The organism is Pseudomonas paraversuta, assembly GCF_904067025.1.
Taxonomy (GTDB): domain Bacteria; phylum Pseudomonadota; class Gammaproteobacteria; order Pseudomonadales; family Pseudomonadaceae; genus Aquipseudomonas; species Aquipseudomonas paraversuta.
Window position 1 is genome coordinate 395,517 of sequence record NZ_CAJFDA010000001.1, and the last position, 225,381, is coordinate 620,897.

219 protein-coding genes, 7 tRNA genes and 3 rRNA genes (1 of these 229 cut by a window edge) are annotated in these 225,381 nt (G+C 58.1%); 148 read left to right on the top strand and 81 right to left on the bottom strand.

Annotation, left to right across the window (positions count from 1 at the left end; translation table 11 throughout):
* Positions 1-440 precede the first annotated feature (440 nt).
* Positions 441-1,733, bottom strand: a complete 1,293-nt coding sequence (gbcA, locus tag JQ848_RS01865) for a glycine-betaine demethylase subunit GbcA (protein WP_004419538.1) — start codon at positions 1,731-1,733, stop codon at positions 441-443.
* A gap of 281 nt (positions 1,734-2,014) precedes the next feature.
* Between gbcA and gbcB the strand changes: the two genes are divergently transcribed.
* The 3 genes from gbcB to JQ848_RS01880 all read left to right on the top strand — a co-directional run bounded on the left by gbcB (position 2,015) and on the right by JQ848_RS01880 (position 3,820).
* Positions 2,015-3,115, top strand: a complete 1,101-nt coding sequence (gbcB, locus tag JQ848_RS01870) for a glycine-betaine demethylase subunit GbcB (RefSeq protein ID WP_004419536.1) — start codon at positions 2,015-2,017, stop codon at positions 3,113-3,115.
* Positions 3,116-3,296: 181 nt separating this feature from the next.
* Complete coding sequence (locus JQ848_RS01875; protein ID WP_004419533.1) at positions 3,297-3,521, top strand: hypothetical protein; 225 nt, start codon at positions 3,297-3,299, stop codon at positions 3,519-3,521.
* The gene (locus tag JQ848_RS01880; protein ID WP_004419530.1) at positions 3,518-3,820 is read left to right on the top strand and encodes a cell division protein ZapA; all 303 of its coding nucleotides are present in this window, start codon (positions 3,518-3,520) and stop codon (positions 3,818-3,820) included. The genes JQ848_RS01875 and JQ848_RS01880 overlap by 4 nt, the downstream gene beginning before the upstream one ends.
* Before the next feature lie 82 nt (positions 3,821-3,902).
* Here JQ848_RS01880 and JQ848_RS01885 read toward each other — a convergent pair whose 3' ends face one another.
* Entirely contained in the window at positions 3,903-4,946 is a 1,044-nt protein-coding gene (locus tag JQ848_RS01885) for a threonine aldolase family protein (protein WP_161719918.1), read from the bottom strand.
* 291 nt (positions 4,947-5,237) lie between these two features.
* Here JQ848_RS01885 and glyA point away from each other — a divergent pair, with 291 nt between their 5' ends.
* From glyA to fdhA, 7 genes are all read left to right on the top strand, one after another.
* Complete coding sequence (gene glyA, locus JQ848_RS01890) at positions 5,238-6,491, top strand: serine hydroxymethyltransferase (protein ID WP_127196515.1); 1,254 nt, start codon at positions 5,238-5,240, stop codon at positions 6,489-6,491.
* 22 nt (positions 6,492-6,513) lie between these two features.
* Positions 6,514-7,764 carry a sarcosine oxidase subunit beta gene (locus JQ848_RS01895; protein WP_202210218.1) on the top strand — a complete coding sequence of 417 codons (1,251 nt, stop codon included), beginning with the start codon at positions 6,514-6,516 and terminating at the stop codon, positions 7,762-7,764.
* 14 nt (positions 7,765-7,778) lie between these two features.
* Positions 7,779-8,111, top strand: a complete 333-nt coding sequence (locus tag JQ848_RS01900; protein WP_004419517.1) for a sarcosine oxidase subunit delta — start codon at positions 7,779-7,781, stop codon at positions 8,109-8,111.
* Positions 8,108-11,125 (top strand): sarcosine oxidase subunit alpha, encoded by a 3,018-nt coding sequence (locus JQ848_RS01905; protein WP_004419514.1) that lies wholly within the window; start codon positions 8,108-8,110, stop codon positions 11,123-11,125. Before JQ848_RS01900 ends, JQ848_RS01905 begins: the two co-directional genes overlap by 4 nt.
* A 110-nt stretch (positions 11,126-11,235) precedes the next feature.
* Positions 11,236-11,868: a sarcosine oxidase subunit gamma gene (locus JQ848_RS01910; RefSeq protein ID WP_004419513.1), complete on the top strand. Its 633-nt coding sequence runs from the start codon at positions 11,236-11,238 to the stop codon at positions 11,866-11,868.
* A gap of 91 nt (positions 11,869-11,959) precedes the next feature.
* Positions 11,960-12,817, top strand: coding sequence for a formyltetrahydrofolate deformylase (gene purU, locus JQ848_RS01915; protein ID WP_004419510.1), 858 nt, complete (start codon positions 11,960-11,962; stop codon positions 12,815-12,817).
* A gap of 106 nt (positions 12,818-12,923) precedes the next feature.
* Positions 12,924-14,123 carry a formaldehyde dehydrogenase, glutathione-independent gene (gene fdhA / locus JQ848_RS01920; RefSeq protein ID WP_160626618.1) on the top strand — a complete coding sequence of 400 codons (1,200 nt, stop codon included), beginning with the start codon at positions 12,924-12,926 and terminating at the stop codon, positions 14,121-14,123.
* Between the two features lie 43 nt (positions 14,124-14,166).
* On the opposite strand, the gene JQ848_RS01925 is transcribed toward fdhA, so the two are convergent.
* Positions 14,167-14,841 carry an anti-sigma factor gene (locus tag JQ848_RS01925; RefSeq protein ID WP_202210219.1) on the bottom strand — a complete coding sequence of 225 codons (675 nt, stop codon included), beginning with the start codon at positions 14,839-14,841 and terminating at the stop codon, positions 14,167-14,169.
* On the bottom strand, positions 14,838-15,470 hold the full coding sequence (locus JQ848_RS01930) for an RNA polymerase sigma factor (RefSeq protein WP_202210220.1): 633 nt from the start codon (positions 15,468-15,470) through the stop codon (positions 14,838-14,840). Before JQ848_RS01930 ends, JQ848_RS01925 begins: the two co-directional genes overlap by 4 nt.
* Positions 15,471-15,857: 387 nt before the next feature.
* Here JQ848_RS01930 and JQ848_RS01935 point away from each other — a divergent pair, with 387 nt between their 5' ends.
* Complete coding sequence (locus tag JQ848_RS01935; RefSeq protein WP_004419500.1) at positions 15,858-16,415, top strand: DUF2780 domain-containing protein; 558 nt, start codon at positions 15,858-15,860, stop codon at positions 16,413-16,415.
* A 2-nt stretch (positions 16,416-16,417) separates the two neighbouring features.
* Here the strand turns inward: JQ848_RS01935 and JQ848_RS01940 are convergent, their stop codons facing one another.
* Positions 16,418-17,305, bottom strand: a complete 888-nt coding sequence (locus JQ848_RS01940) for an acyltransferase (RefSeq protein ID WP_161719912.1) — start codon at positions 17,303-17,305, stop codon at positions 16,418-16,420.
* A gap of 229 nt (positions 17,306-17,534) precedes the next feature.
* Between JQ848_RS01940 and rloA2 the strand changes: the two genes are divergently transcribed.
* Positions 17,535-18,035: a retropepsin-like aspartic peptidase RloA2 gene (gene rloA2 / locus JQ848_RS01945; protein ID WP_004419495.1), complete on the top strand. Its 501-nt coding sequence runs from the start codon at positions 17,535-17,537 to the stop codon at positions 18,033-18,035.
* Between the two features lie 30 nt (positions 18,036-18,065).
* Here the strand turns inward: rloA2 and JQ848_RS01950 are convergent, their stop codons facing one another.
* From JQ848_RS01950 to JQ848_RS01980, 7 genes are all read right to left on the bottom strand, one after another.
* Positions 18,066-18,242 (bottom strand): hypothetical protein, encoded by a 177-nt coding sequence (locus JQ848_RS01950; protein ID WP_004419493.1) that lies wholly within the window; start codon positions 18,240-18,242, stop codon positions 18,066-18,068.
* Positions 18,239-19,351, bottom strand: coding sequence for a PepSY-associated TM helix domain-containing protein (locus JQ848_RS01955; protein WP_004419491.1), 1,113 nt, complete (start codon positions 19,349-19,351; stop codon positions 18,239-18,241). Before JQ848_RS01955 ends, JQ848_RS01950 begins: the two co-directional genes overlap by 4 nt.
* Positions 19,352-19,483: 132 nt before the next feature.
* Positions 19,484-21,919: a TonB-dependent siderophore receptor gene (locus JQ848_RS01960; protein WP_202210221.1), complete on the bottom strand. Its 2,436-nt coding sequence runs from the start codon at positions 21,917-21,919 to the stop codon at positions 19,484-19,486.
* A gap of 90 nt (positions 21,920-22,009) precedes the next feature.
* On the bottom strand, positions 22,010-22,987 hold the full coding sequence (locus JQ848_RS01965; protein WP_004419488.1) for a FecR domain-containing protein: 978 nt from the start codon (positions 22,985-22,987) through the stop codon (positions 22,010-22,012).
* Positions 22,984-23,508, bottom strand: a complete 525-nt coding sequence (locus JQ848_RS01970; protein WP_165439574.1) for an RNA polymerase sigma factor — start codon at positions 23,506-23,508, stop codon at positions 22,984-22,986. The genes JQ848_RS01965 and JQ848_RS01970 overlap by 4 nt, the downstream gene beginning before the upstream one ends.
* 198 nt (positions 23,509-23,706) lie before the next feature.
* Entirely contained in the window at positions 23,707-24,417 is a 711-nt protein-coding gene (locus JQ848_RS01975; protein ID WP_004419485.1) for a 3'-5' exonuclease, read from the bottom strand.
* Entirely contained in the window at positions 24,414-26,348 is a 1,935-nt protein-coding gene (locus tag JQ848_RS01980) for a putative nucleotidyltransferase substrate binding domain-containing protein (RefSeq protein WP_202210222.1), read from the bottom strand. The genes JQ848_RS01975 and JQ848_RS01980 overlap by 4 nt, the downstream gene beginning before the upstream one ends.
* A gap of 273 nt (positions 26,349-26,621) precedes the next feature.
* Here JQ848_RS01980 and JQ848_RS01985 point away from each other — a divergent pair, with 273 nt between their 5' ends.
* Positions 26,622-27,062 (top strand): response regulator, encoded by a 441-nt coding sequence (locus JQ848_RS01985; protein ID WP_004419482.1) that lies wholly within the window; start codon positions 26,622-26,624, stop codon positions 27,060-27,062.
* A 191-nt stretch (positions 27,063-27,253) separates the two neighbouring features.
* Here the strand turns inward: JQ848_RS01985 and JQ848_RS01990 are convergent, their stop codons facing one another.
* Entirely contained in the window at positions 27,254-29,431 is a 2,178-nt protein-coding gene (locus tag JQ848_RS01990) for a malate synthase G (RefSeq protein ID WP_004419480.1), read from the bottom strand.
* Positions 29,432-29,802: 371 nt separating this feature from the next.
* Between JQ848_RS01990 and JQ848_RS01995 the strand changes: the two genes are divergently transcribed.
* Entirely contained in the window at positions 29,803-30,321 is a 519-nt protein-coding gene (locus JQ848_RS01995; protein WP_004419479.1) for a glycine cleavage system transcriptional repressor, read from the top strand.
* 123 nt (positions 30,322-30,444) lie between these two features.
* Here JQ848_RS01995 and rarD read toward each other — a convergent pair whose 3' ends face one another.
* From rarD to JQ848_RS02020, 5 genes are all read right to left on the bottom strand, one after another.
* On the bottom strand, positions 30,445-31,329 hold the full coding sequence (gene rarD / locus JQ848_RS02000; RefSeq protein WP_160626630.1) for an EamA family transporter RarD: 885 nt from the start codon (positions 31,327-31,329) through the stop codon (positions 30,445-30,447).
* A 158-nt stretch (positions 31,330-31,487) separates the two neighbouring features.
* Complete coding sequence (locus JQ848_RS02005) at positions 31,488-32,462, bottom strand: serine/threonine protein kinase (protein ID WP_004419476.1); 975 nt, start codon at positions 32,460-32,462, stop codon at positions 31,488-31,490.
* Positions 32,463-32,596: 134 nt separating this feature from the next.
* Positions 32,597-34,498: a PhoX family protein gene (locus JQ848_RS02010; RefSeq protein WP_202210223.1), complete on the bottom strand. Its 1,902-nt coding sequence runs from the start codon at positions 34,496-34,498 to the stop codon at positions 32,597-32,599.
* 83 nt (positions 34,499-34,581) lie between these two features.
* Positions 34,582-35,346, bottom strand: a complete 765-nt coding sequence (locus JQ848_RS02015) for a TOBE domain-containing protein (RefSeq protein ID WP_010656675.1) — start codon at positions 35,344-35,346, stop codon at positions 34,582-34,584.
* Between the two features lie 58 nt (positions 35,347-35,404).
* Complete coding sequence (locus JQ848_RS02020; protein WP_202210224.1) at positions 35,405-36,145, bottom strand: ComF family protein; 741 nt, start codon at positions 36,143-36,145, stop codon at positions 35,405-35,407.
* Positions 36,146-36,234: 89 nt separating this feature from the next.
* Between JQ848_RS02020 and bioB the strand changes: the two genes are divergently transcribed.
* The 7 genes from bioB (at position 36,235) to JQ848_RS02055 (ending at position 44,931) form a co-directional block, all read left to right on the top strand.
* Entirely contained in the window at positions 36,235-37,290 is a 1,056-nt protein-coding gene (gene bioB / locus JQ848_RS02025) for a biotin synthase BioB (RefSeq protein WP_004419470.1), read from the top strand.
* Between the two features lie 124 nt (positions 37,291-37,414).
* A complete protein-coding gene (bioF, locus tag JQ848_RS02030; RefSeq protein WP_160626636.1) occupies positions 37,415-38,587 on the top strand; it encodes an 8-amino-7-oxononanoate synthase in 1,173 nt (390 codons plus the stop codon).
* Positions 38,580-39,311 (top strand): alpha/beta fold hydrolase, encoded by a 732-nt coding sequence (locus JQ848_RS02035; protein WP_004419465.1) that lies wholly within the window; start codon positions 38,580-38,582, stop codon positions 39,309-39,311. Before bioF ends, JQ848_RS02035 begins: the two co-directional genes overlap by 8 nt.
* The gene (gene bioC / locus JQ848_RS02040) at positions 39,304-40,116 is read left to right on the top strand and encodes a malonyl-ACP O-methyltransferase BioC (RefSeq protein ID WP_004419463.1); all 813 of its coding nucleotides are present in this window, start codon (positions 39,304-39,306) and stop codon (positions 40,114-40,116) included. The genes JQ848_RS02035 and bioC overlap by 8 nt, the downstream gene beginning before the upstream one ends.
* Complete coding sequence (gene bioD / locus JQ848_RS02045) at positions 40,113-40,793, top strand: dethiobiotin synthase (RefSeq protein ID WP_127196508.1); 681 nt, start codon at positions 40,113-40,115, stop codon at positions 40,791-40,793. Before bioC ends, bioD begins: the two co-directional genes overlap by 4 nt.
* A 284-nt stretch (positions 40,794-41,077) precedes the next feature.
* The gene (locus tag JQ848_RS02050; protein ID WP_004419459.1) at positions 41,078-42,883 is read left to right on the top strand and encodes a phenylacyl-CoA dehydrogenase; all 1,806 of its coding nucleotides are present in this window, start codon (positions 41,078-41,080) and stop codon (positions 42,881-42,883) included.
* 269 nt (positions 42,884-43,152) lie between these two features.
* A complete protein-coding gene (locus tag JQ848_RS02055) occupies positions 43,153-44,931 on the top strand; it encodes an acyl-CoA dehydrogenase C-terminal domain-containing protein (protein WP_010656670.1) in 1,779 nt (592 codons plus the stop codon).
* Between the two features lie 342 nt (positions 44,932-45,273).
* On the opposite strand, the gene JQ848_RS02060 is transcribed toward JQ848_RS02055, so the two are convergent.
* Positions 45,274-46,176 carry a LysR family transcriptional regulator gene (locus tag JQ848_RS02060; RefSeq protein WP_004419455.1) on the bottom strand — a complete coding sequence of 301 codons (903 nt, stop codon included), beginning with the start codon at positions 46,174-46,176 and terminating at the stop codon, positions 45,274-45,276.
* A gap of 228 nt (positions 46,177-46,404) precedes the next feature.
* On the opposite strand from JQ848_RS02060, the gene JQ848_RS02065 reads away from it, so the two are divergent.
* Together JQ848_RS02065 and JQ848_RS02070 are read left to right on the top strand one after the other, a co-directional pair.
* Positions 46,405-47,679, top strand: coding sequence for an aspartate aminotransferase family protein (locus JQ848_RS02065; RefSeq protein ID WP_010656669.1), 1,275 nt, complete (start codon positions 46,405-46,407; stop codon positions 47,677-47,679).
* A 173-nt stretch (positions 47,680-47,852) separates the two neighbouring features.
* Positions 47,853-48,011, top strand: a complete 159-nt coding sequence (locus JQ848_RS02070; protein WP_004419451.1) for a YqaE/Pmp3 family membrane protein — start codon at positions 47,853-47,855, stop codon at positions 48,009-48,011.
* Between the two features lie 83 nt (positions 48,012-48,094).
* Here the strand turns inward: JQ848_RS02070 and JQ848_RS02075 are convergent, their stop codons facing one another.
* From JQ848_RS02075 to JQ848_RS02120, 10 genes are all read right to left on the bottom strand, one after another.
* Entirely contained in the window at positions 48,095-49,921 is a 1,827-nt protein-coding gene (locus JQ848_RS02075) for a S9 family peptidase (protein WP_202210225.1), read from the bottom strand.
* Entirely contained in the window at positions 49,887-51,032 is a 1,146-nt protein-coding gene (gene pqqE, locus JQ848_RS02080) for a pyrroloquinoline quinone biosynthesis protein PqqE (protein WP_004419448.1), read from the bottom strand. The genes JQ848_RS02075 and pqqE overlap by 35 nt, the downstream gene beginning before the upstream one ends.
* Entirely contained in the window at positions 51,025-51,300 is a 276-nt protein-coding gene (pqqD, locus tag JQ848_RS02085) for a pyrroloquinoline quinone biosynthesis peptide chaperone PqqD (protein WP_004419445.1), read from the bottom strand. Before pqqD ends, pqqE begins: the two co-directional genes overlap by 8 nt.
* Positions 51,297-52,049, bottom strand: coding sequence for a pyrroloquinoline-quinone synthase PqqC (gene pqqC / locus JQ848_RS02090; protein WP_004419443.1), 753 nt, complete (start codon positions 52,047-52,049; stop codon positions 51,297-51,299). The genes pqqD and pqqC overlap by 4 nt, the downstream gene beginning before the upstream one ends.
* Before the next feature lie 64 nt (positions 52,050-52,113).
* Positions 52,114-53,025 (bottom strand): pyrroloquinoline quinone biosynthesis protein PqqB, encoded by a 912-nt coding sequence (gene pqqB, locus JQ848_RS02095; protein WP_004419441.1) that lies wholly within the window; start codon positions 53,023-53,025, stop codon positions 52,114-52,116.
* Positions 53,026-53,122: 97 nt separating this feature from the next.
* Positions 53,123-53,197 carry a pyrroloquinoline quinone precursor peptide PqqA gene (pqqA, locus tag JQ848_RS02100; protein WP_003444522.1) on the bottom strand — a complete coding sequence of 25 codons (75 nt, stop codon included), beginning with the start codon at positions 53,195-53,197 and terminating at the stop codon, positions 53,123-53,125.
* A 151-nt stretch (positions 53,198-53,348) separates the two neighbouring features.
* Complete coding sequence (gene pqqF / locus JQ848_RS02105; protein ID WP_202210226.1) at positions 53,349-55,796, bottom strand: pyrroloquinoline quinone biosynthesis protein PqqF; 2,448 nt, start codon at positions 55,794-55,796, stop codon at positions 53,349-53,351.
* A gap of 48 nt (positions 55,797-55,844) precedes the next feature.
* On the bottom strand, positions 55,845-56,639 hold the full coding sequence (locus JQ848_RS02110; protein ID WP_003444520.1) for a carbon-nitrogen hydrolase family protein: 795 nt from the start codon (positions 56,637-56,639) through the stop codon (positions 55,845-55,847).
* Between the two features lie 97 nt (positions 56,640-56,736).
* Positions 56,737-58,419: a flavin monoamine oxidase family protein gene (locus tag JQ848_RS02115; RefSeq protein WP_010656666.1), complete on the bottom strand. Its 1,683-nt coding sequence runs from the start codon at positions 58,417-58,419 to the stop codon at positions 56,737-56,739.
* 168 nt (positions 58,420-58,587) lie between these two features.
* Positions 58,588-59,040: an Lrp/AsnC family transcriptional regulator gene (locus JQ848_RS02120; RefSeq protein WP_010656665.1), complete on the bottom strand. Its 453-nt coding sequence runs from the start codon at positions 59,038-59,040 to the stop codon at positions 58,588-58,590.
* Positions 59,041-59,441: 401 nt separating this feature from the next.
* On the opposite strand from JQ848_RS02120, the gene JQ848_RS02125 reads away from it, so the two are divergent.
* The 9 genes from JQ848_RS02125 (at position 59,442) to JQ848_RS02165 (ending at position 67,588) form a co-directional block, all read left to right on the top strand.
* Positions 59,442-60,830: a tyrosine-type recombinase/integrase gene (locus JQ848_RS02125; protein ID WP_094992816.1), complete on the top strand. Its 1,389-nt coding sequence runs from the start codon at positions 59,442-59,444 to the stop codon at positions 60,828-60,830.
* The gene (locus tag JQ848_RS02130; RefSeq protein WP_141232169.1) at positions 60,827-61,444 is read left to right on the top strand and encodes a hypothetical protein; all 618 of its coding nucleotides are present in this window, start codon (positions 60,827-60,829) and stop codon (positions 61,442-61,444) included. Before JQ848_RS02125 ends, JQ848_RS02130 begins: the two co-directional genes overlap by 4 nt.
* Positions 61,445-62,004: 560 nt before the next feature.
* Entirely contained in the window at positions 62,005-62,211 is a 207-nt protein-coding gene (locus tag JQ848_RS22925; RefSeq protein WP_094992818.1) for a helix-turn-helix transcriptional regulator, read from the top strand.
* A gap of 111 nt (positions 62,212-62,322) precedes the next feature.
* Complete coding sequence (locus tag JQ848_RS02140; RefSeq protein ID WP_094992819.1) at positions 62,323-62,586, top strand: helix-turn-helix domain-containing protein; 264 nt, start codon at positions 62,323-62,325, stop codon at positions 62,584-62,586.
* Positions 62,583-65,288 carry a hypothetical protein gene (locus JQ848_RS02145; protein WP_138738902.1) on the top strand — a complete coding sequence of 902 codons (2,706 nt, stop codon included), beginning with the start codon at positions 62,583-62,585 and terminating at the stop codon, positions 65,286-65,288. Before JQ848_RS02140 ends, JQ848_RS02145 begins: the two co-directional genes overlap by 4 nt.
* Positions 65,289-65,576: 288 nt before the next feature.
* Entirely contained in the window at positions 65,577-65,870 is a 294-nt protein-coding gene (locus JQ848_RS02150) for a hypothetical protein (protein WP_094992821.1), read from the top strand.
* Between the two features lie 133 nt (positions 65,871-66,003).
* Positions 66,004-66,528, top strand: coding sequence for a hypothetical protein (locus tag JQ848_RS02155; RefSeq protein ID WP_094992822.1), 525 nt, complete (start codon positions 66,004-66,006; stop codon positions 66,526-66,528).
* Between the two features lie 49 nt (positions 66,529-66,577).
* Positions 66,578-66,838, top strand: a complete 261-nt coding sequence (locus JQ848_RS02160; RefSeq protein WP_094992823.1) for a hypothetical protein — start codon at positions 66,578-66,580, stop codon at positions 66,836-66,838.
* 195 nt (positions 66,839-67,033) lie between these two features.
* A complete protein-coding gene (locus JQ848_RS02165; RefSeq protein ID WP_141232170.1) occupies positions 67,034-67,588 on the top strand; it encodes a hypothetical protein in 555 nt (184 codons plus the stop codon).
* A 145-nt stretch (positions 67,589-67,733) separates the two neighbouring features.
* Here JQ848_RS02165 and JQ848_RS02170 read toward each other — a convergent pair whose 3' ends face one another.
* From JQ848_RS02170 to rpsU, 5 genes are all read right to left on the bottom strand, one after another.
* Complete coding sequence (locus tag JQ848_RS02170) at positions 67,734-68,099, bottom strand: hypothetical protein (protein ID WP_094992826.1); 366 nt, start codon at positions 68,097-68,099, stop codon at positions 67,734-67,736.
* 182 nt (positions 68,100-68,281) lie between these two features.
* Positions 68,282-68,358: transfer RNA gene (locus tag JQ848_RS02175), tRNA-Ile, on the bottom strand.
* Positions 68,359-68,701: 343 nt separating this feature from the next.
* Positions 68,702-70,549, bottom strand: coding sequence for an RNA polymerase sigma factor RpoD (gene rpoD, locus JQ848_RS02180; RefSeq protein WP_003444517.1), 1,848 nt, complete (start codon positions 70,547-70,549; stop codon positions 68,702-68,704).
* Positions 70,550-70,616: 67 nt separating this feature from the next.
* Positions 70,617-72,581: a DNA primase gene (dnaG, locus tag JQ848_RS02185; RefSeq protein WP_003444516.1), complete on the bottom strand. Its 1,965-nt coding sequence runs from the start codon at positions 72,579-72,581 to the stop codon at positions 70,617-70,619.
* A 473-nt stretch (positions 72,582-73,054) separates the two neighbouring features.
* Positions 73,055-73,270, bottom strand: coding sequence for a 30S ribosomal protein S21 (gene rpsU, locus JQ848_RS02190; RefSeq protein ID WP_002551877.1), 216 nt, complete (start codon positions 73,268-73,270; stop codon positions 73,055-73,057).
* A gap of 198 nt (positions 73,271-73,468) precedes the next feature.
* Here rpsU and tsaD point away from each other — a divergent pair, with 198 nt between their 5' ends.
* Positions 73,469-74,494 (top strand): tRNA (adenosine(37)-N6)-threonylcarbamoyltransferase complex transferase subunit TsaD, encoded by a 1,026-nt coding sequence (gene tsaD, locus JQ848_RS02195; RefSeq protein WP_161719884.1) that lies wholly within the window; start codon positions 73,469-73,471, stop codon positions 74,492-74,494.
* Between the two features lie 55 nt (positions 74,495-74,549).
* On the opposite strand, the gene plsY is transcribed toward tsaD, so the two are convergent.
* Positions 74,550-75,119, bottom strand: a complete 570-nt coding sequence (plsY, locus tag JQ848_RS02200; protein ID WP_003444514.1) for a glycerol-3-phosphate 1-O-acyltransferase PlsY — start codon at positions 75,117-75,119, stop codon at positions 74,550-74,552.
* A gap of 74 nt (positions 75,120-75,193) precedes the next feature.
* Here plsY and folB point away from each other — a divergent pair, with 74 nt between their 5' ends.
* On the top strand, positions 75,194-75,547 hold the full coding sequence (gene folB / locus JQ848_RS02205) for a dihydroneopterin aldolase (RefSeq protein WP_003444513.1): 354 nt from the start codon (positions 75,194-75,196) through the stop codon (positions 75,545-75,547).
* Entirely contained in the window at positions 75,538-76,062 is a 525-nt protein-coding gene (gene folK / locus JQ848_RS02210) for a 2-amino-4-hydroxy-6-hydroxymethyldihydropteridine diphosphokinase (protein ID WP_003444512.1), read from the top strand. The genes folB and folK overlap by 10 nt, the downstream gene beginning before the upstream one ends.
* Positions 76,063-76,162: 100 nt before the next feature.
* On the opposite strand, the gene JQ848_RS02215 is transcribed toward folK, so the two are convergent.
* The 11 genes from JQ848_RS02215 to JQ848_RS02265 form a co-directional block, all read right to left on the bottom strand.
* Positions 76,163-77,392: a multifunctional CCA addition/repair protein gene (locus JQ848_RS02215; protein WP_003444511.1), complete on the bottom strand. Its 1,230-nt coding sequence runs from the start codon at positions 77,390-77,392 to the stop codon at positions 76,163-76,165.
* A 60-nt stretch (positions 77,393-77,452) separates the two neighbouring features.
* Entirely contained in the window at positions 77,453-79,015 is a 1,563-nt protein-coding gene (locus tag JQ848_RS02220) for a SpoVR family protein (RefSeq protein WP_003444510.1), read from the bottom strand.
* Positions 79,012-80,286, bottom strand: coding sequence for a YeaH/YhbH family protein (locus JQ848_RS02225; protein WP_010656647.1), 1,275 nt, complete (start codon positions 80,284-80,286; stop codon positions 79,012-79,014). The genes JQ848_RS02220 and JQ848_RS02225 overlap by 4 nt, the downstream gene beginning before the upstream one ends.
* Before the next feature lie 101 nt (positions 80,287-80,387).
* The gene (locus tag JQ848_RS02230; RefSeq protein ID WP_003444505.1) at positions 80,388-82,310 is read right to left on the bottom strand and encodes a PrkA family serine protein kinase; all 1,923 of its coding nucleotides are present in this window, start codon (positions 82,308-82,310) and stop codon (positions 80,388-80,390) included.
* Positions 82,311-82,608: 298 nt separating this feature from the next.
* Positions 82,609-82,938 (bottom strand): thiosulfate sulfurtransferase GlpE, encoded by a 330-nt coding sequence (gene glpE, locus JQ848_RS02235; RefSeq protein ID WP_003444504.1) that lies wholly within the window; start codon positions 82,936-82,938, stop codon positions 82,609-82,611.
* A gap of 32 nt (positions 82,939-82,970) precedes the next feature.
* Complete coding sequence (locus JQ848_RS02240) at positions 82,971-83,852, bottom strand: symmetrical bis(5'-nucleosyl)-tetraphosphatase (RefSeq protein WP_003444503.1); 882 nt, start codon at positions 83,850-83,852, stop codon at positions 82,971-82,973.
* The gene (apaG, locus tag JQ848_RS02245; RefSeq protein ID WP_003444502.1) at positions 83,852-84,232 is read right to left on the bottom strand and encodes a Co2+/Mg2+ efflux protein ApaG; all 381 of its coding nucleotides are present in this window, start codon (positions 84,230-84,232) and stop codon (positions 83,852-83,854) included. Before apaG ends, JQ848_RS02240 begins: the two co-directional genes overlap by 1 nt.
* 160 nt (positions 84,233-84,392) lie before the next feature.
* Positions 84,393-85,211, bottom strand: a complete 819-nt coding sequence (gene rsmA, locus JQ848_RS02250) for a 16S rRNA (adenine(1518)-N(6)/adenine(1519)-N(6))-dimethyltransferase RsmA (RefSeq protein WP_003444501.1) — start codon at positions 85,209-85,211, stop codon at positions 84,393-84,395.
* Entirely contained in the window at positions 85,208-86,197 is a 990-nt protein-coding gene (gene pdxA / locus JQ848_RS02255) for a 4-hydroxythreonine-4-phosphate dehydrogenase PdxA (protein ID WP_202210227.1), read from the bottom strand. The genes rsmA and pdxA overlap by 4 nt, the downstream gene beginning before the upstream one ends.
* Positions 86,194-87,534 carry a peptidylprolyl isomerase SurA gene (surA, locus tag JQ848_RS02260; RefSeq protein ID WP_177412985.1) on the bottom strand — a complete coding sequence of 447 codons (1,341 nt, stop codon included), beginning with the start codon at positions 87,532-87,534 and terminating at the stop codon, positions 86,194-86,196. The genes pdxA and surA overlap by 4 nt, the downstream gene beginning before the upstream one ends.
* Positions 87,509-90,256: an LPS-assembly protein LptD gene (locus JQ848_RS02265; protein ID WP_003444498.1), complete on the bottom strand. Its 2,748-nt coding sequence runs from the start codon at positions 90,254-90,256 to the stop codon at positions 87,509-87,511. Before JQ848_RS02265 ends, surA begins: the two co-directional genes overlap by 26 nt.
* A 132-nt stretch (positions 90,257-90,388) precedes the next feature.
* On the opposite strand from JQ848_RS02265, the gene JQ848_RS02270 reads away from it, so the two are divergent.
* The 3 genes from JQ848_RS02270 to JQ848_RS02280 are packed head-to-tail and all read left to right on the top strand — an operon-like array spanning position 90,389 to position 92,851.
* A complete protein-coding gene (locus tag JQ848_RS02270) occupies positions 90,389-91,414 on the top strand; it encodes an aminoglycoside phosphotransferase family protein (protein WP_202210228.1) in 1,026 nt (341 codons plus the stop codon).
* Positions 91,411-92,082: an N-acetylmuramate alpha-1-phosphate uridylyltransferase MurU gene (murU, locus tag JQ848_RS02275; RefSeq protein ID WP_160626654.1), complete on the top strand. Its 672-nt coding sequence runs from the start codon at positions 91,411-91,413 to the stop codon at positions 92,080-92,082. The genes JQ848_RS02270 and murU overlap by 4 nt, the downstream gene beginning before the upstream one ends.
* Position 92,083: 1 nt before the next feature.
* Positions 92,084-92,851: a TerB family tellurite resistance protein gene (locus JQ848_RS02280; RefSeq protein ID WP_202210229.1), complete on the top strand. Its 768-nt coding sequence runs from the start codon at positions 92,084-92,086 to the stop codon at positions 92,849-92,851.
* An 11-nt stretch (positions 92,852-92,862) separates the two neighbouring features.
* On the opposite strand, the gene JQ848_RS02285 is transcribed toward JQ848_RS02280, so the two are convergent.
* On the bottom strand, positions 92,863-93,858 hold the full coding sequence (locus JQ848_RS02285) for an alpha/beta hydrolase family protein (RefSeq protein WP_202210230.1): 996 nt from the start codon (positions 93,856-93,858) through the stop codon (positions 92,863-92,865).
* A 74-nt stretch (positions 93,859-93,932) separates the two neighbouring features.
* Between JQ848_RS02285 and JQ848_RS02290 the strand changes: the two genes are divergently transcribed.
* The 6 genes from JQ848_RS02290 (at position 93,933) to JQ848_RS02315 (ending at position 101,608) form a co-directional block, all read left to right on the top strand.
* Positions 93,933-96,323 carry a PAS domain-containing sensor histidine kinase gene (locus tag JQ848_RS02290; protein ID WP_202210231.1) on the top strand — a complete coding sequence of 797 codons (2,391 nt, stop codon included), beginning with the start codon at positions 93,933-93,935 and terminating at the stop codon, positions 96,321-96,323.
* A 25-nt stretch (positions 96,324-96,348) separates the two neighbouring features.
* A complete protein-coding gene (locus JQ848_RS02295) occupies positions 96,349-96,978 on the top strand; it encodes a response regulator (RefSeq protein WP_003444492.1) in 630 nt (209 codons plus the stop codon).
* Between the two features lie 272 nt (positions 96,979-97,250).
* The gene (locus tag JQ848_RS02300) at positions 97,251-98,375 is read left to right on the top strand and encodes an ABC transporter ATP-binding protein (protein WP_160626656.1); all 1,125 of its coding nucleotides are present in this window, start codon (positions 97,251-97,253) and stop codon (positions 98,373-98,375) included.
* Between the two features lie 41 nt (positions 98,376-98,416).
* Positions 98,417-99,457 carry an ABC transporter substrate-binding protein gene (locus tag JQ848_RS02305; protein ID WP_003444490.1) on the top strand — a complete coding sequence of 347 codons (1,041 nt, stop codon included), beginning with the start codon at positions 98,417-98,419 and terminating at the stop codon, positions 99,455-99,457.
* 68 nt (positions 99,458-99,525) lie between these two features.
* On the top strand, positions 99,526-100,773 hold the full coding sequence (locus tag JQ848_RS02310) for an ABC transporter permease (protein ID WP_003444488.1): 1,248 nt from the start codon (positions 99,526-99,528) through the stop codon (positions 100,771-100,773).
* A 10-nt stretch (positions 100,774-100,783) separates the two neighbouring features.
* The gene (locus JQ848_RS02315; RefSeq protein WP_003444486.1) at positions 100,784-101,608 is read left to right on the top strand and encodes an ABC transporter permease; all 825 of its coding nucleotides are present in this window, start codon (positions 100,784-100,786) and stop codon (positions 101,606-101,608) included.
* A gap of 3 nt (positions 101,609-101,611) precedes the next feature.
* Here the strand turns inward: JQ848_RS02315 and JQ848_RS02320 are convergent, their stop codons facing one another.
* On the bottom strand, positions 101,612-102,070 hold the full coding sequence (locus tag JQ848_RS02320; RefSeq protein ID WP_003444484.1) for an REP-associated tyrosine transposase: 459 nt from the start codon (positions 102,068-102,070) through the stop codon (positions 101,612-101,614).
* Between the two features lie 282 nt (positions 102,071-102,352).
* Here JQ848_RS02320 and rpe point away from each other — a divergent pair, with 282 nt between their 5' ends.
* The 7 genes from rpe (at position 102,353) to JQ848_RS02355 (ending at position 108,667) form a co-directional block, all read left to right on the top strand.
* Positions 102,353-103,027, top strand: a complete 675-nt coding sequence (gene rpe, locus JQ848_RS02325; RefSeq protein WP_003444482.1) for a ribulose-phosphate 3-epimerase — start codon at positions 102,353-102,355, stop codon at positions 103,025-103,027.
* Positions 103,024-103,842, top strand: a complete 819-nt coding sequence (locus JQ848_RS02330; RefSeq protein WP_003444480.1) for a phosphoglycolate phosphatase — start codon at positions 103,024-103,026, stop codon at positions 103,840-103,842. The genes rpe and JQ848_RS02330 overlap by 4 nt, the downstream gene beginning before the upstream one ends.
* A gap of 70 nt (positions 103,843-103,912) precedes the next feature.
* Complete coding sequence (gene trpE / locus JQ848_RS02335) at positions 103,913-105,400, top strand: anthranilate synthase component I (protein ID WP_003444478.1); 1,488 nt, start codon at positions 103,913-103,915, stop codon at positions 105,398-105,400.
* Between the two features lie 11 nt (positions 105,401-105,411).
* A complete protein-coding gene (locus JQ848_RS02340) occupies positions 105,412-106,005 on the top strand; it encodes an aminodeoxychorismate/anthranilate synthase component II (RefSeq protein ID WP_010656639.1) in 594 nt (197 codons plus the stop codon).
* Between the two features lie 9 nt (positions 106,006-106,014).
* Entirely contained in the window at positions 106,015-107,064 is a 1,050-nt protein-coding gene (gene trpD / locus JQ848_RS02345; protein ID WP_003444474.1) for an anthranilate phosphoribosyltransferase, read from the top strand.
* Positions 107,061-107,897 (top strand): indole-3-glycerol phosphate synthase TrpC, encoded by an 837-nt coding sequence (trpC, locus tag JQ848_RS02350; protein ID WP_202210232.1) that lies wholly within the window; start codon positions 107,061-107,063, stop codon positions 107,895-107,897. Before trpD ends, trpC begins: the two co-directional genes overlap by 4 nt.
* Before the next feature lie 68 nt (positions 107,898-107,965).
* Entirely contained in the window at positions 107,966-108,667 is a 702-nt protein-coding gene (locus tag JQ848_RS02355; protein ID WP_010656638.1) for a lipoate--protein ligase family protein, read from the top strand.
* Here JQ848_RS02355 and crp read toward each other — a convergent pair.
* Positions 108,664-109,308, bottom strand: coding sequence for a cAMP-activated global transcriptional regulator CRP (gene crp, locus JQ848_RS02360; protein WP_202210233.1), 645 nt, complete (start codon positions 109,306-109,308; stop codon positions 108,664-108,666). The two genes, JQ848_RS02355 and crp, sit on opposite strands and share 4 nt — an antisense overlap.
* 226 nt (positions 109,309-109,534) lie before the next feature.
* On the opposite strand from crp, the gene JQ848_RS02365 reads away from it, so the two are divergent.
* Complete coding sequence (locus tag JQ848_RS02365; RefSeq protein WP_003444470.1) at positions 109,535-109,957, top strand: OsmC family protein; 423 nt, start codon at positions 109,535-109,537, stop codon at positions 109,955-109,957.
* Between the two features lie 129 nt (positions 109,958-110,086).
* Here the strand turns inward: JQ848_RS02365 and coq7 are convergent, their stop codons facing one another.
* From coq7 to hemJ, 6 genes are all read right to left on the bottom strand, one after another.
* Positions 110,087-110,734, bottom strand: coding sequence for a 2-polyprenyl-3-methyl-6-methoxy-1,4-benzoquinone monooxygenase (gene coq7 / locus JQ848_RS02370; protein ID WP_003444469.1), 648 nt, complete (start codon positions 110,732-110,734; stop codon positions 110,087-110,089).
* A gap of 120 nt (positions 110,735-110,854) precedes the next feature.
* Complete coding sequence (locus JQ848_RS02375; RefSeq protein WP_003444467.1) at positions 110,855-111,193, bottom strand: histidine triad nucleotide-binding protein; 339 nt, start codon at positions 111,191-111,193, stop codon at positions 110,855-110,857.
* 66 nt (positions 111,194-111,259) lie between these two features.
* Entirely contained in the window at positions 111,260-112,048 is a 789-nt protein-coding gene (locus tag JQ848_RS02380; RefSeq protein WP_010656637.1) for an SDR family NAD(P)-dependent oxidoreductase, read from the bottom strand.
* Between the two features lie 76 nt (positions 112,049-112,124).
* Positions 112,125-112,640 carry a DUF805 domain-containing protein gene (locus tag JQ848_RS02385; RefSeq protein WP_127197090.1) on the bottom strand — a complete coding sequence of 172 codons (516 nt, stop codon included), beginning with the start codon at positions 112,638-112,640 and terminating at the stop codon, positions 112,125-112,127.
* A gap of 64 nt (positions 112,641-112,704) precedes the next feature.
* Positions 112,705-113,664 (bottom strand): NAD(P)H-dependent flavin oxidoreductase, encoded by a 960-nt coding sequence (locus JQ848_RS02390; RefSeq protein ID WP_003444464.1) that lies wholly within the window; start codon positions 113,662-113,664, stop codon positions 112,705-112,707.
* Between the two features lie 30 nt (positions 113,665-113,694).
* Positions 113,695-114,123, bottom strand: a complete 429-nt coding sequence (gene hemJ, locus JQ848_RS02395) for a protoporphyrinogen oxidase HemJ (RefSeq protein WP_003444463.1) — start codon at positions 114,121-114,123, stop codon at positions 113,695-113,697.
* A gap of 134 nt (positions 114,124-114,257) precedes the next feature.
* Here hemJ and argC point away from each other — a divergent pair, with 134 nt between their 5' ends.
* Together argC and erpA are read left to right on the top strand one after the other, a co-directional pair.
* Complete coding sequence (gene argC, locus JQ848_RS02400) at positions 114,258-115,292, top strand: N-acetyl-gamma-glutamyl-phosphate reductase (RefSeq protein WP_003444462.1); 1,035 nt, start codon at positions 114,258-114,260, stop codon at positions 115,290-115,292.
* 168 nt (positions 115,293-115,460) lie between these two features.
* Complete coding sequence (gene erpA / locus JQ848_RS02405; RefSeq protein WP_003444456.1) at positions 115,461-115,811, top strand: iron-sulfur cluster insertion protein ErpA; 351 nt, start codon at positions 115,461-115,463, stop codon at positions 115,809-115,811.
* A 75-nt stretch (positions 115,812-115,886) separates the two neighbouring features.
* On the opposite strand, the gene JQ848_RS02410 is transcribed toward erpA, so the two are convergent.
* Together JQ848_RS02410 and JQ848_RS02415 are read right to left on the bottom strand one after the other, a co-directional pair.
* The gene (locus JQ848_RS02410; RefSeq protein WP_060781716.1) at positions 115,887-116,978 is read right to left on the bottom strand and encodes an anhydro-N-acetylmuramic acid kinase; all 1,092 of its coding nucleotides are present in this window, start codon (positions 116,976-116,978) and stop codon (positions 115,887-115,889) included.
* Between the two features lie 3 nt (positions 116,979-116,981).
* A complete protein-coding gene (locus JQ848_RS02415; protein ID WP_127197092.1) occupies positions 116,982-118,373 on the bottom strand; it encodes a peptidoglycan DD-metalloendopeptidase family protein in 1,392 nt (463 codons plus the stop codon).
* Positions 118,374-118,584: 211 nt separating this feature from the next.
* Between JQ848_RS02415 and tyrS the strand changes: the two genes are divergently transcribed.
* From tyrS to bfr, 55 genes are all read left to right on the top strand, one after another.
* On the top strand, positions 118,585-119,790 hold the full coding sequence (gene tyrS / locus JQ848_RS02420; RefSeq protein ID WP_202210234.1) for a tyrosine--tRNA ligase: 1,206 nt from the start codon (positions 118,585-118,587) through the stop codon (positions 119,788-119,790).
* A 474-nt stretch (positions 119,791-120,264) separates the two neighbouring features.
* Positions 120,265-121,799, top strand: a 16S ribosomal RNA gene (locus JQ848_RS02425).
* A 122-nt stretch (positions 121,800-121,921) separates the two neighbouring features.
* Positions 121,922-121,998: transfer RNA gene (locus JQ848_RS02430), tRNA-Ile, on the top strand.
* A 30-nt stretch (positions 121,999-122,028) separates the two neighbouring features.
* Positions 122,029-122,104: transfer RNA gene (locus JQ848_RS02435), tRNA-Ala, on the top strand.
* Between the two features lie 246 nt (positions 122,105-122,350).
* Positions 122,351-125,244 (top strand): 23S ribosomal RNA (locus tag JQ848_RS02440).
* Between the two features lie 156 nt (positions 125,245-125,400).
* Positions 125,401-125,516: ribosomal RNA gene (gene rrf, locus JQ848_RS02445) — 5S ribosomal RNA — on the top strand.
* Together the 16S, 23S and 5S rRNA genes with 2 tRNA genes alongside form the textbook arrangement of a ribosomal RNA operon.
* 188 nt (positions 125,517-125,704) lie before the next feature.
* A complete protein-coding gene (gene birA / locus JQ848_RS02450; RefSeq protein ID WP_202210235.1) occupies positions 125,705-126,652 on the top strand; it encodes a bifunctional biotin--[acetyl-CoA-carboxylase] ligase/biotin operon repressor BirA in 948 nt (315 codons plus the stop codon).
* Positions 126,642-127,385: a pantothenate kinase gene (locus tag JQ848_RS02455; RefSeq protein WP_202210236.1), complete on the top strand. Its 744-nt coding sequence runs from the start codon at positions 126,642-126,644 to the stop codon at positions 127,383-127,385. The genes birA and JQ848_RS02455 overlap by 11 nt, the downstream gene beginning before the upstream one ends.
* A gap of 7 nt (positions 127,386-127,392) precedes the next feature.
* Positions 127,393-127,836, top strand: a complete 444-nt coding sequence (locus JQ848_RS02460) for a hypothetical protein (protein WP_202210237.1) — start codon at positions 127,393-127,395, stop codon at positions 127,834-127,836.
* Positions 127,837-127,979: 143 nt separating this feature from the next.
* Positions 127,980-128,064 (top strand) — tRNA-Tyr (locus tag JQ848_RS02465).
* A gap of 25 nt (positions 128,065-128,089) precedes the next feature.
* A tRNA-Gly gene (locus JQ848_RS02470) sits at positions 128,090-128,163 on the top strand.
* Positions 128,164-128,189: 26 nt separating this feature from the next.
* Positions 128,190-128,265, top strand: a tRNA-Thr gene (locus JQ848_RS02475).
* Between the two features lie 249 nt (positions 128,266-128,514).
* Positions 128,515-128,590: transfer RNA gene (locus JQ848_RS02480), tRNA-Trp, on the top strand.
* Positions 128,591-128,635: 45 nt separating this feature from the next.
* The gene (gene secE, locus JQ848_RS02485) at positions 128,636-129,004 is read left to right on the top strand and encodes a preprotein translocase subunit SecE (RefSeq protein ID WP_003444399.1); all 369 of its coding nucleotides are present in this window, start codon (positions 128,636-128,638) and stop codon (positions 129,002-129,004) included.
* A 9-nt stretch (positions 129,005-129,013) separates the two neighbouring features.
* A complete protein-coding gene (gene nusG, locus JQ848_RS02490; RefSeq protein ID WP_003444397.1) occupies positions 129,014-129,547 on the top strand; it encodes a transcription termination/antitermination protein NusG in 534 nt (177 codons plus the stop codon).
* A gap of 116 nt (positions 129,548-129,663) precedes the next feature.
* Positions 129,664-130,095, top strand: coding sequence for a 50S ribosomal protein L11 (rplK, locus tag JQ848_RS02495; protein ID WP_003444395.1), 432 nt, complete (start codon positions 129,664-129,666; stop codon positions 130,093-130,095).
* Complete coding sequence (gene rplA / locus JQ848_RS02500) at positions 130,095-130,790, top strand: 50S ribosomal protein L1 (protein ID WP_003444394.1); 696 nt, start codon at positions 130,095-130,097, stop codon at positions 130,788-130,790. Before rplK ends, rplA begins: the two co-directional genes overlap by 1 nt.
* Positions 130,791-130,985: 195 nt before the next feature.
* The gene (gene rplJ, locus JQ848_RS02505) at positions 130,986-131,486 is read left to right on the top strand and encodes a 50S ribosomal protein L10 (RefSeq protein WP_003444392.1); all 501 of its coding nucleotides are present in this window, start codon (positions 130,986-130,988) and stop codon (positions 131,484-131,486) included.
* A gap of 80 nt (positions 131,487-131,566) precedes the next feature.
* Complete coding sequence (rplL, locus tag JQ848_RS02510; protein ID WP_003444390.1) at positions 131,567-131,932, top strand: 50S ribosomal protein L7/L12; 366 nt, start codon at positions 131,567-131,569, stop codon at positions 131,930-131,932.
* Positions 131,933-132,152: 220 nt separating this feature from the next.
* Positions 132,153-136,226, top strand: coding sequence for a DNA-directed RNA polymerase subunit beta (rpoB, locus tag JQ848_RS02515; protein ID WP_003444388.1), 4,074 nt, complete (start codon positions 132,153-132,155; stop codon positions 136,224-136,226).
* A gap of 64 nt (positions 136,227-136,290) precedes the next feature.
* A complete protein-coding gene (gene rpoC, locus JQ848_RS02520; protein WP_127196857.1) occupies positions 136,291-140,490 on the top strand; it encodes a DNA-directed RNA polymerase subunit beta' in 4,200 nt (1,399 codons plus the stop codon).
* Between the two features lie 216 nt (positions 140,491-140,706).
* Positions 140,707-141,078 carry a 30S ribosomal protein S12 gene (rpsL, locus tag JQ848_RS02525; RefSeq protein WP_002555494.1) on the top strand — a complete coding sequence of 124 codons (372 nt, stop codon included), beginning with the start codon at positions 140,707-140,709 and terminating at the stop codon, positions 141,076-141,078.
* Positions 141,079-141,201: 123 nt separating this feature from the next.
* Positions 141,202-141,672 carry a 30S ribosomal protein S7 gene (gene rpsG / locus JQ848_RS02530; protein WP_003444383.1) on the top strand — a complete coding sequence of 157 codons (471 nt, stop codon included), beginning with the start codon at positions 141,202-141,204 and terminating at the stop codon, positions 141,670-141,672.
* 30 nt (positions 141,673-141,702) lie between these two features.
* The gene (fusA, locus tag JQ848_RS02535) at positions 141,703-143,808 is read left to right on the top strand and encodes an elongation factor G (protein ID WP_003444381.1); all 2,106 of its coding nucleotides are present in this window, start codon (positions 141,703-141,705) and stop codon (positions 143,806-143,808) included.
* A gap of 35 nt (positions 143,809-143,843) precedes the next feature.
* Positions 143,844-145,037 (top strand): elongation factor Tu, encoded by a 1,194-nt coding sequence (gene tuf / locus JQ848_RS02540; RefSeq protein ID WP_003444379.1) that lies wholly within the window; start codon positions 143,844-143,846, stop codon positions 145,035-145,037.
* 143 nt (positions 145,038-145,180) lie between these two features.
* Entirely contained in the window at positions 145,181-145,492 is a 312-nt protein-coding gene (gene rpsJ, locus JQ848_RS02545) for a 30S ribosomal protein S10 (protein ID WP_003186070.1), read from the top strand.
* An 81-nt stretch (positions 145,493-145,573) separates the two neighbouring features.
* On the top strand, positions 145,574-146,209 hold the full coding sequence (gene rplC / locus JQ848_RS02550; RefSeq protein WP_003444377.1) for a 50S ribosomal protein L3: 636 nt from the start codon (positions 145,574-145,576) through the stop codon (positions 146,207-146,209).
* A 12-nt stretch (positions 146,210-146,221) separates the two neighbouring features.
* Positions 146,222-146,824, top strand: a complete 603-nt coding sequence (rplD, locus tag JQ848_RS02555; protein ID WP_003444376.1) for a 50S ribosomal protein L4 — start codon at positions 146,222-146,224, stop codon at positions 146,822-146,824.
* Positions 146,821-147,120 (top strand): 50S ribosomal protein L23, encoded by a 300-nt coding sequence (rplW, locus tag JQ848_RS02560; protein ID WP_003444375.1) that lies wholly within the window; start codon positions 146,821-146,823, stop codon positions 147,118-147,120. The genes rplD and rplW overlap by 4 nt, the downstream gene beginning before the upstream one ends.
* Before the next feature lie 14 nt (positions 147,121-147,134).
* Positions 147,135-147,959: a 50S ribosomal protein L2 gene (gene rplB, locus JQ848_RS02565; RefSeq protein WP_003444374.1), complete on the top strand. Its 825-nt coding sequence runs from the start codon at positions 147,135-147,137 to the stop codon at positions 147,957-147,959.
* A 16-nt stretch (positions 147,960-147,975) separates the two neighbouring features.
* Positions 147,976-148,251 carry a 30S ribosomal protein S19 gene (gene rpsS, locus JQ848_RS02570; protein WP_003232420.1) on the top strand — a complete coding sequence of 92 codons (276 nt, stop codon included), beginning with the start codon at positions 147,976-147,978 and terminating at the stop codon, positions 148,249-148,251.
* Positions 148,252-148,264: 13 nt separating this feature from the next.
* Complete coding sequence (gene rplV, locus JQ848_RS02575) at positions 148,265-148,597, top strand: 50S ribosomal protein L22 (RefSeq protein ID WP_003444373.1); 333 nt, start codon at positions 148,265-148,267, stop codon at positions 148,595-148,597.
* A 13-nt stretch (positions 148,598-148,610) separates the two neighbouring features.
* Positions 148,611-149,297, top strand: coding sequence for a 30S ribosomal protein S3 (gene rpsC / locus JQ848_RS02580; RefSeq protein ID WP_003176422.1), 687 nt, complete (start codon positions 148,611-148,613; stop codon positions 149,295-149,297).
* Between the two features lie 12 nt (positions 149,298-149,309).
* A complete protein-coding gene (gene rplP, locus JQ848_RS02585) occupies positions 149,310-149,723 on the top strand; it encodes a 50S ribosomal protein L16 (protein WP_003444372.1) in 414 nt (137 codons plus the stop codon).
* On the top strand, positions 149,723-149,914 hold the full coding sequence (gene rpmC / locus JQ848_RS02590; protein WP_003444371.1) for a 50S ribosomal protein L29: 192 nt from the start codon (positions 149,723-149,725) through the stop codon (positions 149,912-149,914). The genes rplP and rpmC overlap by 1 nt, the downstream gene beginning before the upstream one ends.
* A gap of 2 nt (positions 149,915-149,916) precedes the next feature.
* Positions 149,917-150,183: a 30S ribosomal protein S17 gene (rpsQ, locus tag JQ848_RS02595; protein WP_003444370.1), complete on the top strand. Its 267-nt coding sequence runs from the start codon at positions 149,917-149,919 to the stop codon at positions 150,181-150,183.
* A gap of 23 nt (positions 150,184-150,206) precedes the next feature.
* Positions 150,207-150,575, top strand: coding sequence for a 50S ribosomal protein L14 (gene rplN / locus JQ848_RS02600; RefSeq protein ID WP_002555479.1), 369 nt, complete (start codon positions 150,207-150,209; stop codon positions 150,573-150,575).
* An 11-nt stretch (positions 150,576-150,586) separates the two neighbouring features.
* Positions 150,587-150,901 carry a 50S ribosomal protein L24 gene (gene rplX / locus JQ848_RS02605; RefSeq protein ID WP_003444369.1) on the top strand — a complete coding sequence of 105 codons (315 nt, stop codon included), beginning with the start codon at positions 150,587-150,589 and terminating at the stop codon, positions 150,899-150,901.
* A gap of 22 nt (positions 150,902-150,923) precedes the next feature.
* Positions 150,924-151,463, top strand: a complete 540-nt coding sequence (rplE, locus tag JQ848_RS02610; protein WP_003444368.1) for a 50S ribosomal protein L5 — start codon at positions 150,924-150,926, stop codon at positions 151,461-151,463.
* Between the two features lie 13 nt (positions 151,464-151,476).
* Entirely contained in the window at positions 151,477-151,782 is a 306-nt protein-coding gene (gene rpsN / locus JQ848_RS02615) for a 30S ribosomal protein S14 (protein WP_003444367.1), read from the top strand.
* A gap of 212 nt (positions 151,783-151,994) precedes the next feature.
* Entirely contained in the window at positions 151,995-152,387 is a 393-nt protein-coding gene (gene rpsH, locus JQ848_RS02620) for a 30S ribosomal protein S8 (RefSeq protein WP_003444366.1), read from the top strand.
* Positions 152,388-152,399: 12 nt separating this feature from the next.
* Positions 152,400-152,933 carry a 50S ribosomal protein L6 gene (gene rplF / locus JQ848_RS02625; protein ID WP_003444365.1) on the top strand — a complete coding sequence of 178 codons (534 nt, stop codon included), beginning with the start codon at positions 152,400-152,402 and terminating at the stop codon, positions 152,931-152,933.
* 10 nt (positions 152,934-152,943) lie between these two features.
* Complete coding sequence (gene rplR, locus JQ848_RS02630) at positions 152,944-153,294, top strand: 50S ribosomal protein L18 (protein WP_003444364.1); 351 nt, start codon at positions 152,944-152,946, stop codon at positions 153,292-153,294.
* Between the two features lie 3 nt (positions 153,295-153,297).
* Entirely contained in the window at positions 153,298-153,798 is a 501-nt protein-coding gene (rpsE, locus tag JQ848_RS02635) for a 30S ribosomal protein S5 (protein WP_003186035.1), read from the top strand.
* Positions 153,799-153,800: 2 nt separating this feature from the next.
* Positions 153,801-153,977: a 50S ribosomal protein L30 gene (gene rpmD, locus JQ848_RS02640; protein WP_003444363.1), complete on the top strand. Its 177-nt coding sequence runs from the start codon at positions 153,801-153,803 to the stop codon at positions 153,975-153,977.
* A 3-nt stretch (positions 153,978-153,980) separates the two neighbouring features.
* Entirely contained in the window at positions 153,981-154,418 is a 438-nt protein-coding gene (gene rplO, locus JQ848_RS02645) for a 50S ribosomal protein L15 (protein ID WP_003444362.1), read from the top strand.
* Entirely contained in the window at positions 154,419-155,747 is a 1,329-nt protein-coding gene (secY, locus tag JQ848_RS02650) for a preprotein translocase subunit SecY (protein ID WP_003444361.1), read from the top strand.
* 28 nt (positions 155,748-155,775) lie between these two features.
* A complete protein-coding gene (gene rpmJ, locus JQ848_RS02655; RefSeq protein ID WP_002555468.1) occupies positions 155,776-155,892 on the top strand; it encodes a 50S ribosomal protein L36 in 117 nt (38 codons plus the stop codon).
* Positions 155,893-156,021: 129 nt separating this feature from the next.
* Positions 156,022-156,378 (top strand): 30S ribosomal protein S13, encoded by a 357-nt coding sequence (rpsM, locus tag JQ848_RS02660; RefSeq protein WP_003444360.1) that lies wholly within the window; start codon positions 156,022-156,024, stop codon positions 156,376-156,378.
* Between the two features lie 30 nt (positions 156,379-156,408).
* On the top strand, positions 156,409-156,798 hold the full coding sequence (gene rpsK / locus JQ848_RS02665) for a 30S ribosomal protein S11 (protein ID WP_002555466.1): 390 nt from the start codon (positions 156,409-156,411) through the stop codon (positions 156,796-156,798).
* Positions 156,799-156,816: 18 nt separating this feature from the next.
* A complete protein-coding gene (gene rpsD, locus JQ848_RS02670) occupies positions 156,817-157,437 on the top strand; it encodes a 30S ribosomal protein S4 (protein WP_003444359.1) in 621 nt (206 codons plus the stop codon).
* Positions 157,438-157,459: 22 nt separating this feature from the next.
* On the top strand, positions 157,460-158,461 hold the full coding sequence (locus JQ848_RS02675) for a DNA-directed RNA polymerase subunit alpha (protein ID WP_003176403.1): 1,002 nt from the start codon (positions 157,460-157,462) through the stop codon (positions 158,459-158,461).
* 42 nt (positions 158,462-158,503) lie between these two features.
* Positions 158,504-158,890: a 50S ribosomal protein L17 gene (rplQ, locus tag JQ848_RS02680; RefSeq protein ID WP_003444357.1), complete on the top strand. Its 387-nt coding sequence runs from the start codon at positions 158,504-158,506 to the stop codon at positions 158,888-158,890.
* A 173-nt stretch (positions 158,891-159,063) separates the two neighbouring features.
* Positions 159,064-160,512, top strand: a complete 1,449-nt coding sequence (locus JQ848_RS02685; protein ID WP_202210238.1) for a catalase — start codon at positions 159,064-159,066, stop codon at positions 160,510-160,512.
* A 155-nt stretch (positions 160,513-160,667) separates the two neighbouring features.
* Positions 160,668-161,132: a bacterioferritin gene (gene bfr, locus JQ848_RS02690; protein WP_003444336.1), complete on the top strand. Its 465-nt coding sequence runs from the start codon at positions 160,668-160,670 to the stop codon at positions 161,130-161,132.
* Positions 161,133-161,254: 122 nt separating this feature from the next.
* Here the strand turns inward: bfr and uvrA are convergent, their stop codons facing one another.
* The gene (gene uvrA, locus JQ848_RS02695; RefSeq protein WP_003444334.1) at positions 161,255-164,089 is read right to left on the bottom strand and encodes an excinuclease ABC subunit UvrA; all 2,835 of its coding nucleotides are present in this window, start codon (positions 164,087-164,089) and stop codon (positions 161,255-161,257) included.
* A 197-nt stretch (positions 164,090-164,286) separates the two neighbouring features.
* On the opposite strand from uvrA, the gene JQ848_RS02700 reads away from it, so the two are divergent.
* From JQ848_RS02700 to JQ848_RS02720, 5 genes are all read left to right on the top strand, one after another.
* The gene (locus tag JQ848_RS02700; RefSeq protein ID WP_003444333.1) at positions 164,287-165,678 is read left to right on the top strand and encodes an MFS transporter; all 1,392 of its coding nucleotides are present in this window, start codon (positions 164,287-164,289) and stop codon (positions 165,676-165,678) included.
* Positions 165,679-165,687: 9 nt separating this feature from the next.
* Positions 165,688-166,224, top strand: a complete 537-nt coding sequence (locus tag JQ848_RS02705) for a single-stranded DNA-binding protein (protein WP_003444330.1) — start codon at positions 165,688-165,690, stop codon at positions 166,222-166,224.
* 292 nt (positions 166,225-166,516) lie between these two features.
* Positions 166,517-168,625: a mechanosensitive ion channel family protein gene (locus tag JQ848_RS02710; RefSeq protein WP_202210239.1), complete on the top strand. Its 2,109-nt coding sequence runs from the start codon at positions 166,517-166,519 to the stop codon at positions 168,623-168,625.
* A 150-nt stretch (positions 168,626-168,775) separates the two neighbouring features.
* Positions 168,776-169,660, top strand: a complete 885-nt coding sequence (locus JQ848_RS02715) for a sugar nucleotide-binding protein (RefSeq protein WP_003444326.1) — start codon at positions 168,776-168,778, stop codon at positions 169,658-169,660.
* Positions 169,653-170,582, top strand: coding sequence for an NAD-dependent epimerase/dehydratase family protein (locus JQ848_RS02720; RefSeq protein ID WP_003444324.1), 930 nt, complete (start codon positions 169,653-169,655; stop codon positions 170,580-170,582). The genes JQ848_RS02715 and JQ848_RS02720 overlap by 8 nt, the downstream gene beginning before the upstream one ends.
* Before the next feature lie 60 nt (positions 170,583-170,642).
* On the opposite strand, the gene JQ848_RS02725 is transcribed toward JQ848_RS02720, so the two are convergent.
* The 5 genes from JQ848_RS02725 to JQ848_RS02745 all read right to left on the bottom strand — a co-directional run bounded on the left by JQ848_RS02725 (position 170,643) and on the right by JQ848_RS02745 (position 174,651).
* Positions 170,643-171,341 carry an OmpW/AlkL family protein gene (locus JQ848_RS02725; RefSeq protein ID WP_003444322.1) on the bottom strand — a complete coding sequence of 233 codons (699 nt, stop codon included), beginning with the start codon at positions 171,339-171,341 and terminating at the stop codon, positions 170,643-170,645.
* 150 nt (positions 171,342-171,491) lie between these two features.
* Positions 171,492-172,010 (bottom strand): DUF3299 domain-containing protein, encoded by a 519-nt coding sequence (locus JQ848_RS02730; RefSeq protein WP_202210240.1) that lies wholly within the window; start codon positions 172,008-172,010, stop codon positions 171,492-171,494.
* A 16-nt stretch (positions 172,011-172,026) separates the two neighbouring features.
* Positions 172,027-173,292 carry an ABC transporter permease gene (locus tag JQ848_RS02735; RefSeq protein ID WP_010655452.1) on the bottom strand — a complete coding sequence of 422 codons (1,266 nt, stop codon included), beginning with the start codon at positions 173,290-173,292 and terminating at the stop codon, positions 172,027-172,029.
* Between the two features lies 1 nt (position 173,293).
* Entirely contained in the window at positions 173,294-174,004 is a 711-nt protein-coding gene (locus JQ848_RS02740; RefSeq protein WP_010655453.1) for an ABC transporter ATP-binding protein, read from the bottom strand.
* A gap of 83 nt (positions 174,005-174,087) precedes the next feature.
* Complete coding sequence (locus JQ848_RS02745; RefSeq protein ID WP_003444294.1) at positions 174,088-174,651, bottom strand: DUF2796 domain-containing protein; 564 nt, start codon at positions 174,649-174,651, stop codon at positions 174,088-174,090.
* Between the two features lie 136 nt (positions 174,652-174,787).
* Between JQ848_RS02745 and JQ848_RS02750 the strand changes: the two genes are divergently transcribed.
* Positions 174,788-175,129 (top strand): hypothetical protein, encoded by a 342-nt coding sequence (locus JQ848_RS02750; protein ID WP_003444291.1) that lies wholly within the window; start codon positions 174,788-174,790, stop codon positions 175,127-175,129.
* A 67-nt stretch (positions 175,130-175,196) separates the two neighbouring features.
* Here JQ848_RS02750 and JQ848_RS02755 read toward each other — a convergent pair whose 3' ends face one another.
* From JQ848_RS02755 to JQ848_RS02765, 3 genes are read right to left on the bottom strand one after another with little or no spacing between them, the layout of a single operon-like run.
* Positions 175,197-176,075, bottom strand: coding sequence for a thioredoxin family protein (locus JQ848_RS02755; RefSeq protein ID WP_003444289.1), 879 nt, complete (start codon positions 176,073-176,075; stop codon positions 175,197-175,199).
* A gap of 31 nt (positions 176,076-176,106) precedes the next feature.
* Positions 176,107-176,796 (bottom strand): class I SAM-dependent methyltransferase, encoded by a 690-nt coding sequence (locus JQ848_RS02760; protein ID WP_003444287.1) that lies wholly within the window; start codon positions 176,794-176,796, stop codon positions 176,107-176,109.
* The gene (locus tag JQ848_RS02765) at positions 176,793-177,242 is read right to left on the bottom strand and encodes a YbaY family lipoprotein (RefSeq protein ID WP_003444285.1); all 450 of its coding nucleotides are present in this window, start codon (positions 177,240-177,242) and stop codon (positions 176,793-176,795) included. Before JQ848_RS02765 ends, JQ848_RS02760 begins: the two co-directional genes overlap by 4 nt.
* A 138-nt stretch (positions 177,243-177,380) precedes the next feature.
* Between JQ848_RS02765 and nrdR the strand changes: the two genes are divergently transcribed.
* The 10 genes from nrdR (at position 177,381) to JQ848_RS02815 (ending at position 184,799) form a co-directional block, all read left to right on the top strand.
* Positions 177,381-177,845, top strand: coding sequence for a transcriptional regulator NrdR (gene nrdR / locus JQ848_RS02770; protein WP_003444283.1), 465 nt, complete (start codon positions 177,381-177,383; stop codon positions 177,843-177,845).
* Positions 177,842-178,975 carry a bifunctional diaminohydroxyphosphoribosylaminopyrimidine deaminase/5-amino-6-(5-phosphoribosylamino)uracil reductase RibD gene (gene ribD, locus JQ848_RS02775; protein WP_029612150.1) on the top strand — a complete coding sequence of 378 codons (1,134 nt, stop codon included), beginning with the start codon at positions 177,842-177,844 and terminating at the stop codon, positions 178,973-178,975. Before nrdR ends, ribD begins: the two co-directional genes overlap by 4 nt.
* 46 nt (positions 178,976-179,021) lie before the next feature.
* On the top strand, positions 179,022-179,684 hold the full coding sequence (locus tag JQ848_RS02780; RefSeq protein WP_003444279.1) for a riboflavin synthase: 663 nt from the start codon (positions 179,022-179,024) through the stop codon (positions 179,682-179,684).
* 16 nt (positions 179,685-179,700) lie between these two features.
* Complete coding sequence (gene ribBA / locus JQ848_RS02785) at positions 179,701-180,792, top strand: bifunctional 3,4-dihydroxy-2-butanone-4-phosphate synthase/GTP cyclohydrolase II (protein ID WP_003444277.1); 1,092 nt, start codon at positions 179,701-179,703, stop codon at positions 180,790-180,792.
* Positions 180,793-180,883: 91 nt separating this feature from the next.
* Positions 180,884-181,360 carry a 6,7-dimethyl-8-ribityllumazine synthase gene (gene ribH / locus JQ848_RS02790; RefSeq protein ID WP_003444275.1) on the top strand — a complete coding sequence of 159 codons (477 nt, stop codon included), beginning with the start codon at positions 180,884-180,886 and terminating at the stop codon, positions 181,358-181,360.
* Positions 181,357-181,857 carry a transcription antitermination factor NusB gene (nusB, locus tag JQ848_RS02795; RefSeq protein ID WP_003444273.1) on the top strand — a complete coding sequence of 167 codons (501 nt, stop codon included), beginning with the start codon at positions 181,357-181,359 and terminating at the stop codon, positions 181,855-181,857. The genes ribH and nusB overlap by 4 nt, the downstream gene beginning before the upstream one ends.
* Before the next feature lie 15 nt (positions 181,858-181,872).
* Positions 181,873-182,835: a thiamine-phosphate kinase gene (gene thiL, locus JQ848_RS02800; protein WP_202210241.1), complete on the top strand. Its 963-nt coding sequence runs from the start codon at positions 181,873-181,875 to the stop codon at positions 182,833-182,835.
* A 139-nt stretch (positions 182,836-182,974) separates the two neighbouring features.
* Positions 182,975-183,592 carry a GTP cyclohydrolase II gene (gene ribA, locus JQ848_RS02805; protein WP_003444271.1) on the top strand — a complete coding sequence of 206 codons (618 nt, stop codon included), beginning with the start codon at positions 182,975-182,977 and terminating at the stop codon, positions 183,590-183,592.
* Positions 183,589-184,008 (top strand): hypothetical protein, encoded by a 420-nt coding sequence (locus JQ848_RS02810; protein WP_003444270.1) that lies wholly within the window; start codon positions 183,589-183,591, stop codon positions 184,006-184,008. Before ribA ends, JQ848_RS02810 begins: the two co-directional genes overlap by 4 nt.
* A complete protein-coding gene (locus JQ848_RS02815; protein ID WP_010655457.1) occupies positions 184,008-184,799 on the top strand; it encodes a cobalamin-binding protein in 792 nt (263 codons plus the stop codon). Before JQ848_RS02810 ends, JQ848_RS02815 begins: the two co-directional genes overlap by 1 nt.
* Before the next feature lie 97 nt (positions 184,800-184,896).
* On the opposite strand, the gene JQ848_RS02820 is transcribed toward JQ848_RS02815, so the two are convergent.
* From JQ848_RS02820 to JQ848_RS02835, 4 genes are all read right to left on the bottom strand, one after another.
* Complete coding sequence (locus tag JQ848_RS02820) at positions 184,897-186,780, bottom strand: TonB-dependent receptor domain-containing protein (RefSeq protein ID WP_202210242.1); 1,884 nt, start codon at positions 186,778-186,780, stop codon at positions 184,897-184,899.
* A 92-nt stretch (positions 186,781-186,872) separates the two neighbouring features.
* Positions 186,873-188,771, bottom strand: a complete 1,899-nt coding sequence (gene dxs, locus JQ848_RS02825) for a 1-deoxy-D-xylulose-5-phosphate synthase (RefSeq protein WP_010655459.1) — start codon at positions 188,769-188,771, stop codon at positions 186,873-186,875.
* Positions 188,772-188,900: 129 nt separating this feature from the next.
* A complete protein-coding gene (ispA, locus tag JQ848_RS02830; protein ID WP_127196863.1) occupies positions 188,901-189,788 on the bottom strand; it encodes a (2E,6E)-farnesyl diphosphate synthase in 888 nt (295 codons plus the stop codon).
* Entirely contained in the window at positions 189,785-190,027 is a 243-nt protein-coding gene (locus JQ848_RS02835; RefSeq protein ID WP_003444260.1) for an exodeoxyribonuclease VII small subunit, read from the bottom strand. Before JQ848_RS02835 ends, ispA begins: the two co-directional genes overlap by 4 nt.
* A 687-nt stretch (positions 190,028-190,714) precedes the next feature.
* Between JQ848_RS02835 and JQ848_RS02840 the strand changes: the two genes are divergently transcribed.
* The 3 genes from JQ848_RS02840 (at position 190,715) to JQ848_RS02850 (ending at position 194,007) form a co-directional block, all read left to right on the top strand.
* On the top strand, positions 190,715-193,219 hold the full coding sequence (locus tag JQ848_RS02840) for a heavy metal translocating P-type ATPase (protein WP_202210243.1): 2,505 nt from the start codon (positions 190,715-190,717) through the stop codon (positions 193,217-193,219).
* 44 nt (positions 193,220-193,263) lie between these two features.
* Positions 193,264-193,749 (top strand): Cu(I)-responsive transcriptional regulator, encoded by a 486-nt coding sequence (cueR, locus tag JQ848_RS02845; RefSeq protein WP_039735175.1) that lies wholly within the window; start codon positions 193,264-193,266, stop codon positions 193,747-193,749.
* Positions 193,750-193,812: 63 nt separating this feature from the next.
* The gene (locus JQ848_RS02850) at positions 193,813-194,007 is read left to right on the top strand and encodes a heavy-metal-associated domain-containing protein (RefSeq protein ID WP_003444255.1); all 195 of its coding nucleotides are present in this window, start codon (positions 193,813-193,815) and stop codon (positions 194,005-194,007) included.
* Between the two features lie 463 nt (positions 194,008-194,470).
* Here the strand turns inward: JQ848_RS02850 and ppa are convergent, their stop codons facing one another.
* The 7 genes from ppa to exaC all read right to left on the bottom strand — a co-directional run bounded on the left by ppa (position 194,471) and on the right by exaC (position 202,240).
* The gene (gene ppa, locus JQ848_RS02855) at positions 194,471-194,998 is read right to left on the bottom strand and encodes an inorganic diphosphatase (protein ID WP_003444254.1); all 528 of its coding nucleotides are present in this window, start codon (positions 194,996-194,998) and stop codon (positions 194,471-194,473) included.
* A gap of 113 nt (positions 194,999-195,111) precedes the next feature.
* Positions 195,112-195,933 (bottom strand): M90 family metallopeptidase, encoded by an 822-nt coding sequence (locus JQ848_RS02860; RefSeq protein ID WP_202210244.1) that lies wholly within the window; start codon positions 195,931-195,933, stop codon positions 195,112-195,114.
* 15 nt (positions 195,934-195,948) lie between these two features.
* Positions 195,949-196,596, bottom strand: coding sequence for a DedA family protein (locus JQ848_RS02865; RefSeq protein WP_003444252.1), 648 nt, complete (start codon positions 196,594-196,596; stop codon positions 195,949-195,951).
* Positions 196,597-196,843: 247 nt separating this feature from the next.
* Positions 196,844-197,653, bottom strand: a complete 810-nt coding sequence (gene eutC, locus JQ848_RS02870; protein WP_010655463.1) for an ethanolamine ammonia-lyase subunit EutC — start codon at positions 197,651-197,653, stop codon at positions 196,844-196,846.
* A gap of 2 nt (positions 197,654-197,655) precedes the next feature.
* Positions 197,656-199,056, bottom strand: a complete 1,401-nt coding sequence (locus JQ848_RS02875; protein WP_202210245.1) for an ethanolamine ammonia-lyase subunit EutB — start codon at positions 199,054-199,056, stop codon at positions 197,656-197,658.
* A 52-nt stretch (positions 199,057-199,108) separates the two neighbouring features.
* Complete coding sequence (eat, locus tag JQ848_RS02880) at positions 199,109-200,557, bottom strand: ethanolamine permease (RefSeq protein WP_003444246.1); 1,449 nt, start codon at positions 200,555-200,557, stop codon at positions 199,109-199,111.
* Positions 200,558-200,719: 162 nt separating this feature from the next.
* On the bottom strand, positions 200,720-202,240 hold the full coding sequence (exaC, locus tag JQ848_RS02885; RefSeq protein WP_003444244.1) for an acetaldehyde dehydrogenase ExaC: 1,521 nt from the start codon (positions 202,238-202,240) through the stop codon (positions 200,720-200,722).
* A 347-nt stretch (positions 202,241-202,587) separates the two neighbouring features.
* Between exaC and JQ848_RS02890 the strand changes: the two genes are divergently transcribed.
* The 4 genes from JQ848_RS02890 to JQ848_RS02905 all read left to right on the top strand — a co-directional run bounded on the left by JQ848_RS02890 (position 202,588) and on the right by JQ848_RS02905 (position 206,842).
* Positions 202,588-204,474 (top strand): sigma-54-dependent Fis family transcriptional regulator, encoded by a 1,887-nt coding sequence (locus JQ848_RS02890; RefSeq protein ID WP_202210246.1) that lies wholly within the window; start codon positions 202,588-202,590, stop codon positions 204,472-204,474.
* 112 nt (positions 204,475-204,586) lie between these two features.
* Positions 204,587-205,936 carry a UDP-N-acetylmuramate:L-alanyl-gamma-D-glutamyl-meso-diaminopimelate ligase gene (mpl, locus tag JQ848_RS02895; RefSeq protein ID WP_003444238.1) on the top strand — a complete coding sequence of 450 codons (1,350 nt, stop codon included), beginning with the start codon at positions 204,587-204,589 and terminating at the stop codon, positions 205,934-205,936.
* Positions 205,933-206,562 (top strand): flavin prenyltransferase UbiX, encoded by a 630-nt coding sequence (ubiX, locus tag JQ848_RS02900; RefSeq protein ID WP_003444235.1) that lies wholly within the window; start codon positions 205,933-205,935, stop codon positions 206,560-206,562. Before mpl ends, ubiX begins: the two co-directional genes overlap by 4 nt.
* Entirely contained in the window at positions 206,555-206,842 is a 288-nt protein-coding gene (locus tag JQ848_RS02905; RefSeq protein WP_003444232.1) for a YceK/YidQ family lipoprotein, read from the top strand. The genes ubiX and JQ848_RS02905 overlap by 8 nt, the downstream gene beginning before the upstream one ends.
* 92 nt (positions 206,843-206,934) lie before the next feature.
* Here the strand turns inward: JQ848_RS02905 and JQ848_RS02910 are convergent, their stop codons facing one another.
* Both JQ848_RS02910 and JQ848_RS02915 read right to left on the bottom strand, forming a co-directional pair.
* On the bottom strand, positions 206,935-207,576 hold the full coding sequence (locus JQ848_RS02910) for an oxidoreductase (RefSeq protein WP_003444229.1): 642 nt from the start codon (positions 207,574-207,576) through the stop codon (positions 206,935-206,937).
* 53 nt (positions 207,577-207,629) lie between these two features.
* Positions 207,630-209,321, bottom strand: a complete 1,692-nt coding sequence (locus JQ848_RS02915; RefSeq protein ID WP_060781718.1) for a C13 family peptidase — start codon at positions 209,319-209,321, stop codon at positions 207,630-207,632.
* A gap of 172 nt (positions 209,322-209,493) precedes the next feature.
* Here JQ848_RS02915 and JQ848_RS02920 point away from each other — a divergent pair, with 172 nt between their 5' ends.
* The 3 genes from JQ848_RS02920 to JQ848_RS02930 are packed head-to-tail and all read left to right on the top strand — an operon-like array spanning position 209,494 to position 211,182.
* Positions 209,494-209,856 carry a CidA/LrgA family protein gene (locus JQ848_RS02920; protein WP_202210247.1) on the top strand — a complete coding sequence of 121 codons (363 nt, stop codon included), beginning with the start codon at positions 209,494-209,496 and terminating at the stop codon, positions 209,854-209,856.
* Positions 209,853-210,569, top strand: a complete 717-nt coding sequence (locus JQ848_RS02925; RefSeq protein ID WP_202210248.1) for an LrgB family protein — start codon at positions 209,853-209,855, stop codon at positions 210,567-210,569. Before JQ848_RS02920 ends, JQ848_RS02925 begins: the two co-directional genes overlap by 4 nt.
* Before the next feature lie 10 nt (positions 210,570-210,579).
* Complete coding sequence (locus tag JQ848_RS02930) at positions 210,580-211,182, top strand: LON peptidase substrate-binding domain-containing protein (protein ID WP_003444214.1); 603 nt, start codon at positions 210,580-210,582, stop codon at positions 211,180-211,182.
* Positions 211,183-211,195: 13 nt separating this feature from the next.
* Here the strand turns inward: JQ848_RS02930 and JQ848_RS02935 are convergent, their stop codons facing one another.
* Both JQ848_RS02935 and JQ848_RS02940 read right to left on the bottom strand, forming a co-directional pair.
* A complete protein-coding gene (locus JQ848_RS02935; protein WP_003444211.1) occupies positions 211,196-212,512 on the bottom strand; it encodes a bifunctional DedA family/phosphatase PAP2 family protein in 1,317 nt (438 codons plus the stop codon).
* Positions 212,513-212,590: 78 nt separating this feature from the next.
* Positions 212,591-213,268, bottom strand: coding sequence for a DNA-3-methyladenine glycosylase (locus tag JQ848_RS02940; protein ID WP_127196873.1), 678 nt, complete (start codon positions 213,266-213,268; stop codon positions 212,591-212,593).
* Between the two features lie 176 nt (positions 213,269-213,444).
* On the opposite strand from JQ848_RS02940, the gene JQ848_RS02945 reads away from it, so the two are divergent.
* The 13 genes from JQ848_RS02945 to JQ848_RS03005 all read left to right on the top strand — a co-directional run.
* Positions 213,445-214,716 carry a glutamate-5-semialdehyde dehydrogenase gene (locus tag JQ848_RS02945; RefSeq protein WP_202210249.1) on the top strand — a complete coding sequence of 424 codons (1,272 nt, stop codon included), beginning with the start codon at positions 213,445-213,447 and terminating at the stop codon, positions 214,714-214,716.
* Positions 214,717-214,741: 25 nt separating this feature from the next.
* Positions 214,742-215,407 carry a nicotinate-nucleotide adenylyltransferase gene (nadD, locus tag JQ848_RS02950; protein WP_165878380.1) on the top strand — a complete coding sequence of 222 codons (666 nt, stop codon included), beginning with the start codon at positions 214,742-214,744 and terminating at the stop codon, positions 215,405-215,407.
* 71 nt (positions 215,408-215,478) lie between these two features.
* Complete coding sequence (gene rsfS, locus JQ848_RS02955) at positions 215,479-215,973, top strand: ribosome silencing factor (RefSeq protein ID WP_003444202.1); 495 nt, start codon at positions 215,479-215,481, stop codon at positions 215,971-215,973.
* 9 nt (positions 215,974-215,982) lie between these two features.
* Complete coding sequence (gene rlmH, locus JQ848_RS02960) at positions 215,983-216,450, top strand: 23S rRNA (pseudouridine(1915)-N(3))-methyltransferase RlmH (RefSeq protein ID WP_003444191.1); 468 nt, start codon at positions 215,983-215,985, stop codon at positions 216,448-216,450.
* A gap of 12 nt (positions 216,451-216,462) precedes the next feature.
* Positions 216,463-218,355, top strand: a complete 1,893-nt coding sequence (gene mrdA, locus JQ848_RS02965) for a penicillin-binding protein 2 (protein WP_003444190.1) — start codon at positions 216,463-216,465, stop codon at positions 218,353-218,355.
* Between the two features lie 34 nt (positions 218,356-218,389).
* Positions 218,390-219,493, top strand: a complete 1,104-nt coding sequence (rodA, locus tag JQ848_RS02970) for a rod shape-determining protein RodA (RefSeq protein ID WP_165439601.1) — start codon at positions 218,390-218,392, stop codon at positions 219,491-219,493.
* Positions 219,494-219,498: 5 nt separating this feature from the next.
* A complete protein-coding gene (gene mltB / locus JQ848_RS02975; RefSeq protein ID WP_177413000.1) occupies positions 219,499-220,521 on the top strand; it encodes a lytic murein transglycosylase B in 1,023 nt (340 codons plus the stop codon).
* A complete protein-coding gene (locus JQ848_RS02980) occupies positions 220,521-221,507 on the top strand; it encodes a septal ring lytic transglycosylase RlpA family protein (protein ID WP_003444183.1) in 987 nt (328 codons plus the stop codon). Before mltB ends, JQ848_RS02980 begins: the two co-directional genes overlap by 1 nt.
* Positions 221,508-221,682: 175 nt before the next feature.
* Positions 221,683-222,840 (top strand): D-alanyl-D-alanine carboxypeptidase family protein, encoded by a 1,158-nt coding sequence (locus JQ848_RS02985; protein ID WP_003444180.1) that lies wholly within the window; start codon positions 221,683-221,685, stop codon positions 222,838-222,840.
* Between the two features lie 78 nt (positions 222,841-222,918).
* Positions 222,919-223,194 carry a DUF493 domain-containing protein gene (locus tag JQ848_RS02990; RefSeq protein WP_003444178.1) on the top strand — a complete coding sequence of 92 codons (276 nt, stop codon included), beginning with the start codon at positions 222,919-222,921 and terminating at the stop codon, positions 223,192-223,194.
* Complete coding sequence (lipB, locus tag JQ848_RS02995; protein ID WP_003444175.1) at positions 223,194-223,841, top strand: lipoyl(octanoyl) transferase LipB; 648 nt, start codon at positions 223,194-223,196, stop codon at positions 223,839-223,841. The genes JQ848_RS02990 and lipB overlap by 1 nt, the downstream gene beginning before the upstream one ends.
* A 1-nt stretch (position 223,842) precedes the next feature.
* Complete coding sequence (lipA, locus tag JQ848_RS03000) at positions 223,843-224,883, top strand: lipoyl synthase (protein WP_060696818.1); 1,041 nt, start codon at positions 223,843-223,845, stop codon at positions 224,881-224,883.
* A 4-nt stretch (positions 224,884-224,887) separates the two neighbouring features.
* Positions 224,888-225,381: the 5' portion of a S66 peptidase family protein gene (locus tag JQ848_RS03005; RefSeq protein WP_010655475.1), read on the top strand. 451 nt of this gene lie beyond the right edge of the window; only the first 494 of its 945 coding nucleotides appear in the window; the start codon lies at positions 224,888-224,890; its stop codon lies beyond the right edge, outside the window.

Genomic DNA, 225,381 nt, shown 5'->3' on the forward strand with positions numbered 1-225,381 from the left:
CGCTATACGGATCAAGGCTTACAGGCTTCTGATCAAAAAACGCTCAATTGCTCCGGTTATCCACTGTTCGACACTCAAACCCTTTAAAAATCGGGACTTTAAAGGGTTTTCCACAGTAATGGGGGGCGGTGCATAAGTTGCGCACAATCTCTGTTGGCGGATGTGTGGATAAGGTGTTTGCGGTTGCTTGCAGGCCATGTATCCCGTGGTCTGTAAGGTTTTGTACAAAAAATAGCCAATCACTGTTTTCGGGATAACTTACCCACTTCCCCACAATTGCTGTGGGTGTGACTGTGGATAAGATGTTGGTGAAGGGCTGCGGGCCTTTGATTGTATGGGGTGTAGCCAGATGGTCAAAAAATAGCCAGTAGGAGCGAGCTTGCCTCGCGAGATTTCAACAGCTCGCGAGCAAGCTCGCTCCTACAGGTTTGGTCGGACGGTTACTGGGCGAGCACGCCTTTGAGGTAGGGCGCCGGCTCCGCGCCCAGATTGCTCAACAGGCGCTCGCTGTACCAGTCGACGAAGTTGACCACGCCGAACTCATAGGTTTGTGAGTACGGCCCCGGCTGATAGGCCACGGAGTTGATGCCGCGCTGGTTCTCTTCAGCCAGGCGCCGGTCCTGGTTGTTGGTGGCGTCCCACACGTTGCGCATGCGCTCCACGTCGTAGTCCACGCCTTCTACTGCATCCTTGTGCACCAGCCACTTGGTGGTGACCATGGTTTCCTGGGCGCTGATCGGCCACACGGTAAAGACGATGATGTGGTCGCCCATGCAGTGGTTCCACGAGTGCGGCAGGTGCAGGATGCGCATCGAGCCCAGGTCCGGGTTTTTAATCCGCCCCATGAGTTTTGCGCAGCCCTGTTTGCCATCCAGGGTCATGGATACGGTGCCCTTGAGCAGCGGCATGCGCACGATGCGGTTGCGCAGGCCGAAGCTGGCGTGGGCGTAGGGGATCTTTTCCGCATCCCAGGCCGCTGCCGAAGCCGCCACATGGTCCTTGAAGGCCTGATCGGCCCGGGGATCGGTGACGTCGTCCCATTCCAGCAGGGTTTTCAGCAGCTCCGGGTGCGACGCGTTGCAGTGATAACACTCGCGGTTGTTTTCCAGCACCAGCTTCCAGTTGGCCTTTTCCACCAGGGTGGTATGAATCGCCACCTTGGTGTTTTCCATGTCGTAGGGTTCCATGTAGTGGTTCAGGGTGGCCAGGAACTCGTCGATTGCGGGCGGGTTTTCGGCCAGGCTGATAAAGATGTAGCCACCTGCGGTTTTCACATTCACCGGCTTGAGGCCGTATTGCTTCATGTCAAAGTCGGCGCCCATCTCGGTGCCGGCAAACAGCAGGCGGCCATCGAGCTCATAGGTCCACTGGTGGTAATGGCACACCAGCTTGGCAACCTTGCCCTTCTCGGAAGTGCATAGCCGCGAGCCGCGATGCCGGCATACGTTATGGAATGCATGGACCTGACCCTCGGCACCGCGAATCACGATGATCGGGTTGTTGCCCACTTGCAGCGTCAGATAATTGCCCTTGGTCGGGATCTCGCAGGTCATGCCTGCAATCAGCCACTCCTTCTGAAAGATCTCCTGCATGTCGATTTCGAACAGGCGCTCGTCGTTATAAAACGGCTGCGGCAGCGAAAAAGTACGCTCACGGCTCTGCAACATCTCGGCGGTGGCCTTGCGTGCGGGTTCCAGTGGATCGCCCAGGCTCAGGGTTGCGGTGATGTCCATCGTTGTAATCCTCATGGCCATTCTATGTGGCCGAAAGTAGCTGCTCAGGGGTGCGACGCAAGGCAAAGCAATTAACGCTATCAGTGGCGCTGAGTGTGCGTTCCGGCCGGGCCGATGCCATATCTGCGGGCGACATGGCCCAATCTGTTCCCGACGCGCCAGCCCCTGTTTCAAGGGGCTGGTCGCGATAAGTATGTGAATGTCGCGAATAGGTAAATGGCCGCCCCGGGGCATGCGCAGAATCGCCAGCAAGAGGCCGGTTGTCGGCCGTGGAGAAGCCCATGTCCAACAGCTTTCTGAATCCGGTAACCACCCAGACCTGGGCCAACGGCCGACACATCGTGCGCTGCGTCAAAGTGATTCAGGAAACCTGGGATGTGCGCACCTTCTGCTTTATGGCTGACCAGCCGATCCTGTTCTTTTTCAAGCCGGGGCAGTTCGTGACCCTGGAGCTGGAAATCGACGGCGATCCGGTGATGCGCTCGTACACCATTTCCAGTTCGCCTTCGGTGCCGTACAGCTTTTCGGTGACCATCAAGCGCGTGCCGGGCGGGCGCGTCTCCAACTGGCTGCACGACACCTTGAGTGAGGGCCAGGAGCTGGCGGTACACGGCCCGGTCGGGCTGTTCAACGCCATCGACGCACCGAGCCCCAAGGTGCTGTATCTGAGCGGCGGGGTCGGCATTACCCCGGTGATGTCCATGGCGCGCTGGTTTTACGACACCAACGCCAATGTCGACATGGTGTTTATCCACAGCGCCCGTTCACCGAAAGACATCATTTATCACCGCGAGCTGGAGCACATGGCTTCGCGCATCGACAACTTCAGCCTGCACCTGATCTGCGAGAAGCACGGCCTGGGCGAGCCCTGGGCCGGCTACCGCGGCTATTTGAATCACAAGATGCTGGAGCTGATGGCGCCCGACTTCATGGAGCGCGAGGTGTTCTGTTGCGGCCCCACGCCTTACATGAGCGCGGTCAAGCGGCTGCTGGAAGCCAACGGTTTTGACATGAGCCGGTACCACGAAGAGTCTTTTGGTGCGACCCCGCCCGAGGCCCGGGCCGATGCGGTGGAGCAGGCCGAACAGGCGGCAGATGCGCCGGAGCTGGATCTGGCGGACCTCAACCAGGTGGAATTCACCGCGTCGGGCAAAAGTATCCGCGTGGGCCCGGCCGAAACCGTACACGCTGCGGCAGCCAAGTTGGGGCTGTTGATTCCCAAAGCCTGCGGCATGGGCATTTGTGGCACGTGCAAGGTGTTGAAGCTGGGCGGCGAAGTCGAGATGGAGCACAACGGCGGCATCACTGACGAAGACGTGGCAGAAGGCTACATCTTGTCTTGCTGCAGCGTACCCAAGGGCGATGTGCGGATTGAATTCTGATACCTGTAGGAGCGAGCTTTTTAAAACCACAGCTCGCTCCCACAGTGGGTGTTTGGGGGAGGACGGGAACAAAGATTGGAAACCACAGTCTTTAGGGGGCTTAAAGGCCGGTTGCCGCTAGCTTAGCCGGTGACTTTTCTTTATCGTACGCGCCCTCTGAAAACAGCTTGAGATCACCACCATGATGGAATCATCCCTTAGCAAACTGGAACAACTGGTCAGCGACCTGGTTCAACAAAAGCAGGAGCTGTTGGACACCAACGCTGCGCTGAACGCTGAACTGGCCCAGGCCAAAGACGACAACGAAAGCCTGCAACTGAGCCTGATGGAACAGGAAGAGAAGCAAGGTGCAACCGCTGCACGCATCCAGGCACTGGTTGAACGTGCGAGCACTGTCAGCGCATGAGCGAAGACAGAGACGGAATAAAAGTCGTCTCGATTCTGGGCAACGACTATTCGATCAAGGCGCCTGTGGGGGAGCTGCAAACCCTGGTGGCCGCATCGGTGATGTTGAACACTGCCTTGGCCGATACGAAAAGAAAGTACCCGAGCTTGATCGGGGACAAGTTGCTGGTGCTGGCCGCGTTGAATCTGTGTTCACAACAGATTGAACTCAAACAGCAGCACAAACAGGAAATCGACCGTTATCAAGAGCAAGTCAGCGCCACGGTCGAAGTGATTGAGCGGACTCTCGGGCAATCCTGAGTCTCGCAAAAAACAATCATCTTCTGTGGGCGCGAGCTTGTTCGTGAGCTGTTAGAAGCTCGCGAGCAAGCTCGCCCCTGCATTAATTTGCGCCCATCACTTCGCGGATATCCGCAGCCAGTTCCCGCACCCGCGCCTCTTCGGTGTCCCACGAGCACATGAAGCGTGCGCCGCCCTTGCCGATAAAGGTGTAAAAGCGCCAGCCCCTGGCTGTCAGCGCTGCCACAGCCGGTTCCGACAGTTGCAGGAACACGCCGTTGGCTTCCACCGGAAACATCAGCTCAACCCCCGGAATGTCACTGACCAGCTGGCTCAGCAATTGTGCGCAGTGGTTGGCGTGGCGTGAATGTTTGAGCCAGGCGTCGTTTTCCAGCAAGCCGACCCAGGGGGCTGACAGAAAACGCATTTTCGACGCCAGTTGCCCGGCCTGTTTGCAGCGATAGTCAAAATCCACTGCCAGGGCGTGATCAAAGAACAGAATCGCTTCACCCACCGCCATGCCGTTTTTGGTCCCGCCAAAGCACAGCACATCAACCCCGGCCTTCCAGCTCAGTTCCGCAGGCGTGCACCCCAGAAACGCGCAGGCGTTGGAGAAGCGGGCGCCGTCCATGTGCAACAGCAGGCCCAGCTCCTTGCAGGTAGCGCTGATGGCGCGGATTTCTTCCGGGCGATACACGCTGCCGACTTCGGTGGCCTGGGTGATGGTCACGACCCGCGGCTTGGGGTAGTGAATGTCTTTGCGCTTGAGGGCGATTTCGCGGATCGACTCGGGGGTGATCTTGCCGTTTTCAGTACGGGCGAGCAGCAGCTTGGAGCCGTTGGAGAAGAACTCCGGGGCACCGCATTCGTCGGTTTCGACGTGGGCGGTCTCGGAGCAGATCACGCTGTGGAAACTCTGGCACAACGACGACAGGGCCAATGAGTTGGCGGCGGTGCCGTTGAAGGCGAAGTACACCTCGCAATCGGTTTCAAACAGTTTGCGGAAATCGTTGGCGGCGCGCAGCGTCCACTCGTCATCACCATAAGAACGCTGGTGGCCGTGGTTGGCCAGCTCCATGGCGGCCCAGACTTCGGGACAGATACCGGAGTAGTTGTCGCTGGCGAATTGTTGGCTCTTGTCAGTCATTTCCCGGTTCCATGGTCGAAGATCGTGCTGCACTTTATCCAAGAATCCGGCGGGTGCACAGAATGCTCGACAGACTTCTTGTGGGAGCCGGCTTGCCGGCGATGGCAGATCAGGTATCGCCGGCAAGCCGGCTCCCACAGGGCATGAGTGATACCCGCTTTTGTCCCATGTCGTAAACGCACCTTTGTGTGGCGTCCATAGGCATTTGATCCGGGGGCGCCAGCTCTACCATCTGGCTCAAAGGGCAAGCCCTAACCGAGACCAAAGGCGCGCTGGCGCTGGGAGAACGCAATGTTCAGCAAGCAGGATCAGATTCAGGGCTACGACGATGCCTTGTTAGCGGCCATGAATGCCGAAGACCAGCGTCAGGAAGATCACATCGAACTGATTGCCTCCGAGAACTACACCAGTCGGCGCGTGATGCAAGCCCAGGGCAGCGGCCTGACCAACAAGTACGCCGAAGGCTACCCCGGCAAGCGTTATTACGGCGGCTGCGAGCATGTGGATAAAGTCGAGCAGCTGGCCATCGACCGTGCCAAACAACTGTTCGGTGCCGATTACGCCAACGTGCAACCGCACTCCGGCAGCCAGGCCAACGCAGCGGTGTATCTGGCGTTGCTCAATGCCGGGGACACCGTGCTGGGCATGAGCCTGGCCCACGGCGGTCACTTGACCCACGGCGCCAGCGTGAGTTTTTCCGGCAAGTTGTACAACGCCGTGCAATACGGCATCGACACCGCCACCGGCCTGATCGACTACGACGAAGTCGAGCGTCTGGCCGTCGAGCACCAGCCGAAGATGATCATTGCCGGGTTCTCGGCTTACTCCAAGTTTCTCGATTTTCCGCGCTTCCGGCAGATCGCCGACAAGGTGGGGGCTTACCTGTTTGTCGACATGGCCCACGTGGCCGGTCTGGTGGCGGCGGGCCTGTACCCGAACCCGCTGCCGTACGCTGACGTTGTGACCACCACCACCCACAAAACCCTGCGCGGGCCACGTGGCGGTCTGATTCTGGCCAGGGCCAACGAAGCGCTGGAGAAAAAATTCAACTCGGCGGTGTTCCCCGGCGGCCAGGGCGGGCCGTTGATGCACGTGATCGCCGCCAAGGCCGTGTGTTTCAAGGAAGCCCTGGAACCCGGCTTCAAAGCCTATCAACAACAGGTGATCGACAACGCCCGGGCGATGGCCGAGGTGTTTGTGAAGCGCGGTTACGACGTGGTTTCGGGCGGCACCGACAACCACCTGTTTCTGCTCAGCCTGATCCGTCAGGGCCTGACCGGCAAAGACGCCGATGCAGCCCTGGGCCGGGCCCATATCACGGTCAACAAAAACGCCGTGCCCAACGATCCGCAATCCCCCTTCGTGACTTCGGGCCTGCGCATCGGTACCCCGGCGGTCACCACCCGCGGTTTCAAAGTGGCGCAATGTACGGAGCTGGCCGGCTGGATCTGCGACATCCTCGATCACCTCGGCGATGCCGATATCGAGGCTGATGTGGCGCGCCAGGTAACGGCACTGTGCAAAGACTTCCCGGTTTATCGCTGAGCGCGGTTTTGGAGTAATCCCTATGCAACGGTATTCAGGCTTCGGCCTCTTCAAACACTCCCTCAGCCACCACGAAAACTGGCAGAAGATGTGGCGCACGCCGACCCCGAAAAAGGTTTACGACGTGATCATTGTCGGCGGTGGCGGCCACGGCCTGGCCACTGCTTACTATCTGGCCAAGGAGCACGGCATTACCAATGTAGCGGTGGTGGAAAAGGGCTGGCTGGGGGGTGGCAACACGGCGCGCAACACCACCATCGTGCGTTCCAACTATTTGTGGGACGAGTCGGCGCATCTCTACGAACACGCGATGAAGCTGTGGGAAGGCCTGTCCCAGGATCTGAACTACAACGTCATGTTCTCCCAGCGCGGGGTATACAACCTGTGCCATACCCTGCAAGACATCCGCGATTCCGAGCGCCGGGTCAGCGCCAACCGACTCAACGGGGTGGACGGCGAGTTGCTGAATGCGAAACAGGTGGCGGACGAAATTCCGTACCTGGACTGTTCAAAAAACACCCGCTACCCGGTAATGGGCGCCACCGTGCAACGACGTGGCGGCGTGGCCCGGCATGACGCCGTGGCCTGGGGCTTTGCCCGGGCCGCCGATGCGCTGGGGGTGGACTTGATCCAGCAAACCGAGGTACTGGGCTTTCGCAAGGAAAACGGGGTGTGCATCGGCGTCGAAACCAGTAAAGGTTTTATCGGCGCCAAGCGCGTAGGCGTGGTCACGGCCGGTAATTCCGGGCACATGGCACGCCAGGCCGGCTTCCGTCTGCCGATTGAATCGCACCCGCTGCAGGCACTGGTGTCGGAGCCGATCAAGCCGATTATCGACAGCGTGATCATGTCCAACACCGTGCACGGCTATATCAGCCAGTCCGACAAGGGCGACCTGGTGATCGGTGCCGGTATCGACGGCTACAACGGCTATGGCCAGCGCGGCTCGTACCCGGTGATCGAACACACCATTCAGGCCATCGTCGAGATGTTCCCGGTGTTGTCCCGGGTGCGCATGAACCGCCAGTGGGGCGGCATCGTCGATACCACGCCGGACGCCTGCCCGATCATCTCCAAAACTCCGGTGCCGAACCTGTTCTTCAACTGCGGTTGGGGCACGGGCGGGTTCAAGGCCACACCGGGCTCGGGCAACGTGTTTGCCGCCAGCCTGGCCAAAGGCGAAATGCACCCGCTGGCTGCCCCGTTTTCCATTGACCGGTTCCACAACGGCGCCCTGATCGACGAACACGGCGCTGCCGCTGTCGCCCACTAACAGGAGAATCACCCATGTTGCACATCTTCTGTCCCCATTGCGGCGAGCTGCGTTCCGAAGAGGAATTTCACGCCAGTGGCCAGGCCCACATTCCGCGTCCGCTCGACCCTGGCACCTGCACCGATGCCGAGTGGGGCGACTACATGTTCTTTCGCGACAACCCCCGTGGCCTGCACCACGAGTTGTGGAACCACGTGGCCGGCTGTCGCCAGTTTTTCAACGCGACCCGCAATACCCTGACCTATGAAATTCTTGAAACCTACCTGATCGGCAGCAAGCCGCAGTTCACCGAACAGGCTGCACCACTGACCACCACGGCCACTCGCGAGCTGGGAGAAAAGGTATGAGCCAGACCCACCGCTTGCCTAACGGCGGCCGCGTCGATCGCAACAAAGTGCTGACCTTCACCTTTAACGGGCAACAGTACAAAGGCTACGAAGGCGACAGTCTGGCCGCTGCCTTGCTGGCCAACGGCGTCGACGTGATCGGTCGCAGCTTTAAATATTCCCGGCCGCGGGGCATTTTTGCCGCCGGTGCCGAAGAGCCCAATGCGGTGCTGCAAATCGGCGCCACCGAAGCCACCCAGATCCCCAACGTGCGCGCCACACAACAGGCGCTGTATCAAGGGCTGGTGGCCACCAGCACCAACGGCTGGCCCAACGTCAACAATGACGTAATGGGGATTTTGGGCAAGGTTGGCGGCAAGCTGATGCCGCCCGGCTTTTACTACAAAACCTTCATGTACCCGCAGTCGTTCTGGATGACTTACGAGAAATACATCCGCAAGGCGGCGGGGCTGGGGCGTTCGCCAACCCAGAACGACCCCGATACCTACGACTACATGAACCACCATTGCGATGTGCTGATCGTCGGTGCCGGCCCGGCCGGACTGGCAGCAGCCCTGGCAGCAGCGCGCAGCGGCGCACGGGTGATAGTGGCCGATGAACAGGAAGAGTTCGGCGGCAGCCTGCTGGACAGCCGCGAAAGCCTGGACGGCAAACCGGCGATGGAGTGGGTAGCCGGGGTGATTGCGGCCCTCAAGGCGCTGCCGGACGTGTTGCTGCTGCCACGGGCCACGGTGAACGGCTATCACGACCACAATTTCCTGACCATTCACGAGCGCCTTACCGACCACCTTGGCGACCGCGCACCCATCGGCCAGGTGCGTCAGCGCATCCATCGGGTACGGGCCAAGCGCGTGGTGCTGGCCACCGGCGCGTGCGAGCGGCCGCTGGTGTATGGCAACAACGACGTGCCGGGCAATATGCTTGCGGGTGCGGTGTCGACCTATGTGCGCCGCTACGGCGTGGCTCCGGGTAAAAAACTGGTGCTGAGCACCAACAACGACCATGCCTATCGCGTGGCGCTGGACTGGCTCGACGCCAGTCAGCAAGTGGTGGCCATTGCCGATGCCCGCAGCAATCCCCGCGGTGCACTGGTCGAAGAGGCACGGGCCAAAGGCATCCGGATTCTGACCGGCAGCGCGGTGATCGAAACCCGCGGCAGCAAACATGTAACCGGTGCCCGTGTGGCGGCGATTGACCTTAAACAACACAGCGTCGCCAGCCCTGGCGAATGGCTGGAGTGTGATCTGGTTGCGACCTCCGGCGGCTACAGCCCGGTGGTGCACCTGGCCTCGCACCTGGGTGGCAAGCCGACCTGGCGTGAAGACATTCTCGGCTTTGTTCCCGGCGAAGCGCCGCAGAAACGCGTCTGCGTGGGCGGCATCAATGGCGTCTACAAGCTCGGCGACAGCCTGGCCGATGGCTTTGAAGGAGGCGTGCGGGCGGCCAGTGAAGCTGGTTTCAAACCGGTTGAGGGCGTGTTGCCCAAAGCCCTGAACCATCATGAAGAAGCCACCCTGGCGCTGTTTCAGGTGCCCCACGAAAAAGCCACTGCACGGGCGCCGAAGCAATTCGTCGACCTGCAAAACGACGTCACTGCAGCGGCCATTGAACTGGCCACCCGTGAAGGCTTCGAGTCGGTGGAACACGTCAAACGCTACACCGCCCTGGGTTTTGGCACTGACCAGGGCAAGCTGGGCAACGTCAACGGGCTGGCCATTGCGGCGCGTTCGCTGAACGTGACCATCCCGCAAATGGGCACCACAATGTTCCGCCCCAACTACACGCCGGTCACATTCGGCGCGGTGGCGGGCCGCCATTGCGGGCACATCTTCGAGCCGGTGCGCTACACCGCGCTGCAGAGCTGGCACGTCAAGCAAGGTGCCGAATTTGAAGACGTCGGCCAGTGGAAGCGCCCGTGGTACTTCCCGCGCAATGGCGAAGATCTGCACGCGGCGGTCAAGCGCGAGTGCCAGGCGGTGCGTGACAGCGTCGGCATTCTGGATGCTTCCACCCTCGGCAAGATCGACATTCAGGGCCCGGATGCCCGGGAGTTCCTCAACCGCATCTACACCAACGCCTGGACCAAGCTCGATGTGGGCAAGGCCCGCTACGGCCTGATGTGCAAAGAAGACGGCATGGTGTTCGACGATGGCGTGACCGCCTGCCTGGCCGACAACCATTTTGTGATGACCACCACCACCGGCGGTGCGGCCCGGGTTCTGCAATGGCTGGAGATCTATCAACAGACCGAGTGGCCGGAGCTGAAGGTGTACTTCACCTCGGTCACCGACCATTACGCGACCCTGACCCTGTCCGGCCCCAACAGCCGCAAGCTGCTGAGCGAAGTGACCGACATCGACCTGGACCGTGAGGCTTTCCCGTTCATGACCTGGAAGGAAGGTCTGGTGGGCGGCGTACCGGCGCGGGTGTTCCGTATCTCGTTCACCGGCGAGCTGTCGTATGAAGTCAACATCCAGGCTGACTACGCCATGGGCGTGCTGGAAAAAATTGTCGAGGCGGGCAAGCAGTACAACCTCACCCCGTATGGCACCGAGACCATGCACGTGCTGCGGGCCGAGAAGGGTTTCATCATCGTCGGTCAGGACACCGACGGTTCCATGACCCCTGACGACCTGAACATGGGCTGGTGTGTGGGCCGCACCAAGGCATTTTCATGGATCGGCTGGCGCGGGATGAACCGTGAAGACTGTGTGCGTGATCAGCGCAAACAACTGGTGGGCCTCAAGCCTGTGGACCCGACCAAATGGCTGCCTGAAGGCGCACAGCTGGTGTTCGACACCAAGCAGGCGATCCCGATGAGCATGGTCGGTCATGTGACCTCCAGCTACACCTGCGGCTCGCTGGGTTACTCGTTTGCCATGGGCGTGGTCAAAGGCGGCCTCAAGCGCATGGGCGAGCGGGTGTTCGCACCGTTGGCGGACGGCAGCGTGATCGAGGCTGAAATCGTGTCTTCGGTGTTCTTCGACCCCAAGGGCGAACGGCAGAATATTTGAATCAAGACCATCGCTGGCAGCCAGCTCCCACATGGGTTGCATTGCAAGTGTGGGAGCTGGCTTGCCAGCGATAGCGGTCGATCCTACATAACATTGCGAACGGGTGATTCATGACCACAGCCAACGTGTACCAACAACGCCCTGACTCGGGCGCGAAAGCCGAGTCATCGTTACACCACGCCAACCTCGCCGGGCTGATTGGCAAAGGCCGTAAAAATCCCGGTGTCATCGTGCGCGAGAAAAAACTTCTGGGGCATCTGACCCTGCGTGGCGACGCCAAAGACCCGGCCTTTGCCGAAGGTGTGCACAAGGCCCTGGGCCTGGAATTGCCGGTGGCCTTGAGCCTGGTGGCCAAGGATCAGACATCGCTGCAATGGATGGGCCCGGACGAGTGGCTGCTGATTGTGCCCGGTGGCCAGGAATTCGCTGTGGAACAAGCCCTGCGCGCAGCGCTGGCGGGGCTGCATATTTCGGTGGTCAATGTCAGTGGCGGCCAGCAACTGCTGGAGCTGAGCGGGCCCAACGTGCGTGAAGTGCTGATGAAGTCCACCAGCTATGACGTTCACCCCGACAACTTCCCGGTGGGCAAGGCCGTGGGTACGGTGTTCGCCAAATCGCAGCTGGTCATCCGCCATACCGGCGAAGACACCTGGGAACTGCTGATCCGGCGCAGCTTTTCGGACTATTGGTGGTTATGGTTGCAGGACGCAGCGGCGCAATACGGGCTGAGTGTCGAGGCCTGAGCAACGCGCGATCACATAACTGATTGTGGGAGCTGGCTTGCCAGCTTCCACAAGGGTTACGCCATTCCACACAATTACAAGGAACCCCCCCATGAGCCGCGCCCCGGATACCTGGATTCTCACCGCTGACTGCCCCAGCCTGTTGGGTACGGTGGATGCGGTGACGCGTTATCTGTTTGAGCACCGCTGCTATGTCACCGAGCACCATTCGTTCGATGACCAGCGTTGCGGACGGTTTTTCATTCGTGTCGAGTTCCGCCAGCCCGATGGCTTCGACGAGCACGAATTCCGCGCCGGCCTGGCCGAACGCGGCGAAGCCTTTGGCATGAGGTTCGAGCTGACCCCGCCTCACTACCGGCCCAAAGTGCTGATCATGGTGTCCAAAGCCGACCACTGCCTTAACGACTTGCTCTACCGCCAGCGCATCGGCCAGTTGTCGATGGATGTGGTGGCCGTGGTGTCCAATCACCCGGACCTTGAGCCGCTGGCCCAATGGCATGGCATTCCTTACCACCACTTCGCCCTCAACCCCGCCGACAAACCGGCGCAGGAGGCGAAGGTCTGGCAAGTGATCGAAGACACCGGCGCCGAGCTGGTGATTCTCGCCCGCTACATGCAAGTGCTGTCGCCTGAGCTGTGTCGCAAACTGGACGGCAAGGCGATCAATATCCATCACTCGCTGCTGCCCGGTTTCAAAGGCGCCAAGCCCTATCACCAGGCTTACGAGAAGGGGGTCAAGCTGGTGGGCGCCACTGCGCACTACATCAACAACGACCTGGATGAAGGCCCGATCATCGCCCAGGGGGTCGAGGTGGTGGATCACAGCCATTACCCCGAAGACCTGATCGCCAAGGGCCGCGACATCGAGGCGCAAACCCTGGCCCGGGGCGTGGGGTATCACATCGAGCGGCGCGTTTTCCTAAATGGAGGTCGTACGGTGGTGCTGTAACCGCAGCAGCCCGTTCTAAGCTGCAAGCTGCAAGTCACAGCAGACTGCTTGCGGCTTTTAGCTTGCCGCGTGCAACTGCCCTCAAATAACAACAAGGGTGAACTCGATGGCTGACAATCGCGGTGTGGTGTACCTGGGCAATGGCCAGGTGGAAGTGCAAAGCATCCCTTTCCCGAAGATGCAGAACCCGCAGGGCAAACAAATCAATCACGGCGTGATCCTGCGAGTGGTATCGACCAATATCTGCGGTTCCGACCAGCACATGGTGCGCGGACGCACCACGGCGCAAACCGGGCTGGTGCTGGGGCATGAGATTACCGGGGAGGTGATTGAGGCCGGGCGCGACGTGGAGCATTTGAAAGTCGGCGACCTGGTATCGGTGCCTTTCAACGTGGCGTGCGGCCGTTGCCGCAGCTGCAAGGAACAAAATACCGGGGTGTGCCTGACCGTCAACCCGGCCCGTCCCGGCGGCGCTTATGGTTACGTGGACATGGGCGACTGGGTCGGCGGCCAGGCCGAATATGTGCTGGTGCCCTATGCCGATTTCAACCTGCTCAAGTTGCCGAACCGTGACGCGGCGATGGAGAAGATCCGTGACCTGACCTGCCTTTCCGACATTCTGCCCACTGGCTACCACGGTGCCGTGACCGCCGGTGTCGGCCCTGGCAGCACGGTGTACATCGCCGGTGCAGGCCCGGTCGGTCTGGCAGCGGCGGCTTCGGCGCGACTGTTGGGCGCGGCCGTGGTGATTGTCGGCGACGTCAATCCGATTCGTCTGGCGCACGCCAAGGCCCAGGGTTTTGAAATTGCCGATTTGTCCAAAGACACTCCGCTGCACGAACAGATTGCCGAGCTGCTGGGCGAGCCCGAAGTGGATTGCGCGGTCGATGCGGTGGGCTTTGAGGCCCGTGGCCACGGGCATGACGGGGTCAAGCACGAAGCGCCGGCCACGGTACTCAACTCTCTGATGGGAGTGGTGCGGGTAGCGGGCAAAATCGGTATCCCTGGTCTGTACGTGACCGAAGATCCGGGTGCTGTGGATGCGGCTGCGAAAATGGGCAGCCTGAGCATTCGCTTTGGTCTGGGCTGGGCCAAGTCCCACAGTTTCCATACCGGCCAGACTCCGGTGATGAAGTACAACCGCCAACTGATGCAGGCCATCATGTGGGACCGGATCAAAATCGCCGACATCGTCGGCGTTGAAGTGATCAGTCTGGATGATGCTCCGCGTGGCTATGGCGAGTTTGATGCGGGGGTACCGAAGAAATTTGTGATCGATCCGCACAAACTGTTCAGCGGGGTCTGATCCCTGCACACACTGGCGCAGCGAACCGCTGCGCCAGTGATGCTTACAACGCAGCCAACGGGCCCTGGTACAACACTGGCCCGCTCGGCTGACCGGTGGTTGAGCCGCCCTTGGGTTCAAGACTCACGGCCAGCACAACATGGGGGCCAAGCAATTGCTGCTGGCTTTTGCTCAGACCGATCATACCGTCCCCGCCAGTGGGGATCAGGCCCAGTGATACAGGCTTGCCATCCACCGGAATCGCCCACAACTCCAGACTGCGCCCGGCATCGAGGGCTGCCAGTTGCAGCGGTTGAACCTGCAGATAGTCGGTGTGAGCTTCGATCCGCAAGCCCGGTTGCTCGGTGCCGCTGAGCAGGGTGGCCTTGTACTGGACGTTGTCGCGGGTATAGAGCAGGCCCACGGTGACGGCAATCAGCAAAGAGCAGATCACAGCCCCCGTGCGTAGCCAGGTCCAGAACGGACGCCTGGCCGGCACATGCAGTTTTTGTGGTTCGATGCGCGAGACGATTGCCTGCCATACGTGCTCGGGTACGGGCTGCGCAGACAGGGGTTCGGCCAGGCTGGCGAGATGGGTGTCCCACTGCGCCAGTTCGGCGCGCAAATGCGGGTCGTCCAGCAGCAGTTGTTCAAAACGTTTGCGGGCAGTGGGCGGCATCAGGCCAATGGCATAGTCGCCAGCCAGAGCCCGGCGCCGCTCGGCAGTTTGATAGTTCATGATTCGAGGCACCTGCGCAGACGTTCCATGCCCCGGCGAATCGAGGATTTGACTGTGCCCAGAGGCGCTGCCAGTTGCGTGGCCAGTTCGCTGGCACTGAAGCCATGGAAGTAGGCAATGGTAATGGTCTGGCGCTGCATGCCGTCCAGTTGCTCAAGGCAATGATTGAGGGCACGGGAGGAGCGGGCGCTGTCCAGTTGCTCATCGGCGCCCGGGGTGTCATCGGCCACGGCGTTCTGTTGCAGATCGCTTAACGGCAACTCCCGGTGTTTGCGCAGTTGGTCGATGGCCAGGTTGCGGGTGATGTTGATCATCCAGGTCAATGGCGCCGACAAATGAGCTTCATAGCGTGAGGCGTTGTGCCAGAGACGCACAAAGCTTTCCTGCACCACTTCTTCAGCAAGGTCGCGTCGGCCCATGCAACGCAGGGCTACGCTGTGCAAGCTGGGAGCAACGCTGCGGTAAAGGGTTTCGAAAGCGCGTCGATTGCCCAACGAGCATTGGGCCAGCAGCTGTCTCAGGTTCTCGGTGTTGGCAGTTAAAATACCGGTTCTCCCTACATGACTGGGGATGGCTCCATGCCAGTTGTCGGTTGAGATTAGTTGAGCATATAGAGTTATTCCATTCATGGCGGGGTTCCCATTGACCGGCCGCTTACCCTGGGTGCCCACCGGCCGGGCAGGCATGCACTATTCAGTCATCAGCACTTTGTCGACAGTTGCTGGCGGCAACAACCAGCCTCGGAAGGCTGGCAATCAACGGGGTTCTGATCGAGTTGCGTTTCATGGTCTGTGCCCTTGTCGGTTGGCAGGCGGTCAACAAGGTCTGTCCGTGCTTGATATACGCAGGCGAAGGCAAAGCGGATGCAGCGCGGGCAAACAATTTTTCAATTAAGATTGCGTGCCGTTTGATCCCGTAGTGGCATTTGGGAACATCTGCCGGTTTTTCGGGTCTTACACACAGTTTTGCCGTCGCGTTAATTGACGCGCGGCTCTTTGGATATAGAGGTTGATGCGATGAAAAAGTTGAGCGCAGTGGCACTGGCAACATTTATGACCGTGGCCGCAAGCCCGGTGTTTGCGGGTTTCAGCTTGAGCGATGTGGCTGGCGTCGCGGCTCAAATGCAGGGCGCCAACGGTAACGGCGCGACCACTGACAAGTCGGCACAAGCGGTACAGTTGCTGAGCAAGGTCAACGAACTTGGGGTCAAACCCGAGCAGGCGGCTGGCGGTGTTGGCGCGATGTTGAGCCTGGCGAAAAACCAGCTGACCTCAAGTGACTATTCCGAGCTGACCAAGCAAGTGCCGGGTGTTAACAAACTGGCTGGCGCCGGTGCCCTGGGTCAACTGAGCCAACTGGGCGGTTTGCTGGGCAAGACCAATGGCGTGTCCGAAACCGCGACCAGCGCTGTGAGCAACGTGGCCAATACCAGCCAGCTTGATGCTGCGTTCTCTGCGCTGGGCATGCAGGACGGAATGGTCGCCAAGTTTGCTCCGGTCCTGCTGGACTACTTCAAAGGCCAGAACGTCAGCACTTCGCTGCTGAGCAAACTGGGTAGCGCCTGGGGCGTTTAAGATCACTCGCGCTCGGCACGCAAGGTGCTGATGCGCTGATCTTTCTTGATCCAGAGCTGGTTGACCCAGCTCTGGATCTGCTGGCGAAACAGCGGATCATTCTCGTAATCCCCCTGACATAACGCCGGGTCCAGTTGGTGGATCTGAATGTCGACAATCACCTTGGGCACTTGCCCGCTGATCAATGCCCAAAAGCCCGGAATTTTTGCCTGTGGATAAACCACGGTCACGTCGAGCACGGCATCCAGCTGTTCGCCCAGGGCGGCCAGTACAAACGCCACGCCGCCCGCCTTGGGTTTGAGCAGGTAGGTGTAGGGCGATTGTTGCCGGGCGCGCTTGGCCGGGGTGAAACGCGTGCCTTCAAGGTAATTGACCACGGTCACCGGCTGGCGCTTGAAAAGCTCGCAGGCTGCCCGGGTGATTTTCAGGTCTTCACCTTTGAGTTCCGGGTGTCTGGCGAGGAAGGCTTTGGAGTAACGCTTCATGAACGGGTAGTCGAGCGCCCACCAGGCCAGGCCCAGAAAGGGCACCCAGATCAGTTGTTTTTTGAGGAAGAATTTGAAGAACGGCGTACGCCGGTTAAGGCCCTGCATCAGCGCCGGGATATCCACCCAGGATTGATGATTGCTGATCACCAGGTACGAGGTATCGCGGCTCAGCCCTTCAGCGCCGCGAATGTCCCATTGGGTGGGCAGGCACAGGGCGAAAATGCGTTTGTCGATTTCAGACCAGGTCTCGGCGATCCACATCACGGCCCACGAATTGTAATCGCGCAGGCGACCCGGCGAGATGAGTTTGAGCAGGGCAAACAGCATCAAGGGGCCAAACAGGATGAGGGTGTTGCACAGCAGTAGCAGTGTGACCAGACAGCCGGTGAGCAGGCGGCGCATAAGTAACTCTTGAACGTTTAATGACAGGCAATGATAAGCAGAGCCTTGCCGAACGCCAAATCGGCGTATCGACAAATGTTTCACGCGCCAGCCGCTATCGTTCACCCGACACTGTAGAAGCGGGCTTGCTCGCAATAGCATCACCACGGTAAATGAATTAAACGAGTTGCCAGCATCGCGAGCCAGACTCGCCCCTGCAGGCAGCGTCAAACCGAAGGAAACTGTCTTTATGAAGTCTGTTCTAGCCTTGCTCTCTGTATTGGCATTGCCGGTGATGGCCGCCGAGCCGACCCTGTACGGGCGCTACGAATACATCAAGTTGCCGGAAATCGGTGAAACCCTGAAAGCCAAGATGGACACCGGTGCCCTGACCGCGTCGCTGTCGGCCAAAAACATCCAGACCTTTACCCGCGATGGTGACGACTGGGTACGCTTCCAGCTGGCCACCGAAGGTGCGAGCAGCAAGGTGTACGAACACAAAGTGGCACGCATCAGCAAAATCAAAAGCCGCGCCGATGAAGACGAAGACAAGGACGCGAGCGAAAGCGCCAAGCGCCCGGTGGTCGATCTGGAAATGTGCCTGGGCAATGTCAAACGCACGGTTGAGGTCAACCTCACCGACCGCAGCAGCTTCAACTACCCGCTGCTGATCGGTGCCAAGGCGTTGCGCGAGTTCGGTGCCGCGGTTAACCCGGCCCGTCGTTATACGGCAGACAAGCCTGATTGCTGATGCGACCTGGCCCTACCCTGCGGGGTAGGGTCAACGCTTGAGCAAGCCTCGCAGGCTGATCCACGCCGGTATGCCCAGCCCTATCCAGCTCAGCGAATCCCAGGCGCCATCGTCCAGCAGTGCGCAGAACAACCCGGTGGCGCCCACCAGGGCTATCGCCAGCGGAATGGAAAACACCTTCCAGAAACTCGACTGACGCGGTTTCATCGGGTGCTCTCCTGTGCCGCGCGGCGACGTACCCACCACAGGTACAGGCCACTGCCCAGGACCACGATGGTCAGCAGGTCGAGTGCCGCCCACAGGATTTTCATCGGCATGCCGCCGTAGTCGCCAAAGTGCAGCGGCTGCGACATGCCCATGGCATCCATGTACCAGGGCCGTCCGGCCACGGCGGTGACTTCAAGGTTGCTGGCGTCGATCAGGACCGGAGTCAGCAGGTGTGAGGTCAGATGAGTACTGCCTTTCATGAACACCGAGTAATGGTGTTCGCTGGAGAACCGGGTGCCGGGGAAGGCGATAAAGTCCGGCTGCATGTCGGGTGCTGCCCTGGCGGCGATGTGCAACAGATCACTGGCAGGTGCCAGGTGAGTCAATGGCGGGGCGTCGCGGTAGGGTTCGATCATGGCGCTGAGGGTTTCAGCACGCCAGGCAGCGATGATCAGGTCGGCGCTGGCGCTGATCACCCCGGTCACGCCCACCACCAGTGCCCAGGTCAGGGTCACGACGCCAATCAGGTTGTGCAGGTCGAGCCAGCGCAGGCGCCGGGACTTGTCGGTGCGCACGGTGGCGAAGTCATGGCGGCGCATGAACGGCAAGTACAAAACGGTGCCGGAGATGATCGCCAGTACGAACAGGATGCCCATGAATGCCAGCAGCAGTTTGCCGGGCAGGCCGGCAAACATGTCCACGTGCAGGCGCAGCATGACCATCATGATGCCACCGTTGGCGGAGGGCACATCAATCGCCTCGCCGGTGCGTGCATCGAGCATGAAGGTATGGGACGAATTGGGTTCGGTACCTGCGGTGGGGGCCATGATGGTCAGGACGGCGTTGGGTTCATCGTCGTCCCAGCCGAAATACTGCATGACCTCGCCCGGCCGGTGGGCCTGTGCGGCGAGCACCAGTTGTTGCAGATCGAGGGTTGGAGTACCGGCGGGCAATTCCTTGACCTGCGGCGCGTCGCCCAGCAGATGGTCGATTTCATGGTGAAAAATCAACGGCAGGCCGGTCAGCGCCAGCATCAGCAAAAACGCGGTGCAAATCAGGCTGGTCCAGGTGTGAATGAAGGACCAGCGGCGGATGGTTTTGCTTTTCATGACATTCCCAAATGCAAAAACTCCCCTGCAGGAGCGAACTTGTCTCGCGATGCCGGCCCCTCGGTCGGGGGATGATTTCATCGCGAGGCAAGCTCGCTTCTGCAGGTGGGTATTGGTGTTGCGTTTAGCGGGTTACCACTTGTAGTTGACGCTGGCCATGATGTTGCGGCGGTCGCCGTAGTAGCAGTAGAAACCATCGCAGGTCGACAGGTATTGCTTGTCGAACACGTTGTTGGCGTTAACCGAAACCGTGGCGCCCTGCAGTGATTTGTTCATCTTGCCAAGGTCGTAATGCACCGCCGCATCGTAGACGGTATAGGCGTCTGTATGACCGTAGGAAGCGTCCGGTACATAGGCCATGCTGCCAATGGCGATGTTGTCGGTCTCGCCGATGTAGCGGGCACCAAAGCCTACGCCGAAGCCTTCCAGCGCGCCTTTGTGCCAGGTGTAGTCAGCCCAGATAGAAGCCTGATGCTCGGGGGTCAGCGGCAGTGGACGGTTCTTGTCCAGCGGGTCGGACACCTTGGTCATTTTGGTGTTGGCGTAGGTATAGGCTGCCGTCAACTTCAGGTTCTCGTTGACGTTGCCCACCGCTTCCAGTTCCAGGCCACGCACGTTGGCTTCACCCAGCGGACGGCTGACGCCCAGCGTATCGCTCAGCACAATGTTCTTGCGGGTCAGGTCATAGACTGCGGCGGTAAACAGCATGTCGCTGCCCGGAGGCTGGTACTTGAGGCCCAGTTCGTACTGCTTGCCGGTGCCGGGCTTGAATGATTTGCCGGCAAAACCGCCCGGTTCGGCCTGGAAGGATTCGGCGTACGAAACATAAGGCGTGAAGCCGGAATCGAATACATAGCTCAGTGCGGCATTACCGGTAAAGGCGCTGTCGTCACGTGTGTCGCGGGCATTGTTCTCGTTGTAGAACGTGGTGTCGGTGTGCAACCAGTCCTGACGTCCGCCAAGGGTCAAGCGCCAGTTGTCCAGAGCCATCTGGTCTTGCAGGTAAAGACCGGTGTCGCGGGTTTTCTGGTTGTAGTCGTTGTAGGTGGTGTATTTGACGTTGCTGAAATCCTGCCCGTAGATCGGGTTGATGATGTTGCTGGCAGGCGCGGCGCCGTAATCCCATTTGTAGTTGGTATTGACGCGCTGATGGTCGAGACCGATCAACACGGTGTGCTTGATTGCGCCGGTGTCGAAGTCGGCCTGGAAATTGTTGTCCACGGCGAACTGGCTGATGTCTTCATCCACCACGTTGGCCCCGCGCTCAACCGTACCATCGTCTGCCACCGAGCCGTAGTAACCGCCCGCCGTGATGCCCTGGAAGGCCAGATCGCTTTTGGTGTAGCGCAGATTTTGACGGAACTGCCACACGTCGTTCAGGCGGTGCTCAAACGCATAGCCCAGTGCGTAGTAGGTCTTGTCGTAGAACTCCCACTTCGGATCACCGAGGTTTTCGTGATACTTCACCTTGCCCGCAGGCGTGGACACCTTGGTGCCTTGCAGCGGCAAGAACTGGCTGGTGATCCCGGTGTCATCACGGTTGAACTGGCTGAGGAAGGTCAGCTTGGTGTCTTCGTCAATGTTCCAGGTCAGGCTCGGTGCAATGTTGTAGCGCTTGTCTTCGTTGTGGTCGATGGCGGTGTTGCTGTCACGCACCACGCCGCTGACGCGGTACAGAAAACGTCCTTCATCATCAATCGGGCCGGTGCTGTCGAAGCTGATCTGCTTGCGCTGATAGCTGCCGATCTGCATCTGTACTTCGTGGCTGGCGCTGTCTTCCGGGCGCCGGCTGACCATATCCAGCAGGCCGCCGGCAGGTGTCTGGCCGTAGACCGATGACGCCGGGCCGCGGAGCAGGGCCACGCGTTCCAGGTCCCAGGTTTCAAGCTTGGGCATGGCATAGGTGCCCTTGGGCAATGGCAGGCCATCGAGGAACTGGGTTGGCTCGAAACCTCGCACCTTCAGCCATTCTGCACGGCTGTCGCTGCCATAGCTGCTGGCCGTTACGCCCGGCATGTAACGCACCGCATCATCCAGGTTCTGCACCGCCCGGTCCTGCATCTGGCTGCGGGTGGCGACGGAGATCGAGCGCGGGGCTTCGAGCAGGGACGTGTCGGTCTTGGTGCCGGCGGCGGTACGTTGGGCGAGGTAGCCGTCCACCGGGCCCCACGGGCTTTCATAGCTGCTCTGGCCGCTGATGGTGGTGGCTTCCAGCGCCACCACCCCTTCAGGAATGGCGATCAGGCTGAAGCTGCCGGCGCTTCCCGGCACCAGTTGCAGGCCACTGTCGCGCAACGCCTCGCGCAATGCAGTGCTGGCCTCGAACGAACCCTGGACCGGGGCTGACGTTTTACCTGCAACCAGGGCCGGATCGATGGCCAGGGTGATACCCGACTGGCTGGCGATCTGGTTCAGGGTGGCGGCCAGCGGTCCGGCGGGCAGGTTGTAGCTGCGCGCAGTCGGGGCCTGTTCGGCGGCGATGACGCAGGTGCTGGTCAGCGGGATGCTGAGGGCGATGGCTACGGCTAACAGGCCAGGGCGCAAAAAGGTGTCGAGGGAGCGGGACATTCGGCGGGTTCCTGAATGGAAATGTTTCTCAATGACTATCTGCCGAACGAGATCCGAAAAGTGATAGGGCTGATTGAAAATAATTTAGATTTAGTTTTTTGCCGGCCTGGCGCTGATGGTGACCCACCACGGGGTGTGCTGTTCAATCTTCACCGGCAAGGCGGGCAGCAGGGCATTGAGGGCCAGCTCGACGTTGTTCAGCGCGAAGCTGCCGCTGATGCGCAGGTCGGCGACGTCGGGGTCGACGCCCAGGTGGCCGCGTCGATAGCGCTTGAGTTCGTGCACCATGTCGGCCAGGCGTACGTTGTCGAGCACCAGCATACCGCGGGTCCAGGCGTCTGCCCCGGGGTTGACGGCGAGCATCTGGCCCAGGTAATCGCGGTGCATCAGCACTTGCTGACCTTCGGTGTAGATGATTTCGTCGACGCTGTTTTCGGGATGCGCTGCAACCCGCGACTGCAGCACGCTGAGGCGGGTGCCGTCGTCTTCGCGCCGGACCAGAAACCGCGTGCCCAATGCTCGCAAGCTGCCATCACGGGTTTGCACGACAAAAGGCCGGGGGTCGCCATGGCCGGTCTCGACCATGATTTCGCCTTCTTGCAGGACGATGCGTCGCGTAGTGCCATCAAAGCGCACATCGACTGCGCTGTGGGTGTTGAGGTTCAGCAGGGTGCCATCGGCCAGGCGTAACTGGCGTTGCTCGCCGGTGGCGGTGCGGTGATCGGCCATCCAGTAATCAACCGGCAGGTAGTCTTTGCTGGCGAACAAGGTCAGCCCGCATACCAGCGCAATACTGGCCAGGCCGCCGCCGATTTTGCGCACCTGTTGCTGTACGCCGCTGCGGGCCTTGAGCAAGGCGTTACGCGCCGGGACACTGGTGCTGCTGAAGCGGTGATCGAGCATGCCCAGTTGCATCCAGGCCCGCGCGTGCTCTTCGCTGGCGCTGTACCACTTGTTGAATTCGGCTTGCTCCAAGGCGCTGCCATTGCCGCAGTCCAGGCACAGTTGCCAGGCAATGGCAGCATCCAGCACGGGTGCCGATACCGGTTTGGAGCTGACCGGGCTCATGCCGGCTCGCCATACAGGGCGATGTAGCACTGGCGGATGCCCTGGGCCAGATACTGGCGCACGCGGGGCACCGATACGCCGAGGCGTTGGGCAATTTCAGCGTGGGTCAGGCCGTCGATACGGCTATAGAGGTAGGCCGCCCGGGATTTGCTCGAGAGTTTGGCCAGCAGGCGGTCGATGGCTTTGAGGTCTTCGAGGATCAGTTGCTGCTCTTCGGGCGAGGGTTGCTCGGCATCGGGGATCAGCATCAGCTCGTTGAGGTAGGCCTGTTCCAGGGCAGCGCGGCGAAAATGGTCAAACAGCAGGCCTTTGGCAATGGCGGCCAGAAAAGCCCGGGGTTCGCGGGGGGCCTTGAGGTCTTCACGGCCCAGCAGGCGCACGAAAGTGTCCTGGCTCAAGTCTTCCGCCCGTTGCGGGCAGGCCACATTGCGTCGCAACCACGCCAGCAGCCAACCGCGATGGTCGCGGTAAAGCGCTCCAACCAGTTCACTGTGGGGGGTTTGGACTGACGACAAGGGCATCACCGAATACATGCATTAACTAACGATAACTATTCGCGATTGTGTCAGAGGCAATGGGCATGCGCAATTGACACTCATCGGAAGGTAAACAGCCTGCAGGCGCGAGCTCTTTGGCGCAGCCATGAAAGGCGCGCGAGCAAGCTCGCTCCTACAGGTGTGAAGTCAGCTGTGGTGTCGCTTCAGGAGTCGAGTCCGGTGTCAGAAGCTATGGGCTTGTTTGCGTCGCTGCCATTGGTTTAGCCGCTGCTGCAGAGCCAGGGGGCTGTCGATCTGTTGCGTGCGTGCGCGGCTGAACAGGATCAACGCCAGTTCGGCTGTGACCAGGGCGTCGGCGCTGGCGTTGTGGCGGTCTTCGACTTGCAGGTTGAAGTGCCGGATCCAGTGATCAAGCCCCGCCTCTCGCGGATTGACCTGCGGGCACAGCATCGGCGCCAGGGCCGCCACATCCAGAAACGGGTGCTGCAGGCGGTAGCCCAGGCTGTCTTTAAGGGCACGCCCCAGCATGTGCTGGTCAAATGGGGCGTGAAAGGCCAGCAGCGGGCTGTCACCGACAAAGGCCATAAAGTCCAGCAGGGCATCCACCGGATCACTGCCCGCGGCAATTGCTTCCGGGCTCAGACCATGCAGCAACACGCTGGGGTTGAGGGTGTTGTCGGGGCGCAACAGGGTGCGTTCGAACGCCTGGCCCAGATCGATGGCACCATCTTCGATGACCATCGCGCCAATCGACAGCACCTGGTCGCGATTGAGGTTCAGGCCGCTGGTTTCCAGGTCGACCACCACCCAGCGCTGTTGGCGCAGTGAGGCCTCGCTCAGCCCGGGTGGTGCCGGCAGTTGCAGCACCCGTTGTTGTTGCTCAGGGCTCAAGACCGGCTTTTTACGCGGCAGCAACCAGGACAGCAGGCTCATAGTTGATACCGCAGGGCCAGGCTGCTCTGCAGGCGCTGGGCCTGGCGCAGGGCTTCACGCAGGATGCGCCGGTCCAGCTGGTTCAGGCTGTCCGGGTCGACACGGTTGGAATACGGGCGGTTTTCCCGGGTTTGCAACTGGTGCTGTTGCATGCGGGTTTGCTGGATGAAGTGGTAGGCCTCTTCATAGGCCGCGCCGTCCAGTGCCTCGATCACTTCCAGGGTCACCAGCTGGCGCAGGCGTTCCAGGGTGTTGTTGGCTTCCACGCCGTGGGCCAGTGCCAGCAGCCGTGCACCGTCGACGAACGGCGTGAGGCCCTGCACCTTGAGGTCCAGGGTGGCTTTGTCGCTGCCTTTGCGCTCCAGTACAAACTCACGGAAACGCCCCACCGGTGGGCTATGGCGCAGGGCGTTGGCGGCCATCATGCGCTGGAACAGGCGGTTGTCGGCCACTTGTTCGAGAATGCCGCGGCGCAGTTGCTGGCAGCCCTGTTCGTCACCCCAGACCACCCGCAGGTCGAAATAGATGCTCGAGGCCAACAGGTTTTCGGGGGTTGCCTCGCGAATGAAGGCGGCGAAACGGCGGGCCCATTCGGCGCGCGACAAGCACAGTTCCGGGTTGCCGGCCATGACATTGCCCTTGCACAGGGTAAAGCCGCATGCCGCCAGATGATGGTTGATCTGCTGTGCGATGGGCAGCAGGCGCTGGCGGATTTCAGCGGCCTGGGTGGCGTCCTTGGCCTCGAATAAAATGCCGTTGTCCTGGTCGGTATGCAGGGTTTGCTCGCGTCGCCCTTCGCTGCCAAAGCACAGCCAGCTGAAGGGCACGCCAGGATCGCCACGGTCGGCCAGCACCAGCTCGATGACCCGGCACACGGTGTGGTCGTTGAGCTGGGTGATGATGTGGGTGATCTGGGTTGAGGACGCGCCGTGGGCCAGCATGCGTTCCACCAGTTGCCCGATCTCGCCGCGCAGGCTGATCAGGTTTTCCAGCCGGGGGGCATGGCGGATGGTGCGGGCCAGATGAACCAGGTCAACCCGTTGCAGAGAAAACAGATCGCGCTCGGAGACTACGCCGCACAGGCGCTGATCCTTGACCAGGCACACATGGGCAATATGGCGCTCGGTCATGGCGATGGCGGCGTCGAAGGCGCTGTGATCGGGGGACAGGTAAAACGGCCCGGGGGTCATGTACAGGTCGATGGTTTGGGCGAAATCCTGAATCCCGCTGGCCACCACCTGGCGCAGGTCGCGCAGGGTGAAGATGCCCAGCGGCGCTTTGTGCCCGTCCACCACCACAATGCTGCCCACCTGCTGTTCGTGCATCAGGCGCACAGCTTCACGCAGTGCGGTGTCCGGCAGACAGGTCACCGGGTGGCGCATGGCCAGTTCACCGAGGCGGGTGTTGAGTGAATATTGCGTGCCGAGGGTTTCTACGGCTTTCCGCTGCACCTGTTGATTGACCTTGTCGAGCAAGCTGCTGACGCCACGCAGGGCAAAGTCGCGGAACTCGTCGGACAGGGCGAACAATTTGATAAATGCAGGCTTGTTCAGTTGCAGGCAAAAGGTGTCTTCGGCGGCCAGATGTTCGGTACGGGTGGCGCGCTCGCCCAGCAACGCGGCCAGCGGAAAGCACTCGCCGGCAGTGATTTCAAAGGTGGTCTCGGCGTCTTCACGGCCTACATGGGTCCGTTCGCCCACCACCCGGCCCTGCTTGACGATATAGAAGTGATCCACCGGCCCGTCAGTCGGTCGGATGATGCTCTCACCGGGCCCGTAGAAGCGCAGCTGGCATTGCTCCACCAGGAATGCCAGGTGCGTATTTTCCATTTGGTTGAAGGGCGGGAATCGCTGCAAGAATTGCATGGTGCCGTGAATGTTCTGCAGCACCGCAGTTTTCCCTGCCTGGAGAAATGCATCCGATTTACTCATTACCATTACCGCATTGTTGTTATGACGGGACGGGGCGGGCCCATGGCGTGTTGTGACCCTCATGCTCGGTTGTCTGGGCGCGGGTGCCCATTGGACGTAAGTCTATGGGGAAGAGGCCTGTTGAAGTTTTTGCGAATGCTTACAGACTATTTCCTTGTTTACCCTGATGCCGGACTTGGAATTACTCTGATCTGGGTGCACATTGATCCGATCAAGGATTAACCGACTTTAACGCTGGGATATTTGACCGGCAGGACAGTTTACGAGAGCCGCATGACTGAACACGACATATTGACCGACGCCGAACGCGAGGCCTTGAACGAGGTGATGCGAACACCTGTGCCGGAGCAGCATGGGGTGTTGATTGTTGACGATGATGAGTTGGCCTGCGAGTTGCTGGCGGAGTTTTTGACCTTGAGCGGCATTGAGTGTGTGACCGCAAGAAATGAACGTCAGGCGCTGGCGTTGTTGAAGTCTGAACACTCCATCGGGCTGATACTCACCGATTTGCGCATGGTGCCCCACGATGGCCTGCACCTGATCCGCAAAGTGCGCGCATCCGAGCGGGCAAGCTTGCCGATCATCATCATGTCGGGCGATGCAGGAGTGCGTGATGCCATCGATGCGATGCACCTCAACGTGGTGGATTTCCTGCTCAAACCTATCGACACCGCCAAGTTGCTCAAGCTGATCAAGCAGGAACTGGCGTTGTAGCCCGGCACATGGCCGCAATGCGGTTCGCTTGAACAACGGCGATCTCAACTGCAGGGGCGAGCTGGTGCGGGAGGGCTTTAAACAATAACGCCGTGTTTACAGGGTAAACACGGCGTTATTGAGAATATCCCGGGACCCGCTAGCCCCTGCAAAGACAGCGCTCTGCAGGGGCTAGCGGTTTTCGGGGTTTGTTACAAACCATTCCTGGCTTTGAACTCGCGACGACGACGGTGCAGAACAGGCTCGGTGTATCCGTTTGGCTGTTTGCTGCCTTCGATCACCAGTTCAACCGCTGCCTGGAAGGCGATGTTGCTGTCGAAGTCCGGTGCCAGCGGACGGTACAGCGCGTCGTTGGCATTTTGACGGTCGACCACCGGAGCCATGCGCTTGAGGCTTTCAAGTACCTGGGTCTGGTTGACGATGCCATGGCGCAGCCAGTTGGCGATGTGCTGGCTGGAAATGCGCAGCGTCGCACGGTCTTCCATCAGGCCGATGTCATTGATGTCCGGTACTTTCGAACAACCAACGCCCTGGTCGATCCAGCGCACCACGTAACCGAGAATGCCCTGGGAGTTGTTGTCCAGTTCGTTCTGGATCTGCTCGGGCGTCCACTGCGGGCTAACGGCCAGCGGGATGGTCAGGATGTCGTCCACGGAGGCCGGGGCGCGTTTGGCCAGTTCGGCCTGACGGGCGAACACGTCAACCTTGTGGTAGTGCAGCGCATGCAGGGCGGCTGCCGTCGGCGAAGGCACCCAGGCGGTGTTGGCGCCGGCCAGCGGGTGAGCGATTTTCTGCTCCAGCATGGCAGCCATCAGGTCGGGCATGGCCCACATGCCTTTACCGATTTGCGCACGACCTTGCAGGCCAGTACTCAAGCCGACATCGACGTTGTTGTTTTCGTACGCGCTAATCCATTTTTCGGACTTCATGTCCGCCTTGCGCACCATTGGCCCGGCTTCCATCGAGGTGTGAATCTCGTCGCCAGTACGGTCCAGGAAGCCGGTGTTGATAAACACCACCCGCTCGCTGGCGGCCTTGATGCAGGCCTTGAGGTTGATGGTGGTGCGGCGCTCTTCGTCCATGATCCCGACTTTGAGCGTGTTGCGTGGCAGCTTCAGGACATCTTCGATGCGGCCGAACAGCTCGTTGGTGAACGCCGCTTCTTCAGCGCCGTGCATTTTCGGTTTGACGATGTACACCGACCCGGTGCGGCTGTTGGTGCGGGTCGCTTTGCCATTGAGGCTATGGATCGCTGCCAGGCTGGTCAGCAGGCCGTCGAGAATGCCTTCAGGTACTTCGTTGCCGTCTTTGTCGAGGATCGCATCGATGGTCATCAAGTGACCCACGTTACGCACGAACAACAACGACCGGCCGTGCAGGCTGACAGTGCCGCCGTCGGGCGCAGTGTATTCGCGGTCCGGGTTCATGGTGCGGGTGAAGGTTGTGCCGCCCTTGGATACTTGCTCGCTCAGGTCGCCCTTCATCAGGCCGAGCCAGTTGCGGTAGATCACCACCTTGTCGTCAGCATCGACGGCGGCGACTGAGTCTTCGCAGTCCATGATGGTGGTCAGCGCAGCTTCCATCAGCACGTCTTTGACCCCGGCAGCGTCGGTCTGGCCGACCGGGCTGGCAGCGTCGATCTGGATTTCGAAGTGCAGGCCATTGTGTTTGAGCAACACGGCGGTCGGTGCCGCGGCCGCGCCGTGGTAGCCGGTCAGTTGCGCAGTGTCGCGCAGGCCGCTGCTGGCGCCGCCCTTGAGGCTCACCTGCAAGGCGCCGCCAACAATGGCGTAGCCTGTGGCGTCAACGTGGGAACCTGTTGCCAGGGGCGCGGCGTCGTCGAGGAAGGCGCGGGCGAAGGCGATCACTTTGTCGCCACGGACCTTGTTGTAGCCTTTGCCCCGGGTGGCGCCATCGGTTTCGCTGATGGCATCGGTGCCGTACAACGCGTCATACAACGACCCCCAGCGGGCGTTCGAGGCGTTGAGGGCAAAGCGCGCATTCATCACCGGTACCACCAGTTGGGGACCTGCCATGCGGGCGATTTCGTCGTCGACGTTCTGTGTCGTTGCCTGGAAATCCGCCGCTTCTGGCTGCAGATACCCGATGTCTTGCAAGAAGGCTTTATAAGCCACGGCGTCATGGGCCTTGCCGGCCTGAGCCTGGTGCCAGGCGTCGATCCGCGCCTGCAAATCATCGCGTTTGGCGAGCAGTGCTTTGTTCTTGGGTGCCAGGTCATGAATAACCTTGTCGGCACCGGCCCAGAACTGGTCGGCGTCGAGGCCGGTACCGGGAATGGCTTCGTTGTTTACGAAGTCGAACAGGACTTTGGCGACCTGCAGGCCACCGACGTGAACGTGTTCAGTCATTGCTTGCCTCACTCATTTTTATTTAAAGCCTGGAGCGCTTCTTAAAACACCGCGTTAGCTCATGCTGGCGGGGTTGTGCGGGGTGTAGCAGACGCCTTGGCGAACCATATTACAAATTATGTAGTGGTCGCCAAGGGATACTACATGATCAATTGCAGATGTGAAAATCAGACTAATCACGTCGTTCTGCGACCATTTGTACGCTATCGGTCATACAGAAGAACAGGATGTTCTCAAGAATTGTACAGCTTGTTCCAGATAATTCTAAAAACAGTACACAATTTGTTTTTTCGAGGTGTTTTTGTGGCACCTGAAGTGGCACCCGGGGTCTTGCCTATACTCATCCGACCCCTAACAAGAGAGTCCCCGCCATGAACCATCTTGTGATTACGGTCTTTGCCCCGGACAAGGCCGGGCAGGTCGAACGTATTGCCCAATGCATCGCCGAGCATGGCGGCAACTGGCTGGAAAGCCGGATGTCACGGATGGCCGGGCAATTCGCCGGGATCTTGCGCGTAGGCGTGCCGGCTGAAGCCCATGATGAATTGATCGCTGCGCTGCACGGCCTGGCGCCGGACGGGATTCGGGTGTTGATCGCCGAAAGCGGGATCGAGCAGTCTTGCACCTGGAAGCCGATTGCCATGGACCTGGTGGGAAATGACCGTCCGGGCATAGTGCGCGACATTACCCGGGTGCTGACGGAGCAGGGAGTGAATCTGGAGCGTCTGGTGACGGATGTGCGGCCTGCGCCCATGAGCAACGAGCCGCTGTTTCATGCCGAGGCCATTCTGGCGGTACCGCTGACGCTCTCGCTGGAGGTGTTGCAGGCGCGCCTGGAAACCCTGGCCGACGAGTTGATGGTCGGGCTCGAGTTGCGCCCCGAGGACTAGGGGCCGGCCCTGCTGTTGCGCAGGGCCGTGTTGCGCGAAGCTGGTTTGGAATGATTCAGCTTCGCTTCCCGCGTTGCACAACAGCAGAACCTGCGTGCTGTGGAAACTGATTGGGCACGCCCCCTATCCCCGGCGCAGGGTCAGCACTGCATCAAGGGTATAGATCGCCAGACCGGCCCAGATAAACATAAAGGCCATCAGTGTGGCTTCTGACAGATGCTCGCCAAACACCCACACCGCCAGAATCAGTACCAGTGTCGGCGCGATGTACTGCATAAAGCCCAGGGTGGTGTAGGGCAAGTGCCTTGCGGCGGCGTTGAAGCTCACCAGCGGGATCAACGTTGCCGGACCTGCAGCCACCAGTAGCCAGGCTTCCTTACTGCTCCAGAACTCCGTATGGGCACTGTTGGCCTCGGGGTGCATGAGCAGCCAGCCAATGGCGATGGGCACCAGAATCCAGGTTTCGACCACCAGCCCGGGCAGTGCCTTGACGGGCGCCTGTTTGCGGATCAGCCCGTAAAAGCCGAAGCTCAGCGCCAGCACCAGGGACACCCACGGCAGGCTGCCCACTTGCCACACCTGTTGCGCCACGCCAAGGGCGGCAAGCCCTACGGCCAGCCATTGCAGGCGGCGTAAACGCTCCCCCAGCAGCAGCATGCCAAGCAATACATTGACCAGCGGGTTGATGTAGTAGCCGAGGCTGGCTTCCAGCATGCGGTCGTTATTGACCGCCCACACATAGGTCAGCCAGTTGACCGCAATCAACAGCCCGCTGATGGCCAGCACGCCGAGGCGCCTGGGGTTGTCGCGCAGTTCCTGCCACCAGCCGGGGTGTTTCCAGAACAGCAGCAACAAAGAGCCGAACAGTGCGGACCAGAGTACCCGGTTTACGATGATCTCGGCCGCGGGGACAGTGGCCAGGAGTTTGAAGTAGAGCGGGAAGATGCCCCAGATGATATAGGCGGTGAGGCCTAAAATGTACCCGCGACGCGGGTTGGCGGCTTGCATGCAGAGTCCTTGCTTAGGCAACTAACGGATACGGAACAGGCCAAGAGTGTAAGCAGGTTTTACAGATTGCGAGCAAAGTTTTTGTAGGTCCGGGCTGTTCGTTTACCGGGTAGTTAAAAACCCGCGAACAAGCTCGCACCTACAGAAAACGGAGGGGGTCAGAACAGCTTCAGCGGTTCTTCATTGAGCGCTGACAGTTGCTCGCGCAAAGCCAGCACCTGGTCGCCCCAGTAACGCTCGGTGCCAAACCACGGGAAGCTGTGGGGGAACGCCGGGTCGTCCCAGCGGCGCGCGAGCCAGGCGCTGTAATGCATCAGGCGCAAGGCCCGCAGCGGTTCGATCAACGCCAGTTCCCGCGGGTTGAAGTCATGGAACTCGCTGTAGCCGTCCATCAATTCTGACAGCTGGCCCAGGCATTCCTGACGATCACCTGCAAGCATCATCCACAGATCCTGCACCGCAGGCCCCATGCGGCAGTCGTCGAGGTCGACGATATGGAACACTTCATCACGGCACATCATGTTGCCGGGGTGGCAATCACCGTGCATGCGGATGTTGGTGTGCGGGGTGGCGGCGTACACGTCTTCGACACGCTTTAGCAGGTCACGGGCCACGGACTCGTAGGCCGGCAGCAGGCTGCGCGGGATGAAATTGCCTTCGAGCAGGGTGGTGAGGGAGTCGTGACCAAAGTTCTTCACCCCCAGCGCTTCGCGGTGTTCAAACGGCTTGGTTGCCCCCACGGCATGCAGGCGCCCCAGCAGTTGCCCCAGACGGTACAGCTGGTCGAGATTGCCGGGCTCCGGCGCACGGCCGCCCCGGCGCGGAAACAGGGTGAAGCGAAAGCCTGCGTGTTCAAACAGGCTCTGGCCGTTGTGAATCATCGGTGCGACCACCGGGACGTCAAGGTCGGCGAGCTCGAAGGTGAAGCGGTGTTCTTCGAGGATGGCTTCGTTGGTCCAGCGTTGCGGTCGGTAGAATTTGGCGATCAGCGGTTCCGAGTCTTCGATGCCGACCTGGTACACGCGATTTTCGTAGCTGTTGAGCGCGAGCACGCGGGCATCGCTCAGGAAACCGATGCTTTCGACGGCGTCGAGCACCAGATCAGGGGTAAGTGTTGCAAACGGATGAGACATGCTGACTCCTGCGCGCAGCAGGCTGCCGCGTCCGGCCATGCATGTTAGCGCAGACCGGGAACGATCTGGCACTAAACCTGTGGCTGCCGGCGATTGAGGCACAACGCCGGCTCCCACAGATGGGCCTGCGGTCATCAGGCGCCGATGATGCCGCCATCTTCGCGACTGATGGCCATGACCGAAGAGCGTGGCTTGCCGTTGGGCAAGTGCTCGGGGAAGGTCGATCCACCGTTTTCACCGGGATGCTGGATGCCGACGAACAGGGTTTTCTGGTCTGGCGAGAAGCTGATGCCGGTCACTTCGCAACCGATCGGCCCGACCATGAAACGGCGGATTTCACCGCTTGCCGGGTCGGCACAGAGCATCTGGTTATTGCCCATGCCGGCGAAGTCCCCGCTATTGCCGGAATCGCCATCGGTCTGGATCCACAGGCGTCCGGCGTCGTCGAAGCCCAGACCGTCGGGGCTGTTGAACATGTTTTGCGGGGTGATGTTGGACGAGCCGCCCTTGGCTTTTCCGGCATGCACCAGCGGGTTGCCGGCGACTACAAACAGGTCCCAGTCGAAGGTGTCGGTGCCGTGATCGTCGTTGCGGGCTTTCCAGCGCAGGATCTGTCCGTAGACATTCTTCTCCCGGGGGTTGGGCCCGCCGACCGGTTGCCCGTCTTCGCCGCGCTTGGCGTTGTTGGTCAGGGTGCAATAGACCTGCCCGTCCTTGGGGCTGACCACTATCCATTCCGGGCGGTCCATGCGCGTGGCATTCACCGCGCTGCCTGCCAGGCGTGCGTGAATCAGTACTTCGCCCTGGTTGGCGAAGCCGCCGGCGGAATCGATGCCGTTTTTGCCATGGCTCAATTCAACCCACTGACCCTGCCCCCTGGGCAGGTCGGGGTTTTTGTCGCCGCCGTCAAAGCGGGCAACGTAAAGGGTGCCGTGGTCCAGCAGGTCGCGATTGGCCTTGGGGTCTTTATGGTTGATCCGGTCGCGGCTGATGAATTTGTAGATAAATTCGCCGCGTTCGTCATCGCCCATATAGACCACCGCCCGGCCATCGGCGGTTTCGGCCAGGGCGGCGTTCTCGTGCTTGAAGCGGCCCAGCGCTGTGCGTTTGACGGGCATCGAGTGCGGGTCGAACGGGTCAATTTCCACCACCCAGCCGTGGCGATTGAGTTCGTTGGGGTTGACCGCCAGATCGAATCGCGGGTCATGGGGGTGCCAGTTGATTTCTTTGCTGGAGGCCACGGCGCCATAGCGTTTTTGCGCGGTGTCGAAGGCTTGCCTGGGGTCAGAACTGCCGAAACAGTCGGTGAAGTTCTCTTCACAGGTCAGGTAGGTGCCCCATGGGGTTTTGCCATTGGCGCAGTTCTGGAAGGTGCCCAGGGCCAGGGTGCCGGTGTTGTCGGCCCGGGTGCGCAGCAAGGCATGACCGGCCGCCGGGCCACCCAGGCGAATCGGTGTATTGCCATGTATGCGCCGGTTGAACGGCGAGCCCTGGGCAAACGCCCATCCGTTGCCGGTGCGGCGGATTTCAATGACCGATACGCCTTCACTGGCCTGGGCTTTATGCACTTGTTCAAGGGAGGCGGGCATGCCGCCGTGGGGGTACAGATAGCGGTAGTTGGTGTACTCGTTGTTGATGGCCATCAGGGCGCGGTTCGGGTCATCGGCGAAGGCGAACAGGCTCATGCCGTCATTGTTGTCGCCGAATTGCACTTCCTGGTCCCTGGCCGAGCCGTTACCGTCGGGGTCGAACGCCGGGCCTGCGGCGTGCAGTGGCTGACCCCAGCTGATCAGTACGCTGGAGCGATAGCCGGGTGGCAGGCTGATACTGTCAGTGGTGGCCGCCTTGATACTGTCAAAACCCAGCAACGGGCTGGAGGCGGCGCTGATGCCGGTAGCCAGGGCGCTGCGGCTCAGCAGGCCGCCGCCCAAAAACATGGCAGCACCGCACAAGGCGCCGGCGCCGATAAAGCCACGTCGACTGAGGCCGATGATCTGCTCAAGGTCGGTGGGTTGGTCTTCTTTTAACAGGGTCATGTCAGGCTCGGCTCGCAGACGATTTTGCCAGCCACCATAAGCCGCGGGTATGACAGCCGTGTTGCAAGCGGCCGTGGTGGCCGTTACAGCGGGGTGCCCAACAACACCAGTGACGGCGAGAACTGCACCTGGGTTGCATCCCCCGTCTTTGCGCCAAGTATTTCAAGGTGTTGCGGCTCGCTCAGGGCGCACAAAACCTGGCCGCCGGACAGGCTGATGCGCACTTCGCTGGGGCCATCGTCGGCGTGGAGGATTTGTTCAATGCGCCCCTGCAGATGATTGTGCCCCGGGGCTGGCGCCTGTTTGGCAGCCACCAGTTGCAGCCAGCCGGCCTTGATCAGGGCGACCACCGGGCTGCCGATCTGCAGTTCCAGGCGCAGGGTACTGTCGCGGGTGATTTGCGCGTGCAGGCTCAGACCGCCCGCCAGGGCGAGCTCAATCATGTCGTTATGGCCATGGCTGGATATGGCAGTCACGTTGCCGTGCAACTGGTTGCGGGCGCTGGTTCTGAGCATCAGGCGCCCCAGCAGGTCGAGGTCTTCGGTGTCTTCGGCGGCATCCAGCACCTGGCTCTGTAGCACCTGCAAGCGCTGGTAAAGACGCAGTACCCGCTCTCCGGCAACGGACAGCCGCGCCCCGCCCCCGCCTTTGCCGCCAACGCTGCGCTGAACCAGTGCGGTTTGCGCCAGGTTGTTCAGTTCATCAATGGCATCCCATGCTGCCTTGTAGCTGATGCCCGCACTTTTGGCCGCCGCAGTGATCGAGCCCTGTTCGGCAATGTGCTGTAACAGCGCAATACGCTGCGGGCGGCGGACCATGTGTTGTGCAAGCAAGGAGGGCAGGTGCATGACGGCGGATTCGCAAGGCGGCTGGAAGCCCGGAAAGTGCCTGTTCAACCCGGGCCCGTCAAGGCGCTCCGTCAGGTTTCGGGGTGCGGGCCAGGCAATACACGTCGACCCGCCGAGCCCCGGCTTTGAGCAGCAGGCGCGCCAGGCTTTCAGCGGTGGCGCCGGTGGTCAGTACGTCATCAATCAGCGCCAGGTGCAGGCCCTGGACCTGCGCTCCCGGGCTCAGGCCGAAGGCTTGCAACAGATTGCGCTTGCGGGCTTTGGCGTCCAGCGCCTGTTGCGTGGGGGTGTCCTGGGTGCGCAGTAACCAGTGTTCACGGCAGGGGATGTTCAACCGGGCACTGAGCCAGTGACTGAGCATGGCTGCCTGGTTATAGCCACGTTGGCGCAGGCGCTGAACGGACAGCGGTACCGGCAGCAAGAAGTCGGGTCGCTCTTGGCCGCAGTTGAAGCTATCAAGCAGGCATTGGCCGAGAAGTTCGGCCAACAGCCGGCCATAGGGCCATTTACTGTTGTGTTTGAAACCCACGATCAGGCTGTCGACCGGAAAGCCGTACGCCCAGGCCGCATGCACCTGCTCGAACGCAGGCGGTTGCTTGAGGCAGTCACCGCAGGTCAACCGGGCCGCCGGGAGTGGCAAGGCGCAGCGCAGGCAGCAATCACCCAGCCAGGGCAGCTCAGGCTCACAGGCACGGCAGATCGGTAAAACGCCCTTGAGCGCTTCATCGCACAATAAACAGGTTTGGTTATTAAATAACCAGATGTCAACCAGTCTAATCCAATGTGGTTGACAGTTCATCTTGCATCCTTAAACATGCCGGGCATCCGTGCCGTGTCTGAAGCCCTTGCTTCAGGTTCAAGTCAAAGCATAAATCAAGAGAAACGCCGATGAGCGCCAGCACCCTTGCCAACTTGCGACATGATTGGTCCCTAGCCGAAGTTCGCGCATTGTTTGTTCAGCCATTCAATGATCTGTTATTCCAGGCACAGACCGTTCACCGCGCACATTTCGACGCCAATCGGGTGCAGGTTTCGACGCTGCTTTCGATCAAGACCGGGGCCTGCCCGGAAGATTGTAAATATTGTCCGCAGTCAGGCCATTACAACACCGGCCTGGCCAAAGAGAAGTTGATGCAGGTCCAGGCAGTGCTGGAAGAAGCGGCACGGGCCAAGTCGATCGGCGCCACCCGTTTTTGCATGGGTGCAGCCTGGAAACATCCTTCGGCCAAGGACATGCCCTACGTGCTGGAAATGGTCAAAGGGGTCAAGGCGCTGGGGCTGGAAACCTGCATGACCCTGGGCAAGCTCGACCAGGAGCAAACCAGCGCACTGGCCCACGCCGGGCTCGATTACTACAACCACAACCTCGACACTTCGCCTGAGTTCTACACCAGCATCATCACCACCCGCACTTACAGCGAGCGCCTGCAAACCCTGAGTTACGTGCGTGATAGCGGGATGAAAATCTGCTCCGGCGGGATCCTGGGCATGGGCGAGTCGCTGGATGACCGGGCCAATCTGCTGATTCAGCTGGCCAACTTGCCCGGGCATCCGGAATCGGTGCCGATCAACATGCTGGTGAAAGTGGCCGGTACGCCGATGGAAAACGCGGAAGATATCGACCCGTTTGATTTCATCCGCATGCTGGCGGTGGCGCGCATCATGATGCCGCAGAGCCATGTACGGCTATCGGCGGGGCGTGAAGCGATGAACGAGCAGATGCAGGCACTCGCGTTCTTTGCCGGGGCCAACTCGATTTTCTATGGCGATAAATTGCTGACCACGGCCAACCCCCAGGCCGACAAGGACATGCAGCTGTTCAGCCGCCTGGGCATTTTGCCCGAGGCCGGTGAGGACCACGCTGACGAAGTGCATCAGGCAGCCATTGAGCACGCGCTGATGGATCAGAAATCCAGCGAACAGTTTTATAACGCTGCGGTTTAAACCCGAGCCCCACCCTCTGTAGGAGCGAGCTGTTTCAGGTTGCTTAAAAGCTCGCGAGCAAGCTCGCTCCTACAGGGGGCAGCTCGCTCCTGCAGGTTGTGCGCCATCTGTTTTCGAGGCCAGCATGTCTTTTGATCTAAGCGCCCGCCTGGCCGCGCGTCGGGCCGACCACTTGTATCGCCAGCGCCCGTTGCTTGAGAGCCCGCAAGGGCCACAGGTAGTGGTCGACGGCCAGCCGTTACTGGCTTTTTGCAATAACGACTATCTCGGTCTGGCCAATCATCCCCAGGTCATCGAAGCCTGGCAGGCCGGGGCTTCGCGCTGGGGCGTGGGCGGCGGGGCATCCCATCTGGTGATCGGCCACAGCACACCTCATCACGAACTGGAGGAGGCGCTGGCCGAGTTCACCGGTCGCCCGCGGGCGCTGTTGTTCAGTAATGGCTATATGGCCAATCTGGGCACGGTCACGGCATTGGTGGGGCAGGGCGATACGGTGCTGGAAGACCGTCTCAATCACGCTTCGCTGTTGGATGCCGGTTTGTTGAGCGGCGCGCGTTTTAATCGTTATCTGCATAACGATGCGCTCAGTCTGGCCGCGCGGCTGGAGAAGGCTTGCGGTAATACGCTGGTGGTGACTGATGGCGTGTTCAGCATGGACGGTGATCTGGCTGACCTGCCTGCCCTGGCCCGCCAGGCCAGGGCCAAAGGCGCATGGCTGATGGTCGATGATGCCCATGGTTTCGGCCCGTTAGGCGCCAATGGCGGAGGGATTGTCGAGCACTTCGGCCTGAGCGCGGACGATGTTCCGGTGCTGGTCGGCACCCTGGGCAAGGCATTTGGCACCAGCGGTGCGTTTGTGGCCGGCAGCGAAGAGTTGATCGAAAGTCTGATCCAGTTCGCCCGGCCTTACATCTACACCACCAGCCAGCCACCGGCGCTGGCCTGTGCCACGCTGAAAAGCCTCGAGCTGTTGTGCACCGAACACTGGCGCCGTGAACACCTCAAGCAATTGATTGGTCAGTTCCGCCGTGGTGCCGAGCAGATTGGCCTGCAACTGATGGACAGCTTTACTCCGATCCAGCCGATCATGATTGGCGACAGTGGCCGGGCGATTCGTCTGTCACAGATGCTGCGCACACGCGGATTGATGGTGACCGCGATTCGTCCGCCAACGGTGCCGGCAGGCAGTGCGCGATTGCGCGTGACGTTGTCGGCCGCTCACACAGAGGCGCAGGTGCAGCTATTGTTAAATGCACTCGCTGACTGTTGGCGCAAGCTGGAGCCCGACCATGCGTGACCGTTTGATTTTGCTGCCGGGCTGGGGCCTTGGGGTTTCACCGCTGGAGCCCCTGGCCGCAGCGTTGCGAGGCCTGGACGAGCACTTTCGGGTTGAAATCGAACCGCTGCCGGTGCTGGCGTCGACCACGTTGCAAGACTGGCTCGATGAGCTGGATGCAACACTGCCCGACAACGTCTGGCTGGGCGGCTGGTCGCTGGGCGGCATGCTTGCCACGGAGCTGGCCGCCCGTCGGGGTGAGCGTTGTTGCGGGCTGGTGACCCTGGCCAGCAACCCCAGCTTTGTCAGCCGTGACGACTGGCCCAGTGGCATGCCGGCAGCTACCTTCGAGCTCTTTCTTGGCGGTTTTCGCGAAGCACCCAACACCACCCTGAAACGCTTTTGTCTGTTATGCAGCCAGGGCTCGGCCGAGCCCCGTGCATTGGCCAGCCAGCTGTTGGGCGGCGCGCCCAAAGCGCAGCCGGACATCCTGCTCGCAGGTCTGGAATTACTGGGCAAGCTCGATACGCGCAGTGCCTTGCAGGCGTTCAACGGTCCGCAATTGCATTTGTTCGCCGGGCTTGACGGCTTGGTGCCGGTACAGGCCGCAAGCGATGTGCTGGCGCTGTTACCAGATGTCGAAGTGGGTCTGATTGAACAGGCCTGTCATGCATTCCTGCTGGAAGCCCCCCACGAATTGGCGGCGGCGATCCAGGGTTTTTTACATGAGTCGGGCGATGACTGATTTGAGTGTTGCAACCCACGCCAATCCCTTGCCGGACAAGCGTCAGGTGGCCGTTTCGTTTTCCCGGGCGGCAGCCAGCTACGACAGCGTGGCTGAACTGCAGCGTGCAGTAGGTCATGAACTGGCCAGCCGCTTACCGGCAGATCTCAAGCCTGAGCGGTGGCTGGATCTGGGCAGTGGCACGGGCTATTTCAGCCGGGTGCTGGGGCAGCGTTTTGCTCACAGTGAGGGGCTGGCGCTGGATATCGCCCAGGGCATGCTGGCGTTCGCCCGGCCCCAGGGCGGTGCCCAGCATTTTATTGCAGGGGATGCCGAAAGCCTGCCGCTGCAGTCCGGCAGTTGTGACTTGATTTTTTCCAGCCTGGCGTTGCAATGGTGTGCCGATTTCAATGCCGTGCTCAGCGAAGCCCGCCGGGTGCTCAAACCCGGAGGCGTGTTTGCCTTTGCCAGTTTGTGCGTGGGTACATTGCGCGAGTTGCGTGATAGCTGGCGGGCGGTGGATGGTCAGGTTCACGTCAATCGCTTCCGTGAATTCGAGACCTATCAACAGCTGTGCGCCGGTAGCGGCCTGGCTGTACTCGGCCTGCACAATCAGGCGCATGTGCTGCACTACCCGCAAGTGCGCCAGTTGACCCATGAGCTGAAGGCTCTAGGGGCGCATAATCTCAACCCCGGTCGCCCCGAAGGACTGACCGGCAGGGCACGGCTTCAGGGATTGGTGGGTGCCTACGAGCAGTTTCGTCAACCTGCGGGACTACCGGCAACCTATCAGGTGGTCTACGGGATTCTGGAGAAAGCGCGATGAGCCCTGGGTACTTCATTACTGGCACCGACACCGACGTTGGCAAAACCACGATCGCAGCAGGTTTGTTGTATGCCGCACGCGAGGCCGGATTGAGCACGGCGGCGGGCAAGCCGGTGGCTTCGGGCTGTGACAACACCCCTGAAGGTTTGCGTAACGCCGACGCGCTGGCACTGATGGCGGAGTGTTCAATCAAGCTCAGCTATGACGAGGTCAACCCCGTGGCATTCGAACCGGCCATCGCTCCGCACATTGCTGCGCGCGAAGTCGGGGTGGTGCTGACGGTGAAATCGTTGTTGTCGCCCATGCGCCAGATTCTGGCCCGGCAGGCGGATTTCACTCTGATTGAAGGCGCCGGAGGCTGGCGCGTGCCGCTGTCCGGGCAAGACAGTTTGTCGGATCTGGCCCAGGCACTGGATCTGCCGGTGATTCTGGTGGTGGGCGTACGCCTGGGTTGCATCAGCCACGCCCTGTTGACGGCCGAGGCGATTGCCCGGGATGGCCTGCAACTGGCCGGTTGGGTGGCCAACATCATTGGTCCGAAGACCTCCCGCCTTGAAGAAAACCTCGCCACCCTGGCCGAGCGTCTCCCGGCTCCCTGCCTGGGCCGTGTGCCAAAGCTCAAGAGCGCCTCGGCGCAGGCTGTGGCCGAGCATCTGCAGCTGGATTTGCTGGACTAAGCTCTGTTCCCCATGTGACTGCTCCCTTCAGGCGCTGGCTTGCCAGCGATCCTGGGGACGGGTGCGCCTGTGGCAATACGCTGAAGCGATGGCCGGCAAGCCGGCTCCCACAATTTGCTGCCGGGCCCGATATAAAAGGGTATCGATCATGCCCAAGACGAACGGCGGCATAGCGCTGCTTGACAATAAATGGGCGTAAACGTATGTTTCAAACAACTGTTTGACCGCTATAACAAATTCACGCGGTTGTTCATCCCCGGATTCATCAGCAGAGGTTTATCGCTATGCCTGACTACAAGGCCCCCTTGCGTGATATTCGCTTCGTTCGTGACGAACTGCTCGGTTACGAAGCGCATTATCAGAGCCTGCCGGCTTGCCAGGACGCTACTCCAGATATGGTTGACGCCATTCTTGAAGAAGGCGCCAAGTTTTGTGAGCAAGTGCTGGCACCGCTGAACCGCGTGGGTGACATCGAAGGCTGCACCTGGAGTGAATCCGGGGTTAAAACGCCTACCGGCTTTAAAGAAGCCTACAAACAATTCGTTGAAGGCGGCTGGCCTAGCCTGGCTCACGACGTAGAACACGGCGGCCAGGGCCTGCCGGAGTCTCTGGGTCTGGCAGTCAGCGAAATGGTGGGTGCGGCCAACTGGTCGTGGGGCATGTACCCGGGCCTGTCCCATGGTGCGATGAACACCATCTCTGAGCACGGTACTCCCGAGCAGCAGAATACCTACCTGAGCAAGCTGGTTACCGGCGAGTGGACCGGCACCATGTGCCTGACCGAGTCCCATTGCGGTACCGACCTGGGTCTGCTGCGGACCAAGGCTGAACCTCAGGCTGATGGTTCCTACAAAATCTCCGGGACCAAGATTTTCATCTCGGCCGGCGAACACGACATGGCCGACAACATCGTCCATATCGTTCTGGCGCGCCTGCCGGATGCACCGGCGGGTACCAAAGGTATTTCGCTGTTTATCGTGCCCAAGTTCAACGCTAACGCCGATGGCAGCCTCGGTGAGCGCAACGCGGTGTCCTGTGGCTCCCTTGAGCACAAAATGGGGATCCACGGTAACGCCACCTGCGTGATGAACTTCGACGGTGCAACAGGTTTCCTGATCGGCCCGCCGAACAAAGGCCTGAACTGCATGTTCACCTTTATGAACACGGCCCGTCTGGGCACTGCCTTGCAGGGTCTGTCCCACGCCGAGATCGGTTTTCAGGGCGGCCTGAAGTACGCTCGCGACCGCCTGCAAATGCGTTCGTTGACCGGGCCCAAGGCACCTGAAAAGGCTGCTGACCCGATCATCGTTCATCCGGATGTACGTCGCATGCTGTTGACCATGAAGGCATTCGCCGAAGGCAACCGCGCGATGGTTTACTTCACCGCCAAGCAAGTCGACATCGTGAAATACGGCGTTGATGAAGACGAGAAAAAGAAAGCCGATGCGTTGTTGGCGTTCATGACTCCAATCGCTAAAGCGTTCATGACTGAAGTCGGCTTTGAATCCGCCAACCATGGCGTACAAATCTATGGCGGCCACGGCTTCATCGCTGAGTGGGGCATGGAGCAGAACGTTCGCGACAGCCGCATTTCGATGCTGTACGAAGGCACCACCGGTATCCAGGCACTCGATCTGCTGGGCCGTAAAGTGCTGATGACTCAAGGCGAAGCGCTCAAAGGCTTCACCAAGATCGTGCACAAGTTCTGCCAGTCCAATGAAGGTAACGAAGCCGTTCAGGAGTTCGTGACACCTTTGGCGGCACTGAACAAGGAATGGGGCGAGCTGACCATGAAGGTCGGTATGGCCGCCATGAAAGACCGCGAAGAAGTGGGTGCGGCCTCGGTCGACTACCTGATGTATTCCGGTTATGCCTGCCTGGCGTATTTCTGGGCTGACATGGCGCGTCTGGCGGCTGAAAAGCTGGCAGCGGGCACGTCCGAAGAAGCGTTCTATAAAGCCAAGTTGCAAACGGCACGTTTCTACTTCCAGCGCATCTTGCCGCGTACCCGTACCCACGTTGCCACCATGCTTTCGGGCGCAGGCAACCTGATGGACATGAAAGAAGAAGACTTCGACCTGGGCTACTAAGCCCGGCGAGTCATCTGAAAAAGCCGCTTCTCCCCAGGGGACGCGGCTTTTTTATTGTGCGCCATCCACATCCCCCCTTGTAGGAGCGAGCTTGCTCGCGAGCTTTTTATAAAAACGCCTCGCGAGCAAGCTCGCTCCTGCAGGGCATGACTTAAATATTATGTCTGGTCACAGCTTGACCCTATGTATCACTATCGTCGTTAAGCTAGACTGAGTGCCGGTTTCAATTGCCCTACGGGCTCCAACGTTTACAGATTACGAGGTTTGCCATGGCTGATTACAAAGCGCCCCTGCGCGATATGCGCTTCGTCCTCAATGAGGTTTTCGAGGTCGCCTCTCTTTGGGCGCAATTGCCTGCATTAGCAGAAACCGTCGATGTTGAAACTGTTGAAGCCATTCTTGAGGAGGCGGGCAAAGTAACTGCCAAAAGCATCGCGCCGTTGAGCCGCAGCGGCGACGAAGAAGGCTGCCACTGGAAAGACACCGTAGTCACGACGCCAGCCGGTTTCGTCGATGCCTACAGGACCTACGCTGAAGGCGGTTGGGTCGGCGTAGGTGGCGCCCCCGAGTTCGGTGGAATGGGCATGCCCAAGTCGGTATCGGCCCAGGTTGAAGAAATGATCAACTCCTCCAGCCTGGCTTTCGGCCTGTATCCCATGCTGACGGCCGGGGCCTGTGTATCGATCAACGCTCACGCCAGTGAAGAGTTGAAAGCCACTTACCTGCCCAATATGTATTCGGGGGTGTGGGCGGGCTCCATGTGCCTCACCGAGCCACATGCCGGTACCGATCTGGGGATTATTCGCACCAGGGCCGAGCCTCAGGCTGATGGTTCCTACAAAGTCAGTGGCACCAAGATTTTCATCACCGGTGGCGAGCACGACCTCACCGAAAACATTATCCATCTGGTCCTGGCCAAACTGCCGGATGCTCCGGCGGGGCCCAAAGGCATTTCGCTGTTTCTGGTGCCCAAGTTCATGGTGCATGCCGATGGCAGCCTGGGTGAGCGCAACCCGGTTACCTGTGGTTCCATCGAACACAAAATGGGAATTCAGGCTTCAGCCACCTGCGTCATGAACTTCGACGAAGCCGTGGGTTATCTGGTGGGCGAGCCCAACCGTGGATTGGCCGCGATGTTCACCATGATGAACTACGAGCGTCTGGGCGTCGGTATTCAGGGCCTGGCCTCGGGCGAACGCTCGTATCAGAACGCGGTGGAATACGCCCGCGACCGCCTGCAAGGGCGTGCTGCAACCGGCGCTCAGGCCAAGGACAAAGTGGCTGACCCGATCATCGTTCATGCTGACGTACGCCGCATGCTCCTGACCATGAAAGCCTGCAACGAAGGCGGACGTGCATTTTCCACCTATGTCGCCAATCAGCTGGATATTGCCAAGTTCAGCGAAGATCCGGCGGCGCGTGAACGGGCCGATGCCCTGGTGGCGTTACTGACCCCTGTGGCCAAGGCCTTTTTGACCGATCTGGGGCTGGAAACCACCGTGCATGGCCAGCAAGTGTTTGGCGGCCATGGCTATATTCGTGAGTGGGGTCAGGAGCAACTGGTGCGCGATGTGCGTATCACCCAGATCTACGAAGGCACTAACGGCATTCAGGCGCTGGATCTGATGGGCCGCAAGGTGGTTGGCAACCGCGGGGCTTACTACCGGATGTTTGCCGATGAAATCCGCCAGTTCATCGCAGCGCAATCCAGCGACCTGAGCGAGTTTACCCAGCCCCTGGCGGCCGCTCTGGACACCCTTGACCAACTGACGGCCTGGGTTCTGGACCGCTCGCAAAATAATCCCGATGAAATCGGCGCGGCATCGGTCGAGTACCTGCAGGTTTTTGGTTACACGACCTATGCCTACATGTGGGCATTGATGGCCAAGGCTGCTTTGGGCAAAGAGTCCGAAGAAGCCTTTTATGTCAGCAAACTGGGCACTGCACGCTTCTACTTCGCGCGTTTGCTGCCACGTATTCACTCGCTGAGCGCCTCGGTCAAGGCTGGTAGCGAGTCGCTTTACCTGCTGGATGAAGCGCACTTCTGAAATCATTTCAGAGCCATGTAAGCATTTGCTTACATGGCGTACTGCCATTCGCCCATATCGCCAGATTGGATCCATGGGTAATCTACTTATCAGGGACGTAGAGCAGGAAGCTCAAAGCAACAACAGGGACACGTAGGATTCTGCCAGGAAGGCGGAGTGAAAAGGATGTCAGGGAAACAGTCTGCAAAACCCCGCCTAGGCGGGGTTTTCTTTTTTGTGCGTCTGAATTTTGCTGGGCCCCGGCCGACAATAGATGTCCTGCGGGAGCCGGCCTGGCGGCGATGGCATCATCGTTTTTGTTCAGATGGCCGCCCTTGCTGCACCGCTGCAAGCCGGTTTGCACTACAACAGCGCTGCATCCTTGGGATGCCTCACGTCTTCCAGCAATGTGCGCAGTAATTCGAGCGTCGCTTGCTGGCGCTGTACATCGCGACACACCAACCCCACCTTCAGCGGCACCCGCGGTTCACTGAGGGGCTTCCAGAGCAGTACCTGATTTTCATGTTCCTGGCGCGAGCGCCCCGGCAGTACGGTCGCCAGCCTGGTATGGGGCAGGCTTTCGAGAATTCCGGCCATGGTGTTCAGCTCAGCCTGAACCTGTGGCCGACGGCCCAGGCTCGCGAGCTGGCTCTTCCAGATTTGCCGCACCTGAAACTCCTCCCCCAGCAGCAACATCGGCAGTTCGGCAGCCTGGGTCAGTGACACCTTCTTGAATTCGCGTAACGGATGGTCAGCCGGAATTACCAGTTGCAACTCGTCTTCGTACAGCAACATGCCGTTCAGCCCCGGCTGACGTGGCGGCAGATAGCTGATCCCGATGTCGAGGGAACCATTGAGCAGGCGCCGTTCAATCTCGATGCCGGTCAGTTCGTAGATTTGCACCACCAGATGCGGCTGGGCCTGACGCACGCGTTCGAGCATTTGCGGCACCAGGCTGGTATGCACGGTTTGCAGCACGCCGATGGCAATGGTGCGCAGGGCCTGGCCCTGGAAGTTGCTTAGAGCCTCTTTGGCCCGTTGCAGACCATCGAGTAGTGGCAAGGCGTGGTTGTACAAGGTATGCGCAGCGAGCGTCGGTAGCAGGCGTTTACTGCTGCGCTCAAAGAGGCTGACGTCGAGGTTGTGCTCCAGGTGGCGTATCTGTTGCGAGAGCGCCGGTTGCGAGATGGACAAACGCTCGGCAGCACGGCCCACATGGCCTTCTTCGTACACCGCGACGAAATAACGCAGTTGCTTGAAATCCATAAGTAATGCTTATCGAAAATGCTTAAAAAACGAAATGGCTCAAAGGCCCGACGACGCCTAGTCTACCCCCATTCCACAAGGGCCGTAGAGCCTGAGAGCCAGAAGATTACTGATTTGCACGAGGTTTTTTGCATAGGAAAGGCAATAGGTTTTGCCGGTGGCGTTGTCACCCATGCACAAGACTCCGGTTGCAAATCGGATCTGCTTATGAGCACAAGGTCTGCCTGCATGAACCTGTTCAACCTGCGTCGCCCCCGATCCAGCCATCACCTGCTGGAGGCTGAGTCCGTTCCGTCAGTTCATGACAGCCGCCAGTCCCGGGCCTGCCTGATGCCCAGCGTGGAGCGCGCGGCTCAAGTCTTTGTGCGGGGCCAGGGGTCGTGGCTGTGGGACAGTGAAAGCCGTGCTTATCTGGACTTTTACCAGGGCGGTGCAGTCAATAGCCTGGGGCATAGCCCGGCCGTATTGATCAAGGCGATGGCAGACCAGGCGCAGGCACTGATCAATCCCGGGTCGGCCTTTTACAATCCGGGCATGTTGGGCCTGGCCGAGCGCTTGTGCGCAAGCACGGGCAGTGACCAGGTGCATTTTCTCAATACCGGAGCCGAGGCCAACGAGGGCGCGATCAAACTGGCGCGCAAGTGGGGCCAGTTGCATCGTGGCGGTGCCCACCGAGTTATTACCGCCACCCAAAGTTGCCACGGTCGCAGCTTTGGCGCGATGTCCGCTTCAGGCTGCGGCACCTTTGATAATCGCTTTGAACCGCAATTGCCGGGCTTTATCAACGTACCGTTCAACGACCTGCCGGCGCTGCACGCCGCCGTCGATGCGCAGACCGTGGCCATCATGCTGGAGCCGGTACAGAGCGATGCCGGTGTGATTCCGGCGACCGGGCATTACCTCAAGGGCGTCGAACGCCTGTGTCGCGAGTTGGGCATCTTGCTGATTCTGGATGAAGTCCAGACCGGTATGGGCCGCTGTGGCACCTTGCTGGCAGAACAGAACTACGGCGTACGTGCCGACATCGTAACCCTGGGCAAAGGCCTGGGCGGCGGCGTGCCATTGGCCGCGTTACTGGCGCGGGGCAAGGCCTGTTGCCTGGAACCGGGAGAGCTGGGTGGCACCCATCATGGCAATGCATTGATGACCGCTGCCGGTGGTGCGGTGCTTGAGACGCTGCTGGAAAAGGGTTTCTTGCAGCAGGTGCGGGACACCGGTCACTACTTGCGCGAGGGGCTGGCCCGTCTGGCAAGCCGTTATGCCCAGGGCGAACTGCGTGGTCAGGGCATGTTCTGGGGGCTGACCCTGTCGGATGATTCGGCGCAGGCAGTGGTAAAGGCGGCGTTATACGAAGGTTTGCTGATCAGCGCTCCGCAGCCCGACTGTCTGCGTTTCACCCCTGCGCTGTGTGTCAGTAAAGGCAACATCGATGAGATGCTGCTGCGTCTGGCCCGGGCGTTTGCCCGGGTACGGACAGCACAATTGCAGTGCCGCAGAACCTAGAGCCATACAGAATTCAATGAACCGTCTCGCGGTGTACCGCGCGCCCTGTGCCAGTTTTGTTTGGCACGGGGCGTTTTTTTGTCCCGGATGAGCGCCGACTGAACCTTTTAATCACGTGCGCAGTCGATTAACTAGGGCCCGATTGGGCCCGCTATTAATTGGGAGCTGAACTCATGGACCTTATTAAAATCATTTTTGCGATCTTGCTCCCTCCACTTGGCGTGTTCATGCAAGTGGGTTTTGCCGGCGCATTCTGGCTGAATATTCTGCTGACCTTGTGCGGATACATCCCTGGGATCGTGCACGCGGTGTGGATCATCGCCAAGCGCTAACCTGTGGCCGGAACTTCCTGATGCGCCGCTGACGTTGCAGGAGCGAGCAAGCTCGTTCCTGCAGGTGGTGTGCAGTCCAAGGGTTATCTGGCCAGCAACTCGCTATAAAACAACCATTCCTGTTCCAGTGCGTGTTCCTGGTTTTTGGCCTTGCGAAACCCGTGGTGTTCATCGGGATAGTAATGCGCCCGGGCCGGGATGCCGTTGTCTTGCAGCGCCTCGAGCATGTCCCGGGTCTGCTGCGGGACCACCACGGCGTCCAGCTCACCCTGGAAGAAAATCACCGGCACGCGGATCTGGCTGGCGTGCAGTAACGGGGTGCGGGCCGCGTAGCGTTCGGCATCCCGTTGCGGGTCGCCGATCAGCCAGTCGAGGTAATCGCCCTCAAACTTGTGGGTGCTGCGTGCCAGGGCGACCGGATCGCTGACCCCGTACAGACTGGCGCCCGCGCGGAAGACATTGTGGAATGCCAGCGCGCACAAGGTGGTGTAGCCACCCGCGCTGCCGCCACGAATAAACGCGCGTTCGCCATCGATCAAGTCCTGTGCCGCGAGGTAGCTGACCACGGCGCAGGCGTCTTCAACATCCACTTCACCCCATTGCAGATGCAGGGCCTGGCGATATTCCCGGCCATAGCCACTGCTGCCGCGATAGTTCAGGTCGGCGACGGCAAAGCCGCGTTGGGTCCAGTACTGGATACGCGGGTCAAGCATCGGGTAGCAGGCCGATGTCGGGCCTCCGTGAACAAACACCAGCAATGGCGGTTTGGTTTCGCCGTGCATTGCCGGGTAGAAAAAGCCATGGGCTTCGCCGCCCCCGGACGGGTAGCGCAGGGTATGTGGCCGGCTGATTTGCCCGGGGGGGAGCGGCGCAATGCCACCGGCCAAAACGGTGATCTGTTTGTCGTGGCGGCGGATGGCAATGACGGCCGAGGGGCTGACCGGTGATGCGGCAATGCAATAGATGAACTCATCATCCAGCGCCAGGGAGCGAAAGCGGCTGTAGTCTGCGGTGTAATCTTCAAGATGGCCGTCAGGCGTATGGATGCCCAGGCGTCCGAAACCGGCCTCGGTCCAGCTGGCCAGATAGGCCTTGTCGCCCAGGGGCAGCCAGGTACTTGCGCCCAGTTGCCAGGGTGCCGGGGCGTGATCGGCGGCGGCACTTGGCGCAGGTATCAGGCCTTCGGCAAATTGTGCCCAGGGCTGCCAGAAGCCGGCGCGATCGGTAAGGCAATACAGGCGACTGTATTCGTCGAAGCGCGGCTGTTGCAGCGACTCTTCGCGCAGATCTCCGGCGATGCAGCGTGGGGTATTCCAGTGCCCATCGATGTTGCCTTCCGCCAGCATCAGGCGGGTCGACGTCCACGGCTGATGCGGCCGGCTCCATTCGATCCAGGCCAGGCGTTGACCGTCTGGGCTCAGGGCGGGCGCCGCGTAGAAATCGGCGCCTTCAGCCAGTACCCGGCGCTCAAGGGTCTTGAGGCTGATGCTCACCAGTCGATGGGTTTCGACATTTTCCTCGACGGCCAGTATGTGCCCGTCAGCGTATTGCACATCGCCATAGCGGCAAATGCCCCGGGTCAGGGCCTGGGGGGCCTTGTCATCCAGGGTTTGCAGATACAGTTGCTGGTCGGATTCGTTGACGAACACCACCCCGTTATCGCTCAGGCAGAACGCGCCGCCGCCGTACTCGTAGACCCGGCTGCGAACACTGAAACCCTCGGGTGTCAGGCAATGTGCCTGGCCGTCGCGCCAGTGCCAGATGCGACAGGCCGCGTCGGTGGGGCGGTACTCATTCCAGAACAGCCCTTTTGGGCCGACCCGCAGCTCTGCGAAATCGACCCCGGCGGCTACGGCGAGTGCGGCACTGAAAGGTTCAGCCTTTTGCGATGAGACGTGAGTTTCGATCATTTCGGAACGCCAGTTGTTCGATGGTCTGGGTGGCGTGCTCGGCTTCTTCGCGCGCCTTGAGAATCAAGTCGTGTTGTGGCGATTTGCTGCAAACCGGGTCCGCATTGCTGGCATCGCCCGTGAGCATGAAGGCCTGGCAACGACAACCGCCAAAGTCCTTTTCCTTCTCGTCGCACGAGCGGCAAGGCTCGGGCATCCAGTCATAGCCTCGAAAACGATTGAAGCCGAAGGAGTCATACCAGATGTGTTGCATGCTGTGGTCGCGTACGTTGGGGAACTCGACCGGCATCTGCCGTGCACCATGACACGGCAAGGCGGTGCCGTCAGGTGTCACGGTCAAAAAGATGCTGCCCCAGCCATTCATACAGGCCTTGGGTCGCTCTTCGTAATAGTCCGGGGTGACGAAAATCAGTTTGCAGGGATGGCCTTCGGCGGCCAGTTTGGCCCGGTATTCATTGGTGATGCGCTCCGCCCGCACCAGCTGTTCTTTGGTCGGCAGCAGTCCGACCCGGTTGAGCTGGGCCCAGCCGTAGAACTGGCAGGTGGCAAGCTCGACGAAGTCGGCCTCAAGGGCGATGCACAGCTCGATAATGCGATCGATCTTGTCGATATTGTGCCGATGGGTGACGAAGTTCAGCACCATCGGGTAGCCGTGGGCCTTCACGGCGCGGGCCATTTCAAGTTTTTGCGCGAAGGCTTTTTTCGAACCGGCCAGCAGGTTGTTCACCTGTTCGTCACTGGCCTGAAAACTGATCTGGATATGGTCCAGGCCGGCCTTTTTGAAGTCGCTGATTTTCTGCTCGGTGAGGCCGATGCCGGAAGTGATCAGGTTGGTGTAGAAGCCCAGCTTGCGGGCTTCGGCGATCAGCTCGGCGAGGTCCTGACGCACCAGCGGTTCGCCCCCTGAAAAACCGAGCTGGGCGGCGCCCATTTCCCGGGCTTCACGGAACACCTTGAACCATTGCTCGGTGCTTAGCTCTTTGCCCTGCTGGGCGAAGTCCAGCGGGTTGGAGCAATAGGGGCATTGCAGCGGGCAGCGGTAGGTCAATTCGGCCAGCAGCCAGAGCGGCAGGCCGATTTCCGGTTTGGGCGGGATACGGCTGTCAGGCAAGTTCGATCCAGTGCTCTGCACGAGCGACCTCCATAAATTGCTCGATGTCTGCGCCGAGCTCGGGTACGCCGGGGAACTGTTGGTCCAGTTCACCAATAATGGCGGCTACGTCACGCTGGCCATCTATCAGGCCACCGATCAATGCCGCGCTGTCGTTGAGTTTGATCATGCCTTCGGGGTACAGCAGCACATGGCCTTTTTGCGCGGGCTCGTATTGAAAGCGATAGCCCTGGCGCCAGGTCGGGATTTTGCTGCGATCGAAGCTCATAGGGTGATTCCTTTGTGCCAGACCCGTTGGTCGGTCACGCTGTGATAGGGCGGGCGGTCCAGCTCGTAGGCCATGGTCATGGCATCGAGCATGCTCCAGAGAATGTCCAGTTTGAACTGCAGAATCTCCAGCATGCGTTGCTGACCCTGGTAAGTGGTGTAGTGCTGCAAGGTAATCGCCAGCCCATGTTCCACATCGCGCCGGGCCTGGCCCAGGCGGGTGCGGAAGTACTCGTAGCCGGCAGGATCGATCCAGGGGTAGTGCTGCGGCCAGCTGTCGAGCCGTGACTGGTGGATCTGCGGCGCGAACATCTCGGTCAGGGAGCTGCTGGCGGCTTCTTCCCAGCTGGCGCGGCGGGCGAAATTGACATAGGCATCCACGGCAAAGCGAACGCCGGGCAGGACCAGTTCCTGGGAACGCAGTTGCTCCGGGTCCAGCCCTACTGCCTGGCCCAGCCGCAGCCAGGCTTCGATACCGCCGTCTTCGCCGGGGGCGCCGTCGTGGTCGAGCATGCGCTGAATCCACTCGCGGCGTACTTCCCGGTCGGGGCAGTTGGCCAGAATCGCGGCGTCCTTGAGCGGGATATTCACCTGATAGTAGAAGCGGTTGGCGACCCAGCCCTGAATCTGCTCGCGGGTCGCGCGGCCTTCGTACATCGCCACCTGATAAGGGTGATAGATGTGGTAATAGGCGCCCTTGGCCCGCAGGGCGGCTTCGAATTCGGTGGTGCTGAGAGGGGCGTGGGTCATGGTGCCTCCAGAAAATATGTTTTTGCAGTCGCTGCCGCTGGCTGCGACTACAGGGTTTTGCGGGTCAGAGCTCGATACTCATGCCGTCAAAGGCCACTTCAACCCCCCGGCGGGCCAGTTCGGCACGTTCGGCAGAGTCTTCGTCGAGGATCGGGTTGGTGTTGTTAATGTGGATCAGGACTTTGCGCTGCCCGGGCAATTGCTCAAGCACTTCGAGCATGCCACCGGGGCCGTTTTGTGCCAGATGGCCCATTTCACGACCGGTACGGGTGCCGACGCCACGGCGCTGCATTTCGTCGTCGTCCCACAGCGTGCCGTCCACCAGCAGGCAGTCGCTGCCGGCCATGATGTCCAGCAATGGCCCGTCGACCTTGCCCAGCCCCGGGGCGTAGAACAGTTTGCCGCCGGTGCGCAGGTCTTCGACGATCAGGCCGATGTTGTCGCCGGGGTGCGGGTCGAAGCGATGCGCAGAATAGGGCGGCGCAGCACTGCGCAAGGGCAGTGGACTGAAGCGCAGGTTCGGGCAGGCCGGGATGGTGAACGTGCCTTCAAGCTCGATGCGGTGCCAGTTGAGACCGCCGTTCCAGTGCTTGAGCATGGTGAATAACGGGAAGCCGGTGCTCAGGTCTTCATGAACCATGTCGGTGCACCACACGTCATGGGGGCAGCCTTCGCGCAGGCTCAGCAGGCCTGTGGTGTGGTCAATCTGGCTGTCCATCAGAACAATGGCGCTGATCCCCGTGTCACGCAGGGCGCGGCCTGGCTGCATGGGGGCAAAACTTTGCAGTTGCGCACGAATGTCGGGTGACGTGTTGCACAGAACCCAGTTCACGCCGTCATCGGAGATTGCAATCGAGGACTGGGTTCGGGCCTTGGCGTTCAGTGTGCCATCGCGAAAACCCGCACAGTTGACGCAGTTACAGTTCCACTGCGGGAAGCCGCCGCCAGCGGCGGAACCTAGAATCTGGACAAACATGGCATGCTCTCTTGCAATTCTGAAAATAAAAACGCCCCGGCGAACCGAGGCGTTGGGTTGCTCTGCTCAGCTCTGTTGTGCACAGAAGCAGCGCAGATCAACGGCTAGCGAAATACATGGTGACTTCGAAGCCAATACGCAGATCAGTGTAAGCAGGTTTTGTCCAAGCCATGAGGTAACTCCTTCAGCGGTAGTGGGTGGGGTCTCTAACGTTAGTCCGGCTCCCGAGGGAGTCGTTCCTGTGCTTAGGCGATCATGTTACTAAATCAGACCGTTCTTGAACGACCAATGTCGGAAAAAGCTCGTTACACAGATGGTAACGATCAGCTTCTCCCCTGATAAAACGTTTCAGTTGCAGTGTGTGTTGCGAGGCACAAGTAGCCGATATCAGCCTGGGCAATGTGCTGTGCCGCTTTCAGTGTAGTGCCTGGTTCCAGCGCCAGAAGCGCGGCGTAGAGGGCCTCGAGGTAATCCGACGGGTGGCCTGCCAGTTTGGCTTGCCACAACAGCTCAGCGGCCTGGAGCGCGCCCAGGGCCTCGGTCGAGAATTGCCGTGCCAAGGCATCACGAGCCTGGGTGAAAGAAGTTTCATCCAGCGAGCTGACCAATTGCGGCAAATCGGCGAGAAAGGTCCGGATGTGCCCGAAGATTTCAGCCGTTGAGGCGTGGGGTGATTGCACGCCGAACAGCAGGCCGGTCTGGCCATTGATTTGGCGCAAACCACTGAATACCGCGTAGCCCAATTGCAGCTCGCCCCTTAGCCGTTGATAGAACGGGGTTTGGGCGATATGGGCCAGCAGGCGCCAGGCCGCTTCAGCGCCGAGATTGCCCACTGGCGCAGGACAAAATAGTAGCAGGGCCTGTTCGCTGGAATCGCAGGGTTCGGTGTGCCAGAAGTGCCGGTTTGCAGATTCGGGCTCCTGCCTGATCTGCGCATCCGGGGTGCCGGGAACTCTGGCCAGTGCCGCTGTGATCAGCGACTGGGTGGCGGCGGGCAAACCGACAGCCAGCCCGTCCCACTGCGCCGTGGCCCAGCACTGCTGCAGATCGCCGGCCACATACTCGCTACCAGGCTGGCAGACCTCTGGCAGGCGCTTGAGCAATTGGCGAACGGGTATCAATGGCCTGGCAGGGGGGGCGTTAGTCAATGGCCCGGTCGAGGGCGTAGCCAGTGCGCGCAGAGCGTGTTCGAGAATGGCGGGCATGGGCATCTGAATGCCCTGCAGTTTCAGCAGCCAGTCATTGCCGCAAGGGCTGAACGACAGTTCGACACCGGCCGCACGGGCATCTTGCTGCAGTGGGCGCAGGCTGTTTTCCAGGCCTGACAGCACGCCGTCTGCAGGTGTTGCGTGCAAGCGCCAGCGCAGGTAAATCGCTGCTTCGCCGTTATGGGCAGGCACCGCCGAACTGAAGTTCATCGCGGACATATCGCGACGGCTGCGCAAACGGTCCTGAGCAAAGGTGCGCAAGCCACGGTGAGCACTGGTTTGCCCGCGAATCAGGCCGGCACTGACTGGCTCTTTTGGTGCGCGTAAAAATGGATTGGCCGCCGGCAATTGCCAGGTGTACCGGCAGGTCGAGACCGGCACGGGCTGCATCTGCCCCAGTATGGCTTTAAGGGCCGCCACGGCTTGATCCGACAACGGCCCCTCAGCTTGCTCGCAGTCCAGGCGGGCCAATTCCATTGCGCCACAAACTTCCATCTGACGCTGTTGCAGTAAACGAAACTCCTCCCGCAGAGCGGGCCAGTCTTGTTGAGTGCTGAAGAACGCCAGCCAGTCGTAGAACATCTCGCTTATCTGTGTTGCGGTCTGAGTGATCTCGGCAGCTGCGCTGAACTCGATTTGCAACAGGGCCTGCCCCTTGAACTGATACAGCACCGCAGCTTTCAGGTTAGTGATCAGTTGCTGCTGGCATAGCCGGGCCACCAGGCCGTCGGGTTTATCGGCATTGATCCAGTGGCACAGAAAGTCCAGGGCCTGTCTGGAGGCGGGCGGCAGCTGCTCGAAGGCGAACATCAGGTTCAGGTGCTGGCCGTCGATGTGTTGATAGCCCGGCCCGGCATCAGTCATCAATCGGGGGGGCGCACTCTGTACAACGGTTTCTGCGCGTCGTAGTTCGGCGCAGCTGTGTTCAGCCAGTGCGGTCAGTTGATCTACGGATAGCGGCCCCGTCAGGCTGAGGCTCATTTGCCCGGTTTGATAGAACGCTTGGTAAAAGTCCTGCAGCGCCTGCTGAAAACTCTGGCGAGGTATTGGCAGGCTGTAACGGTTACCGGCATGGAAAGCCCTGAGCGGATGTGCCGGATTAAGGGGTTGCAGCAGTTTTAGCTGGTGCTGTGCCGAGGGCTCACGAGCCCAGGCGATAAATTCGGCATGCAGTACTTCGCGTTCGCGCAGTTGCTCATCCAGATTCATGCGCGGATGCGCGAGCATGTCGCACAAGCGCTCAACACCGCCGGCAAAGGTATCGGCGGACAGCTCAAAGAAGAAGTCGGTGTGACGCTCGCTGGTTCTGGCATTCACTTGGCCGCCATGGCGTTGCACGTAGGCCATGAGGTTGTCTTGTGCCGGGAAGCGCTCCGTGCCGAGGAACAGCAAGTGCTCCAGAAAATGCGCGAGGCCGGGCCAGGCGGCGGGCACATCGTGACTGCCTGCGGCAACGCGCAATACGGCCGCGCAACGCTTGAGGCGCGGCTCATGGCGTACAGAAAGACTCAGACCGTTGTTCAGGGTCGAGCGTTGGGTGTGAGGGTGGTTCAGCGCAGGCATGGGCACTTCCGGAACAGAGAAGCGCTCATGCTAGCGGATTACGGGCAATTAGCGCTTGGTCAGCTCGTTGTAAAGTTCTGGGCGGCGATCGGCGAGGTAGGAATTGGCGGTTTTGGCAGCCAGCAGTTGCGGGTGTTCCAGGGTCGCGGCAATCAAGGTTTCGTCCTGTTTGGCCAGGGCAACCTGCCGGCCGTTGGGGGCGGCGATACTGCTTTGACCACAGTAATGGATATTTCCTTCATGCCCGCAATAGTTGGCGTAAGCCACGAAGCACTGGTTTTCGAAGGCGCGGCAGCGCACGGTGACATCGGCGATAAAGTCGTAGGGCACCATGTTGGCAGTGGGCACCACAATCAGTTCTGCACCGGCCAGGGCCAGACGCCGGGCATTTTCCGGGAACTCCAGGTCGTAGCAAATCAGCAGGCCGAGCTTCCAGCCATTGAGCTCGACAACCGGGAACGCATCGGGACCCTGGCTGAACATGGAGTGATCGAGTTCACCGAACAGATGGGTCTTGCGGTAGTTGCACAGGCTTTTGCCATGGGCATCGATCAACTGCACGCTGTTATAGATGTGCCCGTCGGCGCCGCGCTCGGGGTAGCCGTACACGATCGCCTTGTTGGTGGTTTTGGCCAGCTCGGCAATTTGCTGCGCAGCGTCGCCGTCGTGGGTCTGTGCGAGTTCGGCCACGGCCCTGGCGCCGATGTTGTAGCCCGTGAGGAACATTTCGGGCAGCACCAGCAAGTCGACATCTTTGGATTGCCGCGCGATATTGCCTAAGCGCTGCAGGTTGCCCGCGACATCCAGCGGCAGGGGCGGGCATTGATAAAGGGCGACGCGCATGGGGTTCTCCGGTGTAAGTGCTGACTGTTTGTGGCGGTGACTTCCATAACCCTTGGGTCAGCCAGACTCAAGGGTTATGGAAGTATCACGGCGGTGTTCAGTCCGGAAGGGCGATCGGGCCGATTTCATGGAATACATCGCCTGGCCCCGGGTTCTCGGCATGGGTGCTGCCGCCGAAGTGGGTCATGATGCCCCATACCGCATTCAATGAGGTCTGCACCGCGCCTTCCACCCAGGCCGGTGTCCAGGACACATCATCGCCGGCAATGAAGATTCCGCGCTGCTCGTCGGGTAAATCCTGCTGCATGAAGTGTGCATACATGCGCTGGTTGTAGCGATAGTGCCCTGGCAGCGCCCCTTTGAAGGCGCCAAGGAAGTGCGGATCGGCTTCCCAGGACACGGTGATCGGGTCACCAATGATGCGGCTGGCGATATCCACCTTGGGGTAGATTTTCTTCAGCGAGTCGAGCGCCAGTTTCACGCGCTTTTCTACGGGGTGTGGCAGCATTTTCAGTGCATCGCTCATCCACGAATACGACAGGCAGATGACCCCCGGCTTGTTGTCGCCGTTATCAAACAGGTAGGTGCCACGGGTCAGGCGATCGGTGAGGGTCATGCTCATCAGGTCGCGGCCGGTCTCCGGGTCTTTGTCTTTCCAGAACGGGCGGTCGACCATGACAAAAGTTTTCGAGGACTGCATGTAGCGTGTGCGGTCCAGGGCCATCCACACTTTTTGCGAGAACAGCGATTCTTCGCATTCGATCTGGGTGGTCAGCAGCCAGCTTTGGCAGGTGATCAAAATGGCTGCATGGGAGCGCACTACACCGAGGTTGTCGGTGACGCAGAACTGTCCGTCAGAGGCGCGGGAGATGGCTTTGACCCCGGTGCGCGGGGCACCGTTGTGCAAAGAGCTGAGGCTGGTGCCCTCGGGCCAGTGGGCGCAGCGCTCGGGTGCATGACGCCAGATGCCCAGCGGGACTTGCTCAACTCCGCCAACCACCAGGTGTTGATGGTCGTCACAGTTGGTCATCACGACACGAAAGATCTCGAGCATCGAATTCGGGAAGTCGGAGTCCCATCCGCCGGTGCCAAAGCCGACCTGGCCAAATACCTCACGGTGCTGGAACGACAGTTTGGCGAAGGCTTTTGACGTGGCGACAAAGTCGTAGAACGTGCGGTCGTCCCACAGCGGAACCAGAGTGTTCCACAGCTCTTTGAGGCGAGGTACGTCACGGTCGCGGATGGCTTGCTGAATATCACCAAAGCGCGAACCTGACTCAAGGGCATCGGCCCAGGCGTCGGCGACTTCCTGGAACAGTGCAGGCAAGTCCGCCATTTTCTGTGCGTAGAAAGTCTGGCCTTCGAGGTCGATAACGGTGCTGCCCGACGCGGGCGTCAATGGGTTGGGGAACGGTTTGGTTTCCAGTCCCAGCTTGTCGACGTAGTGGTAAAACGCGGTCGAGGACACCGGGAAACGCATGCCGCCCAGCTCGGCGATCACCCCTTCACTGCCTTCGAAGGCCTGCGAGCGCAGGCGTCCACCCATCTTTGAGGCTTCATACACTACGGGTTTGAGGCCCAGCTTCATCAGCTCGTATGCCGCTACCATTCCGGCCATGCCGGCGCCGACGATCGCGACTTCGGTCCCCAGCTTGTCGGCCGGGATACTGCCCAGGCCTGCCGGGTGTTCAATCCAGTCATCAAAGGCAAACGGAAAGTCCGGGCCGAAGATGGTGATGGGTTTTTTTCCGTCGATGGGGTGGCGATTATTCTTGTTCATGGCTGACCTGCTGGCGACCCGCGTTTAACGCTGAGTATAGGAAAAGACAGGCACCATGATAGGGAGCGCAGAACACGTTAATAAGGCGCAATGTGTCGTCGTTATGACTGTTTATTGGTCAATGTGACGAATATGGACTGCATATTGTTGTGTAGGACGGTTAAAAAGTTACCCGCGGTCGACTTTGCTGCTGAGAATGATCGAGGTGGTGGTTTTTTCAACACCTTCGACATTGCCAATCTGATCCAGCAATTGATCCAGCTGCTCGGGAGAGTCGCTGCGAAGCCAGGCCACATAATCGAACTCGCCACTGACTGCACACAGTTGCTGGACCTGAGCCATGGCGCTCAGGCGTCTGACCACCTCTTTGCCCGCGCGCGGCTGCACGGTGATGCCCACATAGGCCTGCAGTCCGCCATCAATCAGCCGCTGGCCCAGGCGAACGCCATAGCCGGTAATCACTCCGGTTTTCTCCAGTCGTGCCAGCCGCGAGGTCACCGTGGTGCGCGCGATCCCCAGCTGGCGAGCCAGCATTGCCACGCTTTCGCGGGCATTGAGTTGCAGGGCCCCGATCAATTGGCGGTCGGTTTCATCCAGCGCGGGCGGGTGGGCATCAGACAAGGGAGGGCTCCTGTGGCATTGGTGACGCGGGTGGTCATGGTACATGGCCTGACGGCTCGTGGTTGCAGGCGCCATAGATCAGCCTGTTGTTTTAAGCGCCCGGGACTTTCAGATGGCGGAAGAAGTGTCGGCCGCAGGCGAGCCAGCGCTGCTGCGCTGGAGCCAGAAACACGAAAGCCGCGCAGTGCGCGGCTTTGAGTATGGTGGGCCCAGTAGGACTCGAACCTACGACCAAGGGATTATGAGTCACAAGATTGGAAATTAAATGACAGCTCATGAAACGATGGTTTCAGATAAAACAAGGCTTTCAGGCTGATTTAGCGTTTCGTGACGTTTCTTCTTATCTCTCAATATTGCTATGATTCGTTGAGCAATTCGTTAAGACGATCTTGGAGCTAGGAATGGCGCAGAAACTGGTTCACAGCAAGATAACAGCATTGAAAGCCACGCTCTCTGAGGCCTTGGAAGGGAAAGGGACGGGTTCTCTTCTCTTTGAACGCCGAGCTACGGGCGTTTTGGTCTATCTGAGTCTGCGCCGAGAGAAAAAGCAGGAGCGTCTAAAACTTGGGAACTATTCCGAAAAAACGTTGGTTGAGTGGCGAGCCTATGCCGCTGCGAAGTCGTTAGAGATTCGAGCCTTCCCGAGTATTGATGACTATCAAAAAGCGGAAGAGGAGCGTCAACGCTCAACCCAACGTGCTGCGGATGTTGAGGCAAGGCAGGGAACGTTGGCTCAAATGCTGAATGCCTACGTTGACGATATGGAGCGTAGGGGCAAGTCCAGTGCCAGGGCCGTGCGTGGTGCGCTAAAGCTGGATGTTCTCGATCCATTCCCTGATCTGTCGAAATGCAAGGCCAAGGAAGTCGAACCTAGCGATATTGCGAACATCCTGCGTCGCTGCCTAACTCGATCAGTCGCCAGTAAAGGACGGGGCGCCCGCTTGACCAAGGCATCAGCAACCAATGGTAAAAAGCGACAGGCAGATAAATTGCGCTCTTACCTTCAGGCGGCTTTTTCGTTTGGCCTTGCTAGCGATCTAAACCCGCTCCGTGCTGGTGACGCTGTTCAATATGGTCTCAAATCAAACCCCGCGCGTGACGTGCCAACGATTGAAGGCGCCAATCAGGCGAACACCTGGGCGCTTACAAAAGAAGAGCTGAAAGCGGTTGTTCTGGCCGTTGAAGGTCTACCTGCTCGGCGTAGTGCAATTGCAAAGGCGATGCTTTATCTCGCTGGGCAGCGTGTAGAAATGCTTTGTCGGGTCACTTGGGCAGACATCTATGACGATGGTGAGCATGGGGAAGTGATGCGGTTAATCGACCTCAAGGGCGGAAAAGGTACGCCGTCACGTGAGCATCTGTTGCCGATGACTCAGCGACTCCGTGAGATCCTGTCGCCGCTACTAGCGCTTCAAGGGGCAGGCAAAGCACCTGGGCCATTCTCTCTGCGTGGAAAAGTCAGCATCACACCCGGTACTGCACTGGATATTTTCTCAGCGCTTGGGGATCAGCTTTCGACAAAGGGGGAAACTCGCCGTTTCACTTGGCGCACGTTGCGCGCAACTATAGAGACTCACTTAGCGTCCTTGGGTGTGAATCAGGAGCGCCGAGCATGGTTACTGTCACATGGTCGGTCAGGGGTGCAGGCAAAACACTACGATAGGTGGAATTATCTACCGGAGAAGCGTGGGGATTTGGATAGGTGGGCGCGTTATCTGGATGAATTGTCGGGAATGCCGCAGAGTGCGGAAGTGGTGCAGTTACCGACCCGCAGCGTGGTAAATCAATGAGCTGGCGATTTGAGGAGTTGGCGCGCATGCAGGAGCGCCAGAAGCTGCTAGAACAGCCGTTTGATCCAGTAGCAGTTACCGCTCGAGTCCTGGCGATGTTCTCCCGTGTTCTTCCCAGTAAGCCCGTGGACTGGGACGGTTATCCGATGCATGTCCGGTCTATCTCGTGGCGCAAAGTTGAGGGTGTCACGCGTGCATACGTCGATGGCGTGGATTTGATCGACGCTGCCGCGACCAACCGTAATGCATGGGATGAGGCTGCGCGATTCGCGGCTCAATATATTGAGAAGGGGGAGGCGGTTCCTGAGTTCCTGCGCGTGTTTACTGCCGAGGTACTGCGCGGGGGGCGACCACGACCAGCTCGCCGAGGAAAACCAGCCGACCCGAACCGGAACTTTGCAATCTGCCTGGGACTGGAGGCGCTGAGCCGTGCAGGCATAAAGCCCACTCGCAACGAAGCCACCGAAGATGTGCAATCAGGCTGCGACATCCTAGCCGCAACATTGGGGCGCGATACCTCTGCTTATGTCGATATTTGGAAGCAGCGGAAGAGACACCTATATGTGCAAGCGAGCTGGGAGCTCCACTTGGAGCGTCTGCTTGTGGGGGATTAATCGCCGATTTCCCCCCTTCGCTATTTCCCGCCACTTTATTGAGAATGTCCCTGTCGAATCAATCTACACGGGGCTTTCCGAATGACCATGACCGCAACTGCCAGGGTTGAATCGCCAATCAGTTCGGCTATGCGCTTGATGTGAAAGCGTCCGTCCTCACCATCTGGTCAGTTCGACTGGCGGCTATGCTCTGCCGTATCTCAAGGTTTGTCGTCTGGTGCGCTACCGCGTGGGAGATCTTGCTGATTCTTGGCGTGCTGAATTGTGAATCATGCGGGGAGGCGCGGGTAACGAAAAAGCCAATGGATGGCGAAGAATGGGTATCTAAATCAGGGACTAATAGGTTGAAGTTAAGGATGTTTCTTAACTTTAAAATCGACCAAATTTCATGTGGTATCATATAAGCACAAAAAGGTCTAGAACATTTCGCTCTAGACCGTTTCGTTAAACGCTTTGTCTCAATGGCTCGCAACCATCGGACGGGGCAAACACCCACGCTGGGCGTCCTACAAATTTCTTAAGGGATCTTAGCCCAGCTCCGAGCAAGGAGCAACAACAATATGGTTGATTATAACCTGCACCCAGACCTGGCGCTTCAGCTGTGGTCAAAAAAACAAGTTTGCGGGCGGTTGGGCGTTTCGCCTGTCACCCTCTGGCGCTGGGTTTGTTCCGGGCACTTTCCAAAAGCTATTCAGTTGGGCCCTAGGCGTATCGCCTGGAGATCGTCGGTCGTGGAAGCCTTCTTAGCTAAAACTGAGGGGGCTTAATCATGGTGAAGACATTAACCCGCCTCCTTGGCGGGATGACACCGGCTTGTCTGAATTTTGCTCCGATGATCGAAAACATCGCGTTCGTAGTTCTACTGGGAGTAACTAGCTATGTCTGAAGCCATCACCCTTCTAGACACCAGCACCGAGGCCCAAGTGCGTCGCGTGGGGGAGATCTTGCGCGAACACAAGCCGACTACTGTTGAGTTGCGTGATTACTGGAATATCATGGCCCCGGCGGCGCGCATTTACACATTGCGACATGAGCTGGGGTGGGAAATTGCCACAGTTCCTGAAACCGTTCGAGACGCGTTTGGACGTCCTCATAGAGGTGTTGGACGTTATGTGTTGATCCGGGAGGGCTCACCCGTATGAACGCGCATCTAACCCTTATCACAAGCTCTAACCCTGTTCGTTTGACTAAACAATTCCTAGTGGAAGATGGAAAACTGGTGAAGCAAGGCGCCGGACAAATGGTTGAAGGCCACGCGAATGTAATAGAGGCCGCAACGCCTAACGCTTTGGTGGCGATTTTGTCGGAGCTACGAGAAAGTCAGGCGCTTTGCTACGGTCTGCCTATCGCCGGGTCTGCGCCAATTACCACTGCCTGCAATCTAGATAAAGCTGCTCCTGGGACTATTTCCCGTACTGCCGTGCATTTTGAATGGGCTCGCGCGGCAGGCTGGCTGATGCTCGACTACGATCCGGCACTTAGTGGTGAGGCACTTACACCTGAACAGTTCAGAGAGGCTATTTATTCGGCAGCACCAGCACTTCGCAATGCTCCATCGGTTTGGGGTTGCTCATCCTCAAGTATGTTGTTTGCTGATGGTCAGCAACTGGCGGGCATCCGTGGGCAGCGACTGTATATTCAAGTCGCTGACTCTCGTGATATTGAGCGTGCGGGTCGTGTGCTGTTTGAGCGTCTTTGGTTGGCTGGCTTTGGTTATATTGCAATAAGCAAATCGGGCGCCTTGCTGAAGCGTGCTCCGATTGATTCGAGTGTATGGCAACCGCACCGCCTCGACTTTGCAGCACCTCCTGTGTGTGTGGTTCCGGTTGAAGCCCGTCGCCCAGCATCATTAGTGCTGAATGGTGGCGCTGATCCGGTCATAACCTTGAGTGCAATTCCGTCATTAAATAGCGGCGAGCGCATGCAGCTTAAGGATCTGATGAGCGACGCGGCCTCAAAAATGGCCCAAGAACTGCACGATGTGCAAGTGGCTTGGATTGACAAGCGCATGGACGCACTCAATCAACTGCCGGAGTCTGAGCGTGAGGTCAGGCGCGCAACCTTCGAGCGGGCGGTCTGCGAGCACAAGTTATTCGGTGACTTCGAGTTAACTCACTCAAGCGGTGATTCTGTAACTGTTGGGCAGATACTAGATAATCCGAATAAATGGCATGGCGAGCGTTTTGCTGATCCTCTAGAGCCGGAGTACAGCAGTAATGACCATCGCATTGCACAAGTAAATCTGCGCAGTGGTGGCAAGCCTACACTTTACAGTCATGCGCACGGCGGGCAGCGGTTTACGCTACATCGTGCCGTTCGCACCCTCAAAACTGCGGCAGGAGATTTGCCGCGTGTAATGAATGATGCGTTGGCGGTAGTGCGCGCTGATGGAGTCATTTTTGAGCGTGCGGGGGCGCTTGTCCGTGTGGCAGGTGGTGAGCTTATGGCTGTCGAACCAGCATGGTTACGCAATCATCTAGAAGAACAGTTTCAGTTCCAGCGGTTTGATCGTCGCACTGGTGATTACGTGGCAACCGACTGTCCTGGAGATTTGTCCGCGCGAATTATGGCTGCGCGAGGGGCATGGGGCGTGCCGGTAGTCGCTGGCGTTATTCATTCACCAGTTATGCGTCCAGATGGCTCTATTCTGGAGGTTCCGGGACACGATCATGCCACGGGCCTTTTGTATCTTAGCGACGATCCCGGTTTGCCGCCTGTTCGCATTCTAGGCCGTGATGCGCTGATAGATACCTTGCGCAGGGTCTGGGAGCCGTTCGAGCAATTTCCTTTTGCTGATGATCTAGCGCGAGGAGTGTTCATGTCGGCATTACTGACAACGGTTTGCCGAGCTGCGCTTGATACTGCCCCGGGCTTTCTGGTTCGAGCGCACTCCCCTGGTACAGGCAAAACTTTGCTTTCTGAATGCTTGATGATCCTTGCCGGAGCCAGCACCGCTGCGCTGCCGCTACCGGAGAAAAACCCTGAAGAAATCGAGAAACGCCTCGCAGCAAAACTACTGACGGGTTGTTCCGGGCTAATCCTCGATAACCTTGTTGGGTCAATCGATAACGCGGCGCTTTGCTCGATGCTAACCAGTTCAAGCCCGGAGGTTCGCATTCTGGGGCGTTCTGAAGTGGTGACATTACAAAATCGGGCGCTGTGGGTATTGAATGGTAATAACGTAGGGGCTGGGGGTGACACTTTCCGTCGTTTGCTCCCTATATCCCTCGACTCGCCGGAAAACCCTGAGCGGCGTCGCTTTGGATTTAACCCGCGTGCTCTGATTAGATCGCGGTTAGCTGAATATAGAGCTGATCTATTGAGTGTTCTCTCGACTTATCAAAGGGCAGGAGCGCCAGTGGTTGCGGCTGGTGGCCTCGGTAGCTTTGAGCAATGGGAATCTCTTGTGCGGCAGTGCTTATGCTGGCTAATCAGTGAGGGCGTTTGTCCGGCGCCTATGGCTGATCCTGCTGGGGTGCTGGAGTTGTCGCGGGCTGAAGATCCAGAGCACCAGAAGCTAACCCAGCTACTGAGCGCTTGGCATTCTGTGCACGGAAGCAACCGTGTTTTTCTAAAGGAGCTGCAAACTAATTGTGAGGCAATGGGGCGTTTTGCTGATGTTGGGCATTTCACCAGTGCGACGACAGAGGAACAGGCACTAAACGCAATCCTTGAGGAAGTAGCATTCCATAATGGGCGATTCAACACGCGGGCGTTTGCAGCATGGTTGAGACGAAATGCAGGCGTTATTGTGGAAGGTTTGCGATTGGAACAAGGCGCAAAAAGCGGTGGTACGGCTGTATGGCGTGTTCTGGTATCTAGAGAGAAAAGTGAAGTAGCTTAAAAAGGTGGTTGTGGTGGTTGTTAAGGTTGTTTATTCCCTGCATGTTTAAACTGTCAGTTGACACTTTAGGGCTATCAGTAAAAAACAACCACCACAACCCATATAACCACCTTTGTTCAGAAAGGTGTGTATGGATGTCCCCTATTTTGTGCATGGGAGGCACTGACCAATATGTCGCCTAATGCTTAGCTTGCTAAGCATTTTTGCGTGTGTTTCATTGCTGGGAGAGTGTGTTTTTGTTTGCGATATAATAAGCGCTCTTAATTAATTATATGCAGGTAAAACAACATGGCTCGACAGCTTGTAAACGCTTCGCTTAATCCGAGCGATCTGGAGTCGTTGGTTGGACTTCTTGAAGGTTTGACAAAAGACGTTGCATCTATCAAGGCAGACCTGGCTTTTCTTAAGTCAGAAAACATGGCGGCTAATCGAAAAATTGTTAGCGATAAGTTCGGTGAAATAGTGGCTAAAGGTATGGAGCACAACGCAAAAGCGTTAGCCAAACTTGCAAGCCAGCCTGCGCAAATCATTGAAAGGCTCACCCCTGACTTCAATGAGTACTTTGCTGGGAGCGCTCGCTAATGGCTGCCGAAATCCGTAAGCCTGGGCGTCCTGTGGGCACCAGTAACCGCAACCTACTGCAAAGCCTGTTGCACCGTATGGCTCTAATCGAGGCCAGCCTGGGGATCATCATGGTTCGCTTGGAGGCCCGCGCATGAGCACTGTCGAATTGATTGCCAGCCATGAACAGCAACTAATCGACGCCGAACTGTTGCTAGCATCCCTCAATGAGCAATGGGAGTCAGCTTGCCGAGCCGGTGAAGACGTAGCGACGCTAGAGGATCAAATTGATAGCACAGCACGGCTAACCAAACGCCTAAACCTTCGCCTGGAAGCCCTGCATTTGCAAGCCGAGGTCGAGGCGCAACAAGCGAAAGTCGATAAAGCCAATGAGCAAGCCGCTGATGCAATCGCAGCTCTCGAACGGCTAGTAAATCATCGCAAGGCTATTTCCGCTTTGGTCGCCAAGTTAAAGCCATTGATCGAGGCTCATACCGATGAGTTCACCTTAGCTTTCAATTCAGCTCAGGCAGCCGGGCGCTATGTCCCGCTTGCTGGTGTTCGTTCTGCGTTGGAGCAAATCCAGGATCTGGAATTGGGAAATGTAAGCGCGCTAAACAATCTGATTGGCACTCGGCAGACCCTAGCTATGGGGCTGGCAACCGCTGGGCATATCTGATTTAGACGCCCGATCCTAATCCGGTCGGGCAATACCAAGGGGGCGGGAGATGCAGGCAATCGATGAGTTTGAATTTGAAGACGATCAGCCGAGCGATGAGCAGTTGCTTATCTGGGCTATCGAGGCGGCAGAAGTAATGCCGCCAAGGCGCTGGCTGGCACGTTGGGGCGGTTTCCTGACTCCTCGCATGTACCGGTGCAATGGTAAGACAAAGCAGCGCTACAACGATTTAGTGAAGGGCATAGCGAAGGCCACTAAACCAGTGCCAGACCGGGAGGCCACGCCTTATCCGGGAGTGATGTGGGCTTGATCGTAATTATTTTGGAGAGAGGCATCCTTGCCGATGTGCAGCGTCGATGATGCACGCATGAGAAGTTACTTTCCTTCCTTAATGAAGCTTATATACCACTTTATATTGGTTACTTCTTGAGCGGTTAGCTGCTTTTCTAGGTAGTAGTTTTGCCCAGATAATCGAACTATGACGGTTTGCGCGTGAGTCAGTGCGGTGATCAGTTCTTGTGGTGCTGGGCTAAACTGGCGCTCAGATACTCCGACTGAATGGACAATTTCTCTGTTGTTGTTTGTTGAAGGGGAGTTGGTTATTTTCCCGTCAATATTGAATGCGATATTGTTGACGAAAAGCCAATCTTTTCCTAGCCAGTACGTCTCTATGTTCCAGCTGTTGCTAGTGCCTTTTTTGAAAGTGTTAAATCTGAACCACGCCGATCCGTTGCCGCCAAACGTGTTTGGCTGTATATCAATTGGTGAGCTAAAGAGGTGCTCTGAGCCTGGATTGAAATTGTCTGGTGCCGCTCTGTATGCTTGGAATGGGCTTTCAGCGCATCCTGTCAGAAATATGCTTATGAGTAATGCAGTTGTTAGAGCTAGTATTGTTCTTGTAGAGACCATTGTGGGTTTCCATTTTTATGCTGGCATCAGCTGTGTTTTTCCATTTGGAACTGGTTTTGCGGCTATTGGTCAAGTTTGGCTAGGTTTATTGTTATCTTCTCGGAAATTGCGTCCGGGGCGTGGAAGGAAAGTTTGGATGTGGTTTTGTTGATTTCGATGGTCACTTCCAAAAGCTCCTCTTCGCTGAGGAACTGAGAAATCATTTTTCGTGCTCGGATTTTCATTTCTTTTGCGAGGTCGAAATTGCCTGTTCTCTTTATGGGCATGAGAGGCTTCCTTGGCTATGTGGTTGTTGATTAGTTTGTGGTTGAGTTGTAAGGGTTTTGTCCCTCGTTGAACGTAAAGTTAATTACTGTGTCGTTACGAATCAGCACGTCTAGAGTTTTCTGGGTGCCGGTGGTGGTGACTTTCATGGTGACGATATAGCTCTGTGCGTGAGCAGAGCCGTTTGCGTAGGTGTAGACCCACTTTTCATCGGTGTCGTTGACTGGGCTTTTACTGAAGGGGTCGCCAAACAGGGCTTTAAGCTCTTTTGTTGTCGTCTTTCCTTTGATGATGCTAGCTACGTTCTCAGATGGGAAATCTCTACCGCTAGTGTAGTGGGAGGTAGCGCAACCGCTAAGCGTCAGGCTCATTGCCAGTACTGCCAGTACCTTTCTCATATCGATCCTTGATGACGTGATTTTTCACAGCATACGCTCGGATGAAATCGAAAGGCCACTGTTTAGCGCACGTCTAACAGGTGGTGCGGAGGCACAGACCGCATTCGTTTAGCAATTCGTTAAGATTTTCCATTGGAAAACAAAAAAGGCCTACGCCGTTAAGCGTAAGCCTTTGTTTTGCATGGTGGGCCCAGCAGGACTCGAACCTGCGACCAAGGGATTATGAGTCCCCTGCTCTAACCAACTGAGCTATAGGCCCTCAGTAGGTCGCGGATTATAACGATGGTTTCTCGTGAGTGCTATCCGAAAAGTCTGAAATAGAGGCATGAACAATGGTCACTGCGATTTTTTGCGGTTTGCGCCGTGCTGGCGATGTGGGTCTGTGTCTGTTCGCAGCTTTGTGCAGCAAGAAAATCCTGTTGAACCCAGGTCTCGGCACTCGTCGCTAATGATGGTTTTGTCGGGGGGGTCTTCGCAGGCAGGGGGCCAGAGGTTGCAGTCGTGGAGTGGTCTGCGTACGTGACATGCGCCTGGCAGGCGAAAGAACGGGGAGGGCAGGTTGCTATAAAGCAAAACCCCCGGCAGGGCCGGGGGTTTTGGTATCACTCGTCGAGGAAGGAGCGCAGATGCTCGCTTCTCGTCGGGTGGCGCAGCTTGCGCAACGCCTTGGCTTCGATCTGACGAATCCGTTCACGGGTAACGTCGAACTGCTTACCAACCTCCTCAAGGGTGTGGTCGGTATTCATGTCGATGCCGAAGCGCATGCGCAGTACTTTGGCTTCACGTGCGGTGAGGCCGGAGAGTACGTCGCGTGTCGCTTCTTTAAGGCTCTCAACGGTGGCTACATCGATTGGCGACTGCATGGTCGAGTCTTCGATGAAGTCGCCCAGATGGGAGTCTTCGTCATCACCGATCGGGGTTTCCATGGAGATCGGCTCTTTAGCGATCTTCAATACCTTGCGGATTTTATCCTCAGGCATTTCCATGCGTTCGCCCAGCTCTTCCGGGGTCGGTTCACGACCCATTTCCTGCAGCATCTGGCGGGAAATGCGGTTGAGCTTGTTGATCGTCTCGATCATGTGCACCGGAATACGGATGGTGCGGGCCTGGTCGGCGATCGAGCGAGTGATCGCCTGACGGATCCACCAGGTGGCATAAGTCGAGAATTTGTAGCCGCGGCGGTATTCAAACTTGTCTACCGCTTTCATCAAGCCGATGTTGCCTTCCTGGATCAAGTCGAGGAACTGCAAGCCACGGTTGGTGTACTTCTTGGCGATGGAGATCACCAGACGCAAGTTGGCTTCAACCATCTCTTTCTTCGCGCGGCGGGCCTTGGCCTCACCGATCGACATGCGACGGTTGATGTCCTTGATCTCGGCAATCTTCAAGCCGGTTTCAGCTTCCAGTGCAGACAGCTTCTGCTGGCAACGGATGATGTCCGGTTGCAGGCGACCAATGGCTTCAGCGTATTTGCTTTTGCCTTTGGCCAGCGCGTCGCTCCAGCTTTCGTCGACTTCGTTACCCGGGAACAGGCGCAGGAAGTCGGTGCGCGGCATGCGTGCATCACGTACACACAGCTGCATGATGGCGCGCTCTTGTGCACGCAGACGCTCCAGGGCGCTACGAACACGCTCAACCAGGCCTTCGAATTGCTTCGGGACCAGTTTGATCGGCATGAACAGCTCGGCCAGTGCAACCAGCTCGGCAATTGCCTGCTTGCTGCCGCGACCGTGCTTTTTCAGTGCCTTGCGAGCGATTTCCATCTGATCGGAAACAGCGCCGAAACGCTGAGCCGCGATGATCGGGTCAGGGCCGCTTTCGACCTCTTCCTCTTCTTCGGTGGACTCTTCCTTTTCGTCCTCTTCGTCGTCACCTTCGGCTTTCACCTTTGGGTCGACAGGAGGCGGTACTTCGGCTGCGGGCGGCGCAATACCGTCGTCCGGGTCGATATAACCGCTCAGAACGTCGGACAGGCGGCCACCTTCGGTGGTGACGCGAGTGTACTCGGAGAGAATATGGTCAACCGTGCCAGGGAAGTGCGCAATTGCGCCCATCACTTCGCGGATGCCTTCTTCGATACGCTTGGCGATTTCGATTTCGCCTTCACGTGTCAGCAGTTCTACCGTGCCCATTTCACGCATATACATGCGTACAGGGTCGGTAGTACGACCAATGTCGGTCTCTACTGCCGCCAACGCGGCAGCTGCTTCTTCAGCAGCTGCTTCGTCGGTGTCAGCATCGGCCAACATAAGGGCGTCCGCATCCGGAGCACTCTCGTGTACGGGGATCCCCATGTCATTAATCATGCGGATGATGTCTTCCACTTGCTCCGGATCTGAAATATCTTCGGGCAGGTGGTCGTTGACCTCTGCGTAAGTCAGATACTTCTGCTCACGGCCGAGGGTGATCAACTCTTTGATACGAGACTGCTGTTGCGCTTTTCCGGACATAACACCCTATCCACTGAAGGTCTTGGCGGGCAAAAAACAAGCCGAGGATTATACCTTAGCTATGACCTCACGCGCCAGTTGAGGTCGGGTTTGATGCGGGATTATTGCGACTTAGAAGGTCGCGTAACTGATTTTTCTCCTCGGTACTGAGCTCGCCTTGACGTGCTTTTCGAAGAAGTTGCTCCAGATTTCGCTCGCGTTGGCGAGCTGACAGGCTAGTTATAGTGTCGAAAAACTGTTGTTCAAGGTTGTCGGCATCAATTAACCATTCCTTTTCCAGCAATCTTTGCAATAAACGACCCTGTTCAGTCCCGTGCCAACGGGATAACAACTGAATAGAGCTTAGCTTAGGATTTTTCTGTACGGCCTCGACCAGAGCGATCAGCAGTTGATTATTAGTCTGGTCTTCTGCGGCAAAGTGCCCGGCATCTTCAACTTTCGCAGCCAGTTGCGGGTGATGCAGCAGTGTGCGCAGGGCGGCCAGGGTTGGCGGCTCGACCGCTGCCGGGATGCGTGGCCCGCGGGGCTGGTCATTGTCGCCGCCGCGCTTGGATTTTTTGTCCCAGGGCTTGTTTTCCCACTTCTTGCCGCCAGCGCCAGGTTTTTTCGGCGCCCACTCCTGTTGGGGGAGGTAGGTGTCCGGTTGCTGGAAGTCGCTGTAGTCAGGCATGCCGTCGTAATCAATGCCCGGGTCATAAGCAGGTTGCGCCTGCGCCTTTGCGGGTGCGTTCTGCGCCAGCTGGCTGACGGTTTCACTGGTGAGGCCGGTTATCTCGCTCAGGCGTTGGCGCATCAGGGTCCGCAGGTTGGCCCCCGGGACTTTATCGATCAGCGGTGCTGCCAGGGTTGCCATGTGGGCCTTGCCTTCAAGCGAGCGCGGGTCGGACTCTTCTGTCAGTTGCTGGAAGAAATAATCGGCCAGCGGCTGTGCATGCTGGTTGATACGCGCCTTGAAGGCGTCAGTGCCTTCGGAACGCACCAGCGTGTCCGGATCTTCGCCTTCGGGCAGGAACAGGAAGCGCGCGCGACGGCCGTCCTGCAGGCAAGGCAGGGTCGCCTCCAGTGCGCGCCAGGCAGCGTTGCGGCCGGCCTGGTCACCGTCAAAGCAGAACAGGACGCTGGGCACCACGCGGAACAGGCGCTTCATGTGTTCTTCGCTGGTTGCCGTGCCGAGTGTGGCCACGGCATTGCGCAGGCCTTGCTGGGCGAGAGCGATAACATCCATGTAGCCTTCGACGACGATGATTTCGTCGAGGCTGCGGTTGAATTTGCGCGCTTCGAACAGCCCGTACAGTTCCTGGCCTTTATGGAAGACCGGGGTTTCGGGGGAGTTCAGGTATTTTGGTTTGTCGTCGCCCAGTACCCGGCCGCCGAAAGCAATGATGCGGCCACGACTGTCGCGGATCGGAAACATGACTCGATCGCGAAAGCGGTCATAACGTTTGCCGGTTTCGGCATTTTCGACCAGCAGGCCGGCGTCGATCATGGCCTTTTGTTGCAGCGTGTCGCTGCTCAGGTGCTTGTACAGGTTGTCCCAGCCGGGCGGGGCGAAGCCCAATCCGAAGTCGCGGGCTATTTCGCCGGTCAGGCCGCGTCCCTTCAGGTAGTCCACGGCCGCTTTGCGTGCCGGATGGCCTTTTAGGGCCTGGCGATAAAAGTCGGCTGCGGCTGTCAGAAGCGGGTAGAGCGGAGAGTCGGTGGGCTGCCTTGGCTTGTGTGGGCGGCCGCTTTCTTCCCGGGGGATTTCCATGCCCGCGGCTTTGGCCAGTTCCTCTACAGCCTGGGGGAAGTCCAGGTTGTCGTGGTCCATGATAAAGCCGAGGGCATTGCCTCCTGCGCCGCATCCGAAGCAGTAATAGAACTGTTTGTCGGGGCTGACGCTGAAGGATGGTGTTTTTTCTTTGTGGAAGGGGCAGCAGGCGGTGTAGTTCTTGCCGGCTTTCTTCATTTGCACGCGTGAGCTGACGACATCGACGATATCGGTACGGTTAAGAAGGTCGTCAATGAAGCTCTGGGGGATTAACCCGGCCATGGCGTTCTCGTCATCTCTGCGCAGAAATTAACCCGCATGAGGGCTTGGTCGTCGTACGTGCAGGCAAGTGTGCTGCCAGATCGCGGGACGTCTGCTCAATCATGTTGGGGGAGTGTATCTGTCGAAACGTCACTGATTTATTTTTAATCAGGGTAAATGGCTTCGATAGGTGTCGCGCTCTGAGTCCGGCATTGACCAATGGCTGGTCTCGGATAGCTCATAAGCAGGTACTGGAGAGGTACCTTGGGCTGATCGTCTTTGGGAAAATCAGAGGGGTGTGCTCGTCGGTAGCCTTGGAAGGCTCGTCAGTAAAGACGTGCACCGCTGGCTATTAGGCCAGGTCTGACGTGATGTAGCGTTTTGTCGCGGTCGCATCTGCGGCCTTGACAATAAAACATGTAACTAAAGCTGCAACTGCCTACGGCCCGGCTTTAGGCCGGGCTTGGCAGAAGCGTGCTTCGAACGTCTGTGTATTAGTACAGACGAACGGCGCGGCGCTGCTCGCGCTGAACTTTCTTCGCGTGACGCTTAACAGCAGCTGCTGCTTTACGCTTACGCTCAGAAGTCGGCTTCTCGTAAAATTCGCGGCTGCGAACTTCAGCCAGAACACCGGCTTTTTCGCAGGAGCGCTTGAAACGACGCAGAGCTACGTCGAAGGGTTCGTTCTCTTTTACTTTGACGGCTGGCATCCAGAGCTACCTTCATTCATTACCGGGGTCAACGTCTCAAGGCAAAATCGCGTTGGAAGACGTCGGTTTTTAAGGGTTGCGGATGTTAACCCCTCATCGCCCGGAATGCAAAGCCTCTGATCGAAAACCGCTGGCCGGGGGCGGGAGTGGCGACTATTATGCGCGCCTTCGAATTTAGCCTCTACAAGGCGTAAACCCATGCTAGTACTGGGATTAGAAACCTCCTGCGACGAGACCGGCGTCGCGCTTTACGACAGTGAACGCGGGCTTTTGGCCGACGCACTGTTCAGTCAGATCGACTTGCACCGCGCTTATGGCGGTGTGGTTCCGGAGCTGGCTTCAAGGGATCACGTCAAGCGCATGCTGCCCTTGATTCGTCAGGTGCTGGCTGAGGCTGGCTGTGTGCCTACAGAGATTGATGCGATCGCCTACACGGCAGGGCCTGGATTGGTCGGAGCCCTTCTGGTTGGGGCTTCATGTGCCCAGGCGCTGGCGTTTGCCTGGGGTATTCCGGCCTTGGGTGTGCACCACATGGAGGGCCATTTGTTGGCTCCAATGCTGGAAGAGCAGCCCCCGGAATTCCCGTTCGTCGCTTTGTTGGTGTCGGGCGGTCATACGCAGTTGGTGCGTGTGGATGGCATCGGCCAATACGAGTTGTTGGGCGAGACCCTGGACGACGCGGCCGGAGAAGCATTCGACAAGACGGCGAAGATGATGGGGCTCAACTACCCGGGCGGCCCTGAGATTGCGCGACTGGCCGCTCAGGGCGTTGCGGGGCGGTTTGTGTTCCCCAGGCCCATGACTGACCGTCCGGGGCTGCAATTCAGTTTCAGCGGCCTTAAAACCTTTGCCTTGAATACCTGGCAGCGCTGTGTGGCGGCTGGTGATGACACAGAGCAGACCCGTTGCGATATCTCTCTGGCATTCCAGCAGGCGGTGGTCGAGACCTTGACCATCAAGTGCAAGCGGGCTTTGAAGCACGCAGGCATGAAGCGTCTGGTGATTGCGGGCGGGGTCAGTGCCAATAAGGCGCTGCGGGTTTCGCTCGAAAAAATGCTCGGCGACATGAATGGCAATGTTTACTACGCCCGACCGGAATTTTGTACGGACAACGGCGCAATGATTGCCTTTGCCGGCTGTCAGCGGTTGCAGGCCGGTCAGCATGAAAGCCTGGCGATCAGTGTGCAGGCGCGCTGGCCGATGGAACAATTGAAGCCGCTGTGAGTGCGGGGCGTAAGGCATGAGTCGGTGTTGCGTGAGCGTATTTCATGCGCGCTATTCAGAAATGCCGTTCGCGCCCGGCCATCAGGTCGCGTAAATTGCTGCGGTGGCGCCATACAATCAGCGCCGTCAAGGCGCACATGGGCAGCAGGGCAGCAGGCTCTTGCCAGGCCAGCAATGGCAGGGTCAGGGGTGTGGCTATCAACGCTGCCAGTGAGCTGGTGCGGCTTAGCTGGAAGGTCAGTAGCCATGCGGCAACGGCCAGCAGGGCGGCAGGCGGGTAGAGTCCCACCAGCATGCCTGCGGCAGTGGCAACGCCTTTGCCGCCGCGAAAGCGGAAGTACAACGGGTACATGTGGCCGAAGACGGCGCAGATACCGATCCAGGCTTGTTGCTGGAGCGGGAGACCGAGCTGGTTGGCCAAAAGTACGGGCAGCAAGCCTTTGCACAGGTCGCCGAGCAGAGTCAGGACGGCGAGCTTTTTGCCGGCAAGGCGCAACATATTGGTCGCGCCGGCATTGCCCGAGCCACTCATTCGCGGGTCGGGATTTCCCGTCAGGCGGCTGAGCAAAATGGCGAAGGACAGAGAGCCAAGCAGGTAGGCGAAAATCGCCAGTAACCAAAACATGCTAACTATTCCGGGCGAGGACGCCCTGATTCTAACGGCGCATTGCGCCCTTGTCGTGCTGCGGAGAAAAGTGCTTGGACAGAGTGTTTATCGAAGGCCTGGAAGTTGACACCGTGATCGGTGCTTATGACTGGGAGCGTGGCATCCGCCAGTGCTTGCGGCTTGACCTGAGTTTCGCGTGGGATAATCGCCCGGCTGCGGCCGGTGATGACCTGACGCTGGCCCTGGATTACGCGAGTGTTTCTTCGCGAATCCAGGCATTTGCCGAGGCGGCTCAGTTCCAGTTGGTGGAGACTTTTGCTGAGCGTCTGGCCGAAGTGCTGATGACTGAATTCAATATTCCGTGGTTGCATCTGAAGCTGACCAAGCCCGGCGCCGTTTCGGCGGCCACCGGTGTGGGCGTGGAGATTGAGCGCGGATGTCGCTAACTCAGGTTTTCCTCGGGCTGGGCAGTAATGTCGAGCGTGAAAAGCATTTGTGCGCCGGGCTTGACGCCCTTGCGGGATTTTTGCAGGACATGAGCTGTTCTGCAGTGTTTGAAAGTCAGCCGGTGGGCATCAGGAGCGGGCCTTTTTTCAACCTGGTGGTGTCGGCAAAAACTGACTTTCCGCTGGCTGAACTAAGTCGACGTTTGAAGTTGATCGAGGCGGATAACGGACGTTATGCCCAAGATCGCAAAGGTTTGCCTTTGGATATCGACGTGTTGTTTTACGGTGATCTGGAAGGCAACTTTGATGGCTTGATTTTGCCCCGTGCAGAGATTCTCAAAAATGCTTTTGTCTTGTGGCCCTTATCGTTGATAGCGCCAGACAAGGTGCATCCGGGCGTGGGCAAGACTCTGGCTCAGATGTGGGCAGAAGCACAGATCGATCAAGTTCTGGCGCCTGCAGCATTTGAATGGCGGGGGGAGCAGTTGACCCCGGCCGGGATGCTTTTGCCTTAGTAGTCGCTGGTGCAGGCTGTGATGGGTTGCCTGGCGACCCTGCGGTGAAGGTCCTTCGGCCCTTAGCGCAGCCTGCGCCATCGACTACAAGAACGATGTCTCAGGCTTTTGCTGCTTCTTTGTAGGCTTGCAGCGCCTTTAGCCGTTCGTGCTTTAGCGCTTCCCCGAGTTCAGGGCCTTTGAAACCCTGCTCAAGTAAAGGCTGGACGGCCACGGCCTGGGCAGCCTTGGCAGCACCGCGCAGGTAATCGGCCTGTGGATACGGGCGATTCTCCAGTCCCAGGCGCCCTTTGGCGTCCATCTCGCAGGCTACGATAAACTCCTCAAAACGCTGCGGTCGACGATATACGTCAAAACGCTGCAGCAGTTCCAGTAGCGTTGATGCCTTGAGTTCCAGAGCGCGGTGGCCGTGGGTGTGATATTCGCCCACAAGGAGTGCCAGTTCCTGACAGTCGCGCGGCACTTTGTAGCGCTCGTTGACCGCTTTGATCAGGCGCAGCCCTTTGTGCTCGTGGGCAATGTGTCTTGGCCAGTCCTTTTCAGGTGTAAGCCCTTTGCCCAGATCATGCAGCAGGCAGGCCCAGCGCACGGTCAGTGGCTGATTGTGCAGGGCTGCCTGCTCAAGCACGCTCAAGGTGTGTACGCCGCTGTCGATCTCCGGGTGATGTGCAGCAGGCTGGGGTACTCCAAACAGGGCATTGATCTCCGGTAGCAGCACTTCCAGAGCCTCGCAGCTGCGCAGTACTTCCAGGAATACCTGAGGCTGATCTTCCATCAGGGCCCGGGAGATTTCTTTCCAGCAACGCTCCGGGGTCAGCGCTTGCAGTTCGCCTGAGCGAGACAGTTGGCGCATCAGCTCCAGGGTCTCGGGTGCGATGCTGAAACCGAGTCCGGCATAGCGCGCGGCGAACCGGGCAACTCGCAATACCCGGAGGGGATCTTCGGCGAATGCGGGTGAAACATGGCGTAAAATCCGCGCCTCAAGATCGCGCTGACCATGGAAAGGGTCGGTCAAATTACCTGAGTCGTCCTCAGCCATTGCGTTGATGGTCAGGTCGCGCCGGATCAGGTCTTGTTCAAGGGTAATGTCGGGGCTTGCATGAAAGATGAAGCCGCCATAGCCCTGGCCGCTTTTGCGCTCTGTGCGCGCCAGTGCGTATTCCTCCCCGGTTACAGGGTGAAGAAATACCGGAAAGTCCGAGCCCACGGGGCGAAACCCTTTGCTGAGCATTTGTTCGACTGTTGCGCCGACCACTACCCAATCGATATCAGTGACGGGCTTGCCCAGCAGGCGATCCCTTACGGCACCGCCAACTTTATAAATCTGCATAAAAAACCTCCGTTAGCACGACAGGATAACGCTTGCGCCGTGAGAACGGAGGTTCCCGTGTTACAGGTGAATGGCGCTCATATCCAAACGCCCGTAGTCAGAGTCTGAATGTTCTCCTTTTGGCGGGACATGGTGGACTTTCATGACCTGGTCGCCTTGAAGGGTTTCAAGATGAATATCGAACCCCCACAGGCGATGCAGGTGTTTGAGCACTTCGTCAGTGGAGTCGCCCAGGGGTTTGCGGTCATGTTGCTGGTGACGCAGGGTCAGCGAGCGATCGCCGCGGCGGTCGATGCTCCAGATTTGCACGTTGGGTTCACGATTGCCCAGGTTGTACTGAGCCGCCAGGGTTTCACGAATGGTGCGGTAGCCGTTCTCGTCATGAATGGCAGGTACTAGCAGGTCGTCCTTTTGATCATCGTCCATGATGCTGAACAGTTTCAGGTCGCGGATGACCTTGGGTGACAGGTATTGCAGGATGAAACTTTCGTCCTTGAAGCTGCTCATGGCGAATTTGATGCTCGATAGCCAGTCGCTGCCAGCCATGTCCGGGAACCAGTGGCGGTCCTCGTCAGTTGGATGTTCGCAAATGCGCCGGATGTCGCAATACATTGCAAAACCCAGTGCGTAGGGGTTGATCCCGCTGTAGTGAGGGCTGTCAAAGCCTGGCTGGAACACCACGCTGGTATGGGAGATGAGGAACTCCATCATAAAGCCCTCGGTAACCAGCCCTTCATCGTAGAGGTCGTTCATCAAGGTGTAGTGCCAGAACGTCGCCCAGCCCTCGTTCATTACCTGGGTTTGCCGTTGTGGGTAAAAGTACTGGGCAATCTTGCGCACGATGCGTACGACTTCACGCTGCCAGGGCTCGAGCAGGGGAGCGTGTTTTTCGATGAAGTACAGGATGTTTTCCTGGGGCTCGTCGGGGAATCGTGCGCTGTCCTTTTCGCTGAACTTGTCTGCACCTTTGGGAATGGTGCGCCACAGATCATTGATCTGTTTTTGCAGGTGCTCTTCACGGTCCTTCTGCCGCCGACGTTCTTCTTCGGCTGAAATCGGATAAGGCCGTTTGTAACGATCAACGCCGTAGTTCATCAGGGCGTGGCAGGAGTCGAGCAGGTCTTCAACGGCATCGATACCGTGGCGCTCTTCGCATTGCATGATGTACTGCTTGGCGAACACCAGATAGTCAATGATCGAACTGGCATCGGTCCAGGTGCGAAACAGGTAGTTACCCTTGAAGAAGCTGTTGTGGCCATAGCAGGCATGGGCCACCACCAGGGCCTGCATGCAGATGGTGTTTTCTTCCATCAGATAGGCGATGCATGGATCTGAGTTGATCACGATCTCATAGGCGAGTCCCATCTGGCCGCGGCTATAGGACTTTTCGGTGCTCAAGAAATGTTTGCCGTAGGACCAATGGTGGTAGCCCAGCGGCATGCCCACAGAGGCATAGGCATCCATCATTTGCTCGGCGGTAATCACCTCGATCTGGTTGGGGTAGGTATCCAGGGCATAGCGTTCGGCCAGGCGGCCGATTTCGCGGTCGTAAGCCTGGATCAGTTCAAAGGTCCACTCGGAGCCAGTGGAAATGGGATGGCGTTTATTCTCTTTGGCGGTCATGTCACTAACCTGCGCTGGAAGAGTTCACGGAAGACCGGATAGATGTCGCCGGCCGAGACCAGTTGCTGTTGGGCGAAGGTATCTGAATACGCTTCGCTGATACGTTCGTACTCGTACCAGAGGGCCTGATGTTCGCGCGGGGTTATTTCTACATAAGTGTAGTACTGCACGAACGGCATGATCTGATTGATCAGAATATCCCGGCAAATGGGTGAATCATCGTTCCAGTTATCGCCGTCTGAAGCCTGCGCTGCATAGATATTCCACTCATTTGTGGGATAGCGCTCAGCCATGATTTCCTGCATCAGTTTGAGTGCGCTGGAAACAATGGTGCCGCCGGTCTCCCTCGAATAGAAAAACTCCTCTTCATCAACCTCCCGTGCACTGGTGTGATGGCGAATAAACACTACGTCAATCTTGTCGTAGTTACGCTTCAGGAACAGGTACAGCAGGATGAAAAAACGCTTGGCGATGTCCTTGGTGGCTTGGGTCATGGAGCCGGAAACGTCCATCAGGCAGAACATGACGGCCTTCGAGCTGGGGTTGGGTTGCTTGACCAGCAAGTTGTACTTGAGGTCAAAGGTGTCGAGGAATGGCACGCGATGGATGCGTGCGCTGAGTTTCTCGATTTCAGCCTCTACTGCCTTGATATCGCCGAAGTTGTCCGGTTCTTCGCGCTTCAGTCGTTCAAGTTCGGCTTTGGCTTCCTTGAGTTTTTTCCGGCTGCTGCCGGACAGGGCAATACGCCGTGCGTGAGCCGAGCGCAGGGTTCGAATGATGTTGATGCGCGACGGGTTGCCTTCGTTGCTGATGCCCGCACGCACCGTTTTAAAGGTGTCGGTCCCCGTAAGGTTGCGTTTGACCAGGTTGGGCAGTTCGAGGTCTTCGAACATGAATTCCAGAAACTCTTCCTGGGTGATTTGAAACACGAACTCATCCATGCCTTCGCCGGAGTTGCCTGCCTTGCCGGGGCCGCCACCCCCTCCCGCGCCACCTTGTGGGCGTTGAATGTGTTCGCCGCTGGTGAACTCCTTGTTGCCAGGGTGCACCACCGTTTGCTTGCCACCGCGGCCGTGGTGAAGCACCGGCTCATCGATATCGCGGCCGGGAATGCTGATTTGTTCGCCATGTTCCATGTCGGTAATGGAACGGCGGCCCACGGCCTCTTCTACGGCCTTCTTGATGTGGTCACGGTAACGCCGCAGGAAACGCTGGCGGTTCACCGTGCTCTTGTTCTTGCCATTGAGGCGTCGGTCGATCACATAGCTCATTAGGCCCTCCGGGCAGCTTCAAGTTGTGAGCTGCAAGCTGCAAGTCGAAGCGGTAGCGCGTGCTTCTTCTTGCAGCTTGAGGCTAGAGGCTTACAGCTGCCTCACTGCGACTTTCTGACCCGCAGGTACCACTCGGAGAGAAGCCGTACTTGTTTGTCGGTGTAGCCACGTTCGACCATTCGAGTAACGAAGTCGTTGTGCTTTTGTTGATCCTCTTTGCTTGCCTTGGCGTTGAAGCTGATAACCGGAAGCAGGTCCTCGGTGTTGGAGAACATTTTTTTCTCGATAACCACCCGCAGTTTTTCGTAGCTGAGCCAGGTCGGGTTTTTGCCGTTGTTGTTGGCGCGGGCCCGCAGTACGAAGTTGACGATTTCGTTGCGGAAATCTTTCGGGTTGCTGATGCCGGCCGGTTTTTCGATTTTCTCCAGCTCCTCGTTGAGGGCTACGCGATTGAGGATTTCTCCGGTCTCCGGATCGCGGTATTCCTGATCCTGAATCCAGAAGTCTGCGTAGAGCACATAGCGGTCGAAGATGTTTTGCCCGTACTCGCTGTAGGACTCCAGATAAGCGGTCTGGATTTCTTTGCCGATGAATTCAATGTAACGCGGTGCCAGGTACTCCTTGAGGAAGCGCAGATAACGCTCGCGGGTTTCCGCCTGGAACTGCTCTTGCTCGATCTGTTGCTCCAGGACATAAAGCAGGTGCACTGGGTTGGCTGCAATTTCGTGCGGGTCGAAGTTGAAGACCTTGGACAGGATCTTGAAGGCGAAACGGGTGGAAAGGCCATTCATGCCTTCGTCGACGCCTGCGCTGTCGCGGTATTCCTGGATCGATTTGGCTTTCGGGTCGGTGTCTTTAAGATTTTCACCGTCGTAGACCCGCATTTTCGAGTAAATGTTCGAGTTTTCCGGCTCTTTAAGACGCGACAGAACCGTGAACTGGGCAAGCATTTTCAGGGTGTCGGGCGCGCAGTGGGCTTTGGCCAGCGAGCTGTTGAACAACAGTTTGTCGTAGATCTTCACCTCGTCACTGACGCGCAGGCAGTACGGAACCTTGACGATGTAGATCCGGTCGATAAACGCTTCGTTGTTCTTGTTGTTGCGGAAGGTGTGCCACTCTGACTCGTTGGAGTGGGCCAGCAGGATGCCGGTAAACGGGATAGCGCCCAGACCTTCGGTACTGTTGTAGTTGCCCTCTTGGGTTGCGGTCAGCAAGGGGTGCAGGACCTTGATCGGCGCCTTGAACATCTCCACGAATTCCATCAGGCCCTGGTTGGCCCGGCACAGTGCGCCTGAATAGCTATAGGCATCGGCGTCGTTCTGTGGGTACTCCTCGAGTTTGCGGATATCGACCTTGCCCACCAGTGCCGAAATGTCCTGGTTGTTCTCGTCTCCCGGCTCGGTTTTGGCCACGGCGATCTGATTGAGAATCGAAGGATAGAGCTTCACCACGCGGAACTGGCTGATGTCGCCACCAAATTCGGCCAGGCGCTTGGTTGCCCACGGCGACATGATGGTGCTCAGGTAGCGTTTCGGGATGCCGAAGTCTTCTTCGAGAATTGCGCCGTCTTCGGTGGCATTGAACAGCCCCAGTGGCGATTCAAAGACCGGCGAGCCCTTGATTGCATAAAAGGGGACTTTCTCGATCAGTTGCTTCAGTTTTTCTGCCAGCGATGATTTACCGCCGCCCACCGGGCCCAGCAGATAGAGAATTTGTTTTTTCTCTTCCAGGCCCTGCGCAGCGTGGCGGAAGTAGGAAACGATCTGGTCGATGCATTCTTCCATTCCGTGGAAGTCTTCAAAGGCCGGATAGCGGCGAATCACTTTGTTGGAGAAGATTCGCGACAGGCGAGAGTTGTTGGAGGTGTCCAGCAGTTCCGGTTCACCAATGGCCAGCAGCAGCCTTTCAGCGGCAGAGGCGTAAGCGCTTTTGTCTTGTTTGCACAGTTCAAGATATTCCTGAAGGGTCAGTTCTTCTTGGCGTGTGGATTCAAAGCGTTGTTGGAAGTGGCTAAAAATACTCATGACGTCACCTCGCTCGATACGTGGAGCCGGCGATAGATCGGTCAGTTCGAGTGCTGGCATGCAGCAGCATTTCAGCTGCTGTGTACCCCCCAGGACACCATCAAGGTGGTTAACTCCTTGAACTTACTACTGATAATCCATACGCCGGAGTACCGGCTCTCCCCAGATTCGGATGGCCTGATCTAAAGGATAGTTGGTAATCGGAGAGGTCAAGGCGCGATGCGAGATTTGTTACGTTCGACCGTTGGTCAGGCAGGGCGCCAGCCCGCGGATAACGGGGGCTGGCGCTGATAAAAAATTATTCTGCGGGGAGCTGGGAGGTTTCTTGTGGATAAGTCGCACGCCACAACTCGAAACCGCCATCAAGGCTGTACACCTCGCTAAAGCCCTGGCTCACCAGATAAGCAGCAGCGCTCTGGCTGGAGTTGCCGTGATAGCAAGCAACGATCAGAGGGGCATCGAGATCGGCGTGGGTGATGAAATCGTGCAGCGAGTGGTTATCCAGATGTTTCGCACCGCTGATGTGGCTGGCAGCGAAAGCCTGCGGGTCGCGGACATCGACCACCACGGCGCCTTTTTCGCGCAAGGCCTGTGCTTGTTCGGGCGGGATACGTTTGAATTCGGTCATGGAGGATTCCTGTGGCCTGACTGCGGGCGCGGCTAGACGGCGCCCAAGGGTTGGGAAGGTTGGTCGGGGAGCGCGATGGTCGAGTGGGCTGCAAGGCCAAGGTCGTCGCAATCACAGCTGAGGCGTTGGCCAGAGTCGACGTTGAGCAGGGTCATGGCTCCACCCCAGACACAGCCGGTGTCGAGGGCGAAAATCCCGGGCTCCTTGCAGTTGCCTTCAAGTGCCGCCCAATGACCAAAGATGATCTTCAGGTCCTGGGTCTTGCGTTCTTTATAGCTGAACCACGGGGCATAGCCGGGGGGAGCGCTGCCCACGCCTTCTTTGCTTTTGAGGTCGAGTTTCCCGTCGCGGGTACAAAAACGCATACGGGTGAAATAGTTGGTTATCACCCGCAGACGGGCGACACCGGTGAGGTCGTTGTCCCACTTGGCAGGTTCGTTGCCGTACATGCCATCCAGATAGGGGCCAAGCAGGTTGTCGTCACGCAAAGCGTGTTCGACTTCGCTGGCGCACTTCAGGGCCTTTTTCAGGCTCCATTGCGGCGGTATTCCTGCATGTACGAGGGCGACGTTGCGTTCGGCATCGTAATGCAGCAAAGGTTGCTGGCGCAGCCAGGACAGCAGTTCATCGCAATCGGGAGCTTGCAGAATTTCACGCAGCGTATCGCCTTTCTTCAGACGCTCGATATTGTGCGCGGCGGCCAGCAAGTGCAGGTCATGGTTGCCCAGTACGCACACCAGCGATTCGCGGATGCGGTATAGAAAGCGCAGCGTTTCCAGCGATTCGGGGCCGCGGTTTACCAGGTCACCCACCAGCCACAGTTTGTCTTTGGCAGGATCGAAAGCTACGCGTTCCAGCAGGCACCTGAGTGGCTGCAGGCAGCCTTGCAGGTCGCCAACGGCGTACACCGGCATCAGTGCAGTGCCCCGGGCACGGCGAGGCGGAAAGGGGCAATGATGGCTTTGAACTCGTGACCATCTTCGGCATGCATCAGATAGCTGCCTTGCATGGTGCCGACTTTGGTGGTGATCACCGAGCCGCTGCTATAGACATGCTGCCCGTCCGGCTCGATCAATGGCTGCAGACCGACGACGCCAGCGCCACGGACTTCTTCGACATGACCGTCGCCATCGGTGATCACCCAATGCCGGGACAACAGCTTCGCGGCTATCGATCCCTTGTTGTGCACCGTAATGGTGTAAGCAAAGGCGAAACGCTGAAGTTCAGGTTGGGATTGTTCTGGCAGGTAACGCGTGACGACGTTGACGTCGACCAGATAGCGGGGATCGGGCATGCGAGAGGCCTTACTTGAAAGCGTAGACACAGTTCGGGATAAAACTGATGCCTGAGTCTAGGCCAAGTAATGGTGACTAGGCCAGCCGGTTAAGGCGGGGCAGTTGCAGGAGTCGCCGGTTGACGCTCCTGCACAGGCCTGGCACTTGGCCCGGAGATGATCAGTCTTTTTCTGGGCTTGCCACAGCTTGTTCGCTGAGTACGTCGGCCAGGCGCACAAAGGCGGCGAGGTCGAGTTGCTCTGGACGCAAGCTGCCGTCAACACCAGCCGCTTCGATCTCGGCGTTGCTGAGCAAGGCCTTGAGGGTGTTGCGCAGGGTTTTGCGGCGCTGGTTGAAGGCTTCCCGAACCACGCGTTCAAGCAGGCGATGGTCTTTGGCCGGGTGTGGCAGCACTTCGTGTGGCACCAGGCGGACAATTGCCGAATCTACTTTAGGCGGCGGATTGAACGCGCCTGGACCTACGTTGAACAGGTGTTCCACGCGGCAGTGATACTGAACCATGATTGACAGACGGCCCCAATCGCCACCGCCCGGGCCGGCAGCCATGCGCTCAACCACTTCTTTTTGCAGCATGAAGTGCATGTCACGGATCAGGCCGGCGTTTTTCAGCAGGTGAAAAATCAGCGGGGTAGAGATGTTGTACGGCAGGTTGCCGACAACCCGCAGGGTGCGTGGTGCAGCGCCCAGGCTGTTGAAATCGAACTTCAGGGCATCGCCCTGGTGCAGGGTGAAGTTGCTCATGCCTGCGAATTGTTGCTTGAGGATCGGGATCAGGTCTTTGTCGAGCTCCACGACATCAAGCTGGCCGCCACTGTTAAGGATGCCTTTGGTCAGGGCGCCCTGTCCCGGACCGATTTCCAGCAAACGGTCAGTAGGCTTGGCGTTGATGGCGCGCAGGATACGGTCAATGACACCCGCATCGTGCAGGAAGTTCTGGCCAAAACGCTTACGCGCCTTGTGTTGGAATTGCTCGTTCATATACGGGTCTCGGACATCTGATAGGCGGTTTCCAGCGCGACTTGCAGGCTGCCGGTATCGATCTTGCCGCTGCCTGCCAGATCCAGGGCGGTGCCATGGTCGACAGAGGTGCGGATGATCGGCAAGCCCAGGGTGATGTTGACAGCGGCACCAAACCCTTTGTATTTCAGTACGGGCAGGCCTTGGTCGTGGTACATCGCCAGCACTGCATCGCAGTGCTCCAGATATTTGGGGGTAAACAGAGTGTCGGCGGGCAGCGGGCCATGCAAATCCATACCTTCGCTGCGCAGGCGCTCCAGAGTTGGTTCAATAATGTCGATTTCTTCATGGCCCAAATGGCCGCCTTCGCCGGCGTGGGGGTTGAGCCCACAAACCAGGATGCGGGGCCGGGCAATGCCGAATTTTTGTTGCAGGTCGGCGTGCAGAATGCGGGTAACCCGCATCAGTCGCTCAGGGGTGATTGCGTCGCTCACCTGGCGCAGGGGCAGGTGAGTGGTAACCAGGGCTACGCGCAGGCCGCGCGTGGCGAGCATCATCACAACCTGCCCGGTGTGGGTCAGGTCTGCGAGGAATTCAGTGTGACCGGAGAATGGAATCCCGGCCTCATTGATGATGCCCTTGTGTACAGGGGCGGTAATCATGCCCGCGAAGTGCCCGTCGACACAGCCCTGGGCAGCCCGGGTCAGGGTTTGCAGGACAAACCCGGCGTTGGCTTTGTCCAGCGTACCGGCAATTACCTTCGCTTTCAGCGGGGTATCCCACACATACAGGCTGCCTGCAGGGGCTGGCTGATCAGGCCAGTTGTCCGGGCTCACCGGCAGCAGGTTGACAGCCACGCCCAGTTGCACGGCCCGCTCAAGGAGCAGGTCGTTGCTGGTAATGGCAATCAGGGGGTGCGGCTGGCGTTGTGAAGCGAGTAGCAGGCACAGGTCTGGACCTATGCCTGCCGGCTCGCCGGGTGTCAGTGCAAAACGCTGTGTTTTCACTGCGCTGCCTGGTTTCCGCTCTCTTGCGAGGTGGCGCCAGGAAGTTTGATCTCTACATAGGCTTCGTCACGGATCTGACGCAACCAGGTTTGCAGCTCTTCGTCGTACTTGCGGTTACGCAGTGCGTTCATTGCTTGCTGTTCACGGGCCTGGGTGGTGCTGTCGGTGGCGCGGCGGCCAAGGACTTCCAGAACATGCCAGCCGTATTGAGTCTGGAACGGCTTGGACAATACGCCTTGGGGCGTGTCGGCCATGGCCTCACGGAACTCGGGTACCAGAGAGTCCGGATTGACCCAGTTCAGGTCGCCGCCGTTAAGGGCAGAGCCCGGATCCTCGGAGTAAGTTTTGGCCAGGGTGGCAAAATCTTCGCCCGACGTGATGCGCTCGTAGATTTTGTTGATCAGTTCCTTGGTCTGCGCTTCGCTACGGATTTCGCTCGGCTTGATCAGGATGTGACGAACATGGACTTCGTCCACCACCACGGTTTCGCCGCCGCGTTTGCCGTTGAGCTTGAGGATGATAAAGCCGCCCGGTGTACGTACCGGAGGCGTCACTTCTCCTACTGGCATTTTGCTCAGCATGCTGTCGAACGGTGGTGGCAATTGAGCGGCTTTACGCCAGCCCATGTCGCCGCCTTCCAGTGCGGTATCGCTGCCGGAGCGGGCGATGGCCATTTGACCGAAGTCGGCGCCTTTCTTGAGCTGGTTGTAGATCTCTTCAGCCTGTTTGTAAGCCGTCTGGACTGCTTCCGAATTCGCGCTTTCCGGCGTTGGAATCAGAATATTGGCCAGATTGAATTCTTCGGACATTTGCATTGCGCCCATAGGCGATGCGAGGAAGTTCTTCACTTCCTGTTCTGTCACCTGAATGCGCTCGCCCACACGACGCTGGCGCACACGGCTGATGATCATCTCGCGACGAACCTGCTCGCGGGCATCTTCATAGGACAGGCCGTCGTGAGCCAGTGCCTGGCGGAACTGGTCAATGGTCATGTTATTGCGCTGGGCAATGGTGCCAATGGCCTGGTTCAGCTCTTCATCCGTGATCCGGATGCCTGAGCGTTCGCCGAGCTGCAGTTGCAGGTTTTCGACGATCAGACGCTCAAGTACTTGCTGATCCAGAACGCTGGCAGGCGGCACGCCCTGGCCACGCTTGGCAATGGTCTGCTGAACTTCGTGGACACGCTGGTCCAGCTGGCTCTGCATGATCACGTCGTTGTCGACGATGGCCACAACCCGGTCAAGGGGTTGTACTGCAGCGTGTACTGCAGTACCCAGAAACAACGCGCCCAGCACTAGCGGGCGCAGACACTCAGAAAGCTTGATCTTCACGTTCACGATAACCTTGGATGCCTTTGTCGAGGAAGCTCTCTACTTTGGTGCCGACTACGCCACCGAGACCTTTCAACACAACTTGGAGGAAGAGACCATGATCGCCCTTCTCGTTTTGAGGGGCTTCTTGGGTGTACTCGTCGTTGGATACCCAATAACGGCTGATCAGACGAAGCTTCCAGCAGCAGTTGTCGTATTCAAAGCCACCGAAGGCTTCCAGAGTACGGTTGCGGTTGTAGTCGTACTGCCAGCGGCTGATGGCGCTCCACTGCGGCACGATCGGCCAGATAACCGAGAAGTCGTGCTGCTGGATCTTGTAGTAATCCTTGATGTAACCGTTTTGCCCCGGGGTCAGGTAATCACCGCCCATTTGCCACTTGCCGGTGTACTGGTTGTAAATCACCTGGTCGTTGCGATAGCGATAGCCCAGGTTGACCACCTTGTTCGGGTTGTCTTCAGGCTGGTAGTGCATCATCGCGCTGCCGGAACGCGGGCTGCGGGTTTCCGGATCCCAGTTGTAGTCGGCAGTGGCGCGCCAGTCGCGGTTGAAGCGATAGGCGTATTCCAGAGCATAAGGCGAGACGCTGGAGGTTGAATCCTTGCGATCGTCGGCAATGCCCGGCAGTTGAACCTTGCGATCCTGGAAATAATACGCCTGGCCGATGCTGACACGCTGGCGCTCAAAGCCGTTGTCTTCGATCCAGCGGCTGGTCAGACCCAGCGACAGCTTGTTCTCGTCGCCCACGCGGTCGGAACCGCTGAACCGGTTGTCACGCCACAGCGAGGAATAGCTGAAGGTGTTTTCGCTGGTGTCGAAAACAGGAATGTCTTCCTGATTGCGCTCAGGGACATACAGATAGAAAGCGCGCGGTTCCAGGGTCTGGCGGTAGTTGGTGCCGAACCAGTTGGTATTGCGGTCGAAATACAGGCCGCTATCGACGCTGGCAATAGGCACGCTACGGTTTTGCGAGCTCTTGTAGTCCTCACCGGCGAGCAAGGTACTTTTGCCCTGGCTATCCAGATCAAGATCGTACTGGGTGTACATGTACTTCAGGGTTGGAGTCACAAAGCCGTAGCTTGACGTCATCGGCAGGCTCATGCTCGGCGCCAGATTCAGACGTGTGCCGTTGGCTCGTGCCAGACCAACAATATTGTTGTCGAGTCGCGGGGCAGTAGTGCCGTCTTCGTTGGTGTAATTACCGTTTTCCAGACTGCGCTCAAACCGCACCAGTTCGGAGCCGTAGCTGAAGTTCACGCCGCCAGGGTGAAACGGCAGCGCACCGTCGAGGGTGAGTTGCGGCAACTTGTTGTAAGGCGTGACCTGGGTAACAGTGGCCAGTTGATAGGCCTGGGCATTCAACCGGGCGGTGTAGCTGTCGCCCCGATAGCTGACGGCAGCTTGCTGGTTCAGGTAGTCGCGGTTTTCGACGCCGATCTGATCAGTTTGCAGATCCTGGAAGTAATACGGATCGCTGATCTTGGTGTAGTCGACTTCTGTCAGTACCCGCGAATCCAGGCCACCCTTGTGCTGCCAGTTAAGCATGTAGCGCTTGTCGGAGTAGTCGGTTTGACCCTTGCGCTTGGTGTCGTCGTCGTTGAGGTAAGCGGCGCCGAACTGCCCTTCGCTGGACTCGGTCAGGTAGCGGAACTCGCCTTCCATCAACAGGCCGCGCTTGGTCATGTAGCGCGGGTACAACGTGGCATCGTAGTTCGGCGCCAGGTTGAAGTAGTACGGGGTCACGAGCGTAAAGCCGGTGTCGGTGCTGCTGCTGAAGGACGGCGGCAGGAAACCGGACTGGCGGCGATCGTCGATCGGGAAATAGATGTACGGGGTGTAGAAGATCGGGATGTCTTTAACCCGCAACGTCACGTTTGTTGCCGTACCGAAACCGGTGGCAGGGTTCAGCGTGATGTTGTTGCCCTTGAGCTGCCAGGCGTTGCTGCTCGGCTCGCACGTGGTGTAAGTACCATCCTTGAGACGGATGATGGCGTCTTCGGCGCGCTTGGCATACAGCGCGCTGCCGCGGATGCGCGACTTGTGCAAAACGTATTCGGCGTTGTCGACCTTGGCCGCACCAGTGTCCAGCTGCACATCGGCGTGGTCGCCAACGATCAGTGCACCGTTGTCCCGCAGACGGACATTGCCATTGAGTTCGCCACGGCTTTCAGCCTGATACAGGCTGGCCTCGTCGGCCTCGACCTGCATGCTGCCCTGACGCATGACGACATCGCCGGCCAGGGTCGCGACCTGTTCTTCCTGCTGATAGCGGGAAGCTTTAGCGCCAACAAAGGTCGGGGCATCGCTTTTACTGGTGGGGTCGTTCATGCCCGGACGGATGGGCTCGACGTACGAGCCGGAGCAATAAGGTCCGGTTTCGGCCAGTTGCGCCGGTGTCAGCTTCTCCCGGGGCACCCAGTCCAGGTGGCTGTAGTCGGCGCTGCGCGCGCTCAGCCCACGGCCCTTGGCTTCAGTAACCAGCGGGATGGGCGCGACTTGCTCGCTGGCCTCACCGCTGGCTTCCGCCAGGACACCTTGGTGCGCCGGACGCGGCGGCAATTGCGCGGCGTTGGTTTTTGGCGTGCAATCCCAGCCACCCGTAGCCGACACGGAACAGTCATACTGTTCCTCGGCAACAGCGAACGGCATGGCTAGAGGTTGCATGGCCAGCAAACTGCCGGTTACCAGCAACGGAAATTTTTTACGAAACGCGGGGGATTTCAATGCCATCTTATTAGTCCGGGCTTCCTGCGTGCCATCAGCCCGCGGTGGGGGACCGCAACGCCTATCGATGGTCTGGAAAAGATGCTGGATAATAAAGCATGACCCGCTTGACGGCTAGCACCGTCGGAGACCCTTGTAATGCCTGACCAAGATGTACGCCTGCAACACCTGAAAGTTTGGCTGGATGAGCAGTTGGTAACCTTGTATGAGGACCAGGGTTGGGGTGCCGTACCCCCGGCCACGTTGACTTCGGCCAGTAGCGACGCGAGCTTCAGACGCTATTTTCGCTGGGAGGGCGAGGGTCGGACTTTTGTCGTCATGGACGCGCCGCCCCCCCAGGAAAACTGTAAGCCATTCGTCGATATCGCTGATTTGCTGCGTATCAGCCAGATAAATGTGCCAAAAATTTATGCCCAGGACCTCGAGCGCGGTTTTCTTTTGCTCAACGACCTGGGCAATAAAACATTCCTCGACGTGATTAACAGCACCAATGCCGATGAGTTGTTCAAAGACGCCATTGAAGCCTTGCTGGCTTTTCAGCAACTGCCGATGAAAGCACCTTTGCCCAGCTATGACGTTGCTTTGCTGCGTCGCGAACTGGAGTTGTTTCCAGAGTGGTACGTGCGCCGTCATTTGGGTGTAGAGCTCGATGAGCAGCAACAGGCTGCCTGGCAGCGGGTCAGCGCGCTGTTGATCGACAGTGCGTTGCAGCAGCCCCAGGTACTGGTCCATCGCGACTTTATGCCGCGCAACCTGATGCTCAGTATCCCCAACCCCGGGGTTCTGGACTTCCAGGACGCGGTGTATGGCCCGGTCACTTACGACATTACCTGTCTGTTCAAGGACGCCTTTCTCAGTTGGCCGGAAGAGCGTGTGCGCGCCTGGCTGCGCGACTACTGGGAACTGGCCTTGCCACTGGGCATCCCGGTGGGGGCGGATTTCGAGGCGTTCCTTCAAGCCAGTGATCTGATGGGTGTGCAGCGACACCTGAAGGTGATCGGTATCTTTGCGCGCATCTGCCATCGTGATGGCAAACCACGCTATCTGGCTGACGTGCCGCGGTTCTTCTCTTATATAGAAGCGGTGCTGGCACGCCGTCCTGAACTGGCGGAACTGGGCGAGCTGTTCCACAGCCTGGGCCTGCGTGCCGGGGCGGACCTATGAAGGCCATGATTCTGGCAGCGGGCAAAGGTGAACGCCTGCGGCCGCTGACCTTGCATACTCCCAAGCCGTTGATACGGGCTGGCGGCGTGCCTTTGATCGAGTACCACCTGCGGGCGCTGGCGGCGGCGGGCTTTACCGAGATCGTAATCAACCACGCCTGGCTGGGTCAGCAAATAGAAGATCATCTGGGCGATGGTTCGCGTTTTGGCGTGAGTATCCAGTACTCCGCTGAAGGCGAACCGCTGGAGACCGGCGGCGGCATTTTTAAAGCATTGCCGTTACTGGGCGACCAGCCCTTTGCAGTGGTCAATGGCGATATATGGACCGACTACGACTTTGCAGGCTTGCGTCAGCCGCTCACAGGCCTGGCGCATCTGGTTCTGGTCGATAACCCGGCACACCATCCGGGCGGTGACTTTTACCTGCAGGGCGCGCAAGTTCTCGATGCGCTGCCGGGTGTCGACGCCCTGACCTACAGTGGCATCGCAGTGCTTAGCCCCGGCTTATTCGCGGGGGCTACGCCTTGCGCATTCAAACTCGCCCCCTTGCTGCGCAAAGCCATGGCCGACGGACAGGTGACGGGCGAGCGTTTACAGGGGCATTGGGTCGATGTGGGGACCCATGAGCGTTTGGCCGAAGTTGAATCGTTGATCAAGGGCAAACACTAAAATGTTGTGGCCAGGGACTCTTGTCGGAGCCGGTGCCGGCTTTTTCATTGCCAGCATTCCGGGGGCCATGCTCGGTGCTTTACTGGGGCAGGCGCTGGACCGGCGTCTGCAGTTGCACAGCTGGGCGCAGTTGCGTGAACGCTTGGGCGGTCGCCCGGCGTTGCGCAACGACGAGTTGTTGTTTGTGCTGCTTGGACGGCTGGCCAAAAGCGGCGGCAGGGTGGTGGACAAGCACATTGAGCAGGCGCGTCAGGAAATGCGTCAGCTCGACATGTCCGGCCCGGCGCAGCAGCGGGCCATTGCCGCGTTCAATCGTGGCAAATCGCAGAATGACTCCCTGCGCGGCTATCTACGACGCCTGAAAGCCCAGCCCCATGCAGCAGAAGGTGTGCTGCGCGCCGGGTGGCGGATGATTTTGGCTGACGGTCGTATCGATCCCCGGGAGCGCGAGTTGATCGTGTTGTGGGGGCACTGGCTGGGCTGGACGGCGCAACAGGTGCAGGCGCTGGGCCCAGACTATGAACCGCATAGAAAACCACTGGCCACCCGTGATAGCACCTACCAGCAATCGTTAGTCCTGCTGGGGGTAACGGCGAGTACGGAGCCGGATCAGATCAAACGCGCCTATCGGCGTTTGCTCAGTCGTCATCACCCGGACAAGGTTGCCGGCAGCGGCGCGAGTCCGGCCCAGGTGCGCGAGGCCACGGAAAAAACCCGCGAACTGCACCACGCCTACGCCATGATTCGCGAGCAGCGCGGGTTTCGTTAACGGCCTGGCGGCTACTTGTAGGCAGGCTGCGGGCTGAGCCAGCCGCGTACTCGGCGAAACAGCTGTTCCTGCTCGGCTTCCTTATTGCCCGGGATGGCGTTCAGGGCAACTTGAGTGAAGTTCGTACGGCTTACCCGTTGGCTGGCCTGTCGTCGTTGCAAGGCGGCCTTGCGGGCCAGCGGCTGGTCTTTGTAGAAGATATCCAATTGCGCCAGCGAGAGATTCGGCGTCAATTGGCTCAAATCAGGTTCAACTCCGGTCGGTGTCTGCGCGGCGATCAGGATCAGTCTGGGCAGCTGGGCTGGTTGCTTTTCGCTCACATAGCGCGCAGCCCAATAGGCGCCGGTACCGTGGCCAAGCAGCACCAGGCTGCGCATGTTTTGCTGTTGGGCGAAGGCAATGGCAGCGTCAATGCGGGCGTAGATCCGCTCGGCATCCGCTTTGCTCATGGCCTCAAACGTCTCGGCCGGTGGTGCTTCAGTCGTGTTTTCGGTGCCGATACTGGCCGCCTGCTCGATGGGTTTGGCTGTGGTGCTGGCCTCTTTGCTGCTAGTGTTCGGCGCCGGGGGTGCGGGAGGTGCCTGTGGTTCGGCCTGGCGCGGCTGGCTGGCCTGGCTTTGCATGTCCGGCAAGCTCAGACTCAGGCTGGCCCAGTTGGCATTCGGCAGTTTGTTGCGCAGCGGGCCCACAGTCAGTGGCCAGTCTGCACTTTCGCCTGCTCCCGGTACGATAATCACCGCGCCATTGGGGTCGCTGCTATTGGCGGGCTTCCAGAGTGCGAGAAAACTGTCTTGCCCGGCCTGCAGTTGTTGTTGCTGGTTTTTCGGTAGCTGGCGCTCAAGAGCCGTTTCGTCTTCCATGCTGCGTTCGGGCAGCTGTGGGCGTATTTCCGGCTGAGCTTGTGCAGGCTCTGGCGCCGGCTCCGGATCAGCCGCCAGTACCGGCAAGGCGTGTGGCAGGAACAACCACAGGCACAGCGCTGCAAGTGCCGGGCGCAAAGAAGACATAGGTGATTCCAGGCCAGAAGTAATCCAGGCAGCCTAATGGGTTGATCAGCATTTGTCAGGGTATGAGTGTTCCGATGAAGCGTTTTTGCTATCTGTTAATGATCGGCTGGTTATCGTTGCCCTTGATGGTCAATGCCGCGTCCATGCCTGCGGCGCAGTTGAGCCCGGAGCAACAGCAATGGCTGGCGCAGCACGGGCAGCTGCGCGTCGGCCTGGTGTTACAGGCGCCCTATGCCAAATTTGATCAACGTTTGCAGCGATTGTCCGGGGCCAACGTCGAACTGATGAAATGGCTGGCGCAGAGTCTGGGCATCGACCTGGTCTGGCATAACTATGCCGATCTGGCGCAACTGGAGCAGGCCGCCCGAGCCGGCGAGATCGACCTGGCGCCCGGGCTGACGCAGACCCCGGCGGGCTTGCGGCTGTGGCTTTTTTCTGACCCTTACATGCGGGTTCCGCATTTGTTGGTGGGCGAGCGCAACGCCGGCGGCTCTGTGGACCTGGAGCGGGTGGACAGCCAGGTCCGGGTCGCGGTGCGAATGCCCAGTTCTGCCGCCGATTATCTGCGCAGCAGCTATCCCGGTCTCAATCTGCAGGGCGTGCCCCTCGAACGCCAGGCCTTGCAGTTGTTGTTGAGCCAGCAAGCAACCTACGCGGTGGTTGATGAAGCGCAACTGACCCGGCTGTCGGCCGAGCCCGAGTTCGCCGGGCTGGCGGTGGTCGGTGACATTGGTTTGCCACAGTTGTTGCGGGTGGCCACCCGCCGCGACTGGCCGCAACTGGCCGGTATCGTGGAGCGCGGGCTGCATGCCATTCCTGCACGGGACATGGAGCAACTGCACAGCCACTGGCTGCAACCCAAGTACCCTAAGCTCGGCCCGTCTCCCGGCTTCTGGCAGAACCTGTGCTTGTTGATCGGTGTGCTATTGCTGGCCTGCATGGCAATCATGTTCTGGCAGCGTCGCCAGCAGACGGCCCTGGAGCGTGCATTGCTCCGTGCCCGTGAAGACATTGCCCTGGGCACCGCCAGTGCTGAAGCCTTGCGCTTGACTCAGTTTTCTATCGATCAAAGCCCGATGGGGATTTTGTGGGTTAACTGGGACAGTCATGTGCGCTATGCCAATCAGGCGGCAGAAGACATGCTCGGGTATCCGCCGGGGGCCGTGCTGGATCGCCCCCTGAGAGATTTTGAGCCGGGCCTGGACATGGACCGCTGGTTGACTTTATGGCGCCGCGCCCGTGCCAGCGAAGAAGCAGTGCAACGGATCGAAACCCATTGCATCCGCGCCGATGGCAGCGAGCTTCCGGCCGACGTGACCTTGAGTTTTCTGCGCTTCAAAGATGCCGAATACCTGGTGGTTTATCTGAATGACATCACCGAACGCCGCCGGGTACAGGCTGCCTTGCAGGAAAGTGATGCGCGTTTGCAGGGTATTGCCGCCAATGTCCCGGGACTGGTCTTTCGCCTGGAGCGTTCGTTGCTGACCGGCGAGCTGGACTTCCCCTACATCAGCGAAGGCAGCGAAAGCCTGGCGGGGTATTCCCCGACCACCTTGCGTCAGCGTGAAGTGGGGCTGCGCAGCCTCGTGCATCCGGATGACCGGGCGGATTACCACCGGGTTCAGGACCTGGCGCTGGACAGCGACAGCGACTGGTCATGGCAGGGCCGCATCCTGACCCGTCAGGGCCAGCAACGCTGGGCCGAGATCAAGGCCATCACCCGCAGCCTGGAAGATGGCACCGTGGTCTGGGACGGCATCGTCTGGGACATCAGCGAGAGCAAACGCATTGAGCTGGAACTGGATAGTTCGCGCGGACAGCTGCGGGAGCTGTCGGCCCACCTTGAAAGTGTGCGTGAAGAGGAAAAGGCCCATATTGCCCGTGAGGTTCACGATGAGCTGGGGCAGATGCTGACGGTCCTCAAGCTGGAGACCTCAATGTGCGAGCTGGCCTATGCCGAGCTGGATCCGGGGCTGCGCGAGCGCCTCAACAGCATGAAAAAGCTGATTGCGCAGTTGTTCCAGCTGGTACGTGATGTGGCCACGGCCCTGCGTCCACCTATCCTGGATGCCGGCATCAGTTCCGCCATCGAATGGCAGGCCCGGCGTTTTGAAGCGCGCACGCAAATCCCTTGCCTGGTGCAGGTGCCGGAATATTTGCCGGCGCTGGGGGGGGCCAAGGAAGTCGGCCTGTTCAGAATCATGCAGGAGGCCCTGACCAACGTAATGCGCCACGCCCACGCCCAGACGGTAGAGTTGACCTTGAGCCTGGAGGGCAACGACTTGTGCCTGAGCATCAGTGATGATGGCCAGGGTTTTGTGCCCGCCACCGGCAAGCCGACTTCATTCGGCCTGGTCGGTATGCGCGAGCGCGTCCTGATGTTGGGCGGTACCCTGACTTTGCACAGTGTGCCGGGTGAGGGGACGCTGTTGAGTGTGCGGGTGCCGCTGCTCCCGGCGTCTTGAGTGACCTTTGAATAAGGAAATATCCGTGATTCGAGTACTGGTAGCTGAAGACCACACCATAGTGCGCGAGGGCATCAAACAGTTGATTGGCCTGGCCAAGGATCTGCTGGTGGTGGGCGAGGCGAGCAACGGCGAACAGTTGCTGGAAACCCTGCGCCATGTGCAGTGTGAGGTGGTGCTGCTGGATATATCCATGCCCGGGGTCAACGGCCTGGAAGCTATTCCGCGGATTCGCGCCCTGAACAACCCGCCGGCCATACTTGTGTTATCGATGCATGACGAAGCGCAAATGGCGGCCCGCGCCCTGAAGTTCGGTGCCGCCGGTTATGCCACCAAAGACAGTGATCCGGCGCTGTTGTTGATGGCGATTCGCAAGGTCGCGGCGGGCGGGCGCTATATCGATCCGGACCTGGCCGACCGCATGGTATTTGAGGTCGGATTGACAGATGAAAGGCCATTGCACGCATTGTTGTCCGAGCGTGAGTTTTCTGTTTTCGAGCGCCTGGCCCAGGGCGTGAATGTCAACGAAATCGCCCAGCAACTGGCCCTGAGCAGTAAAACCATCAGCACCCACAAAGCGCGCTTGATGCAAAAGCTGCATATCAACTCATTGGCGGAGCTGGTGAAATACGCCATGGAGCACAAGTTGCTCTGAATGTAACCTGGCCGGTCGCGGTACTGCCGATCGCAGCTTGCGGCCGCGACGGCATATCTCGCGCATACCTGATTACGACACTTTCATGAGGTGTCTTTGCCCAGCCACTGGGCCCGCCCCAATCAACCATCCAAATCGCGACAACCCTGTAGGGCTATCCCTACAAGAAGCCTTCCAGCCTCCTGATGTGAATCTCTCCTGCGCCCCGATTTCTGTGGGCTGGCGCCTTCTTTAGTCTTGGGCTACGGCAGTCCAAAACAAAAGGTGTGGCTATGAGTGAGGTCGGTGCAAGCGCTGGGGCGAGTGAGATACTGGTCAGCTTCCGTGGCGTGCAAAAAAGCTACGACGGCGAAAACCTGATCGTCAAGGATCTCAATCTGGATATTCGCAAAGGCGAATTTCTGACCTTGCTCGGGCCGTCCGGTTCGGGCAAAACCACCAGTCTGATGATGCTGGCCGGTTTCGAAACGCCAACCGCCGGCGAGATTTTACTGGCCGGGCGCGCGATCAATCACGTGCCACCGCACAAGCGCGACATCGGCATGGTGTTCCAGAACTACGCACTGTTCCCCCATATGACCGTGGCGGAAAACCTTGGTTTTCCGCTGTCGGTGCGCGGCCTCAATCGAACCGATATCAGCGAACGGGTCAAGCGCGTGCTGAGCATGGTGCAGCTGGATGCCTTCGCCCAGCGTTACCCGGCCCAGTTGTCCGGTGGTCAGCAACAGCGGGTCGCGCTGGCGCGGGCGCTGGTGTTCGAACCGCAGCTGGTGCTGATGGATGAACCGCTGGGGGCTCTGGACAAACAACTGCGCGAGCACATGCAGATGGAGATCAAGCATCTGCATCAACGTCTGGGCGTGACGGTGGTCTATGTCACCCATGACCAGGGCGAAGCCTTGACCATGTCCGACCGGGTAGCGGTATTCCATCAGGGTGAAATCCAGCAGATTGCCCCGCCCCGTACCCTCTACGAAGAGCCGAAAAACACCTTTGTCGCCAACTTCATCGGCGAAAACAACCGCCTCAGTGGCCGTCTGCACAGTCAGGACGGTGAGCGCTGCGTGGTCGAGCTGGGGCGCGGTGAGAAAGTCCAGGCACTGGCGGTAAACGTGGGGCGAACGGGTGATCCGGTGACCCTGTCGATACGGCCTGAGCGCATCTGTCTCAATGGTTCCAGCGAAGCCTGCGCCAACCGTTTCTCGGGCCGCGTCGAAGAGTTTATTTATCTGGGCGATCACGTCCGGGTGCGCATGGAAGTGTGCGGCAAGACCGATTTTTTTGTGAAACAGCCGATTGCTGAACTGGACCCCTCCCTGGCCGTCGGTGACGTCGTGCCGCTGGGCTGGCAGGTCGAACATGTACGTGCGCTGGACCCTCTCTTAGAGGCGAATTAATCGCCCCGGCTTCACCAACCCTGCACAGTGGAGAACAAAAAATGCATACATCCCTGAAGTTCACGGCCTTGAGTCTGGGTCTGATGTTCGCAGCCAATGCCCTGGCCGCAACCGATCTGACCGTGGTGTCGTTTGGCGGTGCGAACAAGGCGGCTCAGGTCAAAGCCTTCTATGCACCCTGGGAAGCCAAAGGCGAGGGCAAAATCATCGCCGGTGAATACAACGGCGAAATGGCCAAGATCAAGGCCATGGTCGACACCAAAAGCATTTCCTGGGACCTGGTAGAAGTCGAATCGCCGGAGCTGTCCCGCGGTTGCGATGAAGACATGTTCGAAGCGCTGGACCCGGCCCTGTTCGGTAATCCTGAGCAGTACGTCAAAGGGGCGATTCAGACCTGCGGTGCCGGCTTCTTCGTCTGGTCCACCGTGCTGGCCTACAACGCCGACAAGTTGAAAACTGCGCCCACCAGCTGGGCAGACTTCTGGGACACCAAAACCTTCCCCGGCAAACGCGGCCTGCGCAAGGGCGCCAAGTACACCCTGGAATTTGCCTTGATGGCCGACGGTGTAGCGCCCAAGGATGTGTACAAGGTGCTGGCGAGCAAGGAAGGGCAGAACCGCGCCTTCAAAAAGCTGGATGAACTCAAACCGAGCATCCAGTGGTGGGAAGCAGGCGCACAGCCGCCGCAGTATCTGGCTTCCGGTGATGTGGTGATGAGTTCGGCATACAACGGCCGCATCGCAGCCGTGCAGAAAGAAAGCAATCTGAAGATTGTGTGGAACGGCGGGATTTATGACTTTGATGCATGGGCCATTCCCAAAGGCCTGAGCAAAGACAAGGCCGAAGTGGCGAAGAAGTTCATCGCTTTCACCCTGCAGCCGCAACAGCAGAGCCTGTACTCGCAAAACATCGCCTACGGCCCGGCCAACAAGGAGGCCATGCCACTGTTGCCTGAAGCCGTGCAGGCAGACATGCCGACCGCTGCACAAAACATCGCCAATCAGGTGCAGATCGACGTCACCTTCTGGGCTGACAACGGCGAGCAGCTGGAGCAGCGCTTCAACGCTTGGGCTGCCAAGTAAGCAGTGCTGACATGCGGCGCAGCTGATCAGGGCGCGCCGCCATCGTTTAAAGATTTTCGGAGTTCGCCATGGCCATCGCCGTTCCCCTGAACGAGGTCTCCAGCCCCACGTTGAAGAAGCGCCTGGCGCATGCCGAGCGGATTAACCGCTGGAAAGCGCAGGCGCTGATTGCACCGTTGGTTATTTTTTTGCTGCTGGTGTTCCTGGTACCAATCGCGGCCCTGCTCTACAAAAGTGTCGGCAACCCGGAAGTGGTTGGTGGATTGCCACGCACGGTAGTGGCGGTGGCCAGTTGGGATGGCAAAGGCCTGCCCGCGGAACCGGTCTACCAGTCCCTTAGCGAAGACCTGGCCGAGGCCCGCAAGAATCAGGTTCTGGGCGACTTGTCCAAGCGCCTGAACATGGAGCTGGCCGGTTATCGCAGTTTGCTGATGAAAACCGCCAAGGCGCTGCCGTTCAAGGCGGTACCCGAGTCATATAAAGACGCGATGGAAGCCCTCGACGAGCGTTGGGGCGACCCGGCGTACTGGCAGGCGATCAAGCGCAACACTTCAAGCGTGACCCCGTTTTATCTGCTGGCGGCTGTCGATCATCGGATCGATGACCTGGGCGAAATTGCTCCCGCCACACCGGACCAATCGATCTATCTGGATATTTTCGCCCGTACCTTCTGGATGGGCCTGGTGATCACCTGTATCTGCCTGGTGCTGGCCTATCCGCTGGCGTATTTGCTGGCCAATCTTCCCGCTCGGCAAAGCAACCTGCTGATGATCCTGGTGCTGTTGCCATTCTGGACCTCGGTACTGGTGCGGGTCGCGGCCTGGATTGTGCTGCTGCAGTCAGGGGGGCTGATCAACAGTGCGCTGATGAGCCTGGGGGTGATCGATCAGCCGCTGGAGCTGGTGTTCAACCGTACCGGGGTGTACATCTCGATGGTGCACATTCTGCTGCCGTTCATGATCTTGCCGATTTACAGCGTGATGAAAGGTATTTCACCGACCTATATGCGGGCGGCGATCTCATTGGGCTGTCATCCATTTGCGAGCTTCTGGCGGGTGTATTTCCCGCAAACCTATGCCGGAGTCGGGGCGGGCTGCTTGCTGGTCTTCATCATCGCCATCGGTTACTACATCACCCCGGCGTTGCTCGGCAGCCCGAATGATCAAATGGTCAGCTACTTCGTGGCGTTCTACACCAACACCAGTATCAACTGGGGCATGGCGACGGCCCTGGGCGGTTTGTTGTTGCTGGCGACCGTGGTGCTGTATCTGATTTACAACTGGCTGGTGGGCGCTAGTCGCCTGCGTTTGAGTTAAGGAGGCCGCCATGCTTAGCCCTTATATGTCACCTGTCGAGCGGGTCTGGTATTACAGTTTGCGCATTCTTTGCGGGCTGATTCTGTTGTTTCTGATCTTGCCGGTGCTGGTGATCATTCCGTTGTCGTTCAACTCGGGCAGCTTTCTGGTGTATCCGTTGCAGGGGTTCTCGCTGCACTGGTATCAGGACTTTTTCGCTTCGTCAGAATGGATGCGGGCCTTGCGCAACAGCATCATCGTGGCGCCGGCGGCCACGGTGCTGGCAATGGTCTTTGGCACGCTGGCGGCCATTGGCCTGACCCGCAGCGACTTCCCCGGCAAGGCGCTGGTCATGGCGCTGGTGATATCGCCCATGGTGGTGCCGGTGGTGATTATCGGTGTGGCCAGCTACCTGTTCTTTGCACCGCTGGGGTTTGGCAACAGCTTCCTGTCCCTGATCGTGGTGCATGCGGTGTTGGGAGTGCCATTCGTGATCATCACGGTCTCGGCCACTTTGCAGGGGTTCAATCAGAATCTGGTGCGCGCTGCAGCCAGTCTGGGGGCTTCGCCTCTGACCGCCTTTCGCCGGGTGACCTTGCCGCTGATTGCGCCGGGAGTCATTTCGGGCGCGCTGTTCGCTTTTGCAACCTCGTTCGATGAGGTAGTGGTCACCCTGTTCCTGGCGGGCCCGGAGCAGGCAACGTTGCCGCGGCAGATGTTCAGCGGCATCCGTGAAAACCTCAGTCCGACCATTGCTGCGGCAGCTACCTTGCTGATCGCGTTCTCGGTGGTATTGCTGCTGACGCTCGAGTGGTTGCGCGGGCGCAGCGAGAAACTGCGCACGGCCCAGGCCTAGTCCTTAGATCCAGCAGGCATCCCACAGGGGGTAATCCCCGATCCGCGTGGCGAGACCTGCGCGGATCGGGTTTTTGACGATATGACGGGCGGCAGCCTTGAGGTCTTCCTCCTGGCGTAATGCTCTGTCGTGATATCCCTTTTGCCATAGACGACCGCTGGATTGAGCGGCTTGATTGATTGCCACGCAACTGCGTGACTTGATCCGGCACATCAGTTCGCCCAGTGTTTTGCTGCGTAATTCGATTAACCAGTGACAATGATCTGGCATGACCACCCAGGCAATAGAGTTGACGATGCCTTCGTCGTGGGCGTCCCTGAGTTGATTGACCAGCAGGCGTCCTGACTGAAAGTTTTCGAATACCGGGCGCCGATTGTCGGTGACTGTTGTGAGCAGATAGATCCGGCCATGTTCTGAGTAGCGACCTTTCAATAGTTGATGACTGCTAAATGAGTGTGGCATTCCTTTGCCCTCATGATGGTGGGTGTTGTTTAACTTAAGACTGCAACACAACAGACGTCTGGTTCTTGGTTCACAAGATATTTCTGGAAGGTTCTTCGGCCCTTTTCGCAGCAGGTTAATGATCGGTTACGGCTCTGTAGTTGCTGCCGAAGGCTGCGATCGGGTGCGAAGCGGCCGTATGAGATGCGTCGTCACGCAGTCAATCATCACCGCCCGGTGTTCGGGGCTCGGGTCGGCGGTATACAATGCGCGCCACCGTGTTTTGCTCACTAAAGGTGCGTTATGCAGCCCTTCGCTATTGCTCCATCGATTCTTTCCGCCGATTTCGCCCGTCTTGGCGAAGAGGTCGACAATGTGCTCGCCGCTGGCGCTGATATCGTGCACTTCGATGTCATGGACAATCATTACGTGCCCAACCTGACCATCGGCCCGATGGTTTGTGCTGCCTTGCGCAAGTACGGCATCACCGCTCCCATCGATGCTCATTTGATGGTCAGCCCGGTAGACCGGATCATCGGCGACTTTATTGAAGCCGGCGCGACTTACATCACGTTCCACCCGGAAGCCACGCAACACGTTGACCGTTCCCTGCAACTGATCCGTGAAGGCGGCTGCAAGGCGGGGCTGGTGTTTAACCCGGCAACGCCACTGGACGTGCTCAAGTACGTGATGGACAAGGTCGACATGGTCTTGCTGATGAGCGTCAACCCTGGCTTCGGGGGGCAGAAATTCATCCCCGGCACCCTCGACAAATTGCGCGAAGCCCGTGCCCTGATTGACGCCAGCGGACGTGACATCCGCCTGGAAATCGACGGCGGCGTCAACGTCGGCAACATCCGTGAGATCGCTGAGGCCGGTGCCGACACATTCGTCGCGGGTTCGGCGATTTTCAATACACCTGACTACAAAGAAGTCATTCAAAAAATGCGCGCCGAGCTTGCGTTGGCCCGTCCATGAGTGGCTTTGAGCAGCTGCTTCAGGGGCAGCTGCCAAAACTGGTGATGTTCGATCTGGACGGAACCCTGATCGATTCGGTGCCGGATCTGGCAGTCGCCGTGGAGACCATGCTGCTCAAGCTGGGCCGCCCGCCCGCAGGTATAGAGAACGTGCGGATGTGGATTGGCAACGGTGCGCCCATGCTGGTGCGCCGTGCTCTTGCCGGCAGCCTGGAGGCTTCGGGGGTCGATGATCCTGAAGCCGAACAGGCGCTGGAAATTTTCATGGACGCCTACGATGGCGGCCATGATCTGACCAGGGTTTACCCTGGTGTACGCGAAAGCCTCAAATGGCTGCAGAAGCAGGGCGTCGAAATGGCGTTGATCACTAACAAGCCCGAGCGCTTTGTGGCGCCGTTGCTGGATGAGTTGAAGCTGGGCCGGTTTTTCCGCTGGATCATTGGCGGAGACACCCTGCCACAAAAGAAACCTGATCCCGCCGCGCTGTTGTTTGTGATGAAAATGGCCGGTGTGGCACCTGAACAGGCATTGTTTGTCGGTGATTCGCGCAATGACGTGCTGGCAGCCAAAGCCGCAGGCGTGAAGTGTGTAGCCCTGAGTTACGGTTACAATCACGGCCGGCCGATTGAAGAAGAGTCACCCGATATGGTGATCGGTAACCTTCATGAGCTTATAGCCGGTTGCTTAGATTCTGCGCCTGAGATAACGTTGGGCAATTCTGTTCACCCCTCTCGAAGAGATTCCATCGTGGTGGTCACTCGCAAACTCTGGATGAAAGTTATCAAGGCCCTGGCCCGTTGGCGTTGGCGCGCCTGACTTGAATCTGGCCGGAGATCCGGCACGTTTGCATACCTGACTGTTTGACCCTCAGACCACGAGGCACCTCATGATCCGCGAAGAATTCCTGCGTTTGGCCGCTGCCGGCTACAACCGTATCCCCCTTGCACGTGAAACCCTTGCTGACTTCGACACACCCTTGTCGATCTACCTGAAACTGGCTGACCAGCCCAACTCCTATTTGCTGGAGTCGGTGCAGGGCGGCGAGAAGTGGGGGCGTTATTCGATCATTGGCTTGCCATGTCGCACTGTACTTCGCGTGCATGAGCAGCAGATCCGGGTGACCCATGACGGCGTCGAAATCGAGTCTCTTGAAGCGGATGATCCACTGACCTTCGTTGAAGAGTTCAAGGCCCGCTACAACGTACCGACCATCGCCGGGCTGCCACGCTTCAACGGCGGGCTGGTGGGCTATTTCGGTTATGACTGCGTGCGCTACGTGGAGAAACGTCTGGGCAAGTGCCCGAACCCGGACCCGCTGGGGGTGCCCGATATTTTGCTGATGGTGTCCGACGCGGTGGTGGTGTTCGACAACCTGGCCGGCAAGATGCACGCCATCGTACTGGTCGACCCTGCGCAGCCTGATGCCTACGATGCAGGCCAGGCCCGCCTTGAGGCGTTGCTTGAACAGTTGCGCCAGCCGATTACGCCGCGTCAAGGCCTGGATTTCACCAGGCAGCAAGCAGCCGATCCGGTGTTCCGTTCCAGCTTCACCCAGTCTGATTACGAAAAAGCCGTCGACACCATCAAGGACTACATCCTGGCGGGCGACTGCATGCAAGTAGTGCCGTCGCAGCGGATGTCCATCGACTTCAAGGCTGCGCCGATCGATCTGTACCGCGCGCTGCGTTGCTTCAACCCGACGCCTTACATGTACTTCTTCAACTTTGGCGACTTCCACGTGGTGGGCAGTTCGCCGGAAGTGCTGGTGCGGGTCGAAGACAACCTGATTACCGTGCGCCCGATCGCCGGTACCCGTCCCCGTGGCGCAACCGAAGAGGCTGACCTGGCGCTGGAGCAAGACCTGCTCAGCGACGACAAGGAAATCGCCGAGCACTTGATGCTGATCGACCTTGGGCGCAATGACACAGGGCGTGTTTCGGAAATCGGCTCGGTCAGGCTCACCGAGAAAATGGTGATCGAGCGTTACTCCAACGTGATGCACATTGTGTCCAACGTCACCGGCCAGCTCAAAAGCGGGCTGACGGCGATGGATGCGCTGCGGGCGATTCTGCCGGCGGGAACCTTGTCAGGTGCGCCGAAAATCCGCGCGATGGAAATCATCGACGAGCTGGAGCCGGTCAAGCGCGGTGTATATGGCGGCGCAGTCGGTTATTTCGCCTGGAACGGCAATATGGACACGGCCATCGCGATTCGTACTGCGGTGATCAAGAACGGTGAATTGCATGTGCAAGCCGGCGGCGGCATTGTCGCCGACTCGGTACCGGCCCTGGAGTGGGAAGAGACGCTGAACAAACGCCGCGCGATGTTTCGTGCCGTAGCGCTCGCTGAACAAACCCCCGCATCCGACGCCTGAGGAGCTTTGCCATGTTGCTGATGATCGATAATTACGACTCTTTTACCTACAACGTTGTGCAGTACCTCGGCGAGCTGGGTGCAGAGGTCAAGGTGGTGCGCAACGATGAGCTGAGCATTGCCCAGATCGAAGCGCTGAAACCTGAGCGCATTGTGGTCTCGCCCGGCCCGTGCACGCCGAACGAGGCGGGTATCTCGCTTGAAGCCATCAAGTATTTTGCCGGCAAGCTGCCGATTCTGGGGGTATGCCTGGGCCATCAGTCCATCGGGCAGGCCTTCGGTGGTGATGTGGTTCGCGCCCGGCAAGTGATGCACGGTAAAACCAGTCCGGTGTATCACCTGGATACCGGGGTGTTCCAGGGATTGAACAACCCGCTGACCGTGACCCGTTACCACTCGCTGGTGGTCAAGCGTGAAACCTTGCCTGAGTGCCTGGAGCTGACGGCCTGGACGCAACACGCCGATGGCTCGGTGGACGAGATCATGGGCTTGCGCCACAAAACGCTGAACATCGAAGGGGTGCAATTCCACCCCGAGTCGATCCTGACCGAACAGGGTCATGAACTGTTTGCCAACTTTCTTAAACAAACCGGCGGCACGCGCTAAGGACTTTATATGGATATCAAGACTGCCCTGAACCGTATCGTCGGTCATCTGGACCTGACCACCGAAGAAATGCGCGATGTGATGCGCGACATCATGACCGGTCAGTGCACCGAGGCGCAGATTGGCGCGTTCATGATGGGCATGCGCATGAAAAGCGAAAGCATCGACGAGATTGTCGGTGCTGTGACGGTGATGCGCGAGCTGGCGGACAAGGTTGAACTCAAGACCCTGGACGGTGTGGTCGACATTGTTGGCACCGGCGGCGATGGTGCGAATATTTTCAACGTGTCCACGGCTTCCGCTCTGGTAATTGCGGCCGCAGGCTGCACTGTAGCCAAGCACGGTAACCGCGCCGTGTCGGGTAAAAGCGGCAGCGCTGATTTGCTGGAGGCCGCCGGTGTGTACTTGAACCTGACGCCCGTGCAAGTCGCCCGTTGTATCGACAGCGTGGGCATCGGTTTCATGTTTGCCCAGTCCCACCACGGTGCCATGAAGCACGCGGCCATTCCGCGTCGCGATCTGGGCCTGCGGACTTTGTTCAATATGCTTGGCCCGCTTACGAATCCGGCCGGCGTAGTGCATCAGGTCGTAGGTGTATTCAATCAGGCGCTGTGCCGACCGCTGGCTGAAGTGCTGCAGCGTCTGGGTAGCAAGCATGTGCTGGTGGTGCATTCGCAAGATGGTCTGGACGAGTTCAGCCTGGCGGCCCCGACCTTTGTTGCGGAACTGAACAAAGGCGAGATTACTGAATATTGGGTGCAGCCTGAAGATTTGGGTATCAAGAGCCAGAGCCTGTTCGGTCTGGTGGTCGACAGTCCGGAACAATCGCTGGAGCTGATCCGCGATGCCCTGGGCCGACGCAAGACAGAAGCAGGCCAGAAGGCCGCCGAGATGATCGTGCTCAATGCCGGGGCCGCGTTGTATGCCGCTGATCTTGCCTACACTCTCAAAGAGGGTGTGGCTTTGGCTCACGATGCGCTGCATACAGGTCTGGCTCGAGAAAAACTCGAAGAGTTGGGTGCCTTTACCGCCATCTTCAAACAGGAGAACCAAGCATGAGTGTGCCTACCGTTCTGGAAAATATTCTGGCGCGTAAAGTTCAGGAAGTGGCCGAGCGCAGCGCTCGTGTGAGCCTGGCCGAACTTGAACGTATGGCAGCTCAGGCTGATCCGGTGCGCGGCTTCGCCAAGGCCATGCTGGCGCAGGCCAAGTTGAAACAGCCAGCGGTCATCGCCGAGATCAAAAAGGCTTCGCCAAGCAAGGGCGTAATTCGCGAGCACTTTGTGCCTGCCGAAATTGCCCAGAGTTATGAAAAAGGTGGCGCTACCTGTCTGTCGGTACTCACTGATATTGATTTTTTCCAGGGCGCCGATCTGTACCTGCAGCAGGCTCGCGCTGCCTGCAAGCTGCCAGTGATCCGCAAAGACTTCATGATCGATCCGTACCAGATCGTCGAAGCCCGGGCATTGGGCGCAGACTGCGTGTTGTTGATCGTCTCTGCGCTGGATGACGTGAAAATGGCCGAGCTGGCTGCCGTTGCCAGAAGCGTTGGGCTGGATGTCCTGGTCGAAGTGCATGATGGCGATGAGCTTGAGCGCGCACTCAAGACCCTGGACACACCATTGCTGGGGATCAATAACCGAAATCTGCACACTTTCGACGTCAGCCTGGAAACCACCCTGGATCTGTTGCCACGTATCCCGCGGGATCGACTGGTGATTACCGAGAGCGGGATTCTCAACCGGGCAGATGTGGAGCTGATGGAAATCAGCGACGTGTATTCGTTCCTGGTGGGCGAAGCCTTTATGCGTGCAGAAAACCCGGGTAATGAACTGCAGCGTCTGTTCTTCCCGGAGCGGGTTGTACAGGTAACGGGCTCTACCCTGGATTAACCGGCGCTCTGCAGGCATCGGTTGCCTGCATCGCAAGACGATTTGGTCGGTGCTGGACAAGGACACCTATGACACTCATCCAGCAACTCAGTGTAGAAGCCGGCCTCAAGGCCGAGCAGGATTTACTGGCTTCGGTATGCGCCGCAGAGCTGGAGGCGGGTGTCTTGTTCTGGCAACCCACGGACCGTGCGCTGGTGATGCCGCGGCGCTTGAGCCGGTTACCGGGTTTCGAGCAGGCCAGTGCAGAACTGGCGGCCAGCGGCTGGCCCATTCTGTTGCGCGAAACCGGTGGTGAGCCTGTCCCTCAGTCAGCAGCGACGATCAATATCGCTCTGGTCTACGCACCGGCGCGTACTGAAGGTGATCAGGGACGTATCGAAACGGCCTATCGACGGTTGTGTGAGCCGATCTGCGATTTACTGACAGAGCTGGGGGGCGTGGCGTCTTTGGGGGAAGTCGAAGGCGCGTTTTGCGATGGTCGCTTCAACGTCAACCTGAATGCGCGAAAGCTGGTGGGAACTGCGCAGCGTTGGCGGCAGAGCCAGGGCGGGCAGCGGCCTGTGGGCCTGGTTCACGGAGCATTACTGGTTGAAAACGAGCGCGACTCGATGGTGGCTTCAGTCAACCGCTTCAATCAGTTATGCGGGCTGGAGCAGCACTGCCGTGCCGAGAGTCATATCGCACTGCATGAAGTGTTTCCTGCGCCCGATTTCTTCGAGCGTTTGAGCACCAGTTACCAACAAATTCTGGTGCCCTTGCTGAAGCCTTAGCGTGTGCCGAACACCACCATGGTTTTCCCTTTGACGCTCACCAGGTTCTGTTCTTCAAGATCCTTGAGCACACGGCCGACCATCTCGCGGGAACAGCCGACAATTCTGCCGATCTCCTGACGGGTAATCTTGATTTGCATGCCGTCGGGGTGGGTCATTGCATCGGGTTGTTTGCACAGTTCCAGCAGGCAGCGGGCCACTCGCCCGGTCACGTCGAAAAATGCCAGGTCGCCGACTTTTCGTGTGGTATTGCGTAAGCGTTGTGCGATTTGGCCGCTGATCGCATAAAGAATTTCCGGTTCTTGCAGCGCATACTCTCTGAATTTCGTGTAACTCATTTCTGCAATCTCGCACTCAGTCTTGGCGCGAACCCATGCACTGCGAGCCTGCTCCTGTCCTGGCTGTTCAAACAGACCCAGTTCGCCAATGAAATCGCCGGGGTTGAGATAAGCAATGATCATTTCTCGACCATCATCGTCCTCAATCACAATCGTGACCGAGCCTCTGATTATAAAAAACAGTGTGTGTGAGTTTTCACCGGCGCAGATGATGTTGTTCTTGGTCTGATAGCGTCTGCGTTGGCACTGAGTCAAAAATTTGTCGAGATTTTTGATTTTTGGTATGGGAGTAAAAGCAACCATTGTTGTATCCCGAAGCATGCACAGTAAGGGTTGTGTCTATTTTTTATATCGCTCTGGCTGGTTGGCGCCAGTGATTTGGCGCCAGCTTAACAGACAGATTCTTAACGGTTGTCAGAATTTTCCTGATGCTCCATGTCGCAATGGATAAAGGCTTCGGTGTGGTGAGCGCTCGGTTTCGGGCGCTGTGCTAAGCTGGCGCCCCTTTTAAATCAGTGGAGTCTGGGCGATGAAGGCACGCATTCAATGGGCTGGCGAAGCCATGTTTCTGGGCGAATCGGGCAGCGGCCACGTCGTTGTGATGGACGGCCCACCCGAGAGCGGTGGTCGTAACCTGGGCGTTCGACCGATGGAAATGCTTCTGCTGGGGCTCGGTGGTTGCAGCAACTTCGATGTTGTAAGCATCCTCAAGAAGTCGCGTCAGGCAGTTGAGAGTTGCGAGGCATTCCTGGAAGCCGAGCGCGCCACTGAAGACCCTAAGGTGTTCACTAAAATTCACCTGCACTTTGTGGTGAAAGGTCGCGGCTTGAAAGAAGCTCAGGTCAAGCGTGCCATCGAACTGTCTGCCGAAAAGTATTGCTCCGCGTCGATCATGCTTGGCGCCGCCGGTGTAGCCATCAGCCATGATTATGAAATCATCGAGTTGGGCTGAGTCGCCATTGCATGCAAGCTGGCGCAGGTTTCGAACAATAAAAAAGGCGGCTACCGGTAGGTAGCCGCCTTTTTTTATATGCTCATGAGTGAATCGCCAGTTCCTGGCGTATTCAAGTCGTGCCGGCAGTCAGATGCGGTAGGTGCTTTTGGTCATGACTTTGGCCATCAGGCTCATGCCGAACTTCACTGGAGCAGGAAAGCGGAACCCGCCGGCATTGAGTGCGGACTCTGCATGTTGCTCTTCATCGATGCGCATCTGTTCAAGGATCGCCCGTGATTTCTCATCTTGCGCGGGCAGTTGCTCAAGATGCTCGTTGAGATGTTTGCACACTTGATCTTCGGTAGCGGCAACAAACCCGAGGCTGACTTTGTCGCTGATTAATCCTGCCGCAGCCCCGATCCCGAAGGACATGCCGTAAAACAGCGGGTTCAACAAACTTGGATGGCTGCCCAGCTGGCGGATGCGCTGTTCGCACCAGGCCAGGTGGTCAATTTCCTCTTCTGCTGCCTGCTCCATGGCTTCGCGCACTTGGGGCAGTTTGGCGGTCAGGGCCTGGCCTTGATACAAGGCCTGGGCACAGACTTCACCGGTATGGTTGATGCGCATTAACCCGGCCACATGGCGACTTGCCTGTTCGTCCAGCGGGTTTTCAGGTTTGACGATGGCCGGCGACGGGCGATGGGGCTGGCCGCTGAACGGCAGCAAGGTACGCAGCGCTGTGTCGGCCTGTAACAGAAGACGGTCAATCGGCGAGTAGTGACGTTGGGTAGTCATGCTTACCTCCGGAAAAAATCACGGCGGTCAGTTTACCCCAATCGGGCGTACAGGGTTTGCGCTGGATCACCGCTGAACGTGGGAGCCGGGCAGCGCCCACGATGGCGTACGGTTTTGCAATCAGCCCGGCGGCCAGTTCATCTGGCGCTGACCCAGAACGTGCATATGAATGTGGTAGACCGTTTGGCCACCCTTTTCATTGCAGTTCATTACCACGCGGAAACCGTCTTCGCAGCCCAGCTCTTTGGCAAGGCGTTGTGCGGTAAACAGGATGTGCCCTGCCAGTAGTTTGTCTTCTTCCTGCAGGTCGTTGAGGGTGCGGATCGGTTTTTTGGGAATGACCAGAAAATGGATCGGCGCCTGTGGGGCGATATCGTGAAATGCCAGCACCTGATCATCTTCGTAGATGATCTTGGCGGGTATTTCACGGTTGATGATTTTGGTGAACAGAGTATCCAAAGCTGTGTCTCCGTGAGTGAAGTCCGGTCCGAGTGTACTCAGGGCAGCGGATTACGCCCAGTCCGGTTAACGCGGGCAATAGGATTTGTTGACCCGGGCGGCTATTTTTCTCGTCATCCAGCGCGAGAAGAAGCGTGGCATACGGGTTATCCAGCGATTGCGCCGGCCCGGAATTATGATCGCCTTGTTTTTCTCCAGCGCGCGTACGGTATAGAGCGCAACTTCTTCGGGAGTCATGGCGCCTTCGCTTTGCTTGACCTTGTCGGCGTTCATTCTGGCCGCGTCGAAGAAACGGGTTCGCGTGACACCGGGGCAAAGTACCGAGACCTTGATCCCGGTTTTCTTTACCTCTTCGCGCAAGCCTTCGGAAAAATGCAGCACATACGCTTTACTGGCGAAATAAGTGCTCAGCCAGGGCCCGGGCTGGAAGGCGGCAATCGAGGACACATTGAGGATTTGCCCGCCGCCCTGGACCGCCATCATGTTGCCGATCGCATGGCATAACCGCGTGAGAGCCAGCACGTTGAGCTCGATCAGGTCTTGTTCGGCGCTCCAGTCATGCGCCAGGAAGGGGCCGCAAGTGCCAATGCCCGCGCAATTGACCAGCAGGTCGATCTGCCGGTCACCTTCTTCGAGCTCAAGTAAAAAGCCGGAAAGACGCAATGGCTCGCCAAGATCACAGGCCCTGAACAGTACCTCTACGCCGAAACGCTGGGTCAACTCCAGCGCAATGCTTTCTAGCGCGTCCCGCTGGCGGGCCACAAGAATCAGGCTGCGACCGCGGCGGGCGAGGGCTTCGGCCAGAGCCAGGCCAATGCCGCTGGAGGCGCCAGTGATTAAAGCGTAACGGGTCATGCTGTTCTCCATCGCAACGGTGCAGTCCGGTGACAATGATGTCCCTGGCGTTAACGCGTTCATTTAGACGCGCAGTCTACAGACTGTTGCTGTTGGCTGCGTTGATCAACGAGTCCTGCAGGCCAAGAGCCAGGCCGATGATCAGGATGAAAAGCCCCAAAACCATCAGAACAATGTTAATCCAGGCCAGGACTTTGACCGCCGTGCTGTTGGGTGGAGGTGGCAAACCGTACTTGTTGGGCCCCGGGGTGCCGGGCATCAACAGCAGCGCAAGGGTTAACACCAGATTGGCCACCGGCACCAGATGCAGCAACAGCATCCATGCGGACCAGTTGAGGTCGTGCAGGCGTTGCGCATTGATTCTGAGATTGACCACGACGAAGACGAGCGTCAGGGTCGCGCCAAAGGTGATGGCCAGAGTGGGGGACACCTTGATCGCAAGCAGGACCAGTAGGGCGACAACGCTGGCGATGAGACCCAGAATCAGGCTCCAGGCCAGCAGGCGCATACGTCCGATCCGTCCGCTGAACCCCAGGGGATCTGGATACGCGTAGTGTTCCTCGGGCGTTTTTTCCAGGCTGAGTTCTGTCATGTCTGCTTCCTTGTCAGGCGGTCATTAGCAAAGAGCCCGCTGTAGTGGGCGGGCCGGGGGAGTATCAGTGATGGGGCCAGTGTCGGGCCAGTTCGCGGGTGAGGCTGTGGGCCTTGCGATATTCCTCTTCCAGACGTGCGATCAAGTGCTCAGTTGTCGGCAGATCGTTAATGCCTCCTGCCCCCTGGCCGGCGGACCATACCGTTTTCCAGGCCTTGGCTTCTTCAGTCAGGGGCTTGAGTTTGGTCTCGCCTTTGCCTTGAAGTGCGTCGAGGTCGAAGCCCGCGCTTTCGAGGCTTTTGCGCATGAAGTTGGCGGGCACACCCGAGACGGCCGGGGTGTGGATGATGTCGGCTGCCCGGGATGCCAGCAGCATGTCTTTGTACGCATCAGGCGCATGGCTTTCCCGGGTGCCGATAAAGCGGGTTCCGAGGTAGGCAAGGTCGGCACCGAGGATTTGCGCGGCGAGAATCTCATGGCCGTGGTTCATGCAGCCGGCCAGCAACACTGTTTTATCAAAGAACTGGCGAATTTCAGCCAGCAGCGCAAAAGGGCTCCAGGTTCCCGCATGGCCACCGGCGCCTGCGGCGACTGCAATCAGGCCATCGACCCCGGCTTCTGCGGCTTTTTCTGCATGGCGTCGAGTGGTGACGTCATGGAACACCAGGCCGCCATAACTGTGGACGGCATCCACGACTTCCTTTGCCGCGCCCAGGCTGGTGATGATGATCGGGACTTTGTGCTCAATACAGATCGCCAGGTCAGCCTGTAGCCGTGGGTTGCTGTTATGCACGATCAGGTTCACGGCGTAGGGCGCGGGATTATCCAGTAAGGCCAGGCCCGCTTCTATTTCCTCAAGCCATGCTTTGAATCCATTGCTATCGCGTTGGTTGAGCGCAGGAAAACTGCCCACAACGCCATTGCGGCAGCAGGCCAGGACGAGTTGAGGGTTGGAGATCAGAAACATGGGGGCTGCCACCACCGGCAGGCGCAAGCATTTTTCGAGTAAAGCGGGCAGTGACATTGGATAACCTCGGTAAATGGCGGGGCGGGTTTAAAAGGGTTTGACCACTGCCAGAATGACGATGGCCAGCAAGAACACTACCGGTACTTCGTTGAACCAGCGGTAGAACACGTGAGAGCGCTTGTTTTCGCCGCGGGCGAAGCGTTTTACCTGGGCGCCACACATGTGGTGGTAGCCGATGAGCAGAATCACCAGTGTCAGCTTGACGTGCATCCAGCCCTGACTGAAGTAACCGCTCGGGTTAAGGCTGATCAGCCAGCCACCGAAAATCAGGGTGGCAATCATTGCCGGTCCCATGATGCCGCGATACAGCTTGCGCTCCATGAGGCTGAATCGCTCCTTGCTCACGGCGTCCTCGCTTTGTGCGTGGTAAACAAAGAGGCGGGGCAAGTAGAAGAGGCCTGCAAACCAGCAGACGATACTGATGATGTGGAAGGCTTTGAGCCATAGATAAAGCATTTTTAGTTATTCCCAGGTTCACGGTAGATCAAATAGTAGTAGTAGAGCGTCCGGGAGTCACCTTGACGGTTGTCGCAGGGGCGCGCTGTCCCTATTATCGTGGGCTTTCCAGTGGGTTCGTTGAGGGGCAGGTTATGGTCAAGGTCGGTATTGTCGGCGGCACGGGTTACACCGGGGTCGAATTGCTGCGATTGCTGGCACAGCATCCGCAGGCTGAAGTGGTTGTCATCACTTCTCGATCCGAGGCGGGCCTGCCTGTTGCCGATATGTATCCCAACCTGCGCGGTCATTACGACGGTCTGGCGTTCAGCGTGCCTGATACGCAAGCCCTGGCTGCGTGCGATGTGGTGTTTTTCGCCACACCCCACGGCGTAGCCCACGCCCTGGCCGGCGAGTTGCTGGAGGCGGGTACCAAGGTGATCGATCTGTCGGCAGATTTCCGCCTGCAGGACGCGGATGAGTGGGCCAAGTGGTACGGTCAGCCCCATGGCGCGCCGGCGTTGCTCGAAGAGGCGGTATACGGCCTGCCGGAAGTGAATCGCGAGCAAATCAAACAGGCGCGCCTGATCGCGGTGCCGGGTTGCTATCCGACTGCAACCCAATTGGGTTTCCTCCCATTGCTGGAGGCGGGGCTGGCGGATACTTCGAGATTGATCGCCGATTGCAAGTCAGGCGTGAGCGGCGCCGGTCGCGGTGCGAGCGTAGGTTCGCTGTACGCTGAAACGTCCGAAAGCATGAAGGCATATGCCGTTAAAGGTCATCGCCATTTGCCCGAAATCCGTCAGGGTTTGCGTCGTGCTGCCGGCAAGGATGTCGGTCTGACCTTCGTACCGCATCTGACGCCGATGATTCGGGGTATTCACTCGACGCTCTATGCCACCGTGGTTGATCGTTCTGTGGACCTGCAGGCTTTGTTTGAACAGCGTTATGCCAACGAGCCTTTCGTTGATGTGATGCCAGCCGGCAGCCACCCGGAAACCCGCAGTGTGCGGGGTGCCAACGTGTGCCGTATTGCTGTGCATCGGCCACAGGATGGCGATCTGGTTGTCGTGCTGTCGGTGATCGACAATCTGGTCAAGGGGGCATCAGGCCAGGCGGTACAGAACATGAATATCATGTTCGGCCTGGATGAGCGCCTGGGCTTGTCCCACGCCGGAATGTTGCCCTGAAAACAGCTGCAAGCTTAAAGCTACAAGCTGTAAGTGAGGGCGCGGCATGCTTGCAGCTTGTAGCTGATCGCTTGCTGCTGCCCTCAAATAGTTGACCGCTTTTCTAGGAGAAGCGGATAATGCGCGTCATCACGCATTATGGCGGCACATCGCCGGGAGATAATCAGCATGAGCGTCGAATCCTTCACCCCCATGGCTTTGCAATTCACCGAAGGTGCTGCGCACAAGGTGAAGAGCCTGGTCGATGAAGAGGGTAATGATCGTTTGAAGTTGCGCGTTTTTGTTACGGGCGGCGGTTGTTCCGGTTTTCAGTATGGCTTTACCTTCGATGAAGAAGTGGCCGATGACGACACCATTGTTGAGCGCGAAGGCGTAAGCCTGGTGGTCGATCCGATGAGCTTCCAGTACCTGGCGGGTGCCGAGGTGGATTATCAGGAAGGTCTGGAAGGCTCGCGCTTTGTGATCAAGAACCCGAATGCCACCACAACATGTGGTTGCGGATCATCGTTCTCGATCTGATTGCGCAGTACAGGTTTCACACTCAACGCCGCGTAGTTTCGCGGCGTTTTGCTGTCTGGCGTTTGTGCGGGCAGGTCAGGCCGGGTAGATGCCGCCCAATACCCGCAGGCCGCGGGCCCCGGTGACACTGGGACGATTGGTGGGGATGTTTTCCAGGCAGCAGTGCGCCAGCCATGCAAAGGCCATGGCTTCGACCCAGTCAGGGTCTACCCCTTTGACCAGGGTGCTGTTGACCTTGGTTTGCGGGAGCAGTTGCGCAAGACGTGTCATCAAGGCCGCATTGTGGGCGCCGCCGCCGCACACCAGTAGTTCGTCGGTGTGGGGCTGAGCCGACTGCAGCGACTCTACGATGGTCAGTGCCGTGAGTTCGAGCAGCGTTGCTTGCACGTCTTCAGTGGGGAAGGTTGGCAGGGCGAAGAGGTGATGTTTCAACCAGTTAAGGTTGAACACTTCCCGGCCAGTGCTCTTCGGGCCCTTGGTCTGGAAGAACGGGTCGCTGAGCAAGGCGTTAAGCAGCACAGGTTCAACCTTGCCACTGGCGGCCCACTGGCCGTTGCGGTCGTACAGTTCGCCGCGCTGTTCTTGTATCCAGGCATCGAGCAGGACATTGCCTGGCCCACTGTCGAATCCAGCTACAGGGTTCGTTGGAGTTATCAGACTCAGGTTGCTGAATCCTCCTACGTTCAATACAGCTCGATGTTCATGCTCGCCCGTAAACAGGGCTTCATGGAAGGCCGGGACCAGCGGTGCTCCCTGGCCTCCAGCGGCAACATCACGGCGACGGAAGTCGCCGACCACGCAGATGTTGGTCAGCTCGGCCAATAGGGCCGGGTTGCCGATCTGTACGGTGAAGCCCAGGGCAGGTTCGTGGCGGATGGTCTGGCCATGGCTGCCGATTGCCCGGATGTCTTGCGGGGTTAGCTGCTGCTGGGCAAGGAGTGTGTTTACGCCTTGAGCGGCCAGTTCGACCCAGTGGTTTTCGGCAATGGCACAGCGTGCCACCTCGTCAGGTCCGCTGGCGCACAGGCCCAGCAATTCGCTGCGCAGGGCGGCGGGCATCGGGATGTAGTGGGTGGCGAGCAGGGTGATGCTCGCCCCCAGCTCGATAAGGGCGATGTCCATGCCATCGAGACTGGTGCCGGACATCACGCCTATATAGAGGGCCATCGCTTAGCGCTTGCTCGAGGCCAGGAGGGTGGCCTTTTCCTGGTTCATGCGGGCCATTAGTGGCTGGCTTTGCTGCAGGAAGCGCGTGCGCTCAGCTTTGGCAATCGGATCAGCCATTGGTAGCTTCTGGCCCAGGGGATCAACGTGCACACCGTTGACCTGGAACTCGTAATGCAGGTGAGGACCCGTGGAAAGACCTGTTGTGCCGATAAACCCGATCACCTGCCCTTGCTTCACCGATCCGCCGGTTTTAATGCCTTTGGCGAAGCCCTGCATGTGCCCGTAAAGGGTGCGGTAGGTATTGCCGTGTTGAATGATTACGGTATTGCCGTAGCCGCCACGACGGCCAGCGAGCAGTACTTTGCCATCACCGGCTGCTTTAATCGGCGTACCGCGCGGCGCGGCATAATCTACGCCTTTGTGGGCGCGGATCTTGTTCAGGATCGGGTGTTTGCGGCCTGAGGAGAAGCGCGAGCTGATACGGGCGAAGTCCACCGGTGTGCGGATGAATGCCTTGCGCATGCTGCTGCCGTCAGCCGTGTAGTAATTGCTGACGCCTTGCTTGTTTGTATAGCGTACGGCGGTGTAGGTCTTGCCGCGGTTGGTAAAGCGCGCCGAGAGGATGTTGCCCGTACCCACCGTTTTACCGTTGGCCACTTTCTGCTCGTAGATCACTTCGAACTGGTCGCCCGGGCGAATGTCCTGTGCGAAGTCGATGTCGTAACCAAACACTTTGGCCATTTCCATGGTCATGCTGTGGGGCAGGCCGGCACGCTGGCCAGATGCTGACAGCGAGCTGGAGATAACACCGTGTACATAGGCCGAGCGCACTACCGGAAGGGTAGTAACACGCCGGAATGTATAGCCCTTGGCCGATTTGCTGAGGGTGATGGTCTCGAGGTCGCTAACCTGGCTGTGCAGGTTGTTCAGTTGGCCATCGGGGCCCATTTCAAATTCGAGCTTCTGCCCGTGTTTCAGCTGGCTGAATTGTTTGGCTTGCTTGTCGCTGGCCAGGATTTCATGCACTGAGGTGGCAGGAAGGCCTACTTTAGCGAACAGGGTCGAGAGTGTATCGCCCTTGGAAACCACTACTTCGCGGTGGCTGGGGGCTTTGTCTTCCTCAACTTTTGCTACAGGGTTGTCCTGTTGTTCAATTTGGGCAAAAGGCGATGGAGTCGCTTCATTTGTGGCCTGAGTGAGTTCTGCAGCGTCTTGATCTTGTGTCAGTTGTTCTGCAGGCGTTTCCAGTTCCAGATTTAGAGTCGTTCTTTTGGCTTCTACTTCGCTGGAGGGAAATACCAGCAGGGCCAGACTCAAGAGGGCGGCGATACCACTTGCTGCGAGCAGGTGGGTCTTCGGATAAAGCGGTGGCGCTTTAGGCGGTTGACTGGTCATAGATAATTTGACTTTGAATAAAGGATGAATTGGAAAAGATGACTGGCACGGTGAAGATGAAATAACTGTATAAAATATAACCAAATCGCCCTTGAAGCAAGTCCGCGAGCTATTCGCGCGCGGATAGTTGCCGTATGCCGCCCGGAACTTGTAATTAGTCCCTGATCTTGTATGGTTGGTTCCCTTTGAATTTGAGCCTTACGGGTCTGATATGAAGTCGGTTGAAGAGCAGCTAGCGCTAATCAAGCGTGGTGCCGAAGAGGTACTGGTCGAGTCTGAACTGGTCGAGAAACTCAAGCGCGGTCAGCCGTTGCGGATTAAGGCCGGATTCGACCCCACGGCGCCTGATCTGCACTTGGGTCACACCGTACTTATTAATAAGCTGCGTCAGTTCCAGGAGCTGGGGCATCAGGTGATCTTCCTTATTGGTGATTTCACCGGGATGATTGGCGATCCGAGCGGCAAGAGTGCAACGCGTCCGCCGTTGACCCGTGAGCAAGTGCTGGCCAATGCCGAAACCTACAAGACTCAGGTGTTCAAGATCCTTGATCCTGCAAAAACCGAGGTGGCATTCAACTCCACCTGGATGGATCAGATGGGGCCGGCCGATTTCATTCGCTTGACCTCTCAGTACACTGTGGCTCGCATGCTTGAGCGCGATGACTTCGATAAGCGCTACACCACGAATCAGCCGATTGCCATCCACGAGTTTCTTTATCCGCTGGTGCAGGGATATGACTCTGTTGCCTTGAAGGCAGACGTGGAGCTGGGTGGTACCGACCAGAAGTTCAACTTGTTGATGGGTCGTGAACTGCAGCGCGGCTACGGTCAGGAAGCCCAGTGCATTGTTACCATGCCGCTGCTTGAAGGGCTGGATGGCGTCAAGAAGATGTCCAAGTCTCTGGGCAACTATGTTGGCATCCAGGAAGCTCCGGGTGTGATGTACAGCAAGCTGGTGTCTATTCCGGATGCGCTGATGTGGCGTTACTTTGAGTTGCTGAGCTTTCGTTCGATGGACGAGATCGATGCATTCAGGGCTGAGGTTGAAGCTGGTGCAAACCCGCGCGATATCAAAATCAGGTTGGCGGAAGAGATTGTGGCCCGGTTCCATGGTGAAGAGGCTGCTGCAAATGCCCATCGCGGTGCGGGCAACCGCATGAAGGATGGCGAGTTGCCTGATGATCTGCCAGAGGTCGAGTTGACCGCTACTGAGGATATGCCGATCGCTGCAGTCCTTAATAAGGCCGGGCTGGTGAAGAACTCTGCGGTTGCGCGGGATTTGCTGGGTTCCGGTGGTGTACGTATAGATGGTGGGGTGGTTGACCGCACCTATATATATGCACTGGGCTCGACCCATGTTTGCCAGGCGGGGAAGAAGGCGTTTGCCCGTATTACCCTGAAAGCTGAATCAAACTGAAATAAGAGCTGGACGGCGCATTTTATTAACCTATAATGCGCCCACTTCCGGCGCAGTCGAAACGGAAAACTCCTTGATTTTCAATGAGTTGGATGATTCTTCGGCAGTGCCAGCTTCAAGTCATCGAAGCAGGAAATGAGGTGTTGACAGCAGCGTGTAACGCTGTAGAATTCGCCTCCCGCTAACGAGAGATCGAAGGCGCAAGTGGTTGATGTTACAAAGGAAACTTTGAAAACATCTGAAAATAACCGCTTGACAGCAACAGAGGCTGCTGTAGAATGCGCGCCTCGGTTGAGCGAAAGCTTAACCAACCGCTCTTTAACAACTGAATCAAGCAATTCGTGTGGGTGCTTGTGGAGTCAGACTGATAGTCAACAAGATTATCAGCATCACAAGTTACTCCGCGAGAAATCAAAGATGTAACCAACGATTGCTGAGCCAAGTTTAGGGTTTCTTAAAAACCCAAAGATGTTTGAACTGAAGAGTTTGATCATGGCTCAGATTGAACGCTGGCGGCAGGCCTAACACATGCAAGTCGAGCGGTAGAGAGGTGCTTGCACCTCTTGAGAGCGGCGGACGGGTGAGTAATACCTAGGAATCTGCCTGGTAGTGGGGGATAACGTTCGGAAACGGACGCTAATACCGCATACGTCCTACGGGAGAAAGCAGGGGACCTTCGGGCCTTGCGCTATCAGATGAGCCTAGGTCGGATTAGCTAGTTGGTGAGGTAATGGCTCACCAAGGCTACGATCCGTAACTGGTCTGAGAGGATGATCAGTCACACTGGAACTGAGACACGGTCCAGACTCCTACGGGAGGCAGCAGTAGGGAATCTTCCACAATGGGCGCAAGCCTGATGGAGCAACGCCGCGTGAATGAAGAAGGTCTTCGGATCGTAAAGTTCTGTTGTTAGAGAAGAACATTAAGAGTAATACGTTAATGCTTTGACGGTATCTAACCAGCAAGTCACGGCTAACTACGTGCCAGCAGCCGCGGTAATACGTAGGTGGCAAGCGTTGTCCGGATTTATTGGGCGTAAAGGGAACGCAGGCGGTTTTTTAAGTCTGATGTGAAAGCCTTCGGCTTAACCGGAGATGTGCATTGGAAACTGGAAGACTTGAGTGCAGAAGAGGAGAGTGGAACTCCATGTGTAGCGGTGAAATGCGTAGATATATGGAAGAACACCAGTGGCGAAAGCGGCTCTCTGGTCTGTAACTGACGCTGAGGTTCGAAAGCGTGGGTAGCGAACAGGATTAGATACCCTGGTAGTCCACGCCGTAAACGATGTCAACTAGCCGTTGGGAGTCTTGAACTCTTAGTGGCGCAGCTAACGCATTAAGTTGACCGCCTGGGGAGTACGGCCGCAAGGTTAAAACTCAAATGAATTGACGGGGGCCCGCACAAGCGGTGGAGCATGTGGTTTAATTCGAAGCAACGCGAAGAACCTTACCAGGCCTTGACATCCAATGAACTTTCTAGAGATAGATTGGTGCCTTCGGGAACATTGAGACAGGTGCTGCATGGCTGTCGTCAGCTCGTGTCGTGAGATGTTGGGTTAAGTCCCGTAACGAGCGCAACCCTTGTCCTTAGTTACCAGCACGTAATGGTGGGCACTCTAAGGAGACTGCCGGTGACAAACCGGAGGAAGGTGGGGATGACGTCAAGTCATCATGGCCCTTACGGCCTGGGCTACACACGTGCTACAATGGTCGGTACAAAGGGTTGCCAAGCCGCGAGGTGGAGCTAATCCCATAAAACCGATCGTAGTCCGGATCGCAGTCTGCAACTCGACTGCGTGAAGTCGGAATCGCTAGTAATCGTGAATCAGAATGTCACGGTGAATACGTTCCCGGGCCTTGTACACACCGCCCGTCACACCATGGGAGTGGGTTGCACCAGAAGTAGCTAGTCTAACCTTCGGGAGGACGGTTACCACGGTGTGATTCATGACTGGGGTGAAGTCGTAACAAGGTAGCCGTAGGGGAACCTGCGGCTGGATCACCTCCTTAATCGACGACATCAGCTGCTCCATAAGTTCCCACACGAATTGCTTGATTCATTGAAGAAGACGATAGAAGCAAATTTAAGCTCCAGGCTGATAGCGCACGCTAACAGTTACAAGCTCGAAATTGGGTCTGTAGCTCAGTTGGTTAGAGCGCACCCCTGATAAGGGTGAGGTCGGCAGTTCGAATCTGCCCAGACCCACCAATTTTGTGTGGAAAGTGCCTGTAGAAATATGGGGCCATAGCTCAGCTGGGAGAGCGCCTGCCTTGCACGCAGGAGGTCAACGGTTCGATCCCGTTTGGCTCCACCATTACTTGCTTCTGTATCGTAAAGCTTAGAAATGAGCATTCCATCAAATGATGGTGAATGTTGATTTCTGATCTTTTGATTAGATCGTTCTTTAAAAATTTGGGTATGTAATAGAAAGTTAGACTGGATAGCACTTTCACTGGTGTTTATTCAGGCTAAGGTAAAATTTGTGAACGTTCTTAATTGAACATGCGAATTTTCGGCGAATGTCGTCTTCATAGTATAACCAGATTGCTTGGGGTTATATGGTCAAGTGAAGAAGCGCATACGGTGGATGCCTTGGCAGTCAGAGGCGATGAAAGACGTGGTAGCCTGCGAAAAGCTTCGGGGAGTCGGCAAACAGACTTTGATCCGGAGATGTCTGAATGGGGGAACCCACCTAACATAAGTTAGGTATCTTAAGCTGAATACATAGGCTTAAGAAGCGAACCAGGGGAACTGAAACATCTAAGTACCCTGAGGAAAAGAAATCAACCGAGATTCCCTTAGTAGTGGCGAGCGAACGGGGACCAGCCCTTAAGCTGTATTGATGTTAGCGGAACGCTCTGGAAAGTGCGGCCATAGTGGGTGATAGCCCTGTACGCGAAAACATCTTTGCAGTGAAATCGAGTAGGACGGAGCACGAGAAACTTTGTCTGAATATGGGGGGACCATCCTCCAAGGCTAAATACTACTGACTGACCGATAGTGAACTAGTACCGTGAGGGAAAGGCGAAAAGAACCCCGGAGAGGGGAGTGAAATAGATCCTGAAACCGTATGCGTACAAGCAGTGGGAGCCCACTTTGTTGGGTGACTGCGTACCTTTTGTATAATGGGTCAGCGACTTATTTTCAGTGGCAAGCTTAACCGAATAGGGGAGGCGTAGCGAAAGCGAGTCTTAATAGGGCGTCTAGTCGCTGGGAATAGACCCGAAACCGGGCGATCTATCCATGGGCAGGTTGAAGGTTGGGTAACACTAACTGGAGGACCGAACCGACTACCGTTGAAAAGTTAGCGGATGACCTGTGGATCGGAGTGAAAGGCTAATCAAGCTCGGAGATAGCTGGTTCTCCTCGAAAGCTATTTAGGTAGCGCCTCATGTATCACTGTAGGGGGTAGAGCACTGTTTCGGCTAGGGGGTCATCCCGACTTACCAAACCGATGCAAACTCCGAATACCTACAAGTGCCGAGCATGGGAGACACACGGCGGGTGCTAACGTCCGTCGTGAAAAGGGAAACAACCCAGACCGTCAGCTAAGGTCCCAAAGTTATGGTTAAGTGGGAAACGATGTGGGAAGGCTTAGACAGCTAGGAGGTTGGCTTAGAAGCAGCCACCCTTTAAAGAAAGCGTAATAGCTCACTAGTCGAGTCGGCCTGCGCGGAAGATTTAACGGGGCTCAAACCATACACCGAAGCTACGGGTATCATCTTAGGATGATGCGGTAGAGGAGCGTTCTGTAAGCCTGTGAAGGTGAGTTGAGAAGCTTGCTGGAGGTATCAGAAGTGCGAATGCTGACATGAGTAACGATAATGGGTGTGAAAAACACCCACGCCGAAAGACCAAGGTTTCCTGCGCAACGTTAATCGACGCAGGGTTAGTCGGTCCCTAAGGCGAGGCTGAAAAGCGTAGTCGATGGAAAACAGGTTAATATTCCTGTACTTCTGGTTATTGCGATGGAGGGACGGAGAAGGCTAGGCCAGCTTGGCGTTGGTTGTCCAAGTTTAAGGTGGTAGGCTGGAATCTTAGGTAAATCCGGGATTCTAAGGCCGAGAGCTGATGACGAGTTAACTTTTAGTTAACGAAGTGGTTGATGCCATGCTTCCAAGAAAAGCTTCTAAGCTTCAGGTAACCAGGAACCGTACCCCAAACCGACACAGGTGGTTGGGTAGAGAATACCAAGGCGCTTGAGAGAACTCGGGTGAAGGAACTAGGCAAAATGGCACCGTAACTTCGGGAGAAGGTGCGCCGGTGAGGGTGAAGCATTTACTGCGTAAGCCCACGCCGGTCGAAGATACCAGGCCGCTGCGACTGTTTATTAAAAACACAGCACTCTGCAAACACGAAAGTGGACGTATAGGGTGTGACGCCTGCCCGGTGCCGGAAGGTTAATTGATGGGGTTAGCTAACGCGAAGCTCTTGATCGAAGCCCCGGTAAACGGCGGCCGTAACTATAACGGTCCTAAGGTAGCGAAATTCCTTGTCGGGTAAGTTCCGACCTGCACGAATGGCGTAACGATGGCGGCGCTGTCTCCACCCGAGACTCAGTGAAATTGAAATCGCTGTGAAGATGCAGTGTATCCGCGGCTAGACGGAAAGACCCCGTGAACCTTTACTATAGCTTTGCACTGGACTTTGAATTTGCTTGTGTAGGATAGGTGGGAGGCTTTGAAGTGTGGACGCCAGTCTGCATGGAGCCAACCTTGAAATACCACCCTGGCAACTTTGAGGTTCTAACTCAGGTCCGTTATCCGGATCGAGGACAGTGTATGGTGGGTAGTTTGACTGGGGCGGTCTCCTCCTAAAGAGTAACGGAGGAGTACGAAGGTGCGCTCAGACCGGTCGGAAATCGGTCGTAGAGTATAAAGGCAAAAGCGCGCTTGACTGCGAGACAGACACGTCGAGCAGGTACGAAAGTAGGTCTTAGTGATCCGGTGGTTCTGTATGGAAGGGCCATCGCTCAACGGATAAAAGGTACTCCGGGGATAACAGGCTGATACCGCCCAAGAGTTCATATCGACGGCGGTGTTTGGCACCTCGATGTCGGCTCATCACATCCTGGGGCTGAAGCCGGTCCCAAGGGTATGGCTGTTCGCCATTTAAAGTGGTACGCGAGCTGGGTTTAGAACGTCGTGAGACAGTTCGGTCCCTATCTGCCGTGGACGTTTGAGATTTGAGAGGGGCTGCTCCTAGTACGAGAGGACCGGAGTGGACGAACCTCTGGTGTTCCGGTTGTCACGCCAGTGGCATTGCCGGGTAGCTATGTTCGGGAAAGATAACCGCTGAAAGCATCTAAGCGGGAAACTTGCCTCAAGATGAGATCTCACTGGAACCTTGAGTTCCCTAAAGGGCCGTCGAAGACTACGACGTTGATAGGTTGGGTGTGTAAGCGCTGTGAGGCGTTGAGCTAACCAATACTAATTGCCCGTGAGGCTTGACCATATAACACCCAAGCAATTTGCGTTCTTGGTGACAAGAACAGACAAGTTGCGGTGTGTGAAGACGATACAAACCGAAAGTTTGCACAACACACAAATCTATTACATACCCATTCGCTGGAACGTTAACCGTAAGGTAAACGCGCTGGCTACCGAATTTCTTGACGACCATAGAGCATTGGAACCACCTGATCCCATCCCGAACTCAGAAGTGAAACGATGCATCGCCGATGGTAGTGTGGGGTTTCCCCATGTGAGAGTAGGTCATCGTCAAGATTAAATTCCAAACCCCCTGTCTGCTCACGCAGACAGGGGGTTTGTTTTTGTGCCGAAAAAAACATCGGTGCAACGCCTGCACAAAGCGTTTCTACAGGCGGATTTTGGCTTGCGACAACTCTCGGGCTTTCTATGCAATAGCGCTGCTCATGGCTATTATGCGTGCCTGATTGTGAGGCGGTACTTGCATGCTGACGTTGTTGAAACTACTCAAAGATGGTCGATTTCATTCAGGGCAGGCGCTGGGAGCTGCGCTCGGCGTCAGCCGTAGTGCTGTGTGGAAACAGCTTCAGCACCTGGAGTCAGAATTGAACTTGTCGATTCACAAGGTTCGTGGTCGTGGCTACCAGCTGGCAGCTCCTCTCGAGCTGCTCGAGCACGAACAAATGGCTGCCGGTCCCTGGCCAGTCTCTATCCATGAATCCCTTGACTCAACGAATGCCGAGTCCTTGCGCGCCATTGATCGCGGTCAGACTGCTCCCTTTGTCATTCTGGCTGAGCGTCAACTTGCTGGGCGGGGACGTAGGGGGCGCAAGTGGGTCAGCCCTTTCGCAGAGAATATTTATTACAGTCTGGTTCTGCTGATGGACGGCGGCATGCGCCAGCTAGAAGGCCTCAGCCTGGTGGTCGGCTTGGCAGTTTTGAGTGCTCTTCGAGAAATGGGTATCGAGAGGGCGGGGCTCAAGTGGCCAAATGACGTGTTGGTCGGTAATAAAAAGATCGCCGGAATTTTGCTTGAGCTGGTGGGTGATCCTGCCGATGTCTGTCACCTGGTGATTGGTATTGGTATCAATGCCAATATGCGGGTCGCCAGTGAGGTGGATCAGGCATGGACCTCGGTTTTTCTGGAGTCCGGCAAAGCCATAAACCGTAATTCGCTGGTGTCCAGCCTTAATCAGAGTTTGCTCACATACCTTAAGCGCCATGAGTCGTCCGGGTTTGCAGCGATCCAGGCAGAGTGGGAGAGCAATCATTTGTGGCAAGGGCGTGAAGTGTCGTTGATTGCTGGAGTGCATCAGGTGGATGGGACGGTCATGGGTATTGATCAGCAGGGTGCGCTTCGCTTGCGCGTAGAGGGCGAGGAGAAGGTGTTTAGCGGTGGCGAGCTTAGCCTGAGGTTGCGCCATGATTCTTGAACTGGACTGCGGCAACAGCTTTATAAAGTGGCGTGTGCTCGATGGTGGCAAAGTCGCTGGTGGAGGGGTCGTAGATTCCGATATCGGTCTGATAGCTTCGGTGCGAGCTGTTCCTGCATTGAATGTCGTCCAGTGTCGCCTGGTTAGCGTGCGTACCGATGAAGAGACCGCCAGCCTGGTAGCTGGCATAGCCTCGGCTTTCGGGGTCGGGGTTGCATGCGCCATGCCGGCCAGGAGCGTTTCGGGTGTGAGCAATGGTTACGAAGATTTTTCCCGCTTGGGGCTGGATCGTTGGCTTGCTCTCGTCGGTGGATATGAGTTGGCAAAGGGTGCGTGTCTGGTCCTGGATTTTGGCACCGCTGTAACGGCAGATTTTGTCGCGCCAGATGGCAGCCATTTAGGTGGCTTTATTTGCCCGGGAATGCCCTTGATGCGTGATCAGCTGCGCACGCACACACGACGAATCAGGTATGACGATTTTTCTGCCGAGCAGGCGCTGCTTTTACGGGCTCCTGGTCGTACAACGGCTGAGGCCGTAGAGCGTGGCTGCTTGTTGATGATGCGGGGATTTGTCTTGACCCAGTTGGAATTGGCGCGTGATTACTGGGGGCAAGAGTTTGAGGTTTTTCTCACGGGAGGTGACGCTAGCCTGGTGAGCGATATGGTCCCGGGCGCCCGATTGGTGCCGGATCTTGTATTTGTCGGCTTGGCTGTAGCTTGTCCCTTCTCCTGAGGTTCTTATGCGTTGGCTGTTTCTGTTGCTGGTTGTTCTGAATGTTTTCTATTACATATGGCATCAGCAAGAGGCGCCTGTCAGGGCCAAGGAGGTTGTTTCATTGTCGTTGTACAAGGGGAGTCAGCAGGGTATCAGTCTGCTCAGCGAGGCTCGCCCCTCGTTAGCCGTCGCTGAGCCCCAGGCTGCACCTGGGGCGGGTGCGGAGTGTGTCTTCCTGGGGAATATCTCCAGTGAGGATCAGCTGGACAGGGTCCAGCGCAGGCTCGCCGATATGGATATCCGTACGCAAAGAGCTGATGTCGCTGCGGGGGATTTGGCTGGATATGCCATTCAAATCAATCCCGAGAGCAGCGCCAGGGTCAATGAAATGCTGTTGCAGAACCTTGCCAATGAATTCAATGAGTTAAAACTCAAAAAAATGCACTGTGAGGGCTTGCAGCTACCCTGATCTTTGCATAGAATGGCGCCCGCTCCACAGTGAACGCCAAACAGGCTTTGAAGTGTGAAGTGAGTCAAGTTGCTAACTTCCTGAATTACTTGAAGAAAGTGCTTGACAGAAGGGTAGAATGATGTAGAATTCTGCCTCGCTTAGGAGGGGTTCCCGAGCGGCCAAAGGGATCAGACTGTAAATCTGACGTCTACGACTTCGAAGGTTCGAATCCTTCCCCCTCCACCATATTTAAGCTCGAATAGCAAGATTTGCGGGTGTAGTTTAGTGGTAGAACCTCAGCCTTCCAAGCTGATGATGCGGGTTCGATTCCCGCCACCCGCTCCAGTCTTGCTGTTTTTGCGATGTGTTTTGCTCTTGTAGCTCAGTTGGTAGAGCACACCCTTGGTAAGGGTGAGGTCAGCGGTTCAAATCCGCTCAAGAGCTCCATATAACAAGGCAGATATGAAAATATCTGCCTTTGTTTTAACAGGTGCATAGCCTGTCCGGAGTGTTTGCCGGTGGTGCCAGGTGTTTCGGGTGTCGCTGCTCTGGTTGGTGTTACTGTTGTGATCAGCTCGCATTCTGCTGTTCACAGGGTCGTAAGTTTGGTGTTGCCAGGCTTGAGGCAAAAGTAATTGCATTGGTTGTTGAAAAGTCTCTCTCGTGCCTGCATAATTCGCGGCTCGATAATGTTTTAGGTCAGTAGCTCAATTGGCAGAGCGACGGTCTCCAAAACCGTAGGTTGGGGGTTCGATTCCCTCCTGACCTGCCAGATTCGCTCATTGCGTCTGGCTTTCTTTTCACAGGATCCTCTTAGATGACTCCCAAGGCTGAAGTTCAAGGCTCTCGCTTCGATCTCCTCAAGTGGCTTGTAGTGGTTGCTCTTGTGGTGGTTGGCGTTGTTGGGAATCAGTATTATTCTGGTTCGCCGATCCTGTATCGTGTCATTGCGCTTCTTGTGATTGCTGCTGTTGCTGCCTATGTGGGCTTGCAGACGGCAAAAGGCAAGTCGTTCTCTGTCTTGGTGAAGGAAGCTCGTACTGAGATTCGTAAAGTCGTATGGCCAACTCGCCAAGAAACTACGCAGACCACGTTGATCGTGGTGGCTGTTGTTCTAGTTATGGCGTTGCTGTTGTGGGGTTTAGATTCCCTGCTCGGCTGGCTCGTTTCCTTGATTGTTGGCTAAGGGTGTCCCGTGGCTAAGCGTTGGTACGTAGTGCATGCTTATTCGGGTTACGAAAAGCATGTTATGCGCTCTTTGATTGAGCGTATTAAGCTGGCAGGCATGGAAGAAGGCTTCGGCGAAATTCTGGTTCCCACTGAAGAAGTGGTTGAAATGCGTAATGGCCAGAAACGCAAAAGCGAACGCAAGTTCTTCCCTGGCTATGTGCTGGTACAAATGGACATGAGCGAAGGGACTTGGCACTTGGTCAAGGATACCCCTCGCGTAATGGGCTTCATTGGTGGTACCGCCGATAAACCGGCGCCAATCACCGATAAAGAGGCAGAAGCAATTCTGCGTCGTGTTGCTGATGGTAGCGACAAGCCCAAGCCGAAAACACTGTTCGAGCCAGGTGAAGTTGTTCGTGTCACCGATGGCCCGTTCGCTGATTTCAATGGCACCGTCGAAGAAGTTAACTACGAAAAGAGTCGCATCCAAGTGGCAGTGCTCATTTTCGGTCGCTCTACTCCGGTAGAGCTAGAGTTTAGCCAGGTCGAAAAGGTCTAGCTGAACACGAATCCCAACCCCATGGCTTAGGCTGTGGGGTTTTGTCGTCACTGGGATAAACGCGCAAGTAACCGGGGAGCCTTTCTAGGCGTCTGAACCCGTAATTGGAGTGCCTCATGGCCAAGAAGATTACCGCTTACATCAAGCTGCAAGTGAAGGCCGCTCAGGCCAACCCAAGCCCACCTGTCGGCCCAGCTTTGGGTCAACACGGTGTGAACATCATGGAATTCTGCAAGGCTTTCAACGCCCGTACTCAGGGTATTGAAGCTGGCCTGCCGACTCCAGTGATCATCACTGTATACAGCGACCGTAGCTTCACATTCGAAACCAAATCGACTCCTGCTTCGGTTCTGCTGAAGAAGGCTGCCGGTTTGACTAGCGGTTCCGCTCGTCCAAACACCGTTAAGGTTGGCACTGTTACCCGTGCTCAGCTGGAAGAAATCGCGAAAACCAAAAACGCGGATCTGACTGCAGCTGATATGGAAGCAGCCGTGCGTACCATCGCCGGTTCTGCTCGTAGCATGGGCCTTAACGTGGAGGGTGTGTAATGGCTAAGCTGACTAAGCGTCAAAAGGCAATCGCCGGTAAAATTGAAGCTGGCAAGTCTTACAACTTTGTAGACGCTGCTGCTTTGCTGGCTGAGCTGTCCACTGTCAAGTTCAGCGAGTCTTTTGACATCGCTGTTAACCTGGGCGTAGACCCACGTAAATCTGACCAGGTTGTTCGTAGCGCTACTGTGCTGCCACACGGCACTGGCAAGACTGTACGTGTAGCTGTGTTCACCCAGGGTCCAGCTGCTGAAGCTGCTTTGGCTGCCGGCGCTGATCGCGTTGGTATGGACGACCTGGCTGCCGAAATGAAAGGCGGCGACCTGAACTATGACGTAGTTATTGCATCCCCGGACGCAATGCGTGTTGTAGGTCAGCTGGGTCAGATTCTTGGTCCACGTGGTCTGATGCCTAACCCTAAGGTTGGTACTGTAACTCCAGACGTAGCTACTGCGGTTAAGAACGCAAAAGCTGGTCAGGTTCGTTATCGCACTGACAAAAACGGTATCATTCACACTTCCGTTGGCAAGATCGGCTTTGATGCCGTCAAGCTGAAGGAAAACGTTGAAGCCCTGATCGCTGATCTGAAGCGTATCAAGCCAGCTTCCTCGAAAGGTATTTACGTTAAGCGCGTTACCCTGAGCACCACTATGGGCCCGGGCCTGGTCATCGACCAGGGTTCTCTGGACGCGTAAGACAAATTGGCGTGGCTTGCCGCGCCAATGAAAGATTGGGGTCCCTGCCTGGCGGGGGCTATCCAAGACCGTAGGCGGCGAAAGCCTTAAACCTCAAGCCTACGCAGATGGTGCTCCCGGTTCCTTACCGAATCAGACACCAAAACGACATCCGGCTCAGGCCAGATGAAACGGTAACAAGCAGGAGTTAAACCCGTGGCAATTAAACTCGAAGACAAGAAGGCCATCGTCGCTGAAGTCAACGAGGCTGCCAAAGTTGCCCTGTCTGCTGTTGTGGCTGATGCCCGCGGCGTGACAGTAGGCGCTATGACCGGACTCCGTAAAGAGGCTCGTGAAGCTGGCGTTTACGTACGTGTTGTACGTAACACCCTGCTCAAGCGCGCTGTTGCTGACACTGAATACAGTGTTCTCAACGACGTGTTCACCGGCCCGACCTTGATCGCATTCTCCAACGAACATCCAGGTGCTGCTGCCCGTTTGTTCAAAGAGTTCGCTAAAGGTCAGGATAAGTTCGAGATCAAGGCAGCTGCGTTCGAGGGCAAGTTCCTCGCAGCTAATCAGATCGACGTACTGGCAAGTCTGCCGACCCGTGACGAAGCAATTTCTCAGCTGATGAGCGTGATTCAAGGCGCTACCAGCAAATTGGCTCGTACTCTGGCGGCACTTCGCGACCAGAAAGAAGCTGCTGCAGCCTAAGGCTGAGCTACTCCTTTCAGCGTTTATTGTTTATTTCGATAGCCGCCTAGGCTGTCACCCCAATACAGGAATTTATAGTCATGTCTCTGACTACTCAAGAAATCATCGACGCAATCGGTTCGAAATCCGTTCTGGAAATCGTTGAGCTGATCAAGGCAATGGAAGAAGCATTCGGCGTTTCCGCTGCTGCTGCTTCTGCTGGTCCTGCTGCTGCCGCTGCTGTTGTTGAAGAGCAAACTGAATTCAACGTCATGCTGCTGGAAGCTGGCGAGAAGAAAGTTAACGTGATCAAGGCTGTTCGCGAGCTGACTGGTCTGGGCTTGAAAGAAGCCAAGGCAGTAGTAGACAGCGCTCCTAGCGTTGTTCTGGAAGCTGTTGCGAAAGACGCAGCTGACAAAGCCAAGGCTGCCTTGGAAGAAGCAGGCGCTAAAGTCGAGCTGAAGTAAGCCTCGACCTTGCGTCTCCAGCCCAAGCGTTAAGCAGAAGGCTGATGGCTGGTGGCTCTTGCCACCGGCCTTTTTCCGTTATTGGCTGCCGACTGGGTCGGCGCCTCTAACGTGCTGTAACCACCCTGTGCGGTGGAGCAAACCAAGGGGTTTGCACGATTTTCTGGCTGCTCCCGTCGGGAGAGGCCAAACAAGCAGGTGACCAAGCTGGGGAACGCTGATGGCTTACTCATATACTGAGAAAAAACGTATCCGCAAGGACTTTAGCAAGTTGCCGGACGTCATGGATGTGCCGTATCTCTTGGCAATCCAGCTGGATTCGTATCGTGAATTCTTGCAGGCGGGAGCGACTAAAGATCAGTTCCGCGACGTGGGCCTGCATGCGGCCTTCAAATCCGTTTTCCCGATCATCAGCTACTCCGGCAATGCTGCGCTGGAGTACGTCGGTTATCGCTTGGGCGAGCCGGCATTTGATGTTAAAGAATGCGTGTTGCGCGGTGTAACTTACGCCGTACCTTTGCGGGTAAAAGTTCGTTTGATCATTTTCGACAAAGAATCGTCGAACAAAGCGATCAAGGACATCAAAGAGCAAGAAGTCTACATGGGTGAAATCCCCCTGATGACTGAAAACGGTACCTTTGTAATCAATGGTACCGAGCGTGTAATCGTTTCCCAGTTGCACCGTTCCCCGGGCGTGTTCTTTGACCACGACCGCGGCAAGACGCACAGCTCCGGTAAACTGCTTTATTCCGCGCGTATCATTCCTTACCGCGGTTCGTGGTTGGACTTCGAGTTCGATCCGAAAGACTGCGTGTTCGTCCGTATTGACCGTCGTCGCAAGCTGCCTGCATCGGTACTGCTGCGCGCGCTGGGTTATACGACTGAGCAGGTGCTGGACGCGTTCTACACCACCAACGTATTCCACGTTCAGGGCGAAAGCATCAGCCTGGAACTGGTACCTCATCGCCTGCGCGGTGAAATTGCGGCCATCGATATTACCGATGACAAAGGCAAGGTGATTGTCGAGCAAGGTCGTCGTATTACTGCTCGTCACATCAACCAGCTGGAAAAAGCCGGTATCAAAGAGCTCGTTATGCCTCTGGACTATGTCCTGGGTCGCACAACGGCCAAGGCTATCGTGCATCCGGCTACCGGCGAAATCATTGCTGAGTGCAACACCGAGCTGACCACCGAGATTCTGGCGAAAGTCGCCAAGAGCCAGGTTGTTCGTATCGAAACGTTGTACACCAACGATATCGACTGCGGTCCGTTCGTCTCCGACACTCTGAAGATCGACTCCACCAGCAACCAATTGGAAGCGCTGGTCGAAATCTATCGCATGATGCGTCCAGGCGAGCCGCCAACCAAAGACGCTGCCGAGACTCTGTTCAACAACCTGTTCTTCAGCCCTGAGCGCTATGACCTGTCTGCGGTCGGCCGGATGAAGTTCAACCGTCGTATCGGTCGTACCGAGATCGAAGGTTCGGGCGTGTTGTGCAAAGAAGACATCGTCGCGGTACTGAAGACTCTGGTCGACATCCGTAACGGTAAAGGCATCGTCGATGACATCGACCACCTGGGTAACCGTCGTGTTCGCTGTGTAGGCGAAATGGCTGAAAACCAGTTCCGCGTTGGCCTGGTGCGTGTTGAACGCGCGGTCAAAGAGCGTCTGTCGATGGCTGAAAGCGAAGGCCTGATGCCGCAAGACCTGATCAACGCCAAGCCAGTGGCTGCGGCGGTGAAAGAGTTCTTCGGTTCCAGCCAGCTCTCGCAGTTCATGGACCAGAACAACCCGCTGTCCGAGATCACCCACAAGCGCCGTGTATCTGCACTGGGCCCGGGCGGTCTGACGCGTGAGCGTGCAGGCTTTGAAGTTCGTGACGTACACCCGACTCACTACGGTCGTGTATGCCCGATTGAAACGCCGGAAGGTCCGAACATCGGTCTGATCAACTCCCTGGCCGCCTATGCGCGCACCAACCAGTACGGCTTCCTTGAGAGCCCGTACCGCGTGGTGAAAGACGCTCTGGTCACCGACGAGATCGTATTCCTGTCCGCCATCGAAGAAGCTGATCACGTGATCGCTCAGGCCTCGGCCACGATGAACGACAAGAAAGTCCTGATCGACGAGCTGGTAGCTGTTCGTCACTTGAACGAATTCACCGTCAAGGCGCCGGAAGACGTCACCCTGATGGACGTTTCGCCGAAGCAGGTTGTGTCGGTTGCAGCGTCGTTGATTCCGTTCCTCGAGCACGATGACGCCAACCGTGCGTTGATGGGTTCGAACATGCAGCGTCAAGCTGTACCTACCCTGCGCGCTGACAAGCCGCTGGTTGGTACCGGCATGGAGCGTAACGTAGCCCGTGACTCCGGCGTTTGCGTCGTGGCTCGTCGTGGTGGCGTGATCGACTCCGTTGATGCAAGCCGTATCGTGGTACGTGTTGCAGATGACGAAGTAGAAACTGGCGAAGCCGGTGTCGACATCTACAACCTGACCAAATACACCCGCTCCAACCAGAACACCTGCATTAACCAGCGTCCGCTGGTTCGCAAGGGTGATCGAGTGCAGCGCAGCGACATCATGGCCGACGGCCCGTCCACCGATATGGGTGAGCTGGCTCTGGGTCAGAACATGCGCATCGCGTTCATGGCCTGGAACGGTTACAACTTCGAAGACTCCATCTGCTTGTCGGAACGGGTTGTTCAAGAAGATCGCTTCACCACGATCCACATCCAGGAACTGACCTGTGTGGCACGTGACACCAAGCTTGGGCCTGAAGAGATCACTGCAGACATCCCGAACGTGGGTGAAGCTGCACTGAACAAACTGGACGAAGCCGGTATCGTTTACGTTGGTGCTGAAGTTGGCGCGGGCGACATTCTGGTAGGTAAGGTCACTCCGAAAGGCGAGACCCAGCTGACTCCGGAAGAGAAGCTGTTGCGTGCAATCTTCGGTGAAAAAGCCAGCGACGTTAAAGACACCTCCCTGCGTGTACCTACCGGTACCAAAGGTACTGTCATCGACGTGCAGGTCTTCACTCGCGACGGCGTTGAGCGTGATGCTCGTGCACTGTCCATCGAGAAGACCCAGCTGGACGAGATCCGCAAGGATCTGAACGAAGAGTTCCGCATCGTTGAAGGCGCCACTTTCGAACGTCTGCGCTCTGCACTGGTCGGCCGTATTGCCGAAGGTGGAGCCGGTCTGAAGAAAGGCCAGGAAATCACCAATGAGGTCCTGGACGGTCTTGAGCATGGTCAGTGGTTCAAACTGCGCATGGCTGAAGATGCTCTGAACGAGCAGCTTGAAAAAGCCCAGGCTTACATCATCGATCGCCGTCGTCTGCTGGACGACAAGTTCGAAGACAAGAAGCGCAAACTGCAGCAGGGCGATGACCTGGCTCCGGGCGTGCTGAAAATCGTCAAGGTTTACCTGGCAATCCGTCGTCGCATCCAGCCGGGTGACAAGATGGCTGGTCGTCACGGTAACAAAGGTGTGGTCTCCGTGATCATGCCGGTTGAAGACATGCCGTACGATGCCAATGGCACCCCGGTGGATGTGGTCCTCAACCCGTTGGGCGTACCTTCGCGTATGAACGTTGGTCAGATTCTCGAAACTCACCTGGGCCTCGCAGCCAAAGGTTTGGGCGAGAAGATCAACCTCATGATTGAAGAGCAGCGCAAGGTTGCTGACCTGCGCAAGTTCCTGCATGAGATCTACAACGAGATTGGCGGTCGTCAAGAAAGCCTGGATGACTTCTCCGACCAGGAAATCCTGGACCTGGCGAAGAACCTTCGTGGCGGTGTGCCGATGGCTACCCCGGTGTTCGACGGTGCCAAGGAAAGCGAAATCAAGGCAATGTTGCGCCTGGCAGATCTGCCGGACAGCGGCCAGATGACGCTGACTGACGGCCGTACCGGCAACCAGTTTGAACGTCCGGTTACTGTTGGCTACATGTACATGCTGAAGCTGAACCACTTGGTAGACGACAAGATGCACGCTCGTTCTACCGGTTCTTACAGCTTGGTTACCCAGCAGCCGCTGGGTGGTAAGGCACAGTTCGGTGGTCAGCGTTTCGGGGAGATGGAGGTTTGGGCGCTGGAAGCTTACGGCGCGGCATACACTCTGCAAGAAATGCTCACAGTGAAGTCGGATGATGTGAACGGTCGTACCAAGATGTACAAAAACATCGTGGACGGCGATCACCGTATGGAGCCGGGCATGCCCGAGTCCTTTAACGTGTTGATCAAAGAAATTCGTTCCCTCGGCATCGATATCGATCTGGAAACCGAATAACACGTGACGTGAATCGAGAGTGGGGCGGTATTGCCCGCTCTCTGCTCCGCCAGGAGGAAAGGCCTTGAAAGACCTACTGAATTTGCTGAAAAACCAGGGTCAAGTCGAAGAGTTCGACGCCATCCGTATTGGATTGGCATCGCCTGAGATGATCCGTTCGTGGTCGTTCGGTGAAGTTAAAAAGCCGGAAACCATCAACTATCGTACGTTCAAGCCTGAGCGTGACGGCCTGTTCTGCGCCAAAATCTTTGGCCCGGTTAAGGATTACGAGTGCCTGTGCGGTAAGTACAAGCGCTTGAAGCACCGCGGTGTGATCTGTGAGAAGTGTGGCGTTGAAGTCGCACTGGCCAAGGTCCGTCGCGAGCGCATGGCTCACATTGAACTGGCATCGCCGGTTGCTCACATCTGGTTCCTGAAATCGCTGCCGTCCCGTATCGGCTTGCTGATGGACATGACCCTGCGTGATATCGAACGCGTTCTCTACTTCGAGAGCTATGTCGTTATCGATCCGGGCATGACCACTCTGGAAAAAGGTCAGCTGCTGAACGATGAGCAGTACTTCGAAGCGCTGGAAGAGTTCGGCGACGACTTTGATGCCCGTATGGGTGCTGAAGCTGTCCGTGAACTGCTGCACGCTATCGATCTGGAACACGAGATTGGCCGTCTGCGCGAAGAGATTCCGCAAACCAACTCCGAAACCAAAATCAAGAAACTGTCCAAGCGCCTGAAGTTGATGGAAGCCTTCCTGGGCTCCGGCAACCTTCCGGAGTGGATGGTACTGACCGTTCTGCCGGTTCTGCCGCCAGATCTGCGTCCTTTGGTTCCGCTGGATGGTGGTCGTTTCGCGACTTCCGACCTCAACGATCTGTATCGTCGAGTGATCAACCGTAACAACCGCTTGAAGCGCCTGCTTGATCTGTCCGCTCCGGACATCATCGTGCGTAACGAAAAGCGTATGTTGCAAGAAGCGGTCGACGCATTGCTCGACAACGGCCGTCGTGGCCGCGCTATCACCGGTTCCAACAAGCGTCCTCTGAAATCCCTGGCTGACATGATCAAGGGTAAGCAGGGTCGTTTCCGTCAGAACTTGCTCGGTAAGCGTGTTGACTACTCGGGTCGTTCGGTAATTACCGTAGGTCCGACCCTGCGTCTGCACCAGTGCGGTCTGCCGAAAAAAATGGCTCTCGAGCTGTTCAAGCCGTTCATCTTCGGCAAGCTTGAAATGCGCGGTCTCGCGACCACCATCAAAGCCGCCAAGAAAATGGTTGAGCGCGAATTGCCAGAGGTTTGGGACGTTCTCGCAGAAGTCATTCGCGAACACCCGGTTCTCCTCAACCGTGCACCGACCCTTCACCGTCTGGGTATCCAGGCGTTTGAACCGGTACTGATCGAAGGTAAGGCTATCCAGCTGCACCCGTTGGTCTGTGCTGCGTACAACGCCGACTTCGACGGCGACCAAATGGCCGTGCACGTACCGCTGACGCTGGAAGCCCAGCTGGAAGCGCGTGCGTTGATGATGTCGACCAACAACATTCTGTCGCCAGCCAACGGTGAGCCAATCATCGTTCCGTCGCAGGACGTTGTATTGGGTCTGTACTACATGACGCGTGAAGCGATCAACGCCAAAGGCGAAGGTCGTGTGTTCGCGGATCTGCAGGAAGTTGACCGTGTGTTCCGTGCCGGCGAAGCCGCACTGCACGCCAAGGTCAAAGTGCGTATCCACGAAACCGTCAACGACCGTGACGGCGGCAGCGTGAGCAACGTTCGTATTGTCGACACCACTGTCGGCCGTGCCTTGTTGTACCAGGTTGTGCCAAAAGGTCTGTCGTACGATGTCGTCAACCTGCCGATGAAGAAAAAGGCGATCTCCAAGCTGATCAACCAGTGCTACCGCGTGGTTGGTTTGAAAGAGACCGTGATTTTCGCTGACCAGTTGATGTACACCGGTTTTGCTTACTCGACCATTTCCGGCGTTTCCATCGGTGTTAACGACTTCGTTATCCCGGATGAAAAAGCCCGCATCATCGCGGCTGCAACCGATGAAGTGAAAGAGATCGAAAGTCAGTACGCCTCGGGCCTGGTAACACAGGGCGAGAAGTACAACAAAGTAATCGACCTTTGGTCGAAAGCTAACGACGAAGTCTCCAAGGCAATGATGTCGAACCTCTCGAAAGAGAAGGTTATTGACCGTCACGGCGTTGAGGTTGAGCAAGAGTCGTTCAACTCGATGTACATGATGGCCGACTCCGGCGCACGGGGTTCTGCAGCGCAGATCCGTCAGCTGGCCGGTATGCGTGGTCTGATGGCCAAGCCGGATGGCTCCATCATCGAAACGCCGATTACTGCGAACTTCCGTGAAGGTTTGAGCGTACTTCAGTACTTCATCTCTACTCACGGTGCTCGTAAGGGTCTGGCGGATACCGCCTTGAAAACTGCTAACTCCGGTTACTTGACGCGTCGTCTGGTAGACGTTGCGCAGGATCTGGTTGTGACTGAAGTCGACTGCGGGACCGAACACGGTCTGCTGATGACTCCGCACATTGAAGGCGGTGACGTTGTTGAGCCGTTGGGTGAACGCGTACTGGGTCGAGTAATCGCCCGTGACGTATTCAAGCCGGGTACCGATGAAATCATCGTTCCTGCTGGCACCCTGGTCGACGAGAAGTGGGTTGAATTCATCGAGCTGAACAGCATCGACGAAGTAATCGTACGCTCGCCAATCAGCTGCGAAACCCGCTTCGGTATCTGTGCCAAGTGCTACGGTCGCGATCTGGCCCGTGGTCACCAGGTGAACATCGGTGAAGCTGTCGGCGTAATCGCTGCCCAGTCGATCGGTGAGCCGGGTACACAGCTGACCATGCGTACGTTCCACATCGGTGGTGCGGCTAGCCGGACCTCTGCTGCTGACAGCGTTCAGGTGAAGAATGGCGGTACTGTCCGTCTGCACAACCTGAAGCACGTTGAGCGGGTAGATGGTTGCCTGGTAGCAGTATCCCGTTCCGGTGAGCTGGCAATCGCTGATGACTACGGTCGTGAGCGCGAGCGCTACAAGCTGCCGTACGGTGCCGTGATTTCGGTTAAAGAAGGTGACAAGGTCGACGCTGGCTCTATCGTAGCCAAGTGGGATCCGCACACTCACCCAATCGTTACCGAAATGAAAGGTACCGTGACCTACGTGGGCATGGAAGAAGGCATCACGATCAAGCGTCAGACTGACGAATTGACCGGTATGACCAACATTGAAGTACTTGATGCCAAAGACCGTCCAGCTGCCGGCAAGGACATCCGTCCAGCCGTCAAGATGGTTGGTGTTGATGGCAAGGATCTGCTGTTGCCAGGTACTGACGTACCGGCTCAGTACTTCCTGCCGGCGAACGCCCTGGTCGGTGTAGCGGATGGTGCGGAAATCGCGATCGGTGACGTTATCGCTCGTATTCCGCAAGAAACTTCGAAAACTCGAGACATCACCGGTGGTCTGCCACGGGTTGCTGACTTGTTCGAAGCCCGTCGTCCGAAAGAAGCCTCGATTCTGGCTGAAGTCAGCGGCACCATCGCGTTCGGTAAAGAGACCAAGGGCAAGCGCCGTCTGGTCATTACTCCGAACGACGGTACTGATCCGTACGAAGAGCTGATTCCAAAGTGGCGTCACCTGAACGTCTTCGAAGGCGAACAAGTGAACCGCGGCGAAGTTATCTCCGACGGTCCGAGCGATCCACACGACATCCTGCGTTTGCTGGGTGTGAGTGCGCTGGCCAAGTACATCGTTAACGAAATTCAAGACGTTTACCGTCTGCAAGGCGTAAAAATCAACGACAAGCACATCGAGACCATTCTGCGTCAGATGCTGCGTAAAGTTGAGATTGCCGAGTCTGGCGATTCCACCTTCATCAAGGGCGACCAGATGGAGTTGACGCATGTACTGGTCGAGAACGAGCGCCTGGGCAACGAAGACAAGTTCGTGTCCAAGTTCACTCGCGTTCTGTTGGGTATCACCAAGGCGTCGTTGTCGACTGAATCGTTCATCTCCGCGGCCTCTTTCCAAGAGACTACCCGCGTACTGACCGAAGCAGCGGTAACCGGCAAGCGCGATTACCTGCGCGGCCTGAAAGAAAACGTGGTCGTGGGTCGTTTGATCCCGGCTGGTACCGGTCTGGCATACCACAGCGAGCGCAAGCGTCGTCGTGAGGCTGACAAACCGTTGCGCGTAAGCGCCAGTGAAGTGGAAGCTGCACTGACCGAAGCACTGAACTCGAGCGGTAACTGAGTTCTGAGCTGATTGAAAGGTAGGCCCCGGTCGTTCCGTTCATCGAATCGAGACATTTTGTCTTGGTTAGATGAGTGGGAAGGTCGGGGCCTTGCCTTGACTGGGGACAAGATCCTCTTTAGACTCTTGTACCCCTAAATTTGGCGGGAATTCGTTCCTGCCATTTTGCTTTTCTTGCAAGACAATAGCGTCGCAAGACAACAGTGGAGCTAGTAGATGGCAACTATCAACCAGCTGGTACGTCAGCCGCGTAAGCGTATCGTCGAGAAATCCGACGTGCCTGCGCTGCAAAACTGCCCGCAACGTCGTGGCGTATGCACCCGTGTGTATACAACTACGCCGAAAAAACCTAACTCGGCACTGCGTAAAGTATGCCGTGTGCGCCTGACCAACGGTTTCGAGGTTTCCTCGTACATCGGTGGTGAAGGTCACAACCTGCAAGAACACAGCGTGGTACTGATTCGTGGCGGTCGTGTAAAAGACTTGCCAGGTGTTCGTTATCACACCGTTCGCGGTTCGTTGGATACTTCCGGTGTTAAAGGTCGTAACCAGGGTCGTTCGAAGTACGGTACCAAGAAGCCGAAGTAGTTTTCGGTCGCTTGTAAATAATGCAGATTTCTTTTTTTCTGAGTCGATAAGAGTAAGGTCGGACGTGCATCCTCTGGGTGTAATGGTTCCGAGCTAACCTGAAGACCGTTTGAGGGCTTATCCATGCCAAGAAGACGCGTAGCAGCCAAGCGCGATGTGCTTGACGATCCAAAATACGGAAGCCAAATCCTGGCCAAGTTCATGAACCACGTGATGGAAAGCGGCAAGAAAGCCGTTGCCGAGCGTATCGTTTATGGCGCGCTGGACAAGGTTAAAGAACGCAAGAACAGCGATCCCCTGGAAATCTTCGAGAAAGCTCTCGACGCCATCGCTCCGCTGGTCGAAGTGAAGTCGCGCCGTGTAGGCGGTGCTACTTACCAGGTTCCGGTCGAAGTTCGCCCGTCCCGTCGTAACGCCCTGGCAATGCGCTGGTTGGTAGACTTCGCCCGCAAGCGCGGCGAGAAGTCTATGGCTCTGCGCTTGGCTGGCGAACTGTTGGATGCTGCTGAAGGCAAGGGCGCAGCAGTTAAGAAGCGTGAAGACGTGCACCGTATGGCTGAAGCTAACAAAGCTTTCTCGCACTACCGCTTCTAATTTCAGCGCTACTCATTTTGCGAGGGCTTTATGGCTCGTACTACACCGATTAACCGCTACCGTAACATTGGTATCGTTGCTCACGTGGATGCTGGTAAAACCACCACCACCGAGCGCGTCCTTTTTTACACTGGCAAAAGTCACAAGATGGGCGAGGTGCATGATGGCGCCGCGACCACAGACTGGATGGTTCAGGAGCAGGAGCGTGGTATTACCATTACTTCTGCTGCTATTACCGCCTTCTGGAAAGGTTCTGCCAAGCAGTACAAAGACGAGCATCGCTTCAACGTAATCGATACCCCGGGCCACGTTGACTTCACTATTGAAGTTGAACGTTCCCTGCGTGTACTCGATGGCGCGGTTGTTGTGTTCTGCGGTACTTCGGGTGTTGAACCTCAGTCGGAAACCGTATGGCGTCAAGCCAACAAATACGGCGTTCCGCGTCTTGTTTACGTAAACAAGATGGACCGTGCCGGTGCTAACTTCCTGCGCGTGATTGAGCAGATCAAGAAGCGTCTTGGTCACACTCCGGTTCCAATCCAGCTGGCTATCGGTTCTGAAGACAACTTCCAGGGTCAGATTGATCTGATCAACATGGAAGCTGTTTACTGGAACGATGCTGACAAAGGTATGGTTCCTGTTCGTAAGCCTATCCCTGCTGAACTGCAGGAACTGGCTGACGAATGGCGCGACAACATGGTTCAGGCTGCTGCCGAAGCCAATGAAGAGCTGATGAACAAGTACCTCGAAGGTGAAGAATTCACCATCGAAGAAATCAAGGCTGCTCTGCGTCAGCGTACTATCGCTGGTGAGATCGTCTTGGCTGTTTGCGGTTCTTCCTTCAAGAACAAGGGTGTTCCCCTGGTTCTCGACGCCGTTATCGACTTCCTGCCTGCACCTACCGATATTCCTGCCATCAAGGGTACTGACCCGGATGACGAGACTATCGAACTGGAGCGTCATGCAGACGACAGCGAGCCGTTCTCGGCTCTGGCGTTCAAGATCGCTACCGACCCATTCGTGGGTACCTTGACCTTCGTTCGAGTTTACTCGGGCGTGTTGAACTCCGGCGACGGCGTAATCAACTCGGTTAAAGGCAAGAAAGAGCGCGTGGGTCGTATGGTGCAAATGCACGCAAACGCCCGTGAAGAGATCAAGGAAGTACGCGCTGGTGACATCGCGGCCTTGATCGGCATGAAGGACGTCACCACTGGTGAAACCTTGTGCAACGCTGACAAGCCAATCATCCTGGTTCGTATGGACTTCCCGGAGCCGGTTATTTCGGTTGCCGTTGAGCCAAAGACCAAAGATGACCAGGAAAAAATGGGTGTCGCTCTGGGCAAACTTGCTCAGGAAGATCCATCTTTCCGCGTAAAAACTGATGAAGAAACTGGTCAAACGATCATTTCTGGCATGGGCGAGCTGCACTTGGACATCCTGGTTGACCGGATGCGCCGTGAGTTCAACGTCGAAGCCAACATCGGTAAGCCTCAGGTTTCGTATCGTGAGCGCATCACGAAGAGCTGTGAGATCGAAGGCAAGTTCGTTCGTCAGTCCGGCGGTCGTGGCCAGTTTGGTCACTGCTGGATCCGTTTTGCTCCTGCTGACGAAGGTCAGGAAGGTCTGCAATTCGTGAACGAAGTGGTAGGTGGTGTGGTTCCTAAGGAATACATCCCGGCTATCCAGAAGGGTATCGAAGAGCAGATGAAGAACGGTGTTGTTGCCGGCTATCCGCTGATCGGCCTGAAGGCTACCGTGTTTGATGGTTCTTACCACGACGTCGACTCCAACGAGATGGCGTTTAAGGTGGCTGCTTCCATGGCTACCAAGCAACTGGCCTCCAAAGGCGGCGGTGAGTTGCTTGAGCCGATCATGGCGGTAGAGGTTGTTACACCTGAAGACTATATGGGTGACGTGATGGGCGACTTGAATCGTCGTCGCGGCATGATCCAGGGTATGGAAGATACGGTCTCCGGCAAAGTAATTCGTGCTGAAGTTCCGTTGGGTGAAATGTTCGGTTATGCGACCGACGTTCGTTCCATGTCTCAGGGTCGCGCAAGCTACTCTATGGAATTCAAAAAATACGATACAGCTCCGTCGCACATCGTCGAAGCTGTTACTAAAAAACAAGGCTGATTTAGTTCAGTCCTTTAGGCAAGGAGTTAATTGTCGTGGCTAAAGAAAAATTTGATCGTTCCCTACCGCACGTCAACGTTGGCACTATCGGTCACGTTGACCATGGTAAAACCACGCTGACCGCAGCTCTGACTCGTGTTTGCTCCGAGATTTTCGGTTCGGCCATCGTTGACTTCGATAAAATCGACAGCGCGCCAGAAGAAAAAGCTCGTGGTATCACCATCAACACTGCGCACGTTGAATACAACTCGCTGATCCGTCACTACGCTCACGTTGACTGCCCAGGTCACGCTGACTATGTGAAGAACATGATCACCGGTGCTGCCCAGATGGACGGCGCGATCCTGGTTTGTTCGGCCGCTGATGGTCCGATGCCACAAACTCGTGAGCACATCCTGCTGTCCCGTCAGGTTGGCGTTCCGTACATCGTGGTCTTCCTGAACAAGGCTGACCTGGTAGACGACGCTGAGCTGCTGGAACTGGTTGAGATGGAAGTGCGCGATCTGCTGAGCACTTACGACTTCCCGGGCGACGACACTCCGATCATCATCGGTTCTGCTCGTATGGCGCTGGAAGGCAAAGACGACAACGAAATGGGCACCACTGCCGTTCGTAAACTGGTTGAAACTCTGGATACTTACATTCCGGATCCAGTTCGTGTTATCGACAAGCCGTTCCTGATGCCAATCGAAGACGTATTCTCGATTTCGGGTCGCGGTACTGTTGTAACCGGTCGTATCGAGCGCGGTATCGTTCGCGTTCAAGATCCGCTGGAAATCGTTGGTCTGCGTGACACTACTGTTACCACCTGCACCGGCGTTGAAATGTTCCGTAAGCTGCTCGACGAAGGTCGTGCTGGCGAGAACTGCGGCGTGCTGCTGCGCGGCACCAAGCGTGACGACGTAGAGCGTGGTCAGGTTCTGGTTAAGCCGGGTTCGGTTAAGCCACACACTACCTTCGAAGCTGAAGTGTACGTGTTGAGCAAAGAAGAAGGCGGTCGTCACACTCCGTTCTTCAAAGGCTACCGTCCACAGTTCTACTTCCGGACCACTGACGTGACCGGTAACTGCGAACTGCCGGAAGGCGTTGAAATGGTAATGCCAGGCGACAACATCAAAATGGTTGTCACCCTGATCAAAACCATCGCAATGGAAGACGGTCTGCGTTTCGCAATCCGTGAAGGCGGTCGTACCGTTGGCGCTGGCGTTGTAGCCAAAATCATCGCGTAAGTGATGATTGCCTGAAAAAGCCCCCGCTCAGCGGGGGCTTTTTTTATTGAGTTGACACCTACTGGGGTCGTCTATAGAATTGCGCCTCCTTTTAACGGGCGTATTGCGCTCGGTGGGAATAGCAATCTGGAGTCTGAAATCCAATGCAAAATCAGCAAATCCGTATCAGGTTGAAGGCTTTTGACCATCGCCTGATCGACCAATCAACCCAGGAAATCGTGGAAACCGCGAAACGTACTGGTGCTCAAGTGCGTGGTCCAATTCCACTGCCTACCCGTAAAGAGCGGTTCACCGTTCTGGTCTCCCCGCACGTCAACAAAGACGCGCGTGACCAGTACGAGATCCGTACTCATAAGCGCGTACTGGACATCGTCCAGCCAACGGATAAAACCGTTGATGCACTTATGAAGCTTGATCTTGCGGCCGGTGTGGAAGTGCAGATCAGCCTCGGCTAAGACTTGGGTCTTAGTCGTGTAACGCTCTGAAATGGGCGGCCATAGCGGGTGAAAGCCCCGTACACTCATGAGGTTTACAACATGACTATTGGTGTAGTCGGTCGTAAATGCGGTATGACCCGTATTTTCACCGAAGAAGGTGTCTCCATTCCGGTCACGGTCATTGAGATCGAACCGAATCGCGTCACCCAGTTCAAAACTGAAGAAACCGATGGCTATCGTGCAGTGCAAGTCACTGTCGGCGAGCGTCGCGCTTCGCGTGTAACTGCTGCTCAAGCGGGTCACTTCGCTAAAGCAAACGTTGCAGCTGGTCGTACCGTAATGGAATTCCGCCTTGAAGAAGGCGAGTACCAGGCAGGCGATCTGATCAACGCTGAAATCTTCACCGCAGGTCAGATGGTCGATGTGACCGGTCAGTCCAAAGGTAAAGGCTTCCAGGGTACGATCAAGCGTTGGAATTTCCGTGGCCAAGATAACACTCACGGTAACTCCGTTTCCCACCGCGTCCCGGGCTCTATTGGCCAGTGCCAGACTCCTGGTCGTGTATTCAAGGGCAAAAAAATGTCCGGTCATATGGGCGCTGAGCGCGTGACCGTGCAGTCCCTCGAAGTAGTGCGCGTCGACGCTGAACGCAATCTGTTGTTGGTCAAAGGTGCTGTTCCTGGCGCTACTGGCGGCAACCTGGTTGTACGTCCGGCGGCCAAGGCTCGCGGTTAAGGGGAAGCTGACATGCAATTAAACGTAAATGACGCTCAAGCGATCGAAGTTTCCGAACTGACATTTGGCGGCGAGTTCAACGAGACGCTGGTTCACCAAGCAGTCGTGGCCTACATGGCCGGCGGCCGTCAAGGTAGCAAGCAGCAAAAGACCCGTTCCGATGTTCGTGGTGGCGGTAAGCGCCCATGGCGTCAGAAAGGTACTGGCCGTGCTCGTGCCGGTACTATCCGTAGCCCAATCTGGCGTGGCGGCGGTACCACTTTCGCAGCTCGTCCACAGGATCACTCTCAGAAGCTCAACAAGAAGATGTACCGCGCAGCAATGCGTTCCATCCTTGCTGAACTGGTTCGTACTGATCGTCTGATCGTGGTTCAGGACTTCGCAGTTGAAGCACCGAAGACCAAAGATCTGCTGAACAAACTGAATGGCATGGGTCTGACAGACGTCCTGATCGTGTCCGAAGTTGTTGATCAGAACCTGTACCTGGCTGCTCGCAACCTGCCACACGTTGATGTACGTGACGTGCAAGGTTCCGATCCAGTTAGTCTGATCGCATACGACAAGGTGTTGATCACCGTGTCGGCCGTGAAGAAATTCGAGGAGCTGCTGGGATGAACCAGGAACGCGTATTTAAAGTTCTGCTTGGCCCGCACGTTTCCGAGAAGGCTACGGTTCTGGCAGACAAGAAAGGCCAGTTCGTTTTCAAGGTTGCTACTGATGCAACCAAGCTGGAAATCAAGAAGGCCGTCGAAAGCCTGTTCAGCGTGAAAGTTGAGCGTGTTACTACCCTGAATGTTCTGGGTAAAAGCAAGCGCACCGCTCGCGGCGTGGGCAAGCGTAATGACTGGAAGAAGGCAGTAATCTCCCTTCAGCCAGGCCAAGATCTCGATTTCAGCAGCAGTGCTGAGTAAGGAAGGGGTGCATCATGGCAATCGTTAAATGCAAACCGACTTCCCCTGGCCGCCGTCATGTGGTCAAGGTGGTCAACCAGGAGCTGCATAAAGGCGCTCCTCACGCACCGCTGCTCGAGAAGAAATCGAAGACTGGTGGTCGTAACAACAATGGCCGTATTACCACGCGTCACATCGGTGGTGGTCATAAGCAGCATTATCGTTTGGTCGACTTCCGTCGCAACGACAAAGATGGCATTCCAGCCACTGTTGAGCGTATCGAATACGATCCAAACCGTACTGCTCACATTGCTCTTATGTTGTACGCAGACGGCGAGCGCCGCTACATCATCGCCCCTAAAGGCGTGAGTGCCGGTGACCAGCTGATCGCAGGTGCTTTGGCACCGATCAAGCCGGGCAACGCTCTGCAACTGCGCAACATTCCAGTTGGTAGCACCGTACACGGCATCGAATTGAAGCCGGGTAAAGGCGCGCAAATCGCACGTTCCGCTGGTGCTTCGGCTCAGCTGGTCGCTCGTGATGGTGTCTATGTGACCCTGCGTCTGCGCTCTGGTGAAATGCGTAAAGTATTGGCTGAATGCCGTGCAACGCTTGGCGAAGTCTCGAACTCCGAGCACAGCCTGCGTTCCCTGGGTAAAGCTGGTGCCAAACGCTGGCGTGGCGTTCGCCCAACCGTTCGTGGTGTTGCCATGAACCCGGTTGACCACCCACATGGTGGTGGTGAAGGTCGTACCTCTGGTGGTCGTCATCCGGTATCGCCATGGGGCTTCCCGACTAAGGGCGCGAAGACTCGTGGTAATAAGCGTACCGACAAAATGATCGTCCGTCGTCGCAAGTAAATAGAGGGATACGACAGTGCCACGTTCTCTGAAAAAAGGTCCTTTTATTGATCTTCACCTACTGAAGAAGATCGAAGTGGCGGCGGAAAAGAACGATCGCAAACCGGTGAAAACCTGGTCGCGCCGTTCTATGATCCTGCCACAAATGGTCGGTCTGACCATCGCTGTGCATAACGGTCGTCTTCATGTCCCAGTTCTTGTGAACGAAGACATGGTTGGCCATAAACTAGGCGAGTTTGCCGGTACCCGCACTTATCGTGGGCACGTGGCAGACAAGAAAGCCAAGCGTTAAGGGGTAAGGAACGATGGAAGTAGCCGCTAAGTTGTCGGGCGCTCGAATCTCCGCCCAGAAAGCCCGCTTGGTCGCCGACCAGATCCGCGGGAAGAAGGTGGGCGAAGCGCTCAACCTGTTGGCTTTCAGCAACAAGAAAGCCGCCGAGATCATCAAGAAAGTGCTGGAGTCGGCCGTAGCCAACGCCGAGCATAACGAAGGCGCAGACGTTGACGACCTTAAAGTCGCTACCGTTTTCGTCAACGAAGGGCGTTCGCTGAAGCGCATCATGCCGCGTGCCAAAGGCCGCGCTGATCGCATCGTCAAGCGGTCTTGCCATATCACTGTCAAGGTTGCTGACAAGTAACGGAGTCGAAGAGATGGGTCAGAAAGTACATCCCATTGGCATTCGCCTGGGAATCGTCAAGGAGCACACCTCCGTCTGGTACGCAGACGGCCGGACTTATGCGGACTATTTGTTCGCTGATCTGAAGGTGCGTGAATACCTCCAAGACAAACTAAAAAGCGCGTCCGTAAGCCGTATCGATATCCATCGTCCGGCTCAGACTGCACGTATCACCATCCACACTGCTCGTCCTGGTATCGTTATCGGGAAGAAAGGTGAAGATGTTGAGAAACTGCGTCAGGACCTGACCAAGCAAATGGGTGTGCCTGTGCACATCAATATCGAAGAGATCCGCAAGCCGGAACTCGACGGTATGCTGGTTGCGCAGAGCGTAGCTCAGCAGCTGGAGCGTCGTGTAATGTTCCGTCGCGCGATGAAACGCGCTGTACAGAACGCTATGCGCATTGGTGCCAAAGGCATCAAAATCCAAGTGAGCGGTCGTCTCGGCGGTGCTGAAATCGCACGTACTGAATGGTATCGCGAAGGTCGTGTGCCACTGCACACCCTGCGTGCCGACATCGACTATGCCAACTACGAAGCTCACACCACTTACGGTGTGATCGGTGTAAAGGTTTGGATCTTCAAAGGCGAAGTAATTGGTGGTCGCCAAGAAGAACTGAAGCCACAAGCACCAGCGCCTCGTAAAAAAGCTGCTAAGTAAGGGGTACGCCAAATGTTACAACCTAAGCGTACGAAGTTCCGCAAGCAGATGACAGGCCACAACCGTGGCTTGGCATTGCGCGGTAGCAAAGTCAGCTTCGGCGAATATGCGCTGAAGTCTGTTGCTCGTGGTCGTCTCACCGCTCGTCAGATCGAATCAGCGCGTCGTGCACTGACCCGTCACGTTAAGCGTGGCGGTAAGATCTGGATCCGTGTATTCCCGGACAAGCCTGTAACCAAAAAGCCACTCGAAGTTCGGATGGGTAAAGGTAAGGGTAACGTGGAATATTGGGTTGCCCAGATTCAGCCAGGCAAAGTCCTGTATGAAATCGAGGGTGTTACTGAAGAGCTGGCGCGTGAGGCTTTCGCCCTGGCTGCTGCAAAGCTGCCGCTCGCCACCTCCTTTGTTAAACGGACGGTGATGTGATGAAAGCGAATGAACTTCGTGAAAAATCCGCACAGCAGCTGAACGAGCAACTGCTCGGCTTGCTGCGCGACCAGTTCAATCTGCGCATGCAGAAAGCAACTGGCCAGTTGGGGCAGTCGCATCTGCTCTCGCAAGTTAAGCGTGACATCGCTCGCGTGAAGACTGTGCTCAAACAGCAGGCAGGTAAGTAATCATGGCTGAAGCCGAAAAAACTGTCCGTACGCTGACTGGCCGTGTTGTCAGCGACAAGATGGACAAGACCATCACCGTACTGATCGAGCGTCGCGTTAAGCACCCGATCTACGGTAAATATGTTAAGCGTTCGACTAAGCTGCACGCGCACGACGAAACCAATCAGTGCCACATCGGCGACAAGGTCACTATTCGTGAAACTCGTCCGCTGGCCAAGACCAAGTCTTGGGCATTGGTTGATATTCTCGAACGCGCTGTGGAAGTCTAAGGACTAGGGGTCGGAGAAATTATATGATTCAGACTCAATCCATGCTCGATGTGGCCGATAACAGCGGCGCACGCCGCGTTATGTGCATCAAGGTGCTGGGTGGCTCCCATCGTCGTTACGCTGGTATCGGTGACATCATCAAAGTTACCGTGAAGGAAGCAATTCCTCGCGGTAAAGTGAAAAAAGGCCAAGTGATGACTGCTGTTGTAGTCCGCACTCGTCACGGCGTACGTCGTGCTGATGGCTCCATTATCCGCTTTGATGGCAACGCTGCTGTTCTTCTGAACAACAAGCAAGAGCCGATCGGCACCCGTATCTTTGGGCCAGTGACCCGTGAACTTCGTACTGAGAAGTTCATGAAGATCGTCTCGCTCGCCCCAGAAGTGCTGTAAGGAGATCCGACATGCAAAAGATTCGTCGTGACGACGAGATCATCGTGATCGCCGGCAAAGACAAAGGTAAGCGCGGTAAGGTGCTTAAGGTTCTCGCTAACAACCGTTTGGTTATTGGCGGTCTGAACCTGGTTAAGCGTCATACCAAGCCTAACCCTATGTCGGGCGTGCAAGGCGGTATCGTCGAAAAAGAAGCTCCACTGGACGCTTCTAACGTCGCCATCTTCAACGGCGAAACCAACAAGGCTGACCGCGTTGGTTTCAAAGTAGAAGAAGGCAAGAAAATTCGTGTCTTCAAGTCGACCCAAAAAGCGGTTGATGCTTGAACACTGCTAGGTAGATAAGACCATGGCACGACTAAAAGAGATTTACCGGAAGGAAATCGCTCCGAAACTTAAGGAAGAACTTAAGCTTTCGAACGTGATGGAAGTTCCGCGCGTTACCAAAATCACCCTGAACATGGGTTTGGGCGAAGCGATCGGTGATAAGAAAATCATCGAGCACGCTGTAGCTGATTTGGAAAAGATCACGGGTCAAAAATGTGTTGTGACCTACGCTCGCAAGTCCATCGCAGGCTTTAAAGTTCGCGAAGGCTGGCCGATCGGCGTTAAAGTTACTCTGCGCCGTGAGCGTATGTACGAATTCCTGGATCGTCTGCTGTCGATCTCCCTGCCTCGGGTACGCGACTTCCGCGGCCTGAATGCCAAGTCCTTCGATGGTCGTGGTAACTACAGCATGGGCGTGAAAGAGCAGATCATCTTCCCGGAAATCGACTACGACAAGATCGATGCCCTTCGCGGTCTGGACATTACCCTGACCACCACTGCTCGGACAGATGATGAAGGTCGCGCCTTGTTGCGTGCTTTCAAATTCCCGTTCCGCAACTGATTGGAGTAGGAAAATGGCCAAGATGAGCATGAAAAACCGCGAGCTGAAGCGTCAGCTCACGGTTGCCAAGTTCGCCAAGAAGCGTGCAGCACTGAAAGCCATCATCGTGGATCTGAACGCAAGTCCAGAAGCACGTTGGGAAGCTCAGGTAGCTCTGCAGAAGCAGCCACGTGACGCAAGCGCTGCGCGCATGCGTAACCGCTGCCGCCTGACTGGTCGTCCGCATGGTGTTTACCGCAAGTTCGGCCTTGGCCGTAACAAATTGCGTGAAGCAGCAATGCGCGGTGACGTACCAGGTCTGGTTAAAGCCAGCTGGTAAGGCGTACAGGCAAAGTTGTCACTGTCAGGATCGCAAGATCCTGACAGTCGGTGACCTTGAATATGAATCAAGCCCCTATTGGGGCTTGATTCATTTCTGGCGTGTGTCTAGAATGACCGGCTCGCCTGAGCCCGTGCTTTTTAAGCATTGAGTCACTCGGCGACAGATGTAGCCGCGAGGCTAATTATTTTTGTAACAGGAGCGTCTAGCCCATGAGTATGCAGGACCCGTTAGCGGACATGCTAACTCGAATCCGTAATGCCCAGATGGCTGAAAAGTCCGTCGTAAGCATGCCATCTTCCACGTTGAAGGTAGCTGTAGCCAAAGTTCTCAAAGACGAAGGTTACATCGCGGATTATCAGATCAGCAGCGAAATCAAACCACTGCTGTCTATCGAGCTGAAATACTTCGAAGGCCGTTCGGTTATCGAAGAAGTGAAGCGCGTTAGCCGTCCAGGCCTGCGTCAGTACAAGTCCTCCGAAGATCTGCCGAAAGTTCGTGGCGGTCTTGGTGTGTCTATCGTCTCCACCAGCAAAGGTGTGATGACGGATCGTGCTGCGCGCGCTGCCGGTGTCGGCGGCGAAGTTCTTTGCACTGTGTTCTAAGGGGGGATAAGCATGTCACGCGTCGCTAAGAACCCCGTTAAGCTGCCAGCTGGTGTCGAAGTAAAATTCGCCGGCCAACAGCTTTCGGTGAAGGGTGCCAAGGGCACTCTAGAACTGAACATCCATTCGTCCGTTGAGATCGTTGAAGAAGCTGGTGAGCTGCGTTTCGCTGCTCGCAATGGCGATCAACAAACTCGCGCAATGGCTGGTACCACTCGTGCGTTGGTAAACAACATGGTCCAAGGCGTAAGCCAAGGCTTCGAGCGCAAGCTCCAGCTGGTCGGTGTTGGTTACAAAGCGCAAGCAAAAGGCACAGTGCTGAACCTGGCTCTTGGCTTCTCGCACCCAGTGGATTACGAACTGCCGGAAGGCATCACCGCTGAGACTCCTAGCCAAACCGATATCCTGATCCGGGGTATTGATAAGCAGCTGGTAGGTCAGGTGGCCGCTGAGATCCGCGGTTTCCGTCCGCCAGAGCCTTATAAAGGTAAGGGTGTACGTTACGCGGACGAAGTCGTCCGTCGTAAAGAAGCCAAGAAGAAGTAGGGCATAGCAAATGACCGACAAAAAAGTTACTCGCCTGCGTCGCGCTCGCAAAGCACGTCTGAAAATGCACGAACTCGAAGTCGTGCGTCTCTGCGTGTTCCGCTCGTCGCAGCATATATACGCCCAGGTCATCTCGGCCGACGGCAGCAAAGTCCTGGCAAGTGCCTCGACTTTGGACAAAGAACTGCGTGATGCTGCTACTGGCAACATCGACGCGGCCACAAAGGTTGGCCAGCTGGTCGCTACGCGTGCAAAAGCCGCTGGCGTCTCGCAGGTGGCTTTCGACCGCTCTGGCTTCAAGTACCACGGCCGCGTGAAAGCGCTGGCTGAGGCTGCTCGTGAAGCTGGGCTGGAGTTCTAAGTTATGTCAAATAACGACCAAAAGCGCGACGAAGGCTACATTGAGAAGCTGGTTCAAGTTAACCGCGTAGCCAAAACCGTTAAAGGCGGCCGTATCTTCACTTTCACCGCGTTGACCGTGGTTGGTGATGGTAAAGGGCGCGTTGGCTTCGGCCGTGGCAAGTCACGTGAAGTGCCTGCTGCGATCCAGAAGGCAATGGAAGCTGCTCGCCGCAACATGATCCAAGTTGACCTGAACGGCACAACTCTGCAGTACGCAATGAAGTCCGCTCATGGCGCTTCGAAGGTGTACATGCAGCCTGCTTCTGAAGGTACCGGTATCATCGCTGGCGGCGCTATGCGTGCTGTCCTCGAAGTTGCTGGCGTTCAGAACGTTCTGGCCAAGTGCTACGGCTCGACTAACCCGGTAAACGTGGTTCACGCCACTTTCAAGGGTTTGAAGGCTATGCAGTCTCCTGAGTCTATTGCCGCTAAGCGTGGCAAAAGCGTTAAGGAGATCTTCTGATCATGGCTACCGTTAAAGTAACGCTGATCAAAAGCATGACCGGCCGCATCCCTAATCACAAATTGTGCATTAAGGGTCTGGGTCTGCGTCGCATCGGTCACACTGTAGAAGTACTTGATACTCCCGAGAATCGCGGGATGATCAACAAGGCTTACTACATGCTGCGTGTAGAGGGTTAATCGATGAAACTCAATGATCTGAGTCCAGCGCCGGGTTCCCGTCGCGAAAAGCATCGTCCGGGCCGTGGTATCGGTAGCGGTTTGGGTAAGACTGGTGGCCGTGGTCACAAAGGTCAGTCCTCCCGTTCCGGTGGCACAATTGCTCCAGGCTTTGAAGGCGGTCAACAGCCGCTGCATCGCCGTCTGCCTAAGTTCGGTTTCGTTTCCCTGAAAGCCATGGATCGCGCAGAAGTGCGTTTGTCCGAGCTGGCTAAAGTGGAAGGCGACATCGTTACTGTGCAGACCCTGAAAGATGCCAACGTGATCAACGTCAACGTACTGCGTGTGAAAATCATGCTGTCCGGTGAAGTTACTCGCGCTGTCACAATCGGCAAGGGAATCGGCGCCACCAAAGGTGCGCGTTCGGCTATCGAAGCAGCTGGCGGCAAGTTCGAGGAATAAATGGCTAAGCAAGGTGCTCTCTCAGCGCTCAGCAAAGGCGGGTTATCCGAGCTCTGGGCTCGTCTGCGTTTTCTATTCCTGGCGATTATCGTCTACCGAATAGGCGCACACATCCCAGTTCCAGGTATTAACCCGGACCGGTTGGCGGACCTGTTTCGACAGAATGAGGGGACCATTCTTAGCTTGTTCAACATGTTTTCCGGCGGCGCGCTGGAGCGGATGAGTATTTTTGCGCTGGGGATCATGCCGTACATTTCGGCATCGATCATCATGCAGCTTATGTCCGCTGTCAGCCCGCAGCTGGAGCAGTTGAAGAAGGAAGGTGAAGCTGGTCGTCGCAAGATAAGCCAGTACACCCGCTACCTCACTGTCGCTCTTGCTCTTGTTCAGGCTATTGGCATGTCCATAGGTCTGGCAGGGCAAGGCGTAGCGTTCACTGGTGACCTGGGCTTCCATTTCGTTGCAGTAACCACTTTTGTGGCTGGTGCAATGTTCATGATGTGGCTGGGTGAGCAGATTACTGAGCGTGGTGTTGGCAACGGTATCTCGATGTTGATTTTTTCGGGTATCGTCGCCGGTCTTCCGAGAGCAATTGGGCAGTCTTTCGAGTCTGCGCGTCAGGGCGATATCAATATCTTCGCTCTGGTTGCTATCGGTTTGCTGGCAGTAGCGATTATCGGTTTCGTGGTGTTCATTGAGCGTGGTCAGCGTCGTATTGCTGTTCACTACGCCAAGCGTCAGCAGGGCCGCAAGGTGTTTGCTGCGCAGACTAGCCACCTACCGCTGAAAGTGAATATGGCCGGTGTTATTCCGGCTATTTTTGCGAGCAGCATTTTGCTGTTCCCGGCTTCGCTGGGTGCCTGGTTCGGTCAGTCTGAAGGTATGGGCTGGTTGCAGGACATCTCGCAGTCGATCGCTCCTGGTCAGCCGTTGAATATTCTGCTGTTTAGTGCAGGGATTATTTTCTTCTGCTTCTTCTATACGGCGTTGATGTTCAATCCGAAAGACGTAGCGGAAAACCTGAAGAAGTCCGGTGCCTTTATTCCGGGTATCCGTCCAGGTGAGCAGTCGGCGCGCTATATTGATGGCGTTTTGACTCGTTTGACTCTGTTCGGTGCTCTTTATATGACGGCCGTATGTCTGTTGCCCCAGTTCCTGGTGGTTGCGGCAAACGTTCCGTTCTACCTTGGCGGGACCTCGTTGCTGATCGTGGTCGTGGTTGTTATGGACTTCATGTCCCAAGTACAATCGCACCTCGTTTCGCACCAGTACGAATCCCTGATGAAGAAAGCCAACCTGAAGGGCTACGGCAGCGGCATGCTTCGCTGAAGTACCCATAAGGTGAGAGGAGTTGGTGATGAAAGTTCGTGCATCGGTGAAAAAGCTGTGCCGTAACTGCAAGATTATTCGCCGCGAAGGTGTTGTTCGGGTAATTTGCAGCGCGGAACCACGTCACAAACAGCGCCAAGGCTGAGTGTGATCTGTTTGAAGCCCAGCAGCTAGTGCGCTGCTGGGTTGATTATTTGTTATTACAGCGATATTATCTCGCGCCCTATTTCTTGGCTTCCGGGGCGTAGGTAGCTGTCAATTGGAGTCCCACTGAATGGCCCGTATTGCAGGCGTTAACATTCCAGATAACAAGCACACTGTTATCTCGCTGACCTACATCTTTGGTGTTGGTCGCACTACTGCGCAGAAAATTTGCGCAGAGACTGGGGTAAACCCAGCCGCTAAGATCAAAGATCTGAGCGACGAGCAGATTGAGTTGCTGCGTGGCGAAGTGGCAAAGTTCACCACTGAAGGTGACCTGCGTCGTGAAGTCAACATGAAAATCAAACGCTTGATGGATTTGGGCTGCTACCGCGGTCTGCGCCATCGTCGTGGTCTTCCAGTACGCGGTCAGCGTACCAAGACCAACGCGCGTACTCGCAAAGGTCCGCGTAAGCCGATCCGCAAGTAATCGCACCAGCGAATCGACAGGAATTTAGTCATGGCAAAACCTGCTGCTCGTCCTCGTAAAAAAGTCAAAAAGACAGTGGTTGATGGCATCGCCCACATCCACGCGTCTTTCAACAACACAATCGTGACCATCACCGACCGTCAGGGTAACGCGCTTTCTTGGGCTACCTCCGGTGGTTCGGGTTTCCGCGGTTCTCGCAAGTCCACCCCGTTCGCTGCTCAAGTAGCTGCTGAACGTGCTGGTCAAGCTGCGCTGGAATATGGCCTGAAAAACCTTGACGTTAACGTTAAAGGTCCAGGTCCAGGTCGTGAGTCCGCTGTCCGTGCTTTGAACGGCTGTGGCTATAAGATCGCCAGCATCACCGACGTGACGCCAATCCCGCACAACGGGTGCCGTCCGCCGAAGAAGCGCCGCGTGTAATCCAGGAGACTGTAAAGAATGGCTCGTTACATTGGTCCAAAATGCAAACTGGCACGTCGTGAAGGCACCGATCTCTTCTTGAAGAGTGGTGTGCGCGCTATCGAATCGAAGTGCAATATTGAAGCTGCTCCAGGCATCCACGGCCAACGCCGCGGTCGCCAATCCGACTACGGCACCCAACTGCGTGAAAAGCAGAAGGTCCGTCGTATCTACGGCGTTCTCGAGCGTCAGTTCAGCGGCTACTACAAACAAGCTGCTGGCAAGAAAGGTGCAACTGGCGAAAACCTGTTGCAACTGCTCGAATGCCGCCTGGATAACGTCGTATACCGTATGGGTTTCGGTTCTACTCGTGCCGAATCCCGTCAGTTGGTATCGCACAAGTCGATCAGCGTAAACGGTCAGACCGTTAACGTTCCGTCTTACCAGGTACGTGCTGGTGACGTGGTCGCTATCCGCGAGAAAGCAAAGAACCAGCTTCGCATTGTCCAAGCTCTCGATCTGTGTGCCCAACGTGGCCGCGTAGAATGGGTAGAAGTAGACACTGAGAAGAAGTCGGGCGTTTTCAAGAACGTTCCTGCTCGCAGTGATCTGTCCGCCGACATCAACGAAAGCCTGATTGTCGAGCTCTACTCCAAGTAAGGGCTAGAAAATAGGTGCATCCATGCAGATTTCGGTAAATGAGTTCCTGACACCTCGCCATATTGATGTGCAAGTTGTCAGTCCAACCCGCGCTAAAATCACACTCGAGCCTCTCGAGCGTGGTTTTGGCCACACCCTGGGCAACGCGCTGCGACGCATCCTGTTGTCCTCAATGCCAGGCTGTGCAGTAGTCGAGGCCGAGATTGATGGTGTGCTCCACGAGTACAGCGCCATCGAAGGTGTACAGGAAGACGTAATTGAAATCCTGTTGAACCTTAAAGGTCTGGCTATCAAGCTGCACGGCCGTGACGAAGTTACGCTGACCTTGTCGAAGAAGGGTTCGGGGGTGGTTACCGCTGCCGATATTCAGCTGGATCATGATGTCGAGATCGTTAATCCCGATCACGTAATCGCCAACCTGGCGTCTAACGGCGCCTTGAACATGAAGCTCACTGTAGCTCGTGGTCGTGGTTATGAACCAGCAGACTCGCGTCAGAGCGATGAAGACGAAAGCCGCAGCATTGGTCGCTTGCAGCTTGACTCTTCGTTCAGCCCGGTTCGCCGTATCGCATACGTGGTGGAAAACGCCCGTGTCGAGCAGCGTACTAACCTGGACAAGCTGGTTATTGATCTGGAGACCAACGGTACACTGGATCCTGAAGAGGCTATTCGTCGTGCTGCAACCATCCTGCAACAGCAGTTGGCTGCATTCGTCGACCTCAAAGGTGACAGCGAACCAGTGGTTATCGAACAGGAAGACGAGATCGATCCGATCCTGCTTCGTCCGGTTGACGATCTGGAACTGACCGTGCGTTCGGCCAACTGCCTTAAGGCGGAGAACATTTACTACATCGGTGACCTGATTCAGCGCACCGAAGTAGAACTGTTGAAGACTCCGAACCTGGGCAAGAAATCCTTGACTGAAATCAAGGACGTTCTGGCCTCCCGTGGTCTGTCCCTCGGCATGCGCCTCGACAACTGGCCGCCTGCAAGTCTTAAGAAGGACGACAAGGCGACTGCCTGATCGTCGTAATCACCGAACGTTGTGTTTGGTAAGGAATGAACCATGCGTCATCGTAAAAGTGGTCGTCACCTGAGCCGCACTAGCTCCCACCGCAAGGCTATGTTTCAAAACATGGCAGTGTCGTTGTTTGAGCACGAGCTGATCAAAACGACTCTGCCGAAAGCCAAAGAATTGCGTCGCGTTGCTGAGCCGCTGATTACTCTGGCCAAGAATGATTGTCTGGCTAACCGCCGTCTGGCATTCGACCGTACGCGTTCGAAAGCCATCGTTGGTAAGCTGTTCAACGATCTGGGCAAGCGTTATGCAACTCGTGAGGGTGGCTACCTGCGCATCCTCAAGTGCGGTTTCCGTGCTGGCGACAACGCGCCTATGGCGTACGTCGAGTTGGTTGATCGTCCAGTTGGCGGTGAAGCTGTATCCGCTGAGTAAGACGTCAGTCTCTACAAAGAACCGGGCCTAGTGCCCGGTTTTTTGTGTCTGATTAATTATTATTTTCTATTGATCGCGATCAATTAATGAATTTGCCCGCGTAGAGTTCATGGTCAATACTCCTCCTCAGCCGATTAGCCGGCAGTACAAAGACTTACTGAGGAAGCAAAAGCATGAGCCAGACCAAAACGCTTACGACCGCCAGCGGCGCTCCAGTTGCTGACAACCAGAATTCTCGTTCTGCTGGCCCCCGTGGCCCATTGTTGCTCGATGATTTTCATCTGATCGAAAAGCTTGCTCACTTCAACCGTGAAAACATTCCGGAGCGTCGTGTCCACGCCAAGGGTTCGGGTGCACATGGCACCTTCACGCTGACCCGTGACATGACTCAACTCAGCAGCGCCAAGCTGTTTGATACCGTAGGCAAGCAAACCCCGACCTTTCTGCGTTTCTCTACCGTAGGCGGCGAGCGCGGCTCGGCAGACACTGCCCGTGATCCACGTGGTTTTGCCCTCAAGTTCTATACCGAAGAAGGCAACTGGGACATCGTGGGTAACAACACCCCGGTATTCTTCATTCGTGACCCGTTGAAGTTTCCTGACTTTATCCACACCCAAAAACGTCTTCCGCAGAGCAATCTGAAAAGTGCACAGATGATGTGGGACTTCTGGTCACATTCCCCTGAATCCCTGCACCAGGTCACCATCCTGTTTTCCGATCGTGGCATCCCGGATGGCTATCGCCACATGCACGGGTTCGGCAGCCACACCTACAGCCTGATCAATGCGGCCGGTGAGCGTCACTGGGTCAAATGGCACTATAAAACCATGCAAGGCATCAAGAACCTGCCGCCAGCGGAAGCCGAGCGTCTTGCAGGCAGTGATCCGGACTACGCGCAGCGTGATCTGTTTGATGCCATCGAGCGGGGCGACTTCCCGAAATGGCGCGTATGCATGCAAGTCATGACTGAAGCCCAGGCTGCGGCCCACTACGAAAACCCGTTTGACGTGACCAAAACCTGGTCGCAGAAAGAGTTCCCGCTGATTGAAATTGGCGAGCTGGAGTTGAATCGCAATCCGCTTAACTACTTTGCCGAGGTGGAGCAGGCTGCATTTGGTCCAAGCAACATGGTTCCGGGTGTCGGTCTGTCGCCAGATCGCATGCTGCAAGGCCGTGTGTTCGCTTACGCGGATGCCCATCGTTACCGTATAGGCACCAACCACCAGCACTTGCCGATCAACGCTGCGCGGGTGCCTGTGCATAACTACCAGCGCGATGGCTCGATGGCTTTTGGCAACAACGGTGGTGCTGCACCCAACTATGAACCCAACAGCTATGCCGATGCACCCAAGCAGGCGCCGCAGTATGCAGAGCCGCCTTTGGCCCTGAGTGGCGCGGCCGATCGTTACGATCATCGGGTTGACAGCGATTACTACAGCCACGCTGGTGCGCTGTTCCGTCTGATGAATGACCAGCAGAAAACCCTGCTGATAAACAATATTGCAGGCGCCATGGACGGGGTTACGCCAGATGTTGTGCAGCGTCAGCTGCAGCATTTCTACAACGCCGATCAGGCTTACGGTGACGGTGTTGCCAAAGCACTGGGTGTAAAGGCTAAGTAAGTCTAAGTGAGAAGCAGAACCGCCCTCAATTGGGCGGTTTTTGCGTTATTTAGCTCTGTTTTCTCTACAAATGCAGGATTTTATAGCGATTGAGTCGTGACCTCCCGGTCAGCTTGGTTCAAACTACAGTCTTTCAAGCAGGGAGATGTGCGGCGATGCAAGGGCACCCGGACGTAATCGATTATCTCAACACGTTGCTCACCGGCGAGCTGGCTGCACGTGACCAATACTTTGTCCATTCCCGTATGTACGAGGACTGGGGCTTTGCCAAGCTGTACGAACGTATCAACCACGAAATGGAAGAAGAGGCACAACACGCTGATGCGTTGATGCGCCGGATTCTGATGCTCGAAGGCACTCCGCGCATGCGCCCGGATGATCTGGATGTCGGTACCACAGTGCCTGAGATGTTCGCTGCCGACTTGCGTCTTGAGTACAAGGTTCGCGCAGCGCTCTGCAAGGGCATCGCTCTGTGCGAGCAGCACAAGGATTACGTGAGCCGCGACATGTTGCGCATTCAGCTGGCAGACACTGAAGAAGATCACACCTACTGGCTGGAAAAGCAGTTGGGCCTGATCAAGGCCATCGGCCTGCAGAACTACCTGCAATCGCAGTTCTGACCGACCTCGATCTGTAGGCGCGCACTTGCCCGCGAGCCGTTAAAAGATTGCGAGCAGAAGTCTGACCCATGAAAAAGCCCCTGCCACTTCACAATGGCAGGGGCTTTTTTCATGCCCGGGATTTAATCCCTGTCGCGGATCAGCAGCGGCTTCAAATAGAAGCCTGTATGGGATTGCGCCATCTCAGCCACGTCTTCCGGTGTGCCGACCGCTATGATCTGCCCACCTTTGGAGCCGCCTTCTGGCCCAAGATCCACCAGCCAGTCAGCAGTCTTGATGACGTCCAGGTTGTGTTCGATCACCACCACCGTATTGCCGTGGTCTCGTAGTCGATGCAGCACATCCAGCAATTGCTGGATGTCAGCAAAGTGCAGGCCTGTTGTAGGTTCATCGAGGATATACAGGGTCTTGCCGGTATCGCGCTTGGACAGCTCGCGGGACAGTTTGACCCGTTGCGCCTCGCCGCCTGACAGCGTCGTGGCGGACTGCCCCAGCTTGATGTACGACAGACCTACATCCATCAGTGTCTGCAGCTTGCGCGCCAGCGCAGGCACCGCGTCGAAGAACACACGGGCTTCTTCGATCGTCATCTCCAGCACTTCGTGAATGCTCTTGCCCTTGTATTTGATTTCAAGGGTTTCACGGTTGTAGCGCTTGCTCTTGCACACGTCACAAGGAACATAGATGTCGGGCAGAAAGTGCATTTCCACCTTGATCAGGCCATCGCCCTGACATGCCTCGCAGCGTCCGCCCTTCACGTTGAAGGAGAAACGCCCTGGCCCGTAGCCCCGGGAGCGGGATTCCGGTACGCCGGAAAACAACTCGCGGATAGGCGTGAACAGCCCGGTGTACGTTGCCGGGTTGGAACGAGGGGTACGACCGATCGGGCTCTGGTCGATATCGACCACCTTGTCCAGATGCTCAAGGCCTTTGATGCTGTCGTGCGCCGCGGCCTCCAGGGTGGTCGCGCCATTCAGGGCGGTAGCACTGAGCGGGTAGAGCGTGTTGTTGATCAGCGTCGACTTGCCCGAACCCGAAACCCCGGTCACACAGGTCAGCAGCCCCAGAGGGATTTCCAGATCCACGTTGCGCAAGTTGTTGCCGCGGGCGCCCTTGAGCGACAGCGTCATCTTCTTGTTGCGCGGCGTACGTTTGGCCGGCACGGGAATTTTCACACGGCCCGACAGGTACTTACCGGTCAGCGAATCCGGATGCGCCATCACCTCGGCAGGCGTGCCTTGGGCAACGATGTGTCCGCCATGCACCCCGGCGCCCGGGCCGATATCAACCACATAGTCCGCCAGACGAATCGCATCCTCGTCATGCTCCACCACAATCACTGTGTTGCCGATGTCGCGCAGATGCTTGAGGGTGCCGAGCAGGCGATCGTTATCGCGCTGATGCAGACCGATGGAGGGCTCGTCGAGGATGTACAGCACCCCGACCAGACCTGCGCCGATCTGGCTGGCCAGACGGATACGTTGCGCCTCACCGCCAGACAGGGTGTCAGCACTGCGATCCAGCGACAGATAGTCTAGGCCCACGTTCACCAAAAACTGCAGGCGCTCGCGAATTTCCTTGAGGATCTTGTCGGCGATTTCCCCGCGGCGCCCGGTCAGGCTCAGGGTGCTGAAATACTCGGTTGCATCCCCGATCGGCATATTGGTCACGGCCGGCAGGGTTTTCTCGCCGACCCAGACGTGACGGGCTTCGCGACGCAGGCGGGTACCGCGGCAATCCGGGCAAGACTGAGTGCTCAGGAACTTGGCCAGCTCTTCGCGCACAGTGGCCGATTCGGTTTCGCGATAGCGGCGCTCCAGGTTGGGCACGATGCCTTCAAACGGGTGCGAGCGCTTGACGATATCGCCCCGATCATTCAGATAGCGGAAATCAACGTTATGGGTGCCGCTGCCATACAAAATGACTTTTTGCTTGTCGGCCGGGAGTTCACCGAAGGGCACTTCCAGACTGAAGTCGTAATGCTTGGCCAGCGCCCCGAGCATCTGGAAGTAATAAACGTTACGCCGGTCCCAGCCGCGTATGGCGCCTTCGGCCAGCGTCAGCTCGCCATTGACCAGGCGTTTGATATCGAAAAACTGCTTGACCCCCAAACCGTCACAGGTCGGACACGCCCCGGCGGGGTTGTTGAAGGAAAACAGTTTGGGCTCAAGTTCGCTGATGGCATGGCCGCAGATCGGGCAGGCGAAGCGCGCGGAGAAGATCATCTCTTCGCCCGGCTCGTCGTCCATAGGTGCAACCAGAGCAATGCCGTCGGCCAGCTTCAGCGCGGTCTCGAATGACTCGGCCAGGCGCTGTTGCAGGTCAGGCCGAACCTTGAAGCGGTCAACCACTACATCAATAGTGTGCTTCTTCTGCTTGTCGAGCTTGGGCAGCTCGTCCAGTTCGCAGAGTCTGCCATTGACCCGGGCCCGCACGAAACCTTGAGCGCGCAGCTCTTCAAAAACCGAAAGGTGTTCACCTTTGCGCTCGCGAATCACGGGGGCCAGGAGCATCAGCTTGCTGCCTTCCGGCTGCGCCAGTACCAGGTCGACCATTTGGCTGACGGTTTGGGCTTCAAGCGGGATGTCGTGATCGGGGCAGCGGGGGATGCCTACGCGGGCATACAGCAGGCGCAGGTAATCATAAATTTCGGTGATGGTGCCGACAGTGGAACGCGGGTTATGGGATGTTGATTTCTGCTCGATGGATATCGCCGGTGACAGACCTTCGATGGTATCGACGTCAGGCTTTTCCATCATCGACAAGAACTGCCGGGCATAGGCCGACAGCGACTCGACATAACGGCGTTGGCCTTCAGCGTACAGCGTATCAAACGCCAGGGATGATTTGCCGGAGCCAGACAGTCCGGTGATGACGATCAGCTTGTCCCTGGGCAGGGTCAGGTCGATGTTCTTCAGGTTGTGGGTTCGTGCCCCACGTATCAGGATCTTGTCCACTGCGGCCTCGCTTGGCGGGCATAACGTAAACGAATGAGTATACGGATCTGTACGAAAGCTGTGCAGGCTCTTAATGGCATGTTGGTATTAATGAGCCTTTATAACTTTTACGTGACAAAGCGTCGCGCCTCTCTCGTGTGTGTGCTGTTACTCGATGGGACTGGTAGAATCGCCGCCGGTTCACATGAGGTTATTCCATGCACGATCCCCACAGCGACCGCATGAGTGGTAGCGAGACCCGGGCAGCAAGCGGTCTGGCCCTTGTGTTCGCCTTCCGTATGCTTGGCATGTTTATGGTGTTGCCGGTTCTGGCGACCTATGGGATGGACCTCGCCGGTGCGACGCCAGCCCTGATCGGCCTGGCCATAGGCGCATACGGCCTGACTCAGGCAATTTTTCAGATTCCTTTCGGGGTTATTTCTGACCGTATTGGTCGGCGTCCGGTTATTTACCTTGGGTTGATCGTCTTCGCCCTCGGTAGTGTGCTGGCAGCCAACTCGGACTCGATCTGGGGCGTCATTGCCGGTCGGATCCTGCAGGGTGCAGGCGCAATCTCTGCCGCCGTAATGGCGTTGCTTTCAGACCTCACTCGCGAACAGCACCGCACCAAAGCCATGGCCATGATCGGCATGACCATTGGCTTGTCGTTTGCGGTGGCGATGGTCGTAGGCCCGTTGTTAACCCGGGCCTTCGGGTTGTCGGGCCTGTTCCTGGCCACCGGCGGCATGGCGCTGGTCGGGATCGTCATCGTCATGTTCATGGTGCCTCGCTCAACCGGTACCTTGCAGCACCGCGAGTCGGGGGTTGCCAGGCAGGCATTGCTGCCGACCTTGCGGCACCCTGACCTGCTGCGTCTGGACCTGGGGATTTTCGTACTGCACGCCATGCTGATGTCGAGTTTCATCGCATTGCCGCTGGCGCTGGTCGAAAAAGCCGGCCTGCCCAAAGAGCAACATTGGTGGGTGTACCTGACTGCCTTGCTGATTTCTTTCTTCGCCATGATTCCGTTCATCATCTACGGCGAAAAGAAACGCAAAATGAAACGAGTTTTACTCGGCGCCGTCGTGACGTTGATGCTCACTGAGCTATTCTTCTGGAAGTTCGGCGACAGCTTGCGGGCGTTGGTGATAGGTACCGTGGTGTTTTTCACCGCGTTCAACCTGCTCGAAGCTTCATTGCCTTCGTTGATCAGCAAGGTATCTCCGGCGGGTGGCAAGGGTACGGCGATGGGGGTTTATTCCACCAGTCAGTTCCTCGGTTCGGCACTGGGCGGCATACTCGGCGGCTGGTTATTTCAGCATGGCGGTTTGTCGGTTGTGTTCCTTGGATGCGCAGGTCTGGCTGCACTCTGGCTGGTCTTTGCTGTTACCATGCGTGAACCGCCTTATGTGACAAGCTTGCGCTTGCCGCTATCGCCTGAAGCGCTTCGCGAAGCAGGTCTGGCCGAGCGTTTAAAGGCTGTTACAGGCGTTACAGATGCAGTGGTGGTAGCACAAGAGGCTGCCATTTATATCAAATTGGACACCGAACTATTGGATCGCGCGACACTCGAGCAGTTGGTTAACCCAGCGCCGACGTGCGAAGCCTAGGAGAACGTTATGGCCCGTGGGGTTAACAAAGTTATATTGGTCGGCACGTGCGGCCAGGATCCCGAAGTTCGCTACTTGCCTAACGGTAATGCCGTGACCAACCTGAGTCTGGCAACCAGCGAACAGTGGACCGACAAGCAAACCGGCCAGAAAGTCGAAAAGACTGAATGGCACCGTGTATCGATGTTCGGCAAGGTTGCCGAGATCGCTGGCGAATACCTGCGCAAGGGTTCGCAGGTGTACATCGAAGGCAAGCTGCAAACCCGTGAGTGGGAAAAAGACGGTATCAAGCGTTACACCACCGAAATCGTGGTCGACATGCAAGGCACCATGCAACTGCTGGGCGGCCGTCCGCAGGGCGACCAACAAAACCAGGGCGGTGGTAACAACTACCAGCCACAGCAGTCTGCACCGCGTCAGCAGGCTCAACGCCCTGCGCCGCAGCAGCAACAGCCTCAACAGCAGCAGTCGCGCCCAGCGCCGCAGCAGCAGGCACCTCAACCTGCACCGGACTTCGACAGCTTTGATGACGATATCCCGTTCTAGCGACTAGCCTTCGGGCGACATACTCAGAACCAACAAAGGCCCGTCGCTGATTCAGCAACGGGCCTTTTGTTTGGGGCCGGAAATGGCTGCACCGCGCAGGGCGCTGACAACAGTCAGATCCGTCCTGCAAAAAATGGCAACCGGGCTGATCCGGGCAGTCCAGGTCAAAAGCCTGCGTGTTACGCCAGGCGCCTGGCGCTTCATTGACTACGCTGTACTGATCTCAAGTACCTGCGGGCCAATTGGCCAACGTCAGCGGTTCCGTCAAAGATGTCCAGGAGGACTCCCGGGTTTGTTCAATTTCAAAGCAGCGATTGTGCTTCTCATCCTGTTGTTCTCAGGCAACGGCATTCTCCAGGCAGCCCCCACGCTGGCCTCGGTTATCAAGGCAGAAGAGACGGATGGCAAGCCCCCGGTGCTGGTCGATGGCGGCTTGCTGGGTGCCTTGGGCGAGGGTATGGACCAGATCCAGGAACGGCTCGGCCTGAGCGCTCGTCTGCTGGGCTCCTGGAGTTTGCGCTCAGAGCTTGCGGTGGATGAAGTCGGTGAACTGGTCGAACAGGCATCGGCTCATCCCTCATGGGGCGCCTTGGGGGACTTCGTCCTGTTGCCAGCCATCTGGTTCGGGGCTTTTTTCGGGCTGATGCTGGCGGGGCGCTTGCTGGTGCGATACCTGGATATGACGCGTGCGATCAACACCAGGCCGCGCATACAGGCACTTGTCGGTTATGTGGTGCAGTACCTTTTGCCTGCAGTGATAAGTCTGGTGCTGACCTTGTATGCCAGTCGTTATCTGCAAGACACCATTGGCCGCTCGCTGGGGATGACCCTGACCTATGCGGGCAGTGCCGGGGTGTTCAGTGTGGCGCTGGTGCTGGCACTCAGTGCGATGTTTGAAGTCGGACACAAGCGGATTGCAGTTCAGATCATTCGCAAGTATTCCCGCCGGCCACTGTTCCTGATCGGCTTTTTTGCCGCGCTGAGTGACGGGATGAACAGCCCGCAAATTGCGCTGCAAATTGGCGATAACATTGCGAGCTGTCTGTCGGTTTTTGCCGGGTTGCTGGCGTGCATCATTTTTGCCTTTCTGGCCATACGGTTGCGTCGCCCCGTGGCGCACCTGATTCGGGACCGTGCACTGGCGCAGCGTCTTGGTCAGCCTGCACTGCAGGAGTCGTTGCGTATTTTTTCGGCGTTGTGGTACTGGCCGATACTGCTGATGCTGGTGGTCACAGCGCTCAATTTGCTGGGAATAGGCGAGGGCAGTGAGCGTGCCATGCGCGGTGCGCTGCTGACTTCAGGACTGATCATCGGCGCGGTTTTTTTAAGTACGATTTTGCACCACTCATTTCGTACGCCGACCCGCCGTACAAGCATCTATCGAGAGCGTTTACTGAATGTGCTTTATGCATTGCTGCGTATTGCTCTGGCTGTGACCTTTATCGAACTCCTGTCCCAGATCTGGGGGTTCTCCCTGCTGGCGTTCGCCTCAGACAGCAACACCGGCAAGGTCATCAGCGATTCGCTGGGGCGCATCCTGTTGATCCTGCTGGTGACATGGCTGGCCTGGGTGGTGCTCGATACCGCCATCCAGCAAACGCTGGAACCTACAGTGACCCGACATGGCACCCGCGAGCCGAGCACCCGCGTCAAGACCATCCTGCCGCTGATGCGCAATGCAATAAAAGTAATTCTGGTGGTGGTCTGCACCATCACCACCATGGCCAACCTGGGTGTCAACGTCGCGCCTTTCCTCGCTGGTGCCGGGGTCATAGGGCTGGCGATCGGCTTTGGTTCCCAGCAGCTGGTACAAGACGTCATTACGGGGCTGTTCATTATTATTGAGGACACCATCTCGGTCGGCGACTGGGTGGTGGTCGACTCCAACCATGCGGGTACCGTTGAGGGGCTGACCATTCGCACCTTGCGCCTGAGGGACTCGCGTGGCTTCGTGCATTCGGTGCCCTTTGGTCAGATCAAGGCGGTGATCAACCATTCCCGGCAGTTTGCGTACGCATTTTTCTCGGTTCAGTTCACCTACGATACCGACACCGATCAGGCCATCGACATGATCCGCCAGGCCGGAAGCCAGATCAGTGACGATCCTTTGCTCAGTCTCAGCCTGCAGGGCTCGCTGACGGTATTCGGGGTCGACAGCATGAATCTGGATGGCGTAACCATTACCGCTCAGTTCAGAACCATGTCCGGCGCCCAGAGCTCCGTCAGTCGGGCTTTCAATGATCGGCTCAAAAAGCTTGTGGATAAGTGTGACGATGTCCACTTTGCGCAACATTATCCACAGGGATTCCTGATGCCCGTACGCGATACCGGCGAACCGGCGCCGGCTGCCGGGTCGCCGCCTTCCAGGTTGCTGCTCACTGACATGCCGCCGCAGCTGTAGTGAGCCCGTTGACCCGCAGGGGTGCAGTTTGTCAGTGACGGCGGGCCCATAAACCCGCAAAATACGGAGGTCTTGATCATGGCCAGCAGCTTTCACGGTTGGTTTTCTGGTATACATCACCGTTCTGAATAGACTGAGTCTGCACACTCTATGCGAATGCGCCTTATGTTATTGGGCGGCGGAAATGCTCTCGGGCAGGCGCTGATTCGTCAGGGTGCCGAGGAAGACATTAATTTCCTCGCCCCGCGTCCGCCGCAAGACGGCTGGGACGCTGCGAGCCTTACGCAGCTGCTGGATGACACCCGCCCGGATGCGGTCATCAACCTCGCGTATTACTTCGACTGGTTTCAGGCGCCAACAGTCAGCGAGTCCCGACTTGCTGGCCAGGAGCGCTCTGTCGAACGTTTGGCCGAGTTGTGCCAGCACCACAACATCATTTTGCTGCAACCTTCCAGCTATCGGGTTTTCGACGGTTCGCGGGCGACGGCCTACAGCGAAAAGGACGAACCCGTTCCGCTGGGGTTACGCGGTCAGGCACTGTGGCGAATCGAGCAAAGTGTGCGGGCCATCTGCCCGCAGCACGTGCTGCTGCGTTTTGGCTGGCTGCTGGATGACAGCCCGGAAGGTCTGCTCGGGCGGTTTCTGACCCAGGCTGAAAAGCCGGGAGAATTGTTGCTGGCCGATGATCGCCGGGGCAATCCGACACCGGTAGATGACGCCGCACGGGTGATTATCTCAGTGCTCAAGCAGCTGGATTGCGCCGCGCCGCTGTGGGGTACTTATCACTACGCGGGGCACGAGGCGACCACGCCGCTGGCGCTGGGGCAGGCGATCCTGAGCGAAGCGCGCACCCTGCATCCACTGGCTGTCGAAGCACCTGTACCGCAGGCGCATGCGGCATGCCCGGACGCGGCTGAAGAGCCCCAGCATGCTGTGCTGGCCTGCAAGAAAATCTTACACACCTTCGGGATCAAGCCTCGCGCCTGGCGTGCGGCACTCCCGACATTACTGGACAGACTTTATCGTCATGGCTGATTCACCCGTTTTAGTGACCGGCGGCGCCGGATTTATCGGTTCCAATCTGGTTGATGCCTTGTTGGCCAAGGGGCATGCCGTACGCATTCTCGACGACATGTCCACCGGCAAGCGCTGCAATCTGCCAATGGACAACCCCAAGGTCGAGCTGATCGAAGGCGACGTGGCGGATGCTGCCCTGGTTGCCAGGGTCATGGCCGGTTGCAGTGCCGTGGTTCACCTGGCGGCAGTTGCCTCGGTGCAAGCCTCGGTGGACGACCCGGTACGTACCCATCAAAGCAATTTCATCGGCACCCTTAACGTGTGCGAAGCCATGCGTGAATCCGGGGTCAAACGGGTTGTTTTTGCCTCCAGCGCTGCTGTGTATGGCAATAACGGTGAAGGTGAGTCGATTGTCGAAGACACCCCCAAGGCGCCGCTGACGCCTTATGCGTCCGACAAACTGGCCAGTGAATACTATCTGGACTTTTACCGTCGCCAACACGGGCTGGAACCGGCGATTTTCCGTCTGTTTAACGTCTTTGGCCCGCGCCAGGACCCGTCATCGCCGTACTCCGGGGTGATCAGCATCTTCAGCGAACGCGCGGTAAAGGGCCTGCCCATCACCATTTTCGGCGATGGCGAGCAAACCCGTGACTTCATCTACGTCGGTGACCTGGTGAACATCCTGGTTCAGGCTGTCGAAGCCCGGCAGGTTGAAGAAGGCGCGGTCAACGTCGGCCTGAACAAAGCCACCACCCTCAAGCAAATGCTCGAGGCGCTGGGCGACGTGGTCGGTGGACTGCCGCCCATCAGCTACAGTGCGGCCCGCTCCGGCGATATCCGCCATTCACGGGCAGACAACAGCCGCTTGCTGCAACGCTTCAAGCTTGGCGAAACCACACCCATGAGTGTTGGTCTGGCGCGTTTGCTCGGACGCTGACAAGCCCCTGGCTACAAAAAAAGGCGCCTCCAGGGCGCCTTTTTTGATGTTGTTTGTCGCTTAAAACTTGTAACCCAGACCTACCATGTAAACGAACGGATCCACGTCTACATTGACCTTGGCGCGGGTGCCAGGCGCTACTGCGTTGTTTTCCACCGTGGCGCGGGTATCGATATCGATATAGCGTGCCTGGGCGTTGATCATGATGTTATCGGTCAGCATGTAGTCAGCACCGACCTGGAATGCCATGCCCCACGAGTTCTTTGCCTTGAAGTTGTCAAAGCCTGCCGCGCTGGCGCTGCTGCCAACGTGCTCGTCATAGATCCAGGTGTAGTTGATACCGGCACCCACGTAAGGCTGGAACGCCGACTTGGAGTCCAGCGGGTAGTACACAACACTCAGGGTTGGCGGCAAGTGCTTGAGGCTGCCCAGCTTGCCGTTTGCCGCAGACAAGGCGGTGCCTTTAAGTTTCACGTCATGCTCAAACGGCGTGGCTGCCAGCAGTTCAATACCGACATGGTCGGTGATCATGTAGGCGAAGTTGAGGCCCAATTGCGTGTCGCTGCTCATGGTCGCCTTGCCACCCAGATCCGCGCCCGCCAGCGGGCCCTGATCAACCTTGACGCTGGAGCTGTCGGCCTTCGGGTTTACCGTGATCGCACCGGCACGCAGAATGATGTCACCTTCAGTGTGGGCGTGGGCAAGCGGGGCGACGACGGCGAGCGCAAGCGCGGCTGCGCTGAGCAAAGACTTGTGCATGGGAGCTCCATTGGGATATTTGAAATTTATATAACCAATGGTAAAGAGCGCCATGCCACGCTCAGTTGACCCAGCTCAATGAACGGTGAGTTTGTGAAAATTTCGTGAGCTGGCCCGTGCTCACCGTCCCTGCAGGAGCGATGGGGGGGGTTACTCCGGCAGTTCGTACACAACGATTTTTTGCGCATCCATCTGGTAGCCCGCATCTGCCAGTTCACTGGTACTGGATTTGACCTGCATCGCGCCTTCGATCCAGTACGGCTGGTACAGCTCATCGACTTGCACCCCGACCTTGCTGGTGACATGCACGATCTGGTTCGACGGCGGTGGCGGCACGTGGATACAGGCGCCGAAGTAGGGCACCAGCAAAAACTCGGTGGTGCGGCCTTGTTCATTGACTTCAAGGGGCACGATATAGCCCGGCAAGCGAATCAACTGACCGTCCAGCGTCGTCACCACCGGCGCATTGGGCAAGTCCTGCCTGGCTGCCGGGGCGGCCTCCATGTCGCCCATCTGTGACAGGTCGTGCAGCGGTGCCATGTCCGGCACTTCAGCCGGCGCGTCGGGCGGAATCATCTCCGACCACGTCAACTCTTTCGGCTCTGCTGCCCACAAAGGAGTAGTGATCAGCACAAGCAGTGCCAGCAGCACGCGTGGCAACACGGACATTGTTATAACCCCGGGTTCATAAACGAATGGACAGACCATCGGCCAGCGATTGTCGGTAGGCGCGCCATGCCGGCACGCAGCCCATCAGCAGGGCGGCCGCAAGAATACCGCCAAGCAGCGCCCATTCATATTCGCTTGGCCAGGCCAGCGGTAAATACAGCCCGTAGTTCGATTGCACATAACCTTGGGCCACGGCGATACACAGGTACAGCAACCCCACGCCGGCCACTACACCGGCCAATGCCAGGGCAAGGGCCTCGAAGACCAGCAAGGTTGCGATATGCCATGGCCGGGCACCGACCGAACGCAGAATGGCCATCTCGCGCCGACGTTCATTGAGGCTGGTCAAAATCGCAGTGAGCATGCCGATCAAGCCGGTCAGCACCACAAACAGCGACACCACGAACAATGCTTTTTCAGCGGTGCTCATCAGGCTCCAGAGTTCCTGCAGCGCCACCCCGGGCAAAATCGCCATCATCGGTTCACCGCGGAAATCATTGATTTCACGCTGCAAGGCAAAGGTCGAGATCTTGCTGTTCAGACCCAGCATAAAGGCGGTGATGGCCTGCGGGGTGAGGTCCATGTTGCGCGCCTGATCGGCACTTACCCGCCCGGCGCCACGGGCCGGAACACCGTTATGCCAATCGACATGTATCGCTTCCATACCGCCCAGGCTGATATGCAGGGTACGGTCAACCGGGGTGCCGGTGCGTTTGAGAATTCCGACCACGGTGAACGGTTTGTCATCATGCTTGACCAGACTGACCGCGGCCACGCCGTGGGCCAGCACCAGCTTGTCACCCAGTTTGTAGTGCAGTGCATCCGCCACTTCGGCGCCCAGTACCACCTCAAAAGGGTCGGTGGCAAACGCCCGGCCGGCAGCCAGTTCCAGGTTCTGCCGACGGCCGTATTGATAGTGCTCGAAATACGCCTCGCTGGTGCCCATCACCCGATAACCGCGATGGGAGTCGCCCAGTGACATGGGAATCGCCCATTTCACTTTCGGGTTGTTGGCGAAGTGCTCAAAGCTGTCCCAGCGAATATTGTTGGTGGCATTGCCAATGCGAAATACCGAGTACAGCAGCAGATTGACCGAGCCGGAGCGGGCGCCCACGATCAGGTCAGTGCCGCTGATGGTGCTGGCAAAGCTGGCGCGGGCTTCGGTGCGCACCCGCTCGACCGCCAGCAACAGGCACACCGACAGGGCGATGGCGAAGGCGGTCAGGATCGCGGTGAAGCGACGGTTAGCCAGGCTGGCCAGGGCTAGTCGAAACAGATACATCTCAGACCTCTGCCGACGTGGCGGCACGATTGAGTTCGGACAACGACAGATTTCGGTCGAAGAGGGGGGCCAGACTTTGATCGTGGCTTACAAACAGCAGGCTGGCGCCCGCCTCGCGGCATTCAGCAAACAGCAACTGGATAAACGCTTCGCGGGCGTCAGCGTCGAGGGCCGAGGTCGGTTCGTCGGCAATTACCAGCTCGGGCTGGCCGATCAGGGCGCGGGCAGCGGCGACCCGTTGCTGCTGGCCAATCGACAGGGAGTCTGCACGTCGCTCCAGCAACGCCGGGTCTTTGAGACCCAGGTGCGCCAGCAGGGTTTGCGCGGCGTTATCCACACTGCCGTGGCGTTGCACGGCGCGGCTGGCGCGCAGTCTGGAAAAGTGACAAGGCAGTTCAACGTTCTCGCGTACCGATAAAAACGGCAGCAAATTGAATTGCTGAAAGATATAACCGGTGTGATCGACCCGAAAGCGATCGCGGGCGCCCGAGCCGAGTTCGCCCAGTTCTTGGCCGAGCAGGCGGATCGTGCCGCTATCGGCTTTTTGCACGCCGCCGAGCAGGCCCAGCAACGTGGTTTTACCGCTGCCGCTGGGGCCCTTGAGGAACAGGGTTTCGCCCGGCTCAAGGCGAAATGCCGGAATATCCAGCAACACGGGCTGCCCCGGCCAACTGAAACTCAGGTCATTGAGTTCGATAAGTGCTTGGGTCATGGGGAAGAGAAATCGCCTGTATGGGGTGCCAATAGCGGGGCGGTATCTGCAGGAGCGAGCTCGTTCCTGCAGGTTTAATCCGGTCAGAACTTGACGGTGGGGGCTTGAGGTGTGGCTTCTACACCTTGCTGACCACTTGCGCCAATCAGTTGTACCTTGATTTTATGGGTGCCCGGGAACGTCTTGAAGAACGTGCTCAAATCCAGCGTCTTCAGCGCCTCGGGTTTGCTGCAGGTAAAGGCATAGTGGGCTTCGATATCGCTGTGATGGTGCTCGCCTTTTGCCACGCCGGCAGCCTCTTCAGGGGCGGCTTCAAATAGTGGGCTCTGCAGGTCCTGGGCTTCAACGCTGCACTCTGCAGCTTTGGGCAGGTTGAACAACACCAGCGGATTGCCCAGCTGGGCCTGGGCTGCCGCGACTTTGGCTTTGTCAGCGTCGGTAGTGGCAAGGTGCTCAAATCCGACCAGGTTCATTGACGGGCCATCCAGGTCAAGTTCCAGAGTCTGGCCATCGAGAGCCACATCTAGGCTGCCTGCGCCATGCTCGTGGGCTCCCAGGCTGGCGTGTTCATGGTCGTGATCATCTGCAGCATGGGCCATGGCCAGCGGCAACAGGGCAAACGGTATAGCAAGAAGCAAACGGCGCATAGCGTGACTCCAGCAGAAGGGGGAGGACCAATTTGTTATGTGATCTTATAACAATATTTGCGAGAGTTTGCCCGTGTGCTTGGCGTTACGCAATACGCATGGGAGCATGGTTTGATGAAACTTGAGGAGTAGAGCGATGGTGCGCATTCGCGGAACAATCGGCGACTGGCCGGTGGATTTGACGGTGGAACTGGATGCCGGCGACTGGGCTGCACTGGGTGCACAGTTGCAGGTCAGTGACGCGCCTGTCAGCCAGCCCCCTGCCAGACCGGTGAATCAGGACGATGCCGTGTGGGAAACGACTAAAGACTTGTTGCGCAAGGCCGGGCAGATCAGCGGGCCTGAGCTGCTTGGGCAGCTACAAGCCCTGACCGGCAGCACCGGCGCGGGCAAGCGGCTGCTGGTACGCCTGCGTCATTGCCCCGAGGTGAAAGTGGTGAGCGGCACAGACTCACCGATTTACAGCTGGATCGAATAGCAAAGATGACGCAAGACCCGCAGGCGCGAGTTTGCTCGTGAGCAAACGCGCTCCTGCAGCCCGATGCCTAGTACAGCGCAGCAAACAATTTGCGGCGGTAGGTGGTCACCAGCGGATGATCATTGCCCAACAAGTCGAAGACCTGCAGCAAGGTCTTGTGGGTGATGCCTTCGTTGTAGCTGCGGTTGCGGGTGAACAGCTTCAGCAACCCGTCCAGAGCACCTTCATATTGCTGGCGCGCCAATTGCTGGATCGCCAGTTGGTAAGCGGCTTCGTCGTCCTGCGGGTTTTGTGCAACGCGGGTTTTCAAATCCGCCACATCCGGCAAATCCGCGGCCTGACCCAGGAACGTCAGTTGCGCCTTGGCCCCGGCCAGTTCGGCTTTGTGCTCGTCACTTTTAACCGCGTCCAGCACGGCTTGTGCTTCGGTGAGTTCACCGCGTTCGGCGAGGCAGCGGGCATACAGAATCAGTGCGCCGGCGTTGCTGTTGTCATCGGTGAGGATGTTTTTCAGCAGGGCTTCGGCGTCAGCAAAGCGGCTTTCGGAAAACAGTGCCCGGGCTTGCAGCATCGGGTCTTCGGCCTCTGGCTCGGGCATCACGACATGGGGCGCGAGCATCGCGCGGATCGCCGATTCGGGTTGCGCTTCCTGGAAGCCATCCACCACTTTGCCGTCTTTAAACAGCACTACTGTGGGCAGGGTTTGAATGCCGATACGGCCCACGATGTCCTGCTCGACTTCGCAATTGACCTTGGCCAGTAACAACTCGCCCTGATAGTCCACCGCGATCTGTTCCAGAATCGGCAGCATCACCTTGCACGGTGCACACCAGTCGGCCCAGAAATCCACCAGAACGGGCTGCTCAAAAGAGGCCTGGACAACCAGTCTGTCGAAGTCCGCGGAGGTTACGTCGAAGCTATGGGAAGAAGGCGTAGGCTGATTCATTAGGTGTCTCGAAACAGGTAAATGAGGGCAACTATAAAGGCTGTACGGGCAGGCCGAAAGCCATAGGCTCGCGTTGCGCGTGATACAGGCTCACGTTACGAAATTCATGGGGCTCGGCCAGATCGGGCAAGGTCAATGCCTTGAGGCTGTCCAGCTGGCGGTACAGCGGATGCTTGAAGTCGCGCACCCGGGAATCGGCGACCAGGACCTGTTGGCCACGGGTTAAAAACTGATCCAGCAGTGGCAGGTTTTCGCGGTCGTAAAGCACGTCCGCCACCAGGATCAGGTCGAAGCGGTCGGCTTCGGCGAAAAAGTCGCTGGAATAATGGAGCTGCACATCATTGAGCTCGGCATTCGCCCTGCAGGCAGCCAGCGCCAGCGGGTCAAGATCGCAAGCCAGCACCTCGAGTGCCCCGGCCCTGGCCGCTGCAATCGCTGCCACCCCGGAACCTGCGCCAAAATCCAGCACGCGCTTGCCTTGCACCCAGTGCGGCTGCTCGGCCAGATAACGTGCCAGAGCCAGACCGCTGGCCCAGCAAAACGCCCAGTACGGTGGCTCGTAAAGGATGCGCCGGGTCTCGTCGGCCGTGAAGCAACGATCCATCCGTTGCGGGTCAAGCAGCCATAACTTGAGTGTCGTGTCCGGCAAATCCGTAATGATCAGCCGGGCATCGCCCACCAACTCGCTCAATGACTGTTGCAGATGCAGCGGTGTATTCATGGTGCCTGGACAAAGGCCAGGGTACCCATGGCCTGGGTCGCAGGCTGGCTGATGATTTTTGAAGGTAGATGCAGGATCAATTGCCCGGACTGGCTGGCGCGTCCGCGCAGTTCAACCCGCGCTCCGGCGGGGAAGGCTTCGGGGTTAAAACGCAGCTTGAACGGCAGCGGCTGGCTATTGCCGATGATCTTGCTGCTGGCCATCAGGCCTTGGGGGCGTCCACGTTCGTCAATGATCAGCATCGCCAGTTCAACCTCGGCCCCTGCGGGTACGCCGGTCAACACGCCGCTGAGTTCACGCTGATAGGCCGGCAGTGGTCCGAGGTCTTTTGGAGCATCAGTTTTTGGCTGTGCCAGCACCTGAGTCTGCACCGGTTTTGGCGGTTCGCTGCTACAGGCGCCCAGGAAACCGGCGAGGCACAACAAAAAAAGCGTTCGTAGCGACATGGAAGGCTCCAGCGGCAGGTCTGTCGATGTATCAGATGGGTGAAACATAGTAGGCGGACTGTATACCGTAAAGGCTATGGCTTGTCTTGCCAGTGGGATGCGCTACCATGGCACTCCCCATTTTTTGTTGCCGCCACCATGCACTGTCCTTTCTGCGGTGCCAACGACACTAAAGTCATCGACTCGCGTCTGGTCGCCGAGGGCGACCAGGTGCGCCGCCGGCGTGAATGCCTGGCCTGTGGTGAGCGTTTCACCACCTTTGAAACAGCCGAGTTGGTGTTACCGCGCCTTATCAAGCAAGACGGCAGTCGTCAGCCTTTCGACGAAGAAAAACTGCGTGCCGGCATGCAGCGGGCGCTGGAAAAGCGCCCGGTCAGCGTCGAGCGACTCGAAGCCGCGCTGGCCCATATCAAGAGCAAGCTGCGCGCCACCGGTGAACGCGAAGTCAAATCGCTGGTTGTCGGTGAGCTGGTCATGGGCGAGCTGCAAAAGCTCGATGAAGTGGCCTATATCCGTTTTGCCTCTGTCTATCGACGCTTCCAGGACCTCAACGAGTTCCGCGAAGAAATCGACCGACTCGCCCGTGAGCCCTCCAAAGAATGACTGTGACTACGCAACAATCAATTTTAGACGCCCATTACATGGCGCGTGCCATCGAACTGGCGCGCAACGGCCTGTATACGACCCATCCCAACCCGCGAGTCGGTTGCGTGATAGTGCGTGACGGACAGATTGTCGGCGAAGGCTGGCACGTGCGCACGGGTGAACCCCACGCCGAAGTCCACGCCTTGCGTGCGGCGGGCGAGCTGGCCCGTGGCGCCACGGCTTACGTCACGCTGGAACCGTGCAGCCACCATGGCCACACTCCGCCCTGTGCCGACGGCTTGCGCCATGCCGGCGTGGCGCGGGTGGTGGCGGCCATGCAGGACCCCAACCCGGAAGTTGCCGGCCGCGGCCTCAAGCGTCTGGCTGACGCCGGGATTGAAGTGTGCAGCGGCGTGCTCGAAAGTGAAGCGCGGGCGCTGAACCCGGGCTTCCTCAAACGTATGGAGCACGGCCTGCCGTTTGTGCGGGTCAAGCTGGCGATGAGTCTTGATGGCCGCACGGCCATGGCCAATGGCGAAAGCCAATGGATCACCGGCCCTGCGGCACGCTCTGCGGTGCAGCGGCTGCGGGCGCAGGCCAGCGTGGTGCTGACCGGTGCCGACACGGTTCTGGCCGATGGCGCGCGCCTGACCGTGCGCGGTCCGGAGCTGGGCCTGAGCCCCGAGCTCACGGCGCTGGCATTGAGCCGTCCTCCGCTGCGGGTATTGATTGACGGGCGTTTGCGGGTGCCGCTGGATGCGCCGTTTTTCAAGGCAGGTCCGGCGCTGGTTGCCACCTGCGTACCTCCCGCCGAGCAATACCGCACGGGGCCGGAATGCCTGGTGATCCACGGTGCCAACGGCCAGGTCGATTTACGCAAGTTGCTGGTTGCACTGGCCGCACGCGGGGTGAACGAAGTATTGGTGGAGGCCGGGCCGCGTCTGGCCGGGGCTTTTGCCGAACAGGGGCTGGTGGATGAATACCAGATTTTCATCGCCGCCAAGTTCCTCGGTTCCACTGCCCGGCCATTGCTTGAGCTGCCGTTGACCCATATGAGCGAAGCGCCTTTGCTCAAAATCATTGAAATGCGCGCGGTGGGTGATGACTGGCGAGTCACCGCCATACCTGTGCCATCCGCGAGCGTATAATTCTCAGCCTCCGTTCTACGCAGGTTCTGTTCTCAAGGGGAACGCCATGTTTACCGGCATCATTGAATCCATCGGCAGCATCCGTGCACTGACCCCCAAAGGCGGCGATGTGCGGGTTTATGTAGACACCGGCAAGCTCGACCTGAGCGACGTCAAACTCGGCGACAGTATTGCAATCAATGGCGTGTGCCTGACTGCCGTGGAACTGCCGGGCAACGGCTTTATGGCTGACGTCAGCCGCGAGACCCTCGACTGCACCGCGTTCAACGATTTGAAAAGCGGCAGCCGGGTCAACCTGGAAAAGGCCCTGACCCCGACCACGCGTCTGGGTGGTCACCTGGTGAGCGGGCACGTTGACGGTGTGGGTGAAGTGATCTCGCGGGAAGAGAACGCCCGGGCTATCGAGTTCCGCATCCGCGCTCCCAAAGAGCTGGCCAAGTACATCGCCCATAAAGGCTCGATCACCGTCGACGGCACCAGCCTGACCGTGAACGCGGTCAATGGCGCCGAGTTCTCGCTGACCATTATTCCCCACACCCTGAGCGAAACCATCATGGACGACTATCGTCCGGGTCGCCGGGTGAACCTCGAAGTGGACCTGCTGGCGCGTTACCTTGAGCGTCTGCTGCTGGGCGATAAAGCCGCCGAGCCGACTTCGGGCGGCATCAGTGAAAGTTTTCTGGCCGCCAACGGCTACCTCAAATCCTGAATTAAGGGGGTGCCGCGTGGCGCTCAACAGCATCGAAGAACTGGTTGAAGACATCCGCCAAGGCAAGATGGTCATCCTGATGGATGACGAAGACCGCGAGAACGAAGGCGACCTGATCATGGCTGCCGAGTGCTGCCAGGCCGAGCACATCAACTTCATGGCGCGCTTTGCCCGTGGCTTGATTTGCATGCCCATGAGCCGCGAGCGTTGCGAGCTGCTGCAACTGCCATTGATGGCGCCGCGCAACGGTTCCGGCTTTGGCACCAAGTTCACTGTCTCGATCGAAGCGGCTACCGGTGTGACCACCGGCATCTCGGCAGCGGACCGTGCGCGCACCGTGCAGGCGGCTGCGGCCAGGGACGCGAAAGCAGAAGACATCGTGAGCCCGGGGCATATTTTCCCGTTGATGGCACAGGCGGGCGGTACTCTGGCCCGCGCCGGTCACACCGAAGCTGCCTGCGATCTGGCACGTATGGCCGGGTTCGAGCCAAGCGGTGTTATCTGTGAGGTGATGAACGACGACGGGACCATGGCCCGCCGTCCGGAACTAGAAACCTTCGCTGCCGAACACGGCATCAAGATCGGAACAATTGCCGACCTGATCCACTACCGCATGATCCATGAACGTACCGTTCAGCGGATTGCCGAACAGCCACTGGACAGCGAGCTGGGCCAATTCAACCTGGTGACCTATCGTGATTCAGTCGAAGGCGATGTGCACATGGCACTGACCCTGGGCAAGATCTGCGCTGAAGAGCCGACCCTGGTGCGTGTGCATAACATGGACCCGCTGCGTGATCTGCTGATGGTCAGGCAACCGGGGCGCTGGAGCCTGCGCGCCGCCATGAGCGCGGTGTCAGCGGCCGGCAGTGGTGTAGTGCTGTTGCTGGGCCATCCGCTGGATGGTGACGTATTGCTGGCCCATATTCGCGAAACTGCTGACCAGGTGCCGGTGAAAAAGCCGACCACTTACAGCATCGTGGGTGCCGGTTCGCAGATCCTGCGTGACCTCGGCGTGCGCAAAATGCGCTTGATGAGTTCACCAATGAAGTTCAATGCCATATCCGGTTTCGATCTGGAAGTTGTAGAATACGTGCCCTCCGAATAAAGACCGGTCGTGTCCTGTCCGAATTCGTGGCCCAATATCCTTAAAGAACGCACGCGAGTGCGTTCTGGCTCTTTAATACGAGACATACCGAATGACCCTGAAGACCATCGAAGGTACCTTCATCGCCCCCAAAGGTCGCTACGCTCTGGTAGTTGGCCGCTTCAACAGCTTCGTCGTCGAAAGCCTGGTGAGTGGTGCCGTTGATGCCCTGGTTCGCCACGGTGTGAACGAAAGCGACATCACCATCATCCGTGCTCCGGGTGCGTTCGAAATTCCACTGGTTGCGCAAAAGGTTGCCCAGCGCAACGAATTCGCCGCCATCATCGCCCTGGGCGCCGTGATTCGTGGCGGTACTCCGCACTTTGAATACGTTGCCGGCGAATGCACCAAGGGCTTGTCCCAGGTGTCCATGCAGTTCGGCGTACCGGTTGCATTCGGTGTGTTGACGGTCGATTCGATCGAACAGGCCATTGAGCGCTCCGGCACCAAAGCCGGCAACAAAGGCGCTGAAGCTGCCTTGTCCGCCCTTGAAATGGTCAGCCTGTTGGCACAGTTGGAGGCCAAGTGATTTCCGACGAAAGCGATCGTTTTAACCCGCGCGATCCTAAACCTGCGGACGCCGGCAAACCATCCAAGAGCGCCAAGCGCCGTGAAGCGCGTCAACTCGCGACTCAGGCCTTGTATCAATTGCACATGGCCAAGCAGTCCCTGAACGAAATCGAAGCCCAGTTTCGGGTCGATAACGACTTCACCGACGTTGATGCCGCGTACTTCCGTGAAATTTTGCACGGCGTACCTGCAATCAAGGCTGAAATCGATACCGCCCTGGCACCATGCCTGGACATCACCATCGAAGAGCTCGACCCGGTTGAACTGTGCGTTCTGCGCCTGTCCACCTGGGAGCTGATCAAGCGTGTCGACGTGCCTTACCGCGTTGTGATCAACGAAGGCATCGAGCTGGCGAAAGTGTTTGGTTCTACCGACGGCCACAAGTTCGTCAACGGTGTGCTCGACAAACTGGCGCCACGCCTGCGTGAAGCTGAAGTAAAGGCTTACAAGCGCTGATCAGCGCTGTCGGCCATGGGCGAGTTCGAGCTGATCCGTAACTTCTTCGCTGCCGCGCCTTGTGCGCAAGGCGGCGAAGGTGTTGCTCTGGGCATCGGCGACGACTGCGCCCTGCTGGATGTTCCTTTCGGGGAACAACTGGCGATTTCCACCGACACCCTGGTAGCCGGGGTGCACTTCGCAGATCCATGCGACCCTTTCTTGCTCGGTCAGCGTTCGCTGGCAGTGGCGGCCAGCGATCTGGCGGCCATGGGCGCAACTCCCCTCGCGTTTACCCTTGCCCTGACCTTGCCTGCGGTTGAAGCCGACTGGTTGCAAGCGTTCGCCCGCGGTTTGAACCTGATGGCTCAAGGCTGTGGCTTGCGCCTGATTGGTGGCGACACCACGCGCGGGCCGCTATGCCTGACGCTGACGGTTTTTGGCCGCGTACCTCGGGGCCAGGCATTGACCCGCAGTGCAGCCCGGCCCGGCGACCTGCTGTGTGTTGGCGGCGAGCTGGGCAATGCCGCTGGCGCCTTGCCTCTGGTGCTCGGCCAGCGTAGCGCCACACCCGCCATCGCCGAGCCGTTGCTGGCGCACTACTGGTCGCCGCAACCGCAATTGGCGCTGGGCCAGGCACTGCGCGGCAAGGCCAGCTCGGCGCTGGATATCTCCGATGGCCTGCTGGCCGACTGCGGGCATATTGCCCTGGCGTCTAAAGTCGGCTTGCTGATCGAAAACGACCGCGTGCCGGTTTCTCTCGCCTTGCAGGAATTTCTGGGTGACGCCGCTGCGCAGCAAGCGGCGTTGAGTGGGGGTGACGATTACGTGCTGGCGTTCACTTTGCCGGCCGTTGAGTTGCCGACCCTGCTGGCAGATGGCTGGCCGATTCATGTGATTGGCCTAGTGGTCGAAGGGCAGGGCGTCGGTTTGCTGGGCGTCGATGGCCGGGACATTACCCCGGGCATACGCGGTTATCAGCATTTTCGCGGTGAATAACTACGTGGCCAGCTGCTGCAAGAGCGATCAAACTTTTAGATATTTATCTCCGATAATTCAGCCTAAGCGTCTATAGGAACGTCCTGTTACAATGCCGCCTCTGCGAATTTCCAGTACTCAAACTGATCAGGAGCACACGGTGCCCGTCGTTTTCGTTGCCGCTTGCAAGCTTCCCACCCCCTTTGCCGAATTCACCATGCATGGCTTTCTCGAGAAAGCCACGGGTCGTGAACACGTTGTGCTCAGTTTGGGCGACGTGGCGGACGGCGCTCCGGTACTAGGCCGGGTGCACTCTGAATGCCTGACCGGCGATGCCTTGTTCAGCCAGCGCTGTGACTGCGGTTCGCAGCTCGAAGCCGCCATGCAGGCCATCGCCCGCGAAGGTCGTGGCGTGTTGCTGTACTTGCGTCAGGAAGGCCGGGGCATTGGCTTGCTGAACAAGGTTCGTGCTTACGAACTGCAGGATGGCGGCGCCGACACGGTTGAGGCCAATGAGCGTCTGGGATTTGCCGCCGATCAGCGTGACTACGGGATCTGCCTGCCGATGCTGGAGCACATGGGTGTGAAGTCGTTGCGTCTGATGACCAACAACCCGCGCAAGGTCAAAGCCTTGACCGACATGGGCATCAACGTGGCCGAACGGGTGCCTCTGCACACCGGGCATAACCCGCACAACAAGCTGTACCTGGCGACCAAAGCCAACAAGCTCGGGCACATGATGGGCAACCAGCATCAAAGCGAGGCCGACCCGGCGTGACCCGTGGTCAGATCCGTCGCCGCATGAGCTTCAGCTGGTGGCAGCAATTGGTGCTGACCCTGCTGCCGCTGGTATTGGCCAATTGGTTGTTCGGCAAGTCCGAGCCCTTGTTGCCCGGGCTGACGATGCCGTTCTTCATTGCCGGTGTTGCGTCGATGTTTGTCACGCTGCGCTTTTTCGGGCCGTACAAACATGGGCTGATCGCATTGCAAAAAGCCCTTGATACGCCCCAGGAGCCCGCTGCCTGGGCCGAGCTTGCCCGTGCCCGCTACCGCGCCTTGCTGGCTGCCGGCCTGCCGGTGTGGATCGCTGCGCTGGCGGTGTTTGTCGGGCTTGAAGGCGTGCCGTTGCTGCTGCTTTCAGTGTCGACGCTGGTACTGTTTTACCTCTATCGCATCCCGCGCCAGATCGGCTGATGCGCGCCTGGCTGGCGGTTCTGCTGCTGGCCATCGGCACCCCGGCCGGGGCGGCTACACGGGTGATCAGCCTGTCACCCTCCTTGTCAGAGATGGTTGTCGAACTGGGCGCCGCTGATCTGCTGGTGGGTCGCCTGGAGGCGGGAGAGCCTTTGCCGCAGCTGCGCAGCGTGCCTTCCGTGGGCCGTTACGGCCAGCTGGACATGGAGCGCCTGATCAGCCTGCAACCCGATTTACTTTTGCTCTGGCCGGGTAGCGTTGCCGCTGCCCAGCGCGAACAGCTGCGCCATCTCGACATCCCGACTTACACCGCCGAGCCTGCGAGTCTCGAGCAACTGGCCGATCAGGTTGAAGCCCTGGCCGTGGCGCTGAACCGCCCTGAGCGTGGCCGTGAACTGGCCGCGCAACTGCGTCAGCGTCTGGCCGGGCTACGTGGGCAATATCGGCGCGACATACCGCTGCGGGTGTTTTACCAGGTGTGGGATCAGCCGCTGTACACCGTTGGCGGTACGCAGATCATCAGTGACGCATTGGCGGTGTGCGGGGCGAGCAATGTATTTGCCGACCTCAAACTGCCTGCGCCGCAGGTCAGCGTGGAGTCGGTATTGCAGCGCAATCCGCAAGTGATCATCGCCAGCAGCCAGGCGCAGCTGGACGCCTGGAAAGCCTGGCCGCAGATTGATGCGGTCAAGCACGGACGTTTGCTGTTATTGACCGACAAAGGCCTTGAACGCCCAAGTGCGCAGATGCTTGAAGCAACGGCCCGACTTTGCGAGCAACTGGCTGACTGACTCTCACCCTGTAGGAGCGAGCTTGCTCGCGAGCTCTGCGTATTAAAAGCTCGCGAGCAAGCTCGCTCCTACAGGGGGTACGGGGGATATCGGGTTTTTAGAGCGTCGGGGTCCAGGTCACGGCCAGTTGCACGCTGCGGCTTTCTTCACGGTAGCCGTAGTAACTGCCGTCATAGCTGTAGAGCGCGCGGGTGAAGCTCTTGTCCAGCAAGTTGTCGACTTTTAAATCAAGCCTCACTTCAGCGCTGGCTTGCCAGTTGCCACGCACCCCCAGCAGTCCATAGCCGGCAATCGGCTGCGTATTGCCGTCGTCATTAAAGCTGCTGCTCACCGCCTGCCAGCTGGCGCCGACACCTACCCGGTCGAACTGGCGATCCAGATCAAGGTTCAGGGTGCGGCGGGCACGGCGGCTCAACGTATGGCCGGTGTCGCGATCACGGGGGTCGGTAATGGCGACCCCGAGGCTGCTCTGCCAGCCGAACCATTCTTGCTGCAAGGCACTTTCAAAACCGATGATCCGGGCGGCGCCAATGTTCTGCTGAATGAAATCGGCATCGGCCACAATCGCATCACGAATGTCGGTGCGATACAGCGAGGTTTCCAGGCGGCTGCTCTCGCTCAACTGGCTGCGCCACTGCAGCTCGTAGCTTTTGGAATGTTCGGGCTTCAGGGCCGGGTTGCCGTACTGCGGGTAGTACAAATCGTTAAACGTCGGCGCCCGGAACCCTTCGCTGTAAGACAGCAGCACATCGTTGTCCGGGTTGAGCGGTACCGTCAGGCTGGCGCTCCAGGTGTTATTGCTGCCGAACTGCTGGTTGTCGTCGTGACGCAGGCCCAGTTCGGTAGAGAAATAATCGCCATTGAAGCGGTGCTGAATAAATACGGCGCGATTCCAGCGGCTGTCCTGGTCAAACACCGTGCTGCTGCGCACGCGATCTTCATAGGCATCGGCACCGAGTATCACGCTGTTTTGCCCGTTCAGCGTCAGGTTGTTTTGCCAGTTCAATGAGTCGCGATAGGTGTTGAAGCTGTAGTTGTCTGTACTGAGCTTGTCGCGGGTTTTTTCGCGATTTTCGCTGTGGCCCAGTTCCAGGCGCGAGTTCCAGCGCTCGCTCAGTTGGGCGTCGATAAAACTGCCCACACTGCTGATATCGAAGTCGCTGTAGAGCTGCTGACCACTGACCGTCATGCTGTCCGGGTCCCAGCGGCCAAAGGAATTATCGAGTTCGGTCTTGCCCGTGTTCTTCATCGCCGTAAGGCCGACTTCCAGATCATCCCTCAGGAAGTGGCTCAGATTCAGGCTCAGGGACTTGTTGCGATAGGCATCGTGATCGTTGTCGCTGGGGAAGGACTGGTGCGTGCGATTGATCCCGGCCGTCTCTTCCAGGCTGCCGCTGAGGTTGTAGCGGGTCTGGGCATCGCCGCCGGACACGCCCAGGCTGTTGTCGGAGCTGCCATAGCTGCCCACTGAACTGTGTAGCCGCAGCTGAGGGGCCTGGTCTGCGCCGCGGCGAGTGAAAATCTGGATCACCCCGCCAATCGCGTCACTGCCGTAGATCACCGACCGTGAGCCGCGCAGCACTTCAACACGCTCGACCTGATCGATATTCAGGTACTGCAGGTTGCTGTCGGCCGAGGTGGCATTGGCCATGCGCTGGCCGTCGACCAGCACCAGGCTTTGTGCCGCTTTGGTGCCGCGGATGTAAATCCCGGGCAAGCCGCCACGGCCACCGCTACGTGCCACCTGCACGCCGGGCACCCGGCCCAGCAGGTCGGTGAGGCTGGTGGGTTGCAAGCGATCGATGTCGGCACGGGTGAACACCGTGTTGGCGCTGCTGCTGTCAGAGCGCGCTTCGACCTGGCGGTTGCCGGTGATCAGTGTTTGCGGGAGTTTGAGTGCGTCTTCCCGTTCGAGCGTGTCGGCGAGCAAAGGGCTGGCGGGGATGATGCCGAGGATTAAAGCCAAACGAAGGTGTTTCATGTGTTCTCAATTAACCCTGTAGGAGCGAGCTTGCTCGCGAGCTCGTTGGAAAGCTCGCGAGCAAGCTCGCTCCTGCAGTAAGTCTGATTGGCTCAGAGCCCCAGCAGTTGCATGCGCTGGCGCACCGATGCTTCGATACCTGCCGCATCCAGCCCGCATTCGGCGAGCATCTGGCTCGGTTTGGCATGTTCGACATAGACGTCCGGCAAGCCCAGATGCAATACCGACTTGAGCACGTTTTCACGGGCCAGCAACTCGCTGACTGCCGCACCCGCACCGCCCATGATGGCGTTCTCTTCAATGGTCACCAGCAGTTCATGGCTGTCGGCCATTTCGCGCACCAGTGCTTCATCCATAGGTTTGACGAAGCGCATGTCGACCACGGTGGCGTCGATTTTTTCCGCCACTTGCAGTGCTTCGGCCAATTGCACGCCAAACACCAGCATCGCCACCTTGCTGCCTTTGCGACGTATCACGCCTTTACCGATTTCCAGCGGTTCAAGGGTTTTTTCGATGCTTGCATTCGGTCCGCTGCCCCGCGGGTAGCGTACTGCCGCCGGACCGTTGTACAGGTGGCCGGTGGTCAGCATTTTGCGCAGTTCGTTTTCATCGCTCGGGGTCATGATCACCATACCCGGGATGCACCGCAGGTAAGACAGGTCAAAACTGCCGGCGTGGGTGGGGCCGTCTTCGCCCACCAGGCCCGCGCGGTCGATAGCGAACAGCACGTCCAGATTCTGCACGGCTACGTCATGCACCAGCTGGTCGTAACCGCGCTGCAAGAATGTCGAGTAGATCGCCACCACAGGCTTGGCGCCTTCGCAGGCCATGCCCGCGGCAAAGGTCACGGCGTGTTGTTCAGCAATGGCCACGTCGAAATAACGCAACGGGAAACGCTCGCTGAACGCGATCAGGTCCGAGCCTTCTTTCATGGCCGGGGTAATACCGACCAGGCGTTGATCGACAGCGGCCATGTCACACAGCCACTCGCCGAATACCGCAGAGTACTTCGGCCCGCTCGCAGCTTTTGGCGCTGCTTTCGGTGCGTCCAGCGGCTCAAGTTTGGTGATGGCGTGGTAGCCGATCGGGTCAGCCTCGGCCGGGGCAAAGCCTTTGCCCTTTTTGGTCACGATATGCAGGAACTGCGGACCTTTGAGGTCGCGCATGTTGCGCAGCGTGGCGATCAGGGTCGGCAGGTCGTGGCCATCGATAGGGCCAATGTAATTCCAGCCCAGTTCTTCAAACAGGGTGCCGGGTACCAACATGCCTTTGGCATATTCTTCGGTGCGCCGGGCAATTTCCCACGCGCCTGGCAGACGCGACAGCACTTTCTTGCTGCCTTCGCGCATGCTGGCGTAGGTACGGCTGGAGAGGATTTTGGCCAGATAGTTGGACAGGCCGCCGACATTGCGCGAGATCGACATGTCGTTGTCGTTGAGGATGACCAGCATGTTGGCATCGACTTCAGGCGCATGGTTCAGGGCTTCAAAAGCCATGCCGGCGGTCAGCGCGCCGTCACCGATCACGGCGATGGCCTTGCGCTCGCTATTTTGCAGGCGGGCAGCGATGGCCATGCCCAGTGCGGCACTGATTGAGGTGCTGGAGTGGCCGACGCCAAAGGTGTCGTACTCGCTCTCGGCGCGGCGCGGGAAAGCGGCGATCCCGTCTTTCTGGCGCAATGTCGCCATTTGCTCGCGGCGGCCGGTGAGGATTTTGTGCGGATACGCCTGATGACCCACGTCCCATACCAGCCGGTCATCCGGGGTATCGAACACGTAGTGCAACGCAATCGTCAGTTCAATGACGCCCAGGCCGGCACCAAAATGCCCGCCCGTCTGGCCGACGGTATAGAGCAATTCCTGGCGCAATTCGTCGGCCAGGGGTTCCAGCTCGGCTTCAGCCAGTCGGCGCAGGCCCGCAGGCGTGCCCGCTCGGTCGAGCAGGGGCGTAGTCGGGCGCTTGCGGGGGATCTCTTGAAACGTCGTTGGCATCAGGCGAATCGTTATAAATATAGAAGAGGTGGCAGTTTACCTTAAGGAACGTAAGCTGCCCACGCGCGGAGGCAATCCTTAGTCAGACCTTGGCATTAGACACTGCCTGAAAAACCGGATTTTCCAGGTCTAGTGGCGACGTTCGACTATGTATCGAGCCAGTGCGCGCAGCGGATCAGCTGTAGTGTCAAAAGATTGCAGCGCATTGAGTGCCTGGTCACGCAGCTCCAGCGCATAGGCTTTGGCGCCATCCAGACCCATCAGTGCCGGGTAGGTCGGTTTGTCCCGTGCAATATCGGCGCCCTGGCGTTTGCCCAGGGTTGCGGTATCGCTTTCAACGTCGAGAATGTCGTCCTGAACCTGGAATGCCAGGCCAACCGCCCGTGCATAGAGGTTCAGAGCCTGCAGATCATCAGCACTGGCATGGCCGCTGGCCAGGGCGCCCAGCTGTACGCTGGCCTCGATCAGAGCGCCGGTCTTGTGCCGGTGCATGAATTCGAGAGCGGTCTGATCAAGTTTGATTCCGACCGAACCGAGATCGATCGCCTGTCCGCCAACCATGCCCGCCGGGCCGGCAGCGAGGGCCAGAGCTGCGACCATGCGCAAGCGTGTCTCAGCATCCAGAGTATTGAGTCGCGGATCCAGCAGGGCGCTGAATGCAAGGCTTTGCAGGCCGTCACCGGCCAGAATCGCGCAGGCTTCATCGAACGCTTTATGGGTGGTCGGCTGGCCGCGACGCAAGTCGTCATCGTCCATTGCTGGCAAGTCATCATGCACCAGCGAATAGGCGTGGATCAGCTCCACTGCACAGGCCGCACCATTGGCTTGCTCGGCCGCGGCACCCAAGGCTTCGCAGGCGGCATAGGCCAAAAGCGGGCGGACCCGTTTGCCGCCGTTCATCACGCTGTAGCGCATTGCTTCATAGAGGCGGGCCAACTCCGCAGACGGAGCGACAAACAAGCGCTCAAGCGCCGCGTTGACGCGGTCCTGGCTGCTGGTCTGGTAGGCATCAATCATTCTGGCTGTTCCGCTTCAAAGGGCTCTTGGGCCAGTTCACCATCACGCTCAAGCAGAATTTGCACTTTCTGTTCAGCTTGAGCCAGTGCGCCTTGGCAATCACGGGTCAAGCGGATGCCTTGCTCGAAGGCGGTCAACGAATCTTCCAGTGACAGCTCGCCATTTTCCAGACGCTCGACCAGTGATTGCAGGTCAGCGAGGGACTGTTCGAAATCCAGGGCAACTTTTTTGCGGGCCATAGCGGCATTCTCGGTAGGCGTTAAAACCGGCTGACACTAGCAGACGGCGGGTTCCGGGGCAAATCCTCGGCCCCTGCCTGTCCGCCCTGACGGGGACCGGAATGCCCGTGATGGCAACACAATGGCCGATCTGCAAGATCGCGCGGCCTGGGGATCGCGGGCAAGCCCGCTCCTACAGGGATTTGTACTGGCTGGCGGATCTTGTGGGAGCTGGCTTGCCAGCGATGGCATCACTGCGGTCTGGCGGAACGACCGGGGTGCCAGCGGATCGCGAGCAAGCTCGCTCCTACAGGGGGTTGTGGTGGCTGGCGGTAATTTTGTGGGAGCTGGCTTGCCAGCGATGGCATCTCTGCGGTCTGGCGGAACGACCGAGGTGCAGCGGATCGCGAGCAAGCTCGCTCCTACAGGGGGTTGTGGTGGCTGGCGGTAATCTTGTGGGAGCTGGCTTGCCAGCGATGGCATCACTGCGATCGGGCAACGTCCGTATAACCTTAAACCCCGGAGCAGGGGATACACCGGGGTGCTTGCTTTGGCGTTTTCAACAGCTCGCAGCCTCGCGTTGCTTGGTAGCGACTACGATATGCGGCATGCACTGTGCAGAGATCTTATGGCGGTCAAGCCCCTTGACCTTACCATGCTGGGAAGCTTCAAGATCGGCTCAATCGTGACATTCAAGGAGAGTTTCCAATGGCTAGCGTTTCGCTTCAACCAGAGTCCAAAGCATCCGCGCGCCTGAGTCTGCCGGTTGAAGGCATGACGTGCGCCTCGTGCGTCGGTCGGGTCGAACGTGCGCTCAAGGCGGTCCCGGGTGTGCAGTCGGCCGTGGTCAACCTGGCCACCGAGCGCGCCGATGTCAGCTTCAGTGGCGTGGCCGATCCGCAGGCGGTAGTAGATGCCATCGAGCGCGTGGGCTACTCGGTGCGTGAAGAAACCACCGAACTGTCGATTGCAGGCATGACCTGTGCCTCGTGTGTGGGCCGGGTCGAGAAGGCGCTGGCGAAGGTGCCCGGCGTGCGGCAGGCCAGCGTCAACCTGGCCACCGAGCGCGCCCGGGTCACTCACCTCGCCGGGGCCGTTTCTGCTGCCGACCTTGAGGCCGCAGTGGAGCGGGCGGGGTATACGGCGCGACGCTTGTCTGCCGACCTCCCGGATGCGGGCGAGCAGGACGACCAGCGGCGCGAGGGCGAGGCCCGGGGGCTGCAGCGGTCCTTGCTGATTGCCGCCATCCTCAGCTTGCCGGTGTTCATTCTGGAGATGGGCTCGCACCTGATTCCCGCCATGCATCATTGGGTGATGACGGTCATCGGTCAGCAGACAAACTGGTATATCCAGTTCGTGCTGGCCACCCTGGTGCTGTTCGGGCCGGGGCTGCGTTTTTTCCGCAAGGGTGTTCCGGCCCTGCTGCGCGGTGCTCCGGACATGAACTCGCTGGTGGCAGTCGGGACCTCGGCGGCATACGGTTATTCGCTGGTCGCGACCTTTGCCCCTCAAGTGCTGCCCCAGGGCACCGCCAATGTGTATTTCGAAGCGGCCGCGGTCATCGTCACTCTTATTTTGCTTGGCCGCTCGCTGGAGGCCCGGGCCAAGGGCCGAACCTCACAGGCGATCAAACGTCTGGTCGGGCTGCAGGCCAAAACCGCGCGGGTAGAGCGCAACGGTGAAACCCTTGAACTGCCCCTCGAGCAGGTGACAACCGGGGACGTGGTGCTGGTACGTCCGGGGGAGAAAATCGCCCTCGATGGCGAGATTGTCGAAGGCGCCTCCTATGTCGACGAGAGCATGATCAGCGGCGAGCCGGTGCCGGTGCATAAAACTGCGGGTGCTCAAGTGATTGGCGGCACGATCAACAAGACCGGCGCTTTCAGTTTTCGCGTGACCCGAATCGGGGCCAACACGGTGCTGGCGCAGATCATCCGTTTGGTCGAGCAGGCCCAGGGTTCCAAGCTGCCGATCCAGGCGCTGGTGGACAAGGTCACCATGAGGTTCGTCCCGGCCGTGATGGCAGCGGCCACCCTGACCTTTGTGGTCTGGCTGATCTTCGGGCCGACCCCGGCGCTGACCTTTGCCCTGGTCAATGCGGTGGCGGTACTCATCATCGCCTGCCCGTGCGCCATGGGGCTGGCTACGCCGACCTCGATCATGGTCGGTACCGGGCGCGCGGCGGAACTGGGGGTGCTGTTTCGTAAAGGCGAAGCCTTGCAGGCGTTGCGGGATGTGAGTGTGATCGCCCTCGACAAGACCGGCACCCTGACCAAGGGCCGCCCGGAACTGACCGATCTGGTGCCTGCCGAAGGCTTTGATTACGACGAAGTGCTGGGGCTGGTGGCGGCGGTCGAAACCCGCTCCGAACACCCGATCGGCGAAGCCATCGTCAGCGCGGCGAAACAACGTGGTCTGGTGATGGGTTCCATCGACAGCTTCGAGGCAACCCCGGGTTTCGGGGTGACGGCCAAGGTGTCGGGGCGGACCGTGTCGGTCGGCGCAGACCGTTTCATGACGCTATTGGGGCTGGATGTGTTGAGCTTTGTCGCGACCGCCCAACGTCTGGGGGAACAGGGCAAGAGCCCGCTTTATGCCGCCATCGACGGTCGTCTGGCGGCGGTGATTGCGGTGGCCGACCCCATCAGGGAGACCACTTTGGAGGCGATCAAGGCGCTGCACGCCCTGGGCCTCAAGGTGGCGATGATCACCGGTGACAATGCGGCCACGGCCAATGCCATCGCCCGGCAATTGGGGATTGATGAGGTGGCGGCCGAGGTCCTGCCCGACGGCAAGGTCGCGGCACTGAAGAAATTCCGGGTCAATGGTGCACGGGTGGCCTTCGTCGGCGACGGCATCAACGACGCCCCGGCGCTGGCCGAAGCGGACGTGGGGCTGGCCATCGGCACCGGTACCGATGTGGCCATCGAGGCGGCAGACGTGGTGCTGATGTCAGGCGACCTGCGTGGCGTGCCGAATGCCATCGCCCTGAGTCAGGCGACGATCCGCAACATCAAGCAGAACCTGTTCTGGGCCTTCGCTTACAACGCAGTGCTGATCCCGGTCGCGGCGGGAGCGCTATACCCGGTGAACGGCACATTGCTGTCGCCGATCTTTGCGGCGGCTGCGATGGCGCTTTCCAGCATCTTTGTGCTGGTCAACGCGCTCCGGCTCAAGGGCTTCAAGGCGCCGATGGCGGTGAGTGGCGTGTAAACGGGGGCAGTTTTTCGCGGGCAGGAGCCAGGGAGAGGAACATGATGAATATCGGTCAGGCGGCCAGTTTTTCCGGGGTTTCGGCGAAGATGATCCGCTACTACGAACAGACTGGCTTGATCCCCAAAGCCCTTCGAACCGAGGCCGGCTACCGGCTTTACAGCCCCCAGGACGCCAATGCCCTGGGCTTTATCCGGCGCGCCCGCGACCTGGGGTTCTCTGTTGAACAGATCTCGGAGTTACTGGAGTTGTGGCGCGACCGTGATCGTGTCAGCGCTGTGGTCAAGGCCATGGCGCTGACCCATGTCGCGGGTCTGAAAGCGAAAATCGCCGAACTGCAGGCGATGGCGCAAACCCTCGAAAGTCTGGCCAGTCACTGTCGCGGCAATGACCGCCCGGACTGCCCGATCATAGCCGGGCTGGCCGAGCTCAATGCTTTGGCTGCAGCGCCGCAAGCCCCGCGCCGGACACCGCGGTTCGGGCTCGACACACCGGCCTCAGCCCACCAGCGGCAGTTTGCTGAAAAGTGATTGACCTTGCCACGCTGGCAAACTTCAACGTAGCGGTTCACCTTAAATAATCAGGAGATCCCCATGCATCGTTTTCATATCCCCAACATGACCTGCGGCGGCTGCGCCCGATCCGTCACCAAAGCGCTACTGGCCGTCGACCCGCAAGCGCGCATCGAAACCGACCCGGCGGCCCGTGAAGCCAGAGTCGAAAGCCAGCTGGACGAGGGCCTGTTCCACGCAGCGCTCAGCGAAGCCGGATACCCGGACAAACACTGATCAGCAGCACCGGCGAGTTTGCAGGATTGATGTTGGCTGTCGACAACCATGTGGGAGCTGGCTTGCCAGCGATGGCGGCCCACTTGAAGGGCCGCGGCGCCGGTGCTCACAAGCAAGCTCGCCCCTGAAGGGCTGGCAGGCTGCGGCTTTGTGGCAGGCATTAAAAAACCGGCTTGTGGCCGGCTTCTCGGGGGCGGGTTTGGCTTATTTTTGGTAAGCCGTACTCGCCTTCAATTTAGACATCCAGGCCCTGAGTGTCAGGGGTGGGGCGTGGCGGCTTATTGCTGCCTTGCCTGCAATCCGGCCTGCTCGATGCAGGGCGCGGTGCTTATGTGGCGCGAATCATACTGGGATTCAATGTCGTTTCCCAGCGAAAACAGCTCAATTTTCAGGCATAAAAAAACCTCGGCGAACCGAGGTTTTGGTGTGAGCCAAGCCTGCTGCAACGCAGGCCGGGCTTCACTTAGCCTTTGTAGGCCGCTACCGACTTCATGATCTCGGTACGGGCTGCTTCTGCATCGCCCCAACCTTCGATCTTCACCCATTTGCCTTTCTCGAGATCTTTGTAGTTCTCGAAGAAGTGCTGGATTTGCTGAATCAGCAAAGGTGGCAGGTCGGTGTACTCTTTCACGTCAACGTACAACTGGGACAGCTTGTCGTGAGGGACTGCAACGACTTTGGCATCGCCACCGCCGTCGTCGGTCATGTGCAGGATGCCAACCGGACGGGCACGGATTACCGAACCTGGCGCTACCGGATATGGGGTAACAACCAGCACGTCGAGGGGATCACCGTCGTCAGCCAGGGTGTTAGGGATGAAACCGTAGTTGGCTGGGTAGAACATCGGGGTTGCCATGAAGCGGTCAACGAACAGGCAGTCGCTGTCTTTGTCGATTTCATATTTGATCGGCGCGTGGTTCGCCGGAATCTCGATGGCGACGTAGATGTCATTCGGCAGGTCTTTGCCAGCCGGAATCTTGCTGTAGCTCATTGGGCGGTGCCCCCGTGTATAGGCCAGTTTACTTGGCCGATTTGGCCAAAAAGTGGCGGCGATTATAGGCGTATTCCGCTAACGCCGTCACGTCTGGCCGGTTTAGTGGTGCGTCACGTCCGGTTAACAGACTCTCGGTACTCGGGGTGCCCGCTTTGTAGCGTTTGCAGCCGGGTCAGCGGGTCTTGCCGGTAGAACAGGCTGAGCTGCTGGTACACCTTGGGGTAGGCGTGGGTCAGCAGGTCCGGTGCGCTGAAGAAGTATTCGCTGGTGACCGCGAAGAACTCTGCCGGGTTTTCGGCCGCATACGGATCAATGGGCGCGTGAGCCGGGTCGTGGTGATCGAGGTAGTGATTGAGATGGTCGTAGGCTTGTTGCATGGCCTCGGTCCAGTCGCCCAGGTGCATGCTGCTGTGCAAGGGCGGCATGCCATTGGCGGCACCATTGAGCATGTCGAGTTTGTGCGCCAGTTCGTGAATCACCAGGTTGTAGCCTTCCCAGCCGCCACTGGACAACACGCCAGGCCAGGCCAGCACCACCGGGCCATGTTGCCAGGCCTCACCGCTGTGGGTGCCTTGCCATTCGTGCTCGACTCCACTGGAGTCGCGATGACGCTGGGGGCTGATGAAATCATCGGGGTAGAGCACTATTTCGTGGAAACCCTGATACCAGTCCAGTTCGCCCAGGTTGAGCAGCGGCAGCTGTGCCTGGGCGGCCAGCAACAGGCGGCCTGCATCGGTGAGTTCAACCCCGGGCATGGGGGTCAGGTGTTTTTCTTGCAGAAATAACACGCTGTGCTCACGCAGCCATTTGTCCTGGGCGTCGTCCAGCCCGTCGAGAATACTCAGGTGCTGGCGCACGTCATGCCATACGTTTGCCGCGACCGGGTGTTGCGCCAGAATCCGCTGGCGCCGCCATTCACTCAGAGACCACATACGGGCGGCCCCCTATCAGGCTTTGGATGGGCTGCGGCCCATGCGGCTGCGGATCACACCAATGATCATCGGTACCAGAGACAGCAGGATGATGCCCACTACCAGCAACGACAGATTGGACTTGATGAAGGGCACATTGCCGAAGAAGTAGCCCAGGGTTACCAGGCCGCCGACCCAGAGGATGGTGCCGAAGACACTGAACATCAGGAAGCGCGGGTAGAACATGTGTGCCACGCCGGCAACAAAAGGCGCAAAGGTGCGGAAGATTGGCAGGAAGCGCGCCATGGTCACGGTTTTACCGCCATGACGTTCGTAAAAATCGTGGGTCTTTTCCAGGTAATCGCGGCGGAATATTTTCGAGTTCGGATTACTGAACAATCGCTCGCCGGCGGTTCGTCCTATGACGTAGTTGGTGCTGTCGCCCAGAATTGCCGCCACCATCAGCAGGCCGCCCAGCAATACCGGGTCCATGCCACCGCCCGCAGCCACTGCGCCGGCAATGAACAGCAGGGAATCACCCGGCAGGAACGGCATGACCACCAGGCCGGTTTCACAGAAGATCACCAAAAACAGGATGGCGTAGATCCACACCCCGTAATCTCTTACCAGCATGTCCAGGTACACATCGAGATGCAGGATAATGTCGATCGGGTTGAAATCCATGTAAAGCACCTGTGCTGATGACCCGGCTCTGCAGGTCCGTGCGGGAAAGGGAAGGGTATTTAACTACAAGAGATGTAGTTTTTTCGTACATCTCTTAAAAAAGCGGATTATACGGATTGGTGCAAGTCTTGTTGGTTGAGTTTGTAGCGAGGCGTGTATTGGCTCGCAGCGGCTGGCTAATCAACCCTGGGAGCGAGCGTGCCTCGCCAAGCACACAGCTCGCTCCTACAGAGTCATGGCCCGGTGTTTATTCACCCTTGAGCAGGAAATTCTCGCTGGGGGCCGCTGATTCTATGGTGTGTACCTGTGCTTCGTCCTTCAGGTTGACCCCCGACAATTGCCGACGACAGGCTTCACGCATCAAGTAAACCAGCCGATGGGCGGCCATGGCGTAGCTCAGCCCTTCGAGCCGCACGTTAGAGATGCAGTTGCGATAGGCATCGGTCAGGCCGATCTTTGGCCCGTAGGTGAAGTACAGACCCAGACTGTCTGGGGAGCTGAGGCCGGGGCGTTCGCCGATCAGCATCACCACCATTTTTGCACCCAGCAGTTCGCCGATTTCATCGGCGACGGCGACCCGTCCTTGCTCCACCAGAATCACCGGTGACTGGCTCCAGTTTTCAGTGGCCGTTTGCTCCTGCATGCGGGCCAGAAAGGGCAGGGTGTGGCGATGAACCGCCAGCGCCGATAGCCCGTCGGCTACCACTATGGCGACATCGATCGCGCCAGGATGAGCCAGGGCGTAGTCGCGCAATTGCTGCGCCGAGTCGTCGTCAAGTTTGCGCCCCAGATCCGGCCGTTGCAGATAGCTGTGGCGATCAATGGCGGCGCTGTGCAGCAGCAGCGTTTGCTGTCCGCGCTCGGCAAGCTGGCTGCTCAGCCCTGCGTGGTCAAACGGCAAATGCACCGCATCCCGGGCCTGGGCGTGGGCAAACTGAAAATCCAGCTGGGCCCCGGTGGGCATGCTGGTGCCGGTGCGGCCCAGGGCAATGCGCGCCGGGGTCAGGCGGCGCAGTTCCAGCCAGGGGTTGAGACTGTCGGTGGGGGTAGTGGCCATGTTCAGCGTCCTCCCAGATGAGCCAGTGCCTGGCGAAATGCCGGCGGCAGTTGATGGCCGAATTCGATGCGGCCATCGGTCTGGGTGAAAATCCCGATCTTGCTCAGCCATTGCTCGAACTCGGGGGCAGGTTTGAGGCCCAGGGTTTTTCGCGCATACAGCGCGTCATGGAACGAGGTGGTCTGATAGTTGAGCATGATGTCGTCCGAGCCCGGAATGCCCATGATGAAGTTGATCCCGGCCACACCCAGCAGGGTCAGCAGGTTATCCATGTCGTCCTGGTCGGCTTCGGCGTGGTTGGTGTAACAGATGTCGCAACCCATCGGCACGCCCAGCAGCTTGCCGCAGAAGTGGTCCTCAAGCCCGGCGCGGATGATTTGCTTGCCGTTGTACAGGTACTCGGGGCCGATAAAACCCACCACAGTGTTGACCAGAAACGGTTTGAAATGCCGCGCTACCGCATAGGCCCGGGTTTCGCAGGTTTGCTGGTCGACGCCGAAATGCGCGTTGGCCGACAGCGCGCTGCCCTGGCCGGTTTCGAAATACATCAGGTTGTTGCCCAGGGTGCCGCGGTTGAGGCTTAAACCGGCCTCGTAGCCTTCCTGCAATAGATTCAGATTGATCCCGAAGCTGGCGTTGGCGGCTTCTGTACCGGCAATCGACTGGAATACCAGATCCAGCGGTACGCCACGGTTGATCGCTTCAATCGAGGTGGTGACATGGGTCAGCACACAGGATTGGGTGGGGATCTCATAACGCTGGATGATGGCGTCGAGCATGTTCAGCAGGTCGCAGATCGAGGCGATGCTGTCGGTGGCCGGGTTGATACCGATCATGGCGTCGCCGTTGCCGTACAGCAGGCCATCGAGAATGCTGGCGGCAATTCCCGCCGGATCGTCCGTGGGGTGGTTGGGTTGCAGGCGGGTAGAGAGCCGCCCGCGCAGGCCCATGGTGCCGCGAAAACGGGTGACCACCCGGATCTTCTGCGCCACCAGAATCAGGTCCTGCACGCGCATGATTTTTGACACCGCTGCGGCCATTTCCGGGGTCAGGCCCGGCGCCAGGGCACGCAGGCTCTGTTCGTCGGCGGCGTCGCTGAGCAGCCAGTCACGAAAACCGCCCACTGTCAGATGGCTGACGGCGGCGAAGGCGAGCGGGTCATGGCTGTCGATGATCAGCCGGGTAACTTCATCGGATTCGTAGGGAATCAGCGCTTCCTGCAGGAACCAGGCGAGCGGGATGTCAGCCAGGGCCATTTGCGCAGCGACCCGTTCACCGTCGTTGAGCGCGGCCACTCCAGCCAGGAAATCCCCGGAGCGTGCCGGGCTGGCTTTGGCCATAAGGTCTTTGAGGCTGTCAAAACGGTAAGTCTGAGTGCCTACCGCGTGAGAAAAAGTTGCCATTCAGGATGCTCCTCAACGCCAGACGCCACGCGTCTGGCGGGTTTCTCAGCGACTAGTGCAGGGCTTGCTCGGCTTTTTGGATCGCCGCGAATTCCTCTTCAGGCGTACCGGCCACCAAGTGGTGCCGACTGTAAAAAGCGAAGTAGGCAATTAATACGCCATAGATCACGGCAGCGCCAATCACAACGCGCGGGTCCACTAGGAAGCCGGCCACGACCGCGACGCAAGCCAGCACCAAAGCGATGCCTGAAGTGAAGATTCCGCCCGGAGTGCGGTATGGACGCTCCATTTTGGGGCGACGAATACGCAGGGTGATGTGTGCAGCCATCATCAGCACGTAGGAAATGGTCGCGCCAAACACCGCCACCAGAATCAGCAAGTCCCCCTGGCCGGTCAGTGACAGGCCAAAACCGATGATGCCGGGGATGATCAGCGCCAATACCGGGGCTTTGCTTTTGTTGGTTTCGGACAATTTACGCGGCAAATAGCCGGCACGGGACAGGGCGAAGATCTGACGCGAATAGGCGTAAATGATCGAGAAGAAACTGGCGATCAAACCGGCCAGACCCACCAGGTTGACGAAACTGCCCATCCAGGTTGAGCCGCCATAGGCCTTGCTCAGTGCTTCAACCAGCGGGTTGCCCGAGGCCATCAAGTGGTGCGCGCCCGCAGCGCCGGGGCCGATGACCAGAATCAGCAGGGCAAAGGTGACGAGTACCAGCATGGCGCCGATCAGGCCGCGAGGCAGGTCGCGTTTAGGGTTTTTGGTTTCTTCGGCGGCCAGCGGCACGCCTTCGACGGCGAGGAAAAACCAGATCGCATAAGGGATTGCGGCCCACACGCCGACATAGCCGAATGGCAAGAAGGTGCTGGCGCCTTTGGCCTCGGTAACCGGAATATCCAGCAGGTTGGCGACGCTGAAGTGCGGCACCATCGATACCAGGAACACGCCCAGGGCAATCGCGGCCACGGCGGTGATGACAAACATCAGTTTAAGGGCTTCACCCACGCCGAAAATGTGAATGCCGATAAAGATGATGTAGAACGCCAGATAGATCATCCAGCCGCCAATCCCGAACAGCGACTCGCAATAAGCGCCGATGAATACGGCAATTGCCGCGGGGGCGATGGCGTATTCAATCAGGATCGCGGTGCCGGTCAGGAACCCGCCCCACGGCCCGAATGCGCTGCGGGCAAAGCCATAGCCGCCGCCAGCGGTGGGAATCATCGATGACAGTTCGGCCAGCGAAAAGCACATGCACAGGTACATGGTGGCCATCAGCAATGTGGCGATGAACATTCCGCCCCAGCCGCCCTGGGCCAGGCCGAAGTTCCAGCCGGCATAATCGCCGGAGATGACATAGGCCACACCCAGGCCCACCAGCAGGACCCAGCCGGCAGCGCCTTTTTTCAGTTCGCGTTGTTGAAAATATTCGGAGCCGACCTTTTCAAAGTCGACCGAGGAAGCTGACGCCGGAGCGCCAATGGGTTCGCTAGGCATGTGAGTGCACCTGTTCTTTTATAGTTTGGAAAATATGACAGGGAGCAAAGCAAGAGCTGGGCCATGGGGCCTGATGTAGAGCGGCTTGCTCTGTAGGAACGAGCTTGCTCGCGAGCTTTTAACGGCTCGCGGGCAAGCTCGCGCCTACGGAGGTCAGAGAGGTTAGAAGAAGCCCAGCGGGTTGATGTCGTAGCTCACCAGCAGGTTTTTGGTCTGCTGATAGTGGTCGAGCATCATTTTGTGGGTTTCACGGCCGACCCCTGACTTTTTGTAGCCGCCGAACGCGGCGTGGGCCGGGTACAGGTGGTAGCAGTTGGTCCAGACGCGACCGGCCTTGATGGCGCGGCCCATGCGGTAGGCGCGGTTGATGTCGCGGGTCCACAGGCCGGCGCCCAGGCCGAACTCGGTGTCGTTGGCAATCGCCAGGGCTTCGGCTTCGTCCTTGAAGGTGGTGATGCTGACCACCGGGCCAAAAATTTCTTCCTGGAACACACGCATTTTGTTGGTGCCCTTGAGCAGCGTCGGCTGGATGTAGTAGCCGGTTGCCAGGTCGCCTTCGAGCTTGGCTACCTGGCCGCCGGTCAGCAGCTCGGCACCTTCAGCCTTGGCGATTTCAAGGTAAGACAGGATCTTGTCGAACTGCTGCTCCGAGGCCTGGGCGCCAACCATGGTGTCGGTGTCCAGCGGGTCGCCGCGTTTGATCGACGCAACCTTCTTCATCACCACTTTCATGAAGTCGTCGTAGATCGATTCCTGAATCAGCGCGCGGGAAGGGCAGGTGCACACTTCGCCCTGGTTGAAAAATGCCAGCACCAGACCTTCGGCCGCCTTTTCAATGAAAGTCGGTTCGGCCTGCATGATGTCGGCGAAGAAGATGTTCGGCGACTTGCCGCCCAGTTCAACGGTGGAAGGGATGATGTTCTCGGCGGCACATTTCATGATGTGCGAGCCCACCGGGGTCGAGCCGGTAAAGGCGATTTTGGCGATGCGTTTGCTGGTGGCCAGCGCCTCGCCAGCTTCTTTGCCGAAGCCCTGCACCACGTTCAGCACGCCCGGAGGCAGCAGATCACCGATCAGTTCCATGAACACGGTGATGCTCAGCGGGGTTTGCTCGGCCGGTTTGAGCACGATGCAGTTACCGGCAGCCAGCGCCGGAGCGAGTTTCCAGGCGGCCATCAGCAGCGGGAAGTTCCACGGAATGATCTGCCCGACCACGCCCAGCGGTTCGTGGATGTGATAGGCCACGGTGTTGCCGTCGATTTCTGCCGCGCTGCCTTCCTGGGCGCGGATGCAACCGGCGTAATAACGGAAATGGTCAGCTGCCAGGGGGACGTCGGCGTTCAGGGTCTCGCGTACCGCCTTGCCGTTGTCCCAGGTTTCGGTCACGGCCAGCAGTTCGAGATTCTGTTCGATACGATCGGCAATTTTAAGCAGCACCAGCGAACGGGCCTGAACCGAGGTCGAGCCCCAGGCGTCAGCAGCTGCATGGGCGGCATCCAGGGCTTTTTCGATGTCTTCTGCTGTTGAACGCGGGAATTCGGCGATGGGTTTGCCGTTCACAGGCGAGGTATTGGTGAAGTACTGGCCTTTGACGGGCGCCACGAATTCGCCGCCGATGTAGTTGCCGTAGCGGCTCTTGAACGAGACGACAGAGCCTTCGGTACCGGGTTGTGCGTAACGCATGGGGAGTGTCTCCTGGCTTTATTGTGCTTATGGGAGGACGCGCTGTGGCGTTGTCATATGCAAGAGCAAAGGCCGGGCCATATTGTCTGCAGGGCTCTAGGCTGGGGTTCACATGGATATAGGGGCAGTAGGGGTGGCAGTCGCTGTCACGGGCTCGATACAGTTGCCGTGACACTTTGTACCAAAACAGGTGCAGATGATGACCGACGGGTCAGTTGGCGATTGCAAAGCCCGGCCGGCAAGCAGATGCTGAGTGTTCGGTCTGGACCTGGATCCATGTTGGCGAAGAGGGTAAATGTGCCCCTGCCGGACATGAGACCGCCGATACAGCGCGGAGAATAATAAGAATGCACAGCAGTGATTTAAGCCGGCACGCCCGGCAGGTTCTCGATGTCACCCAGGGCCGCCCCCAGGGGTGCGACCCTTCTATCGTCCGTTCCTGGCAGCGCTGCCTGGAGGACTACCACCTCGATCCCGCACAAACCATTGCACCGACGGTGCTGGAGCACGGGCGCATTCTGGAAGGTCGCGAGCGTTTGCAGCAGGTGCTGCAAATCGCCGGGCACGAGATGAATAGCCTGCATCAGCAACTGTCGGGGGCCGGGCACGCGGTACTGCTGACCGATGCCCGCGGGGTCATTCTCAACTGTGTCACGGCGGCGACCGAACGCAAAGTGTTCGAGCGGGCCGGGCTGTGGCTGGGAGCTGACTGGAGCGAGGCCCGCGAGGGTACCAACGGAATTGGCACCTGTGTCGTGGAACGCCAGGCCTTGACCATTCATCAGGACGAACATTTTCGTGGCCGCCATACCGGGCTGACCTGTTCGGCAAGTCCGGTATTCGATCCCCAGGGCGAATTGCTGGCGGTGCTGGACGTGTCCTCGGCGCGGCATGACGTTTCGCGCCAGAGCCAGTTTCACACCATGGCCCTGGTCAACCTCTCGGCGCGGATCATCGAAAACAGTTATTTTCTGCGGCACTTCGAAAACCAGTGGCTGCTGCGCTTTCACCTGCAGGCCGAGTCGGTGGGGCTGTTCAGCGAAGGGATGCTGGCGTTCGATGGCGACGGCGCCATCTGCGCAGTCAATCAAAGCGCCCTGAATTTGCTGGGGCATGAGCGGGGCGGGCTGCTGGGGTTAACAGTCGACAGCCTGTTCGATTGTCCGCGGGACGAACTGTTCGCCCGTGCCAGCACCCAGGCCAGCACCAACTGGCCGCTGCGCACCCGCGACGGTCGCCGCTTGTATGCGGCGGTGCGTGGTCAGCCGCGCAGCGTGCCGTGCGCGGTCAAGCCCCAGGCCGAAGCCGTAGTGCCCCGGGTGAGTAGCATTTGCCTGGGGGACCAGGCCCTGCAGACCGATTTTCGTCGTGCCTTGCGGGTGTTCGAGCGGGATGTGCCGTTATTGATCAATGGCGAAACCGGTTCGGGTAAAGAAGCCTTTGCCAAAGCGGTGCATCAGGCCAGCTTGCGTAACGGCAAAGCATTCGTCGCCCTCAATTGTGCGTCGATCCCCGAAAGTCTGATCGAAAGCGAGTTGTTCGGTTATCGCGGCGGCAGCTTTACCGGAGCGCGCAAAGAGGGGATGCAGGGCAAATTGCAGCAGGCCGATGGCGGCACCCTGTTTCTGGACGAGATTGGCGATATGCCCCTGGTGCTGCAAACCCGTCTCTTGAGAGTGCTGGAAGATCGCCTGGTGGTGCCGATTGGCGGTGAACCGCTGGCAGTCAATGTGCGCATCATCAGCGCCACGCACCGCAACTTGCAGGAGCGCGTGGCTGACGGCAGTTTTCGGGAAGACTTGTATTACCGTCTCAATGGTCTGGAAATCGGTTTGCCGGCGTTGCGCCAGCGCAGTGACAAGTCGCAGTTGCTGGATTTTCTCCTGGCCGAAGAAGCGGCTGACCAGCACCTCGTGCTCAAGCCAGCGGCACGCCAGGCTTTGCTGGATTTTCAGTGGCCGGGTAACGTCCGCCAACTGCGCAACGTGTTGCGCACTCTGGCGGCGTTGTGTGAAAACCAGACGATCGAGTTTGATGACTTGCCTGTGGCCATTCGCCAGGCCCCCGCCACGGTTGCCGTCCCCTGTGCGCAGCCGTTGGAAAACGCTGAAAAACTGGCCCTGCTCGAGGTGCTGGAACTGCACCGCTGGCATATGACCCATGCCGCCGTGCAGCTGGGGATCAGTCGCAATACGCTGTACAGAAAGCTGCGCAAGCACGGGATAGAGCGATAGCTTATTTTGCGGGAGCCGGCCGGGCGGCTCCCGCAAAAGACGGCATTTGAATCATCAGGTGCGAAAAACAACCCCCTGCGATACCCTTCGCCGATGATTTTCGAGGTCGACTATGCACATTCATATTCTTGGTATTTGCGGCACTTTCATGGGTTCGCTGGCTGTTCTGGCCAAAGAACTGGGTCATCACGTTACCGGTTCCGACGCTAACGTCTATCCGCCAATGAGTACCCAGCTGCAAGCTCAAGGCATTGAGTTGACCCAGGGCTATGATCCGGCCCAGCTCGACCCGGCACCCGATCTGGTGGTGATCGGCAACGCGCTGTCCCGTGGCAACCCGGCCGTCGAATACGTGCTGAACAAAGGCTTGCCTTACGTATCGGGCCCGCAATGGCTGGCCGATCACGTGCTGCAAGGCCGCTGGGTACTGGCTGTGGCCGGCACCCATGGCAAAACCACCACCAGCAGCATGCTGGCCTGGGTTCTGGAGCACGCGGGCATGGCCCCGGGCTTCCTGATCGGTGGTGTGCCGCAAAACTTTGCGGTGTCGGCCCGTCTGGGTGATACGCCGTTCTTCGTGGTCGAGGCCGATGAGTACGACAGCGCCTTCTTCGACAAGCGTTCAAAATTTGTGCATTACCGTCCGCGCACCGCGATCCTGAATAATCTTGAGTTCGATCACGCGGACATCTTCCCGGACTTGCCGGCCATTGAGCGCCAGTTCCATCACCTGGTGCGCACCATCCCGAGCGAAGGCCTGGTGATTCATCCCACCACCGAGCCGGCCTTGCAGCGCGTGATCGAGATGGGCTGCTGGACCCCGGTGCAAACCACAGGCGATGCCGGCCAATGGCAGGCCAAACTGCTCAGCGAAGACGGTTCGCGCTTTGAAGTGTTGTTTGAAGGCAGCGTTCAAGGCACCGTCGAGTGGGACATGACCGGCCAGCACAACGTGGCCAATGCCCTGGCGACCCTGGCGGCGGCACGCCATGTGGGTGTGGTACCAAGCCTGGCGATTGACGGATTGAGCGCGTTTAAAAGCGTGAAACGGCGGATGGAGAAAGTCGCTGAAGTTCACGGCATCACCATCTACGACGACTTTGCCCACCACCCGACTGCCATTGCCACGACCCTTGATGGTCTGCGCAAACGCATCGGCGACGCGCCGCTGATTGCCGTCATCGAGCCGCGCTCCAACTCCATGAAACTGGGCGCCCATCGCGACGGCTTGCCGCAAAGTGTGGTGCAGGCCGATCACGTGGTCTGGTATGCCCCGGCCAATCTGGGCTGGGATCTGGCGGCGACGGTGGCCTCAAGCCCTGTGCCGACTCTGGTATGCGATTCGCTGGAGGCGATCATTGCCGAGGTCAAGCGCCATGCCAAACCCGGTACCCAGGTGGTGATCATGAGCAACGGCGGCTTTGGCGGCCTGCACGGCAAATTGGCGGAAGCCCTGCAATGAGTGGCCCGGAACGCATCACCCTGGCGGTAACCGGTGCCTCTGGCATGCAATACGCGCTGCGCCTGCTCGATTGCCTGGTGCGGGAAGACCGTGAGGTGCATTTCCTGATTTCCAAGGCCGCGCAATTGGTGATGGCCACGGAAACCGATGTCAGCCTGCCGCCCAAGCCACAGGCCATGCAGACTTTTCTGACCGAATACACAGGAGCTGCCGCCGGGCAGATTCGCGTCTACGGCAAGGAAGACTGGATGTCACCGGTGGCGTCAGGCTCCGGAGCACCGGCCGCCATGGTGGTGGTGCCCTGTTCTACGGGGACGCTGTCGGCCATTGCCACCGGCGCCTGCAACAACCTGGTTGAGCGGGCTGCGGATGTCACGCTCAAAGAGCGCCGGCAGCTGATTCTGGTGCCCCGAGAGGCGCCGTATTCCAGCATCCATCTGGAGAATATGCTCAAGCTGTCGAACATGGGGGCGGTGATACTGCCCGCCTCGCCGGGCTTCTATCACCAGCCACAAACCATCGATGACCTGGTGGACTTTGTGGTGGCGCGAATTCTCAACCTGCTCAATATCCCGCAAGACATGCTGCCACGCTGGGGCGAGCACCATGTGGGCGGCGATGAGTAAGGTTGTGCTGCTGATGCTTGCGGCTATGCATGTCTGTGGTTGCGCCAGTGTTCGCACGCTGGACGCGGCCAAGCCGGGGGCGCCGATTGTCTATTCCGGCACCCGACTGGACATGTACGCGTTACAGGGCGGGTGCTGTGCGATGGACCGCTTTGGTGCCGATGCCCCGCGCTACCCGGGGCTGGACCTGCCAGCCAGCGCATTGCTCGATACGCTGCTGTTGCCCTTGTCGGTGTTGACGGTGCTGGGTGTGGGCTATCAGGCCAGCGGTGGTTTGTAGTCGCTGCCAAAGGCTGCTGGCTCTGTGCTGCGCAGGACTACGCCCCCCGGTTTTATAAAGCTCGCAGCCTTTGGCAGCGACCACAGGGCGGATTATTTACCCAGCCTTCTCAGTTCATCGGACTCGACCACCCGCACCCCATCCTGCTCTTCCAGGGCCAGGCGCCATAGGGCACGAGCCAGCTGGCAGGCCTCGATACCGTGGTATTTGCCCGGGATCAGTCTGGACAGGGGCGCCGCCAGCTGCTCCGCCAAACGCGGTTCTGTACGCTCACCGATCAGCAGCGACGGGCGGGCAATGGTCAGCTGCGGCCAGCCCTGGACGCGCAATGATTGCTCCATCTCGCCTTTGACCCGGTTATAGAACACCGACGATTTAGGATCGGCCCCTATCGCGCTGAGCACTATCAGGTGCCGCGCGCCCATTTCCCGTGCGCGTTTGGCAAAGGCCACGACCATGTCATGGTCGACGGCACGGAAGGCTTCTTGCGAGCCCGCCTGCTTGATGGTGGTTCCCAGGCAGCAAAATGCGATATCGACCTGTCCGCTCAGCTCTGGCAGAAACACCGACGGATCGCCCACCGGATTTTCCAGGTGCGGATGTTTGGCCAGCGGTCGCCGTGAGGGCGCAAGTACTCGGGTGATGGTGGGTTCGTTAAGCAACCGGTCGAGCAGATGTTCGCCGGTAAGACCGGTAGCTCCTGCAAGCAGGATGTGCTGAGGCGTCAAGTACATGCGTGGTTCTCCCTTGATACATCCAGCTTAGTCTTAGTTAGCTGACTTGCAGTTCATTCAGGTGACTGCAAGGCCTGTTTTGCCTGTTGCTGGCGCAAGCGTTGCCAGTGCGCCAGGACACCTTTTGGCGCCCATATCTGCGGCTCGGAGGGCTCGTAGCCGTCAGTCTGCTCGCGCTCGGCGATATAACCCCTGGCCAGTTTGAAAGCTTTTTGCAGGTCGTCGGTCTGATTCAGCGCCTGAGCGAACAGGGCATTGCCGAAGTAAGTGAAGTCGGCTTCTTCCGAGCAGCCAAAAGACACGCGGTCGGCCCGGGATGCGGTCATGATCAGGGTTTTGTCATCTTTGAGCGCCGGGATAAACCCGCCGGAGTAGCAGGATGAAATCACGATAATCTTGTCCCGGTTTTTCAGCGGTGCCAGGGCTGCGGCCAGTTCGTCGGCAGGCAGGTCTGCCAGCTCCAGGCGCGGTTGATCCAGCACCAGTTCATGCTCCTGGGTGCCGTGACTGGTGAGGTAGATAAACACCAGGTCTTCGGGGCCGGTACGCTCGGCCAGGGTTTTGGCTGCGCGGTGCAGGTTTTCGCGGGTGGCCATGGGCTGGTCCAGCAGATGGTCGCGATGGTTCACCAGGTTGATCTGGCCGTGGCTGCCGAAGCGGGTGGCGAGCATGTTGTTGACGTATTCGGCTTCACGCATGAACACACTTTGCTTGCCGTCGCCCGCCAGCACCAGGCTGTATAGCTCTACGTCGGGGGTCGACGCAGGTACTGCATCCAGTGCGTCTTTGAGCAGCGTTCCCTGATTGAGCAGGCCCAGTTCCAGCGGGTCGGGCAGCAGGTTGCCATTGGCATCGCGTACCCGTTGTCCGTTAAGCCAGTAGCCGCTTTCGACGGTACCATCGGCCAGGGTCAGGGTGCCATGCCCCTGATAGGTGTCCGCGGCAAATTCTCCGATATAGCTGCTGCCGTCGGCCATGCTCAGGTGGCCGGGGCCATTGAACCGCCACTCATTGAACATGCCGCGATAGTGCGAGCCATCAATGCCGATCAGCTCGCCCTTGCCGGTCAGGGCGCCATCTTTGAACTCGCCGATCCAGACATCGCCGTCAGCGTTTTCATAGCGGCCTTTGCCGTTCAGTTGATTGTGTTTGAATGCGCCTTCGTACTGGTCGCCATCGGCACTGTTGAACACGCCGTTGCCTTCCAGCTCGCCATTGACGAACTGGCCGCTGAATTCATTGCCGCTGGCATCGCTGCGCTTGCCTTCGCCGTTGGGTTTACCGTGGGCGAACTGCCCCTGGTACTGGCTGCCGTCTTCAAGTTCAAGATGGCCAACGCCGGAGAACTGATCGTCCTTGAACTCGCCGCGGTAGCTCATGCCACCTTCTTTGAGCGTGCCCTCACCCTCGCGCCGGCCCTGCTTGAAGCCGCCGACATAGGTGCTGTCGTGGGTGGTCAGGCTGCCCTGGCCGCTGTACTGGCCCTGTTCGAAGCCACCGCTATAGACGTCGCCGTTGCTGGCGTGCCATTCACCCTGACCGTGCCACAGGCCATTTTTGAAATCGCCGGTATACCAACTGCCATTCGGGTAGTCGATACGGCCCTGACCTTGCAATAGCCCGTTGACCACTTCGCCTCGATAGCGGCCGCCATCAGGCAGGCGTGCGTCGGGAGGCATCAGCGATTCGCCGTCTCCGCAGGCCGTCAACAGCAGGGTCAAAGCAAGGGGGGCAAGTGGGCGCATAGCGGGATCCGGATAGTTAGGCTTGCGAGTATGCCGTAGCAAGGAGAGCCGCTCTATAGGGCTGGATGAAACATCCTGGTAATTGCGTGACCATCGCCATGGTTTGGCAATGCCGGCTTGTGAGGGGACGTGCTTATAATGCGACGCAAAAAATATTTGCTGGAGAAGTGAGATGTTGTTACGCGGCTTGACGTGGCTGGTGCTGTTTCAATTGCTCGGTACTGCCCTTAATCACTTGTTCGTCCCCGTGTTGCCCGGCCCGATTATCGGTCTGTTGCTGCTGCTGGCATTTTTGCTGCTGCGCGGCCAGGTCGGCGAACCCCTGAGCCAGGCGGCCAGCAGTTTGTTGCGCTACCTGCCGCTGCTGCTCGTCCCTCCTGCCGTCGGAGTCATGGTGTATGCCGCCGATATCGCGGCTGATTTTTGGGCCATTGCCGGTGCCCTGGTGCTGTCACTGCTGATCTCTATGGCGTTTGTCGGTGTGCTGATGCAGCGCTTGCTCAAGGGGCACAGTCACCCCGGGGAGCGGCCATGAACCTTGAGTGGCAGGGCGCCTGGGCGTCGGTAATCCATCACCCGCTGTTTGGCATCGGGATTACCCTGGGCGCTTATCAACTGGTGCTGGCGGCCTATGAAAAAAACCGCTGGATTTTCCTGCAGCCGGTGTTGGCGTCGATGTTGCTGGTGATCGGGGTCCTGGTCAGTTGCGGTCTGAGTTATGTCGAGTACCGTAAAAGCACGGAAATCCTCAGCATCCTGCTTGGCCCGGCCACTGTGGCGCTGGCGGTGCCGCTGTATCTGAATCTGCGGCGAATCCGTCAACTGTTCTGGCCCATTTTTACTACGCTGGTGATTGGCGGAGTCCTGGCCACCGGACTGGTGGTTTTGCTGGGCTGGTGGTTTGGCGCCGAGCATATGATGCTGATGACCCTGGCGCCGAAGTCGGTTACTTCGCCGATTGCGATGCTGGTCGCAGAACAGATCGGCGGTGTTGCGCCCCTGGCGGCGGTATTTGTGCTGATTACCGGAGTAATCGGCGCGATAGTCGGCCCCGGGCTGTTGCGGCTTTTGCGGGTGCATAGCCCTGAGGCCCGGGGTATGGCGCTGGGCATGACCGCCCACGCGGTGGGCACCTCGGTGGCGTTGCAAGAAGGCGAGGAGTGCGGCGCTTTTGCAGCGCTGGCCATGAGTCTGATGGGCGTAGGTACGGCGGTTTTCCTGCCGTTGGCTGTAACCCTGGTTGTCTAAGGAAAAATATATGAGCTTGCCGCTGTTTCCATTGAACACCGTGCTGTTTCCGGGCTGCGTGCTGGACTTGCAGATTTTCGAGGCGCGCTATTTGGACATGATTGCCCGTTGCATGAAGCAAGGCACGGGTTTTGGTGTGGTGTGCATCCTGGAAGGTGGCGAGGTAGGAGAGGCGCCCCAGGATATCGCCCGGATTGGCTGTGAAGCGCTGATTCGCGATTTTCAGCAGCAGGACAACGGCCTGCTGGGGATACGGGTCGAGGGCGGACGGCGCTTTGAGGTGTTGAGCACCGAGCTTCAGGGCAATCAGTTATTGCTGGCCGAGGTCGACTGGCTGGACGAGCTTCCCGAACAGCCGCTGGAGCACGAAGACCAGGACCTGCTGGCATTGCTCAAAGCCCTGGCGGAACACCCGATGGTGGCTGCGTTGAACATGAGCACTGAAGTGCCGGGTCAGCAGGCACTGGCAAACCAGTTGGCCTACCTGCTGCCCTTTGCCGAACAGGACAAGCTCGAACTGCTGCAGGTCGATGACCCGCAGCAGCGTCTGGACGGGATTCAGGTGCTGCTCGACGAGATGCAGAGCGAGGCGCTGGGCGAAACCCTGATGTAGGCGTCGGGCTGCATCAATAGGTGTAGCGCAGCAACTCGCGGGACAAGTCGTGCAGCATGAAAAAGCCATACAGAGCAACGATTGCCGGCAGGATCAGCCACCAGATCTTCTGCGGTATCGGCTGCAGCGGCATGTAGCGCTGGCTCAGCGCCAGGGCAAAAGCGTTGACCAGGATGGCGAGCAGGGCGCCGGCCATGATGTCGGTTGGCCAATGGGCCCCCAGATACACCCGCGACAGCGCCACGCTGATCGCCAGCAAGCAGCCCAGCAGGACCCAGGTAATGCGCATGCGCTGCGGTTGTTCGCGCCCGGCCAGAATCGCCAGGGCGATAAAAAACGCAAATGAGCCGGAGCTATGGCCGCTGGGCATGCTGTAGGTGGTCAGCGGATCCACCAGCACTTCGGGGCGCATGCGGGCAAAGAAGTGTTTGGTGGCGGTGTTGGCCAGGGCCGTAAACAGCGTCACCCCGCCAAAAAAGATCATCGCCCGCCACTGCTTGGTGACCAGCAGCAACCCGCAGAGCAGCGCCGCGGCCACAAACTGGGTGTGGAAGTTGCCTATTTGCGTGACCAGCACGGCGCCGAGATCCATCGCGCTGCTGCGGTGCTCCTGCAGCAGCGCACTGATGCCACGGTCAAAAGCGCCCATGTACGGATAGCCCGCGAACACCGCGATCAGCAGCGCCAGACCCAGGGCGCCGATCAATAACGTGGCTTTGGGTTGGCGGCGGATGCTGGCATTGATGCTCAGCCCCAGCAGTGCAGTCAGACCCGCGGCAACGATGGCTGCTTGCGGCCAGAACCCTTCAGGCAACGGCAGGCGAATCGCGGCCCCTGTTGCCCAGCCCGGCAGCAGATAGGCCACCGACCAGCCAGCCCCGGCCAGCAGGCTGACAATGATGAAGCGCGGGACCGGCATGTCGCACATGCCTGCCACCATGGGCAGCATAGGACGCAGCGGGCCGATGAAGCGTCCGACCAGCAGGCTGGCAATCCCGTAGCGTTGAAAATAGCCTTCGGCGCGGTTTATCCATTCAGGATGGTGGCGCAGCAAGGGCAGGCGCCGGATGTTTTGGTGGAAACGTCTGCCCAGGACGTAGGACACAACGTCTCCGGTCAGACCTCCGAGCAGCCCCAGCAACAATGTTTCACCCAGTGACATCGCGCCATTGCCTGCCAGAACGGCGATCGCGAACAGCAATATGGTGCCCGGAATGATAAAGCCGATGATCGCCAGGCATTCAAAGAACGTCACTAAAAATACGGCAAGGCCCAGCCATTGCGGGTTGGCCGTTAACCAGCCGGTCATGCTATCGAGCCATGGGCCCATGCTAAAACTTCCTTTTTAATCGTTGTTTCAATCGTCTGCAGATGCGAGCTCTGCGTTGCTGTGTTGAACAGCTTGCTCCTACAGAGGGGGCGGGTTTTCCAACACTATATAGTCGCGCCCCTCAACCTGGCCGCGGCGCAGTGGGTTGCGGGTGCAGTACGCGGTGTAGTCGGCATCGACAAATCGGTACAGCAAATGCTCGTCCCGGCCATGGGGTATGCCCAGGCGGGTGGTTTGAATGATCTGCGACGGCACCTCTGAGACGTCATCGACCCGTAAACGTTCGGGATCGAAACATTTTGCATCCCAGTCAGGTACTTTCAGCCCCAGTGCTTTGCACAGCAGGGTTTGCCCCGCGCAGAGTTTCTGGTCCGGGCGTGGCCGGCCCTGGGTGTCAGGGTTGTTGAGTCGCATCCGGGCCAGGCTGGCCGGGCCGGACAACGGGTCCTGCCAGGGGTAGGCCGACTTGATCAGTACCGCGTTGCCGGGGCCCTGGGCACTGAAGTTCAGCGAGTCGCCACCCCGTGCGTAGTACATATAGATGTGGCCACCATCGAAAAACAGCGCCTTGCGCTTTTCGGTGTAGCCCAGGGACGCGTGGCTGCCCTTGTCTGCGCAGTAATAGGCTTCGGTTTCGATGATCCGCGCGCTAAGCCACAAACCGTCAACCCGGTGACGAATGACTTTTCCCAACAGTTCGCGAGCGAGCAGCTGGGCGTCGCGATTGAAAAAAGTATCGGGCAACGTGATTGGCATCTTCAGGGGGGTCAGCAGATGGCTAAAAAGTCGCCAATCATAGCAAGGGATGCTTAATCGGGGCTGAACACTGTGTATTTACGGCCGATTTCGACCATCCGCCTGTCACCGCTGTGCGTGAGACGGCGCGACAGCTATAATCGGCCGCTTTCCTCCCTGCCAAGACCCTTGAGACCATGACTGAGTCCGTTCTTGACTACATGACCCGCCTGGGTCGCGCTGCTCGCGAAGCCTCCCGCGTGATCGGTCGCGCCAGCACGGCGCAGAAAAACCGTGCCCTGCACGGCGCTGCCGAAGCCCTGGATGCGGCCCGTTCGGAGCTGGTTGCGGCCAACGAACTGGACCTGGCCGCCGGCCGGGCCAATGGCCTTGAGCCAGCCATGCTGGAGCGCCTGGCGCTGACCCCTGCCCGCATCGACAGCATGATTGTCGGTTTGCGTCAGGTGGCAAGCTTGCCGGACCCCGTCGGGGCCATTCGTGACATGAGCTATCGCCCCTCGGGTATCCAGGTGGGCAAGATGCGCGTGCCGCTGGGAGTAGTCGGAATCATCTACGAGTCGCGTCCGAACGTGACCATCGATGCCGCCAGCCTGTGTCTCAAGTCGGGCAATGCCACCATTCTGCGTGGCGGCTCCGAGGCGATTCACTCCAACCGTGCGATAGCCATCTGCATCCAGCGAGGTCTGGCCGAGGCCGGACTGCCGCCGGCAGTGGTACAGGTGGTTGAAACCACCGACCGGGCTGCGGTCGGCGCGCTGATCACTATGCCCGAGTACGTGGACGTGATTGTGCCCCGTGGCGGCAAAGGCCTGATCGAACGGGTCAGCCGTGATGCCAAGGTGCCGGTCATCAAGCACCTTGACGGCATTTGCCATGTCTATGTCAGTGCCCGCGCTGATCTGGCCAAGGCCCAGCGCATCGCGTTCAACGCCAAGACCTACCGTTACGGGATCTGCGGGGCGATGGAAACCCTGCTGGTGGATCAGGCCGTCGCTGCGCAGTTTTTGCCGGCAATGGCCGAACAGTTCCGCACCAAGGGCGTCGAGCTGCGCGGTTGCGAACGTACCCGGGCGTTGATCGATGTGCTGCCGGCCACCGAAGATGACTGGAACACCGAGTATCTGGATGCGATTTTGTCGATCCTGATCGTCGACGGTCTGGACCAGGCGATTGAGCACATCAATCACTACGGCTCCCATCACACCGACTCGATCGTCACCGAACATCAGGGCGACGCCCGGCGGTTTATGGCCGAAGTCGACTCCAGTTCAGTGATGCTCAACACCCCGACCTGCTTCGCCGATGGATTTGAGTACGGATTGGGTGCGGAGATTGGCATTTCTACTGATAAGCTGCACGCCCGCGGCCCGGTGGGTCTCGAAGGTCTGACCTGCGAGAAGTACATTGTGGTCGGTGACGGTCAGCTGCGCGGCCAGGAGCCGGTCTGACTTGGTTGACCTCAGTCCGTTAGTGGTGGCCCCGGCCATCGGCCTGTTACCCCTGCGCATTGGCGTTCTGGGTGGCACCTTCGATCCGGTGCACATCGGGCATTTGCGCGGTGGCCTGGAAGTGGCCGAAATGATGCAGCTCGACGAGTTGCGTCTGACTCCCAACGCCAGGCCGCCACATCGCGATACGCCCCAGGTGTCGGCGCTCGACCGTTTGGCGATGGTTGAGTGTGCTGTCGCTGGAGTAGCTACGCTGGTAGTGGATTCCCGGGAGCTGCAACGGGACACGCCGTCCTACACCATTGATACCCTGGAACTGATGCGGGCCGAGCTGGCCGCTGATGACCAGTTGTTTTTACTGCTGGGCTGGGACGCTTTTTGCGGCCTGCCTACGTGGCACCGCTGGGAGGATTTACTCCAGCATTGCCATATCCTGGTGCTACAGCGCCCGGATGCCGACAGCGAACCGCCGGATGCCTTGCGCAACCTGCTGGCAGCGCGCTCGGTGAGCGACCCGCTGGCCCTGAAGGGGCCTGGCGGACAGATTGCATTCGTCTGGCAGACGCCGCTCGCGGTATCCGCCACCCAGATCCGTCAACTGCTGGCCAGCGGTAAGTCGGTACGTTATCTGGTGCCCGACGCGGTCCTGGCCTACATCGATGCGCACGGACTTTACCGTGCGTCGAACTGAAAAGGCGCGTTTCAAGGCACGATTCAACGTGTATTGAAACGCCCGAACACATGAGCAAAACGAGTTTTTATATGACGAACAAAGACGTAAGCAAAGTAAAGCGCACAGGCAAAGCCAAAAGCGCTCCGCTGCCAGTTGAAAAATTCACCGGTGAGCCACTCAAGGGCGAAAAACTGGTTGAAGTAGCCGTTGCCGCTCTGGAAGACGTTAAAGGTCAGGACATCCAGATCATCGACGTGCGTGACAAGCACAGCATCACCGATTTCATGATCATCGCTACCGGTACTTCGAACCGTCAGATCGGCGCGATGCTGGACAAGGTTCGTGAGGCCGTCAAAGCGCTGGGCGTGAAGCCATTGGGCGAAGAAGGCAAGGGCGACAGCGACTGGGTCCTGCTGGATATGGACGACGTGATCGTGCACATGATGACTGCCAGTGCCCGTCAGTTCTATGACCTGGAACGCCTGTGGTCCGGCGCAGAACAGAGCCGTGCCCTGAACGCTGCTCACCACAGCCCGGAAAACACCCACGAGCACTTCATCAAGCTCAACAAAGACCAGGAATAAGGGTTCGTTGTGCGCTTGCGTCTGATCGCTGTCGGTTCGCGTATGCCCAAGTGGGTGGAAGAGGGTTGGCATGAATATGCCAAGCGTCTGCCATCCGAGCTGGCGCTTGAACTGGTAGAAATACCGCTCAATACCCGCGGCAAGAATGCTGACGTGGCTCGTTTTATCCGTCAGGAAGGCGAGGCCATGCTGGCCAAGGTCGGCCCGGGGGAGCGAATCGTTACGTTGGAAGTCCACGGCAAGCCGTGGAGCACCGAGCAGCTGGCGGTTGAGCTCGACCGCTGGCGCCTGGACTCGCGCACGGTGAACTTCATGGTCGGCGGCCCCGAAGGGTTGGCGCCTGAAGTTTGCGCGCGCGCCGATCAGCGCTGGTCGTTGTCGCCCTTGACGTTGCCGCACCCGTTAGTACGGATTCTGATTGGTGAACAGTTGTATCGCGCCTGGACAGTGTTGTCCGGGCACCCTTATCACAAATAGTCAGCGTCCCGAATGTCTCAGCCGATACGCCTCAAAGACCACGAGAAAGACGCACGCCTGGTGCGCGGACGAGTCGTGGTCGGCGCAATTGCGGTGGTGGTACTGATTTGCGTCCTGCTTGCACGCCTGTATTTTCTGCAGGTGGTGCAGTACGAGTACCACTCGACCCTGTCGGAAAACAACCGGGTGCATGTGCAGCCGATTCCACCGACCCGCGGCCTGATCTTTGACCGCAATGGCGTAGTGATCGCGGACAACCGTCCCAGTTTCAGCCTGACCATGACCCGTGAGCGTTCGGGCGATTCGCAGCAGGTGCTCGACGTTATCGTTGAAGTCCTGCAGCTCACGCCGGAAGATCGTGCGTTGTTTGAAAAACGCATGAAGCAGGGGCGCCGGCCGTTTGAGCCAGTGCCCATTCTGTTTGAGCTGAACGAAGAGCAGATCGCCCGGATTGCCGTGAACCAGTTCCGCCTGCCCGGGGTTGAGGTGGTTGCGCAGCTGGTACGGCATTACCCGCAAGGCGCGCACTTTGCGCACTCGGTGGGTTACATGGGGCGGATCAACGAGAAAGAGCTTAAAACCCTCGATCCGGTCAATTACAGCGGCACCCATCACATCGGCAAAACCGGTATCGAACGCTTCTATGAAGCCGAGCTGCACGGTCAGGTGGGCTACGAAGAAGTTGAAACCAACGCCCGGGGCCGGGTATTGCGGGTGTTAAAGCGCACCGACCCGATTCCCGGCAAAGACATCGTGCTCAGCCTCGATATCAAGCTGCAAGAGGCGGCCGAAGAAGCACTTGCCGGTCGGCGCGGGGCGGTAGTTGCCCTGAATCCGATGACCGGTGAAGTGCTGGCCATGGTCAGTCAGCCAAGCTTTGACCCCAACCTGTTTGTCACCGGCATCAGCTTCAAGGCCTATGCCGAGTTGCGCGATTCGATTGACCGCCCGCTGTTCAACCGCATCTTGCGCGGTCTGTACCCGCCCGGCTCGACCATCAAGCCGGCAGTAGCGATTGCCGGTCTGGACAGTGGCGTGATCAATGCTTCGACCCGGGTCTACGATCCGGGCTATTACCAGTTGCCCAATTACGATCACAAGTACCGTAACTGGAACCGCACCGGTGATGGCTATGTCGACCTGGACACCGCGATCATGCGGTCCAACGACACCTATTTCTATGATCTGGCCCACAAGCTGGGCATCGATCGTTTGTCGACCTACATGAACCAGTTCGGTATCGGCCAAAAAGTCTCCCTCGACATGTTCGAAGAGTCGGCTGGCTTGATGCCGTCCCGGGAGTGGAAGCGCGCGACCCGGCGTCAGGCCTGGTTCCCGGGCGAGACCCTGATTCTGGGGATTGGTCAGGGTTATATGCAGTCCACGCCTCTGCAGCTGGCGCAGGCGACTGCGCTGATTGCCAGCAAGGGCAAGTGGATTCGCCCGCACCTGGCCAAAACCATTGAGGGCGTGGCGCCGGTCGATCCTAACCCGATGCCCGATATCATTCTTCGCGACCCGTCCAGCTGGGCCAAGGTCAGTCACGGCATGCAGCAAGTGGTGCACGGTGCCCGCGGCACTGCGCGGGTTGCAGGCGTCGGGGCGCAATACCTGATTGCCGGCAAGAGTGGTACGGCGCAGGTCGTGGCGATCAAGCAGGGTGAGAAGTACGACCGCTCCAAGGTTCAGGAACGTCACCGTGACCACGCCTTGTTTGTCGGCTTTGCCCCGGCCAACAACCCGCAAATTACCGTCTCGGTCATGATTGAAAACGGTGAGGCGGGCAGTCGGGTTGCCTCGCCGGTGGTGCGTAAGGTCATGGATGCCTGGTTGCTGGATGCTGACGGCAAGCTCAAACCCGAATACGCCAGCCCTTTAAAGGCAGAGGTTACGGCCAATGATTAGTAATTTTGACCGCATCCTCTCCAGTGAGGACGTGATGCGTCGACGTGCCACGCTGCTGCAGCGTTTGCATATCGATGGTCCGCTGCTGATTCTGCTCCTGACCCTGGCTGCGGGCAGTCTGTTTGTACTCTATTCGGCCAGCGGTAAAAGCTGGGACTTGCTGAGCAAACAGGCAACATCCTTCGGCATCGGCCTGGTGTCGATGTTTATCATCGCCCAGCTCGAGCCCCGCTTTATGGCGCGCTGGGTGCCGGTGGGCTACCTGGTCGGGGTGATGTTGCTGGTGGTGGTGGATGTCATGGGCCACAACGCCATGGGCGCTACGCGCTGGATCAACATACCGGGGGTCATTCGCTTCCAGCCCTCGGAGTTCATGAAGATTCTGATGCCGGCGACCATCGCCTGGTATCTGTCCAAACGCACGCTACCGCCACAACTCAAACACGTGGCAGTCAGTTTGCTGCTGATCGGCATTCCCTTTGGTCTGATCGTGCGTCAGCCCGACCTCGGCACCGCGCTGCTGGTTCTGGCGGGCGGCGCGTTCGTGCTGTTTATGGGTGGCTTGCGCTGGCGCTGGATTATCAGCGTGTTGGCGGCGGCCGTGCCGGTGGCAATTGCCATGTGGTTTTTCATCATGCATGACTACCAGAAGCAGCGAATCCTGACCTTTCTCGATCCTGAGAGCGATCCGCTGGGCACCGGCTGGAACATTATCCAGTCCAAGGCCGCCATCGGTTCGGGCGGGGTATTCGGCAAGGGCTGGCTGCTGGGCACCCAGTCGCACCTGGATTTTCTGCCTGAGAGTCACACCGACTTCATCATTGCGGTGATGGGGGAGGAGTTCGGTCTGGTGGGTATCTGTGCGCTGTTGTTGATCTACCTGTTGTTGATTGGTCGGGGCCTGGTGATTACCGCCCAGGCACAGACGCTGTTCGGCAAATTGCTGGCGGGCAGCCTGACCATGACGTTTTTTGTTTATGTTTTCGTCAACATCGGTATGGTCAGTGGCCTGTTACCGGTGGTGGGCGTGCCATTGCCGTTCATTAGTTACGGCGGAACTTCGCTCGTGACGCTGCTGTCAGCGTTTGGGGTTTTGATGTCGATCCACACTCATCGCAAGTGGATCGCACAAGTTTGATTAAGGTGAAGAATTCAATGCAAGTAATGCGTGGCTGGGCCGCTCGATACGCGTCCTGGATGGGCCTGCTGGGTCTGTTCGGGGCAGCGCAGGGCGCGGTGGCCGGCGACTATGAAGGCTCGCCCCAGGTGGCTGAGTTTGTCGGTGAAATGACTCGCGATTACGGGTTTGCCGGCGAGCAGCTGATGGCCGTGTTCCGTGATGCCGAGCGCAAGCAAAGCATCCTCGATGCGATCTCGCGTCCGGCGGAGCGGGTCAAACAGTGGAAGGAATACCGCCCGATCTTTATCTCTGACGCCCGCGTGGCCCGGGGTGTGGATTTCTGGCGTGAGCACGAAGCCGTGCTGGCCCGTGCCGAAAAGGAGTATGGGGTTCCGGCCCAGGTCATTGTGTCGATTATCGGTGTCGAAACCTTTTACGGGCGCAACACCGGTAGCTATCGGGTGATTGATGCGCTGTCGACCCTGGGTTTTGACTACCCGCCGCGCGCCGAGTTTTTCCGCAAGGAGTTGCGTGAATTTCTGCTGCTGACCCGCGAAGAACAAGTCGATCCGTTGAGCCTCAAGGGCTCTTATGCCGGGGCCATGGGGTTGCCGCAGTTCATGCCGAGCAGCTTTCGTGCCTACGCAGTGGACTTCGACGGCGATGGCCACATTAATATCTGGAGCAATCCGGACGACGCCATCGGCAGTGTTGCCAGTTACTTCAAGCGTCACGGCTGGGTGGCCGGTGAACCGGTGGTGGTGCGTGCCGACGTACAGGGCGACAGGGCAGATGAAGGCTTGACCCAGGGCATCGAACCGGTCAAAACCGTCGGGGAGTTGCGAGCGCTGGGCTGGTCGGGTCATGATGCGCTGCCGGACGACCTGCCGGTCACGGCGTTCCGTCTTGAAGGCGTCAATGGCCCTGAATACTGGATGGGCCTGAAGAATTTTTATGCGATCACGCGCTATAACCGCAGCGTGATGTACGCCATGGCAGTGCATCAACTGTCCGACTTGCTGGTTCAAGCACGGGGCAACAAGTAATGCCGTTTCTAGCAATCCGCACACCTCTTAAACTCGCAACCTGCGCCGCTATTGCGCTGCTGGTGGTGAGCTGCACCAGCAGTCGTCCGAACAGCCCGCAAAAGCCGACGGCCGTTGTTTCCAAACCGGGGCTGGACATCAACCGTGCCCACAAGGACGGCGCGCCGTGGTGGGACGTCGATGTTTCGCGCATCCCGGACGCGACGCCGACCCTGCACTCCGGTCCTTACAAGGCCGCGCCGTACTCGGTGCTGGGCAAGACCTACTTCCCGATGCAAGAGTCCAAGACCTACGTGGCCTCGGGCACTGCGTCCTGGTACGGCACCAAGTTCCATGGCCAGAACACCGCCAATGGCGAGGTTTATGACCTGTACGGCATGAGCGCGGCGCACAAGACCCTGCCGCTGCCCAGCTATGTCAAGGTAACCAACCTGGATAACGGCAAGGCCGTGGTATTGCGGGTCAACGACCGTGGCCCGTTTTATTCGGACCGCATCATCGACCTGTCCTACGCAGCCGCCAAGAAACTGGGCTATGCCGAAACCGGCACCGCACGGGTCAAGGTTGAAGGCATTGACCCGCAAGCCTGGTGGGCGCAACGTGGGCGCCCGGCGCCATTGATGCTCAATGAGCCGAAAGTGGCCCAGAACACCGCCCCGACAGTGACGACCGGCAAGGTCGAGCAATGGACGCCACCAGCCCAGCAGCATGCCGCCGATGTCGTGCCGGTCAGCCCGATGGTCAAAGGCCAGGGCACGTATTTGCAGGTTGGCGCTTTTGCCAATCCGGATGCCGCCGAGTTGCTTCGTTCCAAACTCAGTGGCATGGTCAGCGCTCCCGTGTTCATCAGCTCGGTTGTGCGTAATCAACAAACCTTGCACCGCGTTCGCATGGGGCCGATTGCCTCGGTAAATGAAGTGCAGCAGACACAAAACAGCGTGCGACTGGCCAATTTGGGCCAGCCGAGCGTTGTGACCGATCAGTAACACCGGTTAAAGCGTTGTGCCTCCAGGCCTGGGGGCGCAAACGCAGTTGCAAGGGCCAAGAACAAAAGCCCTTCGAGGGGCAGGTTTGCAACTGAATACGCGACAGCCAGTCAAACGGCTGTCAGAACAGTTTTGCCCGCGAGGGTAAGTTTCCATTAACAATTTCGAGAGACGGATGAACATCACCACCTTTGCCAAACGCCTGTGCCTGCTTGTCCCGCTGATCATCACCCCGGCTGCCTGGGCAGTCGAGATGATGCCGTCGCCGCCACAACTGGCTGCCAAGGCCTATGTCCTGATGGATGCCAACAGCGGTAACGTGCTGGTTGAAAACAACGGCGACCAGCGTCTGCCGCCGGCCAGCCTGACCAAGCTGATGACCGCTTACATCGCGACCCTGGAAATCCGTCGCGGCCAGATCGGCGAGAACGATCCGGTAACTGTCAGCGAGAACGCCTGGCGCACCGGTGGTTCGCGGATGTTCATCAAGGTAGGTACCCAGGTTTCGGTCAGCGACCTGCTGCACGGGATCATCATCCAGTCGGGTAACGATGCCAGCGTAGCCCTGGCCGAGCACATTGCCGGCAGCGAAGATGCGTTCGCCGACATGATGAACAAGACCGCCGGTGAGTTGGGCATGACCAACAGCCACTTCATGAACCCGACCGGCCTGCCGAACCCGGATCACTATTCGTCTGCCCACGACATGTCGTTGCTGGCACGCGCGATCATCCACGAAGATCCGACTCACTACGCGATCTACTCGCAGAAAGAGTTCTTCTGGAACGGTATCAAGCAGCCTAACCGCAACCTGCTGCTGTGGCGCGACAAGACCGTTGATGGTCTGAAAACCGGTCACACCGACGAAGCCGGCTACTGCATGGTGTCTTCGGCTGTTCGCGATGGCATGCGTCTGATTGCTGTGGTATTCGGTACCAACAGCGAAGCGGCACGTGCTGCTGAAACCCAGAAGCTGCTGACCTACGGTTTCCGTTTCTTCGAAACCCAGACCTTCTACCAGAAGGGTGTTGAACTGGCTCAGGCTCCTGTCTGGAAAGGCACCACCAATCAGGTCAAAGCCGGTCTGGCTGAAGATTTGACCCTGACCCTGCCTAAAGGCCAATTGAAAAAGCTGGCAGCAAGCATGACCATGAATCCTCAGCTGATGGCGCCTATTGCCAAAGGCGACGTGATCGGCAAGGTTGAAGTCAAACTTGACGACAAGGTCGTGCACAGCGCTGACCTGATTGCACTTGAGCCTGTCGAGGAAGGTGGTATTTTCCGACGCGTATGGGACAGCATCCGTCTATTCTTTTACGGCCTGTTCAACTGATTGCACTCACCTGTATGACCCCGCGCTTACCCTGCGCGGGGCACGTATGTAGTTCTGGGCTTACGAGGCCGATACGCCATGACCGATACCGAAGTAAAGGCGCCAAAGATCGAATTTCCGAACGTTGATTATCCGGTTAAGGTGATCAGCGACACGGGTGTGGGCAATAAGGACAAGATCATCGATATCGTGAAAAAGCACGCGACGGTAAACGATGATCGTGTTGACGAGCGCCAGAGCACCAATGGCAAGTACACCACGATCCAGTTGCACATCGTTGCGACCGATCAGGACCAGCTGTACAACATCAACAGCGAACTGCGAGCCACCGGCTTCGTGCACATGGTGCTTTGATGTCGCAGGTGCTGGGTATTCGCGAGCTGGGTGTGGCCGACTATGAGTCCACCTGGCTGGCGATGAAGCACTTTACCGACGGTCGCGACAAGCACACGGCGGACGAAGTCTGGCTGGTGCAGCATCCGCCGGTATTTACCCAGGGGCAGGCAGGCAAGGCCGAACATCTGCTGCTGCCGGGGGATATCCCGGTGGTCAAGTCCGACCGCGGTGGCCAGGTGACCTACCACGGTCCCGGGCAGCTGGTCGCATACCTGATGCTCGACGTACGGCGCCTCGGTTTTGGTGTACGTGATCTGGTTACCCGGATCGAGCATTGCCTGATCGACCTGCTCGCCAGCTACGGCGTGACCGCCGCAGCCAAACCTGATGCGCCAGGGGTGTATGTTGAGGGGGCTAAAATCGCCTCCCTGGGCCTGCGAATTCGCAATGGCTGCTCTTTCCACGGCCTGGCACTGAATGTGGACATGGACCTGGAACCGTTTCGACGGATTAACCCCTGTGGCTATGCGGGGCTGGCGATGACCCAGTTGCGTGACCATGCAGGGCCGATTGAATTTGCCGAGGTAGGTGCCCGGCTGCGTACGCAGCTCGTCAAACACCTCGACTATGCTGAGCAGACGACCCTTACGGGCGGAATTGATTGATATGACTACTGCGCAAGACGCTGTTCAAACCCTGATCCCTACGCTGGATATCTCAGAACGTGTGGCCCGTGCGAACGAGGCCCGTTCCAAGGTCGAGACCGGCGTTAAATTGCGCGGTGCCGAGAAGGTTGCGCGTATCCCGGTAAAAATCATTCCGACCACCGAGCTGCCGAAGAAACCGGACTGGATTCGCGTGCGCATCCCGGTCTCGCCGGAGGTCGACCGCATCAAGGCGCTGCTGCGCAAGCACAAGCTGCACAGCGTGTGCGAAGAAGCATCCTGCCCGAACCTGGGCGAATGCTTCTCGGGTGGTACCGCGACCTTCATGATCATGGGTGACATCTGCACCCGTCGCTGCCCGTTCTGCGACGTTGGCCACGGCCGGCCGAAGCCGCTGGACGTGAATGAACCGCAAAGCCTGGCGATTGCCATCGCTGACCTGGGCTTGAAGTACGTGGTGATCACCTCGGTGGACCGTGACGACCTGCGTGATGGCGGTGCCCAGCACTTTGCCGACTGCATCCGCGAAATCCGCAAGCTGTCGCCGAACGTGCTGCTCGAGACCCTGGTGCCCGATTACCGTGGCCGGATGGACGTGGCACTGGAAATCACTGCTGCCGAGCCGCCTGATGTGTTCAACCATAACCTCGAAACCGTGCCGCGCCTGTACAAGGCTGCACGTCCGGGTTCTGACTATCAGTGGTCGCTGACCTTGCTGCAGCGCTTCAAGCAAATGATGCCGCACATCCCGACCAAATCCGGCCTGATGCTGGGTCTGGGCGAGACGGACGAAGAAGTCATTGAAGTGATGAAGCGCATGCGCGAACACGACATCGACATGCTGACCCTGGGCCAGTACCTGCAACCGTCGCGCAGCCACTTGCCGGTACAGCGTTTCGTGCACCCGGACGTATTCGCCTGGTTTGCCGAAGAAGGCTACAAAATGGGCTTCAAAAACGTGGCGTCGGGCCCTCTGGTACGTTCGTCGTACCACGCCGACGAACAGGCCAAGCTGGTCAAGACCATGTTGGTAGGCGCCTGACTCCATGAATAGCCGGCTCACCGCGCAGGTGTCTTACAAGGCCCACAGCGCGGTGCCCGCGCTTCCCGCTGGCGGGGTGATCGCCCTGATCGCCCCGGCAGGTCCCGCCGAACTGGATCTCGAACTCGCCACCCAATGGATGGCCGCACGCGGCTATCAGCTTCGGGTATTGCCGGGGGTGTGGGAAAAGGATGGCTATCTTGCAGGTTCAGACGCTGTTCGCTTGCGTGATTTGCACGATGCGTTTGCGGATGAAAGTGTTGATGCCATTTTCTGTTTGCGCGGTGGCTATGGCAGCCCGCGCCTGCTGGCAGGTATCGATTTTGCGTTGCTGCGCCGCAACCCCAAGCCTTTTGTGGGGTACAGCGACATCACCGCGCTGCATCTGGCGATCACCCGTTATGCAGGCTTCGTGACCTTTCACGGGGCAATGCTGAACGCCGATTTGCTGGGTAACAAGCTGGAGCCGACCGAGTCCGGTTTATGGCAGATGTTGAG

Excerpts from the sequence above, each read along its gene's own strand:
- gbcA (WP_004419538.1), bottom strand. The coding sequence starts at position 1,733 with ATGGACATCACCGCAACCCTGAGCCTGGGCGATCCACTGGAACCCGCA.
- gbcB (WP_004419536.1), top strand. The coding sequence starts at position 2,015 with ATGTCCAACAGCTTTCTGAATCCGGTAACCACCCAGACCTGGGCCAAC.
- JQ848_RS01875 (WP_004419533.1), top strand. The coding sequence starts at position 3,297 with ATGATGGAATCATCCCTTAGCAAACTGGAACAACTGGTCAGCGACCTG.
- JQ848_RS01880 (WP_004419530.1), top strand. The coding sequence starts at position 3,518 with ATGAGCGAAGACAGAGACGGAATAAAAGTCGTCTCGATTCTGGGCAAC.
- JQ848_RS01885 (WP_161719918.1), bottom strand. The coding sequence starts at position 4,946 with ATGACTGACAAGAGCCAACAATTCGCCAGCGACAACTACTCCGGTATC.
- glyA (WP_127196515.1), top strand. The coding sequence starts at position 5,238 with ATGTTCAGCAAGCAGGATCAGATTCAGGGCTACGACGATGCCTTGTTA.
- JQ848_RS01895 (WP_202210218.1), top strand. The coding sequence starts at position 6,514 with ATGCAACGGTATTCAGGCTTCGGCCTCTTCAAACACTCCCTCAGCCAC.
- JQ848_RS01900 (WP_004419517.1), top strand. The coding sequence starts at position 7,779 with ATGTTGCACATCTTCTGTCCCCATTGCGGCGAGCTGCGTTCCGAAGAG.
- JQ848_RS01905 (WP_004419514.1), top strand. The coding sequence starts at position 8,108 with ATGAGCCAGACCCACCGCTTGCCTAACGGCGGCCGCGTCGATCGCAAC.
- JQ848_RS01910 (WP_004419513.1), top strand. The coding sequence starts at position 11,236 with ATGACCACAGCCAACGTGTACCAACAACGCCCTGACTCGGGCGCGAAA.
- purU (WP_004419510.1), top strand. The coding sequence starts at position 11,960 with ATGAGCCGCGCCCCGGATACCTGGATTCTCACCGCTGACTGCCCCAGC.
- fdhA (WP_160626618.1), top strand. The coding sequence starts at position 12,924 with ATGGCTGACAATCGCGGTGTGGTGTACCTGGGCAATGGCCAGGTGGAA.
- JQ848_RS01925 (WP_202210219.1), bottom strand. The coding sequence starts at position 14,841 with ATGAACTATCAAACTGCCGAGCGGCGCCGGGCTCTGGCTGGCGACTAT.
- JQ848_RS01930 (WP_202210220.1), bottom strand. The coding sequence starts at position 15,470 with ATGAATGGAATAACTCTATATGCTCAACTAATCTCAACCGACAACTGG.
- JQ848_RS01935 (WP_004419500.1), top strand. The coding sequence starts at position 15,858 with ATGAAAAAGTTGAGCGCAGTGGCACTGGCAACATTTATGACCGTGGCC.
- JQ848_RS01940 (WP_161719912.1), bottom strand. The coding sequence starts at position 17,305 with ATGCGCCGCCTGCTCACCGGCTGTCTGGTCACACTGCTACTGCTGTGC.
- rloA2 (WP_004419495.1), top strand. The coding sequence starts at position 17,535 with ATGAAGTCTGTTCTAGCCTTGCTCTCTGTATTGGCATTGCCGGTGATG.
- JQ848_RS01950 (WP_004419493.1), bottom strand. The coding sequence starts at position 18,242 with ATGAAACCGCGTCAGTCGAGTTTCTGGAAGGTGTTTTCCATTCCGCTG.
- JQ848_RS01955 (WP_004419491.1), bottom strand. The coding sequence starts at position 19,351 with ATGAAAAGCAAAACCATCCGCCGCTGGTCCTTCATTCACACCTGGACC.
- JQ848_RS01960 (WP_202210221.1), bottom strand. The coding sequence starts at position 21,919 with ATGTCCCGCTCCCTCGACACCTTTTTGCGCCCTGGCCTGTTAGCCGTA.
- JQ848_RS01965 (WP_004419488.1), bottom strand. The coding sequence starts at position 22,987 with ATGAGCCCGGTCAGCTCCAAACCGGTATCGGCACCCGTGCTGGATGCT.
- JQ848_RS01970 (WP_165439574.1), bottom strand. The coding sequence starts at position 23,508 with ATGCCCTTGTCGTCAGTCCAAACCCCCCACAGTGAACTGGTTGGAGCG.
- JQ848_RS01975 (WP_004419485.1), bottom strand. The coding sequence starts at position 24,417 with ATGAGCCTGCTGTCCTGGTTGCTGCCGCGTAAAAAGCCGGTCTTGAGC.
- JQ848_RS01980 (WP_202210222.1), bottom strand. The coding sequence starts at position 26,348 with ATGAGTAAATCGGATGCATTTCTCCAGGCAGGGAAAACTGCGGTGCTG.
- JQ848_RS01985 (WP_004419482.1), top strand. The coding sequence starts at position 26,622 with ATGACTGAACACGACATATTGACCGACGCCGAACGCGAGGCCTTGAAC.
- JQ848_RS01990 (WP_004419480.1), bottom strand. The coding sequence starts at position 29,431 with ATGACTGAACACGTTCACGTCGGTGGCCTGCAGGTCGCCAAAGTCCTG.
- JQ848_RS01995 (WP_004419479.1), top strand. The coding sequence starts at position 29,803 with ATGAACCATCTTGTGATTACGGTCTTTGCCCCGGACAAGGCCGGGCAG.
- rarD (WP_160626630.1), bottom strand. The coding sequence starts at position 31,329 with ATGCAAGCCGCCAACCCGCGTCGCGGGTACATTTTAGGCCTCACCGCC.
- JQ848_RS02005 (WP_004419476.1), bottom strand. The coding sequence starts at position 32,462 with ATGTCTCATCCGTTTGCAACACTTACCCCTGATCTGGTGCTCGACGCC.
- JQ848_RS02010 (WP_202210223.1), bottom strand. The coding sequence starts at position 34,498 with ATGACCCTGTTAAAAGAAGACCAACCCACCGACCTTGAGCAGATCATC.
- JQ848_RS02015 (WP_010656675.1), bottom strand. The coding sequence starts at position 35,346 with ATGCACCTGCCCTCCTTGCTTGCACAACACATGGTCCGCCGCCCGCAG.
- JQ848_RS02020 (WP_202210224.1), bottom strand. The coding sequence starts at position 36,145 with ATGAACTGTCAACCACATTGGATTAGACTGGTTGACATCTGGTTATTT.
- bioB (WP_004419470.1), top strand. The coding sequence starts at position 36,235 with ATGAGCGCCAGCACCCTTGCCAACTTGCGACATGATTGGTCCCTAGCC.
- bioF (WP_160626636.1), top strand. The coding sequence starts at position 37,415 with ATGTCTTTTGATCTAAGCGCCCGCCTGGCCGCGCGTCGGGCCGACCAC.
- JQ848_RS02035 (WP_004419465.1), top strand. The coding sequence starts at position 38,580 with ATGCGTGACCGTTTGATTTTGCTGCCGGGCTGGGGCCTTGGGGTTTCA.
- bioC (WP_004419463.1), top strand. The coding sequence starts at position 39,304 with ATGACTGATTTGAGTGTTGCAACCCACGCCAATCCCTTGCCGGACAAG.
- bioD (WP_127196508.1), top strand. The coding sequence starts at position 40,113 with ATGAGCCCTGGGTACTTCATTACTGGCACCGACACCGACGTTGGCAAA.
- JQ848_RS02050 (WP_004419459.1), top strand. The coding sequence starts at position 41,078 with ATGCCTGACTACAAGGCCCCCTTGCGTGATATTCGCTTCGTTCGTGAC.
- JQ848_RS02055 (WP_010656670.1), top strand. The coding sequence starts at position 43,153 with ATGGCTGATTACAAAGCGCCCCTGCGCGATATGCGCTTCGTCCTCAAT.
- JQ848_RS02060 (WP_004419455.1), bottom strand. The coding sequence starts at position 46,176 with ATGGATTTCAAGCAACTGCGTTATTTCGTCGCGGTGTACGAAGAAGGC.
- JQ848_RS02065 (WP_010656669.1), top strand. The coding sequence starts at position 46,405 with ATGAACCTGTTCAACCTGCGTCGCCCCCGATCCAGCCATCACCTGCTG.
- JQ848_RS02070 (WP_004419451.1), top strand. The coding sequence starts at position 47,853 with ATGGACCTTATTAAAATCATTTTTGCGATCTTGCTCCCTCCACTTGGC.
- JQ848_RS02075 (WP_202210225.1), bottom strand. The coding sequence starts at position 49,921 with ATGATCGAAACTCACGTCTCATCGCAAAAGGCTGAACCTTTCAGTGCC.
- pqqD (WP_004419445.1), bottom strand. The coding sequence starts at position 51,300 with ATGAGCTTCGATCGCAGCAAAATCCCGACCTGGCGCCAGGGCTATCGC.
- pqqC (WP_004419443.1), bottom strand. The coding sequence starts at position 52,049 with ATGACCCACGCCCCTCTCAGCACCACCGAATTCGAAGCCGCCCTGCGG.
- pqqB (WP_004419441.1), bottom strand. The coding sequence starts at position 53,025 with ATGTTTGTCCAGATTCTAGGTTCCGCCGCTGGCGGCGGCTTCCCGCAG.
- pqqF (WP_202210226.1), bottom strand. The coding sequence starts at position 55,796 with ATGCCTGCGCTGAACCACCCTCACACCCAACGCTCGACCCTGAACAAC.
- JQ848_RS02110 (WP_003444520.1), bottom strand. The coding sequence starts at position 56,639 with ATGCGCGTCGCCCTTTATCAATGCCCGCCCCTGCCGCTGGATGTCGCG.
- JQ848_RS02115 (WP_010656666.1), bottom strand. The coding sequence starts at position 58,419 with ATGAACAAGAATAATCGCCACCCCATCGACGGAAAAAAACCCATCACC.
- JQ848_RS02125 (WP_094992816.1), top strand. The coding sequence starts at position 59,442 with ATGGCGCAGAAACTGGTTCACAGCAAGATAACAGCATTGAAAGCCACG.
- JQ848_RS02130 (WP_141232169.1), top strand. The coding sequence starts at position 60,827 with ATGAGCTGGCGATTTGAGGAGTTGGCGCGCATGCAGGAGCGCCAGAAG.
- JQ848_RS22925 (WP_094992818.1), top strand. The coding sequence starts at position 62,005 with ATGGTTGATTATAACCTGCACCCAGACCTGGCGCTTCAGCTGTGGTCA.
- JQ848_RS02140 (WP_094992819.1), top strand. The coding sequence starts at position 62,323 with ATGTCTGAAGCCATCACCCTTCTAGACACCAGCACCGAGGCCCAAGTG.
- JQ848_RS02145 (WP_138738902.1), top strand. The coding sequence starts at position 62,583 with ATGAACGCGCATCTAACCCTTATCACAAGCTCTAACCCTGTTCGTTTG.
- JQ848_RS02150 (WP_094992821.1), top strand. The coding sequence starts at position 65,577 with ATGGCTCGACAGCTTGTAAACGCTTCGCTTAATCCGAGCGATCTGGAG.
- JQ848_RS02155 (WP_094992822.1), top strand. The coding sequence starts at position 66,004 with ATGAGCACTGTCGAATTGATTGCCAGCCATGAACAGCAACTAATCGAC.
- JQ848_RS02160 (WP_094992823.1), top strand. The coding sequence starts at position 66,578 with ATGCAGGCAATCGATGAGTTTGAATTTGAAGACGATCAGCCGAGCGAT.
- JQ848_RS02170 (WP_094992826.1), bottom strand. The coding sequence starts at position 68,099 with ATGAGAAAGGTACTGGCAGTACTGGCAATGAGCCTGACGCTTAGCGGT.
- rpoD (WP_003444517.1), bottom strand. The coding sequence starts at position 70,549 with ATGTCCGGAAAAGCGCAACAGCAGTCTCGTATCAAAGAGTTGATCACC.
- dnaG (WP_003444516.1), bottom strand. The coding sequence starts at position 72,581 with ATGGCCGGGTTAATCCCCCAGAGCTTCATTGACGACCTTCTTAACCGT.
- rpsU (WP_002551877.1), bottom strand. The coding sequence starts at position 73,270 with ATGCCAGCCGTCAAAGTAAAAGAGAACGAACCCTTCGACGTAGCTCTG.
- tsaD (WP_161719884.1), top strand. The coding sequence starts at position 73,469 with ATGCTAGTACTGGGATTAGAAACCTCCTGCGACGAGACCGGCGTCGCG.
- plsY (WP_003444514.1), bottom strand. The coding sequence starts at position 75,119 with ATGTTTTGGTTACTGGCGATTTTCGCCTACCTGCTTGGCTCTCTGTCC.
- folK (WP_003444512.1), top strand. The coding sequence starts at position 75,538 with ATGTCGCTAACTCAGGTTTTCCTCGGGCTGGGCAGTAATGTCGAGCGT.
- JQ848_RS02215 (WP_003444511.1), bottom strand. The coding sequence starts at position 77,392 with ATGCAGATTTATAAAGTTGGCGGTGCCGTAAGGGATCGCCTGCTGGGC.
- JQ848_RS02220 (WP_003444510.1), bottom strand. The coding sequence starts at position 79,015 with ATGACCGCCAAAGAGAATAAACGCCATCCCATTTCCACTGGCTCCGAG.
- JQ848_RS02225 (WP_010656647.1), bottom strand. The coding sequence starts at position 80,286 with ATGAGCTATGTGATCGACCGACGCCTCAATGGCAAGAACAAGAGCACG.
- JQ848_RS02230 (WP_003444505.1), bottom strand. The coding sequence starts at position 82,310 with ATGAGTATTTTTAGCCACTTCCAACAACGCTTTGAATCCACACGCCAA.
- glpE (WP_003444504.1), bottom strand. The coding sequence starts at position 82,938 with ATGACCGAATTCAAACGTATCCCGCCCGAACAAGCACAGGCCTTGCGC.
- JQ848_RS02240 (WP_003444503.1), bottom strand. The coding sequence starts at position 83,852 with ATGCCGGTGTACGCCGTTGGCGACCTGCAAGGCTGCCTGCAGCCACTC.
- apaG (WP_003444502.1), bottom strand. The coding sequence starts at position 84,232 with ATGCCCGATCCCCGCTATCTGGTCGACGTCAACGTCGTCACGCGTTAC.
- rsmA (WP_003444501.1), bottom strand. The coding sequence starts at position 85,211 with ATGAACGAGCAATTCCAACACAAGGCGCGTAAGCGTTTTGGCCAGAAC.
- JQ848_RS02265 (WP_003444498.1), bottom strand. The coding sequence starts at position 90,256 with ATGGCATTGAAATCCCCCGCGTTTCGTAAAAAATTTCCGTTGCTGGTA.
- JQ848_RS02270 (WP_202210228.1), top strand. The coding sequence starts at position 90,389 with ATGCCTGACCAAGATGTACGCCTGCAACACCTGAAAGTTTGGCTGGAT.
- murU (WP_160626654.1), top strand. The coding sequence starts at position 91,411 with ATGAAGGCCATGATTCTGGCAGCGGGCAAAGGTGAACGCCTGCGGCCG.
- JQ848_RS02280 (WP_202210229.1), top strand. The coding sequence starts at position 92,084 with ATGTTGTGGCCAGGGACTCTTGTCGGAGCCGGTGCCGGCTTTTTCATT.
- JQ848_RS02285 (WP_202210230.1), bottom strand. The coding sequence starts at position 93,858 with ATGTCTTCTTTGCGCCCGGCACTTGCAGCGCTGTGCCTGTGGTTGTTC.
- JQ848_RS02290 (WP_202210231.1), top strand. The coding sequence starts at position 93,933 with ATGAAGCGTTTTTGCTATCTGTTAATGATCGGCTGGTTATCGTTGCCC.
- JQ848_RS02300 (WP_160626656.1), top strand. The coding sequence starts at position 97,251 with ATGAGTGAGGTCGGTGCAAGCGCTGGGGCGAGTGAGATACTGGTCAGC.
- JQ848_RS02305 (WP_003444490.1), top strand. The coding sequence starts at position 98,417 with ATGCATACATCCCTGAAGTTCACGGCCTTGAGTCTGGGTCTGATGTTC.
- JQ848_RS02310 (WP_003444488.1), top strand. The coding sequence starts at position 99,526 with ATGGCCATCGCCGTTCCCCTGAACGAGGTCTCCAGCCCCACGTTGAAG.
- JQ848_RS02315 (WP_003444486.1), top strand. The coding sequence starts at position 100,784 with ATGCTTAGCCCTTATATGTCACCTGTCGAGCGGGTCTGGTATTACAGT.
- JQ848_RS02320 (WP_003444484.1), bottom strand. The coding sequence starts at position 102,070 with ATGCCACACTCATTTAGCAGTCATCAACTATTGAAAGGTCGCTACTCA.
- rpe (WP_003444482.1), top strand. The coding sequence starts at position 102,353 with ATGCAGCCCTTCGCTATTGCTCCATCGATTCTTTCCGCCGATTTCGCC.
- JQ848_RS02330 (WP_003444480.1), top strand. The coding sequence starts at position 103,024 with ATGAGTGGCTTTGAGCAGCTGCTTCAGGGGCAGCTGCCAAAACTGGTG.
- trpE (WP_003444478.1), top strand. The coding sequence starts at position 103,913 with ATGATCCGCGAAGAATTCCTGCGTTTGGCCGCTGCCGGCTACAACCGT.
- JQ848_RS02340 (WP_010656639.1), top strand. The coding sequence starts at position 105,412 with ATGTTGCTGATGATCGATAATTACGACTCTTTTACCTACAACGTTGTG.
- trpD (WP_003444474.1), top strand. The coding sequence starts at position 106,015 with ATGGATATCAAGACTGCCCTGAACCGTATCGTCGGTCATCTGGACCTG.
- trpC (WP_202210232.1), top strand. The coding sequence starts at position 107,061 with ATGAGTGTGCCTACCGTTCTGGAAAATATTCTGGCGCGTAAAGTTCAG.
- JQ848_RS02355 (WP_010656638.1), top strand. The coding sequence starts at position 107,966 with ATGACACTCATCCAGCAACTCAGTGTAGAAGCCGGCCTCAAGGCCGAG.
- crp (WP_202210233.1), bottom strand. The coding sequence starts at position 109,308 with ATGGTTGCTTTTACTCCCATACCAAAAATCAAAAATCTCGACAAATTT.
- JQ848_RS02365 (WP_003444470.1), top strand. The coding sequence starts at position 109,535 with ATGAAGGCACGCATTCAATGGGCTGGCGAAGCCATGTTTCTGGGCGAA.
- coq7 (WP_003444469.1), bottom strand. The coding sequence starts at position 110,734 with ATGACTACCCAACGTCACTACTCGCCGATTGACCGTCTTCTGTTACAG.
- JQ848_RS02380 (WP_010656637.1), bottom strand. The coding sequence starts at position 112,048 with ATGACCCGTTACGCTTTAATCACTGGCGCCTCCAGCGGCATTGGCCTG.
- JQ848_RS02385 (WP_127197090.1), bottom strand. The coding sequence starts at position 112,640 with ATGACAGAACTCAGCCTGGAAAAAACGCCCGAGGAACACTACGCGTAT.
- JQ848_RS02390 (WP_003444464.1), bottom strand. The coding sequence starts at position 113,664 with ATGTCACTGCCCGCTTTACTCGAAAAATGCTTGCGCCTGCCGGTGGTG.
- hemJ (WP_003444463.1), bottom strand. The coding sequence starts at position 114,123 with ATGCTTTATCTATGGCTCAAAGCCTTCCACATCATCAGTATCGTCTGC.
- argC (WP_003444462.1), top strand. The coding sequence starts at position 114,258 with ATGGTCAAGGTCGGTATTGTCGGCGGCACGGGTTACACCGGGGTCGAA.
- erpA (WP_003444456.1), top strand. The coding sequence starts at position 115,461 with ATGAGCGTCGAATCCTTCACCCCCATGGCTTTGCAATTCACCGAAGGT.
- JQ848_RS02410 (WP_060781716.1), bottom strand. The coding sequence starts at position 116,978 with ATGGCCCTCTATATAGGCGTGATGTCCGGCACCAGTCTCGATGGCATG.
- JQ848_RS02415 (WP_127197092.1), bottom strand. The coding sequence starts at position 118,373 with ATGACCAGTCAACCGCCTAAAGCGCCACCGCTTTATCCGAAGACCCAC.
- tyrS (WP_202210234.1), top strand. The coding sequence starts at position 118,585 with ATGAAGTCGGTTGAAGAGCAGCTAGCGCTAATCAAGCGTGGTGCCGAA.
- birA (WP_202210235.1), top strand. The coding sequence starts at position 125,705 with ATGCTGACGTTGTTGAAACTACTCAAAGATGGTCGATTTCATTCAGGG.
- JQ848_RS02455 (WP_202210236.1), top strand. The coding sequence starts at position 126,642 with ATGATTCTTGAACTGGACTGCGGCAACAGCTTTATAAAGTGGCGTGTG.
- JQ848_RS02460 (WP_202210237.1), top strand. The coding sequence starts at position 127,393 with ATGCGTTGGCTGTTTCTGTTGCTGGTTGTTCTGAATGTTTTCTATTAC.
- secE (WP_003444399.1), top strand. The coding sequence starts at position 128,636 with ATGACTCCCAAGGCTGAAGTTCAAGGCTCTCGCTTCGATCTCCTCAAG.
- rplK (WP_003444395.1), top strand. The coding sequence starts at position 129,664 with ATGGCCAAGAAGATTACCGCTTACATCAAGCTGCAAGTGAAGGCCGCT.
- rplA (WP_003444394.1), top strand. The coding sequence starts at position 130,095 with ATGGCTAAGCTGACTAAGCGTCAAAAGGCAATCGCCGGTAAAATTGAA.
- rplL (WP_003444390.1), top strand. The coding sequence starts at position 131,567 with ATGTCTCTGACTACTCAAGAAATCATCGACGCAATCGGTTCGAAATCC.
- rpoB (WP_003444388.1), top strand. The coding sequence starts at position 132,153 with ATGGCTTACTCATATACTGAGAAAAAACGTATCCGCAAGGACTTTAGC.
- rpsL (WP_002555494.1), top strand. The coding sequence starts at position 140,707 with ATGGCAACTATCAACCAGCTGGTACGTCAGCCGCGTAAGCGTATCGTC.
- rpsG (WP_003444383.1), top strand. The coding sequence starts at position 141,202 with ATGCCAAGAAGACGCGTAGCAGCCAAGCGCGATGTGCTTGACGATCCA.
- fusA (WP_003444381.1), top strand. The coding sequence starts at position 141,703 with ATGGCTCGTACTACACCGATTAACCGCTACCGTAACATTGGTATCGTT.
- rpsJ (WP_003186070.1), top strand. The coding sequence starts at position 145,181 with ATGCAAAATCAGCAAATCCGTATCAGGTTGAAGGCTTTTGACCATCGC.
- rplC (WP_003444377.1), top strand. The coding sequence starts at position 145,574 with ATGACTATTGGTGTAGTCGGTCGTAAATGCGGTATGACCCGTATTTTC.
- rplD (WP_003444376.1), top strand. The coding sequence starts at position 146,222 with ATGCAATTAAACGTAAATGACGCTCAAGCGATCGAAGTTTCCGAACTG.
- rplW (WP_003444375.1), top strand. The coding sequence starts at position 146,821 with ATGAACCAGGAACGCGTATTTAAAGTTCTGCTTGGCCCGCACGTTTCC.
- rplB (WP_003444374.1), top strand. The coding sequence starts at position 147,135 with ATGGCAATCGTTAAATGCAAACCGACTTCCCCTGGCCGCCGTCATGTG.
- rplV (WP_003444373.1), top strand. The coding sequence starts at position 148,265 with ATGGAAGTAGCCGCTAAGTTGTCGGGCGCTCGAATCTCCGCCCAGAAA.
- rpsC (WP_003176422.1), top strand. The coding sequence starts at position 148,611 with ATGGGTCAGAAAGTACATCCCATTGGCATTCGCCTGGGAATCGTCAAG.
- rplP (WP_003444372.1), top strand. The coding sequence starts at position 149,310 with ATGTTACAACCTAAGCGTACGAAGTTCCGCAAGCAGATGACAGGCCAC.
- rpmC (WP_003444371.1), top strand. The coding sequence starts at position 149,723 with ATGAAAGCGAATGAACTTCGTGAAAAATCCGCACAGCAGCTGAACGAG.
- rpsQ (WP_003444370.1), top strand. The coding sequence starts at position 149,917 with ATGGCTGAAGCCGAAAAAACTGTCCGTACGCTGACTGGCCGTGTTGTC.
- rplN (WP_002555479.1), top strand. The coding sequence starts at position 150,207 with ATGATTCAGACTCAATCCATGCTCGATGTGGCCGATAACAGCGGCGCA.
- rplX (WP_003444369.1), top strand. The coding sequence starts at position 150,587 with ATGCAAAAGATTCGTCGTGACGACGAGATCATCGTGATCGCCGGCAAA.
- rplE (WP_003444368.1), top strand. The coding sequence starts at position 150,924 with ATGGCACGACTAAAAGAGATTTACCGGAAGGAAATCGCTCCGAAACTT.
- rpsN (WP_003444367.1), top strand. The coding sequence starts at position 151,477 with ATGGCCAAGATGAGCATGAAAAACCGCGAGCTGAAGCGTCAGCTCACG.
- rpsH (WP_003444366.1), top strand. The coding sequence starts at position 151,995 with ATGAGTATGCAGGACCCGTTAGCGGACATGCTAACTCGAATCCGTAAT.
- rplF (WP_003444365.1), top strand. The coding sequence starts at position 152,400 with ATGTCACGCGTCGCTAAGAACCCCGTTAAGCTGCCAGCTGGTGTCGAA.
- rplR (WP_003444364.1), top strand. The coding sequence starts at position 152,944 with ATGACCGACAAAAAAGTTACTCGCCTGCGTCGCGCTCGCAAAGCACGT.
- rpsE (WP_003186035.1), top strand. The coding sequence starts at position 153,298 with ATGTCAAATAACGACCAAAAGCGCGACGAAGGCTACATTGAGAAGCTG.
- rpmD (WP_003444363.1), top strand. The coding sequence starts at position 153,801 with ATGGCTACCGTTAAAGTAACGCTGATCAAAAGCATGACCGGCCGCATC.
- rplO (WP_003444362.1), top strand. The coding sequence starts at position 153,981 with ATGAAACTCAATGATCTGAGTCCAGCGCCGGGTTCCCGTCGCGAAAAG.
- secY (WP_003444361.1), top strand. The coding sequence starts at position 154,419 with ATGGCTAAGCAAGGTGCTCTCTCAGCGCTCAGCAAAGGCGGGTTATCC.
- rpmJ (WP_002555468.1), top strand. The coding sequence starts at position 155,776 with ATGAAAGTTCGTGCATCGGTGAAAAAGCTGTGCCGTAACTGCAAGATT.
- rpsM (WP_003444360.1), top strand. The coding sequence starts at position 156,022 with ATGGCCCGTATTGCAGGCGTTAACATTCCAGATAACAAGCACACTGTT.
- rpsK (WP_002555466.1), top strand. The coding sequence starts at position 156,409 with ATGGCAAAACCTGCTGCTCGTCCTCGTAAAAAAGTCAAAAAGACAGTG.
- rpsD (WP_003444359.1), top strand. The coding sequence starts at position 156,817 with ATGGCTCGTTACATTGGTCCAAAATGCAAACTGGCACGTCGTGAAGGC.
- JQ848_RS02675 (WP_003176403.1), top strand. The coding sequence starts at position 157,460 with ATGCAGATTTCGGTAAATGAGTTCCTGACACCTCGCCATATTGATGTG.
- rplQ (WP_003444357.1), top strand. The coding sequence starts at position 158,504 with ATGCGTCATCGTAAAAGTGGTCGTCACCTGAGCCGCACTAGCTCCCAC.
- JQ848_RS02685 (WP_202210238.1), top strand. The coding sequence starts at position 159,064 with ATGAGCCAGACCAAAACGCTTACGACCGCCAGCGGCGCTCCAGTTGCT.
- bfr (WP_003444336.1), top strand. The coding sequence starts at position 160,668 with ATGCAAGGGCACCCGGACGTAATCGATTATCTCAACACGTTGCTCACC.
- JQ848_RS02700 (WP_003444333.1), top strand. The coding sequence starts at position 164,287 with ATGCACGATCCCCACAGCGACCGCATGAGTGGTAGCGAGACCCGGGCA.
- JQ848_RS02705 (WP_003444330.1), top strand. The coding sequence starts at position 165,688 with ATGGCCCGTGGGGTTAACAAAGTTATATTGGTCGGCACGTGCGGCCAG.
- JQ848_RS02715 (WP_003444326.1), top strand. The coding sequence starts at position 168,776 with ATGCGAATGCGCCTTATGTTATTGGGCGGCGGAAATGCTCTCGGGCAG.
- JQ848_RS02720 (WP_003444324.1), top strand. The coding sequence starts at position 169,653 with ATGGCTGATTCACCCGTTTTAGTGACCGGCGGCGCCGGATTTATCGGT.
- JQ848_RS02725 (WP_003444322.1), bottom strand. The coding sequence starts at position 171,341 with ATGCACAAGTCTTTGCTCAGCGCAGCCGCGCTTGCGCTCGCCGTCGTC.
- JQ848_RS02730 (WP_202210240.1), bottom strand. The coding sequence starts at position 172,010 with ATGTCCGTGTTGCCACGCGTGCTGCTGGCACTGCTTGTGCTGATCACT.
- JQ848_RS02735 (WP_010655452.1), bottom strand. The coding sequence starts at position 173,292 with ATGTATCTGTTTCGACTAGCCCTGGCCAGCCTGGCTAACCGTCGCTTC.
- JQ848_RS02740 (WP_010655453.1), bottom strand. The coding sequence starts at position 174,004 with ATGACCCAAGCACTTATCGAACTCAATGACCTGAGTTTCAGTTGGCCG.
- JQ848_RS02745 (WP_003444294.1), bottom strand. The coding sequence starts at position 174,651 with ATGCGCCGTTTGCTTCTTGCTATACCGTTTGCCCTGTTGCCGCTGGCC.
- JQ848_RS02750 (WP_003444291.1), top strand. The coding sequence starts at position 174,788 with ATGGTGCGCATTCGCGGAACAATCGGCGACTGGCCGGTGGATTTGACG.
- JQ848_RS02755 (WP_003444289.1), bottom strand. The coding sequence starts at position 176,075 with ATGAATCAGCCTACGCCTTCTTCCCATAGCTTCGACGTAACCTCCGCG.
- JQ848_RS02760 (WP_003444287.1), bottom strand. The coding sequence starts at position 176,796 with ATGAATACACCGCTGCATCTGCAACAGTCATTGAGCGAGTTGGTGGGC.
- JQ848_RS02765 (WP_003444285.1), bottom strand. The coding sequence starts at position 177,242 with ATGTCGCTACGAACGCTTTTTTTGTTGTGCCTCGCCGGTTTCCTGGGC.
- nrdR (WP_003444283.1), top strand. The coding sequence starts at position 177,381 with ATGCACTGTCCTTTCTGCGGTGCCAACGACACTAAAGTCATCGACTCG.
- ribD (WP_029612150.1), top strand. The coding sequence starts at position 177,842 with ATGACTGTGACTACGCAACAATCAATTTTAGACGCCCATTACATGGCG.
- JQ848_RS02780 (WP_003444279.1), top strand. The coding sequence starts at position 179,022 with ATGTTTACCGGCATCATTGAATCCATCGGCAGCATCCGTGCACTGACC.
- ribH (WP_003444275.1), top strand. The coding sequence starts at position 180,884 with ATGACCCTGAAGACCATCGAAGGTACCTTCATCGCCCCCAAAGGTCGC.
- thiL (WP_202210241.1), top strand. The coding sequence starts at position 181,873 with ATGGGCGAGTTCGAGCTGATCCGTAACTTCTTCGCTGCCGCGCCTTGT.
- JQ848_RS02815 (WP_010655457.1), top strand. The coding sequence starts at position 184,008 with ATGCGCGCCTGGCTGGCGGTTCTGCTGCTGGCCATCGGCACCCCGGCC.
- JQ848_RS02820 (WP_202210242.1), bottom strand. The coding sequence starts at position 186,780 with ATGAAACACCTTCGTTTGGCTTTAATCCTCGGCATCATCCCCGCCAGC.
- dxs (WP_010655459.1), bottom strand. The coding sequence starts at position 188,771 with ATGCCAACGACGTTTCAAGAGATCCCCCGCAAGCGCCCGACTACGCCC.
- ispA (WP_127196863.1), bottom strand. The coding sequence starts at position 189,788 with ATGATTGATGCCTACCAGACCAGCAGCCAGGACCGCGTCAACGCGGCG.
- JQ848_RS02835 (WP_003444260.1), bottom strand. The coding sequence starts at position 190,027 with ATGGCCCGCAAAAAAGTTGCCCTGGATTTCGAACAGTCCCTCGCTGAC.
- JQ848_RS02840 (WP_202210243.1), top strand. The coding sequence starts at position 190,715 with ATGGCTAGCGTTTCGCTTCAACCAGAGTCCAAAGCATCCGCGCGCCTG.
- cueR (WP_039735175.1), top strand. The coding sequence starts at position 193,264 with ATGAATATCGGTCAGGCGGCCAGTTTTTCCGGGGTTTCGGCGAAGATG.
- JQ848_RS02850 (WP_003444255.1), top strand. The coding sequence starts at position 193,813 with ATGCATCGTTTTCATATCCCCAACATGACCTGCGGCGGCTGCGCCCGA.
- ppa (WP_003444254.1), bottom strand. The coding sequence starts at position 194,998 with ATGAGCTACAGCAAGATTCCGGCTGGCAAAGACCTGCCGAATGACATC.
- JQ848_RS02860 (WP_202210244.1), bottom strand. The coding sequence starts at position 195,933 with ATGTGGTCTCTGAGTGAATGGCGGCGCCAGCGGATTCTGGCGCAACAC.
- JQ848_RS02865 (WP_003444252.1), bottom strand. The coding sequence starts at position 196,596 with ATGGATTTCAACCCGATCGACATTATCCTGCATCTCGATGTGTACCTG.
- eutC (WP_010655463.1), bottom strand. The coding sequence starts at position 197,653 with ATGGCCACTACCCCCACCGACAGTCTCAACCCCTGGCTGGAACTGCGC.
- JQ848_RS02875 (WP_202210245.1), bottom strand. The coding sequence starts at position 199,056 with ATGGCAACTTTTTCTCACGCGGTAGGCACTCAGACTTACCGTTTTGAC.
- eat (WP_003444246.1), bottom strand. The coding sequence starts at position 200,557 with ATGCCTAGCGAACCCATTGGCGCTCCGGCGTCAGCTTCCTCGGTCGAC.
- exaC (WP_003444244.1), bottom strand. The coding sequence starts at position 202,240 with ATGCGTTACGCACAACCCGGTACCGAAGGCTCTGTCGTCTCGTTCAAG.
- JQ848_RS02890 (WP_202210246.1), top strand. The coding sequence starts at position 202,588 with ATGCACAGCAGTGATTTAAGCCGGCACGCCCGGCAGGTTCTCGATGTC.
- mpl (WP_003444238.1), top strand. The coding sequence starts at position 204,587 with ATGCACATTCATATTCTTGGTATTTGCGGCACTTTCATGGGTTCGCTG.
- ubiX (WP_003444235.1), top strand. The coding sequence starts at position 205,933 with ATGAGTGGCCCGGAACGCATCACCCTGGCGGTAACCGGTGCCTCTGGC.
- JQ848_RS02905 (WP_003444232.1), top strand. The coding sequence starts at position 206,555 with ATGAGTAAGGTTGTGCTGCTGATGCTTGCGGCTATGCATGTCTGTGGT.
- JQ848_RS02910 (WP_003444229.1), bottom strand. The coding sequence starts at position 207,576 with ATGTACTTGACGCCTCAGCACATCCTGCTTGCAGGAGCTACCGGTCTT.
- JQ848_RS02915 (WP_060781718.1), bottom strand. The coding sequence starts at position 209,321 with ATGCGCCCACTTGCCCCCCTTGCTTTGACCCTGCTGTTGACGGCCTGC.
- JQ848_RS02920 (WP_202210247.1), top strand. The coding sequence starts at position 209,494 with ATGTTGTTACGCGGCTTGACGTGGCTGGTGCTGTTTCAATTGCTCGGT.
- JQ848_RS02925 (WP_202210248.1), top strand. The coding sequence starts at position 209,853 with ATGAACCTTGAGTGGCAGGGCGCCTGGGCGTCGGTAATCCATCACCCG.
- JQ848_RS02930 (WP_003444214.1), top strand. The coding sequence starts at position 210,580 with ATGAGCTTGCCGCTGTTTCCATTGAACACCGTGCTGTTTCCGGGCTGC.
- JQ848_RS02935 (WP_003444211.1), bottom strand. The coding sequence starts at position 212,512 with ATGGGCCCATGGCTCGATAGCATGACCGGCTGGTTAACGGCCAACCCG.
- JQ848_RS02940 (WP_127196873.1), bottom strand. The coding sequence starts at position 213,268 with ATGCCAATCACGTTGCCCGATACTTTTTTCAATCGCGACGCCCAGCTG.
- JQ848_RS02945 (WP_202210249.1), top strand. The coding sequence starts at position 213,445 with ATGACTGAGTCCGTTCTTGACTACATGACCCGCCTGGGTCGCGCTGCT.
- rsfS (WP_003444202.1), top strand. The coding sequence starts at position 215,479 with ATGACGAACAAAGACGTAAGCAAAGTAAAGCGCACAGGCAAAGCCAAA.
- mrdA (WP_003444190.1), top strand. The coding sequence starts at position 216,463 with ATGTCTCAGCCGATACGCCTCAAAGACCACGAGAAAGACGCACGCCTG.
- rodA (WP_165439601.1), top strand. The coding sequence starts at position 218,390 with ATGCGTCGACGTGCCACGCTGCTGCAGCGTTTGCATATCGATGGTCCG.
- JQ848_RS02980 (WP_003444183.1), top strand. The coding sequence starts at position 220,521 with ATGCCGTTTCTAGCAATCCGCACACCTCTTAAACTCGCAACCTGCGCC.
- JQ848_RS02985 (WP_003444180.1), top strand. The coding sequence starts at position 221,683 with ATGAACATCACCACCTTTGCCAAACGCCTGTGCCTGCTTGTCCCGCTG.
- JQ848_RS02990 (WP_003444178.1), top strand. The coding sequence starts at position 222,919 with ATGACCGATACCGAAGTAAAGGCGCCAAAGATCGAATTTCCGAACGTT.
- lipB (WP_003444175.1), top strand. The coding sequence starts at position 223,194 with ATGTCGCAGGTGCTGGGTATTCGCGAGCTGGGTGTGGCCGACTATGAG.
- lipA (WP_060696818.1), top strand. The coding sequence starts at position 223,843 with ATGACTACTGCGCAAGACGCTGTTCAAACCCTGATCCCTACGCTGGAT.